Origin of the sequence: Herbidospora solisilvae (genome assembly GCF_009901565.1) — a bacterium.
GTDB lineage: Bacteria > Actinomycetota > Actinomycetes > Streptosporangiales > Streptosporangiaceae > Herbidospora > Herbidospora solisilvae.
This window is the reverse complement of the sequence record NZ_WXEW01000006.1, coordinates 340,115-570,247: the sequence shown is the minus strand read 5'-3', so window position 1 is coordinate 570,247 and position 230,133 is coordinate 340,115. Positions and strand designations below refer to the sequence as shown.

Sequence of the window (230,133 nt, the reverse complement as noted above, 5' to 3'; positions counted from 1 at the left end):
CCGACGGCGACGGCGTCCCCGACTGCTACGAGTGAGGCCGCTCTTTTAGATCAGGTACCGCAGCCACAGGTAGGGCGTGACCAGCGCGACCGTGACCACGGTGACGACCAGGCCGTACTTGGTGAACGTCCAGAAGCTGATCGGCTGGCCGTTGCGGGCGGCGATGCCGATCACGACCACGTTGGCGGCGGCCCCGACGGCGGTGGCGTTGCCGCCCAGGTCCGCGCCGAAGGCCAGCGCCCACCAGAGCACCTGGGCGTGCTCGTTGCCGCCGTTGGCCTGGACCAGATCGGCGGCGATGGGGCTCATCGTGGCGACGTACGGGATGTTGTCGACGATCGCCGAGATCCCGGCCGAGCCCCACAACATGACCATCGTGGCCAGCCCGAGACGGCCCTCGGTGGCCTCGACCGCCAGGCGGGAGACCTGGCCGATGACGCCGGTCTCGACCAGGGCGCCGACCATGACGAACAGTCCGACGAAGAAGACGAGGGTCGGCCACTCGACCTCGGCGATGGCCTCTTCCGTGGTGACCTTCGTGGCGGCCACCAGGATCCCGGCTCCCAGGATCGCGACGACCGAGGGTTCGTAGTGCAGCACCGGGTGCAGCACGAACGCCACCAGGACCAGGCCGAGCACCACGAGGCTCTGCCAGAGCAGGCGACGGTCGGAGATGGCCTCCCGTTCGTCGAGCTGCATGATCTCGGCGGCGCGCTGTTCGTCGTACACGAACGCCTTGCGGAACAGCACCCGGCACAGGCCGAGGAACACGACGACCAGGACCACCACCATGGGGGCCATGTGGACCAGGAAGTCGTTGAACGACAGGCCGGCCCGGCTGGCGATGATGATGTTCGGCGGGTCGCCCACCAGCGTGGCCGCGCCGCCGATGTTGGAGGCCAGCGCCTCGGCGATCAGATAGGGCACCGCCGACAACCCCAGCCGCGCGCACACCAGGAAGGTGACCGGCGCGATCAGCAGCACCGTCGTCACGTTGTCGAGCAGCGCCGAGGCCCCGGCGGTGATCAGGACCAGCAGCACCATCAGCCGATAGGGGCGGCCCTTGGCGCGTTTGGCCGCCCAGATGGCCAGGTATTCGAAGACGCCCGTCTGTTTCAGCACCCCGACGATGACCATCATGCCGAGCAGCAGGAACACGACGTTCCAGTCGATCCCCGTCTCCTCGGAGAAGAACGCCGCCCCGGCGTCGGTGGCGTGGATGCCGAGCATGATCCCCGCCCCGCCGAGCGCGGCGGCCACCCGATGGACGCGCTCGGTGGCGATCAGGGCGTAGACGCCCAGGAAGACCGCCAGCGACACCCAGGCGAGGGCGCTCACGCGCCGGAGACCCGGTCGAACAGCACCGTGAGAGTGATCGCCCCGAGATAACGATCCTGGTCCACGACCGCGACCAGCGGACTGCGGGTACGGGCCATCAGCGCGGCCACCTCCAGGATCGTGGCGTCGGGATCGGTCACGGGAAGCTCTTTCGGTTGTGGCGGCAGCGCGTCGCGCACGGTTCGGTCGCCGACGTCGTGAAGGAAGCGGTCGGCGTGTGCCTCGTCGACGACGCGCGCCAGCGCCGGGTCGTCCTGGCAGTAGCCGGGCACCGCGAGCGCGAGAACCTGGGTCCCCGGCAGGACGCTGTGCGGGAGACCGTCCTCGTTCAGCACGATCAGCCCGGCGAGATGGAGCTCGGCCATCAGCCGGGCGGTCTCCCTGATCGGGGTGTCGAGGGTGACGGTGGGGAAGTCGGTGAGCAGATCGCGAGCACGCACGGGGCCGGCCTTTCGCAGACGGCAAAGACTGTGCCGACCAGACTTCCCGGCTCACCTGGCAGGAACTCTAACAACTGACGGCGGAAACGGCGCCGTCAAGGCGCCTCAACAGGTGTCTCCGCTTCCCGGCGAGAAGAAGTTGCCTGTTTGTCGGTATATGAGTGATTTCTGGCCGGATAAGGGCGGCGCCGCGGACCGATCCGCAGGCAGCATGGAAACGGACATTCCTTCCACGGCTGAAAGGGTCAACGGCGATGCCAGAGGCCATCGCGGGGCTGGAAATTCCTGAGACGACGGCGGTCGCCGAGGCGACCAAGATCGCTCAGGATATGACCGGTCCCCTCATCTACCACCACTCCCGGCGGGTCTTCTTCTTCGGGCTGATCCACGCCAACCGGCTCGGCGTGAAACCCGATCCGGAACTGCTCTACCTCGCGGCCATGTTCCACGACACCGGCCTGCGGACGCCCTTCTCCGAGGAGGAGCAGCGTTTCGAGGTCGACGGCGCCGACCACGCGCGGGCCTTCCTCGCGGAGCGGGGCTTCTCCGCGGCCGCGGCCGACACGGTCTGGACGGCCATCGCCCTGCACACCACCCCGGGAGTGCCCGGCCGGATGGCCCCGGAGATCGCGGCCACCCACCTCGGCGTGCTGACCGACGTGGTCGGCTTCGGCCTCGACGGGTTCGCCCACGGCCAGCTCGAGGAGATTCTCGCCGCCCACCCCCGGGGCGACTTCAAGAACGAGTTCCTGCGGGTGTACGTCGACGGGCAGAAGGACCGCCCGGAGACCACGTTCGGGACCGTCAACGCCGATGTGCTCGAACACTTCGTCCCCGGCTTCCGGCGGACGACGACGGTCGAGCGCATCCTGAACTCCCCCTGGCCGAGCTGATGCGCGCCGTCATCGCGCGGGAGCGCGACGCCGGGGCCGGCGGCCTGACGCCGGCCGAGATGCCCTATCCCCACGCGGCCGAGAACGACGTCATCGTGCGCGTGCACGCCGCCGGGTTCACCCGCGGGGAGCTCGACTGGCCGGCGACGTGGACCGACCGGGCCGGTCGCGACCGCACGCCCACCATCCCCGGCCACGAGATGTCGGGGGTCGTGGTCGAGCTCGGCTACGGGACCACCGGCCTGACCGTGGGCCAGCGGGTGTTCGGGCTGACCGACTGGGCCAGGAACGGGTCGCTGGCCGAGTTCATCGCCGTGGAGGCCCGCAACCTCGCGCCGGTCCCGGCCGACGTCGACCACACCGTGGCCGCCGCGCTGCCCATCTCCGGCCTCACCGCGTGGCAGGGGCTGTTCGACCACGCCCGTCTCACGACCGGGCAGACCGTCCTGATCAGCGGCGCCGCCGGGGCCGTCGGCTCGATCGCGGTCCAGCTCGCGCGGGAGGCGGGCGCCGTCGTGGTCGCCACCGGCCGGGCCCGCGACCGCGAGCTCGTGCTGGGTCTGGGGGCGCAGAGCTTCTTCGACCTCGACGCCGAGGACGTGCGGGACGCCGGTGAGGTCGACGTGGTGTTCGACGTCATCGGCGGCGAGGTGCTGGCCCGGTCGGCCGAGCTGGTCCGTCCGGGCGGCACCCTGGTCAGCGTCGCCATGCCGCCGGACGTGCGGCCCAAGGACGGGCGGGCGCTGTTCTTCGTCGTCGAACCCGACCGCGCCCGGCTGGCCGACCTCGTCCAGCGGGTCAGGGACGGACGGCTGAGCGTACTGGTGGGCGAGGTGCGCCCGCTGGCCGAGGCGGCCGACGCATACGCGCGCAAGTCCGCCGCGCCCGGCAGGACGATCATCAAGGTGGCGCCCTGAACCGTCCATGATTTTCGGACCGGTGTCTAGCAAACGATCGAGGAGTAAAAACTTTGCCCAACGTGAACCCCGCCAGGCGTAGGGCTTGGCGGGATTCACCGCCCTCACCTGCCAGAACAGGTTTTGGCCGGGTGAACTTCGCGTCATAGACTCAAAGTGAGAAACGAGGTCGTCCGCCTCCCCAGAGAATCGCCGTCGAGGTCTCCCGCGACTCCGGCCTCGGCCCGGACGCCTCTCGCAAACAGCGGAAAAGACCGCGCGATCACCTGACAGCTCACCGGCCGACTTCGGGCAGAGGCTCGACCGGCCTTTTCGCGTTCCCTTTCCGCGAAGCAGAAGGGGCTTTGGATGACGCGAGCTTTCCGAGTCCGGAGGACCGTGGCGACCGCCCTGGTGACGACCCTGGTGTGCGTCGGGGTCAGTGTCCTCTTCCTGCTGTTCGCAGGCTACAAGGAGATGGACAGCGTCCAGGCGCGGGCCACCCTGACGTGGGGCCACGTGGTCCCGCTCATCCGCGAGGGCCCGCTGCCGAAGACGCTGAAGGACGACTCCGTCAACGCCGTGCAGGTGGTGGACGCCCATGGGCACGTCGTGGCGGCCACCCCCCAACTGGCGGGCAAGGGCCCGATGGCCGACTTCCACGCCGACCGCGCGAGCGTGCGGGCGGAGCGCACGTTGTGCCCGCCGGCGGGGCTGCACGGATGCGCGACCGTGTTGTCGTACAAGGTCTACCAGCCGGGCGGGTTCTGGCTGCTCTACATGGCGCTGCCCGTGGTCGCCTGGTACGGGAGCGTCACCTCCATCGTCACGGCGGTCGGGGTGTCGCTGCTGGTGATCTCGGTGCTGACCGCCTGGACCTTCCGCGACCTCACCAAGGCCCTGGCCCCCGTGAACGCCATCCGCATGCGGATGGCCGAGATCACCGCCACCGGCCTCGACCGCCGGGTCCCGGTGTCGAACAAGTACGAGGAGATCCAGCTCCTCGCCGAGACGGTGAACGCCACCCTCGACCGGCTGGAGGTCGCCTACCAGCAGCTCCGCCGCTTCACCCAGGACGCCTCCCACGACCTGCGCACCCCCATCACGGCCATGCGGGCCCAGCTGGAGGAGGCGCTGATGCACCCCGACAGCACCGACTGGCCGACGATGAGCACGGAGGTCCTCGCCGGGGTCGAACGGCTCCAGGCCATCGTGACCGACCTGCTGACCCTGGCCCGGCTCGACGCCCGCGCGCCGGTCGACCGCTCGCCGACCGATCTCGGCGCCCTGGTCGGCGGGGAGCTGAAGCGCCGGGCGTACCGGAAGAAGATCGTCACCGACCTGGCCGAGAACGTCCGGGTCGACTGCGACCGGTTGCGCATCACCCGGGTCCTGGGCAATCTGCTCGACAACGCCGAACGCCACGCGACCTCGCAGATCACCGTGCGGGTGCGGGGCGACGCGACCTGCGCCACCCTTGAGGTGATCGACGACGGGGCCGGGATCGCGCCCGAGCACCGGGAGATCGTCTTCGACCGGTTCACCCGGCTGGACGCCTCACGGGCGCGCGACGCGGGCGGAACGGGGCTGGGCCTGTCCATCGCGCGGGAGATCGCCGAAGCGCACGGCGGGAGCCTGACGATCCAGGACAGCGAGCGTGGGGCCCGGTTCGTGCTGCGCCTGCCCAGGACGCCCTCCTAGGCCCCTCCACTTTCAACCTATAGCGCAGCCCCGGGCTTGCCACAAGCCCCCCGTCATGCCGCAGAATCGTCCGGCCAAGCCCACAATCTGCGAAAACCGGGGGACGCAGACGTGAATCCACTGACCACCAGTGCGTTCGACCTGCCCGACCATCTGTCGCCCAAGGCCGACCCGGCCCTGATCGCCCGCGACGAGAAGCACTTCGCCGCCATCGCGGAGAGCCTCCACCGGTCGATCACCGACCTGTCCGACCGTCTCGACGCCGAGCGCAGGGCCCCGGGCGGCCAGGGGCGCGCGGCGTTCGACCGCGACCAGGAGGTGCACCGGCTGACCGCCCGCCTCCGCGCCCTGCGCCGCTTCGGCCTCGACCTGTGCCTCGGCCACATGGTCGCGGAAGACGACCAGGAGCCCGTCTACATCGGCCGCCTGGGACTGACCGACAGCTCCGGGCGGCGACTGCTGCTCGACTGGCGCTCACCCGCCGCCGAGCCCTTCTTCGGGGCCACCCACGCCAACCCCATGGGCCTGGCGAGCCGCCGCCGCTACCGCTGGACCGCCGGGCGGATCAGCGACTACTGGGACGAGGTCTTCACCCAGGACGGTTTCGACGGCCACGCCGCCGCCCTCGACGACCAGTCGGCCTTCATCGCCAGCCTGGGCGGCAACCGCTCGGGCCGCATGCGCGACGTGCTGGGCACCATCCAGGCCGACCAGGACGCCATCATCCGCGCGTCGTCACGCGGCGCGCTCGTCGTCGACGGCGGGCCCGGCACCGGCAAGACGGTCGTCGCCCTGCACCGGTCGGCCTACCTGCTCTACTCCGACCCGCGACTCGGCCACCACCGGGGCGGCGTGCTCTTCATCGGGCCCCACCAGCACTATCTGGCCTATGTGGCCGACGTGCTGCCCAGCCTCGGCGAGGAGGGGGTGCGGACCTGCACCTTGCGCGACCTGGTCAAGGAGGGCGCGACCGCCACGACCGAGACCGACCCGGAGGTCGCCCGCCTCAAGGCCTCGGCCGAGATGGTCAAGGCCATCGAACCCGCCGTGCGGTTCTACGAGAACCGGCCCGACAAGGGCATGGAGGTCACCGACGCGAAGATCTGGCTGAGCCCCGACGACTGGGCCGAGGCCTTCGACGCCCCCGACCCCGACACCCCCCACAACGAGGCGCGCGACGTCATCTGGCAGGAACTGCTCACGATCCTGACCGACAAGTACGAGGGCGACGCCTCCCGCGACATGGTCCGCCGCTCGCTGCTCCAGGACCGCGAGCTGGTCAAGACGTTCAACCGGGCCTGGCCGCTGATCGAGGCCGCCGATCTGGTCGGCGACCTGTGGACCGTCCCGGCCTACCTGCGCCTGTGCGCCCCCTGGTTGACGGTCGAGCAGATCCGCCTGCTCCAGCGGCCGGATGCCCAGGCCTGGACCGTCTCCGACCTGCCCCTCCTCGACGCCGCCCGGCAGCGGCTCGGCGACCCGGAGGCCGCCGCGATCAAGCGCCGCCAGCAGGCCGCCATCGCGGTCGAACGGGAGCGCACCGGCCACGTCATCGACCGCCTGCTCGACACCGACGACGACGGCGAGGGCCTGATCACCATGTTCCACAACCAGGACATGCGAGACGCCCTGGTCGACGAGACCGTGGCCCCCGGCGTCGAACCCGACGTGCTCGCCGGTCCGTTCGCGCACGTCGTCGTCGACGAGGCCCAGGAGCTCACCGACGCCGAGTGGCAGATGCTGCTGCTGCGCTGCCCGTCGCGGAGCTTCACGATCGTCGGCGACCGGGCCCAGGCCCGCCACGGCTTCACCGAAACCTGGGAGGAGCGCCTGCGCCGCATCGGCCTCGACCGCGTCACCCTGGCCCGGCTCACGGTCAACTACCGCACCCCGGAGGAGATCATGGCCGAGGCCGAGCCGGTGATCCGGGCGGCCCTGCCCGACGCCAACGTGCCGACCTCGATCCGGACGGGCGGCCTCCCCGTCCGCCACGGCGCGGCGTCGGAGCTGGCCTCGGTGCTCGACGCCTGGCAGGGCGACGGCATCGCCTGCGTGATCGGCGACCCGGACTTCCGGCCGACCGCCCGGGTGCGGTCGCTGACGCCCGAACTGTCGAAGGGCCTGGAGTTCGACCTGGTCGTGCTGGTCGACCCCGACAGGTTCGGCGAGGGCATCGAGGGGGCGGTCGATCGGTACGTCGCCATGACCCGCGCCACGCAGGAGCTGGTGATCCTCACGAGCTGACGGGCTGGAGGACCGCGCGGAACGTGTCAGCGGCGGATCAGTGGAGAGTCACGCGCCGTGTTGTGAGGCCGCCGCTTCCGGACGCAGATCCCGCAAAGTCATCTGATGACGCGGCGGGTCGGGCAGCACGAGGTTCCTGTGCACGGCCGATCTCCGGTCGGCGTGCAGGAGTTCGCCCGGTTCCAGGAGACGCCAGCCGGGGTCGTCGTCCATTCGCTCACTGGCCACCACGACGCATTGCCGGTCGGCCAGGTCGGCGCTTACCACCCTGATTCTGCCGCCGGTCCCCTCATGGCAGAGAAGGCCGCCACGGCGTTCCAGGACGTACAACTCATGGGTTTCCGGATAACGCAGCGCCCACATTTGCGTGTCCGATATGAGAATCAGGTTGAGCGCGTACAGAGGGAGTTCCTCCGCGATCCAGCGGGCCGCCGAGACGATCGCCGCGCTGACGTCGCCGCCGTTGGCGCGGATCTCCCGGGTGATGAGCGCGAAGACCCGTTCGGAGTCGGTGTCGCCCTCGACCAGTCTCCGGTCGGGGCCCAGCTCGGCCTCCAGCCGGTCGAGGCCCTCGACGACGCCGTTGTGCGCGAACAGCCGGTTGTCCTGCTTGAAGGGGTGGGTGTTCTTCCGCTCCAGCCCGCCGGTCGAGGCGTAGCGGACGTGCGCGATGAAGGTCGCCGAGCACTCCTCCTTCGCCTCGTGGGCGAAGCAGCGGTCCTCGTAGGCGGCGATCGGGGCCTTGTGGGTGTGGGCCGCGCCGTGGTCGTAGAAGCCGAGGCCGGCGCCGTCGGGGTCGCGGTGGCTCTGGGCGGTCAGGGAGTCGGGGGCCTCCAGGAGCCAGAACGTGGCCTTGGTGCGGTGCGGGGCGGCGGACAACCCGAAGAGGCGGCACATGACGTGCTTATCCCCGTGGCCGCAAACCGGCACAGATGGGCACGGACAAGGGTTTGACCAGCTGCGATCATGGGTGCGGTCAAGGCGCGGCGGGCCGCCCAATATACGGCGGCTATACAGGCGCGTCCTACGTTGGGCCACATGTCACGGATGACCATGGATGATCACCTGATGGCACGCATCGTCGCCTACATCGACCACCGCCTCGGGGACCCGGACCTCTGCCCGCCCACCATCGCCGCGGCGCACTACTTATCGATTCGCGGGCTCTACCGCATGTTCGAGGCCAGGGGGCTGTCGGCGGCGCGGTACATCCGGTCGCGGCGGCTGGAGAAGTGCCGCGACGAACTGGGTTCGCCGGGGATGGCGGGGGTGCCCGTGGGGGTCATCGCGCAGCGCTGGGGGTTCCGGTCGTGCTCGCACTTCTCGCGGGTCTTCCTGGAGGAGTACGGGGTGTCGCCGGCGGCCTATCGGAAGCGGGGAACGGAGAAGAAGGCCGCCTGAGGGGGCCTCAGACGGGGAACTCGGCCGCCATTCGCACCGCCTCGCCGAGTGGCGGCACATTCCATTCGGCCCTCTCCTCGTCGGTCGTCCCGGGTTCGACGTCCCACAACCGGAACCCCTCGCCGTCCTCGACGTACTGGGTGCCGTAGTGCTGCGGCAGGCCCTGGTGCATCAGCCAGCGGTCCATCGCCGCCGCCGCCAGCCACTTGGCCGGGCCGTATCCGGCCAGCGCGCTCAGCCGGGCCAGCACGTGCCCCAGGTGGAAGTGCTCCACCAGATAAGAGTGCTGCAGGACCATCGCCGCGTTGTAGTAGTCGCGCGGCGACCGCACGTGCCCACTCCCCAGCAGCCGCATCACCTTGGCCCGGCGGGCCCGGTCGCGGTCGGGGCGGCCCTCGGCCGGGGCGGTGCCGACCCGGTCGGCCTGGTCTTCGGCGAAGACGCTGATGAGCACCGGATTGTCCGGAGAGTGGGCGTCGGGGGCGGGGAGCCGGTCAAGGACCAACGGCAGGTTGAACCGTTCTCCGATCAACCGTGGGCTCGGCATGCTCCCAGTGTGGATGGCGGCTCAGGTGGCGTCGAGGGTGTCAGTCGTCGTAGTCGCGGGTGAACTTGACGATGCGGCCGTCCGAGACGGCGACGTAGACGTCGTACTCCCAGTTCCCCTTCTCCAGCTCGATCTTCCACGTGCGCCGGCCGTGCTCGTACTCGCGCTCGACCTCGTTCACGTACGCGCCGGGCACCTTCTTCTTCGCGATCTTCACGGCCTGCGCCTTGGTGACGGCGGCGGTCGTGGCGGCGACGGCGGGGGTGGCGGCGGCGGTCAGGCCCAGGACGGTGACCGCGGCGGCCAGTGCGTATCGGATTCTCATGCCCTCAGACTCGCCGGAAGGCGGATAGCGGCACGCTAAGACGTCACTAACGTCAGCACCACCCGCGCGCCGCCGCCGGGGGACCTCTCCAGACGCGTCTTCGGCACGGTCCGGCGCACGATGTCCAGGCCCAGCCCGGTCGACCCGGCTCCGCTGTGCCCGCGTTCCAGCGCGGCCGGGCCGAAGCCGGGGCCGTCGTCCTCCACGACCAGGTCGCGGGGCGTCAGGCGTACCGAGAAGGAGACCCCTTCGTCGGTGTGGGCGAACACGTTCTCGAACAGCGCGTCGAGGGCCGCCGCCAGGTCGGGGGCCGAGACGGGCACCTCGACGGGGCCGGGCGGGACCGTCACGGAGAAGGCGCGTTCCTGCTCCTCGGCCAGCACCGACCAGAATTCGGCCCGCTCGCGCACCACCATGGCCGCGTCGCACGAACCCTTCTCCCGGGTGCGCCGCCGGGCGTCGAGGATCACCGAGGTCACCGCCTTCTCCAGCGCGTCGACGCGGGCGGCGATGCGGTCGGCTTCGGCCGGGTCGCGCAGCGACTCGGCCTCCAGGCGGAGCCCGGTCAGCGGAGTCCTGAGCCGGTGGGAGATGTCGGCGACCGTCTCGCGCTCCTCGGCCAGCAGCTCGCCGATGCGGCCGGCGAGATGGTTGAGCGCCAGCCCGGCCGAGCGCACCTCCGGCGGCCCGCCCGGCACCGCGCGGGCCTCCAGGTCGCCTCCGGCCAGCCGGTGGGACACGCGGGCCAGCGCGGTCATCGGGCGGGTGATGGCGACCGCCAGCCGGTCGGCGAGGGCCACCCCGAGCCCGATCAGGACCACCCCGAGCAGCAGCAGCCCGAGCCAGGTCTCGCCGACGCCGCGGGTCAGGTCGCCGGGGGTCAGCACGACCTGGACCACGCTCGTGCCGCCCGGCCCCTGCACCGCGACCAGGACCTCACGGCCGCCGCCGGGGGAGACGGCGGTGAAGCTGCGGCCGCGCCGGGCCAGTTCGACGGCCTCGGAGACCGGCCGGGCGCCGGGCGGGAAGACCGCGACGTCGTGCCCGCCCGCCGCCTCGGCGCGGCTGACGGCCAGGGCCAGCGTCGCCTCGTCGACGGTGCCGATCACCGCGCCGACCGACTGCGCCTCGGCGGTGGCCTGCGTGATCGCGTTGTTCTCGGCGGTCGCCCGCACGAGCAGCGCCAGCGGCACCAGCATGGCGACCAGGACCAGGGAGGTCGTCGCGGCCACCAGCAGCGCGAGCCGGCTCCTCACGGCGACACCAGCTTGACCCCGACTCCGCGCATGGTGTGCAGGTAGCGGGGTTCCTGGGCGGTCTCACCCAGTTTCCGGCGCAACCACGACAGGTGGACGTCGACCGTCTTGTCGGTGCCGCCGTACGGCAGTTGCCACACCTCGATGAGGAGTTCCCGTTTCGTCACCACCTGCCCGGCCCGCGAGGCCAGGTAGAGCAGCAGGTCGAACTCGCGCGGGGTCAGGTCGAGCGTGCGGCCGTCGAGCAGCGCCTCCCGGCCGCGCGGGTCGACGCGCAGGCCGCCGACCGTCACGGTCGGGTCGCCCGGCGCCGACCCGGTGCGCCGCAGCACCGCCCGCACCCGCGCGTCGAGCTGGGCCGCCGTGAACGGCTTGACCAGGTAGTCGTCGGCCCCGGCGTCCAGCACCCGGACCGACTCGGCGTCGCCGTCGCGGGCCGTCGCCACGATGACCGGCACCGCCGACACCGCGCGCAGCATGCGCAGCAGTTCGGCGCCGTCGAGGTCGGGCAGGCCCAGGTCCAGCACGACCAGGTCGGGGCGGTCGTCGAGGGCCATCCGCAGCCCGTCGAGCGCGGACGACGCCGCCGCGACGGCGTGTCCCTTGCCGCGGAGGGCGCGGACCAGCGCGGTCCGGATCGTCACGTCGTCTTCGATGAGCAGCAGACTCGCCATGGTGCCCGACACGTTAGTCAATGTCCGGTTCGGTGGCGATGGGCCTTAGCGTCGCGTTAACCCGGCCTTAGCCCAGACAGAAGGCAGGGAGAGGGATGGTGGGCGGCATGGATCGGCGTCTCGTCTTCGCGGTCGCCGGCTGGGTGGTCGCGGCGCTCGCGGCGACCGTCGCCGGGCTGGTCGTCATCGGCTCCTTCGGCGGCGCGTTCCGCGGGCCGGGCGACCAGGCGCTCTCGGCCGAGGCGGTCCGCCGCGAACTCGCGCTGCCCGCGCCGCCGGTCGGTTCGCCGACGCCCCGCCCCTCGGCCGCCGCCACGGCGAGCCGCGTCGTCTCCACCGAAGGGGGCACGGTCGTCGTGTCCTGTACGGCCGGCCGCGCGCAGCTCACCTCGTGGACGCCCGCCCAGGGCTGGCAGACCGACGACGTCGAACCGGGCCCCGGCGGCCACGCCAAGGTCAAGTTCGAGCGGGGCGAGGCCGAGGCCGAGGTGGAGACCCACTGCGAGGGCGACGTGCCGCGTACCGTCGTCACGGACGACTGAGCTCCCGCACCACCGCGACGAACGCGGCGACCAGCGGATTCGCCGAACCGGCGGGCCACGCCAGCGCCACCCGCAGCGGTTCGGCGCCGACCAGCGGCACCCACACCAGGCCGGGCCGGGTGTAGTAGCGCGCCATGCTGGCCGGGCCGAAGCAGACGGCCACCCCGTCGGCGACCTGGTCGAGCATCTCCTCGACGTTGTCGTTGGTCGGCCCCCACTTCGGCGCCGACCCGTCGGGACGCGGGTTCACCGCCCACCAGTCGACCCATTCGCGCGGGGCCCGTTCGGTCCACATGAGGGGTTCGTCGGCGACGTCCATGACGGTCAGGCCGGCGCGCCCGGCGAGCCGGTGGTTCTCGGGCAGCCCGACGACCCGGGGCTCCCGGTGGACGACCTCGTGGGCGAACCCGGTCAGGTCGGCGGGCAACCAGACGAACGCCACGTCGACCAGGCCCGCCCGCAGCGCCTCCGCCTCGCCGCCCCAGTCGTAGCGTTTCGGCTCCAGGCGCGCCTCCGGGTGGCGGCGCGCGAACTCGGCCCTGACCCGGCTGGTCAGGTCGCCCGCGCCGCTGGCCTCGAACCCCACCCGCAACACGCGGGCCGCCGCGGCCCGCACCCCCTCGGCCGCCGCGAGCGTGCGCCGGGCCGCCTCGACGACGTCGCGCCCGACGGCCGTGGGGGAGACCCCGCCGGGGTGGCGGTCGAAGAGGCGCACCCCCAGTTCGCCCTCCAGGGCCCGGACCGTCTGCGACAGGGCGGGCTGGCTGACGTAGAGCCTCTCGGCGGCGCGGCCCAGGTTGCCGGTCTCGGCGATGGTCACCAGATAACGCAGCTGGCGAAGCTCCATCCTGCGATCATAAGCGCCGCTTATCGCCCGGCCGCCGACGTGTCTTGGACGCCTGGCCGGTCCGGCCGCCATAACGGATGCCATGACGAACCGCATCTGGATGATCACCGGCGCCAATTCGGGCTTCGGGCGGGCCCTGACCGAGGCCGCCGTTGCGGCCGGGGACCTGGTCGTGGCCGCCGCCCGGCGTCCCGGGGAGATCGCCCCTCACCCGAACGTCCACCCCGTCGCCCTGGACGTGACCGACCGGTCGCGGATCGCCGGGGCCGTCGCCGAGGCGCTGCTCTGGCACGGCAGGATCGACGTGTTGGTCAACAACGCGGGACGCGGCCTCGTGGGCGCCGCCGAGGAGACCACCGACGCCGAGCTGCGCGACCTCATGGACCTGCACTTCTTCGGCCCGGCCGCGCTCACCCGGGCGGTCCTGCCGCAGATGCGGGACCGGGGCACGGGCGCGATCGTGCAGCTGAGCAGCATGGGCGGGCGCATGTCGTTCCCGGGCGTCGGCGGCTACTCGGCGAGCAAGTTCGCCCTGGAGGGCTGGTCGGAGGCGCTGCACGGCGAGGTCGCCCCGTTCGGGATCAAGGTGCTGATCGTCGAGCCGGGGGCCTTCCGGACCTCGTTCGCCGGGCCGTCGGCGCTGCTCCACTCGCCGCGGATCGCCGCGTACGACCCGATCACCGGCCCGCTGCGGACCGGCCTGCCCGCTACCGACGGCGCGCAACCGGGCGACCCGGCCAAGGCCGCCGCCGCGATCCTGTGGGCGCTCGACGCGGAGCACACGCCGCTGCGCCTGGCGCTCGGCAACGACGCGGCCGACAACGTCCTCGGCGCGTACGCCCGCGCGCAGGCCGAGGCGCTGGCCTGGGAGAAGGTGAGCCGGGGCACCGACTTCGACTAGAGCAGCCCCTCGACCAGCGCCTCGACCACCGCGTCGGTGGAGGTCTCGGGGTCGATCGGGACGGTCAGCCGGTCGAGCAGCAGGCCGTCGACGGCGTAGTGGAACAGCGCGATCTCCGCCTTGCCGCCGGGCAGCCCGGCGGCCTGGTTGTAGGCGACGTCGGCGCGGAAGCCCTCCAGCAGCACGCCCCGCATCAGGTCGGCGACCTCGGGCCGCCGGGCCGCCTCCAGCCGCAGCTCGAACCAGGCCAGCGTGACCTCGGGGTGGGCGCTCAGCCGGCGCACGATGTCGCGCACGTGGCGGGCGAAGGAGGCGCGGTCGGGCGGGTGGGAGGCGAGTTCGGCCACCACCTCGGGATCGGGCGCGAAGCGTTCGCCGATCCGGGCGACCAGCCCTTCGAGCAGGTCGGCGCGGGAGCGGAAGTAGTTGGAGGCCGTTCCGGTGGGGGCCCCGCACTCGGCGTCGACCGCCCGGTGGGTGAGACCCCGCGAGCCCTCCCGGGCCAGCACCCTGATGCCGGCGTCGGCCAGCTCCGCTCGTCGTCCCGAGTTCCGTGCCATGCGGTCGAGAGTAGCGCAACCACGACGGCTGTAGTATATTCTCGTCAATCACTACAACTGCTGTGGTTGGAGAACGGATGCGAGAGCTCACCTATTACGTCGCCGTCTCGCTCGACGGCCGGATCTCCGGTCCCGCCGACGACTTCTCGGCGTTCCCGGTCGAGGGCGACCACATCGAGATGATCAAGCGCGACTACCGCGACACCCTCTCCGACGTCGGGCTGCGCATGCTCGGCCTCACCGCCGACGGGTCGCGCTTCGACACGACCCTGATGGGCTGGAACACCTACGCCGCGGGCTTCGCGCACACCCGCGACCCCTATCCGCACACCCGCCAGTACGTCTTCTCCCGCACCCGGGGCCCCGCCGACGTCGCCGACGGCATCGCCCTCACCGGAGAGGACCCGGTGGAGGTCGTGCGGCGGCTGAAGAAGGAGGAGGGCACCGGCATCTGGCTCTGCGGCGGCGGCCTGCTCGCCGGCGCGCTCGCCGACGAGATCGACCGGATGGTTCTCAAGGTCAACCCGGTCGTGCTCCAGGACGGCCCGCCGCTGTTCGCCGCCCCCTACGCCCCGCGCGCGTTCCGGCTGGAGCGCAGCACGCCCTACGCGTCAGGCGTAGTGGTCAACGAGTATGTTCACGCCTGAGGCTTGCAGATGTTCTGCGTCGCCGTGCGGGCCGCCGGGGTCGGCGCCTTCGACGGGGTCGGCGCGGCCGTCGGCACGGTCACCTTCTCTACGTCGTGGTTCTCGGTGCCGATGATGACCTCGATGCCCTCGACGTCGACCTGGCGCATCTCGGCCCCGGGCAGCGCGGCGGCGACCGTGCGGGCGGAGTCCTCACGGCCGGCGGCGTAGCGGATCACCGTGTTCTGGTAGTCGCGGCGGCCGGTGTCGCCCGCCTGCTCGGGCACCAGGAAGCCCGCGCCGAGCAGTGCGTCGCGGGTGCGGGCGCCCAGACCCGTGACGAGGGTGCCGTTGAGGACCTTCAGCCGGATGCGGTTCGGCGGCACCGACAGCGGGGCCGACCGGCTCAGCGTCGGGGTCGCGGACGCCGTGGCCGAAGGTGTCGCCGACGGCGACGGCTTGGCCGGCTTGGCGAGGTCTTCGTCGTTGTCGATGCGGCGGAACATCTCGGCGGCGGCCGCCTTGTCCCAGAGCACCGCCGACTCGCCCGTCGGGGTCGTGTAGTTGACGTCGGCGATCGGCACGGTCGCGAACGACACGTCGTCGGTCGACACGTCTTTGAGCTGGGTGGCCAGGTCGAGCATGTTGCCGGACAACTCGTCGTCGACCGTGAGGGTGCGCAGCGTTGAGTTGACCAGGGCGCCCAGCTTGGCCGGGTTGGTGAGCGTGCCGCCGCTCAGCGCCTGCTGCAACATGGCCGAGATGACCTGCTGCTGGCGGTCGATGCGGTCGAGGTCGGAGCGGGCGGTGGCGCGCGTGCGGGCGTACGCGAGGGCGTTGACGCCGTCGAGGTTGTGGGTGCCTGCCGTCAGGACGAGCTTGGTCTTGTCGTCGTTGATCGGGACCGGCGTGCAGACCGTGATGCCGCCGAGCGAGTCGACCACGTCGATGAAGCCCAGCACGTTGACCTCGACGTAGTGGTTGATGCGCATGCCGGTGGCCTGCTGCACCGCCCGGACGGCGAGCTTCGCGCCGCCGAACTGGTAGGCGCTGTTGATCTTGTGGGTGCCCTGGCCCGGGATCTCGGTCCACGTGTCACGCGGGAGCGAGACCACTGTCACCTTCTTGTGGTCTTCCGAGACGTGCACGACCATCATCGTGTCGGTGCGCTGCCCGACCTCGCGGCCCAGGTGGAGCTGGTTCTGCTGGCGGCGCGACAGGTCGTCGCGCTTGTCGACGCCCACCAGGAGGATGTTCATCGCGCCGCGGGTGGCCGAACCGGCGGTGCCGGCGTCGACCGAGGTGATGCGGCCGGAGACGTAGTTGGGCAGCGCCCAGGCGAGGCCCGAGCCGACCAGCACCAGGCTCGACAGGGTGCCGGTGACGACGATGGAGCGCATGCTCGCCCGGCGGTGCCGGCGGCCTTTGCGGGGAGCTGCTACCCGGACCCCTCCGTAGGCGTCTCCGCCCACGTGAACACCCGAGTCCTCCACGCGCTCCCCCTTCGAGGTTGCCGTCCACGCCCCCTCGTACAGTAGCGTGAGCGCAGCCATGAACCCCTTCCTCGACGCGCCCCCCGCGGTCTCCGTCATCATGCCGGTGCTCAACGAAGAGCGGCATCTACGCGAAGCGGTCCAGCAGGTCCTCGACCAGGACTATGCGGGCCCGATCGACGTCGTCCTGGCAGTCGGCCCCTCCCGCGACCGCACGCAGGAGGTCGCCGATTCGATCGCCGCGGCCGACTCCCGGGTGACCATCGTGCCCAACCCGACGGGCCGCACCCCCCATGCGCTCAACGCCGCCATCAACGCCTCCAAGGGCGAGGTGGTGGCCCGGGTCGACGGGCACGCCATGCTGCCCCGCGACTACGTCCGCACCGCCGTGGAGACGCTCCAGCAGACCGGCGCCGACAACGTCGGCGGCATCATGGCCGCCGAGGGGGTCAGCCCGTTCGAGAAGGCGGTCGCGCGCGCGATGACCTCCAAGATCGGGGTCGGCAACGCCGCGTTCCACGTCGGCGGCGAGGGCGGCCCGGCCGACACCGTCTATCTGGGTGTGTTCCGGCGCACCGCGCTGGAGCGGGTCGGCGGCTACGACGAACACTTCCAGCGCGCGCAGGACTGGGAGATGAACCACCGCATCCGCGAGACCGGCGGCCTGGTGTGGTTCCAGCCGAAGATGCGGGTCTCCTACCGGCCGCGCGCCACCGTCAGAGCCCTCGCCAGTCAGTACTTCCACTACGGCCGCTGGCGGCGGGTGGTGGCCCGCACCCACCAGGGCACCATCAACCTCCGCTACCTGGCCCCGCCGATCGCGGTCTCGCTGATCGTGCTCGGCCTGGTCGCCGGCTTCTTCTGGCCGCCCGCGTTCGTCGTCCCGGCGGGTTACGCGCTGGCCATCGTCGCCGGTTCGGTGCTGACCGGCCGTGACCTCGAACCGGCCGCGCTGGTCCGCCTCCCGGTCGTCTACGCCGCCATGCACCTGTCGTGGGGCACCGGCTTCATCACCAGCCCGAAGCGGCTGCGCAAGAAGCACGAGACGGTCGGGCTACAGGACCTGCTTCATTAGCCCCTGCTCGTAGGCGTCCTCGACGGCCGCGGCGAACCGGGCCATCGGTTCGCCGTCGCCGAGCAGGTGAGCGCGCAGGGCGCGGCGGGCTTCGGCGAGTTCGTCCTCGCCCGGCCCCTTCGACAACTGGGCCAGGATCTCGGGCAGCTCCCGCAGGTCCTCCGAGAGCAGGTAGGCCGCGCCGGCCGACGGATAACGGGTGACGAACTCGGCCCGGTCCCGGGCGGCGACGTTGGTGACGACATAGGGCTTGCCCGACGCCGTGAAGTCGGCGACCACACTCGAGATGTCGCTGATCAGCAGGTCGGCGTCGTTGAAGCAGTCGTACAGGCTCGGCTCGGGGCCCAGGACCACCGTGCCCGCGTCGGGGTGTTCGCGGCGCAGCCGCGCCATGATCGCGCCGTGCGCGCGGCGGACCGTCATCGAGCGGTGGCCGGTCAGCGGATGGGGCTTGTAGACGACCCTGACCCCTTCGGCGAGCAGCGCGTCGACCAGATGGGGCCCCATCGCCGCCACCGAACTGTGGAACAGGTCGTCGGTCCAGCCCTCCCACGTGGGCGCGTAGAGAACCGACCGCGTCTGCGGCCCCTTCTCGCTGATCCCGGCCAGCTGCGGCCGCCCCACCTCGACGATCACTTCGTCGCGCACCCCGACGCCGGCCCGCCGGTAGCGGTCGCGGCCGGCCGGCCCGGCCACCCAGACCTGGTCGTAGACCTTCGTGTACGGGTTGAACGACGCCTCCTTGTCGCTGTCGCCGTGGCCGACGAACACGCTCACCACGCCCGGCACCCGGAGCATGTGGATGTTGTTGCCGACGTTGGCGGCGAACAGCGCCACCCGCGCGCTGTCGAGCCCGCGGAAGTTCATCATGTCGACCGCCGAGGGGATGCACAGCACCGGCAGCGACGTCGGGGCCAGCGCGGTGAACAGCGGCCGTTCGCGCAGCACCACGATCGACCGCCGGGGCAGCGCCTCCAGGACCGGCAGCCACATCGAGGCCTGGTAGACGGCGTTGGCCGCGCCGGAGAAGTACAGGATGACCTCGGGGTCGTAGGCCCTGACCCGTTCGTCCACGAGATGGATGACGCGGCGGCGGTCGGCCACCGGCGCGGCGCCGCGGAGCCGCAGCCCGAGCACGACCGTCACCACCGTCATGGCGGTCAGCGTCACCGCGATTCCCGCGACGGCCGGCCAGGTCTCGCCGGTGAGACCGGCGACCGCCGCCAGCACGACCGGCGGGACGTCGAAGCAGAGCAGCCGGGTGCCGCGCTGCCCGAGCAGCCGGGCGGGCGGCGCCTCCGGCAGCGCGACCTGGAGGTTGCGCGACTCGACCGGCCGCAGGTGGTGCCAGCGGTGCAGGCACAACGCCAGCCCGGTCTGGGTCGCCCGCATGGCGTGGAAGACGAACAGCCCGCCCGCCAGGAGCACGAACGGCAGGCCCAGCCGGGCCAGCAGCAGCACCGCCGCCACCTCGCGGGCCAGGAACCGGACCGTCACCCCGAGGTGCACCCGGCTGAGCCGGTCGGCCGCCGCCTTCGGCAGCACCGGTTCGGCGGCGTACGACACGAGCACGGCGGCGGCGAACAACCATGGCGACGGCGCGAGCGCGGCCGTCACCAGCACTGGGCACGAGGCCAGCAGAACGCCCGTGACCAGGACTTTCTTCCCCATAGAGGGGGGTTACCCAGTCAGCCGCACATCGATCACCTGTCCGGTCAAAGGGGACACCAGCACATCGATGCTGGTCTCAGCCACGGCGTAGGGGGACAGCAGCGACGTCGGCGGTTCGTCGCCGAACGCGCGCTGCCGCATCGGCGTGGCGGTGCGTTCGGGGTTGACGCAGTTGACCCGGATGCCCTGGGGCGCCCACTCGTCGGCCAGCGCCTGGGTGAGGTTCACGACGGCGGCCTTGGCCGAGGAGTAGAGGCTGTAGTCGGCCCGGCCGCGCGTGTAGGAGGAGGAGGTGTAGAGCAGCAGGTGGCCGCGCGTCTCGGCGAGGTATCCGAACGCGGCCCTCGCCACGTTGACGGGGCCCAGGTAGTTGACGGCGACCGTCTCCTCGACGGTCGCGGCGTCGGTGTCGGCCAGCTTGCCCATGTGCAGCACGGCGGCGGTGTTGACGACGAAGTCGATGCGGCCGGTGGCGGCGTGCACCGCCCGGAGGGCCTCGGCCACCGCGGCCGGGTCCTGCACCGCGACCCCGCCGGCGGTGCGGGAGAAGACGTGGGTGTCGGCGCCGTGCTTGCGGGCCAGGTCGACGACGTCGGCGCCGATGCCGTAGGAGCCGCCGAAGACGACCATCACCTTGCCGGTGAGGTCGAGGCCGGGCTGCGGGTCGGGCGGGGTGGCCGCGGCGAGCTGGAACAGCTTGTCGGCGATGTAGACGTCGACCGGATGGGTCACCTTCATGTTGTGCTCGCTGCCGGGCACGATCGCGATCGGCACGTCGGGGCGGTAGCGCAGCATGACGCCGCAGTCGTCGGTGGCGGGCCGCCGGTCGAAGTCGGGGTCGGCCAGCGCGCGCCGGTAGGCGTCGCGGATCACCGACAGCCGGAAGCACTGCGGGGTCTGTCCGCGGCGCAGCCCCGACCGGTCGGGGATGTCACGGATGATCTCGCCTGACGGCCCCGGCACGGCCACCACCACGGTGTCGCTCGACGGGATCGCGACGTCGACCGCCTGGAACTCCTGCAGCTTCTCGACGCACGCGGCGATGATGCGGGGCTCGATCAGGGGCCGCACGGCGTCGTGGAGGAGGACGTCACATTCCTCGTCTCCCAGGGCGGAAAGGGCCAGCCAGGTCGACTCGGTCCGGCTGGTTCCACCGTCGATCACCTTGCTGACCTTCGTGAAACCGTTACGCTCCACGAGCGCCCGCACCTCGTCGCCGAACCCCGGGGTCATCAGCACGACGACCTCGTCGACGTCGGGGTGGCCGTCGAAGACGGCGAGGGTGTGCTCCAGGATGGTCCGGCCCGCGATCTTGAGGAGCTGCTTCGGCGTGTTGAGCCCCACCCGCTGCCCGACGCCTCCGGCCAGGACGACGCCGACCGTGCGCAACCGTGATTCGATCATCTTGATCCTCCCCGCCCGCACCATACCCGCCACGGTGATTGCCCATTAGTGATCACTCGGTTACTTTTCGGGTTAGCGCGGGCGTCGACGGAAGTGGGGTCTGACATGCAGGTTCAGTCCGTCACGCAGACCGTGGCGGTCGTGCTCGCCAACACCCCCGCGGCCCGGCTGGCCTGCGACGGGGGCACCGTGCTCGGACGGCTCACCGAACAGCTCACCTCAATCCCGGTCGCGGTCAGAGTGGTCGGCCACGCGGGCGGCCACCTCGCCGACGACCTCAGGGAGATCGCCGTCGTGGCCCGGGCCGGCTCCGCGCCGCTGGCCATCATCTCAGGTGACGTGGTCGCCCACACCGAGGCCATCGCCGCACTCCTGGAACACCCGGCGCGGGGCACCGGCGCGCTGGTCGCCGCGGGCGAGCCCGGCCCCGGCGGCAGCCCCGTCAGGGTCGAGAACGACCGCGTCGCGGCGGCCGGGAACTCCTTCCACCAGCTCGTCGGGCCCAACGCCACCTTCCGCGGCGTGCTCCAGGTGGGCGCCCCCGACCTGCCGCGCCTGGCCGCGGTCGCCGCCGAGCTGAGCGACCTGGCCGCCGACGAACTGCTCGGCGACGCGCGCGACGACGAGGCCGCTGACCTGCTGCTGGCCGGGCTGGTGCGCTCGGGCGTGCCGGTCGCGGCGGTCCCGCTCGGCGTCCTGCACGCCGAACGGGTGACCGGGCAGGAGGCCGCCGACGCGGCGTTCGGCCGTCTCGGCGCGGTCGACGAGGAACGCGCCCGGCTCGACGCCGCCGTCAAACAGGACGACGGCTTCTTCGCCACCTACGCCGTCAGCACCTGGTCGCGCCACGTCGTGAAGGCCGCGGCCTGGTTGCGGCTGACGCCCAACGGCGTGACCGGCATCTCGGTCGGCCTGGCGGTGATGGCCGCCATCTGGTTCTCCACCGGGACCCGGGCCGCCCAGCTCGCCGGGGCGGTCGCGCTCTACCTGTCGTTCGTGCTCGACTGCGTCGACGGGCAGCTGGCCCGCTACACGCGCCGGTTCAGCCCGATCGGCGCCTGGCTCGACGCGACGTTCGACCGCGTCAAGGAGTACGTGGTCTACGTCGGGCTGGCCGTCGGCTATACCGGGGGCATCGTCGGCGGGCCCACGGGGCCGCAGAACATTTGGGCGCTGGCGGTGGCCGCGATGTTGCTCCAGGCGGTCCGCCACATGATCGATTTCTCGTACGCCGGAGCCGTCGCCGACGCCGCGAGGGTGGGCTCGGCGTGGGGCAACTCGCGGCGCTCGCTGGCCGTGGCGGCCGACGGGGCCCGGCTGGTGCAACTGGCGGGCAAGCTGGAGAAGGGCACCGCCACCCGGTGGGCCAAGAAGATCGTGGTGCTGCCGATCGGTGAGCGCATGGCCCTCATCGCGGTCACGGCCGCGTTCTTCAACGCCTACGTCACGTTCGTCGCCCTGCTGGTCTGGGGCGGGATCGCCGCTCTCTACACACTCACCGGACGGATCGCGAGGTCGCTCTGATGACGACGACTCACCTGTCTCCGGTGCCCGCCGGTCACGTGGTCGCCTACCGCGACGACGGCCCGCTGTCGGCCGCGATGGGCACGATGGTCTCCGGCCAGATCCCGCCGCTGCCACCGGCCCTGGCGGGCATGTTCGTGACCGGGGTGCTGCTCACCCTCGGCGTCGCGGGCGCCGACGGCCTGGCCGTGTTCGCCCCGGCGGTCGCGCTGCTGCTGGCCGGGCCGGGCTCCTCCCACCGCCACGACGGCCGGCTCGACTGGCTGGTGCCGCCGATCCTGCGCGTCACCGAGTATGGCTTCGTGGCGTCGGTCGGGTTCGCCCACGGGGTGCCCCCGGTGATCATCTTCCTGCTTCTCGGCGCTATCCTTTTCCACCATTACGACCTCGTCTACCGGGTGCGTCAGCACGTCTACCCGCCCGCCTGGCTCGCGGCGGCCGGGTTCGGCTGGGAGGGCCGCATGCTCGTGGTCGCCGCGGGCGCGTGGTTCGACGGGGTGACGGCGGTGTTCGTGCTCCTCGCGCTCTACCTGTGGGGCATGTTCGGCTGGGAGAGCGTGACCTGCTGGCTGGCGGCTCCGCGTTCCGGTACGGAGGCCGCCAATCTCGGCATCAACGATTAATCTGAACAACAGCCCTCATTCGGATTACACGATCAGGTCCGGTTGGCAACTAACCTGTGGGGTTACACGCAGTTCGACCCCAAGGAGCGCACGTTGCTGGGAATGGTGCTGGCCGCCGGAGCCGGCCGCCGTCTAAGGCCCTACACCGACACTCTGCCCAAGGCGCTGGTGCCGGTCGACGGGGAGACGACGATCCTGGACATCGCCCTGGGCAACCTCGCCGCGGTTGACCTCCGCGAGGTCGTGGTGATCGTGGGATATCAGGCGCAGGCCGTCGTCGACCTCAAGGCGGCGCTCGAAGACCGCCACGGCGTCAACCTCACCCTGGTCTTCAACGACAAGGCCGAAGAGTGGAACAACGCCTACTCCCTCTGGTGCGCCCGCGACTACTTCTCCCACGGTGTGCTGCTGGTCAACGGCGACACCGTCCACCCCGTCTCGGTCGAGCACACCCTGCTGAACGCCCCCGAGACCAGTGACGTGCTGCTCGCGGTCGACGACGTGAAGACGCTGGGCGACGAGGAGATGAAGGTCACCCTCGGCGGCGAACAGCTCAAGCGCATCACCAAGCTGATGGACCCCTCCGAGGCCTACGGCGAGTACATCGGCGCCACCCTCATCCGGCCGGGCGCCGCCGAGCGCCTGGCCGACGCGCTGCGCACCACCTTCGAGCGCGACCCCCAGCTCTACTACGAAGACGGTTACCAGGAGATGGTCGAGCGCGGCGAGACCATCCACGTCGCGCCGATCGGCGACGTGCAGTGGGTGGAGGTCGACAACCACGACGACCTCGCCAAGGCCCGCCTCATCGCCGCGACCTACTGAGAGGGGGGCACATGCCGATTCTGGCGAGGATGCTCCCCGCACCCATCACCATGGAGGTGCGCCGGGGCGCGATCGCGCAGCTCGGGTCGCTGCTGGCCGACAGCCGGGTGGCGACCTCCGGGCGGGTGGCGGTGGCCGTGGGCGCGGGCCTGGGCGACCGCATCACCGAGGTCATCGCGCCCTCGCTGGGTGACGCCGAGGTCTTCCGGGTGCCCGACGGCTCGGTCGACGCGGCCGTCTCGCTCGGCGCCGACCTGCGCAAGGGCGCCTACGAGGCGCTGGTGGGCATCGGCGGCGGCAAGACCATCGACGCGGCGAAATACGCCGCCTCGCTGGCCGGCATCCCCATGGTCGCGGTGGCGACCAACCTGGCCCACGACGGCATCTGCTCACCGGTGGCCTCGCTCACCCACGAGAGCGGCAAGGGCTCGTTCGGCGTGCCGATGCCGCTGGCGATCATGGTCGACCTCGACTTCGTCCACGACGCCCCCCAGGCGCTGGTGCGCTCGGGCGTCGGCGACGTGATCAGCAACCTGTCGGCGATCGAAGACTGGCAGCTCGGCAACGCCGAGCGCGGCGAGCCGATCGACGGGCTGGCCTGTTCCATGGCCCGCACGGCCGCCGAGGCCGTCATGGGGCGCGCCGACTCCGTCGAGTCCGACGCGTTCCTGACCGTCTTGGCGGAGGCTTTGATCCTTTCCGGAATGTCGATGGTCATAGCCGGGTCAAGCCGTCCTTCGAGTGGCGGCGATCATGAGATCCTGCATGCCGTGGATCAGCTTTTCCCCGGCACCTCCAACCACGGCGAGCTGGCCGGCATCGGCGCCGCGTTCTGTTTCCACCTGCGCGACGACGCGGCCCGGCTGGGTCAGATCGTCGACTGCCTGCGCCGCCACGACCTGCCGGTCACCCACCTCGACGTGGGCCTGACGACCGAGCAGTTCGCCGAGGCGATCGCGCTCGCGCCGTCGACCCGTCCGGGTCGTTACACCATCCTTGAGCATCTCCGCCTGACCGAGGGCGAGATCCGTGATCGAGTTGAGGGTTATGTCCACGCCGTCGGTCGCTGAGGTCCGCGCCAAGGCGCAGCCCGAGATGACCCTGGAGCGCCGCAACGGGGAACACTGGGCGGGCCTGCTCTACATGCGCAAGCTGTCGATCTACGTCACCTGGGCGCTGGCCCGCACCCCCATCACGCCCAACCAGGTCACCGGCCTGATGATCGTGACCGGGGTGGCGGCGGGCGCGGTGCTGGTGCTGCCGGGCCTGGCCGCGGCCGTGCTGGCGGCCCTGCTGGTGCAGGTCTACCTGCTGCTCGACTGCTCCGACGGCGAGCTGGCCCGGTGGACCGGGCGCACCTCGCTGACCGGGGTCTACCTCGACCGGGTGGGCCACTACTTCGCCGAGGCGGCGATCCTCATCGGGCTCGGCTTCCGGGCCTCCGAGACGTGGCCCGACTGGTACACCGTGCTCGGCTTCGCCGCCGCACTGGGCGCGATCCTGATCAAGTCGGAGACCGACCTGGTCGACGTCGCGCGGGCCCGCTCGGGGCTGGTCGCGGCGACCGAGGTGTCGGCGACCCAGTTCCAGTCGCGCAAGCTGGCGATGGCCCGGCGGGCGGCGGCGGCGCTACGCTTCCACCGGGTGATCCAAGCGGTCGAGTTGTCACTTATCGTGGTGGTCGCGGCTGTTCTCGACTTCTGGTTCCCGGCGACGAGGATTCTCGTCGTGGCGTGCGCGATCATCGCCGGAGTGCAACTTATTCTGCACCTGGTGAGCATTCTCGCCTCACGGCGGCTCGCTTGAGTTTTGCGGCGATCTCTCTTGCCCGGACACTTCGTGTTTGGTGGGTGTTCGCCGCTGGTTCCGATACGCTTAGTCCGGATTTGCCCGCCCAAATAGACTCGGTGATCATGAAATCGTGTGTCTCCCACCTCGTGCCGGGGCGATGACGCATGAAGATTTCCTGTGTCATCCTCACGATGGGTAATCGCATTCCGGAGCTCGACCGCGCGGTCGAATCGGCGTTGACGCAGGTCGACGGTGATATCGAAGTGGTCATTGTGGGCAACGGGGTCGAGGTTCCGCCGCTCTCGGTGGAACCGCTGCCCGGTTCCTCGGCCACCGTCAAGACCGTCCGCCTCGCCCACAACGTCGGCATCCCCGAAGGGCGCAACCGGGGCGTGCAGGAATGCTCGGGCGACGTCGTGCTCTTCCTCGACGACGACGGCTGGTACGCCAACGACAAGGTCGCCGCGCACATCCGCGAACGGTTCGCCGCCGAGCCCGACCTGGCCGTGATCTCCTTCCGGGTGATGGACCCCGACGCCGGGGTCGTGCAGCGCCGCCACGTGCCCCGCCTGCGGGCCGGCGACCCCGAGCGCAGCTCGCCCGTGACGACCTTCCTCGGCGGCGCCTGCGCCATCAGGCGGTCGGCGTTCCTCCAGGTCGGCGGCCTGCCGGAGAAGTTCTTCTACGCCCACGAAGAGACCGACCTGGCCTGGCGGCTGCTCGGCGAGGGCTACCGGATCGAGTACGACGCCCAGACCGTCATGTTCCACCCCCTCGTGCTGCCCACCCGCCACGCCGACTTCTACCGGCTCAACGCGCGCAACCGCGTCTGGCTGGCCCGGCGCAACCTGCCGTGGCCGCTGGTGCTGCTCTACCTGGGCAACTGGATGTTGCTGACGCTCATCCGCGACCGCTCGCCGTTCGCGCTGCGCGCCTGGTTCCGCGGCTTCGCCGAAGGCTGGCGCGAGCCGGCGGGCGAACGCCGCCCGATGGCGTGGCGGACGGCCTGGCACATGCTCAAGCTCGGCCGCCCGCCCATCGTCTAGCGGCCGGTTAGAACGCCTCGCCGAAGCTCATCGACACGTGCGCCGCCGTCATGGTGGCCAGCGCCCGCTTCGGCAGCCCGAGCTCGCTGAGCTCCTTGGCGATCGGATGGTTGCCCAGCCGGATCAGCGCGCCACCCGGCCGGGCCCTGACCCCGGACGCCCGCACACCCCAACCGGTCCGGCGGGTCCCGCCGTCGCGGTGCGCGAACGCCTCCAGCGCCGGCAACCCGGCGTTCGGCAGCGGCACCCCCGGCCGGATCAGCAGGTCGAGCACCAGCCGCCCGTCCTTGCGCAGCACACAACGCTTGTAGGGGCTCGTCTGGCGGACGTCGATGTCGGCCAGTTCCTTCGGGAAGCCCCAGATCTCCCGGCCCGCCTCCAGCGTGAACGTCTGGTCGACCGGCAACCAGTGCACGAACGCCGCCGACCCGCTCTCCCGGATGTCGAGCACCCCCGCCCGCGCCGACCGGCGGGGCGGTGGCCCGGCCTCGGGTGGACGGACCCAGAAGACGACCCCGAACTCGTGATAGGCCCCCAGGTCGGAGTCCTTGTACTCGGCGAAGACGAGCGTGCACAGCGCCTTCCCCGGGAGGATCTCGGTCACGTCGAGCCCCGAGTAGGCGATCACCGCACGGGCCGCGTCGGCCCGCACGAGATAGGTCGCCGCGCCCGCCGCCGCGTCCCTGACCTCCACCGGAAGGTCCACCCGGCGGCCCTGGATGAGATGGCTAGCCATAACCCCAGTACATCAACGCGGAGGCCGACCCGTACAGTCTCAGACCGCCACGGCGCGGTGCCCGCCCGGAACGGTCACCCGGCCGCGGGCCGCGGCCCAGTTCTCCAGGAGGGACACGAACTCGGGCGCCCGGTCGGGCCAGTGGTAGGCGGCGCGTGCCTCGGCGTGGCCGTCGGCGGAGGCCTTCGCGCGGCGCGCGGGGTCGTCGCGCAGTTCCAGCACCGCCCGGTAGGCGGCGTCCACGTCGCCGAACGGGACGACGGCGCCGCAGCCCTTCATCGCCTCCACGGCCTTGGGCAGCGGCGTCGTGATGACGGGCACGCCCTGGGCCATGTACTCGATCACCTTGGTCGGCGTCGACTCGCGGTAGTTCGGAACGTCGTGCAGCAGCGACAGACCGGCCAGCGCGCCCTGGGCCATGCGCAGGGCGTGCCGGTTGGGGACGTAGCCGAACCAGTCGAGCAGGCCGGTGCGCTGGGCGTCGCGCAGCATCGGCCGCACGTCGGCGTCGGCGGGGCCGATCAGGTCGAGCCTGATGCCGTGGGGCCGCAGCAGCCGCGCCAGCTCGACCATCTCGGCGGCGCCGCGCGCCGCGGAGATGTGGCCGACGTACACCACCCGCGACTCACCCGGCGGGGGCGGGGCGGTCTCGGCGACATAGGTGTGGTTGGGCACCACCGGGTGGTCGGCGGCGAACCGGGACCGGTAGGACTCCTCGGCCAGGATCAGGTGCAGGCGGCGCTCCGCGCGCGCCTCCAGGTTGCGCAGCAGCGGCGGGAGCGTGCTGCGCGCGAAGTCCGGCAGGTACGGCTTCGCCTCCAGCGCGGCCACCGTGTCCTCGTGCACGTCCCACACCGTCACCGGACGCCGCCTCGGCAGCGCCAGGAGCAGCTCTATGTCGTGCACCAGCAGAAGATCGGCGTCGGCGCAGCCCCGCTTCAGGGCGCTCCGCGCCGCGCGCAGCGCCTTGGCCCGGTGCAGCCCGACGGCCCGGGGCACGTCGATGGCCCGGATCTCGGGCTGCGGCGTCACGTTGCAGTGCGTGAACGGCGCCACGTAGGTGACCTGGTGACCCGCGTCAAGCAGCGCCCGGATCTGCCGGTGCATGATCCGGGCGTCCTCCGGATGGTGGACGACCGTGCCGACACATACCTTCATGCAGCGAGGCTGACCGCCAGGTCCGACATGCCCGGATGCGGAGCGTTAACCGCAGCCGAACTACGGCTGAACTTCCGCCTGCGGTTTCCGGTAGAGCCAGGTCAGGCGTGGTTCGAGCAGCCACTTGAAGATGGACCGGGTGATCGGCAGGCAGAGGATTATCGCCAGTACGAAGGAGCTCGCGATGATCGCCAGGGTGCCCAGCGGTCCTTCGAGCCACTCCAGCTTCAGTAACCCGAAGTCCTTCAGGATCAGGATCGGGATGCCGTGGAGGAGGTAGGCGTACAGGGTCCGGACGCCGAGGTCGCTGAACCAGGTCTCCCGCTTGGGGATGATCGCCAGCACGGAGAAGCACAACGCCAGCACGCCGACCAGGAACGCCAGGCGGAAACCGAGGGCGTACCACCAGTCGTTCATGTTGAGGTCGGCGTAGCTGTACCGGTTGTAGAAGATCTTCAGCCCGAGCCGCGGCGCGAGCACGATCGCGGCGGCCGTCCAGGCCGCCAGGACGAACGCGCCGATCATGCGCACCCACGACTTGTGCAGCCACTCGAAGTGCTCCGGCTTGAGGACCATGCCGAGCACGAAGAAGGGCAGCAGGCCGAAGAACCGGTCCATGCTGAAGTCCTGTTCGAGCTGCGAGAAGCCCGAGAGCAGGTAGACCACGACCGCGACCGTGAACGGCCAGCGCACCCGCTTCCACACCGGGACCGTCACCCGCCACAGCAGCAGCGCGACCAGATACCAGTTGAGCCAGGCCGGGTCGGTGATGGTCAGCGACCACTTGCCGCCCAGGCCCCAGCGCAGCAGGGCGTAGCCGACCTCCACGATCACATAGGGGATGAGGATCGTGTCGACGAGCTTGTTGACCTTGCCCCGGGAGTCCCAGAAGTTACGCGACAGGTAGCCGCTGATCATGACGAACAGCGGCATGTGGAACGCGAAGGCCCAGATGTACCCGGCCTTGTTCGCCGCGTCGGCGCCCACCGTGTCACGGAGCGCGTGGCTGGAGATGACGAGCGCGATCAGCACGAACTTGACGTTGTCGAGGTGGTGCGACCGCGGCTTCTTGGCCGGGCTGGGCTCCTCTTCCTCCCGGTACGCCGGCGGTGCCGTCGTCGGCGGGTTCGCGGCCCACGCCGGGAGCGGCATGGACGGGGACTCGGGGAAGCCGCCCGTCGTGCTTCCGGCGTGGCCGCCCGTCTGGGAGCCGACGGCGGCGAAGGTGTCGGTCTGGAAGTTCTCGAAGCCGGGCGGCTGCGTGGGCAGCGGCGCCGACGGCGGGTCGTAGGGCGAACGCCGCCGCTGCCAGGGGCTCCAGTCGGCGGGCGGGTCGGGGTAGTCGACCTGCCCCACGCCGGGCGGCGCCTGCTGGGCGTGCGGGATGCGCTGACCCTGGTGCGGGTCGGGCGTGTGGGGGATGCGGGTGGCCGTCTGCGGGTGGTGCGGCTGCGCGGGTTTGGCGCCACCGCCGCCGAAGTAGTCGAACCCCTCGGCGGGCGCGTCTTCCTTCTGGGGCCGCCGGTCCCGGGGCTTGCGCTGCGGCAGCGGGTCGGCGGAGGTCTGGGTCGGCGCGGCCAGCGGCCCGCCACCGGGTGCGCCGCTACCCGGGAAGGAGCCGGTGGTGCCGGGGGTGCCTGGGGCGCCGGTGCCGGGGAAGGCGCCGGGCATGCCGAACGCGCCCGTCCCCGAGGGGGAACCCGGCTGGCCGGGGAAGCGCCCGAGGTTTCCGGAGCCGGGGGTTACGGTCGCGCCCGGCCCGTCAAAAGGGCCGGGGAAGGGGGCGTCCGGGCCGGGCTTCTGGGGCGCGAAGGAGTCGGCCAGGTGGCCGCCCGAGGCGTAGGGGTTCTGCGGGACCTGCTGCGGCCCGGTCGAGTGCACCCCATGGGCGTGGGGGCCGCTGCCGAGGTCGACCACTCGCTGGGGGCTGGTCATCGACGGGTCGTGCGTGTCGACCGGCTGGCCGGGGGCCAAGGGGTCGCCCTGGATGGCGGGGAGGTCGAGGTGGGTGTCGTCGGTGATCCGGCCCATCACCCCCGTTGGTGCGTCTTCAGCGTCCGGATTCGGAACCGGGGGGCGGTTTCGGATGTCGCTCACGTGTCACTCACGGAAGAACGCTCAGCTATCTGTCAGAGGGCGGAACCAGACGAGGCCTGACAAACGCCCCCAGGGTGGCAGACGGGAGACCGGGGCGCCCAGGCCGGACACCCCACCTTAACGTTCTTGTCGGCGGGATGTCGCAGGAGGGCGGAATCTCCGGGAAATCCCAAAATCAGCCCTCCTGCGACCGAAAAACCTCTCGAAAACCGGGGATCAGGTCGCGCAGATGTCGGTGTTCGCGTCGACCGTCGACTCGTCTTCGGCCGCCGAAAGCGGGACCTTGACGCCGCCGAAGTCCTTGCCCACGACGAGCTGGATGATCGGGCCGACGGCCTTCTTCGGCTTGCCCGGCGGGGGGGTCGTCGGCGTGAACGGCTTGACGTTGGCGACCGGCAGCGGCGTCGTCGACGGGTCGACCGTCTTCAGCAGCGACGCGATGAGGAGCTTGGAGCCCTCCCAGCCCTCGCCCTTGTAGGCGACGGAGGTGGTCTCCTGGTCGGAGCCGTCGGCCTTGCGGCCGTCGCCGATCTGGGTGACCTTGAAGCCCTGCGCGGTCAGCGCCTCGGCGACCTCGCTGGCCTTGCCGGTCGTGTTGGTGCCGTTCACGACCTGGACCCGCACCTGCGCGGCCTCGGTCGGCTTCGGCGCCGGCGGCGCGGACGGCTTGGCCTCGCCGCCGCCCTCGTTCGAGCCGCCCTCGGCGGGCGCTGCCGACGGAGGCGGGGTCGGGGCGGCCGTGGAGACCGCGCTGTCGGTGCGGATCGCCGCGAACAGGTTGTCGGCCTGCGGCTGCTTCCACTGCACCCGGTTGGAGTCGGCCACGTAGGCCTCGACCGGCACGGTCATCGCCTTGAAGCCCTTGGCCGTCAGCTTCTGGGCGCTCTGCGCGATCTGGATCAGCGTCTCGGTGTTGAGCTGGTCGTCCATCTCGACCGAGCCGGTCGCGGCGCCGATGAACTCGGCGAGCTTCGGCAGGTCGCCGATCAGGTCGCTGCTGGTGGCCTTCTTCACGACCTGCGAGAGGAAGACCTGCTGACGCTTGATGCGCTCCAGGTCGCTGCCGTTGCCGATCTTGCGGATGCGGACGTAGCCGAGCGCGGCCTCGCCCTTCACGAGCTGGCGGCCGGCCGGGAGCACGAGCTTGGAGGCGCGGTCGTTCACCGCCTGCGGCAGGCAGATCTCGATGCCGCCGAGCGCGTTGACGATGTTCTTGAAGCCGGTGAAGTCGACCTTGATGAAGTGGTCGATGCGGATCTGGGTGAGCGACTCGATCGTGCGGATCGTGCACACGATGCCGCCCAGGTTGAAGGCCGAGTTGATCATTCCGAGCTGGGCCGGCATCTCCTGCCCGGTCTGCGCGTTCTCGCACGCCGGGATCTGCACCATCGAGTCACGCGGGAAGCTGATCAGCCGGGCCTGGTCGCGCTGCGGCGACACGTGCAGCAGCATGATCGTGTCGGTGCGCTCCGTGTGGTCCTCGCGGGCCGCCTTCTGGCCGTAGCGGGCGTTGTCGCCCTCGCGGGTGTCGGAGCCAACCAGCAGCACGTTGAGCGCGCCGGTCTGGTTCTGCGGACGATTGGCGCCCAGGGCGTCGGTGACGTTGGTGGTCTGGATGTTGCCGAGCGTGCGGCGGTAGACCGTGTAGGCGGTCAGGCTGCCGGCCACCAGCACGGTGGTGAGCACCACGCTCACCCAGCCCAGCGCGCCGAGGCCCGGTCTCGCCCGGCCGCCACCACCCGCGCCGCCCTTGCCGGGGGCCTGCGGCGGGGGACCGGGCGGCGCGCCCATGCCCATGCCCGCGACCGGCGCGGTGTAGGCCGCCTGCTGGGCCGGGGCGGCCGTCGGAGCGGCGCCGACCGGGACGGGGGCGTCGTCGACGTCGTCTCCGTCGTCGTTCTTGCGGCGCTTCAGCCAGCGGAACCGGCGCGGCTCGTCGTCGTCATCGTCCCAGCGGTCGCCGACGCCCCAGCGGTGCTCGTCGAAGTCGGGGTCGCCCTCGGTCTCGCGGCGGCGGGAGGACTGCTCGGCGTACATGGGCGGCGGCTCGAACGCGGGCTGCTGCGGGACGCCGGGGTTGCCGCCGCCATAGGAGTAAGCACCGGTGCCCCAACCGGGTTGGTCGGACGAGGGGACGTGCCGGTGGTCGCTCATACCGTCTCCTCGACTGAAAACGTGTCGAAGGCAGAGGCGTCGTGAATGATTCGCTCGCTCATTGCGCCTTCGAGATTAGGTCACGATGCGGTCGCCCGGCCCAGCGATCTCCGATTTGGGCTGGCGGACAGCATACTCATTTGCGGACATTTCACGGTATGCGGTTGTACTGAGCTTTACTTGCATTTCACTGACGTCGCAGGTGGAAGGGCCAGCGCGGCGGCCATGAACGCCAGGGGGGCGGCGGGCAGGACGTACCGGTAGTCGAAGACCGCCGTGGCGGCCGGGACGACCAGGAGCGCCCATGCGAGCGCCCATGGAATGAGGACGTCCGAACGCCGCGTCGCGATGACGGGAACGAGCAGGACGAGCAGGAGCAGCGGCCCCGGTAGCGCCAGCACACTCTGATAGGTACGGAGCCAGCCCGCCACAGGTTCGATCACTTGCGTGGATATCGGCCCGTTCTCGTATCGGCGGGCGAGTTCGACCCCGAGCGTGTCCTTTGTCGGTGGTTCGGCCGGAACCGTGACGGGGAATTCGTAGGCGGCGTACACCTCGGGGTTCGGGTAGACCGGCCGGCCCGGCTCGAACGCCCTGACCAGGTCCCGGGCCACCGCCGCGAGGTAGTCGCCCGGCTGGCGGGCGATGGCGAGCAGCGCGAACCGCTGCGCGAGGGCGTCGTTCTCGGCCGTGAACGTCTCGCCGGGCAGCCTGACCAGCGGAGAGGTGTCGTCCCAGACGTAGTCCTGGGCGGGCGGCCTCGGGTCGCGGTCGTCGCAGAGCACGGCGAGGTCGGCGGGCGGCTTCATGACCTGACATTCGGCGAAGGGCATGACGCGGACGTAAAGGAAGGCCCCGTTGGCCCCCACGATTCCGACCCGGTCGTGGGCCGCGTGGAACCACACCCCGTAGGCGACGACGGGCAGCAGCGCCCCGGCCGCGAAGACCACGGTCAGCCGGCGGGCGCGCCATCCGTACAGGACCAGGAAGACGAGGATCAGCGGCAACCCGGCGGTCCGGGTGATCGTCGCCCCCGCCAGCAGCAGCCCGACCGCGAGTGCCGTGCGCCAGGTGACCGGCCTGAGCGCCAGCACGGTCGCCGCGACGACGAGGAACAGGAAGAGCGTGTCGGAGACGAGCAGGTGTTCGAGCTGGATCTGGTACGCGTCCAGCAGCACCACCGCCGCCGCGACCGCCCCGAGGACCCTGCGCCGGATCGCGGTGTAGATCAGCACGGCGGTGGCGAGCCCCAGCAGATGCTGGACGACCACGACCAGCCCGAAACTGTGGAACAGCTCGAACAATCGGAGGAAGAAGGAGTACCCGGCCGGTCTGACGAGATCGGGCCGGGGCCGGATCGCCGTCACGACATAGGTGTAGGTGTCGGGAAACCACAGCGCCGGCTGATAACCGACCACGGCCAGCACCCGCAGCAGCAGCCCGACGCCGAACACCCCGGAGAACCAGGGGTTCTCCCGCACCCATGCCAGCCCCCGGCGTATCCGAGACGGCGTCGCGGGCGGGGCCGGGCGCTCGGCGCTCACGTCCTCAGCGGTCACGCGACCGGCCAAAGGAACACAACCGACCGAGAGACCCGCGGCACGGCGCCAAGGCGGCCGGCCGCGCCTCGCTTTTCCACGGAGCGCGGGTGTTCCGGCGCGACGGCCGGCACGCGGCCCGGCGCCGGGGGAGCCGGGCGGGGTGGGCGGTGGTCGTTCATCTGGCTCCAGGTCAGGGCCGGTCGGAGGGGCGCGTCGCCCGGCCACGGTACACCGCTAGGCTCTGGCCCATTCGCGCGCTGAGGATCGACCTGTCACCGGGACGGCTGCTGGCCGTCGGGTCGGTGCTGCCCGCGCTGGCCTTGTCGGGCTGGCTGCTGGCGGGGCTGGCGCTGGTCTTCCTGGGCTGGTTCGGCGTCTGGCAGATGGCCCTGGTCGGGATTCCGGCGGCGGCGCTGTTCGTCTGGGCGGGGTGGCCGAAGGACACGGTCGAGTCGACGTGGTGGCAGGCCGGGTCGGTGTTCCTGGTCGCCGCCGCCTCGGGGGTGTTCAACACCCTCTACGCCTCGCAGCAGTACATCGTGCGCCGCGACCCGGCCACCTACCAGCAGTACGCCATCTGGTTGCGAAACCACGGCGGGCTGCCGATCCCGCCGGGGACGGAGGCGTTCGGCGGCCCCGACGAGGCGCTGCGCTTCGCGAGCATGGGGTTCTACGCCCACGACGGCGCGATCGTGCCGCAGTTCATGCCGGGCGCGCCGATCCTCTACGCCTCCGGGTTCACCCCGGCGCTGCTCGGCGCGCTGGCCGTGCTGACCGTCGGGGGGGTCACCGCCCGGCTCGTGAACGCGCGGTCGGCCTGGATCGGGGCGCTGGCGTTCGCGGTCGCGCTGCCGATCCTCTACACCTCGCGGACCACCTTCAGCGAGATCCCCTCGCTGGTGCTGCTGTTCGGCGGGCTCGCGCTGGTGCTGGCCGGGCGGCGGATGTTCCTCGCCGGGCTGGTGTTCGGGCTGGCCCTGCTGATCAGGATCGACGGGCTGCGGGACATCCTGCCGGTGCTCGTCTTCGGCGTCGTCGCGCAGCGCAGGCTGCTGGCCGGGGCGGTCGTCGGCGGCGGGATCGGGTTCGGCGCGGGATTCGTGTTGTCGCGGCCCTACTTCGACTACCTGAGCGGCTCGTTGCTGCCGCTGCTGGCCGTCTGCGCGGTCGTGCTGGCCGTCGCGCCGTTCGTGAAGAAGGTCCCTCGGTGGTTGCCGAACGTCGCGGCGGCCGGGGTGGTGCTCGGGGTGCTCGCCCTCGCGGTCAGGCCGCTGGTCGAGACGGTGAAGAGACCGGTGACCAACCCGGAGGACGCGCTCACCGCCCAGATGATCGGGGCGGTGCAGAAGGCCAACGGGCTCCCGATCGACCCCACACGTCTCTATTACGAGAACTCGCTCTACTGGGTCATCTGGTACGTCGGCCTCCCGGCCCTCCTCCTGGCCGTCTTCGGCGCGGTCACGCTGATGCGGAAGATGGAGAAACCGTGGTTGCTGCCGACGGCGATCATCCTGTGGACCACCGTCACCACGCTCTACCGCCCGGCCATCACGGCCGACCATCCGTTCGCCGCCCGTCGGCTGGTCCCGGTGATCATCCCGGGGCTGATCCTGCTGGCGGTCTGGGGCGCGCGGCGGCTGCCGGTCTGGGCGACCGCCGCGCTGCTGGTCGTCCCGCCGGTCATCACCTCGATCGGCACCGCGTTCACCCCGATCGAGCGGGGGGAGCTGGCCGCCGTACAGAAGATGTGCGACGCGATCCCCGACGGCTCGACGGTCCTGATCGTCGAGCGGGTCACCGGCGACCGGCTCACCCAGGTGGTCAGGGGCCAGTGCGGCTTCCCGACGGCCAGGGTCGCCTACCCGGAAGGGGAGAACGTCCCGCTCGAAGCGGATGTGCGCAGGATCATCGCCAGAACGCATCGCCCCGTGCTGCTCGCGGCCGAGCCCGGCCAGCTCACCGCCTACGGCACGCCCCGGCAGGTCATGGCCCTGCGGACCCGCCAGGACGAGCGTTCTCTCGTCAAGGCGCCTGACGGGACGTGGTCGCTGAGCGTCGATGTGTGGCTCGCCATGCCGTGATGTGCGGTCGGCGTGCGACTGGGCAGAGTACCCTCTTCCGACGTGGACATGCCCCCGGAGAGTGGACCAGTGGTGAGCGACAACCCCTACGTCACGATCGTGCTGCCCTGCTACAACGAGCAGGACCATGTGATCGACGAGGTCGAGCGCATCAGCGCGGCCATGGACTCCTCGGGTTACACCTACGAGCTGGTCGCCGTCGACGACTGCTCGACCGACGCCACCCTCGACCGGTTGCGTGAGGCGGCGCCGCGGTTCCCGAACATGCGGATCCGCGCCTTCCACCGCAACGGCGGCTCGGGCACGGTCCGGCGCATCGGGTCGCAGGAGGCCCGCGGCGAGATCGTCGTGTGGACCGACGCCGACATGACCTACCCGAACGAGCGCATCCCCGACCTCGTCCAGATCCTGGAGAAGGACCCGACGATCGACCAGGTCGTGGGCGCCCGCACCACCGAGGAGGGCTCCCACAAGGTGCTCCGGGTGCCGGCCAAGTGGGTGATCCGCAAGGTCGCCGAGCGGCTGGCCGGGCAGAAGATCCCCGACCTCAACTCGGGCCTGCGGGCGTTCCGCAAGTCGGTCGCCAAGCCCTACCTGCGGCTGCTGCCGCCCGGGTTCTCGTGCGTCACGACGATCACCCTGGCGTTCCTGTCGAACCAGCACGACGTCTACTACCTGCCGATCGACTACGCCAAGCGGGCCGGCAAGTCGAAGTTCAGCTTCTTCGGCGACGCCTACCGCTACATCCTGCAGGTGCTGCGGATGATCATGTACTTCAACCCGCTCAAGGTGCTCATGCCGCCGGCCCTGTGGCTGGTCGGGATCGGCCTGGTCAAGGGCGCCTACGACGTGGTCAACTACGGCTTCTACCTGACCAGCAACGCCATCGTGGTCTTCCTGTCCGGCATGCTCATCGGCTCGGTGGCGCTGCTGGCCGACCTGATCGTGCGATCCCGCGGCACCGAGTGATGCGCGTCGCGATCGTCGGGCCGACCTTCCCCTACAAGGGCGGCGGCGCCCAGCACACGACCGAGCTCGCCCACCGCCTGGCGCGGGCCGGGCACGACGTCGTGATCGAGTCGTGGAAGGCGCAGTATCCGTCGTTCCTCTATCCGGGCGTGCAGACCATCGACACCCCCGAGGGCGAACCCTTCCCGGGCACCCGGCGTTCGCTCGACTGGCGGCGTCCCGACGGCTGGGTCGCCTGCGGCCGCCGCCTGCGCGGCGCCGACCTGGTGATCCTCACCGTGCTGAGCCCGGTCCAGGTGCCGCCCTATCTCGGCATCCTGTACGGCCTGCGCCGCCAGGCCCGCGTGGTCGCGCTCTGCCACAACGTCCTGCCGCACGAACCCAAGCCCTACGATCGGCCGTTGATGAAGGCGCTGCTCAGGCGGGTCGACGGCGTGCTGGCCCACTCGGAGGCGCAGGGGGCGCTGGCACGGGAGCTCGGCCAGCCGTTCGTGAAGGTCGCGCCCCTGCCGCCGCACCTGCCGTCGGCCGGGGTCACCGGCGAGGGCGGGTTGAACCGGCGGTTGTTGTTCTTCGGCATCGTGCGGCCGTACAAGGGCCTCGACCTGCTGCTCCGCGCGCTGGCCCAGGTCCCCGGCGTGAACCTGACCGTGGCCGGGGAGTTCTGGGGCGGCGCCGAGACGACCACGGCGCTGATCCGGGAGCTCGGCCTGGCCGACCGGGTCGAGTTGCGCCCCGGGTACGTGCCCGCCGACGACGTGCCCAAGCTGTTCGCCGGGGCCGACGCGCTCGTGCTGCCCTACCGGTCGGCGACCGCCTCCCAGAACGTGTGGCTCGGGCACGAACACGGGGTCCCGGTCATCGCCACACGAGTCGGCGCGTTGGCCGACAATGTGACCGACGACGTCGACGGCCTGCTGGTCGAACCGGGCTCCGCCGACGCCCTCGCCGACGCCCTGCGCCGGTTCTACGAACCGGGCACCCCGGAGCGTCTCCGGGCGGGGGTCAAGGCGGTCGACCCCGAGCCGTACTGGTCCGCCTATCTGGCCGCGCTCTGACCGGCCGGCAGGTTCAGCAAGAGGAAGGACGCCCGTGGGCACCGAACGCGCCGCGCAACTGGAGTACTCCGAGTTCCAGTCGGCGATGCTCGACGAGGCCAAGCGCCGCCGCAAGGCCGCCAAGATCATCGCGGTGCTGGCCCACTTCCTGGGCCGCGGCGAACGCCCCCTTGAGGGCCTGACCGTCGCCGACATCGGCTGCTCGGCCGGTTTCATCGCCGACGAACTGGCCCTGGCCGGGGCCCGGCACACCTTCGGCATCGACATCGACGTCCCTGGCCTGCGCAAGGCCGCCGGGCGGTTCGGCGAGCGGGTGGCGTTCGTGTGCGGCGACGGGACCCGGTTGCCGTTCCCCGACGGCTCCGTCGACGTCCTGGTCTTCAACCACATCTACGAGCACGTCGTCGACCCTGACGCGGTGATCGCCGACATGCACCGGGTGCTGGCCGACGACGGCGTGCTCTACCTGGGCCTCGGGAACCGCCTGGGGATCATGGAACCCCACTACAAACTGCCGTTCCTCTCCTACCTGCCGCCCCGCGCGGCCGACCGGTACGTCCGGGCGTTCGGGCGGGCCGACAACTACTACGAGCGCTTCCGGACGCGCGGCGGCCTGCGGCGCATGCTGGGCGACTTCCACGTGTGGGACTACACCTTCCCGGTCCTGGCGACGCCCGAGGCCTTCGCCGGCGGCGAGTTGTTCGCGGGCGCGGCGGGGAAGGCGGTGAAGGCGACCCTGGAGAAGACGCCCCGGCCGGCGTTGCGGGCCCTGCTGCCGATCGTGCCCACCTATATCTGGGTGGCGACCAAGACCGCGCGCCGCCCGGCGGGCATGGCGTTGCCCCAGCCGCCTGAGTCGGTGCCGACCCGAACCTCGGCGTCGTGAAAAGGTCTGACAAATCCGGCGTGACAGAGGACGGCGCAAGCGGACCAGACGGTTCTCGCGAGTCTCGGTCCAGTCCGGATCTCGGCGAGACCTCAGAGGTGGTGCCGTCGGGTAAGTCGGTGATCAAGAGGGTCGTCCGGTTCGGGTTTCTCGCCGTCGCGCTCGGATTCGGGGTCTGGGCGGTCGTGTCCCAGTGGGACGCCATCAGCGCCGGGCTGGCCCGGCTCTCGTGGGCGGTGCTCGGGGTGTCGCTGGTCGCGGTCGTCGGGGCGCTGCTGGCCGGGATGCTCATGTGGCGGGCGCTGCTGGCCGATCTCGGGTCGCCGCTCCGGCTCACCGACGCCGCGAAGATCTTCTTCATCGGACAGCTCGGGAAGTACATCCCCGGCTCGGTCTGGCCCGTGCTGGCCCAGATGGAGATGGGCAAGGACCACGGCATCCCGCGATCCAGGAGCGCGGCGGCGTTCTTCCTGACGTACCCGATCTATCTGGCGACCGGGCTGCTGGTCGCCGTCGCCACGCTGCCCGCGTTCGCGGGTGACTCGGTGGCGGGGTACGCCTGGTTGCTGCTCCTGCTGCCGGTGCTCGCGGTCGGGCTGCATCCCAAGGTCGTCAACGGGGTGCTGAACCTGGGGTTCAGGCTGCTCAGGCGGCCGCCGCTGGAACGGCCGTTGACCACCCGGGGGGTGCTGACCTCCACCGGGTGGGCCTTCGCCGGGTGGGCCGCCTACGGGGCGCAGCTCGCGGTGATCGTCCACGGGCTGGGGGCGACCGGGCCGAGGGCCGTCGTGCTCAGCTTCGGGGCGTTCGCGCTCGCCTGGTGCCTGGGGTTCGTGTTCGTGCTGGCCCCGGCCGGGGCGGGGGTGCGGGAGGTCGCCATGGTCGCGGCGCTGGCCCCGGTGCTCGACCAGGGGTCGGCCATCGCGGCGGCGCTGGTGTCGCGGGTGGTGGTCTCGGCAGGTGATCTGGTCTGTGCCGCCTTCGCGGGTTGGCGGGCCCGCAAAACGGAAATAACCGTGGAATAGCTACGGAATCCGTTTCTGGAACACGGCGAATCGTGTGATTTCGCTCAAGATGGGCATTCCAGGCGGCCTACAGTGAGACACAAGGGCGAGGGAAAGCGGGGCCTTCCGTCACGTTCTTCCTTCGCCGCGCGTTGAGGGGAGCGATCTCTTGAAACCCCGAGTGCTCGTTGACGCCGCGGCCGTACCGGCCGACCGAGGCGCCCTGATCCGATACGTCGACGGACTGCTCGCCGCGCTCGACCGCCAGGGCGCCGACCTGGTCATCGTCTGCCAGCGGGCCGACGCCGAACGGTACGCCCGTCTCGCCCCCGGCGCGACGATCGTGCCCGGCCCCCACGCCATCGCCAACCGCGGCGCCCGCCTCGTCTGGGAGCAGACCGGGGTGCCGCTGCTGGCCCAGAAGGTCGGCGCCGACGTGATCCACGCCCCCTTCTACTCGGTGCCGCTGCGCTCCGAGGTGCCGAGTGTGGTGACCGTGCACGACGTCGCCTGCTTCACCGAGGCCGACCAGTACGAGTCCGACCGCGCCGCCTTCTTCCGCTCGGCCACCAAGACCGCCGTCCGGGCCGCCCGCCGGGTGATCACCCCGTCCAAGGCCACCCGCGACGAGCTCATCCGGGTCGTCGGCGCCGACCCGACCCGCATCGACGTCGCCTACCACGGCGTCGACCCCGACCTGTTCCACCCGCCGGCCGAGGCCGAGATCCGCCGGGTGACGAGCCGCCTCGGCATCCACGGCCGTCCCTACATCGCCTTCGTCGGCCCGGCCGAGCCACGTAAGAACGCGCCCAACCTGATCAGGGGCTTCGCCAAGGCCGTCGAGGGCCGGGAGAACCCGCCCGCCCTGGTCATCGCCGGGCCGGCCGAGAGCGGCCGGGAGGTCGAGGCGGCCATGCGGTCGCTGCCCGAGGGCGTCACGGTGGTGCGGACCGGCTACCTGCCGTTCGGCGACCTGGCCGGGTTCTACGGCGGCGCGCTGGCGGCGGCGTTCCCGTCGCGGTGTGAGGGGTTCGGCATGCCCGTGCTGGAGGCGATGGCGTGCGGCGCCCCGGTTCTGACGACCCAGCGCACGTCTCTCCCGGAGGTCGGCGGGGACGCGGTGGCGTACACCGAACCCGATTCCGACAGCATCGGGGCGGCGCTGCGGACGCTGCTCGATTCACCCGCCAGACGGGTCGAATTGGGCGCCGCGGGGCTCGCGAGAAGCCGTGAATTCACGTGGCAGATGTCCGCTCACGCACATCTGGTTTCCTATCAGCGTGCGACGGAACATTGAGTTAGCCTCGCCCATGTGACGGAGCCTTCTTTGCCCCAACCCGGTCAGCTTGAGGCGATTCTCCTGGTCGGCGGGCAGGGGACGCGGCTACGCCCGCTGACCCTCTTCACCCCCAAACCGCTGCTGCCCACCGCGGGCGTGCCGTTCCTCGCCCACCAGCTCGCCAAGGCGCGGGCCTGCGGGGTGACCCGGATCGTCTTCGCGACGTCCTACAAGGCCGAGATGTTCGCCGACGCCTTCGGCGACGGGTCGGCGTTCGGGCTGGAGATCGTCTACATGACCGAGGAGAGCCCGCTCGGCACCGGCGGCGCGATCCGCAACGCGGCCGAGGGGCTGACCGTCTCCGGCGACGCGCCGGTGCTGGTGCTCAACGGCGACATCCTGTCGGGCCACGACATCACCGCCCAGATCGCCCGGCACGTCGAGAGCGACGCCGCCGTCACGCTCCATCTCACCGAGGTCGACGACCCGTCGCGGTTCGGCTGCGTGCCGACCGACGAGCGGGGCCGGGTGACGGCGTTCCTGGAGAAGACCCCCAACCCCGTGACGAACCGGATCAACGCCGGTTGTTACGTCTTCACGCGGTCGGTCATCGACACGATCCCGGCCGGCGAGGTCGTCTCGGTCGAGCGGCAGACCTTCCCCGGCCTCATCGAGTCGGGCCACACGGTCATGGGCTTCGCCGACTCCTCCTACTGGCTCGACGTGGGCACTCCGGCGGCGTTCGTCCAGGGCTCCGCCGATCTCGTACGCGGCCTCCTCGCCTCCCCCGCCCTCCCGGGCGCACCGGGGGAGGCCCTGGTGCTCGACGGCGCGACCGTCTCGCCCGAGGCCAAGGTCACGGGCGGTTCGGTCATCGGGGCCAGGGCCGCCGTGGGGGCCGGGGCGACCGTGCGCGGTAGCGTGGTGGCCGACGACGCCGCCATCGCGCCCGGCGCGACGGTGATCGACTCGGTGATCGGGGCGGGCGCCACGATCGCCGAGGGGGTGGTGGTGCGCGAGACGGTCGTCGGCGACGGGGCGTCCATCGGGGCGCGGAACGAACTGACGGCGGGAGCCCGGGTGTGGCCCGGCGTCGACCTGCCGGAATGCGCGGTGAGATTCTCCAGCGATGCCTGAACGAAGTTGGCGCCCCGACGGCCCGCTGAACCTGGGGCTGACGGTGGCGCCGCACCGGCACGGCTCGGGAGACCCCGTCTGGCAGACCACGCCCGACGGGGCGCTCTGGCGTGCCTGCCGGACCCCCGAAGGCCCGGGAACGCTCCGGATCTCCGTCGTCGCGGGTCAGGTCCACGGCATGGCGTGGGGGCTCGGGGCCGAATGGCTCCTGGAGACGATGCCCGACCTGCTCGGCGCCGCCGACGACCCGGCCGGGTTCGGCGCGCTGCTCGACGCGATGGGCGACGACCCGGTCGCCGGGTTCCTGAAAGGGCTGCACCAACACGCCTCCGGGATGCGGATCGGCCGGGCCGGGAGGGTCTTCGAGGCGCTGGTGCCCGCCGTGCTGGAGCAGAAGGTGGTGGGCCGGGAGGCGTTCCGGGCCTGGCGCTGGCTGGTCCGCAAATACGGCGACCCCGCTCCCGGGCCCGGCCCCGAAGGGCTCAGGGTGCCGCCGTCGCCCGGCACCTGGCGGCTCGTGCCGTCGTGGGACTGGCACCGGGCGGGGGCGGAGGCCGTACGGGCCCGCACGATCGTCAACGCGGCCCGCCACGAGGGGAAGCTGGAGACGGCGAGCACCACATGGGAGGCCGACCGCCTGCTCCGGGCCCTGCCCGGCATCGGCGTCTGGACCTCCGCCGAGATCCGCCAGCGGGTCTGGGGCGACGCCGACGCCCCCAGCGTGGGCGACTACCACATCCCCGGGCTGGTCGGCTTCGCCCTCACCGGGGAGAAGACCGACGACGAGGGCATGCTGCGGCTGCTCGAACCCTTCGCCGGGCACCGCCACCGGGTGGTCCGCCTGATCGAGCTGAGCGGGCGCCGCCCGCCGGGCCGGGGCCCGCGCATGGCTCCCCGCGACTACCGCAATTTCTGATCAACGTAGTGTGCAGGTATGACGGCAGCAATGCGGCGGGCGCTGGCACGCGCGCGCGACGGCAAGACGATCGACGTGGCCGAGGCGGCCATTCTCCTGGAGGCCCGCGGCGCCGACCTCGACGCCCTGCTCGACCACGCCTCCCGCGTGCGTGACGCGGGACTGGAGGCGGCGGGCCGCCCCGGAGTGATCACCTACAGCCGCAAGGTCTTCATCCCCCTCACGCGGTTGTGCCGCGACCGCTGCGGTTACTGCACCTTCGCGACCGCCCCCGCCAAGCTGCCGAGCGCGTTCCTGTCTCCCGACGAGGTGCTGGCCATCGCCCGTGAGGGCGCGGCGATGGGCTGCAAGGAGGCCCTGTTCACCCTGGGCGACCGCCCCGAGGATCGCTGGCCGGCCGCCCGCGAGTGGCTCGACGCCCACGGCTACGACGACACCCTCTCCTATGTGCGCGCCATGGCGATCCGGGTGCTGGAGGAGACCGGCTTGCTGCCCCACCTCAACCCGGGCGTGCTGACCTGGCGCGACTTCCAGCGGCTCAAGCCGGTCGCGCCGTCGATGGGCATGATGCTGGAGACGACCTCGACGGCCCTGTTCACCGAGAAGGGCGGCGCCCACTACGGCTCGCCCGACAAGGACCCGGCCGTCCGCCTGCGTGTTCTGGAGGACGCCGGCCGCTCGAACGTGCCGTTCACCACCGGCATCCTGATCGGCATCGGCGAGACGATCCTCGACCGGGCCGAGTCGATCTTCGCGATCCGCCGGGTGGCGCGCGAGTACGGCGGCGTCCAGGAGGTGATCGTGCAGAACTTCCGCGCCAAGCCCGACACCGCGATGCGCGGCCTGCCCGACGCCGACCTGCAGGAACTCGCCGCGACGATCGCGGTGACCCGCATGGTGCTGGGGCCCCGCATGCGCGTGCAGGCCCCGCCGAACCTCATCGGCGACGAGTACGCCCTGATGATCCGCGCCGGCATCGACGACTGGGGCGGCGTCTCCCCGCTGACCCCCGACCACGTGAATCCCGAACGCCCGTGGCCGATGATCGACGCCCTCGCGGAACGCACCGCGGAATCCGGCTTCGACCTGCGCGAACGCCTGACGATCTACCCCGAGTACGTCCGGGCCGGCGAACCCTGGCTCGACCCCCGCCTGAGCGCCCACGTGGCGGCGCTGGCCGGGCCCGACGGCATGGCCCTCGACGTGCGGCCCGAACCCCGGCCGTGGCAGGAGCCCGACGGCGGCTTCACCCCGTCGGGCCGGGTCGACCTGCACACCGAGGTCGACACCACGGGCCGCACCCACGACCGCCGTGACGACTTCGACCACGTCTACGGCGACTGGGACGCGCTGAAGGACCGCCTCCCCACGGCCGTGTCGATGACGGGCGACGGCGCCGAGGCCCTCCGCCAGGCCGCCCGCGACCCGCTGGCGCTGACCGACGCCCAGGCCGAGGCGCTGCTGAACCTGACCGGCGAGGCGCTCGACGAACTGTGCGCGCTGGCCGACGGCCTGCGCCGCGAGGTCAACGGCGACGACGTCACCTACGTCGTCAACCGGAACATCAACTTCACCAACGTCTGCTACACGGGCTGCCGCTTCTGCGCCTTCGCCCAGCGCCGCACCGACGCCGACGCCTACACCCTGAGCCTCGACCAGGTCGCCGACCGCGCCGAGGAGGCCTGGGCGGCCGGTGCGACCGAGGTGTGCATGCAGGGCGGCATCCACCCCGACCTGCCCGGCAGCGCCTACTTCGACATCGCGCGCGCGGTGAAGGCCCGCACACCGGACATCCACGTGCACGCCTTCTCCCCGATGGAGGTCATCAACGGCGCCAGCCGGATGAACCTGTCGATCGAAGACTGGCTGACCGGCGCCCGCGAGGCCGGCGTCGACTCCCTGCCCGGCACGGCGGCCGAGATCCTCGACGACGACGTCCGCTGGGTGCTCACCAAGGGCAAACTGCCCGCCCGCGAGTGGATCGACGTCATCACCACGGCCCACCGGGTGGGCATCCCGACGACCTCGACGATGATGTACGGCCACGTCGACACCCACGCCCACTGGGTGAAACACATCCGGCTGATCCGGCGGCTCCAGGAGGAGACGGGCGGCTTCAGCGAGTTCGTGCTGCTCCCGTTCGTGCACCACAGCGCCCCGATCTACCTGGCCGGCATCGCCCGCCCGGGGCCGACGGCCGCCGAGAACCGCGCCGTCCACGCGGTGTCCCGGCTGCTGCTGCACGGCGCGATCGGCAACATCCAGTGCTCGTGGGTGAAGCTCCAGGACGACCTGTGCCGCCAGGTGCTGGCCGGGGGCGTGAACGACATCGGCGGGACCCTGATGGAGGAGACCATCAGCCGGATGGCGGGGTCGGAGAACGGGTCGTACAAGACCATCTCCGAACTGCGCGCCATGGTCGAGCTCAGCGGCCGTCCCCTCCGGCAGCGGACGACCGAGTACGGCACCCCGTCACCCGAACGCCGGGCGGCGGCGGAGGCGAGCGACGGGGTGTGCGCCAGTGTGCGACGGGTGCTGCCCGTGGTGAACTGAGTCGCGAAGTGGTCACAAACCGTGTACGGCCGGACGGCTGACCCGAAACTAGGATCATGTCGCGTCGGTGGTGGCGGTGGGTTGTGACCGGAGTGGTCACGGCCGTGTCCGTCGCGTCCGTGAGATTCCTGCTGATCTGGTGGCAGCTGGACGTCCTGGCGGACATCGCCCAGCTCGTGTCGTTGCTGGGTCTGCTTCCCGTGCTGGTCCTGGTGGCCGACTGGGTCCGCTCCCGGCGACCGGCCGAGGCCGACGCGGGCGGCGCGCTGGACGAACTGGTCCGCACCATCGGCGAGGCCTCCGACCGCGTCGAACGGTCGATGGTCCGCCAGGACGCACTGGGCGCCGGGCTCCTGGAGATGCGCGAGCGCCTGGGCGAGGCCGCCATCAGGCTGGCGGCGGAACGCCAGGCGCTGCGCGACGATCTGGCGGCCCGCGAACGGCTGGCCGCGGCCGTCACGGCCGACGATCGGGAACGCCGGCGGCTGAGGGCCGAGGTCGAGCGGCTGCACGACGATCTGCGCTCGGCCCGGCAGCGGCTGGCCGACACCGAACGGCTCCACGGAGAGGTGCAGCGGCGGCTCGACGAGTCCGAACGGCTCCGCGCGCAGGCCGACGAGCGGGCGGCCGACGCGCGCCGGCGGCTGGCCGAACTGGCCGGGCGAACCGGGAAGGGGAAGTCCCCGCGTGCCGATCTGCCGGTTCCGGTCATCACCGCCCGGGAGCTGATGGGGGAGGACGACCAGCGGGTCGCCGAGGAGATCCTGCGCCGGGTCGACCACGCCCTGGAACGTGAGGCGGCCGCTCTGGAGGAGGTCGGGGACGACCTGTCCGCGATCGGCCCGGCCGAACCGGGCCGGGACATCTCGCGGCACCGTAAGGCCCGGGCGCGGATGGCGGCCGCGGCCCTGCTGGCGGGCGTCCTGCTGGTGGGCCTCACGATCGCGACGACGGCGGCGGAGAACCCGGAGCCGAAACAGCCGTCTCATCCCGTCCGCGCGCCCTTCGGCGCGTTGGTCGGACGCCCGCTCGATGACCACGAGAGCGATGTCCGCGCGGTGGCGTTCGGGCAGGTGGCCGGCGTCCCGGTCGCGGTGTCCGGGGGAAGCGACCACCATGTTCGCGTGTGGGATCTGGCTCGTGGCGAGCAGCGTGGTCCCCTCCTGTCCGGTCACACCGGCGATGTCCTGGCGGTGGCGTTCGGGGAGGTCGACGGCGTTCCGGTCGCGGTGTCCGGCGGGACCGACGGCACGGTCCGGGTGTGGGACCTCGCCAAGGGCACGCAGCTCGGACCCGCTTTGGAGGGTCATACCGACAGCGTCACCGCGGTGGCGTTCGGGGAGGTCGACGGCGTGCCGGTCGCGGTGTCCGGCGGGACCGACGGCACGGTCCGGGTGTGGGATCTGGTCAGGAACGAGCAGCGCGACCCCGCCGTGGAGGGCGACATCGGCAGCGTCGTCGCGGTGGGGGTCGGGGAGGTCGACGGGGCTTCGGTCATCGTGTCCGGCGGGAGCACGGGCCGGTCGCGGGTGTGGGATCCCCGCTCCCGCGACTGGCATGACCGCGCTCTCGGCGCCGACGTCGAGAGCGCGTACACGATGGCGTTCGGGCAGATTGACGGGGTGCCGGTCGTGGTGTCCGGCGGATCCGACGGCGGCGTCCGGGTGTGGGACCTGGTCAGCGGCCGGCGGGTCGGTCCGACCTTGGCGGGCCACGACGGAAGCGTCCTGGCTCTGGCGTTCGGGGAGGTCGACGGCGTCCCGGTCGCGGTGTCCGGCGGGAGCGACGACACGGTCCAGGTGTGGGACCTCGCCAAGGGCGCACGCCGCGGCGTGGCCCTGACGGGCCACGCCGACGACGTCTACGCCGTCACGTTCGGGCGGCTGGACGGGGCGCCGATCGTGGTGTCCGGCGGGCTCGACAACACCCTCCGGGTTTGGAGCCTCGGTTCCTGACCCGGTTCAGCGGGTGACGTAGAAGTCCTCGGCCGACCTCGGCGGGCGCTGCCTCGGCGGTTCGGCCGCGTGGCCGATGGCCACCGCGCCCATCGGGTCCCAGGTGTCCGGGAGGTTCAGGACCTCCCGGACCACCGGGCGGCAGAACATCGTGGACGACACCCACGCCGACCCCAGCCCCTCGACCGCGAGCTGGACCAGGAAGTTCTGCACCCCGGCCCCCGTCGCGACCACGAACATCTCCCGCTCGGAGGTGTTGCGGCGGTCGTCGCGGTAGGTGTGGGAGCCGTCCATGACCAGGCACGGCACCGCCAGGTAGGGCGCGTCGCGCAGCACGTCGCCGCGCTTGATCCGCTTGGCGATCGACTCCTCGGTGAACCCGTCGCCGCGCAGGTCGGCGATCCACGCCTCGCGCATGGCGTCGACCAGCGCGAGCCGGGCCGCCGCGGTCTCCAGCAGCACGAACCGCCACGGCGTCGTGTGGTGGGGCGCCGGGGCCGAGATGGCGGCGGCGACCGCGCGGCGGACGGCGGCGCCGTCGACCGCCTCGCCGGAGAACCTCCTGATGGTGCGCCGGGCGAACACGACGTCGGCCGAGCCGTAGCGGAACAGGTCCTGGTCGGCGGGGCGGATCAGCGCGGCCCCGCCGGGGCCGTCGGCGTCGGTCACCAGGTGGCCCAGGCCCGAGACCACGGCCACCGGGACCCCGCTCAGCTTGCCCTTCACCAGTTCGGCCGCCGCCGCGATCTCGTCGATCAGGGCGGTGACCGTGGCGTTCAGCGGGTTGCCGTAGGCGTCGGTGGTGCCGCGCAGGTCGTCGAGCGGCCAGACGCCCGAGGCGCCCAGCGCGACGTCGGTCAGGCCGTTCCGCCACGGGCGTCCGAAGGTGTCCGAGACGATCACGCCGACCCGCACCCCGGCGAGCTCGGCCAGCCGCCGCCGGATCGCCGACGCCGACGCGTCGGGGTCCTCGGGCAGCAGCAGCACGGTCCCCGGCGCGGTGTTGGACGCGTCGACCCCGGCCGCCGCCATCACGTAGCCGTGCCGCGTCTGGGAGATGACGGTGTCGCCGCGCCGCGCGACCACCCGGACCGTCTCGGCCTCGATGGCCCCCGAGCGGTCGTCGGCCCGGACCACCCGGCCCTCGGCCTTGCTCACGATCTTCGAGGTGACGACGACCACGTCGCCGTCGGCCAGGCCGGGGACGGCCTTGGCGACCAGGGCCGGGATGTCGTCGCCGTAGCCGATCTCGGGCAGCCCCTGCACCCCGCTGATCGTGATCACGCCGCCACCTTCCCGGCCAGGTCGAGCGCCGCGGCGGCCAGATCGCGCGTCGCCTCGGGGGAGGACATCAGCAGAGGCCGGGCCTCCACGGCCACACCCTCCAGCGAGGTGGCCGCGTCCTCTTCGGCGACCAGCCACCCGTCGAGCAGGTCGGCGCCGTAGAGCTCCAGCACGCCCTGCGCCGAGGTCTGCACGCCGATCGCGGTCAGGCACGCGTCGGCCATGCCCCGCACGGGCGCGCCGCCGATGATGGGGGAGACCCCGACCACGGTCTTGGCGGCCACCGCCTCGCGGATGCCGGGGATCTGGAGGATCGTCCCGACGCTCACCACCGGGTTCGACGGCGGCAGGATCACCACGTCGGCCCGCTCCAGCGCCTCCAGCACCCCGGGCGCCGGCGTCGCCGACGCGGCTCCGACCAGGGCGATCTCCAGGGCGGGCGTGGACGCGCGCAGACGCACCCACCACTCCTGGAAGTGCACCGCGCGGCGGCCCCGCTCGTCTTCGATCACGACGTGGGTCTCGGTCTGGTCGTCGGTCATGGGCAGCAGGCGCACGCCCGGCCGCCAGCGGTCGCACAACGCCTCGGTCACCGCCGACAGGGGGTAACCGGCCGCGAGCATCTGCGAGCGCACGATGTGGGTGGCGAAGTCGCGGTCGCCCAGGCCGAACCACTGGGGCTGCATGCCGTAGGCGGCCAGCTCCTCTTTCACGGTGAACGTTTCATCCGCGCGGCCCCAGCCCTGCTCCTCGTTGATGCCGCCGCCGAGCGTGTACATCACGGTGTCGAGGTCGGGGCACACCCGCAGCCCGAACAGGGTGATGTCGTCGCCGGTGTTGCCGATGACGGTGATGTCGGATCCGGGAGCGGCCGCCTTGAGGCCGCGGAGGAAGCGGGCCCCGCCGATTCCGCCCGCGAGGGACACGATGCGCATGCCTGACAGTCTGGCATTCCATGCGAAACGCGAGATTGATGGGTCGCCGGGCATCCATGTCAGGCATATGCAAAACTCAGTTCCCATAAGCCGCATGAATTCCTGGGGGTAACTGTGGTGAAGGTTGACCCGGTGAGGCTCCGAGAGCCCGCCGCGTGGCTCCTTGTGGCAGCCGCGGGCACGACCGTTCTGGTCGGCGTCGTCCGACTCGTCTTCGGCGACTCCTCACCGCTCGGGGGAGCGGCCGAGTTCGGCATCCGGTCGGTCGTCGCCCTGTCGGAACTGACCTCCCCGGTCAACGCCGCGCTGGTCCTCGGCGCGGTCCTCCTCTCCACCCGCTTCGGCGGCGCCCCCACCCCCAAGAGCGGCCTCATCACCATGGGCGGCGCCGGCACCCTCGCCGTCGCCACGCTCTTCGGCGCGATCAGCCTGCTCGGCTCCCTGTTCAGCGGGCTCGGGTTCGGCGGCAAGCTCGAGACGCTGCTCCTCGGCGTGCCGACCTTCGCCCTCACCGGCCTCGCGCTGGTCTATGTGCTGACCATGGTGTCCCCGCTGCCGGCGGGCGCGGTCAAGCCGAAGAAGTCGCGGCGGCTCTCCGTGGTCCCCCCGGCCATCCCGTTCCCGCAGACGGGCGACGCCCATCCCGTGCAGAACCTGCCGGCCGAGCCCGACTACTCGCCCTACCCGCAGGGCCCGGTCTTCGACCAGAACGGCTACGCGGGCCAGCAGGTCGTCGAGGAGACCCCGCTCCCGCCGGTGACGCCCGTCGCCCCGGCCGCCCAGCGCGCCGAGCCGTACGACTACCCCGAGCCGGTCTACGACGACACCCCCGCCTCCTGGGACTCCTCGCCGTTCTCCGGCTTCTCGGGCCCGCAGTTCGCCCGCCAGGCCTACGAGCCCCCGGCGGCGGAGGCTCCTCCCGCCCCGCGTCCTCCCGTCATCGAGACGCCGTTCGACAGCTCCGTCCGCGCGGTCTCCGGCCGGGAGCCGGGCTACGACGTGGCCACGAACGAGACGGTCTACGGCGCTCCGGTGCTCGAACCGAGCTACGAGCCCCCGGCCCGCGAGAGCGCCTACGCGACCCAGCCCCCCGTCTACGGCGCCCCCTACGACCCCGGCTACGAGGGCGACATAAGGGAGCAGCAGCTCGCCCAGGCCTACCAGCAGGCGCAGAGCTACCAGCAGCAGCCCGACGCCTACCGCCAGAGCAACCCCTTCGGCCAGCCTCCGGCCCGGCCGCAGCGTTACCAGGGCGACCCGCTGAGCGACCCGCTCCGCGCCGAGGACCTGCTCGACCCGATCGACCCGGTCGCCATCTACCGCCCGGCAAAGACAGGGGAAGGTCTTCCTGCCGATCCGGCATCCCTCGATTCGGACGCCACCGCTCATTGGTACAGTCCGGACCGCCGGGATCGTTGATCCGAGCCGGGTCTGACAAGACCGGCCCTTTCCCCTGGTATCCCCCCGGTATCCCCATGGCGCTTGACGGGGCACGACTTACACGCGTGTAATTACAGCCATGTTGTTACGCCTTCTCCGAGGTGGGTAAGGGGAGGGCGTCCATAGGGGGGCACCAACTTTCGGGGTTGGTGACGGGCGGGCGACAGGGAGGTGTGCCGTGACCGAGCTGGTCATCGCACAGGCGCTCGACGGTGAAGATCTGGGCTGGCAGGAGCGCGCATTGTGCGCTCAGACCGACCCGGAGGCGTTCTTTCCAGAAAAGGGCGGCTCCACCCGAGAGGCGAAGAAGGTGTGCCGCGCGTGTGAAGTGCGCGCGGAGTGCCTTGAGTACGCGTTGGAACACGACGAACGATTCGGAATCTGGGGCGGACTGTCGGAGCGCGAGCGCCGACGCATGAAGCGCCAGGCCGTTTGACACCTATAGCCGGGCACTAGCCGGAAGCGACACGCGGGGGTCACATTTGTGGCCTCCGCTTGTCATTTGGGTCGGTGGCCGGTGCGGGGTGCCGTAGTGTTGGCGCGCAAAAGCCGCACATACCCCCAAGGATCCCCCCGTGCACTCGGTCACCGCGATCGTGGTCGCCCATGATGGCTCCCGTTGGCTCCGGGACACCCTCCGGGCGGTGCTCGCGCAGACCCGGCCGGTCGACCGGGGGGTCGGGGTCGACAACGGCAGCCGCGACGGCAGCCGTGACCTGCTCGGCGAGGCGTTCGGCAAACACAGCGTCGTGCAGATGCCGCGGGGCAGCGGGTTCGCCGAGGCCGTCCACGAGGTCGTCCGGCGGCTTCCGAAGGCGCCCGGCGACACCGAGTGGATCTGGTTGCTCCACGACGACTGCGCTCCCGACGCCCGCGCGCTGGAGTTCCTGCTCCACGCCGCCGACGAGTACCCCGAGACCGCCGTTCTGGGTCCGAAACTGCGCGACTGGCTCGACCGGAAGCTGCTGCTGGAGGTCGGCGTCACGGTCGCCCGCTCGGGCCGCCGCGAGACCGGGCTGGAGGCGCGCGAATACGACCAGGGCCAGCACGACGCCGAGCCCCGGGGCGTACGCGACGTGCTGGCGGTGTCGTCGGCCGGGATGCTGATCCGCCGCGACGTCTGGGACGAGCTCGGCGGCCTCGACGCCCGGCTCCCGCTGTTCCGCGACGACCTCGACTTCTGCTGGCGGGCCCGCGCCGCCGGGCACCGGGTGCTGGCGGTGACCGCCGCGGTGGCCTGGCACGCAGAGGCGTCGTCCAAGCGCCGCCGCCGCATCGCCGCCAGCGACGACCACCCCCGGCGGCTGGCCCGGCGTTATTCGCTGTTCGTGCTGATGGCGAACCTGCCGTTCTGGACGATGCTCTGGTCGCTGGTCCGCAACACGGTCGGGTCGCTGATCCGTACCGTGTTGTTCCTGGTCGCCAAGCAGCCCGCGCACGCCGTCGACGAGCTCGCCGCGATCGGCTCGGTGTTGTTCCATCCGCTGCGGCTGCGCCGGGCCAGGAAGGCGCGCAAGGGCAGCAGGGCCGGATATCGGCTGGTCAAACCCATGTTCAGCCCGCCGAGCCTGGCGTTCCGGCGGGCCTGGGAGATGGTGCAGAACCAGCTGTCGGGCGGTGGCCCGATGGACTCGGCCGGCCGTCACCACGCCGTCCAGCAACCGGGCGCCGAAGAGGGCGACGAACTGCTCAACGACGACGACGGGTTCCTGCGGCGCGCCTTCGCCAGTCCCGGCGTGCGGCTGTTCGTGCTGCTCACGGCGGTCGCCGTCGCGGCCGAGCGCGACCTGCTGACCGGGGGCATGCTCGGCGGCGGCGCGCTGGTGCCGGTCGCCGGCGGGGCCTCCGACCTGTGGGCGTTCTACACCGGCGAGTGGGCGCCGCCCTACGTCGCGGTGCTGGCGGTGTTGTCGACCGTCGCCTTCGGCAAGACCTGGCTGGCGGTGTCGATCCTGCTGCTGGGCTGCGTGCCGCTGTCGGGACTGAGCGCCTACCTGGCGACCAGGAGCTTCGTCTCCTACCGGCCCGCCCGGGTGTGGATGGCGGCCACCTACGCCCTGCTCCCGGTCGCGACCGGCGTGGTGGCGGCCGGGCGGATCGGCTCGGCGGTGGTGTTCATCCTGCTGCCCGTCTACGCCTCGCTCGCCACGAAGGTGCTGGCCGACACACGGAAACCGGCCCGCCGTGCGGCCTGGGGGCTGGGCCTGCTGCTGGCCGTGGGCACCGCGTTCGCCCCGATCCTGTACGTCTTCGTCGCCGTCCTCGGCCTGCTCGCCGCCCTGTCGTTCGGGGGAGTCCGGCGCGGGGTCGGCGGGAACCTGCTCATCGCCCTGGGCGTCCCGCTGATCCTGCTCGGGCCGTGGCTGGCCACGATCGTCCAGGACCCGGTCCGCATCCTGCGCGAGGCCGGGCTGCCGATGACCTCCTCGCCCCGGCTGGCCCCCGAGGCGCTGCTCACCCTCAACCCGGGCGGGCCCGGCACGCCGCCGATCTGGGCCACCGCGGGGCTGCTCGCCGTCGCCCTGGGCGCGCTGCTGCTGCGCCGCCACCAGTTCATCGTGGCCGTCGGATGGGGCGTGGCGATCGTCGGCGTGCTGGCGGCGACCGTGGTCAGCCGCATGTCGACCTGGCCCGGGGTGCCGCTGGCCTTCGCCGCCACCGGGCTGCTGGTGTCGACCGCGCTGGCCGCCCACCGCGTCGCCGAGTTCCGCAGGGCCGATGGGCTGCGGAAGGCGGGCGCGTTCCTGATCGTGCTGGTCGCCTTCGCCACCCCGGTCGCCGCCGCCACGTTGTGGATCATGGACCAGGCCGACGGGCCGCTCCGGCGGAACGTGCGCTCGCCGCTCCCGGCCATCGCCGAGGCGCAGTCGAAGCCCGGTCAGGGCACGCTGCTGATCCGGACCGCGGACACGGGGCTCACGTACACGGTCCTGCACGGCCGCATCCCGGTGATCGGCGAGTCCGAACGGGCCGCCTACGGCTCCGATTTCACCGACGCGGTGGCGGGGCTGGCCTCCGGCCGGGGCGGCGGCGACGCGGCCGCGCTGGCCGGGCGGGGCATCGCGTTCGTCAGCGTCCCGGCGCCGATCGACCCGGCCCTGCGGCGGGCCCTCGACTCCGAGCCGACCATGGCCCGGGTCACCCTCACGGACCGGGCCGGACTCTGGCGGATGACCGGGCCGGTCACCCCGGAAAGACCCCCGGCCGGCGACGCGTGGCACCGATGGTGGCTCTACGGGCAGGGGGCGCTCGTGGTGATCGTGCTGATCCTGGCGGCGCCGGGGGCGCGTACCGCCGAAACCGAGGCGATCGAGGAGATCCCGGCCGGTCGGGAGCGGGTGGCGGCGTGAGACGGCTCATCGAGAACCGGTTCGGCATGCTGGCGCTGGTGCTGATCGCGCTGGGCGCGGTCTACGGCGTCGCCTTCGTCAGCCGCCCGGCCCCCGCCGCCCCGGTGAAGGCCGAACCGGTGCGGGCGCCCATCGCGGCCGTCTCCACGGTCTGCCCCGACCCGGGCGGCGCCACGGTCACCGCCGTCACCCCGCCCAACGCGCAGGGCACGGGCCAGACCCTCATCGAGGACGGCGACGAGCCGGCCACCGTCGACGAGCCCGGCAAGCTCTGGCAGAAGACCATGGCCTCCGGCACCGACCCCATGCGGGTGCACGCGACCGGCGCGATGGCCTCCGGGCTGGAGGCCGCCCAGACCCGGCGCGCGCTGAGCGGCGAGGCCCGCGGCCTGGCGGGGGTGCGGTGCGTCGACCCCGGCGCCGACGCCTGGTTCGTCGGGCCCGGCCCGGCCGCCGGAGACCTCAGACTCCACCTCGCCAACGTCGAGTCGGCCCCCGCCGACGTGGCGCTGGTCGTCTACTCGGGCGAGGGCCAGGTCATCGCCGACCGGGCCAGCGGCCTGCTGCTCAAACCGGGCGAGCACCGCGTCGTCGACCTCAAGAAGGTCGCGCCGTCGCCGCTGGTCATGGCGCTGAACGTGTCGACCGGCCGGGGCCGGGTCGCGGCCGCCGTCGAGGCGGCCACCTCCGAGGGCGTCGACTGGCTGCCGCAGACCACCGCGCCGGCCGGGCGCGTCGTGGTGCCGGGCCTGCCCGGGAGCGCCGGCCGCCGCGAGCTCTACGTCGCCGCCCCCGGCGAGTCGGACGCCGTGGTCCACGTCAAGGCCGTGCTGAAAGACGGCTCCTACGCCCTGGAGAACCGCGAGACCGTCGAGGTGCCCGCCGGATCGGTCGTCACCCTCGACCTGTCGACCGGGGTGACCGGCCAGCCCGCCGCGATCGTGCTGACCTCGGAGACCCCCGTGGTCGCCGGGCTGAAGATCGTCGGCACCGGCGGCCGGACCGACGTCGCCTTCACCGCCGGGGCGCCGCCGATCGACCTCGGCAGCGTCGTGGCCGACGCCCGCTCGACCAAGACCGTCACCTCACGGCTGATCCTGAGCGCGCCCGACGCCGCCGCCGACGTCACCGTGACGCTGCTGCCGCGCGAGGGGAAGGCGCCCGACCCGATCGAGGTGGCGATCCCCGCCGCCCGTACCAAGGAGATCATCCTGAAGGGCCCGGCCAAGGGCTTCAGCGTGGTCGTCATGCCGAAGACGGGTTCCGGGCCCGTCTACGGCGGGCGGGTGATGGAGGAGCGCGCCGCGGGCGGGCAGCTCGTCACCGCCCAGCCGCTGGCCGTGGCGCGCACCTGGACGCTCGTGCCGCCGGTCGCCGAGCAGCCGTCGGCGGTGCTGTCTCAGCCGTCGTAGCCGGGGTCGACCTGTTCGGGGGTGAGCCCCAGGAGCGTGGAGACCTGCTCGACCACGACGGTGTGCACCAGCGCGGCCAGGCTCTCGCGGTCGCGGGCGCGCGCCTCCAGCGGGCGCCGGTAGACCACGACCATCGCCGGGTCGCCGCGCAGCGCCGGTTCGGCCCGGCCGAACGGGATCGGGTCGGAGGCCAGCCGCGCCGGGCCGTCGAGGAGCTCGGCGACCGGGGGCACCTCCTCGACGCCGAAGTCGACCGCCGCCAGCTCCTTGGCCCATCGCACGCGCAGCCGGTCGACGGCGTCGAGCACGAGGTCGTCGAACCGCTCGCCGCGCGACTTGGCGATCGGCACGTGGGACGGCGCGAGGGGGCCCCGCATGCCCCGCCCGTGGCGGTCCCGTCGTCGAGGAGTCATCAGGTCAGCTTAGGGCTCGGGCCGTGTTCAGGTGGTGTCCGGATTGTGGCGACACGCTCGTTAAGAGGGGCGGGGTGGTGGCAATGTGCGGGCGGACCGGATACGGTCCCTCCGTGAGCCCCGTCCGCAGCTGTTCCCGTACCGCCTGCAGGCAGCCTGCCGTCTTCACACTCACGTACGTTTACGCCGACTCGACCGCGGTTCTTGGCCCTCTGGCGACGTACGTCGAGCCGCACTGCTATGACCTGTGCGCGGAGCACGCCGAGCGGCTCACCGCGCCCCGCGGCTGGGAGGTCGTGCGGCTGCCCTATGAGCCGGGCGCGCCGTCCGGAGACGACCTCGAGGCGCTGGCCAACGCCGTCCGCGAGGCCGCCCGTCCGGCCCCCGCGCCGGGCGAGCCGACCGGCCAGGCCGTCGAGGTGGGCCGTCGTGGTCACCTCCGGGTCCTCAAGTCCAATCGCGACCGCTGAAGGCGCGCGGCCACTAGGCTTCCAACCCTAGGGATCTGCGACATATAGGGGCGGAATTGGGCGACCTCGCCAAGATCTTCAAGGCGTATGACGTACGCGGTGTCGTACCGGACGAGTTCGACGAGGAGATCGCCGAGGCCGTGGGGGCGGCCTTCGCGGAGGTGGTGGGGGCCGATCGGATCGTGATCGCCCACGACATGCGGGAGTCCTCCGGCCCACTCGCGGCGGCCTTCGCCCGCGGCGCGACCTCCCGGGGCGCCGATGTGATCAACGCCGGACTGGGCTCCACCGACCTGCTCTACTACGCCAGCGGCACCCTGAACCTGCCGGGCGTCATGTTCACCGCCAGCCACAACCCGGCGCAGTACAACGGCATGAAGATGTGCCGCGCGGGCGCCGTGCCGATCGGCTCGCAGACGGGCCTGACCGAGATCCGCGACCGTGCGATCGGGCTGCTGGGCGTCCCGGTGGCCGATCCGACCGGGAGCGTCACCACCCAGGACATGCTGCCCGGTTACGCGGCCCACCTGAAGTCGCTCGTCGACCTGTCGGCCATCCGGCCGCTGAAGGTCGTCGTCGACGCCGGCAACGGCATGGGCGGCCACACCGTGCCCGAGGTGTTCGCCGGGCTGCCGGTCGACCTCGTGCCGCTCTACTTCGAGCTCGACGGCTCCTTCCCCAACCACGAGGCCAACCCGATCGAGCCGGCCAACCTGGTCGACCTGCAGAAGGCCGTGGTGGAGCACGGGGCCGACCTCGGCATCGCCTTCGACGGCGACGCCGACCGCTGCTGGGTGATCGACGAGAAGGGCGCCTCGGTCTCCCCGTCGACGATCACCGCGCTGGTGGCGGCGCGCGAGCTGGCCAAGAACCCCGGGGCCACGGTCATCCACAACCTGATCACCTCGCGCGGCGTCCCCGAGATCATCAAGGAGAACGGCGGGGTGCCCGTCCGCACCCGCGTCGGCCACTCCTTCATCAAGGCCGAGATGGCCCGGACCGGCGCCGTCTTCGGCGGCGAACACTCCGCCCACTACTACTTCCGCGACTTCTGGTACGCCGACTCGGGCATGCTGGCCGCCCTCCACGTGCTGGCCGCCCTCGGCGAGCAGGACCGCCCCCTGTCGGAGGTGCTGGCCGCCTACGCGCGCTATTCGGCCTCCGGCGAGATCAACAGCACGGTGGCCGACCAGGCCGCCGCCACCGCCAAGGTGCGCGAGGTGTTCGGGTCCCGCGAGGGTGTTACCTTCGATGAGCTGGACGGCCTGACCGTCACCGGTCCGACCTGGTGGTTCAACCTGCGCCCGTCCAACACCGAACCGCTGCTCCGGCTCAACGCCGAGGGCGACGACGAGGTGACCATGGCCGGCGTGCGCGACGACGTTCTGAAAGAGGTTCGAGGGATTTGAAGATCGACGACTGGCTGCTGGAGATCCTGGCCTGCCCGGCGTGCAAGTCCCCGCTCCGGGCCGAGGCCGACGAACTGGCCTGCACCTCCGCGAGCTGCGGCCTGGTCTACCCGGTCCGCGACGACATTCCCGTGCTGCTGGTCGACGAGGCACGGAAGGCATGATCTGGGAGCCTGAGCTGCTCGACGACCAGGCCCATCTGGTCGCGGCCGATCCCTCGGGCATGCTTCCCGCGGTCGCCTCGGCGGCCGCCCAGGTCCGCACCGGCCGCCGGCTGGCCGCCGAGGCGGGCGTGGGGGTGGTCGCCACCGAGGGCCGCCCGAGGGCGATCGTGACGCTCGGCATGGGCGTCAGCGGCGTCTCGGGCGAGATCCTCAGGGCGATCTGCGGCAACGGCGCGCCGATCCCGGTCACGACCGCGAGCGGCCACCGGCTGCCCGGCTGGATCGGCGCCAACGATTTGGTGTTCGCCGTGTCGGCCTCCGGGGCCACCGAGGAGACCCTCGGGCTGGCCTGGGAGGCCGCCCGGCGCGGCTGCCGCCTGGTCGGCGTCGGCCGCCCCGGCTCGCCGCTCCAGGCGCTGTGCACGCAGCGCGGGGCGTCGTTCGTCCCGGTCGACGCCGCGCAGGGCCACGCCCGCGCGGCGCTGTGGGCGCTGACGGTCCCGCTCATCGTGGCGGCGTCGTCGCTGGGCCTGGCCGACGTCCCCGAGCCGGTGTACGAATCCACCGCCACCCTGCTCGAAGACCTGGCCCACCGGTGCCGGCCGTCGAGCGACACGTTCATCAACCCCGGCAAGACGCTGGCCATGGAGCTGGCCGAGTCGGTGCCGATGGTGTGGGGCTCCTCGGCGTTGCCGATCGTGGCCGCCCACCGGCTGGTCCACCAGCTCAACGAGAACGCCAAATACCCGGCGATCTTCGGCGAGCTGCCCGAGGCCGCCCACAACCAGGTGGCCGCCTTCGACGGCCCGCTCGCCGAGCGCGACATCTTCGCCGACACGCAGGGCCGCCAGCTGCGGCTGTTCGTGCTCCGCGACACCGACGAGGACGAACGCGAGACCCGCACCCGCGGCACCACGGTACGGCTGGCCGAAACCCGCGACGTGCGGGTGTCGGAGCTGATGGCCGAGGGGCGTCATCCACTTGAACGGCTGGCGACGCTGATCGGGCTGGCCGACTTCGCCAGCGTCTATCTGGCACTTGGTTATGGAATCGATCCCACTCCGGTGAGCGCGGTCCGGGAGTTGAAGGCCAGAATTGCCCGTTAGGATCTTTTGGCCGAAAACTGAGGGAGTGTCATCGTGAGCGCCAGTGGCGGAACGAAGGCGATCGTCGCGGCGTTGGTCGCCAACCTGTCGATCGCGGCGGCGAAGTTCGTCGCCTACCTGTTCACCGGATCGTCGTCCATGATCGCCGAGGCGGTCCACTCCGTGGCCGACTCGGGGAACCAGGCGCTGCTGCTGCTCGGCGGCAAGCGGGCGGCCAGGGAGCGCACCGAACAGCACCCGTTCGGCTACGGCCGTGAGCGCTACTTCTACTCGTTCGTGGTGGCGGTCGTGCTGTTCACGATCGGCGCGCTGTTCTCCCTCTACGAGGGCATCCACAAGATCCAGGCCCCCGAAGACCTCAGCACCCCGCAGTGGGCGTTCGGCGTGCTGATCTTCGCGATCATCGCCGAGGCGTTCTCGTTCCGGACCGCGATCAAGGAGTCGCTGCCGCACAAGGGCAACCTGACCTGGTGGCAGTTCATCCGCCGGTCGAAGTCGCCCGAGCTGCCGGTCATCGTGCTCGAAGACCTGGGCGCGCTGCTCGGTCTGATCTTCGCCCTCTTCGGCGTCACCATGGCCGTGGTCACCGGCAACCCCGTGTGGGACGGCATCGGCACCATCATGATCGGCGTGCTGCTCGGCGCGATCGCGATCGTGCTGGCCATCGAGACCAAGTCGCTGCTGATCGGCGAGAGCGCCGGCCCCGAGATCGACGCCCAGATCCGCGAGGCCCTGCAGAGCGCGCCCGAGGTGACCCGGGTCATCCACATGCGCACCCTCCACGTCGGCCCCGAGGAGCTGCTCGTCGCCGCCAAGATCGCCGTCGAGCACGACGACACCGCCGCCGAGGTCGCCCGGGGCATCGACGAGGCCGAGCAGCGGGTCCGCGCGGCCGTGCCGATCGCCCGGATCATCTACCTCGAACCGGCCATCGACGCGTCGTCGTCAACGACCGCGCAGCAGTCGTAGCGCCTTCTCCTTCTCGAAGTCCAGCGCCCTGCGGGGCGCCTGGATGCGCCCGATCCGCACGCCCAGGTCTCTCACGGCCTGGGCGACGACCGGCTCCGACAGTGCCCGCAGCGCGAAGGCGAGTTCGCCGGGCGAGACGTCGAACCGCTTCTCCAGCTCCATCGCCTGGGTGACGGCGGCGAGTTCCTCGTCGCCGAAGCGGCGGTGGGAACCGAGATCGCGGACGGGCGGGAGTAGCCCCAGGGCCTCCCGATATCGCAGCATTCTGGGCGACATGCCCAATTTGGCGGCGGCCTCCGTGATGCGCATACGCCTATTCTTACATTCTTGTGTCAGGTTCGGCGCTCGTAGGTGGTGTTCGGCCCTACAGTGGCAGAGGACGCTACGAGAGGGGACACCCCAAGATGGACTTCAAGGTCGCCGACCTGTCGCTCGCGGACTTCGGCCGCAAGGAGATCCGCCTCGCCGAGCACGAGATGCCGGGCCTGATGGCGACGCGCAAGGAGTTCGCCGCCTCCCAGCCGCTCCGGGGCGCGAAGATCATGGGCTCGCTGCACATGACCATCCAGACCGCCGTCCTGATCGAGACGCTGGTCGCCCTCGGCGCCGACGTGCGCTGGGTCTCGTGCAACATCTTCTCCACGCAGGACCACGCCGCCGCCGCGGTCGTCGTCGGCCCCGAGGGGACCGTCGAGGAGCCCAAGGGCGTGCCGGTGTTCGCCTGGAAGGGCGAGACGCTGGAGGAGTACTGGTGGTGCACCGACCAGGCCCTGCAGTGGCCTGACGGCACCGGCCCCAACATGATCCTCGACGACGGTGGCGACGCCACCCTGCTCGTCCACAAGGGCGCCGAGTTCGAGAAGGCCGGCGGCGTCGTGCCGACCGCCTCCGAAGACGACCCCGAGGAGTGGGGCATCATCCTCGACCTGCTCCGCCGCACGGTCAACGACGACCAGCGCTGGACCAAGACCGCCGAGGCGATCAAGGGCGTCACCGAGGAGACCACCACCGGTGTCCACCGCCTCTACGAGATGTTCAACAACGGCCAGCTGCTCTTCCCGGCCATCAACGTGAACGACTCGGTCACCAAGTCGAAGTTCGACAACAAGTACGGCTGCCGCCACTCGGTGATCGACGGCCTCAACCGCGCCACCGACGTGCTGATCGGCGGCAAGGTGGCCGTGGTCGCCGGCTACGGCGACGTCGGCAAGGGCTGCGCCGACGCGCTGCGCGGCCAGGGCGCCCGCGTCATCGTGACCGAGATCGACCCCATCTGCGCCCTCCAGGCCGCGATGGACGGCTTCCAGGTCACCACCCTGGAGGACGTCGTCGGCATCGCCGACATCTTCGTCACCACGACCGGCAACTTCGGCATCATCACCGCCGAGCACATGGCGCAGATGAAGCACAACGCGATCGTGTCCAACATCGGCCACTTCGACAACGAGATCGACATGGCCGGCCTCGCCCGCATCCCGGGCATCGTGAAGGAGGAGGTCAAGCCCCAGGTCCACACCTGGAGCTGGCCCGACGGCAAGCAGATCATCGTGCTGGCCGAGGGCCGCCTGATGAACCTGGGCTGCGCCACCGGCCACCCCTCGTTCGTCATGTCGAACTCCTTCACCAACCAGGTGATCGCGCAGATCGAGCTGTTCACCAAGACCGACGCCTACCCGATCGGCGTGTACGTGCTGCCCAAGCACCTCGACGAGAAGGTCGCCCGTCTCCACCTCGACGCGCTCGGCGTGAAGCTGACCACGCTGACCAAGAAGCAGGCGGAGTACATCGGCGTCGACGTCGAGGGCCCCTACAAGCCCGACCACTACCGCTACTGATCATGGATGCCGTGCTGGCCGAGGCCGGTGAGCGCCGGATCGGGTGGGCGTCGCGCGCCATGCCGGTGCTCACCGCGATCGGCGCGGGGTTCGGCGGCGACCGCCCGCTCGACGGGCTGAAGGTCGCCGCCTGCCTCCACGTCACGGCCGAGACGGCGGTGCTCATGGGCGCGCTGAAGGCGGGCGGCGCGGACATCGCGCTGGCCGCCTCCAACCCGCTCTCGACCCAGGACGACGTCGCCGCTGCCCTGGCCGGCTACGGCATCGCCGTGCACGCCAGGGCGGGGGTCGACCGCGACACCTACTACCGGCACATCCACCGGGCCCTCGACATCGGGCCCGACATCGTGCTCGACGACGGCTGCGACCTGGTCAACATCCTGCACACCGAACGTTCCGACCTGGTGGTCAAGGGCGGTTGCGAGGAGACCACGACCGGGATCATCCGGTTGCGTCAGATGGCCGCCGAGGGGGCGCTGAGGTTCCCGATGGTGGCGGTGAACGACACCCGCACCAAGCGGATGTTCGACAACCGCTACGGCACCGGCCAGTCGACGCTCGACGGCATCATGCGGGCCACCAACACCCTGCTGGCGGGCCGGACGGTCGTGGTGGCCGGCTTCGGCTACTGCGGCCGGGGGGTGGCCGAGCGGGCCAAGGGCCTGGGCGCGCGGGTGGTGGTGACCGAGATCGACCCGGTGAAGGCGCTCGACGCCTCGCTCCAGGGCTACGGCGTGGCCACGATGGCCGAGGCCGCCGCGATCGGGGACGTGTTCGTGACGGTCACCGGCAACCGCGACGTCATCAGGGCCGAGCACCTGGCCCTCATGAAGGACGGCGCGATCCTGGCCAACGCGGGCCACTTCGACGTCGAGATCGACGTGCGCGCCCTGGAGTCCATGGCCGAGGAGGTCCACTACCAGGTGCGGCCCAACACCGACGAGTTCGTCGTGAACGGCCGGCGGTTGCTGCTGCTGGCCGAGGGCCGGCTGGTCAACCTGGCGGCGGCCGAGGGGCATCCGGCGGCGGTGATGGACATGTCGTTCTCCGCCCAGGCGCTCACGGTGGCCTGGCTGGCGGCCGAGCACGCCTCGCTCAAGCCGGGGGTCTACGACGTGCCCGACGGGATCGACGCGCGGGTGGCGGGGCTGAAGCTGGCGGCGGCGGGGATCACGATCGACGGGCTGACCGCCGATCAAGAGGCCTACCTGCACAGCTGGCGTTCAGGTTCGTAGAAACAGTTGTGTTACCCCATGGATACCGGCAATCTGCCGTACTACGGTCATATCACTCGGTTCGCTCAAGGCCAGTCACCTGAGCCGAGATGACGGGCGGGTACGACCGGTTCGCCTCTCCCTCTGCGCTCCGGACGTACCCGCCCAACCCCACTGCAGGCGTGCCCCATGCCTGCGTTCGTCACAACTGCCCCTGCCGTCTTTGGCTAAACCTCGCGATGTCGCGGCGGCGGCGTTCGGCGAGCACGGCGGCCAGGTAGGCGTAGGGCGGAACCCCAGGTGGGGGCGGGGGTTGCACGCGGGCGGAGACCTGCGAGGCGATCCGCAAACCCATCTCGTGGGCGGCGATCGGCGAGAGCTCCGGCAGCCGGGTCAGGTACTGCCGTGACACGGTCGCCAGGTCGTCGGTGAGGCCGGTCAGCTCCAGCGTGGCCGCCCAGGCGGCGAGCTGCGGCGGCATCTCGGGCGGGGGCCCGGTCTCCTTCGGCGCCCGTTCCGAGATCACGACCGTGCCGCCGAACAGGTCGCCGAGCCGCTTGCCCTTCTGGTTGGCCAGCGCGCAGATCACCGCCGGGGCGCCGGTCAGCATGTAGATCTCGACGACGGCCGTCAGGCCGCGGAAGAACGCCTGCCGGAACCGCTCGGGCCCGCCGTCGTCGGCGACCACCCGCAGGCCGAGGGCCATCTTGCCGAGGCTGCGACCCCGCGACAGGGTCTCGAAGGTCACCGGGTAGCCGACCACGACCGCCACGATCGAGACGATGATCAGGGCGGTGGCCAGCGACTCGTCGATGTCGCCCGCGGCGAACGCGATCAGCAGCAGCGCCCCCACCAGCAGCACGATCTGCACGACCAGGTCGAGCAGGAAGGCGACCACCCGGATCGGCAACTGCGCCAGCGGCACGTCGAGCGCCACGGCGTCGCCGGTCACGACGTCGGGGCGCGGCACATCGGACATGTCCTGACCCTACTAGGCTCGCGATCGTGGACATCGACGCCTTCCGAGCCGCCCACCAGCCGACCTGGGACCGGCTCGACGACCTGGTGAAGAGGCGGCGGAAGCTGACCGGCCCCGAGGTCGACGAACTCGTCGAGCTCTATCAGCGGGTGTCCACCCACCTGTCGATCGCCCGTTCGGTGTCCCGCGACGGCGTGCTGACCGGCCGGCTGTCCGCCCTGGTGGCCCGGTCGCGGTCGGCCGTCACCGGCGCCCACGCGCCCGCCTGGCGGGAGTTCCTCCGGTTCTGGACGGTCTCCTTCCCGGTGGTCTGCTACCGGTCGTGGCGGTGGTGGCTCGGCGCGGCCGTGGCGTCGTCGGTCGTCGCGGTGGCGGTGGGGGTGTGGGTGGCGGTCAACCCCGACGTGCGGGCCGCCATGGGCACCCCCGAGGAGATCAGGCAGCTGGTCGAGCACGACTTCGCCGACTACTACAGCGCCAACCCGGCCGGGTCGTTCGCCACGCACGTGTGGGTGAACAACGCGTGGGTGGCCGCCCAGTGCGTCGCCTCGTCGGTGATCGGGGGCGTGCTGATCCCGTACATCCTCTTCCAGAACGCCGCCAACGTCGGGCTGATCGGCGGCATCATGATCGACTCGGGGCGCGGCGACGTGTTCTTCGGGCTGATCACGCCCCACGGGCTGCTGGAGCTCACGGCGGTGTTCCTGGCCGCCGGGGCGGGCATGCGGGTCGGCTGGTCGCTGATCGCGCCGGGCCCGCGCCCCCGCGCGCAGGTGCTCGCCGAACAGGGCCGCGCGGTGGTCGCCGTCGTGCTCGGGCTGGCGGTGGTGCTGCTGGTCTCGGGCCTCATCGAGGCCCTCGTCACCCCCTCGCCGCTGCCGACCTGGGCCCGGATCTCGATCGGCGCCGCCGCCGAGATCCTCTTCCTGCTGTACGTCGTCCGCTACGGCCGCCGCGCCGCGCGAGCCGGCGAGACGGGCGACATCGCCGACGCCCCCGACCACGTGCCGACGGCCTAGAGGCGGCCCGCGGCCTTCAGGTTCAGGTAGGCGTCGGCCAGCGCCGAGGCCAGGTCGCCCGGCAGGGCGTCGACGACCTCGACCCCGTGACGGCGCAGCCGCGCGGTCACCTGGCGGCGCTCCACCCGCTGACGTTCGGCCGCCGCCGCCTCGAACACCTCGGCCGCGCCGTCGCGCCCGGCCGCCAGCGCCGCCACCCGGGGGTCGGCCACGGCGGCCAGCAGCACCAGGTGCCGGGAGGAGAGCTGGGGGAGGACCGGCAGCAGGCCCTCGTCGAGCGCGGTCGCGTTGAGGTCGGTCAGCACGACCACCAGGCAGCGCCGCCGCGCGCGGGCCAGCACGGCGGCCACCATCCCGTGGGCGTCGGCCTCGACGAGTTCCGGCTCCAGCGGCGCCATCGCGGTCACCAGGCCGGGCAGCAGGTCGCCCCGGCCGCCGCCGGTCACCTGGGCCCGGACCGCCCGGTCGTAGGCGAGGAAGTCGACCCGGTCACCCGCCCGCGCGCACAGGGCGGCCAGCAGCAGGGCGGCGTCCATGCCCCAGTCGAGCCGCGGCCAGCCGCTCGGGTCGCCCGACGCCGGGTCGACGCCCACCCGCCCGGCCGAGGTGCGGCCGGTGTCCAGGACGATCAGCACCCGCCGGTCGCGTTCGGGCCGCCAGGTGCGCACCACGACGTCGGCCCGGCGCGCGGTGGCCCGCCAGTCGATCGAGCGGACGTCGTCGCCGACGACGTACTCGCGCAGCGAGTCGAACTCGGTGCCCTGGCCGCGGATCTGGACCGGGTTCAGCCCCTCGATCGCCCGCAGCCGGGCCAGCTTGGCCGGCAGGTGACGGCGGGACAGGAACGGCGGCAGCACCCTGATCCGCCCGTCGACCCGGTGGGAGCCCTGCCGGGCCGCCACGCCGAGCGGGCCCAGCGCCCGCACCGTCACCGCGGCGGCCGTGAAATCGCCCCTGCGGAGCGGACGCAGGGTGGTGGTCACCCGGCGGCGCTGCCCGGCCGGGACGTCGACCTCGTGCTCCCTGGGGGCCGGACGGGTGCTCGGGGACCAGGCGTCGCGCAGCACGCCGCGCACCCGGCGGCGGCCCGGATTGGCCACCAGCAGGGTGACCTCGGCGCTCTCGCCGAGACGTACCCGCTGGTCGTCGGAGCGCTCGAACCGCAACGCCCGCACACTGCCCGCCAGCGCCAGGTCGACCCCGACGGCCAGCACGATCACCGCGACGACCAGCCAGAACGCGAGAGCGGGCGCGGGCGCGGCGAGCACGACGAGCGCCCCCGCGACCGCCAGCAGCGCGGCCCGCCCGGTCAGCGCCATCAGCGCGGCACGGGGACGGACGCCAGGATGCCGTCGAGCACCCCGTCGGCGGTCGCGCCCTCCAGCTCGGCCTCAGGACGGAGCTGCACCCGGTGCCGCAACGCGGGCCGGGCCAGCGCCTTCACGTCGTCGGGCGTCACGTAGTCGCGCCCCGACAACCAGCCCCAGGCGCGGGCCGCCGCCAGCAGCGCGGTCGCGCCGCGCGGCGAGACGCCAAGGCCCAGCGACGGCGACTGCCGGGTCGCCCTGGCCAGGTCGACGACGTAGGCGAGCACCTCGGGCGACACGTGGGTCTCGGCGACCGCCGCCCGGCCGGCCGCGAGGTCCTGCGCGCTCGCCACCGGCTTCACGTGGGACAGGTCGCGCGGGTCGAAGCCCTCGGCGTGCCGCCGCAGCACCGCGATCTCGTCGTCGCGGCCGGGCAGCGGCACGGTCAGCTTCAGCAGGAAGCGGTCGAGCTGCGCCTCGGGGAGCTGGTAGGTGCCCTCGTACTCCACCGGGTTCTGGGTCGCCGCCACGATGAACGGGTCGGGCAGCGGCCGCGGCATGCCGTCGACGCTGACCTGGCGCTCCTCCATGGCCTCCAGCAGGGCGGCCTGGGTCTTCGGCGGGGTGCGGTTGATCTCGTCGGCCAGCAGCAGGTTGGTGAACACCGGCCCCGACCGGAACTCGAACTCGGCGGTGCGCGCGTCGTAGACCAGCGACCCGGTCACGTCGCCCGGCATCAGGTCGGGGGTGAACTGCACCCGCTTGAAGTCGACCGACAGCGCCGTGGCCAGCGTCCGCACCAGCAGCGTCTTGGCCACACCCGGCACGCCTTCGAGCAGCACGTGCCCCCGGCAGAGCAGCGCGATCACCAGACCGGAGACCACCGCGTCCTGCCCGACCACGGCCTTGGCGACCTCCGCGCGCAGCGCCGCCAGCGCCTCCCTGGAGGCGTCAGGTGTCGTCACGAGTCCAGTACCTGCCTTTCGATGGTGTCGAGGTCGCGTGCGAGGGCGACCAGTGCGGCGTCTCCGCCGGGGGCGTCGCCGTAGAGGGTCCGGCGAACCTGTCCGCCATCCTGCCCGGTCCGGGCGGCCACCGCCGTGACGATCTCGTTCTCGCCGGCCGTCGCGGTGAGCCCCAGCCGGGGGGTCATCCGCGCCAGGGCGGCCTCGCGCAGCGCCAGCGCCGCCCGGTCGCGGGCCGCGCGGGCGCGGTAGAGCCGGCCCCGTCCCTCGACGGTCTCGGCGGCCCGGACGACCACCGGCAGCCGCTCCTCGACCACCGGCCCGAGGCGGCGGCCCCGCCACAGGGCGGTGAGCAGCACCGCCAGGACCAGCGCCCAGGTGAACCAGCCGACGTTCGCCGGGATCAGCTGCTCGATGGACTTCTCGCCGCCCTCGGGCGCCCCGAGAGGGGCGCGGGGGGCGAACCAGGTGACCCTCTGGTGGGTGCCGGCCAGGTTCATCGCCAGCGCGGCGTTGCCGTTCTCCGCCAGTTTCCCGTTCGTCAGGAACGAGCCCGACGCGACCAGGGTCGTGTCGCCGACGACGGCGACCGTGCCGCCGTAGCAGGTGGCGTCGCCGAAGGTCGAGCCGCCGACGAGGGCGTCCCCGGCCAGCACGGCCGCCTTCAGGCCGCAGCCGGGCTTCCGGACCGTCTCGGGGGAGCCGGGGAGGGCGGTCACGCCGGGCGCCAGCGCGCGCAGCACCGGCTCGGTGGGCGCGATCAGCAGCCGGGCCCCCGGCCGGCCGGCCAGCTCGGCCAGCCTGGCGGGGTCGGCCAGGAACTCGGGCCGGGCCACCACCAGCAGCGAGCCCTCGGCCTGCTCGACGGCGTCGTCGAACGTCGTCACCTGGTTCACCTCGACGCCCTGCGCGCGCAGCAGCTCGGCCAGCGCGCGGGCGCCCGAGGGCGTGGTCGCCTCGATGTCGAGCCGCCCGCCGTTGCGGGAGCCGCCCAGCAGCACGATCAGCGTGGCCGCGAGCACGATCAGGACCAGCGCCCCCACCACGCCGCGCCACGAGCGCCACCGGTCGGTGATCGTCGGGGTGATGGACGTCATCGCAGTGTCGCTTTCGCCCCGCGGACCGCCGTGTCGAGCTCGGTGAGCACGGCGTACCCCTCGGGGGTGCCCGGACGCCCGCCGTAGGTGACGTCGGCGAACGTCCGGGCGCCCCGGTCGAGGTCGGCGGCCAGCGCGGGCAGCGCCCCGCCCGCCTCGGCGGCCAGCTCACCGGCCGTACGCCCCGGCATGGGTTCCACGATCGTGCGTTCCTCCAGCTCACGGGCGACGGCGCGGAGACGTTCCCGGATCGCCCGCGCCCACTCCCCAGCCGCGGCGTGGCGCTCGGCCAGGGCCCGGTGTTCGGCGGCCGACAACCGGGTCTCCCCGAACAGGCCGTCGTCGCCCGGCCGCCGGGTGCGGGGCGCCTTCCGGGCCGCCCGCACCAGCACGACCACGATGACCGCGAGGATCAGCACGAGCACCGTCAGGGACAACCACCCGCCGGGGACCCCCTCGGCCCGCGCGATCAGCTCGGTGATGAACTGCCAGACCCGGTCGAGCACCCGGTCGAGCCACGACGGCTTCGGGTAGGCCGGGTCGGCGAGCTCCCGGAGGGCGGCCTCTCTGGCGGCCTCCCGGCCGATCTCGACGGGGACGTCTATGACCATCGACTCATGACCAGGGGTTGCGCGGGCGCCACAGGTTCTCGGGGGCGGTGCCCGGCGCGCCCTGCTGGCGCTCCACGGCCTCGGTCTGGAGAACCAGGTCGAACGCCTCGGCGCGCATGCGGCGGTCGGCGTACAGGAGAGTGGTGACCCCGGCGGAGAACGGGTTGGTGATGGTGCCGGCGATGATCGCGCCGACGCCGGCGAGGACGGCGCCCACATAGAACTGCTCGGTGCTGAGCGTCGCGGCGGGGTCGCCGAACGAGGTGAGGAGCGAGAACGGCGCCGAGACCGCCGCGGCGACCAGGCCGACCACGACCGCGGTCAGCAGCAGGATGCCGAAGACCCGCCAGAAGTCGCCCTTGACCAGCCGGAACGACCGGCTCATCGCGGTGCCGACGCCGATGCCCTCCAGCACGATCGCCGGACCGGCCAGGCTGAGCTTGGTGTAGAGGAACACCGCGAGGCAGACGCCGCCGGTGAACAGGACCAGCGCGAGCAGCACCACCGCCCCGGTCGGCAACCCGGCAGCGCCCAGCAGGGCGACCAGGAAGACCGGCACCAGGAAGACGCCGAACACGATCAGCGCCTGCAGCAGTGCCAGCCCGACCAGCGGCAGGATCCGGCCTTTGACGATGTCCCAGGCCTGGCCGATGGAGATCTGCTCGCCGAAGACCGACCGGCCGATGATCCCGGTGAGCATGCCGGTCAGCACCACCATGGCCACCGCGGTCACGACGCCGCCCAGCAGCGCGCTGCCCAGGAACGCGAACACCGGGCCGAGAATGGCGTCGGGGTCGGCCTCGGCCGCCTCGGGGGTGATCAGCGCGATGTCGGCGACGGCGCCGAACATCGGGAGCTGGATCGCCAGGGTGATGATCTCGGCGACCGTCACCACCAGTGCCGACAACCCCAGCGTCGCCTTCGGGTTGGCCCGGATGAACGACACCGCGCCGTTGTACATGTCGCCCATCTGGAGCGGCCGCAGCGGGATGATGCCGGGCTTGAGCACCGGCGCGCCGTAGTGGCCGCCGCCGTGGTAACCGCCGCCGTAGTGGCCGCCGGGCGGGGGAGGCGGCGGGGGCGGGTAGCCGCCGGGCGGCGGATGACCACCGGGCGGCGGATAGGAGCCGGGGGCGTTGGGGTCGGCCCAGGGGCCGGGCGCACCGTAGGCGGGCGGTTGCTGGGGCGACCAGCCGGGAGGTGGCTGCTCACGATCGCCGGGGCCGTCTGTCATGTCCCAATCCTGGCATGATGAGTGCCCTGGCGGTCATGGGTGGCTCCTTCCGCGTTGCCCGCCCGCGCCTGTCCGGGCTCGTCTCGGCGTGACGAACGCCCGCCGCGGGTCCGCGTGGAGCACACTTGGAACGTGACCTGTTCTTGGGATTCTCGTTACGGTAGCGGCACGGCCAGCTATTTGGGCCTAAACTTCGTCCTTTGTCACGGTCGTGTTTCATCCACCGCAGGGTCACGGGTAACCTTCCGATAAATCGCCCAAATACCTCCTTAGCTGCGCCGAAGTAACGAATGAGGGGCCATGAAAGGACGCGTGCTGGTCGTCGACGACGACGCCGCTCTCGCCGAGATGCTCGGCATCGTCTTGCGCGGGGAGGGTTTCGAACCGTCCTTCGTGTCAGACGGCGACAAGGCGCTCGACGCGTTCCGCGACACCCGCCCTGATCTCGTCCTGCTCGACCTGATGCTGCCCGGCGCCGACGGCATCGACGTCTGCCGGCGCATCCGCGCCGAGTCGGGCGTCCCGATCGTGATGCTCACCGCCAAGAGCGACACCATCGACGTCGTGCTGGGCCTCGAGTCGGGCGCCGACGACTACATCGTCAAGCCCTTCAAGCCCAAGGAGCTCGTGGCCCGCGTCCGCGCCCGGCTGCGCCGCACCGACGAGCCGACCCCCGAGATCCTGCAGATAGGAGACATCACGATCGATGTCGCCGGACACTCGGTCAAGCGGTTCGACGAGACGATCAACCTCACGCCGCTGGAGTTCGACCTGCTCGTCGCGCTGGCCCGCAAGCCGCGCCAGGTGTTCACCCGTGAGGTGCTGCTGGAGCAGGTCTGGGGCTACCGCCACGCCGCCGACACGCGACTGGTCAACGTCCACGTGCAGCGGCTCCGCGCGAAGATCGAGAAGGACCCCGAGCACCCCGAGATCGTCGTGACGGTCCGCGGCGTCGGCTACAAAGCCGGTCCAGCCTGATCCCGCCCCTCTGATCTGAATGCCCAAGCCACGGCCCCGACGGACCCCCCGGCAGATCGCCCGGGGGGTCCGTCGCCGTGCTCGGCGCATCGCGGGCAGGGCGCGCTCGGCCTGGCGGCGCTCCCTCCAGATGCGGGTGGTCACCTCCACCATGCTGATCTCGATGGTCGTCGTGGCCGTGCTGGGCGTCTTCCTGTTCCAGTCGATCAACAAGACGATGCTGGCCGGCCGGACCGACGCCGCCACCGCCGAGGCCCGCGCCAACGTGCTGACCGTCTCCGACTACCTGGCGGGCAACGGCGAGCCCGACGCGGGCGAGCAGTCCGACCCCGACACGCAGGTCCCGCTCGACCCCGCCGACCAGGCCATCAACGTGCTGGCCCAGCGCGCCGGGGCACGCTACGCGGTGGTCATCTTCAACGACAGCATCGTCGGCCAGGACCGGGCGACCCTCAACATCGACGCCAACAAGAGCGTGCCGCGGGGGTTCCGGCAGCAGGTGCGCACCGACACCACCGACCAGACGGAGTCGCGCTACAGCCCGCTGCGCTACCTGACCGGTGAGACCGTGTCGGGGCTGGTCATCGGCTCGCGGGTCTTCGGCGGCGTCAACGGCACCTACGAGGTCTACCACCTGTTCCCGCTCAACGAGGAGGAGGAGACCCTCAGCTCGGTCCTCCAACTGCTCGTGCTGGTCGGCGCCGGCCTGGTGCTGCTGCTGGCCGCCATCGCCTCGCTGGTCACCCGCCAGGTCGTCACCCCCGTGCGGCTGGCCCGCCAGGCCGCCGAGCGGCTGGCGTCCGGCCGCCTCGAAGAGCGCCTGAAGGTCCGGGGCGAAGACGACCTCGCCCGCCTCGCCACCTCGTTCAACGAGATGGCCTCCAACCTCGCGCTCAAGATCCACCAGCTCGAGGAGCTCTCCCAGGTGCAGCGCCAGTTCGTCTCCGACGTCTCCCACGAGCTGCGCACCCCGCTGACCACCGTCCGCATGGCCGCCGACCTCCTGTACGACGCCCGCGAGGACTTCGACCCGATGGCCGCCCGCTCGGCCGAGCTCATGCAGGCCCAGCTCGAACGGTTCGAGTCGATGCTGGCCGACCTGCTGGAGATCAGCCGCTACGACGCCGGCGCGGCCACCCTCGACCTCGAGTCGGTCGACATGCGCGACGTCGTGCTGCGCGCGGTCGGCGACTCCGAGGCCCTGGCCGAACGTCACGCCACCCGCTTCGAGCTGAGGCTGCCCACCGAACCGTGCATGGCCGAGTGCGACACCCGGCGGATCGAGCGCATCCTGCGCAACCTGCTGTTCAACGCGATCGAGCACGGCGAGGGCAAGGACATCGTGGTCACCCTCGGCGCCGACCGCGACGCGGTGGCCGTGGCCGTCCGCGACCACGGCGTCGGCCTGCGGCCGGGCGAGGAGAACATGGTCTTCGACCGCTTCTGGCGGGCCGACCCGTCCCGCGCCCGCACCATCGGCGGCACCGGCCTCGGCCTGGCCATCTCCCGCGAGGACGCGATCCTGCACGGCGGCTGGCTCCAGGCCTGGGGCTCGCCGGGCGAGGGCACCCAGTTCCGGCTCTCGCTGCCGCGTACGGCCGGGAGCGTGCTGAAGGGCTCTCCGCTGCCGCTGGTGCCGCCGGAGGTCGAGATGCGCCGGACCTGGCGCGGGCACGCCACGCCCGTGTTGTCGGCCGCCGCGGGGGAGTCGGGGGTGTTCGATGTCGACTAGGAGACGGGTTCTGACGCTGGTGGCGACGCTCGCCACCCTCACGGGCTGCACGATCGTGCCGGCCAGCGGCAACCCGCCCACGGCCAGCGAGGACGAGCGCGGGGGCGACATCCTCAGCCAGACCTACGTCCGGATCCTGGCCTCCCCGCCCCGGCCCGACGCGACCGCCGTGGAGATCGTGCGCGGCTTCCAGGCCGCGATGGCCAGCTTCGACGACCCCGAGCGCAAGATCGCCCGGCAGTACCTGACCGGCGCGGCGGCGGCCACCTGGCAACCCTGGGCCGCCGCGACGCGGGTCTGCGACTGCCGCTTCGCCGACGACCTGCCCGAAGAGGACGCCGAGAAGTTCGTCGTGTCGTTCAAGGGCCGCCAGGTCGGCACCCTGGAGGCGGGCGGCCGCTACCGCGCGGCCTCCGAGGGCACGCTCGACGAGGCGTTCACGCTGGTCCGGGTCAACGGCGAGTGGCGCATCGCCGAGGCCCCCCAGGGCCTGATCCTGCTCCGCGCCGACCTCACGAGGGCGTACGCCCCCGTGGAGGTCTACTTCCCGAACCCGTCGTTCAACGGCCTGGTGGCCGACCGGGTGCGGGTGCCGATCGACCCCAGCCGTGGCCTGCCCGAGTCGCTCATCCGGACCCTGCTGAGGGGCCCGACGGGCCCGCTGGCCGGCGCGGTCGAGAACGTCTTCCCCAAGGGCACCGAGCTCAACGGCATCGAGATCGAGGGCGACACGCTCTACGTCGACTTCTCGTCGGCGATCGCGGGCCTGCGCAACAGCCCCGACCGCATCAAGGCGATGAAGGCGCAGCTCGCCTGGTCGCTGGGTGCCGACCGGGTCGGCGGGCGCTACATCGAGATCCTCGTCAACGGCGAGGCGTTCCCGGGCGGCGGCATGCGGTTCAAGCCGACCGAATACCCGACCTACAACCCGTCGGTGATCACCGGCGACGCCGCCGGATACTTCGTCCGCGACGGCCGGATGTTCCGGGTCGCGGCCAAGGACGAGGAGCAGCCGGCGGCGGTGCTCGGCGCGGCCGGGCAGCCGACCCGGCCGTTCAACCACGGTGCGGTCTCCGCCGAGGGCCGCGACCAGGTGGCCGCCCTGATGGGCGACGAGACGGGCATCTGGGTCACCCAGCTGGTGGCCGGCAGCCCGTGGCAGCGCTGGATCAACGCCCAGGGCCGCCTCACCCCGCCGTCGTGGGACCGCGAGGGCCAGGTCTGGGCAGTCGAGACGGCCGGCGGCAAGTCGCAGGTCTGGCACGCCACCACGGCCGGCCACCAGTCGCCCGTGCTGGCCCCCGAGCTGGAGAACGCCGACGTGACCGCGTTCAGGGTGGCCCGTGACGGGGTCAGGGTCGCGGTCGTCGCCGACAACGGGGCGGGGCCGACCGTTCAGATAGGCTCGATCGTGCGCGGCCCGACCTATCGGGTCGGCGCGATGGAGACCCTGGTGCCCGCGGAGGAGGGCCAGAAGATCATCGATGTGGCGTGGCGAGACGCCACCACCCTGCTGGTGCTGACCGAGAAGGACTCCCCGAACGGCCCCCAGCAGGCTCTGGCAGCCTACCCGATCATGGACGGCGACGAGAAGACCCCGATCGAGCTGTCCAAGCGCCTCACGTCCATCACGAGCACCGATTCGCGCATCCTGGCCAGCGACGAGAACGGCGCCATCACGGTGTGGGACGGCAAGAAGTGGACCACCCTCGTCGACGACGGCTCCAGCTTCCCCGCCTACCCTCTGGGGTGAACTTTCGTCAGTGTCGGCAGGGAGTGTCATGGTGGTCCGCGTGCTCGACGCGGTGCTCGATCTGCTCGTCCCCCCTCGGTGCGCCGGTTGCGGCGGCCGGGGGGCCCTGGTCTGCGCGGGATGCGCCGCCGAACTGACCGCCGCGCCCCACCCCCACCTGCCCGAGGCGCCCCCCGACGGCCTGCCCGAGTGCTGGGCCGCCGCCGGTTACGACGGGGTGGCCCGGCGGGTGCTGATCGCGTACAAGGAGCGCGGCCGCACCGCGCTCGGCACCGCGCTGGGCGCCTGCCTGGCCGGCGCCCTCGCCCGCCTGCCGCTGGAGGCGGGCCCGCTGGTGCTGGTCCCGGTGCCCAGCACCCGCCGGTCGAGAAGAGCAAAAGGCCATGATCCGGTACGCCGGATCGCCGAGGTCGCGGCCAGGCGGTTGCGCGCCGGAGGCGCCCACGTGACGGTGGCGCCGGTGTTGCGGCCCGCCCGGAAGGTCGCCGACCAGTCGGGCCTGACCTCCGCTCAGCGGGCCGCCAACCTGGCCGGGGCGTTCACCTCCGGAGCCGTGCCGAAGGGCCGGGTCGTGCTGGTCGACGACGTGGTCACCACCGGTGCGACGCTCGCCGAGGCGGCCCGCGCGCTGCGTGCCGCGGGTGCCCAGACCGCCTTCGCGGTCACGGTTGCGGCGACCCGAAAACGGGTGCCGGTCATGCGACACGCCCGGCGGTCACAAATTCGCCGACATCACTCTGGGTAAAGAAACAGTCAAATAACGACCTGGCCTCGGAGTGACAACCGGGTGTCGGGAAACCCGTGAACGCCCAGATCGGGAGCGCCTTGACCAGGGGGTCCGGCACCCCGCCCCGCCTGCCTCGATGCCCCCGAACGCCTCCGCGTCCCCAGGAAAAATCACCGAAAGTGATCCTTTGGCGTGGCTCGCGGCTGACATACGGCCGGTCAGCGACTAGCGTTCAGGACATGGCACCCGTTCGGGTCCGTGGTTGCGCCGGACCGAGTCCCCACCGGGGTTCGGCCTGGCTAGCCGATGCCAGCCGCAGGCGAAACGGTCCACGTAAGGCGACTCTTGGTCGACCGATCACGGTGCGGCTTAGAGGTAAGACCTGCCTTCCCAGGAATCCAGATGATTCTTGCCAGAAGAGAAGGGCAGTAGTGGCGTGGAGCTGCGAACCCCTCAGCAGGCGGATGTGGGGACGAAGACCAGGTCGGCCGAACGGGTGCTCCTTCATGTCAGTCGATAGGCGAAGGGGGCTTTTGCGTGGACATCATCGTCAAGGGACGGCACACCGGAGTGAGCGACCGTTTCCGCGATCACGTGACTTCCAAGCTGGCCAAGATCGAGCGACTGGACAACCGACTCATCCGGGTTGACGTAGAGGTCTCGCGAGAGAAGAACCCCAGGATGAGCGACCAGAGGGAGAGGGTGGAACTCACCATCCACTCCAAGGGCCCGGCGGTCCGGGCCGAGGCGGCGGCAGACGACCGGTTCGCCGCGCTCGAAATCGCTCTGGGCAAGCTGGAATCGCGCCTGCGGCGGCTGAGCGACCGCCGCAAGATCCATCACGGGAAGAACTGCCCTCCGTCGGTGGCCGAGTTCACCGCGACCCTGGCCGACAACGGCGGCCTGGGCGAACCGGTGGCGAAGCAGCCCGAGCCGGAACTGCTCCACGACGACTACATCCCGCCGCAGAAGCCAGACAACGGCTACACCGAACCCATCATCCCGATAGAGCAGGACGGCGACGGCCCCCTCGTCGTCCGCGAGAAGTTCCACCAGTCCGACGCCATCACCATCGACCAGGCCCTGCTGGAGATGGAACTGGTCGGCCACGATTTCTTCCTCTTCCGTGACAAAGAATGCGGCCACCCGAGCGTCGTATATCGGCGTCGCGGATACGACTACGGCGTGTTGCGGCTCGTCGAGGGCTGATTCGCGCCACCCCTTCCAACCTGAACGACCATGCGCCCCGCCCGGTGCGGGGCGCATGGCGTGCGAGATCCTCGCCAGTAGCGGAAGCCATGTCATGATGGCGATCCAGCTACCTGGCCCCCCGACGAGGAGGAGCTGTGAGTGACCGCAGCGTGCGAGACGACGCAAGCCGCCCCACCGGGCGCGGTGAGCCGATCCGTGTGCTGATCGTCGACGATCACTCGCTGATCCGCCGCAGCCTGGTGCTGGCCCTCCAGGCCGAAGCGGACATCGAGGTCGCCGGTGAGGCGAGCGACGGTCAGGAGGCCGTGGCGCTCGCCGAGAAGCTGCTGCCCGACGTCGTGCTGATGGACGTGCGGATGCCCAGACGCGACGGCATCGAGGCGACCAGGGCGATCAAGGAGAGCATGCCGACGACCCGCATCATCATGCTCACCGCCTCCGACGAGGAGGAGGACCTCTTCGAGGCCTTCAAGGCCGGCGCGACCGGCTACCTGCTGAAAGACGTGCAGATCGACGAGGTCCCCGACGCGGTCAGGGGAGTGCACAGCGGGCAGTCGTTCATCAATCCCGCCATGGCGACCAAGCTGATCACCGAGTTCGCCAGCATCAGCCGCAAAGAGGCCGAACGGCCGCCCCAGCTTCCGGTGCCCCGCCTGACCGACCGAGAGATGGAAGTGCTCCGGCTGGTGGCGAAGGGGATGAACAACCGCGAAATCGCGAAGGAACTCTTCATCTCCGAGAACACGGTCAAGAACCACGTCCGCAACATCCTGGAGAAGCTGCAACTGCACAGCCGGATGGAAGCGGTCGTCTACGCGGTCAGGGAACGCCTGCTCGAGATCACCTGATCTCCTCGATGCGCAGGCCCGTGCAGCCGACCCAGGTCGCCGCCTCGCGCAGGGCCTCTTCGACGGCGTCGAGCTTCTTCACGCCGGGCTCCAGGGTGACCCGCCGGGCGACCAGGGTGGTGCCCTCGCGGGCGGGGTCGACCCGGGCGATCAGCTTGCCGCCGTGGAGGACCGGCATCGCGAAGTAGCCGTGGACACGCTTCTCCTTCGGGACGTAGGCCTCCAGGCGGTGGGCCATGCCGAAGACACGTTCCGCGCGGGCCCGTTCCCAGATCAGGGAGTCGAAAGGGCTGAGCAGGGTGGTGCGGTGGCGGCCTCGCGCCTCGCCCAGGGCCAGCGCCTCGGGGTCGGCCCAGGCGTTGGGGCCGCCCCTGCGGGCCGCCGGCCAGCCCGCCACCGTCACCGGGACCAGCCCGCTCGCGCCGCTGAGCAGGGCGTCGTCGAGCATCGCGGCGTGTTTGTCCCGGACCCTCGTGTAGTCGACCAGGTCGGCCCTGGTCGCCACGGCCAGGGACCGGCCCGCGATCGAGGTCAGCCGGGTCACGCACTCTTCGTCGGTCAGGTCGATCTCCCGGTGCTCGGCGGGGATCGCGCGTTCGGCCAGGTCGTAGACGCGGCGCCAGCCCTCGCGCCGCACGCAGACCACGTCGCCGACGTCGAGCAGGAACTCGATGGAGATCTTGGCGTCGGACCAGTCCCACCACGGCCCGCCCTTCTTGGCGCCGCCGATGTCTCCGGTGGTCAGGGGGCCGTCGCGGCGCACCCGCTCCAGGATGTCGCCCACCGTGGCGGGCACCTCGTGCCAGCGGAACCTGCGTTCGCGGTAGGCGCGGCGGCGGAAGGCGTAGACCGGCCAGTGTTCGATGGGCAGGATGCAGGCGGCGTGGCACCAGTATTCGAAGGCCGACCCGCTCCAGTAGGCCTGCTCGACCGCCGGGCGGCCGATCGCGCCCAGGCGGGCATAGGCCACCAGCTCGTGGGAGCGGGCCAGCACCGAGATCGTGTCGAGCTGCACGGCGCCCAGACGGCGCAACATGCCCGAAGGGCCGCCCTTGCGGCCCCCGGCGCCCAGGAACCCCTGGGCGCGCAGGATCAGCCGCCGTGCTTCATCGGCCGTGAGGTCCATCCGGCCGACTGTAGTCGGGCGGACCGACAATTCGGCTCAGTGCTCGAAGGGGCTGTGGTGGTCGCGGGCGTCCATGACGCGCGGGGCGTCGATCACGACGTCGGAGAAGACGTCGAAGACCAGGGCGAGCACCGCGCCCACGGCCGACACGCCGACGCCCACCCAGACCATGGTCCAGTTGGACGTGTCGGCGCCCAGGCCGGTGAGGCCTGCGCCGCTGATGATCGTGCCGATCAGGATCGTCGTCACCGCCACCCACGACTTCGCGCTGCCCGCGTGGCTTCCCTGGTGTGAGGTCTCTGCCATTCCGCCCTACCCGACTCGCGCCCTGTGTGTTCCTGACCGGAACACCGGACGGTCTCCCTACGTTTGACAGGGTTGAGCCTATCGACCCCGTCCCCCGGTCCGCCGCGCCGCTCCCCGCTGAATCCCGTGGTGGCTGTGTCTGGTGGTCGAACGGCCTACCATGGCACAGGGGAAGTGTGTCTCGTCCTCAGACCTGCGAGGAGCTTTACAAAAGTGGCAGCCATTCTCGACAAGATTCTCCGCGCCGGCGAAGGCAAGACGCTGCGGAAGTTGAAGCGTATCGCCGAGCAGGTCAACTCCATTGAAGAGGACTTCAAGAGCCTTTCCGACGAGGAGTTGCGGGCACAGACCCAGGAGTTCCGCGATCGCCACGCCGAGGGCGAGTCCCTCGACGACCTGCTGCCGGAGGCCTTCGCGGTGGTCCGCGAGGCGGCGCGCCGGGTGCTGGGCCAGCGCCACTTCGACGTGCAGATCATGGGCGGCGCCAACCTCCACATGGGGAACATCTCCGAGATGCGCACCGGTGAGGGCAAGACCCTCACCTGTACTCTCCCGGCCTACCTCAACGCCATCTCCGGCAAGGGCGTCCACGTCGTCACGGTCAACGACTACCTGGCCAAGCGCGACTCCGAGACCATGGGCCGCGTCCACCGCTTCCTCGGCCTCGAAGTCGGCTGCATCCTCGCCAACATGCCGTCCGACGAGCGCCGCCGGCAGTACGCCGCCGACATCACCTACGGCACCAACAACGAGTTCGGCTTCGACTACCTGCGCGACAACATGGCGTGGTCGATCGAGGAGCTCGTCCAGCGCGGCCACAACTTCGCCGTCGTCGACGAGGTCGACTCGATCCTGATCGACGAGGCCCGCACCCCGCTGATCATCTCCGGTCCCGGCGAGCAGTCCGGCAAGTGGTACTCCGAGTTCGCCAAGATCGTCCCCCGCCTCCGCAAGGGCGTCGAGGGCAAGGACGGCACCGAGAGCACCGGCGACTACGTCGTCGACGAGAAGAAGCGCACGGTCGGCATCCTCGAGGCGGGCGTCGAGAAGGTCGAAGACCTGCTGGGCATCGACAACCTTTACAAGCCCGAGCACACCCACCTCGTCCAGTTCCTCAACAACGCCCTCAAGGCGAAGGAACTGTTCAAGAAGGACAAGGACTACATCGTCGTCGACGGCGAGGTCCTGATCGTCGACGAGTTCACCGGCCGCGTCCTCCACGGCCGCCGCTACAACGAGGGCATGCACCAGGCCATCGAGGCCAAGGAAGGCGTGAAGATCAAGGACGAGAACCAGACTCTCGCCACGATCACCCTCCAGAACTACTTCCGCCTCTACACCACGCTGTCCGGCATGACCGGCACCGCGGCCACCGAGGCCAACGAGTTCCACCAGACCTACAAGCTGGGCGTCGTGCCGATCCCGACGAACCGGCCGATGATCCGCAAAGACCAGTCCGACGTGGTCTACAAGAGCGAAGACGCCAAGTTCATGGCGGTCGTCAACGACATCAAGGAGCGCTACGAGGCCGGTCAGCCGGTCCTCGTCGGCACCACCTCCGTCGAGAAGTCCGAGCGGCTGTCGCGGATGCTCAAGCACAAGGGCGTCCGCCACGAGGTGCTGAACGCGAAGAACCACGCGCGTGAGGCCGCGATCATCGCCGAGGCGGGCCGCAAGGGCGCCGTCACCGTCGCCACCAACATGGCCGGTCGAGGCACCGACATCATGCTCGGCGGCAACCCCGAGTTCCGCGCCGACCTCGAACTCCGCAGCCGCGGCCTCGACCCGGTCGAGACCGCCGAGGAATACGAGAAGGCCTGGGCCGAGGCGCTGGAGAAGGCCAAGGAAGCCGTCAAGGCCGAGCACGAGGAGGTCACCGCCCTCGGCGGCCTCTACGTCCTGGGCACCGAGCGCCACGAGTCCCGCCGCATCGACAACCAGCTGCGCGGCCGGTCCGGCCGTCAGGGCGACCCCGGCGAGTCGCGCTTCTACCTGTCGCTCGAAGACGACCTGATGCGCCTGTTCAACTCGGCCCGGGTCGAGATGATCATGACGCGGCTGAACATCCCCGAAGACCAGCCGATCGAGTCGGGCATCGTGTCCAAGGCGATCGCCTCGGCCCAGCACCAGGTCGAGCAGCAGAACTTCGAGATCCGCAAGAACGTCCTCAAGTACGACGAGGTCATGAACCGCCAGCGCAAGGTGATCTACGCCGAGCGCCAGAAGGTCCTCGAGGGCGCCGACCTCCACGACCAGGTCAACACCTTCATCGAAGACGTCGTCAGCGGCTACGTGAAGGGCGCCACCTCCGAGGGCTTCGCCGAAGAGTGGGACCTCGACAAGCTCTGGAACGCCTTCCGCCAGCTCTACCCGATCTCCCTCAAGATCGACGACCTGGCCGAGGAGGCCGGTGGCCGTGAGGGCATCGACGCCGCGCTGCTCGAAGAGCGGGTCAAGGCCGACATCCTGGCCGCCTACCGCAAGCGCGAGGAGGAGTTCGGCGCCGAGGTCCTGCGCGACGCCGAGCGCCGCGTCATCCTCGACGTGCTCGACCGCAAGTGGCGCGAGCACCTCTACGAGATGGACTACCTCCAGGAGGGCATCGCCCTCCGCGCCTACGCCCAGCGCGACCCGCTGATCGAATACCAGCGCGAGGGCTACGACATGTTCGCCGCGATGCTCGAGGGCATCAAGGAGAACTCGGTCAACTTCCTGTTCCGCTACCAGCCCCCGCAGCCGGTCGCGGAGAGCCCGATCTCCTACGAGGCGGGCGCCCAGCCCAACGCGGCCGTGGCCGAGGCCGGCTCGATCATCGCCAACGCCCTCCGCCGCCCGCAGCAGATGAGCTACTCGGGCCCCGGCGAAGACGGCGAGGTCGAGGTCCGCCGCTCGACCCCGGAACAGCGCGCCAACTACGGCAACGTCGAGCGCAACGCCCCGTGCCCCTGCGGCTCGGGCAAGAAGTTCAAGCGCTGCCACGGCGACCCGAAGAACGCGACCGCCTGACCTCACCAAGCCAGAGCCCTCTCCTTCATCGTGAAGGAGAGGGCTTTCGCCTGTCCGAGGGACAGCCGCCATGCGCCGGCTTGGTTCGCCAGGCGGCGCACAGCGGCCCAGACAGGGTCAAGCCGTTTCGAACTCCGTCAGCACCCACTGCACGCCGCGGCGCTCCAGCCGGGCCGCCAGGACGCGGCTGCGCGGGGTGCAGCGGACCAGGGCGCACATCTCCACGGTGTCGTCGTTCGGGTGCTGGACGCGGGGCACGCCCACCCACGGCGGGCGGGTGCTGTCGATCATCTTCCCGGCGCGCAGGAGGCTCGCGTAGGCCGGCGCGCTCAGCCGGGTCTGGACGGTCTGCGGCGGGCGGCGTCCGGCCAGGATCTCGGCCAGCGCCTGGGCCAGGGCGCGCAACCGCCGCTCGTCGGGGGCCGGTGAGGGAAGCTCGGCGGCCAGGGCCAGGGACCCGTGCGTCAGAGGGCCCGGGTGGCGCGGCGGTTCTTCGGCACGGGGGACGAGCGGGTGGACGTCCGCCAGGTGGGCGTACATGGGGTCGGGCGTGGGGATCGGGGCGAGCCGGGGGAGAGGCATCGAGGCTCCGGGACGTCGGTGGTTAGGGACACCTGATAGAGGTTTCGGGCGGAGCGCTCGGATACGCGACCGTAGGTTTCCCGTCGCACCGGGGCGGCCGGATCGGCATACATGCCGATAGAAGCGGCCAGGTTGGTATGGACCGGCGGACGATCCGGCGATGGTCACTTCAACTGACAGTGCGAGTCCGGAATCCGGGTCAGGTCGTGGTGTCCAGGTCCGACTCGGGGTCGCGGCCCGGGGTCATGATGTTCAGGCGCCTGATCAGGAACGTGAAGACCGCGTAGTAGACCACGAAGTAGACGACCCCGATGGCCATGATCAGCGCGAAGCCGTGGGTGTTGTCCTTGGTCGCGTTGAGGGCCGCATCGATCGCGCCGCCCGAGAAGCCGAAGCCCAGCCGCCCGCCCAGCCCGGCCACCAGGGCCATCGACAACCCGGTGAGCAGGGCGTGCACCACGAAGAGGACGGGCGCCACGAAGATGAAGGCGAACTCGATCGGCTCGGTGATGCCGGTCACGAACGACACCAGCGCGGCGGAGATCATGATGGACCCGACCGCGTTGCGGCGGTGCGGGGGAGCGGCCCGCCAGATGGCGATGGCCGCCGCCGGGAGGCCGAACATCATCACGGGGAAGAACCCGGCCATGAACGCGCCCGCGCCGTCCTGGCCGGCGAAGTAGCAGTTCAGGTCGCCCGCCGTGTGGACGCCGCCGACGGTGCACTCGGGCACGGTGAACCACACGATCGAGTTCACGAAGTGGTGCATGCCCAGCGGGATCAGGGCCCGGTTCACCACGCCGTAGATGCCGGCCCCGAGTGTCGAGTGGGTCGCCAGCCAGTCGCCGAACGACGACAGCGCCTGGCCGATCGGGGGCCAGATCAGGCCGAACAGCACCCCCAGGAGCAGCCCGGCCAGGGCGGTCAGGATGGGGACGAAGCGGCGTCCGCCGAAGAAGGCCAGCCAGGCGGGCAGCTTGATCCGGTGGTAGCGCTGCCACAGCAGGCCGGTCACCAGGCCCATCAGGATGCCGCCCAGCACTCCGGTGGGGTTGGCGGCGGCCAGGTTGAGGGTCTCGGCGGGGGTGCCGGCGGTCACCACGGTCTGGGCGACGCGGGGGCGCAGCGAGGAGTCGAAGAACATCAGGTGGGTGACCCGGTCCCAGACCAGGTAGCCCACCACGGCGGCCAGGGCGGTCGAGCCGTCGGACTTCCGGGCGAAGCCGACGGCCACCCCGATGGCGAACAGCAGGGGCAGGGCGTCGAACAGGGCGCCGCCCGCGCCGCCGACGATCCGGGCGACCTTGTCGAGGGTCTCGTCGGAGGTGCGGCCGAGCAGGTCGTCCTGGCCGATCCGGAGCAGGATCGCCGCGGCCGGGAGGGCCGCGATCGGGAGCATGAGGGAGCGCCCGATCCGCGACAACACGGTCATCGTGGCGGCCATCGTTCCTCCCGGGTCTCTAGGCCCGCCGTGGCTCCAGGAGTGTACGGAGCTGGTAACGGTCGGCCCGGTAGGTCGACACGCCCAGCTCGGCGCAGACACCACCGGCGTAGGACCGGCGGGAGAGCAGCAGGACGGCTCCGCCGCGCGGGAGTTTCAGCAGGTCGGCGTCGCTCGGGTCGGCGATTCCGCCGTCGATCGTGAGTTCCCCGGCGTCGAGGATCAGACCGTACCGGGACTCCAGGAGCGCGTACAGGGATCGGCCGGAAAGGTCGTAACTCTCCAGGTCGGGGGCGAGGGCCAGGGGGATGTGGGCGCGTTCGATCGCCAGGGGCTCGCCGTCGGCGGTGCGGAGGCGTTCGATGAAGTGAACTTCGTCACCCGGGGCGATGCCGAGCTCGCGGGCCAGGTGGGCGCTGGCCCGGACCACCCGCCGGTCGAGGTCGCGGCTGCCGGGCTCCAGGCCGCGGGCGCGCATGTCGTCGCTGAACGAGGTGAGCTGGAGGGCCAGCTCGATCTTCGGGCGGGCGACGAAGGTGCCCTTCCCCGGCACGCGGTGCAGCCGCCCCTCGCTGACCAGGTGATCCACCGCCTGGCGTACCGTCATGCGGGAGAGGCCGAAGCGCTGGCAGAGCTCCCGTTCCGACGGGATCGCCGCGCCGATGGGCAACTCGTTGCTCTCGATGAGGTCGAGGATGATCTCGCGGAGCTGGAAGTACTTCGGGACTGGGCTGTCGGGGTCGATCGTGGCGCCGGTCCCCCGGGCGTCGATGCCGGCCACTGTCGCCTCCCCTCTCCGCTTTGTTATGGTTCGTACTGGTCTAGTCCGGACTAGACCACACCGCCGAAATGTCTGTCAACGTACGGACCGATTACAGGATGGGCACGTGACGACGACGAAGATGCGCAGTGAGATCGCCGAACAGCCGGCCGCCCTGCGCGCCACGCTGGACGCCCTGCTCCCCCGAATCCCCGAAGTCACCTCTCTCGCCGGACAGACCCGCCACCTGTTGTTCATCGCCCGCGGCACCTCGGACAACGCCGCGATCTACGGCCGCTACCTGATCGAGTCACACGCCGGGCGGATGGCGGCGCTGGCCGCGCCGTCCATCGCCACAACCTACCGCCGCAGGATTGACCTCGACGGCGTGCTCGCGGTGGCCGTCTCGCAGTCGGGGCGGACCGAGGAGATCGTCGAGACCCTCGACTGGGCCCGCGACTGCGGCGCCAAGACCGTGGCCATCACCAACGGCGGCGAGCAGAGCCCGCTGGCCCAGGCCGCCGACCTCGCCCTGTGCACGGTGGCGGGCGAGGAGAAGGCGGTGCCGGCGACCAAGACGTACACGACCCAGCTGGCGGCCATGGCGGTGCTGGCGCTGGGCCTCGGCGCCGACGTCCACAAGGACGATCTCCAGAAGGCGCCCGACGCGATCCAGAAGCTCATCGAGGACCCGGGCGACCTCGACGCCCTGGTCGAGGGCCTGGCCGACAAGCCGGGCGTGGTCGTGTCGGGGCGCGGGCTGGCCTTCTCGACCGCGCTCGAACTGGCGCTGAAGCTCAAGGAGGCCTGCTACCTGCACGCCATGGGCCTGTCCTACGCCGACCTGCTGCACGGGCCGATCGCGGTCGTCGACGCCGACACCCCGGCGATCCTGGTCGCCGCCGGCGAGGGGCCGACCCTGCCGGGCACGATCGCGCTGGCCGAGCGGGTGACCGGCGCGGGCGCGGCGGCCTACGGCGTCGGCGGCGGCCACGCGCTCGCGAGCGCCTCCACGGCCTCGCTCAACGGTCCCGACCTGCCCGAATGGGTGGCGCCGCTGGGGCTGATCGTGCCCGGCCAGCTGCTCACCGAGGCGCTGGCGCGCCGGCTCGGGTACGACCCCGACGCCCCCCGCGGGCTGAACAAGGTCACCCAGACCGACGAGTAGGGTTCGGCCAGAGATCCAGAGGGAGGCGTCATGGCGGATGCGGCAAAGATCGTCGCGGCACTGGGCGGGCCGGCCAACATCATCGAGGTGGAGCCCTGCATCACGCGGCTCCGCACCGAGGTGCGGGACGCCTCCAAGGTCGACCATGACGTCCTCAAGCGGGCGGGCGCGCACGGCGTGATGGTCACCGGGAACGTCGTGCAGGTCGTCGTCGGGCCGGAGGCCGACACGATCGCCAGCGACATCGACGACCTGCTGGACTCCGCTTGACGACCGTCCACTCTCCGGTGAACGGCCGCGTGGTCGGGCTCCCGGCCGTGCCCGACCCCGTGTTCTCGCAGGCCATGGTGGGCCCGGGGGCGGCCGTCGACCCGGCGCGGGGGCCGCAGGTCGCGGTCGCGCCGATCGCCGGGCGGCTGGTCAAGCTGCATCCGCACGCCTACATCGTCGTCGGCGACGACGGCCGGGGCGTGCTGACCCATCTCGGGGTCGACACCGTGAAGCTGCGCGGCGCCGGCTTCGAGCTGCTGGTGGTGGAAGGCGACCTCGTCACGGCCGGGCAACCGGTCGTCGCCTGGCACCCGCATGCCGTCGACGAGGAGGGGTATTCGCCGGTCTGTCCGGTGATCGCCCTGGACGCCGGGCCGGAGAGCGTCTCCGGCGTGGTGAGCGGACCGGTCGAAGCGGGCGATCCCCTCTTCGACTGGCATTGACCCCAAACGGGTGTTTGGATGAGTGGTCCGGACCGCCGGACCCTGAGGAGGCAGCGTGCCGCAACGAAGGCTCATCGTCGAGGCGGAGGTGGGCCTGCACGCCCGTCCGGCCGCCACGTTCGTGCAGACCGCGACCAGATCGCCGGCCACCGTGACCGTCGCCAAGGGCGACGGCGCGCCGGTCAACGCCAAGAGCATCCTGTCGGTGCTGGCACTCGACGTGAAGAAGGGCGACGCCATCACCATCAGCACCGAAGGCGACGGCGCCGAGGAGCTGCTCGACGAACTCGCCTCGATCGCCGGGGCGCCCTGATGGCCACCACGCTCAAGGGCTCCGGGGTCAGCCCCGGCACCGGCTACGCCGCCGCCCACCTGCTCGTCGGCTCGATCCCCGAGCCCCCGAAGGGCGCCGTCCACGACGGCGACGCCGCGGCCGAGAAGGCCCGCGTCCAGGCCGCGCTCGAAGAGGTGGCCGCCGACCTGGAGGCCCGCGGCGAGCGCGCCGGGGGAGAGGCCGCCGAGGTGCTGTCGGCCCAGGCGATGATGGCCCGCGACCCCGGCCTGGCCGACGGCGTCGACGAACTGGTCGACGCGGGGGTCTCCGGTGAGAGGGCCGTGTACGAGGCCTTCGGCGCCTACCGCGACCTGCTGGCCGCCGCCGGGGGATACCTGGGGGAGCGCGTCGCCGACCTCGACGACATCCGCGACCGCGCCGTCGCCCGGCTGACCGGGGCGCCGATGCCGGGGGTGCCGGGCGACGCGGCGGAGCCGTACATCCTGGTGGCCCGTGACCTGGCCCCGGCCGACACCGCGCTGCTGGACCGGAACCTGGTCGCCGCCTTCGTCACCGAAGACGGCGGGCCGACCAGTCACACCGCGATCCTGGCCCGCGCCATGGGCGTGCCGGCCGTCGTCGGCTGCGCGGGCGCGACCGCCCTCGTGCAGGGCACGCTGCTGCTGGTCGACGGCGCGACCGGCGAGGTCGTCATCGAGCCCGAGCCCGCCGCCGCGCAGGCCGCCGTCGCGACCGCGCGGGCCCGCGCCGAGGCGCTGTCGGGCACGAGCGGGCCCGGCGCCACCGCCGACGGGCACCCCGTCCCGCTGCTCGCCAACGTCGGCGGCCCGAAGGACCTCGAAGCCGCATTGGCCAACGGCGCCGAGGGCGTCGGCCTCTACCGCACCGAGTTCCTCTTCCTCGACCGCGCCGACGCCCCCTCGGAGGAGGAGCAGCAGGCCGCCTACCGCGCCGTGTTCGACGCGTTCCCCGGCGGCCGGGTGGTGGTCCGCACCCTCGACGCGGGCGCCGACAAGCCGCTGGCCTTCCTGCCGCCGCCCGGCGAGGAGCCCAACCCGGCCCTCGGCGAACGCGGCCTGCGCATGTTCCGCCGCCACCCCGACATGATGGCCGCCCAGCTCGGCGCGCTGGCCCGCGCCGCCGAGGGCACCGAGGCGATCCCCTACGTCATGGCCCCGATGGTGGCGACCGTCGCCGAGGCGGCCTGGTTCGCCGAGGCCTGCCACGCGGCCGGGCTGGAGACCGCCGGCATCATGATCGAGGTGCCGTCGGCCGCGCTGCGCGCCCGCGACCTGGCCAAGGTGGTCGACTTCTTCTCGATCGGCACCAACGACCTCACCCAGTACGCCATGGCCGCCGACCGCCAGGTCGCCGGCGTCTCCGAGCTGCAGGATCCGTGGCACCCGGCGGTGCTCGACCTGATCGCGCTGGCCGCCGGGGCGGCGGGCGCGGCCGGGAAGGGCTGCGGCGTCTGCGGCGAGGCCGGCGCCGACCCGGTGCTGGCCTGTGTGCTGGTCGGACTGGGGGTGACGTCGTTGTCGATGGGCGCCCCCGCGCTGCCGTGGGTGCGCGCGTCGCTGGCCCGGCACACCCTCGACCAGTGCCGCGCGGCGGCCGACGCCGCCCGGTCGGCACCGGGCGCGTCCGAGGCGAAGGAGGCGGCCAGGGCCTGCCTGACCGGCCTGGGTGATCTGGGCCTCTAACCACTACGGTGTCTGAGGTGTCCCTCCACAGGGCGCTGCTCGGCGCCGGTCTGCTCGTCGTGGTGGCGGGGTGTTCGACCACTCCGCCACGCACCGCTCTCCCCAGTTCCCCGACGACCACGGTCGTCGCCCCGCCTCCTCCCCCGTCGCCGTCTCCCACTGAAGATCCGACGGCGGAGCTGACGGTCGAGGAGAAGGTCGGCCAGCTCCTCATGCCGGTCCTCTACGGCTCGTCGGCCAGAGCGGCCCACCAGGAGAACCTGGCCCGCTACGGCGTCGGCAGCCCGGCCGAGGTGATCAGGAAGTACCACCTGGGCGGGGTGATCCTGTTCCCCGGCACGGGCAACATCCAGAGCGCCCGCCAGGTCGCCACGTTCACCGCCGGGCTGCGCTCGGCGGCCGGGAAGGTGCCGCTGCTGATCGGCGTCGACCAGGAGAACGGCATCGTCTCCCGGCTCAAGGGCATCGTCACCGAGATGCCCGGCGCCTCGGTGATCGGCCAGACCGGCGACCTGCGCAACGCCCGCGACGCGGCCCGGGTCACCGCCGAGGAGCTCAACGCGCTCGGCATCTCGCTGGACTTCGCGCCGGTCGCCGACGTGAACGTCAACCCGAACAACCCGGTCATCGGGCCGCGCGCCTACGGGAACGATCCGGAGAAGGTCGCCGACATGGTCGGCGCGGCCGTGCAGGGCTTCCGCGACGGCGGGGTCGCCGCGACGGTGAAGCACTTCCCGGGCCACGGCGACACCAACGTCGACAGCCACACCTCGCTGCCGGTCATCGACCACACCCGCGAGGAGTGGGAGAAGCTCGACGCGCCGCCGTTCAAGGAGGCCATCGCCAACGACGTCGACGCCGTCATGAGCGCCCACATCGTGATGCCCGCGCTCGACCCGTCGGGCGACCCGGCCACCCTGTCGAAGAAGATCCTCACCGGGGTGCTCCGCGGCGAGCTCGGCTTCGACGGCGTCGTCTTCACCGACGCGCTGAACATGGACGGCGTGCGCAAGAAGTACGGCGACGGCGAGGTGGCCGTCCGGGCAATCCTGGCCGGGGCCGACATCCTGCTCATGCCGCCCGACTTCGACGTGGCGCGCGACGCGGTCCTCGCGGCGGTGGAGTCGGGCCGCATCAGCGCGACCCGGCTGAACCAGTCGGTCGAGCGCGTCCTCCACCTCAAGCGGGAGTTCCGCCTCGACAGCCCGCGCACCTTCCCGACCCCGGCCGAGGCCGTGAAGCTCATGAAGACCAGCGAGCACCGGGCCGTGGCCCGGCGGATCAGCACCGCCGCGAAATGACTACCCTTTGACCACATGACGGTCAAAGGGGTGCTAATCGACTGGGCCGGAGTGCTCACCACGAGCATGGCCGAGTCCATCAACACGTGGCTGGTCGGCGACAACATCGACGCCGACCACTACCGCGACGTCATGCGCGGCCTCATCACGGCGGCGTACGGCGGCGGCGCCGAGAACCCGATCCACACGCTGGAGCGCGGGGAGATCACCGCGCTGGCCTTCGAGACCGGCCTGGCCGCCGAGTTGCGCACGCTCGACGGGGTCCCGCCGGTCGCCGAAGGGCTGCTGACCCGGATGTTCGCCGGGTTCCTGCCGGTCGAGGCGATGTTCGAGATGCTCCGCAGGGCCCGCAAGGCCGGGTACAAGACCTGTCTGGTGTCCAACTCGTGGGGCAACGAGTACGACCGCACCGGCTGGGACGAGGCGTTCGACGCCGTCGTCATCTCGGGCGAGGTCGGCATGCGCAAGCCGGAGCCGCGCATCTTCGCCCACGCCGTCGGCCTGGTCGGGCTCGAACCGTCGGAGTGCGTCTTCATCGACGACATCGAGGGCAACATCGTCGCCGCGCGGGAGCTGGGCTTCACCGGCATCCTGCACACCCACGCCGACTCCACCATCGCCGAACTGGAGACGCTGCTGAAGGTGCCGTTGCGCGCCCTTCCGTGACTTGCTGGCACACTCGTCGCATGCGTGTCTACCTTCCGTGCACGCTCTCCGCGCTGGCCCGCACGGCCGCCGCGGGTGAGCTGGGCCCCGCGCCGCTGACCGGTTTCGCCGTGACGCCCGCACTCGTGGAGTGGTACGTCTCCGGCGACACCGAGGAGCTCGAATACGTGGCCCTCACGGAGGCGGCCCGCGCGTCGTTGCGGATGATCGCGGCCGACCTCGCCGACGGCGTGACGGCCCCCGCCCGCCGGGTGGTGATCGCGGCCGACGTGCCCGACGCCGACGTCCAGGTCAGCCCCGACGTCGCCGAGCGCGGCCGGGTCAGGCTCGGCGCGCCGGTCCCGATGCGGCTGATCCAGGCGGCCCACGTCGACGAGGAGTCGGCGGTGCCCGACGTCGAGGCCGCCGCGCTGGCGCTGAAGGCGGCCGACGCCGGCGACGACGACGCCCAGTTCACCGTCGACGGCGCCGAGGCCCACGAACTGCTCTGGTACGCCACCCAGGAGATCCCCGACGTCCTTGGATAACCTGGGGCTCTTATGACACACATCGTCTGGGACTGGAACGGCACCCTCTTTCACGACTCCGACGCCGTCGTGAGCGCCACCAACGAGATCTTCCGCCCCTACGGGGTGGCCCCCATCGACCTCGACGGGTTCCGCAGCGTCTACTGCCGCCCGATCTGGGTCGCGTACGAACGCATCATCGGCCGGGCCCTCGAAGAGGGCGAGTGGGAGCTGCTCGACAAGGGCTTCCACGACCACTACCACCGGCTCATGGAGGCCTGCCTCCTGGCCGAGGGCGCGGTCGCCAGCCTCACCGCCTGGGGCGACTCGGGCCGCAGCCAGTCGTTGTTGTCGATGTGGCAGCACGAACGGCTGGTCCCCAAGATCACCGAGTTCGGCATCGACCACCATTTCACCCGGGTCGACGGCCTGCGCCCGTCGGGCCGCGCCGACCACAAGGCCGACCACATGGAGGCCCACGTCAAGGCCCTCGACCTCGACCCCGCCACGGTCGTGGTGATCGGCGACAGCGTCGACGACGGCGTCGCGGCGCAGCACGTCGGGGCCCGCGCAATCCTCTACACCGGCGGCATGACCAGCCGCGCCGAGCTCGCCGCGCTGGGCTTCCCGGTCGTCGACTCGCTTTCAGACGCAATGGATCTGATCTGACCCGATTGAGGGCAGAGGGCCCTACCCTTGGGCGAACTCCCACTTTCCTCCCGGAGGCAGCCATCGACCGCCGACTCGTCCTCTGGAACGTCGACCTGACCCTGGTCGACGTCACGATCGTCACCCGGGACGCCTACGCCGAGGCGTTCCGCGCGGTCACCGGGCGTCCGCTCGTGAAGCTGGCGCCCGCGATGGGACGGCCCGACTCGGAGATCATCTTCGAGACGCTGGCGATCAACGGCATCGCGGTCGACGACAGCCACCTGCCGAGGTTCATCGAGGCCCTGGCCCGGTCGTTCGGCGACCGGCGCAAGCGGCTCGCCAAGGAGGGCCGGGCGATGCCCGGCGCCAAGGACGCCCTGCACGCCGTCTCCCGCCTCGACGGCACGGTCCAGTCGGTGCTGACCGGCACGATCAAGTCGAACGCCATCCACAAGCTGATGGCCTTCGGCCTGCACAAGTACGTCGACTTCGAGGTCGGCGGCTACGGCGAGGAGGTCTACCCCAAGGCCAGCCTCCTCCAGGTCGCCCAGGGCCGGGCCAAGGAGAAGTACCGCGCCCCCTTCGAGGCCGTCCTGATCGGCGACTCGACCCGTGACGTGCAGGCCGCCCGGATCGCGGGCGCGGCGATGATCGCGGTCGCCTCGGGCCGGTCGACCGCCGCCGAGCTCACCGAGGCCGGGGCAGACATCGTGCTGCCCGACCTGACGAACGCCTCCGAGGTGGTCGCCGCGGTGGCCCGGCTGACCGACCGTTATGTGGGGGGCCGACAGTGACATCCCCCTGACCTCGCAGCAGGATGGGGCCATGGTTAGCGAAGGCGACGTGCTCTGGGTCCCATCGGCCGAGGTCATCCGGGATGCCCGGATCACCCGTTTCCAGGAGGCGGTCGGCCGGCCCGGCTCCTATGACGGGTTGTGGTCGTGGTCGGTCGAGGACCCCGCCGCTTTCTGGACCGCCGTCTGGGATTACTTCGGCGTCGTCGGGGACCGCGGGAATGGTCCGGTTATTTCCGGAGATATGCCGCAAACACAGTGGTTTGCCGGTAGCACTATTAATTATGCGGAAAATGCGCTGAAAGGTCCGTCCGACCGCCTTGCGGTGATATTTCGGGATGAAACGGGCGGGCGGCGGACGTACACGCTCGGGGAGTTGCGCGACGAAGTCGCGAGAGCGCGGGCCGGGCTCGTCCGGCTCGGGGTGGGAATGGGCGACCGGGTCGCCGGATATCTCCCGAACATCCCCGAGGCGCTGATCGCGTTCCTGGCCACCGCGTCGCTGGGGGCGATCTGGTCGTCGTGCTCGCCCGACTTCGGGGCCCCGGCGATCATCGACCGGTTCACCCAGATCGAGCCGAAGGTCCTGATCGCCGTCGACGGCTACACCTACAACGGCAGGCACTTCGACCGGACCGACGTGGTCGCCGACATCGCCGCGCGGCTGCCCTCGCTCAACGCGACCGTCAGGGTCGCCGAGTGGGACTCCTTCACCCGGCCCGGTGACCTGGCCTTCGACCGGGTGCCCTTCGACCACCCGCTCTGGGTGCTCTACTCCTCCGGCACGACCGGGCTGCCCAAGCCCATCGTGCACGGCCACGGCGGCATCGTCGTGGAACACCTGAAGTCGCTCACCTTCCACCAGGACCTCGGCGAGGGCGACCGGTTCTTCTGGTACACCACCACCGGCTGGATGATGTGGAACTACCTCATCGGCGGCCTGCTGGTCGGCGCGACGGTCGTCCTGTACGACGGCTCGGCCGCCCACCCCTCGACCGGCGCCCTCTGGGACCTCGTCGCCGACGAGGGCGTGACCTACTTCGGCACCGGCGCGCCCTACATCGTCGCCTCGATGAAGGCCGGCCTGAAGCCCGCCGGGCTGGAGGCGCTGAAGGGCGTCGGCTCGACCGGCTCGCCCCTGCCGCCCGAGGGCTTCGCCTGGGTCTACTCCGACGTGTCGCGCGAGGTCCAGCTCGGCTCGTTCTCCGGCGGCACCGACGTCTGCACCGGGTTCGTCGGCGCGGTCAGGACCCTGCCGGTCCGCGCGGGCGTCATCCCGTGCCGCTCGCTGGGCGCGCGGGTCGAGGCGTTCGACCCGTCGGGACACCCGGTCACCGACGAGGTCGGCGAGCTGGTCATCACCGCGCCGATGCCCTCGATGCCGGTCATGTTCTGGAACGACCCCGACGGCCGCCGCTACCGCGAGTCGTACTTCGAGGAGTACCCCGGCGTCTGGCGGCACGGCGACTGGATCAAGATCCTGCCCGACGGCGGCAGCGTCATCTACGGCCGCTCCGACTCGACCCTCAACCGGGGCGGGGTGCGGATGGGCACCAGCGAGTTCTACCGCGTGGTCGAGCGTTTCGACGCCGTCGCCGACAGCCTCGTCATCGACACCGGCCGGCTCGGCCAGGAGGGCCGTCTGCTGCTCTACATCGCCCTCGCCGAGGGGCACGACCTCGACGAGACCCTCGTCAAGGAGCTGAAGGCGGCCCTGCGCACCGAGTTGTCGCCGCGCCACGTGCCCGACGAGATCGCGGCCGTGCCGGGGATCCCGCGCACCCTGTCGGGCAAGAAGCTCGAAGTGCCGGTGCGCAAGATCCTCCAGGGGGTGCCGGTCGAGCAGGCCGCCAACCCGGACGCGATGGCCAACCCCGAGGTGCTCGCCTTCTTCAGACCCCTTGCGGATGCCTGAAGAAGCCGGCCGGATCGTAGACCTTCTTCACCGCCGCCAGGCGGGCGGCGTTGGCGCCGTAGTACTGGGCCTTGTAGTCCTTCAGGGCCATATCGGGATAGTTAACGTAGGCGTGCCGTCCGAGCCGCGGCGTCATCGCGTCGCGGGCCGAGCGGACCCAGGCGCTCGCGCCGTCGAAGTGGGCGTAGTACTGGAGGCTGAACAGCGCCTTCCGGTGCGGGAACGCGGTCGCGCCCGGGGCCACCCGGCCGACCGCCCCGCCCAGCGCGTCGATCAGGACGGTGTGCCGCCCGGCCCGGCCCACCTGGGCGATGAGCGCTTTGATGGTCGCGTCGCTCATCTCCGTGTACGCGAAATGGGAACTGGCGCTGAACCGGTCGCGCGGCCCGGTGTGGCAGGCCTCCAGGGTCGAGCACCCGGCCATGAAGTACATCGCCTGAAGGTAACTCATCGACCTGACCGTCCGTGTCGACGGCGGGAAACCCTTCAGGAGGGCCTCACACCGCGATCTGGAGCCCAAATAGAGCCCGGTGACGGAGACGGACCGCCCCGGGTCCTGGGAGAGGTGCAGATTCGACCACAGCGCGTCGGGCGCCCCCGGGGCCCATTTCTGCCACTTCTTCACCACGGCGAACGCCTGCGACCACGGCCACCGCATCGTGAACACGGTGACGTCCTGGACGGGGTGGGTCTGGTAGGTGAAGGAGGTGGCGATGCCGAAGTTCCCGCCGCCGCCTCCGCGCAGCGCCCAGAAGAGTTCGGGGTGACTGCCGGCCGAGGCCGTGATGAGCTTTCCGTCGGCGGTGACCAGCGACACGGCCTTCAGCACGTCGATCGTCAGCCCGTGGCGGCGCGCGACGACCCCGATCCCGCCGCCCAGCGTGAGCCCGGCCACCCCGACCGTCGGGCAGGAGCCCGCCGGGATGCTGACGCCGCTCTTGGCCAGCGTGGAGTAGACGTCGATGAGCTTGGCCCCCGACCCGACCGTCGCCAGGCCGCCGGCGAGCTTCACGGCCTTGAGCTGCGAGACGTCCACGACCAGGCCCGAGCCGGTCGACCAGCCGGCGTAGGAGTGGCCGCCCGACCTGGGGTGCACCACCAGGCCGTTGCGGCGGGCGAAGCCCACGCAGGCCGCCACGTCGGCGGGGGTGGCGCAGTAGGCGACGGCCCGGGGGGTCGCGGTGTCGAAGGCCACGTTGAAGACGCGTTTCGCGGTGGCGTAGGAGGCGTCGCCGGGCCGTACGAGACGGCCCTTCAACGCCCTGTCCAGCGCCGCCCAGTCGGGCGCCGCGCCCGCGAACGGCGCGAGCGCCGCCGCGGACAGGAATTCACGACGATCCACTGCACATCACTCCCCGAGGGTTGGTACTACCTCGTGAGACGACCGCGTGGATAACGAACCGGTCACTTCCGGGAGTCGACTCGGAGCGCCAGCGCCGGGCACATCTCGACCGCCCGCTGCGCCTCGCTCTTGGCCCACGCCGGGACCGGCGAGTCCATGAACACCGGGAAGCCGTGGTGGTCGAGTTTCACCAGGTCGGGCATGAGGTGGGCGCACAGGCCGTGGCCCTGGCAGCGGGTCCAGTCGACCACCAGCCGCACGTCGCTGGCCTCGGTGATCGGCATCGGCAGGGTGTTCTTCACGCCCCGGCCGCACGAGCCGTTGATGATGTGCTCGTCGACGTCCTCGGCGAAGGCCTCCAGCGCCGACAGCACGAACCGGGTCGTCCCGTCGGGGTGGAAGCACGCGCCGCGGCCCTTGACCGCGGTGGCGGCCGACTTCACCAGGTCGTGGGCCTGCGGGTCGCCCATGGTGAGCTCCGACAGGGCCCGCGCGAGGGCCGGCAGGCCGATGCGGCACGGGCCGCACTGGCCCGACGACTGCTGGGCGAGGTAGGCGGCGACCCGGACCGTCTCCCCGAGGGGACACGTGTCCGGGCCCAGCGGCACGATGATGCCCGCGCCGAGCTCACCGCCCGCCTGCTGCATGCCACGGCGCGAGACGATCGCGCCGTAGGCGTCGGCCGCGCTGAGCCACTTGCCGTGGTAGCCGCCGATGAGCACGCCGTCGCCGACGTCCGCCTCGCACATGTCGAGCACCTGGGCCAGCGGCACCCCGGGCGTGACCTCCACGACCGACGGCGACTTCACCGACCCGCTCACGCTGAGCAGGGTCGTGCCGGGCTCCTGCACGGTGCCGACGGAGCCGTACAACTCCGGGCCCAGCTCGGCGAGCAGCGCGAGCTGGGCGAACGTCTCGGTGTTCGACAGCAGGGTGGGCAGTCCGCGCACCCCGGCGTCGCTGGTCCGGACCTTCCGCCCGGACGGCTGGCCCAGTTCGCCGTTGACCGCCCGGACGAGGGACCCGCCCTCGCCGGAGATGAACCGCTCCTGGATGCCGGCCACCCGGACGTATCCGATGAGCCCGCGCTCGGCCACGGCCGCGCGCATCGAGCCCTCCGCCAGCTCACCCGCGGGGGTGGCGATGACCACCTCTTTGGCGTCCAGCGCACTGGCCGCCAGCAGCGCGCCCTCGAGCACGAGGTGCGGCTTGCGGGTGAGCAGCATCTTGTCCTTCATGCTGGCCGGCTCGCCCTCTGCGGCGTTGACCAGCACGACGGTGTCGGAGTTGCGCGCGTTGGCCTGGACGGCCCTGAGCTTGCGCGCGAACGGGAAGGCCGCCCCACCGCGTCCCCGCAGGTCGACCTCTTCAGCCAGCGAGATCAGTGAGTCGACGGACTGGCCGTCGAGTTTGCCGTGGATCTCGTAGTGCGTGTCGAGGTCCATCCGGCGGTGCTCGTCGAGACCGGCGGTGAGCCGGGCCGGACCGAGCCTGCGGATCTTGGAGACGCGGTAGGGAATCATGTCTTAGACAACCCTCCTCAGCTTCTGTGGCTGGACGGCCTGCTCGCGCTCGGCCAGCCTGTTCGTCTTGCGCTTGGCGTCCTCCTGCGGCATCGGCAGCTCCTCCATCTCGTCCTGCATGGTCGTCTTCGGCCGGAGCGAGACGATCGCGCGGATCATGAGGGCGGTGCCGACGGCGACGATGCAGAGGATGTAGCTCCACGCCACCCAGGGCGCCGGGGCACGTCCGGCCGCCAGGCCGTGCAGGATCGAGACGGGCCAGGCCAGATAGGCCAGATCATGCAGGGCCCGCCAGATCCAGGGGCGGACGGCCATGGCGAACCGGCCGCGCATCACCCCGGTGGCGACGATCACGATGAACAGGTCCGACGCCACGGCGCCGGCCCCCACCGCCAGGTTGGTGGTGGGAATCACCGACCCGTACGACGGGACCAGCCCGGCCGCGATCTTCATGCCGATGTGGACGACCAGGAAGCCGACCCCGATCAGGGCGGCGCCCCGGTGCACGAGTTGCGCCCGGACCCGCCACCTGATCGGCAGGATCATGCGCTCGGACGTGAGCAGTCCGAGTCCGACGGTCGCGGTGAGCGCCACGAGCGAGAAGACGCCCGCGTAGAACGTGAGGAACTCCTGCGCCATCAGCAGGACCTGGGTGCTCAGGCCCAGACGGGCGCCGAGCAGGGATCCGGCCATGATGGTGAACGCGAGAGAGCCCAGGACGATCCGAACGCCTCGTTTCTGGAGGTCGAAGCGTTCGGATCGCCGATGAGCCCGCCTTTTTGACACTGATTCCTCCGGTCAGGGGGGATCTACCGAGGGCTCTTGGGCCGCCCGTCAGCAGCGGCGATTACGGTTGATGCACTGCACCATGAAGTTCATGAGGTTGTTGGGCATGACGTTGTGGAAGTCGGCGTGGTCGGTGATCGGGCTGTGCTTCTGCTCGGGGAACGCGTCCACGGCGAAGCTGGCGCCCTGCGGCACCGCGTAGGCCAGGGTCATGCGCAGCTGGGGCACGGCCTGGGTGCCCTGGGGGCAGCGGCCGCTCTGGTCGGGGAACACGATGTGCGTCCGGTGGTTGGCGCTGTCGGTGTTCTGGCCGTCCCAGCAGCTCGGGAAGTCCAGGATGCGCATCACGAGGCTGCCTCTCGGACAGATCGGATACTTGTCGGAAGCCCGGTTCTGGAAGCCGGAGCAGGTCCACTGCGCCCGCGCGTTGGCGGGGCCGTTGGTGGCCGCCTTGGCGTCACCGGTGATCACCCGCAGGAAGCGGGGCATCGCGACGACCCGGCTGAACCGGTTGCCGCGGAACTGGAGCTGGACCGCACGGGGGGTCAGGATCTGGCCGACGTTGCCGTCCGCGAAGCCGCCGATCTCCGAACCGTCCTGGCCGGGCCGTGGAGGCTGGCCGGTCTGTCCGGGCTGGGGCTGCTGGCCGCCGTTGTTCCCGCCGTTGTTGTTTCCTCCGTTGTTGTTCCCGCCGTTGTTTCCGCGGTTGCCGAAGCGGCTCTGGTTCTGCGGCTGGGGCTGCTGCCTGCTGAAGCTCTGCGCCGTGCCGTTGCCGGCGTTCGCCTGCTGTTCCTGGCCGGTGTTCCCCGCCTGGTCATTGACGGACTGGTCGCCTTGCTGCGCAGCCTGGTCATTGACGGCTTGATCGTTGGGAGTGGCCTGGTCGCCCTGCTGCTGCTGCTGTTGCTGCTGCTGGGGCGGGGCGGAGGGGTCCTGCTGCTGGTTCGGGTCCTGCTGCTGGTTGGGATCCTGCTGTTGCTGGTTCGGGTCCTGCTGTTGCTGCTGGTTGGGGTCCTGCTGTTGCTGGTTCGGGTCCTGCTGTTGCTGCTGGTTGGGGTCCTGCTGCTGCTGTTGCTGCCGCTGGTTGTTCTGGTTGTTGTTCTGGCCCTGCAGCCTCAGGTCCGGCCGGAGGCGGAGGATGGGCCAGAAGTAGGCGGACCGGTCGCCGTTGCGGCAGGTCGTGCCGCCGGCGGCGAGCGACTGGTCGGTGGAGAACCCGTTGGTGGTGACGTTGCCCACGTAGTCGTGGACGTGGTGCGCGCCGTTGGTCACACCCGGCGCGACGATGTGGTTGTCGGAGTTGCGGTGCCCTCTCTCGTTGCGGCCACACTGCGAGGTGAACGAGCCGCCACCTGCGACGACGCCATTGGCACGGCCGACGCGGCGGATGTCGACGAAGTCGCTCAGGGCCGGGCCGAGTGCGTCGCACTCGGCGCCGCCGATGCGTGGGTCGCAGGCCGCGAAGGCCGGCGTGGGGAAGCTCGGCAGGATCAGGGACCCGGCCAGCAGAGCTCCCGCCATGGCGAGGGCGCGTTTACGCATGTTCTTCTGTTCCTCCTGGTTAGACCGGCGGGACCGGGAGCGCGGAGTAGTCGACCAGGCCGGTCTCCTCAAGCACACGCATGTGCTTCATGACGACCACGTTGGCCTCCGCGGCGAAGGCGCGGATCCTCTCGTTCCGCGTCCCGGCGCGGATCGCGGCGACCGTGGCGAAGACCTTGCCGTGGGCGGCCCGCAGCCGGTCGGCGAAGATCTGGTCGAACTGGGCGCCGGTCGCGTTCGACATCTCACCCAGCCAGCGCTGCTGGTCGGGGTTGGGTTCGTTCGGGAGCAGCACGCCCAGTGCGGCGGCCTCCGCGCGGACCGCCTCGTCGAGCTTGGCGTGGTCGACCATCAGGTGATTGCCCGCGATCTTGACCTTCTCGTTGGTCGAGCGCTCCTGCGCCCAGCGGCCGGCGGGGATCTCCCAGAGCCCCGCCCAGCGCACCTTCACGAGGAAGTCCCTGTCGGCGGGGCTCAACGGGCCCCACCGCGTCGAAGTGAAACCCTGCTGCGCCGTCGCCTGCTCCTGAGGCACGACGACGATGACGGCGACGGCCGCCGCGAACAGGAAAACCGCGAAGACCACCAGTTCCCCGAACCGGAACCGCATGGCGCCTCCTCTCTTTCGGGGGGAGGTACGCGGCCTTGGTACGGATGGTTCAGGAATAGTTAGAAATGACGAGAGTTGTCAGAGTTGTGTACAGGCCACAAAGGCTGATGCAAATATGTGGCCTGTGCGCCGACAACTCGACAGCCGGTTCGAGCGTCTGGACCCCGAAGCAGGCCCTGATTGGGATGATCGTCTGATCAGGGAGCTCTATAACGAGTTCGGTGGTCCGTTGCTCCGTCAGGTCAGGCAGACGACCGGCAACGACCTTCAGTGGGCGGAGGACGTCGTTCAGGAGACGTTGCTTCGTGCCTGGCGTAACGCGGCGAAACTGACATGGGAGAGGAGTCTGCTCTGGGCATGGCTCCTCACCGTCTCTCGCCGCATCGTGATCGACGGACGCCGCCGCCGCGGTGTCCGTCCTCGGGAGGTGGAACCACCCGAGGCGGACAGCATCGCGGTGCCCGACGACGCCGACAAGACCCTGGCGGCCATCGTCGTCGCCGACGCCTTGCGCGGCCTCAGCGCCGATCACCGAGAAGTTATCGAACAGACATACTTGCGGGACCGTACGGTTAACGAGGCAGCAGTGATACTGGGGATACCTCCGGGTACTGTGAAATCGAGGCTGTACTACGCTCTGCGTTCCCTCCGCGGGGTCCTGAAGGAGAGGGGAGTGGCCAGCTGATGTCCGAGTCGTCACACCACGAAGTGGCGGCCTACGCCCTCGGGGTGCTTGACGACGGCGACGTCGAGGCCTTCGAACGCCACCTCGACGCGTGTGAGCGGTGCCGGCAGGAGCTCAAGACCATGTCCGAGCTCCCCGGCCTGCTCGATGGAGTGAAGTCCTCATCGGAGCGAGCCAACTGATCCGCGTGACCTGACACCGCGGCCGTCGACCACGAGTTTGACGGCTGCGGTGTTTTCGGCTGTTATCGGAGACGAGACGCGAACGGCCGAAGGCCGATCGTGGCTCGTCTTTTGTATCTGCCCAATGGACACGTGACGCGGGCGGCCGCCGGCCGATCGTGGCTCGTGTTGTGTATCTGCCCCATAGAGATGGTGGCCCAGTGCCCCGGTCAACGGTGACCGGTGGTGTCCCGCCCCAGAGGTCGCGTCCCCGTGTCGTGGATCTATCACCGCTTTCACGGGAAGCGCTGTGCGATGCTGACACGACCGCCCTCCTCTTCCGCGGCCGACGTGAGGGCCCCTCACACAACTCGCACCAGCTCACAAAGGAGTGAGGACCGCGATGCCGCTCGATCCGGCCGGGGAACTCGACGACCTGCTCCGCGCGGCCGCCGCCGCGTGCGGCGACGCCGACGCCGACGTTCTCGACTATCTGCGGGAGTTCTACCGCAACGTCCCGCCCGACGACCTCGCCGACCGTGACCCCGCCGATATCTATGGTCCGGCGCTGGCCCACCGCAGGCTCGCCGCGGTCCGGCCGCAGGGCAGGGCGCTGGTGCGGGTGCTTCCCCAGGCCCCCGACGACCACGGGTGCGACCTCGGCGACTCGGTGGTCCAGATCGTCACCGACGACATGCCCTACCTGGTCGACTCGGTCACCAACGAGATCGAACGGCACGACCTCGGCACCGGTCTGATCGTCCACCCCCAGATGCGGGTGCGCCGCGACATGACCGGCCGGCTCCTCGGGCCCGACGAGATGGACGTCACCGGGCTCACCCTGGCCGAGTCGTGGATGTACATCGAGATCGACCGCCAGACCGACCCGGTCGCCCGCCGCCTCCTCGAATCCGACCTGCTGCGTGTCCTCGACGACGTGCGCGGCGCGGTCGAAGACCAGGCCAAGATGCGCGCCCTGGCCGTCTCCACCGCCGACGACCTGGCGGTCAACCCGCCGCCGCTCGACCCCGGCGAGGTAGAAGACAGCCTGGAGCTGCTCCACTGGCTGGCCGACGGCCACTTCACCTTCCTCGGCTACCGCGAATACCGGCTCGAAGAGGACGACACGCTGACCTCCCAGCCGGGCACCGGCCTCGGCGTGCTGCGCCCCGACCGGGCGGGCTCGGGCAGCTTCGCCGCGATGCCGCCGGAGCTGCGCGCCAAGGCCCGCGAGAAGCAGGTGCTGATCGTCACCAAGGCCAACAGCCGGGCCACCGTCTCGCGCCCCGCCTACCTCGACTACGTCGGGGTGAAGCTCTTCTCGCCCGAGGGCGAGGTGGTCGGCGAGCGCCGCTTCCTCGGCCTGTTCACCCACGTCGCCTACAACGAGTCGATCTCCCGGGTGCCGCTGCTGCGCCGCAAGCTGGCCGCCGTGCTGGAGAAGGCGGGGCTCACGCCCGACAGCCACGACGGCAAGGACCTCATCGAGATCCTGGAGACCTACCCGCGCGCGGAGCTGTTCCAGATCTCCGCCGACGAGCTGGTGCCGATCGCCCTCGGCGTGCTGCGGCTGCGCGAGCGCAAGCAGGTCAAGCTGTTCCTGCGCCGCGACGACTACGGCCGCTACATCTCCTGCCTGATCTACCTGCCGCGCGACCGCTACACCACCAAGGTCCGTCTGCAGATCCAGGACCTGCTGATGAAGGCCCTGGGCGGGCACACCCTCGACTACAGCGCGATGATCGGCGAGTCGGCGCTGGCCCGGCTCCACGTCGTCATCCGCGGCGAGCGCGGCGTGCCGCTGACCACCGAGGGCGTCGACGCCGACGCCCTGGAGGCCAAGGTCACCGCCGCCACCCGCACCTGGGAGGACGACCTCGCCGCCGCCATCGCCGACCTGTGCGACGAGGCCGACGTGCCGGGCCTGACCCGCCGCTACAGCGTCGCCTTCCCCGAGGGCTACAAGGCCGACTTCCCGGCCCGCGCCGCCGTCGCCGACCTCAAGCGCCTCGAACAGCTCAGCGACGACGACGCCGACGACATCGCCATGAACCTCTACGAGCCGCTCGACGCGGCCGAGGGGGAGTGGCGGTTCAAGCTCTACCGCCTGGGCGCGGCGATCTCCCTGTCCCACGTGCTGCCGCTGCTCGCGCGCATGGGCGTCGAGGTCGTGGACGAGCGGCCCTACCAGGTCGACCGCGACAACGACCCGCGCACCAAGGACGCCTGGATCTACGACTTCGGGCTGCGCTACACCCGGTCGGCGGAGCTGCCCGCCGACGACTTCAAGCGCCTGTTCCAGGACGCCTTCGCCGCCCTGTGGAAGGGCCAGGTCGAGAACGACGGCTTCAACGCGCTCGTGCTCGCCGCCGGCATGACCTGGGAGCAGGCCGAGGTGCTGCGCGCCTACGCCAAGTACCTGCGCCAGGCCGGGGCCACCTTCTCACAGGACTACATCGAGAAGACGCTGCTCGGGAACCTGCGGCTGGCCCGTCTGCTGGTGCGCCTGTTCGAGGCCCGGCTCGACCCGCGCCTGCCGGAGACCTCCCGCGAGGACATGTCGGCCGCGCTGCGCGAGGAGGTGCTGGCCTCCCTCGACGAGGTCGCCTCGCTCGACGAGGACCGCATCCTGCGGGCCTACCTCGAATGCGTCAGCGCGACGCTGCGCACCAACTTCTTCCAGCACGACGCCGAGGGCCGGCGCAAGCCGTACACCTCACTGAAGTTCGACCCTCAGGCGATCAGCGTGCTGCCCCTCCCGAGGCCCAAGTTCGAGATCTTCGTGTACGGACGGCGCGTCGAGGGCGTGCACCTGCGCTTCGGCAAGGTGGCCCGAGGAGGGCTGCGCTGGTCCGACCGCATGGAGGACTTCCGGACCGAGATCCTCGGCCTGGTCAAGGCGCAGATGGTGAAGAACACCGTGATCGTGCCGACCGGGTCGAAGGGCGGCTTCGTCGTCAAGCACCCGCCGCAGGGCGGCCGCGAGGAGTTCCTCGCCGAGGGCATCGCCTGCTACCGGCAGTTCATCTCCGGACTGCTCGACGTGACCGACAACCTGGTCCACGGCGAGGTCGTGCCGCCCGCCGACGTGGTGCGCCACGACGGCGACGACACCTACCTCGTGGTGGCCGCCGACAAGGGCACCGCGACGTTCTCCGACATCGCCAACGGCGTGGCCAAGGACTACGGCTTCTGGCTGGGCGACGCGTTCGCCTCCGGCGGCTCGGTCGGCTACGACCACAAGGCCATGGGCATCACCGCCCGGGGCGCGTGGGAGTCGGTCAAGTACCACTTCCGCACCCTCGGGGTCGACACCCAGACCACCGACTTCACCGTCGCCGGCATCGGCGACATGTCGGGCGACGTGTTCGGCAACGGCATGCTGCTCTCGCGGCACATCCGCCTGGTGGCCGCCTTCGACCACCGTCACGTCTTCGTCGACCCCGACCCCGACGCCGCCCGCGGCTTCGCCGAACGCGAGCGCCTGTTCGCCCTGCCGCGCAGCTCGTGGGACGACTACGACCGCGACCTGATCTCCACCGGGGGCGGGGTGTGGCCGCGTACCGCCAAGTCGATCCCGGTCTCCCCGCAGATGCGGAGCGCGCTCGGCATCGACGCCGCCGTCAGCTCACTGGCTCCGAACGACCTGATCAGCGCCATCCTCCGGGCCCCGGTCGACCTGCTGTGGAACGGCGGCATCGGCACCTACGTCAAGGCCGCCGCCGAGTCGAACGCCGACGTCGGCGACAAGGCCAACGACGGGCTGCGGGTCAACGCGGCCGACCTGCGCTGCAAGGTCATCGGCGAGGGCGGCAACCTCGGCTTCACCCAGCTCGCCCGCATCGAGTTCGCGCTGCGCGGCGGCCTGGTCAACACCGACTTCATCGACAACTCGGCCGGGGTCGACACCTCCGACCACGAGGTCAACATCAAGATCCTCCTCGACGAGGCGGTCCGCGAGGGCGACCTGACCGAGAAGCAGCGCAACGGGCTGCTGGCCCAGATGACCGGCGAGGTCGGCGACCTGGTGCTGCGCGACAACCACGCCCAGAACGTGGTGCTCGCCGCGGCCCGCAAGCAGGCCGCCGAGATGCTGCACATCCACACCCGCTACCTGCGGCGGCTGGAGCGGCAGGGGCAGCTCAACCGGGCGCTGGAGTTCCTGCCCTCCGACAAGGTGCTGGCCGAACGCCGCCAGGCCGGGCTCGGGCTGACCGCGCCGGAGTTCTCGGTGCTGCTGGCCTACACCAAGCTGGTGGTCGACCAGGAGGTGCTCGCCAGCGACCTGCCCGACGACCCGGCGCTGCGCGAATGGCTGATCTCCTACTTCCCGTCGGCGTTGCGGGAGTCGTACCAGACCTTCATGGACGGTCACCCGCTGCGGCGGGAGATCATCACCACCGGCGTCACCAACGACCTGGTCAACAACGGCGGCACCAGCTTCGTCTTCCGGTTCCACGAGGAGCTGGGCGTCTCCACGCCCGACATCGCGCGGGCCTACCTGGTGACCCGGCAGGTCTTCGACCTGCCCGCGTTCCGCCGCCAGGTCGAGGGCCTGGAGAACCGGGTCGGCGTCGACACCCAGCTCGCCATGCTGCTCGAAGGCCGCAAGTTGTCGGAGCGCGGCACCCGCTGGTTGCTCAACAACCGCCGCCCGCCGCTCGACCTGGCCGCCTCGGCCCGGTTCTTCGCCGACGGCGCCGCCCTGCTGCCGAACCTGCCCAAGCTCCTGACCGGTCCCGACCTGACCGCCTTCGAGGAGCGCCGCGACCACTTCATCGGCCGCGGCGTGCCCGACGAGCTGGCCGAGCGGGTGGCCGCGATGGTGCCGGCCTACTCGACCTTCGACCTGGTCGAGATCGCGGTCGCCACCGACCGGCCGGTCAGCGAGGTGGCCGAGGTCTACTTCGACCTGGCCGACCGCGTCCAGCTCGCCCGCCTGCGTGAACGCGTGATCGCGCTGCCGCGCGACAGCCGGTGGAACACGATGGCCCGCTCGGCGCTCCGCGACGACCTCTACGCCGCCCACGCCAGCCTCACCCACGACGTGCTGGTGCACAGCAAGCCGGGCGAGGCGCCCGAGGAGCGGCTGGCCCGCTGGTCGGAGGCCAACGAGGCGGCGGTGACCCGGTCGCGGCAGACCCTGTCGGAGATCTGGGAGAGCGACGTCTTCGACCTGGCGACCCTGTCGGTGGCGCTGCGCGCGATCAGGACCCTGGTCGCCACCAGCGGCCTGCCGCGCGCTACTCCGTAGCGCTGGCCTGGGTGATCCGGCCGTCGTAGGCGATGATCTCGGCCCGCGCCCTTGAGGTGCGGGGCGGGACCAGCGCCAGGAACTGCTGGGTCTCCTGGATCCGCCGGTCTCTGACGATCATGGGGTTGGTCAGGTCCCACTTGGCGTCGTCGGGGATCGGCAGGCTCGACCCCTCGGCGAAGAGGACCTCCGGGATGTAGGTGGTGGTCCGGGTCAGCGTGTAGAAGACCAGGCCGCCCCCGTCGGCGGTGCGGACCGCCTGCACCGGGTAGGACGCGGCGGCGGCGAAGATCGAGATGTAGTCGAAGCCCCGGCTCAGGTAGACGGACTCCTGCGCGCGGATGTCGTCGTAGAAGCCCTTGGTCAGCGGGCCCTCTTCGATCAGGTCGGAGGTGAACCCGTCGGGGCCCTCCTCGGCGACGGTCGCGTGAAGGGGGCCCAGCAGGTTGGGGCTGATCGCGATCGACTGGTCGCGGGCGTCGAGGGAGACGGCGTAGCCCTCGGCGTCCTCGGCGATCTCGGGCAGGACCGCGCCGCTGTTCAGCAGGGTGGTGAGCCCGCGCTGCCAGAACTCGCCCTCCTTCATGAACGTCATGATCGCGGTCTGCTTCACCTTGCCGTGGCGCCGCTCGGCCACCGCCGCGAACCACGGCGTGACCCCCTTCTGCAGGCGCGGCACGATCAGTCTGCGCGGTCCCCAGGAGTATCGGATGGGCCTGTTTTCGGATGACCGATATTCGGCCAGCACGAGCGGGTCCTGGCCGTCTCTGGCCCGGTCGAGGGCCATCCGGCCGTCGCCCATGCTCCTGATCACGTCGTCGGCGCCGAGGAAGACGTCGGCCGCCCTGGCCGCCTCGTCGAGGGTGAGGGCGGGCGGGGCCGGGCTGGGGGAGGGCTTCGTGGTGGCCGCGACCGGGCTCGGCCTGGGCGCCGGGCTCTTGGTCGTGCACGCCGCCAGCAGCGAGATCGCCAGGGGAAGGATCAGCGCTCGGCGCATGGTGAATCCCCCTCCCTTGTGCAAAAGGGACCGTACCTGAGTCGGTCCGGTGTTCGCGTACCCTTTAGAAACGTGGCAGCCATCGATCCAGCAGAAGAGATCAACGAGCTTACCGGCACCCTGAACAGCATTCAGGACGTGCTCGACCTCGACAGCCTGCGCAAGCAGATCGCCGAGCTGGGCGAACAGGCCGCGGCACCCGACCTGTGGAACGACCCCGAAGCCGCCCAGAAGGTCACGAGCAAGCTCTCCCACCTCCAGGGCGAGGTGAACCGGGTCGAAGGGCTGGCCTCCCGGCTGGAAGACCTCAAGGTCCTCTACGAACTGGCCGCAGAAGAGGGCGACGACGACACGCTGGCCGAGGCCGACAAGGAACTGGCCTCCCTGCGGACCGACATCGGCGCCATGGAGGTCCGCACCCTCCTGTCCGGCGAATACGACGCCCGCGAGGCCCTGGTGACGATCAACTCCCAGGCCGGCGGCGTCGACGCGGCCGACTGGGCCGAGATGCTGCTGCGCATGTACCTGCGCTGGGCCGAGCGCAAGGGCTACGGCACCGAGGTCTACGACACCTCCTACGCCGAAGAGGCCGGTATCAAGAGCGCCACCTTCACGGTCAAGGCGCCCTACGCCTACGGCACCCTGCGCGGCGAGCACGGCACCCACCGGCTGGTCCGCATCAGCCCCTTCGACAACCAGGGCCGCCGCCAGACCTCCTTCGCCGGGGTCGACATCGTGCCCGTGGTCGAGCAGACCGACCACATCGACATCAACGAAGACGACCTGCGGGTCGACGTCTACCGGTCGTCGGGCCCCGGCGGCCAGGGCGTCAACACCACCGACTCGGCGGTGCGCATCACCCACCTGCCGACGGGCATCGTGGTGTCGTGCCAGAACGAGCGGTCGCAGCTGCAGAACCGCGCTTCGGCGATGGCCGTCCTCCAGGCCAAGCTCCTGGAGCGCAAGCGGCAGGAGGAGGCCGCCGCGATGAGCGAGCTGCGCGGCGAGTCCACCAGCTCCTGGGGCACCCAGATCCGCAACTACGTGCTGCACCCCTACCAGATCGTCAAAGACCTGCGCACGGGGGTCGAGGCCGGCAACCCGACGGCGGTGCTCGACGGCGACCTCGACGGGTTCATCGAAGGCGAGATCCGCTGGATGCGCCGCCAGGAGTCGGGCCAGGAATAGGTCAGCTGTAGGCGACCTTCAGCGCCGTCAGGGCGAGGGCGAGCACTATCACAAGGGCCACCAGAAGAGGTGGCAATCCCAGGAATCCGTGCTGGTGCATCTTCTCCCTGGCGGCACGGCAGGAGGGGCAGCGACCCTCCACCACAGGTGCGGCGCACGCGGCGCATACCAAGTGTTCGCAGCTCATCGGCCCTTTACCTATGCCCTAATCGTTTTGTTTCCGTTATGGACGTTCCATGCCAGTGTTACCCCTAGACTGAGCTCTGGTCCAACCGGAAGTCGATCTGGAGCAAAGAGACCGGCGCACTCCGGTATGGATGTCCCCCGCCCCCTAGACTGGCATGCCGTGATGCGCCCGTGATCCATTTCGATAATGTCACCAAGGTCTATGTGAACCAGAATCGCCCCGCGCTCGACCATGTCTCGGTCGATGTCGACAAGGGCGAGTTCGTGTTCCTCGTGGGGCCGTCGGGTTCGGGAAAGTCGACGTTCCTCCGCCTGGTCCTCAAAGAGGAGCGGCCCAACTCCGGCGCGATCCACGTCGCCGGCAAGGACCTCTCCAAGCTGTCCAACTTCAAGGTGCCCCACCTCCGGCGCCGCATCGGATGCGTCTTCCAGGACTTCCGGCTGCTGCCCAACAAGAACGTCTACGAGAACGTGGCGTTCGCCCTTGAGGTCATCGGCAAGCCGCGCCGTTTCATCCGCAAGGTCGTCCCCGAGGTCATCGAGCTGGTCGGCCTCGAAGGTAAGGCCCACCGCATGCCCGACGAGCTGTCGGGCGGCGAGCAGCAGCGGGTGGCCATGGCGCGGGCCTTCGTCAACCGACCGATGATCCTGCTGGCCGACGAGCCGACGGGAAACATCGACCCCGCGACGAGCATCGGCATCATGAAGGTGCTCGACCGCATCAACAGGACCGGCACCACCGTCCTCATGGCGACGCACGACGCCGCCATCGTGGACTCCATGCGCAAGCGTGTGGTGGAGCTGGAGGATGGCAAGATCGTCCGCGACCAGTCGCGGGGTGTCTACGGCCAGGCTTACTAAGAAGGAAGCATGCGGGCGAATTTCATCTTCTCCGAGGTCTGGATCGGCCTCCGTCGCAACCTCACGATGACCATCGCGGTCATCGTGACCGTTGCCGTCGGCATGGCGCTGCTCGGCATCGGGCTGATGATCAACTCACAGGTCTCGAGCATGACCAGCTACTGGTCCGACAAGGTCGAGCTCTCGGTCTACCTGTGCAAGGAGAACTCCCCCTTCGAGCCGTGCACGGACAAGAAGGGCATCTCCGAGGAGCAGAAGACGGCTCTCGAGGCCGTCATCAAGGGCATGCCGCAGGTCGAAGAGGTGATCTTCGAAGACTCCGCCACGGCCTACAAGAACTTCCTCGACAACCAGTCGAACAACGTGTTCGCCTCCTTCCTCAAGGTCGAGGACATGCCGGAGTCGTTCCGGGTCAAGCTGGGGGACCCCGACCAGTCGGCGGCGGTGACCGAGGAGCTGACCGGCCAGGCCGGCGTCTCCAACATCGTCAACCAGCGCCAGCTGCTCGACAGCTACTTCGGCTTCATGGACAAGCTCCAGTGGATGGCCCTGTCGGTCGCCTTCGCGATGGTCTTCGCCGCCACCCTGCTGATCGGCAACACGGTCCGGCTGTCGGCCTTCAACCGCCGCCGCGAGACCGGCATCATGCGGCTGGTGGGCGCCTCCAACGTCTACATCCAGTTGCCGTTCGTCCTCGAGGGTGTCATCGCCGGCCTGATCGGCGGTGTCCTGGCCGCCGTCATGCTGATCACCAGCAAGCTGCTGATCTTCGACAGCATCCAGAACTTCATCCCGGAGGCCCTCGGCTGGAACACCGTCGCCGGGATCATCTCCGGCACGATGGCCATCGGCGTGATCATCTGTATCCTCGCCTCGTTCATCACGCTCCGCCGCTATCTGCGGGTGTGACGAGCCGCCGGTAGGCTCTTGCCATGCCTCGTGAGACCGGGCGCAAGGTCATCGCCCAGAACAAACGTGCCCGTCACGAATACTTCATCGAAGACACCTACGAGGCCGGTCTGGTCCTGACCGGCACCGAGGTGAAGTCACTGCGCGAGGGCCGCGCCAACCTCACCGACGGCTTCGCCGCCGTCGAGGAGGACGAGGCGTGGCTCTACAACGTCCACATCCCCGAATACGCCCAGGGCACCTGGACGAACCACGCCTCCAAGCGCAAGCGCAAGCTGCTCCTGCACCGCAAGGAGATCGGCAAGATCCACGCGACGCTGAAGGAGAAGGGCCTCACCCTGATCCCCCTGGCCCTCTACTTCAAAGACGGCCGGGCCAAGATCGAGGTCGGCATCGCCCGCGGTAAGAAGGACTACGACAAGCGCCAGACCCTCCGTGAGAAGCAGGACAACCGGGATATGCAGCGGGCCATGTCGAGCGCGATCCGGCGCAAAGGGGGCCGCTAGGCCGTGACCGCCCGTCGTCCCCTTCGGTTGGCGCTCACGCTGGCGCTTCTGGCGCCCGGCCTGACCGCCTGCTTCGAGGAGCCGTCCCCCCACGAGGCGATCCGCGACTTTCTCGTCGGCTGGCAGACCGGCGACTACGAGATGGCCGCCCGCCGGGCCGACGCCGACCCCGCCACCGTGGTGAAGGCGCTCGGCGACGCCAGCCTCCACCTCGACGCCGCCTCGATCCGCTTCGCGCTCGGCACCATCAACCGCGAGGGCGACACGGCGTCGGCCGACTTCTCCGCCGAGGTCAACCTGGGCGAGAACAACCCGCTGTGGGAGTACGACAGCGTGCTCCCGCTGCGGCTGATCGACGGCCGGTGGAAGGTGCACTGGTCGCCCGAGGTCGTCCACCCCGACCTCCACGAGGGCCAGCGGCTCGCCGTGAAGATCGACCCCGAGGGCCGCCAGCCGATCATCGACCGCAACGGCGACACCCTCCAGGAAGACGACACCCAGTTCGTCGCCCAAGTGATCCCCGCCAACCTGACCGACCCGGCCAAGGTCTGCGAGGAGCTCTCCAAGATCACCGGGTTCGCGCAGGACCGCCTGCTCAGCCGCATCCTGTCGGCTCCGCCGACCGACGCGGTCCAGCTCGCCACCTTCGGCCCGAACAAGTACCGCGAGCTGGCCCCCAAGCTCAAGGCGATCACCGGTCTCACCATCGCCGAGGTCCACCCGCCGGTCGCCCCCAAGTCGCCCGCCCAGATCGTCGGCCGCGTCAACGCCGTCACCCCCGAGAGCGAGCAGCAGCTCGGCGGCCCCCAGCGGGCCGGTGACACCGTCGGCCGCGACGGCCTCCAGAAGGCCTACCAGGACCAGCTCACCGGCTCCACCGAGACCCGTGTCGTCATCCTCGACACCAAGACGTGGGAGCAGGTCAAGGAGCTCAAGTCGTGGCCCGGCCGCAAGAACACCCCGGTCCGCACCACCCTCGACACCGCCATGCAGCAGGCCGCCGACCTGGCCGTCGCCGGTTCCCAGCCGGCCGCGCTGGTGGCCGTCCAGGCCTCCACCGGTGAGATCCGCGCCATCGCGACCAAGGGCCTCCACCAGCAGAAAGACGCCCTCGCCGGCAAGTTCCCGCCCGGCACGGCGTTCTCCATCGTCTCCACCGACGCGCTGCTCAAGAACGACCTCGACACCCAGGCGAAGATCCCCTGCACCGCCGACCGTACCGTGGGCGGCGCCCGCTTCCAGCAGGTCGGCGTCACCGCCGCCGCCCCCACCTTCGAGGCCGACTTCGCCCACGGCTGCGTCACCGCCCTGGCCTCCCTGGCCCGCATGGTCAAGAGCGACGACCTGCTCCTCAGCGCCCAGCAGTTCGGCATCGGCGCCGACTGGACCCTTCCACTCCCCGGCCACAGCGGCCACGTCCCCGCCCCCGCCACCGACGCCACCCGTGCCAAGGTCATCGCCGGCACCAGCGTCCAGGTCAGCCCCCTCGCGATGGCCCTGGTCGCCGCGGCCGTCCAGTCGGGCACCTGGCGCCCGCCCGTCCTCGTCAGCAGCCCCGCCCTGCCCGACGTCAGCTCCGAGGTCGTCACCCCCGCCGCCCCGCCCAAGCCGGTCAACCTCGACCCCGGGCGCGTCGCCACGCTCCGCACCCTCATGCGGGCCGGAGTGACCAGCGGCTCCGCCAAGGCCGCCTCGGTCGCCGGGGCCGAGGTCTACGGCGTCGCCTCCCACGTCGGCTTCACCGAGAAGAAGCAGCGCCGCCAGCTTTCCTGGTTCGTCGGCTGGCAGGGCGACATCGCCATCGCCGTCATGGTCGAGACCGGCGTGCCCGGTGCCGCCCCCGCCGTGGCCGGGTCGTTCTTCGGCGCGCTCGCGCCATGAGGGAATACGTGTTCGCGGCGGGGTGGTTGTACGGGTAAAGTTGCGGTGTCCGGACGCTTGCGCGGACGGGTTTGACAACTGCACAGGGGGTGACCGGTTTCGACTTTGGCATTACAAGCCAGGGGAAGCGGGCCGAGGACGGCGGACATAACCTCGCTAACACTGTGTCCGCGAACAAATAAGTGCCAATACCAAGGCCACTTCGGTTAGCCAGGGTTCCCTGGCTCTCGCTGCCTAAGCAGACGAGTTAAACCGTGTCAGCCCGGGTCCGCCTCCGGCCCGGGATCTGGCATCGCTAGGAGGCTCCACCATCTTCGCCGGCCGCGGGGGAAGGTGGGAAATCAAACAGCGGATGAGCCCGTCGGCGACTCGCCTGTGAGAGCGCCGGGGCTGAGAAAACGTTAAACAGGCTGCGCCCGGAGAAGCCCTGACTCGGTGCTGAAGGACGCGGGTTCGATTCCCGCCACCTCCACTGGCGAAATGGATGGCCCATGGTTGACGCCCCTTCGGGGCGGCTGCCATGGGCCATTTCGCCGTTGTGCAGACGGGGGGACGACCCCCCGAACCCCCCGATACGAGAGGGCTTCGCCCCCTCGCGCTCCCCCTGGTGCGCTTTCGCGCCCCTTGCGTCGCTTTGCTCCGGGGTCGCTGTCGCTCCCTGGCGAAGGGCTCCGCCCCTCGCGCTCCCTGGACAGGCCTCGCTTCGCTCGGGTCGTGCTCGCTTCGCTCGCGTGTGTTTAGGGGCAGGCCTGGAGTTTGGCGGGATTTTTGGTGGTTCTTCTCTCTTTGGGCATCTCAATATGTGGGTGCGGAGTGCATACCTAGGTTCCGTCTCCATGCGCTAACCTCCGGCATACAGATGATCATGCTTTCAGTGGAGAGCGTGGGCTTCTTCGGCACGGACTCCGGTGAGACTGTCGACTCCAGTGCGGAACGTCGAAGCTGAGGTGATGCCGGTACCGGGCCTTGACCATATGGTCTGGGTCAGGTTCCGCGGAGGCTCGTGGAACCCTGGCTTCTGGACTCCGCTCTTTTGCCTGGCCGGGCGCGAAGCCGAGTCCGGCCAATCCCACGTTGTCTGCTTCGAGCCAATCCGGCGGGGCTGGCCCAGGAAACGGGGCTCTTTGATCCGGTGGACTGTGGCTGGGCGGCACAATGACTGGCATGACGACTGATCTCGTTGACGAGCTTGGTGACAGAGAGAGCACCGTTCTGGAGTTCAAGCTGTCCGCGTCCAGTCGCGACAAGATCGGCCAGGCGATCTGCGCGCTCGCCAACGATCTGTGCGGGCGTGGCGGTGGGGACCTGCTCATCGGAGTGGATGATCACGGTGAGCCGGTTCTCGTCTTGGACACCAGTGATCGGGAACTGCTGAGGCTGACTGAATACCGCGACAGCGGCCAGATCCTGGACCGGCCGTCGATGACCGTGGAGAGGGCCACGTACAAGAGCCGGCCGGTGATCCGGATTCACGTGAAGGCTTCGGCGACTCCGCCCGTGCGATATGACGGCGTCGTCTGGGTGCGGCCGGGGCCGACGACACGCAGGGCAACCCGGGAGGATGAGCGGGTGCTGGCCGAGCGCCGTCGATCCCTCGACGGTCCGTTCGACGGGCGGAGCGTACCGGGCAGCACGTTGGAGGACCTCGATCTGGTGCTGTTCCGGTCCACCTACCTGCCGTCCGTAGTCTCTGCCGATGTCATCGAGGAGAACGGACGTCCGCAAGAGCACCAACTCGCGAGCCTGCGCATGGCTGACCTGACGGCCACGCCGACTGTGCTGGGGTTGCTCGTTCTCGGGTTCAACCCGGGTGGTTTCATCCCGGGCGCCTACCTGCAGTTCGTGCGGTATGACGGCCTGGGCCTGGAAGCCGCGATCGCTGACGACCAAGAACTGCGGTCCAACATAGTCGACCTGGGCGGTCGTCTTGACGCGCTGTTCCGCGGTCACCTGCACACCCAGGTGGTGGACGACCAGGGCTTCCGGGAAGTGCAGCGGCCCGACTACCCACTCGCCGCGCTGCGCGAGGCCTGCATGAACGCCGTCATGCACCGCAACTATGAGACTTCCTACGCGCCCGTGCGTGTCCTCTGGTTCGCCGACCGTATCGAGATCACCAACCCGGGTGGACCTTACGGGCAGGTGCGCGCCGACAACTTCGACAGGGTCAGTGACTACCGGAACCCGTCGCTCGCTGCGGCGATGAAATCACTGGGCTACGTCAACCGGTTCGGGCGGGGGATCGGCCGGATACAGGCGTCGCTGGAGGCCAACGGCAATCCTCCCGCGGAGTTCGTCGTCGACGAATCGTCGTGGTCGGTGACGTTGAGGAGAGCAAAATGATCTCGGTGGCGCTCTTCAACAACAAGGGAGGCGTCGGCAAGACGACGCTCACCTACCATCTGGCCCACATGCTTCAGCGCCTTGGGCGTCGAGTGCTGGCCGTGGATCTGGACCCACAGGCCAACCTGACTTCTGCGTTCCTGGACGAGCCGGAACTCGCCACGCTCTGGGGGGAACCGGAGATCTCAGCTTGGGGCACGACGCAGCAGACTCTTATCAACGTGCTCTTTCCCAGGGTCACCCGGGATGCCGGGACGGTCGCGGCCGCGGTGAGACCGATCATGGAAGGTCTCGGTGACGTCGCCTTTCACGCGCCGATCAGTATCACCGATGGTCTCTGGCTCGTCCCGGGAGACCTTGAACTGAGCGCGTTCGAAGACAAGCTCTCCGCCGCCTGGCCGAACTGCTTCACGGGTGATCCCGCCGCCATCCGGACGACCACGGCCTTCTACCGGATCATCGATGACGCCGCCCGCAAGGTGAATGCCGACATCGTCCTTATCGACGTCGGGCCTAACTTGGGCGCCATCAACCGGGCCGCACTCCTTGCGGCGGACAGTGTACTGATGCCTCTTGCCGCGGACCTGTTCTCTCTTCGGGGTCTGCGAAACCTCGGTCCCACTTTGCGAGCGTGGCGCTCCACCTGGCAGCAGACCGTGTCGCCGAGGGTGCCGAAGACGATCCCCGCTCCTTCTGGTGACATGCGGCCTCTCGGCTATGTGATCATGCAGCCGACCATGCGTCTGGACCGGCCTGTCAAGGCCTACCGGCGCTGGCTGGAGCGCATTCCCTCGGTTTTCGCCGAATCGGTGCTCGATGAACGGCGATCCGATCATCGGTCGCATGAGATCGCGACGCTACGGAACTACCAAAGCCTGATGCCCCTTGCCCACGACGCCCGCAAGCCGATGTTCGATCTCAAAGCGGCAGACGGGGCCATCGGCAGCACACAGACCTATGTGCAGAAATGTCGCGCCGAATTTCGCGAGCTCGCCGAGACCGTGATCGAACGGCTCGCGGAGATACGGACGCAAGCCGCAGACTGACCCGAGGCCGCGTGGGGTAACGCCGGCCGCCGCCCAGTTGCGGTCTCCGGCGAATGGCCCCGCGTTCTCTGGAAATCTCGCTTCTATGAATCGAATCGGCCTCCGCGCATTTCGTCAGCGACTCAGGGAGTGGCTTGTATGACGATCAATGGTGAGCCGCTTGCCGATGTTGGCCCGATCACGCGTCGGCGTGCCGTTCCGGTGGGCGAGGCATTGGCGATCTTCGCTGGTGCCGGCGCGCTTGATGTTGACGAGTTACGCGCGGATCTGGACGCCGATATCGATCAAGAGCTGTCTCATGATCCCCTTGAGGGAACCGGTCTGTGAGACGGGCGCGAGGTGGACAACGGGCTCCAGATGGCCTACGAGCGGCTCACAAGCACGCCCTCGAACAGTTCCTCTCTAACCACCGTCAGCCCCAGCTCCAGCGCCCCCGCCAGCACCGGATTCCCCTCCAGCGCCGACAACCGCACCTGCGGCCGTGAGTGCGTCAGCGCGTGCAGCTCCCGTTCGACCAGGTCGCGCAGCAGTTCCCCGCCCGCCGCTGGCAGGTCGCCCGTCAGTACGACCAACCCCGGGTCGACGACCGAGGCGATGGCCGCCAGGCCCACCGCCAGCCGTGAGGCCACCAGGCGCAGGCCCGCGCGGGCCTCTTCCGCCGCGCGGTCGGTGCCCTCGGCCAGGGTGACCGCGGCGGACACGGCGCGGCGGAAGTCGGGGGCCTCCACGCCGTAGGTGCGCAGCAGGTCGTGGACCGCTGGGCCGCCCACCAGGGCCTGGTAGCCGTGGTGGCCGAAGCGGCCGCCGTCGCGGGCGGTGGTTACGCCCGGTGTGGGCATGTAGCCCACTTCGCCCGCGCCGCCGAAGAAGCCCCGGTGCAGGCGGCCCCCTATGACCAGGGCCGAGCCGAGGCCCTCGTCGGCCCACAGCAGGACGAAGTCGGAGAAGTCGGTGGCCGCGCCGTGGGCCTGTTCGGCCAGGGCCACGAGGTTGACGTCGTTCTCCACGTCGACTTCCGTGCCCAGGCCTTCGCGCAGCGTCGGGAGCAGGTCGGGGATGCGCCAGCCGGGCAGGTCCTCGTCGGTGGCGTAGGACAGCAGGCCGGTGGTGGGGTCGACGGCGCCCTGGACGCCGATCACGATCCGGCGCAGGGGGCCGGGGGGTCCGGCCGCGTCGATCGCCGCCCTCAGGCGGTCGACCAGCGGGGCGCGCACTCCTTCGGTCAGGGTGATGGTGTGTTCGCCCCTGATCGTGCCGGTGAGGTCGGCGATCTGGGCGCTGATGCGGTCGTGCGTCACGTCCAGGGCCGCCACATACGCCGCGTCGGGGTTGATGCGGTAGATCTCGGCCGTCGGGCCGGGCTGGCCGGCGCGGATGCCGTCGGCGACCACCAGGCCCGCCTCTTGGAGGCGGGCCAGGAGCTGGAAGGCCGTCGGTTTGGAGAGGCCGGTGAGCTCGCCGATCTCGGGACGGGTCAGCGGGCCGCGTTCGAGCAGGACCCGCAGGGCCCGGCCTTCGTTGATCGCGCGCATCAGGCTGGGGGTCCCGTGAAGGGGAGGCTTCACTTCATCTCCGCGGCGATGATCATGACGATGTGAGGGTCAAAGCGTACAGCGCGATCGCGGCGAAATCGTCGGCCGGTTCGGAGGCCTGCCAGGAGCGGACGTCGTCGACGAAGCGGCTGCCGTGGCCGGTGAACTCGTGGTAGACGTCGACGCCGTTGGGCGGGCAGGGGGGCATCTCGTCGAAGTGGCCGCCGAGGCCGTCCTCGAAGAGGTCGGCGCTGTTGGGGCCGTTCACGACCGCGCCCTTGGCGGGCTTGCCGGTGATGTTGGCGATCTGGTGGTGCGGGCAGGCGATGGAGTTGGCGCCCGCGCCGGCCACGAAGGAGACGCCCCACGGGTTGGCGCCCAGGCTCCAGTTGCGCTGCTGGGTGCCGAAGGCGTCGTAGGAGCGGTCGCCGGTGACCTTGCGGTAGAGGTGGGTGGTGGCGGCCAGGCCGAAGGCGTGCGGGACGGAGTCGAACTCGTCGTGCTGGGCGCCGGCGCGGAACGGGTCCTTGGCGGCGCGGGCCGTGCCGATGTCGAGCTGGGCCTTCAGGCCGGCGATCAGGTCGGCCTCCGAGACGGCCAGGCCGCTGGCGCGGGCGGCCCTCATGGCGGTGACCAGGTCGGTGTGGGCGAGGGCGCTGACGTCGTACAGGTTGAGGGTGTCGCCCTGGTCCTCGTCGAGGTAGCCGCGGGCCCAGCGAGCGGCGTCGGCCAGCCACTTGGCGGCCCTCGGGTCGCGCAGGCGCTGGGCGGCCAGGGTCATCTGGGTGGCGCCGAGCTCCATGTCGTCGCGCCAGACGCTCTCGGGGTAGAAGGCGTGCGGCAACGAGGTCACGAGTTGTCCGACGTCTTCGGTCTTGGCCATCGCGTAGACCGAGGCGGCCTGGTCCAGCAGGTGGGCGGCCTTCCTGCGGTCGGGTTCCAGCTGGGCGGCCAGGGCGAAGGCGGCGGCGGTGCGGCCGGCGAGGTTGGGGCTGACCGGGTGGCCGGGGGCGGCGGCGCGGAACACCGGGCGGTTGCGGATGAACTGGTGGCCCTCGGCGGTGTCGACGTCGTCGGCCTGGGGGAGGCGCCAGATGTCGTGGTCACCGATGAAGGTGCCCTCCTCGTTGCCGGCGCCGACGCCGACCTGGATGTAGAGGGTCTTCGAGTTCTCGTCCCACATCTTGTCGAGGTACTTCAGGCCGTGGGCCGCCTCGTCGCGCAGCGCCGGGGTGTGCACCTTCCCGTCGCGCTGGGCCGCCCACAGGAGGGTGTCGACGTACGACAGGATGTGGGTGAACTTCAGGTAGTCGCCCGCGTCGAACCAGCCGCCCTCCACGTCGACCGGGCCGCCGACCTTGGTGAGCTCGCCCTTGATCTGGTCGGTGTCGGGGCCGGTGAACGTCGGCCAGTCGTAGACGGACGCCGCCCGGTCGTTGTGGTGGGTGGTGTCGCGCTGGAGGCCGAAGAAGCCCAGGATGTCGGTGGCCGGGTTGTGCTTGGGGGCGATCTGGAACTCGGCCGAGGTGGTGCCGCCGGCCTTGATCCGGTAGCGGCCAGGGGTGCGCAGCTTCGAGACGTCGAGGTCGTAGACGTGAGGGTAACCGCTGTTCCAGGCGCCCCGGTCGGCCCCCGCGTGACCGGTGAGCACGGTCCGGCCGCGGTGGTCGACCACGGCGAAGCGGCCGCCGGAGCCGCTCGTCATCAGATAGGCGTGCTTGCTCTCGCCCGGCAGGAAGCCCACCTGGTCCACCCGCACGTGGGCGGGGGTGACGTCGGCCCATGCCGGGGCGGCGCCCATCGACGTCGCCAGCGCCAGCGCGAGGGCGGCGGGGAACAGCCTGGTCATTCGCTCCTCCTGAAGTGTTCACGAACTCGGATGCGCGCGGACTCGTCCGCGTGGAGCAGGTCCAGTCCGGCCAGGGCGGCGCCCGCGACCGGGGGGAGGGTGCCGACCACGACCGTGGCGCGTGGTGCGCCCGCGCCGATCGCGGTTTCGATCAGGTGGTGCGTGTACGGGTCCCGCGCCGTCAGCACGCTGCCGCCGAGCACGACCTCGGTGGCGACGTCCAAGAGGTTCAGCCGTTCGAGGCAGACGCGCGCCATCACGGCGACCTCCTGGGCCTGGCGGCTGACCACCTCCCTGGCCACCGGGTCGCCGCCGGCCGCGACGGTGAACAGGCCCGGGACGAGCTCATGCAGCCTAGCCGGGGACAAATCGCCGAAATGCAGTGACAGCACCACTTCTTCGACGGTGGCCGTGCCGAAGTGGCCGACGACCAGGTCGGCCAGCGCGGTCGCCGGGCCGCGGCCGTCCTCCATCCGGGAGGCGTGCCACAGGATCCAGTCGGCCAGTTCCTCGCCGCCGCCCCAGTCGCCGCTCCGCCGGCCGAGCGCCGGGAACCGCGCCACCTCGCCCGACGGGGCGACGCCGACGGCGTTGATGCCGGCCCCGCACACCACCGCGACGCCCCACGGCCGCGATGCCCCGGCGCGCAGCACCGCGAAGACGTCGTTGGCGACGTCCACCTCCTTGGCGCACCCGCGCCGCAGGAACTCCGCGCGCAGCGCCTCCTCCTCGGCCGGGAGGTCGGCCCCGGCCAGGTAGGCGGCCAGCACGTCGGCGTAGGGCGGGACGCCGCCGAGCAGGTCGCGGGCGGCCCGGTCGACCACGTCGACGGCGGCCGCGACGCCCGCGCTCTGCGGGAGGAAGGGGCCGGTGCGCGTGGCGGCGAGCACCGTGCCGTCCTCGGCGACCAGGGCGAGGTCGGTCTTGCTGTTGCCCCCGTCGACCGCGAGCACCGTCCTCACCCCTTCACTCCCGTCAGCGTGACGCCCTCGATGAAGACCTTCTGGGCGAAGAGGAAGAGGACGATCACCGGCGCGGTGACCAGCAGGGTCGCCGCCATGGTCAGGTTCCACTGCACGCTGTGGAAGGCCTTGAAGGTGGCCAGCCCCAGCGACAGGGTCCAGCCCTCCTGGTCGACACCGGCGTACAGCAGCGGCCCGTAGTAGTCGTTCCAGCAGTAGAAGAACGAGAACAGCGCCACCGCGGCGATCGCCGGGCGGGCCATCGGCAGGATGACGGTGAACAGGATGCGCACGTCGGAGCAGCCGTCGACGCGCGCCGCGTCGGTGTAGTCGCGGGGGATCGTGATGAGGAACTGGCGCAGCAGGAAGATCGAGAAGGCGTCGCCGAACAACATCGGCAGGATCAGCGGCCACAGGGTGTCGGTCAGCCCGAGCCGCGCCCACACCAGGTAGATCGGCACCGCGACCACCTGCGGCGGCAGCATCATGGCGCTGATCACCACGAGGAACGCCGCCTTGCCGCCCCGGAACCGGAAGCGCGACAGCGCGTACGCCGCCGGGATCGACGACGCCAGCATGAAGATCGTCGCCAGGGAGGCGTACATGAAGGTGTTGGCCGTCCAGGTGAGCAGTTCGGAGCGGGCGAACACCTCCGCGAAGTTGTGCCAGTTCCACTGGTCGGGCCACAGGCGGCTGGTGAGGGCCTGTTCGTCGGTCATGAGCGCGGTGAGCACGATGAAGACGACCGGGCCGAGGAACATCAGCGCCAGGGCGATGGCGATGGCGTGCTGGGCGATCCAGACCAGGCCGCGGCGGCGCGTCACGAGGTCGCCTCCGCCCGGTTGAACTGGCGCAGCAGCACCAGGGTGAACACCATCGAGACGGCGAACAGCATGATGGCGTACACGCAGGCCAGGCCCATCGACCAGTCGCGGAAACCGGTGTGGAACAGGTGCTGGGGCAGCGTGAGCAGCGCGCCGTCGGGGTAGCCGGGGGTGAACGTGCTGCCGGCCGAGTCGGTCGCGCCCGAGGCGACCCGGGAGGCGATCATCGCCTGGGTGAAGTACTGCACGGCGTAGATCACGCCGGTGACGGCCGAGAACATCAGCACCGGGGAGATGACCGGTAGCGTGATGTTCCGGAACTGCCGCCATGCCCCCGCGCCGTCGATGGCGGCGGCCTCGTACAGATGCCTCGGTACGTCGAGCAGCGCGGCCAGGAAGATCATCACTGTGTTGCCCGCGCCCCACAGGGCCAGCAGGGTCAGGCTGGGCTTGGCCCACGCCGCGCTGCCGAACCAGTCGGGGCCGGTGATCCCGATCCAGGCGAGGACCTGGTTGACCGGGCCGGTGGCCGGGTTCAGCAGGTAGACGAAGGCGACCGTGCCCGCCACCGTCGGCACCAGCGACGGCAGGTAGAACAGCGTGCGCAGGACGCCGGAACCGCTTTTGATCTTGGTCAGCAGCTGCGCCACACCCAGCGCGAAGAGCACCTGCGCCGGAACCATGAACACCACCAGCCACAGGGTGTTGAGCCCCGACTGCAGCAGGCGCGGGTCGGAGAAGGCGTAACGCCAGTTGTCCAGGCCGATGAACTCCAGCGTGAACAGGTCGTAGCGGTGGAAGGAGAAGTACACCGTGGAGGCCAGCGGATAGACGAAGAAGACCGCGATGCCGACGAGCCAGGGGGAGAGCCACAGGAGGGCGCGGGCGCCCTCCCGGCGGGTGAAGGCCATCGATCAGCCTCCGGACAACTTCATCTTGTCGTCGATCCGCTTGTCGACCCCGGCGAGGCCGGCGTCCAGGTCCTTGACCGCGCCCTTCTCCCACTCGATCAGGAAGGTGGAGAAGGCGTCCTGGTTGAAGACGCTGTTGACGTTCGCGGGCAGGGTCGAGGTCTTCGGGTGGGCGAAGATGTCGAGGAAGGTGGCGAACCGCTCGTCCTTGGCCAGGTCGGGATGGTCCATGGCGGCCTTGGTGGTGGGCACGTTGCGCAGCGCGTTCGACAGCGTCACCAGCGACTGGGTGTCGGTGGTCAGATATTTGACCAGCTCCCAGGCCTGCTGCGGGTGCTTGGCGCCCTTCGGCACGCCGATGACGGTGCCGGCGGTGAAGCCGCTGCCGTAGAGGTCGGGCTTGTCGTCGGCGACGGGCAGCGGCGCGGTGCCGTAGTCCAGGTCCTTGGCCTCGGGGTCGGCGGCGATCATGGCGTTGCGCCACTCGCCGTCGAGGACCATCGCGACCTTGCCCTCGAAGAAGGGGTGCTCGGCGCCCCACTCGTCGCCCAGGCCCTTGCGGAACTTCTCCAGCTTGTCGTAGCCGTACCAGTCGACGAGCTCCTTCTGCCACTGGAGCAGCTGCTTCCAGGCCGGGTCGGAGCCGATGGCCGAGGTGCCGTCGTCGTTGTACCACTTCGCGCCGACCATCGGCCCGAGGTGGCTGGGGGAGTTCTCGTAGTACTGGAAGCTCGGGATGAACCCGGCGACCTCGATGTTCCCCTCGGCGTCGCGGACGGTGAGCTTCTTGGTCAGCTCGGTCAGCTCCGAGAGCGTCTTCGGCGGCGGCTCGCCCTTCATCAGGGCCTTGTTGTAGTAGAGGCCGTAGGCGTCGGCGAGCAGCGGCATCGTGCACCGCCTGCCCTCGAACTCCGTGTACGACCGCGCCGCCGCCGGGAGCACGTTCAGGTCGATGCCGTCCTGGGCGATGACGGGCGTGAGGTCCTGGAAGGCCCCGCTCTTGCACCACTGGGCGACGTTGTCGGTGGTGAACGACGCCGCCACGTCGGGCGCCTGGCCACCCCTGATCGCCTGGGTGATCTGGGCGTCCTGGATGCCCTTCTTCGCGACCACCTTGATCTGCGGGAACTTCGTGGTGAAGCCCGCGATGGCGTCCTCGAACGCCTTGGTCTCGACGTCGGTCGAGAAGCCGTGCCACAACTCCAGCGTGGCGGCGGGCAGGGCGGCGGGCTCGGTCGAGGTGGTCGTGGGTCTGGCGCCGAGGGCTGGCGGGGCCGTGGTGCCCGCGGTGCACGCGGTCAGCGTCAGGGCCAGCAGGCCGGCTGCCGCGAGGGGGAGAGAGCGCACGTGGTGCCTCCTATGACCAGGCGTTATGGGGGTACGGTCACCGTGCACGGCAAGTTAGTAAGTCTTCCTAACTTTCTGAGGACCATAGGACGGCCTTTCGGAGGGGTCAAGGGGCGACATCAACTCGTAACAGGGACTGTCGGGCAATAGTCCTTACGATTACCGGAGGAGGCCGGTCCGGTGCAGGTGGTCGAAGACGGCCTGGTTGGCGGGGGAGACCCGGTCGCGGTCGGCGTAGGCCAGCCAGGCCAGCTCGGCGATCTCGCCGCCCGGCGCCGGCTCGCCCTCGTGGCCGGCGGTGTAGCAGGTGATCTGCACGGTGGCGCCGTCGGCGCGACCGTGGGCCGGCGCCTCGAAGACGCCGACCAGGGCGGCCGTGGCCGGCAGGATCGTCACGGTGAGCTCCTCGCGGACCTCCCTGACCAGCGTGTCGAGGTCGCTCTCCCCGGGTTCGCGCTTGCCGCCGGGGACGTAGTAGGCGTCCTTGCCGTGGGACCGGACGCCGAGGATCCTCCCGTCGCGGAGGCAGATCCAGGCGATCTTGTCGATGGTGCCGTTCATGGGAGCCAGTGTGTACCCCGTACCGGATTCGAACCGGCGTTCTCTCGGGTGAAAGCCGAGCGTCCTGACCGCTAGACCAACGGGGCGTGCCTGTCGTGACCCGTACCGGATTCGAACCGGTGATCTCCTGAGTGAGAGTCAGGCGTCCTAACCACTAGACCAACGGGCCCTGCGTTTTCCTGCGTGCCGCCCCGGGGATTCGAACCCCGACTGCCCGTGTCCTGAGCACGGTGCCTCCTGCCGTTGGGCTAGAGCGGCCTGGTACGTCCGGCGGGATTCGAACCCGCGACCTCCGGCATCTCGGGCCGGCGCCTCTCCCGTTGGGCTACGGACGTGCGATCGTCATGAATTCCCGACGAGAATGAGAAAGCCGCCGGGTTCTCCCTGGCGGCTTCGTGGTCGTTTCCGCTGTTTCAGCGGGGGACACGCCGATGCCGCAGGAGAAGCGATTCCTCCGAGCGAAGGCTGATGGCTTCGTGACTCATGGAATCGTCCTTTCTCGCTTTCAGTGGAGCGGCCTGCCGATGTCGAAAACCGTAGCCGTTCGAAACGGCGGGGGCGAACTGTTTATCGCGCCCGTCTCATTTACCGGTCGAGGGGCCGTGGCCTGACCGGTGACGGCCGCGATGCATCCGAAGTGGCGGTCGCAGTGGAGCAGGGTCCTCCTTGGATCTCGGCCGCCGCCGCGACGACCAGATCGACCGGGCCCGCGCTGTGGTGCCGCCGCGCCTGGTCAGTTCTTCCTGGATCTTGCAGGAGCGGTCGTCGACGGGGGGCTGACCGAAGACCTGTCGCAAAGTCGATCCCTCGCTGACGGTCGGCGATGGAGCGGGCGTTGTAGAAGAACTCGAGTGGCGATCAGGCCGGCGGCGGCCTGATCCCAGCCGTGGCGTTCGACGTCACCGGCCATGAAGCGGGCCGGTGCGCTGGTGTCGATGAGAAACTACGCGGGTTTCACCGGCGAAAGTTCCGCTTGTTCTCGAAGAGTTCGAGGTCGAATGCGCCTTCCTTCGCCGACTCTCGGAGTCGTGCCAACGCCAGGGCCCTGCGACGGGTCTCCAGAACTTCGCGCAGCGCGCTGTCGACCATGTCTTTCTTGTCTGACGTGCCCGGCGCCTTGGTCGATCACCGTACGTGCCATAGGGGTGCATCAAGTAAATCCCGGGCAGGGCCTCTGGCGGCGTGGGTCAGCCGTAGGTCGGGTACTGGGGCCAGCCCACCGGCGAGTCCTCCCAGTCCTCCTGGCGGCCCCATGGTGTCAGGTCGAGGAAGTTGTGGGTGAAGACCAGGCGGTCGACCCCTCGCGACGTCGTGTTGTAGGTCCGGTAGACGCGGTCTCCGTCGCGGAGGAAGACGCTCAGCATGAAGCCTCTCCCCGCCCCGCAGTCGTCGGAGAACGTCGTGCCGTTCGACGACAGGAACGGCAGGGTCCAGCCGCGTTCGGCCTTGTAGGCCTCGATCTGCTGCAGCGGCATGTTGGAGATCGTCGCCCAGCTCACGCCCTTCTCGGCCAGGGACGCGAGCGCGCCTGCCGGGACGTTGTCGGTGAACTTGGTGCAGCCGGGGCAGAAGTGGCGCGGGCCGTTGTCCATGAACTGGTAGACGATCAGCTGGTCGCGGCCCTCGAAGAGGTCGAGGAGCGTTCGGGGGCCGTCGGGGCCCTCGAAGACGTAGTCGCTGCGGAACTCGGTCATGGGAAGGCGGCGGCGCTGGGCGGCGAGGGCGTCTTCCGCCCTTGTGGCCTCCTTTTCCGCTTTCAGGAGGTTATCGCGGGCAAGTTGCCACTCTTCAGGTGATACGACTGGTGGTTTGCTCATAGGCGGATTCTGCCCGCTGGGTATGACAGAAACCGAGGGTGCGCAGGTCAAGGGGGATGCAGATGGAACTGGACGGGCAACGGGTCGTTCTCCTCGGGGGCACCTCCGGCATCGGACTCGGGGCCGCCCGGATCGCGGCGGCGCACGGGGCCGAGGTCGTCGTGGTGTCCTCGCGTGAGGAGAACGTGCGCCGCACCCTCGAGGAGTTGCCCGACTCCGCCTGGGGGGACGTCGCCGACTTCAGCGACCCCGACGCCATCGAGGACGTCATCGGCCGGATCGGGCGGCTCGACCATCTCATCTACACCGCCGGCGAACCCCTCTACATCTCGCCGGTCGAGCATCTGGACATCGCGGTGGCCCGTGAGTACTTCCAGATCCGCTTCTTCGGCGCGCTGGCCGCCGCGAAGGCCGCACGCGGCCGGATGCCCGACTCGGGCAGCATCACCGTGACGGCGGGGGTGGCCAAAGACCGGCCGGGGTTCGGGTGGGCGGGGCCGGCGTCGATCTCGGGGGCCCTGGAGGCGTTGACGAAGGCGCTGGCGGTGGAGTTCGCGCCCGTACGGGTGAACTGCGTCGCCCCCGGAGTGATCAGATCACCGCTGTGGCAGGGCACGCTGCACGTCGAGGAGATGTACCAGGAGATCGCCGACACGAGCCTGGCCGGGCGGGTGGGCGAGGTCGAGGACGTGGCGAAGGCCTACCTCTACCTGATGACGCAGGACTACTCGACCGGGATGGTGCTGACCGTCGACGGGGGCATCACCCTCGTCTGACAGACTGGCCGGCATGTCGGTGGAGGAGGTCTGGCGAGGGCTGGGGCTGCCGGGCATCGTCGACGTGCACACCCACTTCATGCCGCAGCGGGTGCTCGACAAGGTGCAGGCCTATTTCGCCGGCGCCGAGGCCCATCTCGGGTTCCCCTGGCCGATCGCCCACGGGAACAACCCGGACGACCACGTGAAGAGGTTGCGGGAGTTCGGCGTGGTCGCCTTCACCTCGATGATCTACCCCCACAAGCCCGGCATGGCGGCCTGGCTCAACGCGTGGGCGCGGGAGTTCGCCGCCGCCACCCCCGGCTGCGCCCGCACGGCGACGTTCTTCCCCGAGGAGTCCGCCGGAGGCTACGTACAGGAGGCTCTGGACGGCGGGGCCCGGGTGTTCAAGGCGCATCTGCAAGTGGGGGAGTACGACCCCCGCGACCCGCTGCTCGACGACGTCTGGGGGATGATCGCCGACGCGGGGGTGCCGGTGGTGACCCACTGCGGGTCGGGGCCGGTGCCGGGGCGGTTCACCGGGCCGGGGCCGATCACCGGGGTGCTCGAGAGGCATCCCCGGCTGAGGATCGTGGTGGCCCACATGGGGCTGCCCGAATACGGCGCGTTCCTCGACCTGGCCGGGCGGTTTCCCGGGGTCGGCCTCGACACGACCATGGCGTTCACCGAGTTCACCGAGAAGGCGTGGCCGTTTCCGGCCTCCGAACGGTCACGCCTGCTCGACTACCGGGACCGGGTCTTCTTCGGCAGCGACTTCCCGAACATCCCCTACTCCTACGCGGAGGCGGTCGGCGCGCTGGTCCGGCTGGACCTCGGTGACGACTGGCTCCGGGCCGTGCTCTACGGCAACGGCGTTCAGATCTTGCGGCCGATGGCGCCGTAGGCGCCGTGCTCGCGCTTGGGGGCCAGCTCGGGGTCTTCGTCGGGACGCCACATCGCGACCGGCACCATGCCCGGCTCGACCAGCTCGAAGCCCTCGAAGTACTCGCTGATCTGCGCCTTGGTGCGCGGGGTGAAGCCGAGGTCGGGCGTGCGGTAGGCGTCGGCGGCGTCGCCGACCGCCTTGGGGAAGAAGTCGGCCGTCACGTGGCTGACCGCGAAGTAGCTGCCGGGAACGAGCGCCTCGGTGTACTGGCGCACCAGGCCGGGCGGGTCCTCCTCGTCGGTGATGAACATCAGGGTGCCGACGATGACCAGGGCCACCGGCTCGCGGAAGTCGATGACGTCGTTGACCTCGGGGTGGTCGAGGATCGTCTTCGGGGCGCGCAGGTCGGCCTCCACGTAGCAGGTGCGGCCCTCCCCGGTGCTGCGGAGGAGCGCGCGGGCGTGGGTCATGACGATGGGGTCGTTGTCGACGTAGGCGATCCTGGCCGCCGGGTTGACCTGCTGGGCGACCTCGTGGGTGTTGCCCTGGGTGGGGATGCCGGTGCCGATGTCGAGGAACTGCGTGATGCCCTGTTCGGCCAGGAACCGCACCGCCCGGCCGAGGAAGGCGCGGTTGTCACGGGCTCCCTGGACGATGCCCGGCGCGGCGGCGGCGGTGCCCTCGGCGACCTTGCGGTCGGCCTCGAAGTTGTCCTTGCCGCCGAGCCAGTAGTCGTACACGCGGGCCGAATGGGGGATCGACGTGTCGATCCGCGGCGTGTTCTCCTCACGCGGGGACGACCACGGCAACAGGTTCTTCGGCTCCGACATCAGGGCTCCAATGGAGGTCGCGGCTCTGGTCAGCATAGACCCCTTGATCGTCGGCGCAGCCGGATTCCGGCGTACGCCGTTAAAGGCGGGCGTAGTCCGCTATTTCGGACAGCAGGGCGCGCTTTCCCGCCTCGTCCAGGAACGACGCCCGGACCGCGTTCCCGGCCAGTTCGGCGATTCCCGCGTGGTCGAGGCCCAACAGCCGGGCGGCGACGGCGTACTCCTGGTTGAGGGAGGTGCCGAACATGGGCGGGTCGTCGCTGTTGATCGTGACGAGGACCCCGGCCTTCACGAGCTCGGGCAGCGGGTGCTCCTCCAGCGAGGCGACGGCGCGGGTGCAGACGTTGGACGTCGGGCAGACCTCCAGCGCGATCCGGTTCTCGGCCAGGTGCTCCAGCAGGGCGGGGTCGCCGGCGCTGCCGATGCCGTGCCCGATGCGCTCGGCCTTCAGGTCGCGCAGCGCCTCCCACACGGTCTCGGCGCCGGTGGTCTCCCCGGCGTGCGGGAGCGAGTGGAGGCCCTCGGCGCGGGCGGCGTCGAAGTAGGGGGCGAACTGCTTCCTCGGCACGCCGACCTCCGGGCCGCCGAGGCCGAAGCCGATCAGGCCGTCGGGGCGCTGGTCGAGGGCGATCCGCAGGGTGCTCTCGGCCGCCGGGAGGCCCAGCTCGCCGGGGATGTCGAAGATCCACTTGAAGGTCAGGCCGTGGTCACGCAGCACCCGGGCGCGGGCGTCCTCGATGATCTCGCAGAACTGCTCCGCGGCGAACCCGTTGATCAGGTGGGTGTACGGCGTCACGGTCAGCTCGACGTAACGGGCGTTCTGCGCCGCCAGGTCGCGGCCCACCCCGTAGAAGAGCTGCCACAGGTCATCGGGGTCGCGGATCAGGTTGAGGACCGAGACGTACACCTCGATGAAGTGGCCGAAGTCGCGGAAGGTGAAGAACTCGGCCAGCCGCTCGGGGTCGGCGGGCACGGGGGTGCTGCCCTCGTGGCGGGCGGCGAGCTCGGCCACCACCCGGGGGGAGGCGGAGCCGACGTGGTGGACGTGCAGCTCCGCTTTGGGCAGACCGGCGATGAAGGAGTCCAGATCTGGTGTCACGTGCCCGACCGTAACAACCGGCCCGACCGAACACCCAACTTCTTACACGGAAATGTCAGCTTCCGCCCGGAAGTTCGCCCAGCGTCACCTGCACGGTCGTCTCGGAGCCGTCCGAGCGGCGCACCACGACCGGCACCTTCTGACCCGGCTTCAGCGTCGCCAGCACCTCGCTCAGGGTCGTGGTGTCCTCGGTGGCCTTGCCGTTCACGCTGGTGATGACGTCGCCGGTCCGGATCCCGGCCTTCTCGCTCGGGCCGTTCCTGGTCACCGCGCCGACCTGCACGCCCATCGGCTCTCCGTTCCGGCCGATGGCCGTCCCCACCTGCACACCCAGGGCGGCCCGGCGGGAGTTGACCACCCGGCCGTTCTGCACGATCTGCCGTGTGATGTCGGTGGCCGTCGCGCTCGGGATGGCGAAGCCGATGCCGTCGGCGGGGCCCTGCTGCGGATTGTTGGCGCCCAGGGTCGGGATGCCGATCACCTGACCGTGCAGGTCGACCAGGGCGCCGCCGCTGTTGCCCGGGTTGATCGGCGCCGAGGTCTGGACGGCGTTGGTGATGGTGGCGCCCGGCGTGCCGCCCTCTCGGGGGCCGGAGATCGTCCGGCCGAGCGCCGACACGATGCCCGTGGTGACCGTGCCGGAGAAGCCCAATGGATTGCCCATGGCCAGCACGATCTGGCCCACCCGGAGCTTGGACGAGTCGCCGAAGACCGCCGGGGTCAGCCCGCGCGGATCGGTGACCTTGATGACGGCCAGATCGCCCGCCGGGAAGGAGCTCACGAGGGTGGCCTCGCGCGCCGCGCCTCCGGTCGGGACGGTGACCTCGAAGTCACGGGCGTCGCCCACCACGTGGGCGTTGGTCACGACGTGCCCCTGGGTGTCGAAGACGATGCCGGAGCCGAGGGCGTTCCCGGTGGTGATCTGCACGATCGACGGGAGCACTTTGTGGATGACGTCCTCGTACAGCGACTCCAGGCCCAGGGCCTGCTGGGCCGGCGTCACCGGCGCGCCCGGCACGGTCGACGTGGGAGCCGCTGACGGGGTCGCCGTCGCCGTGCCGGGTGACGAGTTTGCGCAGCCTGCCGCCGCCGCGAGACAGGCGAGAACGGCGATCCGGGTGATGACCGGCGAGAATTCCATGCGCACCTGTCTACCCAGGTGGATCACCGGATTCCAGCACCGTTGGAGCGTGCCATCGTCCGGCTTCGATCATGAATATTGACGTAATCTGCCGTCATGGCGGACGAACTCGGCACCCCTGCCCGGCCGTCGGCACGCTCCTACGACGCGCCAACCACCCCGATGCCCGTCTACCGCCCGCCCGCCGAGGCCGAGGCGGCCCCCGCTCCCGCTCCGCCGCCGCCCTCCTCCGGCAACCGGGCGCGGGTCTTGTGGACGGTCTTCGCCGCCCTGGTCACGGTCGCCGCGGTGGTCTTCGCCTTCTCCGCGTTCTCGGCCGACGAGCCGGTCCGCGAGGTGGCCGTGCTCCCCGCCGCCGACTCCGCGCCCAGCGCCCCCGCGCCCGCCCGCACCCCGCTCACGCTGCCCGCGCCGCCGGTCCGCAAGGCCCTGGCGACCTATCCCGGCGCCGGCACGCCCACCGCCGGCCTCGTCGACGACCGGCGTTCCGGCATCGTGTACGCCGCCTTCGCCGCCCCCTGGGAGCGGGTCGAACCCGACCCCTTCCAGTTCCGCCAGCGGGCCGGCCAGGCCGTCATCGCCTCCGCCCCGATCCCCGGCGCCGACCCCGGCACCCCGAAGACCGCGGCCCAGTGGCGGGCCCTGACCGCCAGGGCAGCCCGCTGGACGGTCGCCCGCTACCAGCCCGGCGAGGCCACGTTCCAGTGGACCGCCTCCCAGCGCACCCGCCACGGCACCGGCTGGCTGCTCGGCTACCGGGTGGCCTGGGAGACCGGGGGCAAGCGCCGGACCGCCGAGGCCGTCGTGGCGCTCATGAAGACCAGGGGGAAGCCCGCGATGCTTTTCGCCTCGGTGCCCGATTCGCGGAAAGAGCTGCGTAAAGACCTGAACGTCCTGCTTGAGACGCTTCGCCCCCGGTAGCCTCGAAGCTTCTTCTAGAATATGATTCTGTCCACATTGCCGAGTGTGGAGGGGTCAGATGGCGATCGGGCTGAGCGAAGAGCACGAAGCGCTGCGTGAGTCGGTGACGGGCTGGGCGGGGCGTCACATCACGCCGCAGGTCGTGCGGGCCGAGCCGGCGGGACGGCCTCCGTTCTGGTCCGGCCTCGCCGACCAGGGTCTGCTCGGCCTGCACCTGCCGGAAGAGGTCGGCGGCTCCGGCTACGGCCTGCTGGAGGCCGCCGTGGCGGTCGAGGCCCTGGCCGAGAAGATGGCGCCCGGCCCCTACGTGCCGACCGTGCTGGCCGGTGCGGCGATCCACGCCTCCGACAGCAAGGCCTTCGGCGAGGTGTTGTCGGGCCTGGCCGACGGGTCGCTGACCGGCGCGCTCGCCCTCGACGCGAACCTGACCGGCACGGGCCGGGTCTCCGGGGTGGCCGAACAGGTGCTCGGCGCCGCCGAGGCCGACATCCTGGTGCTCCCGGCCGGGGACACGTGGGTGGTCGTCGAGGCCTCGGCCGCGACGGTGACCCCGATCCCGGCGCTCGACCTCACCCGGGGGGTCGCCCGGGTCGAACTGGCCGACGCCGAGGCGCGGGTCCTCGACGGCCTGACCACCGAGACCGTGCGTCACCTGGCCGCCGTGCTGCTGGGCGCCGACGCCATCGGCGTGGCCGCCTGGTGCGTCGCCGCCGCCGCCGACTACGCGAAGGTCCGGGTCCAGTTCGGCCGTCCGATCGGCCAGTTCCAGGGCATCAAGCACAAGCTCTCGCGCATGCTCGTCGTGCTGGAGCAGGCCCGCGCGACCGTCTGGGACGCCACCCGCGCCACCGGCGACGAGCGCGACTACGCGGCGGCGATCGCCGGGGTGGTCGCCCCCGACGCGGCCGTGCAGTGCGCCAAGGACGCCATCCAGACCTTCGGCGGCATCGGCTACACCTACGAGCACGACGCCCACCTCTACTTCCGCCGCGCCCTCACGATCCGGGCCCTGACCGGCTCGTCGGCCGACTGGAAGGAGCGGGTGGCCACGCTGAGCCTGGCGGGCGTGAGCCGGGAGATGCGGCTCGACCTGCCCGAAGACGCCGAGCCGCTGCGCGAGCGCATCCGCGGCGAACTGGCGGAGATCGTCCCGCTGGAGGGGGTCGAGCAGAAGCGGGCGCTGGCCGCCGCCGGGTTCGTGATGCCCCACCTGCCGGCGCCGTGGGGGCGGAACGCCCCGCCGCTGGAGCAGGTGCTGATCCAGCAGGAGATCAAGGCGGCCGGGCTGAAGCTCCCACAGATGATCATCGGCGCGTGGGTGGTGCCCTCGATCGCCGTGTACGGCACCGAGGAGCAGCAGCAGCGTTTCCTGCCCCGCACCCTCAGCGGGGAGCTCGTCTGGTGCCAGTTGTTCTCCGAGCCCGGGGCCGGATCCGACCTGGCCAACGTCCAGATGAAGGCCGAGCGGGTCGAGGGCGGCTGGCGGCTCAACGGGCAGAAGATCTGGACCAGCGTGGCGCACGTCGCCGAGTGGGGCATCTGCATCGCCCGCACGTCCAGCGAGGGCTCCAAGCACGACGGCATCACCTACTTCATCGTCGACATGAAGGCCGAGGGCGTCACGGTCCGGCCGCTGACCGAGATGACCGGCGAGAACCTGTTCAACGAGGTCTTCTTCGACGACGCGTTCGTGCCCGACGAGCTCGTGGTCGGCGCGGTGAACGAGGGCTGGAAGGTGGCCCGCAACACGCTGTCGAACGAGCGGGTGTCGTTGTCGTCGGGGTCGGGCGGCACCGGGTCGTCGGTGCCCGACCTGCTCGGGCTGGCCGGGCGGCTCGGACGGGAGCTGACGCCGGTCGAGCGGCAGGAGCTCGCCGAGGTCGTCTGCGAGGGCCACTCGATCAACGCCCTGTCGTTGCGGGTCACGCTGAAGCAGCTCGCCGGCACCGAGCCGGGCGCCGACGCGTCGGTGCGCAAGCTGCTGTCGACCTCGCACGCGCAGCACGTCTCCGAATGCGCGGTGAACCTGATCGGCCCGGCCGCGGTGACGGCGGCAGACTGGAAGCTGGGCGACGCCGGCTACTGGAACCGGGCGATCCTCGCCACCCGGGCCATGACGATCTACGGCGGCACCACGGAGGTGCAGCTCAACATCATCGGCGAGCGCATGCTGGGCCTGCCCCGCGACCCCGAGCCGGGTAAGTAAGAACCTGTTACCTAAACCTGTTCCAGGCCTGTTTCAAGACCTGGAACAGGTTGCAGTTCGGTTGTAGCGTCGGGACATGCGGACCCGCGCGGCCGACATGTTCGGCCTTGAGTTCCCGATCTTCGCGTTCAGTCACTGCCGCGACGTGGTCGCCGCGGTCAGCCGGGCCGGGGGCATGGGCGTCCTCGGCGCCCTCTACTTCACGCCCGAAGAGCTGGAGACCGAGCTCGCCTGGATCGACGCCAACGTCGACGGCAGGCCCTACGGCGTCGACGTCGTGATGCCCGCCTCCTACGAGGGTGCGGAGTTCGCGCCCGAGGAACTCGTCGGGCGGCTCCAGGGGATGATCCCGGACGGTCACCGGAAGTTCGTCGACGACCTGCTGGCCCGCCACGGCGTGGCCGAGTCGGACGGCGCGGCCGGGCGGGTGCTGCTCGGCTGGACCGACGCCACCGCCCGTCCCCAGGTCGAGGTCGCCCTGAGGCACCCGATAGCGCTGCTCGCCAACGCCCTCGGGCCACCTCCCGCCGACGTGGTCGAGATGGCCCATGCCAAGGGCGTGAAGGTCGCCGCGCTGGCGTCCACGCCCCGGCACGCCGTCAAGCAGGTCGAGGTCGGGGTCGACCTGGTGGTGGCGCAGGGCACCGAGGCCGGCGGGCACACCGGCGAGATCTCCACCATGGTGCTGATCCCGCAGGTCGTCGACGCGGTCGACGTGCCGGTGCTGGCCGCCGGGGGCATCGGCGACGGGCGGCAGGTCGCCGCCGGGCTCGCGCTCGGGGCCGAGGGGGTCTGGACGGGCTCGATCTGGCTGACCGTCGAGGAGGCCGACACCCCGGCGGCGGCCCGCGACAAGATCCTCGCGGCGACCTCCCGCGACACCGTCAGGTCGCGGTCGTGGACCGGCAAGCCCGCCCGGCTGCTCAAGAACAAGTGGACCGACGCCTGGGAGGCCGCCGACTCGCCCGGCACGCTGCCGATGCCGCTGCAGTTCATGCTGGTCAGCGACGCGCTGCGGCGGATCGGCCGGTCGGACGCGAAGGAACTGGCCACCTTCCCGGCCGGTCAGATCATCGGCACGATGAACGACGTCAAACCGGCCAGGCAGGTGGTCTTCGACCTCGTCGAGGGCTACATCGAGGCCATGGACCGGCTGCGGGCCATCAGTGACCGGTGAACCGGGCGGGCCGCTTGTCCCGGAAGGCACGGGCCCCCTCCTTGGCGTCCTCGCTGCCGATGACGGGCCAGCCGAGCGCGTCGGAGACCTTCAGCGCCTCCTCTTCCGGCAGCCCGATCGTGTCGCGGTAGGCCCGCAGGATCGCCCGCACCGCGAGCGGCCCGCTGGCGGCCACGTCGTCGGCCAGTTCCCGGGCCCTTTCGAGCGCCTGGCCGTCGGGCACGACCTGGTTGACCAGGCCCATGCGCTGCGCCTCGTGCGCGCCGACCGGACGGCCGGTGAGCAGCAGGTCCATGGCGAAGGCGTAGGGGATCTGGCGGGCCAGCCGGATCGCGCTGCCGCCCATCGGGAACAGCGCGCGCTTGGCCTCGAACAGGCCCAGCGTCGCGCTCTCGGCGACCACCCGCAGGTCGGTGCCGACCAGCAGTTCGGTGCCGCCCGCGACGGCGTAGCCCTCGACGGCGCAGATGATCGGTTTGGTGGGCATGGCCTCGCGGAGCAGGCCGCGCCAGTGGTAGTTGGGGATCTGGGCGGCCCTGGCGCGGACGTGCTCGTCCTCGCTCGGGCTCGCCATGGCCTTGAGGTCGGCGCCGGCGCAGAACGTGCCGCTCGCGCCGGTCAGGATGCCGACCCTGACGTCCTCCTGTTCGGATATGTACGTCCAGGCCTCCGCCAGCCCGACGAGCATGTCGGTGGAGAGGGCGTTGCGCGCCTCCTGGCGGTCCATGGTCACGATCACGACGTGGCCGTCGCGGTCGACGCGGCAGTGCGGGGTGCTGATCGGCAGGCGTTCCACGTACGTACTGTCCGACGCCGACCTCCAGAGATCAAGCGCTTGGTTGGAAGGAGCGCTCATGAGTTCACTCGGATTCTGGCGGCTCGCGCAGGCCGACCCCGCCTGGATCGCCGCGGTCGATCCCGACGGCACCGAGCACACGGCCGGTGACCTGCTGGCCCGCGCGAACGGGCTGGTGCACGGGCTGCGCGACCTCGGGCTGCGACCCGGCGACGGGATCTGCGGGCTGGTGCCCAACGGGGCCGACGGGCTGGTGCTCTACCTGGCGGCGCTGCAGGCCGGGTGGTACTACACGCCGGTCAACTGGCACCTGACGGGGCCGGAGATCGCGTACATCGTCGAGGACAGCGAGGCCAAGGCCTACTTCGTGGACGAGAGGTTCGCCGTCGAAGGGGCACGCGGCCGGGCCGGGCTCGGGCCGGAGCGCTGTTTCGCCTTCGGGGAGGTCAAGGGCTTCGCACCGCCGCCCACCGGGCCCGCCGACCTGCCCGCCGACCGGACCGCCGGGGCGACGATGCACTACACCTCCGGGACGACCGGACGCCCCAAAGGGGTCCGGCGCGCGCTGAGCGGCCTCGACCCCGACGACATGGCCGAGCTCATGACGTCGCTGCTGAGGTTGTTCGGCATCACCCCCGGACAGCCCAACGCCCACCTGGTCACCGCGCCCGCCTACCACACCGCCGTCACCCAGTTCGGCGGCAGCGCCCTGCACATGGGCCACACGCTGGTGCTGATGGACAAGTGGGACGCCGAGGAGACGCTGCGGCTGTGTGAGCGCTACCGCGTCACCAACTCCCACCTGGTCCCGACCCACTTCAAGCGGTTGTTGTCGCTGCCGGAGGAGGTCCGGGCCCGCTACGACCTGTCGTCGCTGCGCTGGATGATCCACGCCGCCGCGCCCTGCCCGGTGCCGGTCAAGGCGGCGATGCTCGACTGGTGGGGCGACGTCGTCTACGAGTACTACGCCGCCACCGAGGGCGGCGGCACCCTCGCCACCCCGGAGGACTGGAAGAAGCACCCCGGCACGGTCGGCAAGGCCTGGCCGATCAGCGAGCTGCTCATCGTCGACGACGAGATGAACCCCGTCGAGCAGGGCACTCCCGGGACCATCTACATGAAGATGGGCGCCGCCGCGTTCGAGTACAAGGGGGACCCCGAGAAGACCCGGGCCAACCGGCTGCGCGACTTCTTTACCGTCGGCGACATCGGCTACCTCGACGAGGACGGGTTCCTGTTCCTCTGCGACCGCAAGGCCGACCTGATCATCTCGGGCGGGGCGAACATCTACCCGGCCGAGATCGAGAACGAGCTGCTCGTGCACCCGAAGGTCGCCGACGTCGCGGTGTTCGGCATCCCCGACGACGAGTGGGGCGAGCAGATCAAGGCGGTCGTCGAGCCCGCCGAAGGGGTGATCCCCGGCCCCGAGCTGGCCGCCGAGCTGCTCGACTCGCTGCGCGGGCGGCTGTCGACGATGAAGTGGCCCAAGACCATCGACTTCATCGCCGAGATGCCCCGCGAACCCAACGGCAAGCTGCTGAAACGCAAACTCCGGGCGCCTTACTGGGAGGGCCGGGCCAGTGCCATCTGAACCCCACCCCGAGATCAACCACGTATTGGAGTTCCCGGGCGGCTACACGCGCTCGACCGGGCCGGTCATCGGCCGTTTCCTCACCGAGCTGCGGGCCGGCCGCATCGTCGGCGTCCGCACGGCGGGCCGGCGGGTGCTGGTGCCGCCGTTGGAGTACGACCCGGCGACCGGCGAACCGGTCACGGACGAGTTCGTCGAGGTCGGCCCGGCCGGGACCGTCCGCGAGTGGACCTGGGTCGAGGAACCGCGCAAGAACCACCCGCTCGACCGGCCGTTCGCCTGGGCGCTCATCCGGCTCGACGGCGCGGACACCGCGCTGGTGCACGCGGTCGACGCTCCGGTGAAGGCGATGCGGACCGGGTTACGGGTCTGGCCACGCTGGCGGCACGACCGCGTCGGCTCGATCACCGACCTGGAGTGCTTCGTGCCCGAGGTGACCACGATCGTGGCGAACGTGCGGACCGAGTACACCGTGACGCCGGGCGCGGCCCTGGCCCGCTACCTCGACGCGCTGACCCGGGAAGTCTTCCTCGCGGGCCGCTGCCCGAGCTGCGAGAGCGTCTACGTGCCCTACCGGCTCTCGTGCCCGCAGTGCGGGTCGGTCATCGAGGAGGAGCTGGAGGTCGGACCGTCGGGCACGGTCACCACGTTCGCGATCAACAACCTGCCCGACCCGCGCGCGCCGCAGGTGCCGTTCGTGTCGGCGTACATCCTGCTCGACGGGGCCGACACCCCGATCATCGCGCTGCTGGGCTCGGTGGCGGCCGGGGAGGTCACCGTGGGGATGCGCGTCAGAGCCGTGTTCGAGGGCGGGACCGTGAAGTGGTTCGCGCCGGAACGGGAGGCGTGATGAGACCGGTCGCCGTCGCGGCGTTCGCGCAGACCACGCACACCGGCCACGACACGGGCCTGTCGGAGCCGGAATTGATCCTGCCGGTCATCCGGGCGGTACGCGAACAGTCGGGCCTCACCGAGTTCGGCTTCACCTGCTCGGGGAGCTGCGACTACCTGGCCGGGGCGCCGTTCTCGTTCGTGTCGGCCCTCGACGCGCTCGGCGCGTGGCCACCCATCCAGGAGAGCCACGTCGAGATGGACGCCGCCTTCGCGCTCTACGAGGCGTGGGTGCGATTACAACACGGCGACGTCGACTCGGCCCTGGTCTACGGCTTCGGCAAGTCGTCGATGGGCGACCTGCGCGAGATCATGACCCTCCAGCTCGACCCCTACTACCTCGCGCCGCTCGGCCTCGACCAGCTCTCCTACGCGGGCCTCCAGGGCTGCGCCGTCTCCTCGACGACCGCGGACATCGCCAGGCGCAGCTGGGAGTCCGCGCAGACCAACCCCTACGCGCTCAAGCTCCCCGAACCCGTGGAAACGGCCCCGATCACGGACGGAGCCGCCGCGATCGTGCTGGTCGCGGGCGATCTCCTCCGGGAACGCACGAACCTCGCCTACATCAACGGCATCGCACACCGCATAGACCCCCACTATCCGGGCATGAGGGACCTCGCCCGGTCGGCCTCCGCCGCCGCTGCCGCAACGGCGGCGGGGGTCGGCGAGGGCCCTGTCGACGTCGCCGAACTGCACGTCCAGTTCGCCCACGAGGAGACCATCCTCGCCGAGGCGCTCGGCCTCTCCGTCGACACGGTCATCAACCCCTCGGGCGGGCCGCTGGCCGCCAACCCGGTCATGGCGACCGGGCTCATCCGCATCGGCGAGGCCGCCGCCAGGGTCATGGACGGCACCGCCACCCGGGCCGTCGCCCACGCCACCAGCGGGCCCTGCCTCCAGCACAACCTCGTCGCCGTCCTGTCCCGGGAGTCGTGATGGGCAATCGTTGCGCGGTCATCGGGGTCGGCCAGACCCACTACACGACCCGGCGCCGGGACGTCTCCATGGCGGGGCTGGTCCGGGAGGCGGCGCTGCGCGCCTTGGAGGACGCCGGGCTCACCTTCGCCGACATCGACGCCGTGGTCGTCGGCAAGGCGCCCGACCTGTTCGAGGGCGTCATGATGCCGGAGGCCTACCTCGCCGACGCGCTCGGCGCGGCCGGGAAGCCCATGACGCGGGTGCACACGGCCGGGAGCGTCGGCGGGTCCACGGCACTGGTCGGGGCCTCGCTCATCCAGGGCGGCGTGCACGACCGGGTGCTGGTGGTGGCGTACGAGAAACAGAGCGAGTCGAACGCCACGTGGGCGCTGACCACCCATCTGCCGTTCACGTCGTCGCTGGTCGTGGGGGCGGGCGGCTACTTCGCCCCGCACATCCGCGAGTACATGCGGCGGTCGGGCGCGCCCGGCCACATCGGCACGCTCGTCGCGGTCAAGGACCGGCTGAACGCGCTGAAGAACCCCTACGCGCACCTGCGCATCCCCGGCATCGACCGGGCCATGGTCGAGTCGACGCCCATGTTGTGGGAGCCGATCCGCTACCTGGAGACCTGCCCGTCGTCCGACGGCGCGTGCGCGATCGTGTTGTCGTCGGAGCGGGCGGTCACCGGGACCCCGGCGTGGGTGCACGGCGGCGCGATGCGCTCCGAGCCGATCTTCCGGGCGGGCCGCGACACGGTCAGCCCGCAGGCCGGGACCGACTGCGCCGCGGACGTGTACCGCCAGGCCGGCGTGACCGACCCGCGCCGCGACCTCGACGTGGCCGAGGTCTACGTGCCGTTCAGCTGGTACGAGCCCATGTGGCTGGAGAACCTCGGCTTCTGCGGCGTCAACGAGGGCTGGAAGCTCACCGAGGCGGGGGCCACCGCGCTCGACGGCGACATCCCGTGGAACGCCTCCGGCGGAGTCCTGTCGAGCAACCCGATCGGCGCCTCCGGGCTCATCCGGTTCGCCGAGGCCGCGCTCCAGGTCCGGGGCATGGCCGGCGACCACCAGGTCGAGGGGGCCGGGAAGGCCCTCGGGCACGCGTACGGCGGAGGCGCGCAGTTCTTCGCCATGTGGATCGTCGGAGCGGAGAAGCCATGAGCCCGATGCACTTCCACCACGCCGACCTCTTCGAGGGCCTGGCCGACACGATCGGCGACCGGACCGCCGTGGTCTGCGGCGACGACCGGGCCACCTACGCCGAACTCGACGCCGCCGCCAACCGGCTGGCCCACCACCTCGCCGGGCACGTCCAGCCGGGGGAGCACGTCGGGATCCACCTCTACAACGGGCTCGAATACGTGACCTCACTGCTGGCGATCCTGAAGATCCGCGCGGTGCCGGTGAACGTCAACTACCGCTACGTCGCGGCGGAGCTGCGTTACCTGTACGACGACTCGGACATCGTCGCCCTGGTCTACTCCTCGGAGTTCGACGACCGGGTCGGCGCGGCGCGGACCGACCGGATGCGGCACCTGATCGCGGTGGGCGATTCGGCCATCGTGGACGCGGTGCCGTACCCGGAAGCGGTCCAGGGCTCTCCGGAACGCGACTTCGCCCCGCGCGACGGGCGCGACCTCTACATCATCTACACCGGCGGCACCACCGGCCTGCCCAAAGGCGTGTTGTGGACGCACGAGGACCTGTTCATGGCCTTCGGCGGCGGCAACCCCTACGGCCCCCCGCACACCACGCCCGAAGCGGTGATCGAGCAGGCCCGCACCGCCGGGCCGCTCACCATGATGGCGGCGGCCCCGCTCATGCACGGCGCGGCGCAGATGGGCACGTTCATCGCGTTCTGGATGGGCGCCACGATGGTCTACGTGCCGCGCTTCGAGGCGGACGCGGTGCTGCGCGCGATCGGGCGCGAGAAGGTGGTGTCGATCACCATCACCGGCGACGCGATGGCGGTCCCGCTGGCCGACGCACTGGAGGTCGGCGACTACGACCTGTCGTCGTTGTTCGTGCTCAGCTCGACCGGCGCGATCCTGACCGGCGCGGTCCGCGACCGCCTCCAGGCGCTGCTGCCGAACGTCATGATCATGGACAGCTTCGGCTCGACGGAGTCGGGCTACACCGCCTCGGCGGTCGCCGGGTCGTCACCCGAGGCGGGCCTGAAATACCAGCCCAACCCGAACGCGACGATGGCCGTCCTGGACGGCGCGCTGCGCCCCGTCGCCCCCGGCGAGATGGGCGTCGTGGCGAAGACCGGCCGGATCGCCCACGGCTACTACAAGGACCCGGTGAAGACCGCCGAAACCTTCGTGACCGACGCCGACGGCGTGAAGTGGCTGCTCACCGGCGACATCGCCCGCGTGGAGGAGGACGGCACCATCCGCGTCTACGGCCGCGGCTCCCAGTGCATCAACACCGGCGGCGAGAAGGTCTTCCCCGAAGAGGTCGAGGCGGTGTTGAAGGGCCACCCGGGCGTCTTCGACGCGGTCGTGACCGGCCTGCCCGACGACCGCTGGGGCCACCGCGTCGCCGCCGTCGTCGAGCCGCGCACGAAGGACCTCACGGAGACCGACCTCGACACCCACTGCCGCGAACGTCTGTCGGGCTACAAGGTCCCCCGGCAGTACGCGTTCGTGGACGAACTGGTGCGCTCGCCCTCGGGCAAGGCCGACTACCGGTGGGCTCGCGAGCAGTTCACCGTCTGACGTCGTAGGTCAGGTGGGTGGCCAGGGGTGAGGTCCGGCAGTCGACCAGGTCGAGGTCGGCCTGGAAGGTGCCGTCGAACAGGGCGGTGCCGCCGCCCAGGACCACCGGGGCGATAGTGATCGAGAGCCGGTCGACCACGCCCATCCGGAGATACTGCCTGATGACGTCGGCGCCGCCGCCGATGCCGATCGGGCGGTCGCCCGCCGTCTCCCTCGCCTGTCGCAGCGCCTCCTCGGCGCCGGTGACGTAGGTGAAGGCGGTCGGCAGGTCGTCGGTGACGCGGTTGGTCAGCACGAAGATCGGGCTGGCGAACGGGTTCTCGCCGCCCCACTGGCCGGCCGCGTCGAACATGCCGCGCCCGACGATGGCGGCGCCCGCCTGGTTCATCTCGGCGATGACCTGGGCGTCGACCGGATGGAGGTCGTGGCCGGACGACGGGCTCTCGTAGCTCCACGGCCCGCCGAACACCCAGTAGTGGAGGCGTTCGCCGCCGTCGCCGAGACCACGGCCGGGGCCCCAGTTCGGGCCGGAGACGAAACCGTCGAGGGAGATGGTGATGCCCGCGTGAATCATGCCGCCATCGTGCCGGACGGCACCGACAGAACCGGTTACTTGCCCGGTTCGCCGGTGAACGCGGCCACCCCGCCCAGGGCGATGTAGACGACCCCACTGCCGACGTCGAGCCGCCGCCGGGCCGCCGCCGACCGCTTCAGGCGTCCGGCCAGCGCGGAGGCGGCCAGGGCGTAGGTTCCGTCGCTGGCCATGCCGAGCACGACCCAGATCATGCCGAGCAGCACGATCTGCGGGGCCAGCGGGCCGGCGTGCGGGTCGGCGAACTGCGGCAGGAAGGCCAGGAAGAAGATGGCGGTCTTCGGGTTGAGGACGTTCACCACGAAGCCCTCGCCGAACAGGCGGGCCTTCGGCGTTTCGGTCACCACGGCCTCGGCGGCCGACGTCCGGTCCATGAGCTTGCGGACGCCCAGGTAGACGAGGTAGGCGGCGCCGGCGTACTTCACGATGGTGAACGCCGTCGCCGAGGCGGCCAGGATCGCGCTGATGCCCAGCGCGGCGGCGGCGATGTGGACGAGCGATCCGGCGTGCACGCCGAGCACCGACACCATCCCGGCGGCGCGGCCCTGGGCGACGCTGCGGGTGACGATGTAGACCACGGCGGGGCCGGGCACGAGCAGCAGCGCCAGGGTGGCGACGGAGAAGACGGCGAGCGTCGGCAGATCGGGCATGCCGCGAGGATAGGGACGAACCCGCTGATCACGCCAAGGGTTTTGCCAGCGCCTCCAGCAGCGCCTGGGTGGCCGGGGGGTCGGGCGGGGCTCCGTAGGTGGCGGCGTACACGTGCCTGACCGAGCCGGGCAGTTCGGCGGTCCTGACCCTCGGGTCGCGGTGGGCGCGCAGGGCCAGCGACGGCAGCAGCGCCGCGCCGAGCCCGGCCGCGACCATCGCCTGGACGGCCACGTAGTCGTCGGTGGTGAAGGTGATGTTCGGGGTGAATCCTTCTTTGGCGCACACGTCGAGCAGATGGCGGCGGCAACGTTCGCATCCGGCGATCCACTGGCCGTCGCGGTGGTCCGTGAGCGTGGGCCCGTCGAGGTAGACCAGGTGGCCGGGGTCGTCGAACAGGTGGCGGATGCGGACGTCGGGGTCCTCGCCCGGTCCGTATCCGAAGACCACCGCGACGTCGGCCTCGCCGGCCCTGATCATCGCCAGCGCCTCGGGCGGCTCGGCCTCGGTGATGTGCAGCTCCACGCCCGGGTACGCCTCCGCGAGCCGGACCCCGGCCTCGGGCACGAAGGTCCCGAGCGCGGAGGGGAAGGCGGCCAGCCTGACCCGGCCGGCCCTGAGCTGGGTGAGCGCCTCCAGTTCGGCGGCGGCGGAGTCGAGCCGCCCGAGGATCTCGGCGGCGCGGTCGGCGAGCAGTTGCCCGGCGTCGGTCAGCCGGACCCCTCGGCCGACACGTTGCAGCAGCTTGGCGCCGGTCTCGGCCTCCAGCCGGGCCAGGTGGTGGCTGACGGAGGGCTGGGCGTAGTGGAGTTCCTTGGCGGCCGCGGTCAGCGAGCCGGTGCGGGCGACGGCGACGAGTACCCTCAGGCGGACGGGGTCGAGCACCTCATCGATGCTACCCACGTCGGTATATGGCGGGAATACATCGATACCATCTATGGATTTCGCGATATTTCCCTATTGGACCTATCAGTGCAGGTGGGTTCAGGCTGGTCGGCATGACCGACATGCGTGACATCCTCCAGGCCGCCTCCCTGCTCGCCCGGCACATCCCTCCGACGCCGATGTGGAGCTACCCCGTCCTCAACGGGGTCGCCGGGGCCGAGTTGTGGGTGAAGCACGAGAACACCCAGCCGATCGGGGCCTTCAAGGTGCGCGGCGGGATCACCCTGCTGGCCGCCCTGCCCGACCAGTCGCGGGGCGTGGTGGCCTACTCGACCGGCAACCACGCGCAGTCGATCGCCTATGCCGCGCGGTTGTCCGGGGCGCCGTGCGCGATCGTGATGCCGGAGAACCCGAACCCGTCCAAGGTCGCCGCCGTCGAGGCGCTCGGCGCGACGGTCGTCATCGGGGGAGCGACCATGGTCGAGGCGGCGGACGTGGCCCGCGCGGAGGCCGACCGGCTGGGCCGCCGCCTGATCAGCCCGGCCGACGAGCCGGAGATCATCGCCGGGGTGGGCACCCTCTACCTGGAGATCCTCCTCCAGCGGCCGGATCTCGACGCGATCGTCGTCCCGGTCGGCAGCGGAACCGGCGCGGCGGCGGCCTGCCTGGTGGCGCGGGCGCTGGCCCCCGGCTGTCAGGTGATCGGCGTCCAGTCGGCCGCCGCCCCTGCGGCGCACGACGCGTGGCGGCTCGGCGAACTGGTCCTGCGCCCGATGAAGACGCGGGTGGACGGCCTGGCGACCGGCTCGGCCTACGCGCTCCCGCAGCAGGTCATGCGCGACCTGCTGACCGACTTCCTGCTGGTCACCGACGAGGAGATCCGCGCCGCCCAGCGCCTCATGCTCACCCACGCCCACACGTTGACCGAGGGCGCGGGCGCGGCGGCGCTGGCGGGGGTGTTGTCGCGGCGCGAGGATTTCGCGGGCAAGAAGGTCGCGATCGTCGCCTCGGGCGGCAACGCGGGCCCCGCGGAGCTGACGGCCCTCCTGGAACACGAGAACGCATAGGCGGGTCAGTCGAGGTCGTCGTGGGTTTCCCGGGCCAGTTCGTGGAGGCTCTGGCGGGTGAGTTCCAGGTCGGACGTCAGGTGGTCGAGGGCCGTCGGGGTGTCGGCGCCGCTGGTCGCGTCCAGGGCCGACAGTTCGATCACGCGGGCCACCAGGCCCTCCAGGACGATGACCGTCGACTCCAGCCGGACCAGCAGGCGTTCCCTGGTCGCCGACAGGCGGGCGTGGACCTCCTCCTGGGCGGTCAGGGCCGTGATCGCACGGTCGAGTTCGGCCGCGATCTCCGGGCGGGCCGACTCGCGGGCGTGGGTCAGGCGCAGGCGTTCCTGGCGCAGGAAGCCGGGGTCGAGGCGGCCGAGGGCGGCCGTCGTGACCGACGTGTGGGCGGCCAGCCGCCGCAGGGTCGCCACCGTGTCGTCGACCTGGGGGCGCATCGAGGCCACCGGGCCGACCAGCAGGCGGCCGCGCATCGACTCGCTGAGTTCGGCGAAGGTGGCCGCGGCGCGTTCGGCGCGGGCCACGGCGTGGTCCTCCGGGCTGCCGCCGGTGACCGGCGGAGGGCCGGGGGGTTCGGCGGGCTCGGGCGTGGACAGGAACGCAGAGATCAGCCAGCCTGCCAGCGCCGCGGCGAGGGCCGCCGCGACGGGCAGGCGCAGGGCCAGGCAGGCGAGGCCCGCGACCGCGCCCGGCAGCAGCGCCCACGGGTTGGCGAACCTAGAAATTGGCGATCACCTCCGTGAAGATCCGGTCGATGACGCCGGGGTCGCGGGAGTCGTAGGAGGCCGCCCTGGTCGTCTCGGAGATGGTCTTCAGGGTGCCAAGGTCGGCGTCGGCGCCGTAGGCGATGGTGAAGACCCGCACCGGGTGGGGCCCGCGCAGGCCCTTCAGGAGGTGGTCGAGGGTGATCGACTGTTGCACCTCGTCGCGGCCGTCGGTGAGGAGCACCACGGCGTCGATGGTGTCACTTCGAGCCTGGTCCTGTACGTGCCGGTACGCCGCCAGCGCCGTGTCATGGAGACCGGTGGCCCCCTGGGGGCGCAGCCGGTCGATCTCGGCCCGCAGGTCGTCGCGGTTGCCGGTGGCCATCGGCACGAGTTCCGTCCGCTTGGTCGAGAACGACCACAACCCGACCCGGTCGCGGGGCCCGAAGTCGCCGACGGCCCGTTTGGCCGCCGACTGCGCCAGGGCGAGCTTCGATCCGCCCGTACGGGAGGCGGAGGCCTCCATCGACCCCGACACGTCCATGACCATCAGCACGTTGGCCGGCTTGCGCAGTTCGGCCCAGCTCGCCAGCACGGCGTCGAGCACCTTGGGCGCCGGGACCTGGAGGATCTTCACCGGCAGGGGGTCGTCGAGGGCGCGGAAGCCGTGTTCCGCGAAGCGCCGCTGCTGCGCGGGCGCGCGCAGGTAGGCAAGGAAGTCGGCCGCCACCTTCCGCTTGGCGGGGGAGGCCCATTTCAGCACGGCATAGGGGTTGTCGGACAAGAGCGTGCCCTCTTTGGGATGGATCGCGACGAGCGGTACGTCGGGCCGGTCATGCTGTCCCCGCGTCGCCGGGTCACCCGTCGGGTTGCCCTCGTTGTAGTCCCAGACCGACTTCTCCTCGACGGTGACCGCGGAGATGTAGGACATCGCCGCCCCCGCGTCGTCGGCCCGCTGGAGGTTGGACAGGAACGTGAGCGTGGTGTCGCCGTAGTGGACGATCGACCGCTCCACCCCCTGGACGAACCGCCGAACCTTCGGCGAGGCGACGTCGCGGGTGGTCAGGTCGCCCGACACTCCGGTCGCCGCGACGTACGCCCCGATGGTCGCGTTCAGCCCCGAGGTGGAGAACCCCGGATGGGTCTTGCCGAGCCGGAAGGGCCCCCACTCTGGGTGCCCGTGCCGCGCCCACCCCTGCTCGGAGGAGGCCAGGTCCAGCACGTCACCCCACCCGAGGGCCTTCTCGGGCCACCCGAGGGCCTCGGCCATCGGCTCGGGCATCGCGATGACCAGCGGCGTCTTCACGATCGAGGGGGCCTCGGCCGGGATGGGCGCCGAGCGGCTCCGCTGCCGCAGCAGCGTCAGCCACCCGGACGCCGCCGGGCTCCACACGTCGGGCCGCGCTCCGTCGGCGCGGGTCCACCCGTCGGCCAGCGCGTCGAGGGCCGCCCCGGACGCCATCGTCGTCACGGTCACCGTCCCGCAGCCCTTGCGGGAGTAGCCGGCCGCCATCTGGCGTAACAGCTCGGCCTTCTCGCTGGAGGCCGCGATCCGCAACCCGGCCTTGGACGGGGTGCACTCGGGATCGGCGTGCACCGTCCGCACCACCACGACGACCGCGCCCGCCACGATGGCGGCGACCAGGAGGGCCGAAGCGAGCCGCGGACGGCCGGAGGCCGGCCGTGGCTCGCGCTGCGAATCTGCCCCAGAGAACCGGCGGGATCGACGGCGCACACGGGCCTCCCACGGATGTGTCGGTACTTATCCCGACGAATGGGGACCCGCCAAAGTTCTTTACGACGCGCCGTACTCCAGCAGGAACAGCGCCTCGGCCGTGGCCACGCGGCGGAGCTCCTCGATGTCGACGCGCTCGTTGGGCGCGTGGATCCGGGCCGCCTCGTCCTCGGCGCCGAACAGGAGCAGCTCGGCCTCGGGGAACTGCCGCTGGAGGGTGGCCACCAGCGGGATGCCGCCGCCCTGGCCGACGTCGCGCGGCTCGCGGCCGAACGCCCTGGTCATCGCGCGGTCGAGGGCCGCACGGGCCGGGCCGCCCGCCGGGGCCTGGAAGCCCGAGCCGACCGAGATGTCGGAGAACGTGACGTGCGCGCCCCACGGCGTCTGCGCCTCCAGGAACGCGGTCACGTCGGACAGGGCCGTCTTCGGGTCGTTCTGGGCGGGGACGCGGATGGTCACCCGGGCCCGCGCGACCGCCTGGATGGCGTTGACCGCACCCGAGACCGTCGGCACGTCGAGCCCGGTCACCGTGATCGCGTAGGAGCCCCAGATGCGGTCGGCGATCGAGCCGGTGCCGACCAGGGAGACCCCGTCGAGCACCCCGGCGCCCGCGCGGAACTCCTCGTCGGTGCCCGCGTCGCCGTCGAAGACGCCCTTCTCCAGCCCCGGCACGCGCACGTCGCCGTCGTCGTCGTGGAGGGCGACCAGCATGCGCATCAGCGCCGCCAGCGCGTCGGGGGCCGGGCCGCCGAACGAGCCGCTGTGCAGGGCGTCGCGGAGGGTGCGCACCTCGACGGTCACGGCGGCCATGCCGCGCAGCGAGGTGGTCACGGCCGGGTCGCCGACGGCGGGGTTGCCGCAGTCGGCCACGATGATCGCGTCGGCGCGGACCAGCTCGGGGTTCTCCTCGACGAACCGCTCCAGGCGCTCGCCGGCGTACTCCTCCTGGCCCTCGATGATTACCCGCACGCCCACGGGGAAGCGGCCGTCGAAGGCACGCAGCGCGGCGAGGTGGGTGATGATGCCGGACTTGTCGTCGGCGGCGCCCCGGCCGTACACGGCACCGTCGATCTCGGTGGGCTCGAAGGCCGGGGTGTCCCACAGGGCGGGGTCACCGGGCGGCTGGACGTCGTAATGGGCGTACAGGAGCACGGTGGGAGCGCCGGGAGGCGCCGGGGCCTCGGCGTAGACGGCGGGGAAGCTGCCCTCGACCGGGATCTGCCGCACGGTCGGCAGACCGGCGTCGCGCAGCAGCGACTCCACGGCCGCGGCGGCGCGGTGCACCTCCTCCTCGGGATGCCCGGGGAAGGCGACGGACGGGATAGAGACCAGCGCCTTGAGGTCCTCCACCGCGCGTGGCATGGCGGCGGCGACGGCGTCTTCGATGTCACCAGGAGTCATGCGCCCCATCGAACCATAAACCGGACAGCGTCTCGGAGCGAGCCGCGGGCGGCCGAAGGCCGGCCGTGGCTCGCGATCTTGAATCTGCCCCCTCCAAACAGGTCGACGAATTTCGTCGCTGTTACACGTAGAAGTCGAGGAATCCGAAGCCGTTTCAATTTGCAACCACGTTTTCCCTTGGCAGATGTCTGGGATTCAATGCACACTGACAGCGGAGCTCAGACACCAAGGGAAGTACAGATGACGCACCCCGAAGATCTGCAGAGAGCGGCTCACGACAACCTCTGGATGCACTTCACCCGCCACGGCGCCTACGAGCACGCCGAGGTCCCCATGATCGTGCGGGGTGAGGGCGCCTACATCTACGACGTCAACGGAAAGCGCTACCTCGACGGCCTCGCCGGCCTCTTCGTGGTGCAGGCCGGCCACGGCCGCAGTGAACTCGCCGAGGCGGCCGCCAAGCAGGCGCAGGAACTGGCCTTCTTCCCGCTCTGGTCGTACGCCCACCCCAAGGCGGTGGAGCTCGCTGCCCGGCTGGTCGAGCACACCCCCGGCGACCTGAACCGGGTGTTCTTCACCACAGGCGGCGGCGAGGCCGTCGAGACCGCCTGGAAGCTGGCCAAGCAGTACTTCAAGCTGACCGGCCGCCCCCTGAAGCACAAGGTCATCAGCCGCCAGATCGCCTACCACGGCACCCCGCAGGGCGCCCTGTCGATCACCGGCATCCCCCTGTTCAAGCAGATGTTCGAGCCGCTGGTGCCGGGCTCGGTCCGGGTGCCGAACACCAACTACTACCGCGCCGACGAGATCACCGGCGTCCCCGGCATGACCCCCGAGCAGTACGGCATCTGGGCCGCCGAGCGGGTCGCCCGCGCGATCGAGATGGAGGGCCCCGACACGGTGGCCGCCGTCTTCGTCGAGCCGGTCCAGAACGCCGGCGGCTGCTTCCCGCCCCCGCCCGGCTACTTCAAGCGACTGCGCGAGATCTGCGACGAGTACGACGTTCTGCTCGTCTCGGACGAGGTCATCTGCGCCTACGGACGGCTCGGCACCATGTTCGCCGGGGAAAAATTTGACTACGTACCGGACATCATCACGTCCGCGAAGGGTCTGACCAGCGGGTATTCTCCACTTGGAGCGATGATCTGCTCCGACCGGCTCTTCGAGCCGTTCAAGTCGGGGACCGAGATGTTCGCCCACGGCTACACGTTCGGCGGACACCCCGTGTCGGCGGCCGTGGCGCTGGCGAACCTCGATTTGTTCGAGCGCGAAGACCTGCTGGGTCACGTGACCCGCAACGAGGGCGCGTTCCGCGCCACCCTGGAGAGGCTCTACGACCTGCCCATCGTCGGCGATGTGCGGGGCAGCGGGTTCTTCTGGGGCGTCGAGCTCGTGAAAGACAAGAACACCAAGGAGACCTTCACCGCCGACGAGTCGGAGCGCCTGATCCGGGGCTTCCTCTCCAAGGCGCTGTTCGAGGCAGGCCTGTACTGCCGGGCGGACGACCGCGGCGACCCCGTGGTCCAGCTCGCCCCGCCGCTCATCTGCGGCCAGAAGGAGTTCGACGAAATCGAATCCATCCTTCGCGGAGTCCTCACCGAAGCCTGGGCTCTGCTCTGAGAAAGGAACCCCGAAGATGAAGATCGGCGTGCCCGCCGAGGTCAAGAACCACGAATATCGTGTCGCGGCGACCCCCGCGGGCGTCCATGAGCTGGTGCGTCACGGCCATGACGTCCACGTCCAGCGCGGCGCGGGCCTCGGCTCGCACATCCCCGACGAGGAGTACCTGGCGGCCGGCGCGAAGATCGTCGACTCGGCCGACGAGGTGTGGGCCGAGTCGGAGATGGTCCTGAAGGTCAAGGAGCCGATCGCCGAGGAGTACCACCGGCTCCGCGAGGGCCAGGTGCTCTTCACCTACCTCCACCTGGCCGCCTCCCGGCCGTGCACTGACGCGCTGCTCGAGAGCCGCACCACGGCCATCGCCTACGAGACGGTCCAGGTCGGCGGCGCGCTGCCGCTGCTGGCCCCGATGTCGGAGGTGGCCGGGCGGCTGGCGCCGCAGGTGGGGGCCTACAACCTGATGCGCTTCAACGGCGGCCGGGGCGTGCTCCCGGGCGGCGTGCCCGGCGTGGCCCCGGCGAAGGTCGTCGTCATCGGCGGCGGCGTCTCCGGCCTGCACGCCGCGCAGATCGCGGTCGGCATGGGCGCCGAGGTGACCATCCTCGACGTCAACATCGACCGGCTGCGCTTCATCGACGCGATCTACCAGGGCCGCCTCAAGACCCTGGTGTCGACGTCGTACGCCATCGAGAAGGCCTGCCTTGAGGCCGACCTGGTGATCGGCGCCGTGCTGATCCCGGGCGCCAAGGCCCCCCAGCTGGTGTCGAACGCGCTGGTGGCCCGCATGAAGCCGGGTTCGGTGCTCGTCGACATCGCCATCGACCAGGGCGGCTGCTTCGAGGACTCCCGTCCGACCACGCACGCCGAGCCCACCTTCACGGTCCACAACTCGATCTTCTACTGCGTGGCGAACATGCCGGGCTCGGTGGCCAACACCTCCACCTACGCCCTCACCAACGCCACCCTGCCCTACGCGGTCAAGCTGGCCGACCAGGGCTGGAAGAAGGCGCTGGCGGGCGACGCCGGGCTCGCGCTCGGGCTCAACACCCACCAGGGTCTCGTCACCAACGAGCCGGTCGCGGTGGCGCACCAGCTCCCCTACACCCCCGTCGGCGAGGTCCTCGCGGCCTAACTCAGGCCTAGGCGTTTTCGCAGGTCACGGGCCGTCTCCAGGACCCGCTCCACTTCGGTGGGGGTGGGCCAGGGGGCGGTCCCGGGGCGCAGCAGGGTGGCCCGCACCGCCGCGAGGTGCTCGACCGCCCCGATGTGCAGGCCGCTCTTGTCGGCCAGCCACGTGATCGGGTCGATCGGGTCGCGCAGGCGCCGGGTGACCATGTCCCAGGTGCCGAGGATCTCGCTCAGCTCGGCCACGTCGAGGGTGGTCTCGCCGCGCCGTCCGGCCGCCGCGACGGCCAGTTCGGCCCGCGCGGCCAGTTCGGGCTCGGCCGGCCGGTCCCAGCCCGGCGTCTTCGGCAGGGCGCTCCACCGTTCGGCCTCCATGGCCCGGTCGGTGGCCGTCAGCAGGGTGGCCAGCTCCAGCGCCGCCCGGTAGTGGCCCTGCGCCGCCGCCTGCCGCAACCAGTGCTCGCCGCCGCTCATGTCGGCGTGCTCGGCGATCAGCAACAACCCGAAGTTGTACGCCGCCTCGGCGTCGCCGCTCGCCGCCGCTCTCCCGAACCAGTGGGAGGCGGCCCGCGCGTCGTCGAGCTCGACGCAGACGAACCCGGCCATCCGCTGGTCGTCGACCCGGCCCGTCCCGGCGGCGCGCTCGAACCAGGCCCGCGCGGTGCGGAGGTCTCTTCTGGCCAGCGCGAGATTGCCCAGCTGGGAAGCCGCGCCCGGGTGGTCGTGCTGGGAGGCCAGCCGGTAGAGCACCTCGGCGCCCTCGGGGTCGCGCAGGGCGTGCAGCAGCAACCCCAGGTGGTAGGCGGCCTCGGCGTGCCCGCCCCGGGCCGCGAACTCCCACCAGTGGCGCGCGTCGCCCTCCTCGCCGCCGGAGTAGCCGAGAAAGCCCAGGTCGTGGGCGCTGGTCAGGTCGCCGTCGAGGGCGGCCCTGCGGTGCCAGTCACGGGCCCGCGTCAGTTCTCCGGCGTCCTCGCAGAGCAGCGCCAGCCGCCGGGACGCCCGCCGCGACCCGGCGGTGGCGGCGGTCTCGTACCAGTGGAAGGCGGCCGGGGCGTCGCCCTTCTGCTCCAGCAGCAACGTGGCCAGGTTGGCGGCGGCCTCGGCGTCGCCGGTTCCGGCGGCCAGTTCGTACCAGCGCAGGGCCTCGTCGAGCGAGCCGTGCTTCTCGTGCCACTTGCCGAGGTTGAAGGCGCTGTCGACGTTGCCGGCCCCGGCCGCCCGCTCCCACCAGTGGCGGGCCGCCGAGCGGTCGCCACGCTGGGCGTAGAGCCGCCCGAGCAGGTGGGCCGCGCGGGCGTCCCCCGCCTGAGCGGCGGCGTGCAGGTCGTCGCCCTCGCCGTCGGCGGCGGGGCGGGGCGGCGGGACCTGCGCGGTCCTGGCCGACACCTCAGGCCACATTGTCATGCCGGACAGAGTTGCATGTAACAGTCTGGTCACGGAGGGTGATTGCCAGTTTCTTACTTCAGCGGATGCTGATGAATCCCGAGAACATGCCCATGCCGCACGAGTATCGGACCGTCCCCGGCCCCCGCGCGCCCAGCCTTATGGTCACCTGCCCGGTCTCCGGCAGGGCGACGTCTCTGCCGTCGATCGCGACCGTGGTGGTGCAGCTCCGGTTGTGGTCGGTGCGGAAGACCACGACGATCTCCCGATGGGCCGGAGCCGAGATCGCCGCCGGCCGGAACCCGTCGGGCGTCGCCCAGACCACGTTCCCCGCCGAGGCGGCGACGGCGGGGCTGTCGGGCAGCCAGCCGCCGAGCCGTACGCCGGAGAAGACGGTGAAGAGCCCGGCGGCGATCACCAGCACCCCGGCCCACCGGGCCAGCCGCTTCAAGACGATCCCCACCAGGGCGAACGCCGGAGACGACCCCAGCACGAACCCGCCCATCAGCGCCGCCCCCGCGAGCGCCGACCCGCTGGAGACCGCCACGAGCTCGGTGCTCAGCGTCACCCCGCAGGGCACCAGAACCGTCGCCGCCCCCCGGGCGAACGGGCTGCCGGTCAGCGGCCGGCACGCCATCGGACGGCGCAGCAGCACGACCCCCGCCACCACCACACCCAGCCCCGCGACGACCAGCACAAGGGCTCTGACCTGCGGCGCGAGCACCAGCACTCCGCCGACGAGACCCAGCAGCGCGCCCAGCACGACATGGACGAGGGCCCGCCCGGCCAGGAAGGCCCAGATGCGGTCGACCCCCGCGATCAGCCCACCCTGGACGGCCGTGCACGACACGGAGCCCGCGAGCAGCCCGGCGCCCACCCCGCCGGCGAACAAGGCCATCACCAGCGCAACCTAACGTGACCGGCCGGACGCGAGAAGTAGCCCGGATGCCACTCCCTCCGCACCTGGCCGCCAGTACGGAAAGCGCTTACCCGGCTATTTCATCACGTCCAGCCCGGCCTGACCAGGCCGGATTCGTAGGCGATCACCACGAGCTGGGCCCGGTCGCGCGCCCCGAGCTTCATCATCGCCCGGCTGACATGGGTCTTCGCCGTGGCGGGCGACATGAACAACCTCCCGGCGATCTCGTCGTTGGTCAGCCCGTTGCCGACCAGGGCGAGCACCTCGCGCTCCCGCTCGGTGAGCGAGCCGAGCTCCTTCGGCACGACCGGCGCCTTCGCCCGCGACGCGTATTCGGCGATCAGCCGCCGGGTCACCCCGGGCGACAGTAGCGCCGCGCCGCCCGCCACCACCCTGACGGCCTGGATGAGCTCGGCCGGTTCGGTGTCCTTGACCAGGAAGCCGCTCGCGCCGCCGCGCAGCGCCTCGAAGACGTACTCGTCGAGCTCGAACGTGGTCAGCATGACCACCTTCGGCCCCGGCGGCATCAGCCGCACGGCCGTCAGGCCGTCGGTGCCGGGCATCCGGATGTCCATCAGCACCACGTCGGGGGAGTGCTCCCCGGCCAGCCGCACCGCCTCGGCCCCGTCGCCGGCCTCGGCGACCACCTTCATGCCCTCCTGCGCGTCGAGCAGCGCCCGGAACCCGGCCCGGACGAGGGCCTGGTCGTCGGCCAGCAGGATCCTGATCACGGTCGTTTCTTGGGCGGGCCGGGTCATGGCTTCTCCTTGGCGGGGATCGGGAGGGTCGCCGCGACGCGGAAACCGCCGTCGTGGGGGCCCGCCGTCAGCGAGCCGCCCAGGGCCGAGGCGCGTTCGCGCATGCCGGGGATGCCGTTGCCGCCGCCCAGGTCGGTGACCGCGTCGCGCTTCCCGGCGCCGTCGTCGGTGACCGTGACGCGCAGGGTGTCGTCTCCGTAGTCGAGGCAGACCACCACCGACGAGCCGGGGGCGTGCCGCGTCACGTTGGTGAGGGACTCCTGGACGATCCGGTAAGCGGCCCGGTCGGGCCCGTGGGGGATCTGCCTGACCTGTCCGGTCCGGGTGAGTTTCACGTCGAGGCAGCTGCGGTCGGCCAGGTCGTCGAGGCGGTCGAGCCCGGCGGTCGGGTTCCGGGGGGCGCCCTCGCGCAGCACGTCGAGCACGCCGCGCATCTCGCTCAGCACGTCCTTGGAGGCCGTCTTGATCGTCGACAGGGCGCTGCGGGCCTGCTCGGGATGGGTCTCGATGAGGTGCAGCGCGGTCGAGGCCTGCACGTGGATGAGCGAGATGTTGTGCGCCAGCACGTCGTGGAGCTCCTGGGCCATGCTCAGCCGCTCCTCGCTGGCCTGCCGGCGTTCCTCCTCGGCGGCCTTCTGCGCCTTCTCGGCCCGGCGCTCGCGGAAGGCCCGCAGCCACTCGGCGAAGGTGAGCACCAGGAACAGGAACGCGGCCACGGCGAGGTTGTGATACCAGCCTCGGGGCGGGCCGGAGACCAGCCACGTCGTGTAGACGATCATGAACAGGAGGGTGGCCATGCCCCACGCCCAGGCCGGCCGCCGGTGCCCGGAGACCAGGGTGTGGACGATCATGATGATGGGCGTCAGGAAGACCGGCCCGTAGACGAAGCCGAACAGCAGGAACACCCAGGTCGCCACCAGGGTGACGGCCATCGCCACGGTAGGCCGCCGCCGCATCGCCAGGATCATCGCGGGGCCGACGAGCAGCAGCAGGTAGCCCCGCCAGTCGAGCGGGGTGCGGTCGGGCTGGGCCCACTGGGCGCCCACGGACGCGACGGTCTGCACCACCGCCGCGGCGATGGCGTGCACCACGTCTCTGCGCTCGACCACGGTGTCACGTTAGGCGACCTCAGCGGGCATGACATCCATCAGTGGGGGAAGCCCGCACTACACCTCGGGGCGTACCGGGCCTTGACATGTCCGGTCATCCTTGGATGATCGCAAAGTGGAGGTGACCATGAGACGCGTCACAGGCGCCGCGCTCGGGATAGTCGTCATGGGGGCGCTCGTCGCGCCGCCCGCCCAGGCCCGGCCTCAGGTGGAGAAGAAACCCGTGGCCGAGGGCTACGGCGGGGCGGTGGCCACCGTCGACCTGGAGGCCAGCAAGGTCGCCCTCGGCGTGCTGAAGGACGGTGGGAACGCCATGGACGCCGTCGTCGCCGGAGCCGCCGCGCTCGGGGTCACCGAGCCCTACTCGGCCGGGCTGGCCGGAGGCGGCTTCATCGTCTACTACGACGCGCGGTCGCGCCGCGTGGTCACCGTCGACGGCCGCGAGACCGCCCCGGCGAAGATGACCGCCTCGACCTTCGAGGGCATCCCCTTCGACCAGGCCGTCACCAGCGGCCTGTCGGTCGGCGTGCCGGGCTCGGTGGCCCAGTGGAACCTGGCGCTGCGCCGCCACGGCACGATCTCGCTGAAGAAGGCGCTGAAGCCCTCCGTCGACCTGGCCCGCAGGGGTTTCCCCGTCGACCAGACCTTCCACGACCAGACCGCCGCCAACGCGGCCCGCTTCGCCGACTTCACCTCGACGGCCGCCCTCTACCTGCCGGGCGGCGCCCCGCCGCCGGTCGGCTCGACCTTCCGCAACCCCGACCTGGCCCGCACCTACCAGGAGCTCGCCGACCGGGGCCCCTCCTGGCTCTACGGCGGGAAGCTCGGCCAGGAGATCGTCGCCACCGTCAAGAACCCGCCGGTCACCCCCGGCTCGACCCGGAACGTGCGGCCGGGCCTGATGGAGGTCTCCGACCTGCGGGCCTACCGGGCGCTCACCCCCGAGCCGACCAGGGTCCGCTGGAACGGCCTGGACGTCTACGGCATGGCCCCGCCGTCCTCCGGCGGCTCCACCGTCGGCGAGGCGCTCAACATCCTGGAGAACGTGGGCCCGGCCGGGCTGAGCGAGTACCTCGACGCCAGCCGCCTGGCCTTCGCCGACCGCAACGCCTACGTCGGCGACCCGGCGTTCGTGGACGTCCCGCTGGAGCAGCTCCTGTCGGAGGGCTTCGCCAAGGAGCGGGCCTGCCTGATCGGCGACACCGCGCTGCCGCACCCGGCCGCCCCCGGTCAGCCCGACGGCGTCTACGGCCCCTGCGCCGCGCCCGCTCCCGCGCCCGAGACCAAGGAGCAGCAGCCCGAAGGGCCTGAGACCACCCACCTGGTCGCCTCCGACCGGTGGGGCAACGTGGCGGCGTACAACATCACCATCGAGCAGACCGGCGGTTCGGGCATCGTGGTGCCCGGACGGGGCCTCCTGCTCAACAACGAGCTGACCGACTTCAGCTTCGGCCCCGCGCCGAACGACCCCAACCTGCCCGCCCCGGGCAAGCGCCCGCGCTCCTCGATGGCCCCGACGATCGTGCTCAAGGACGGCAGGCCGCTGCTGGCGGTCGGCTCGCCCGGCGGCGCGACGATCATCACGACCGTCCTGCAGATCCTGCTCAACCGCTTCACGTTCGGCATGTCGCTGCCCGACGCCGTGGCCGCCCCGCGCGCCTCGCAGCGCAACATCGCGGCGACCCAGGCCGAGCAGGCCTTCATCGACCGCTACGGCGCCGAGCTGACCGCCAAGGGCCACACGTTCGCGGTCACCCCGGAGATCGGCGCCGCGACCGCGCTGGAGTTCCTGAGGCACGGCAAGGTCCAGGCCGTCGCCGAGCCCACCCGACGGGGTGGGGGCAGCGCGCTGGTCGTCCGGGACTAGCCGGGCATGTCAAAACCGCCGGCGGGCGCGGTCGCCGGCGGTTCTGCTCGCGGAGGTCTTCCTAGGCCACGAAGGCGAAGTAGCCGACGACCGCCACCACGATCACCAGGGCGACGCCCAGGGCGATGTAGAGGGGCAGGCGCGACGACTCCTGCTGCTGGGCCTCCTGCGCGGCCTCTTCCTGGTTGCGGGCGAAGGCGCGGAAGGCCTGCGTGTTCCCGGCCGGGTCAACCTGTGGGTCAGACATGTCACGAACTCTAGCGACACACCATGCCCACGAGACACCAATATGTCGTTATTGCTAGTTTTGCGGAATCCGGCCCCATGGCCGGGACCGGTGTGCAAGGCGGATACCTTGTGAGTCATGCTGCGCACCCTGTTCGCTCCCCGGCTGGTGGGCCTCCACCTGCTGGTGATCGGGGTTCTGGTGGCCTTCGTCCTGCTCGGCCGCTGGCAGCTCGGCGTCTTCACCGACTCCGGGCAACCCCGGGCCGCCGCCGACCCGGCCCCCGTCGCGCTGACCGAGCTCAGCAAACCCGGTGAGCGCGTCACCGCCGACGAGATCGGCCGCCGGGTCACCGCGACCGGCACCTACGACGCCGGCGCGCAGCTTCTGGTCGCCGACCGCGAGCCCGACGTCGCCGCCCCCGGGGGCCGCGCCTCGGCCGGCCAGGGTTTCTGGCTGCTCACCCCGCTGACCCTCACCGACGGCTCGACCATGCCGGTGGTACGCGGCTGGGTGGCCTCCCCCGACGACCCCGCCGCGGCCGTCCCGGCGGGTCAGGTGAGCGTGACCGGCCGGCTGCGGGCGCCCGACCAGTCCGACGCGGTCCAGCGCGGTGGCACGCTGCCCGCCGGGCAGGTCGCCACGGTCTCGACGGCCGAGCTGATCAACCTGTGGACGGGCGACGTGCGCGACGGCTTCGTCGTGGCCACCGAGCAGACGCCCGCCCTGTCGGCCACCCCGGTGGCCGTGCCCGCCCCCACCCAGGGGGCCGCGCTGACCTGGCGCAACCTGGCCTACGCGGCCCAATGGTGGATCTTCGCGGCGTTCGCGGTCTACATGTGGTTCCACTTCGTCCGCGACGCCGTGAGAGAGACCGCGCGCCACACCGTACGATCTGTTGACCCCGAACCCGAGCCGGAGACGTGACCGTGGAATCAGCCCTCAAGCCGTTTCGAGTGATGGCCTACATCGTGGGCTGCATGCTGCTCGTGCTCGTGACCGGGATGGTCCTGCGCTACGGGTTCGACATCCCCGGGCCGTCGCAGATCATCTCGCCGATCCACGGCTTCCTCTACATGGTCTATCTGGTCGCCACCATCAACCTGGGCCTGAAGGCCCGCTGGTCGTGGGGCTACATCCTGGGCGTGATGCTCGCCGGGACGGTGCCGTTCCTGTCGTTCTACTTCGAACGGCGGGTCACCGACCGGGTTCACGCCCAGGTCGCGGCGGCCTAGCTAGCGGCCGATGCCCCGGCGGCGCAGGCGAAGAATGCGCCGCCGCTGTGATTCGTCGAGCATGAACCAGGCGACGACGGGCGCCCCGAGGAGCCCGACCACCACCAGGAACGAGATGAGTCCGGGCAGCAGCCAGATGGCGAGCAGCGAACCGATGCCCGCACCGACGTAGTACTTGGCGAGTGGCGACATGGGGGCCCCTTCGGATCATTCGCGATGCATCTCAATACTGGACGATGGATCCTCAACGTGCGCCCAGAGCCTGCAGTTCCCTGAGCGTCGCGGCCCCGCCGGGGTCGTCGTCGGTGCTCGCGGGTATCACGGCTATCTCGTCGACTCCCGCGTCCCGATATTCGGCCAGCCGCTTCTCGGCGGTGGGGCCGAGCAGCCCGACCGATTCGAGCAGCTCGTCGGGGATCTCGGCGAGCAGCTCCCGGGGGTGCGGGCGGGTGCGGGCGAACGCCACGACGTCGCCGAACCCGGCCTCGGTGAACATCTCGCCGTAGCCGGGGGCGGCCAGGTAGCCCACGACGCCACGGCGGAGCTGCTCCATCGCGGCGGCGTCCTTGCTCGCGGAGGCGGTCACCCACGCCGTCACCCGCGTGCCGCCCGCGGCCCGGAAGTCGCCGATCAGCCGGGCGGCCGACGCGGGGGTGATCAGGTTGAGGACCATGCGGTCGGCCGTGGCGGCGATCCGCACCGCCTGCGGGCCGAAGGCGGCGACCGTGACCGTCGAGCGCGGCGGGTCGAGCCTGAGCCGATATCCCGACGAGCGGGCGTGCGCCGACTTCTCGCCGTCGAGCAGGCCGCGCAGCACCTCCACCTGCTCGGCCAGCGCCCGCGCCGAGCCCGCGTGGGGACGGCCGTGCCACTTCTCGACCACGAGCGGGCTGGAGGTGCCGATCGCGACGTCGACGCGCCGCTTGACCAGGTCGGCGACCGAGGCCACGCCCATGGCGATCATCATCGGGTCGCGGACCGCGACCGCGAAGGGGCCGAGGGTCAGGGCGATGCGTTCGGTGGCCAGGCCGACGGCGGTGGCGAGGGCGAAGGCGTCGTAGGTGGCCATCTCGCCGATCCACAGTCCGGGATAGCCGAGGTCGTCGGCCGCCTTGGCGGTGAGCAGGGCGTCGGAGGCCGGCCGGTCCTGCCACAGGCCGAGGGAAACGCTGAGCATCTGGAGCCGTTCTTCGTTCGTGGACGATCAGGGGAGCTGGTCTGACCGTACCCAGGTGGCGTGGAAGCCGAGGGGCACCCGCTGCGGGAGCAGCACCCGGGCGACCGGGCCCTTCGTGATGTCCGAGGCGTCCAGGACCTGGACCTCGGAGCGGCCCTCCCGCTCGTCGGTGACGAAGGTGACCAGGTAGCCGTCGTCCTCCCCGGCCGAGCCGTCGCGGGGGGCGAAGGGGGCCTCGCTGCCGTAGCGGTGCTCGCCGAAGTGGTAGGTCTGCTTCGTGCCGGTCAGGTTGTCGTACTTCACCAGGCCGTCGAAGAGGTTCGTGGGGGCCTGTTTGACGGAGACGTTGTAGGCGTAGCGGGACCTGCGGCCGGTCGTCCGGAGGTCGATCGAGGGGAACTCGGTGTTGTGGTCGCCGTCGACGTACTCCTCGGAGGTGGTGCCCGTGGTCAGGTCGAAGCGGTAGCGGTACATGCGGGCGTCGAGCTTGAGGTAGCTGATCATGCGGGCGAGCACGCTGCCGCCGCCGCTGGGGGCCGGGCGGGCGACGCGGCAGACGTCCATGACGATCTCGCCGCCCTCCTCCCACGCGTTGACCACGTGGTAGATGTAGCAGGGCTTGGCCTCGAACCACCTGATCTGGTCGGCCCGGCCGCGCTTCGGGATCACCCCGAACCGCGACGGCAGCGACCGGTCGAAGGTCAGCTTGTAGCGCCCCCGGCGGGCGGCGTCGAGGTCCTGGTACAGCGGCAGGTCCATGAGGATCGCGTGATTCTCGGTGATCGCCATGTCGTGGGGGAGCCGGGCGCCCGGCAGGTCGAGGTCGACCACGTGGTCGACGGTGCCCTGGGGGCCGACCACCCCGTACCGGAGGAACGGGGGTTTGGGCCCGTAGTCGAACCAGAACAGCTCCCCGGTCCGTTCGTCGACCTTCGGGTGGGCCATCACGTCGCCGGTCAGCGTGTCGAGGAAGGTCTGCGCGCCGAGCGTCTCCAGCGACAGGGGGTCCATCGTGTACGGCGACCCGCACAGGTACCACGTCGTGAGCAGCCGGCCCTGGTGGAACACGATGTCGGTGTTGGCGGAGTCCTTCAGGTTGAGCCCCCGCGTGTTGCCGAACGGGTTGTCCTTGGGGTTCTCCATGACACCCGTCCACAACGCCCGGCCGGCCGCGCTCTCGGCCTCGAACGCCTTCGTGCGCACCCACCGGTTGCGGTAGCGGGCGGCGCCGTTCTCGAAGTGCACGGCGTGCACCATGCCGTCGCCGTCGAACCAGTGGTAGCGGCCCCGCATGGGGAAGCGGGCGTTGGGGCCGTTGCGCAGGTAGACGCCGTTGAGATCTCTCGGGATCTCGCCGACGACTTCCAGCTGGTCAGCGGTGAGCTCCTCCTGGACAGGCGCGTACACCCCCAGGAGGTATGGGTTGTCTTCGCCTGATTCGTCCAGAACTTTCATACAGTGACGCTACGGATAAAGAAGTCAGCTCGTCAATGTGCCCTTAGAGTGGGATATTCGGGTTCATCCAGTAAGCGCGGGGAAACATGCACAGCACCACCTGTCAGGAATCTCATGCCTGAGGCCACCCTGACGGTCGCACCACCTTCGGCCCCGGCCGAAGAGCGGCTCACCCCCATCGGGCGGGCGCTGACGATCCTCGGCGACCGGTGGGTCCTGATGATCCTCCAGCGGGCCTTCCTCCTCCACGTCCGCACCTTCGCCGGCTGGCGCGACGAACTGGGCATCAGCGAATCGGTGCTGGCCTCCCGCCTCAAGGAGCTGGTGGCCTGCGGGATCTTCGAGACCGCCGCCTACCGCAACGGCCGGATCCGCTACGAATACCGGCTCACCCAGCGCGGTCTCGACCTGTGGTCGCTGCTGGTCGCGATCTACTCGTGGGAACGCGACTGGACCGACCGCGAGCTGCCCCCGCTCATCCACGACGTCTGCGGCCACGAGTCGCGCCCCGTGCTGGGCTGCGGCCACTGCCTCAACGTGATGACCGCCCGCGGCACCCACACCGTCCGCGGCCCCAACGCCACCTTCGCCAGCGCGCACGCCCCCCGCCAGCACCGCCGCACCGCGGGCCCCCGCCCCGACTACCTCGGCTACTGCCCCGACGCCATGGAGATCCTGGGCGACCGCTGGTCCACCCACGTGCTGGCCGCCGCCTTCCTGGGCGTGAAGCGGTTCGGCGACTTCCAGGCCGAGATGGGCATCGCGCCGTCGGTGCTGACCGACCGGCTGCGCCGCTTCGTCGACCTCGGCGTCTTCCGCACCTGCGAGTCGGGCTACCGCCTCACCGAGCGGGGCCTGGCCTTCTTCGAGGTCTTCGCGTTCCTCGTCGCCTGGGCCCAGCGGGAGCTCCCGACGCCACCGGGCTCCACACTCGACATCACTCACAAGTCCTGCGGCGCCGGGCTCGCTCCCGTCCTGCTGTGCACCGCCTGCGGCGGCGTGCTCGCCCGCCGCGAGGTGCACTTCGACATCAGTGCCTGAAGGTCTCCCTCACCTCTTCGGCCATGACATGGCGTTCGGCCGCGCTGGTCACCGAGTCCAGGGCGGCGTACTCGTACCTCTCCTCCGCGGTGACGTGCGCGAACACCGTCGCGCGGAGGACTTCCAGGTCGCGGGTGAAATCGGGGGAATCCGGATCGACGGTTCTGATGAGCTCTCTGACGTGCCCTGCCTCCCTCCTCCTGTTGGCCACGATCTCTGCCCCGCCGTTCAGGCGGGCCAGCGCGACCGGGTGCACGACGACCTCCTCGGCCTCCTCGTGTACGGCCAGCAGCCGCACCAGCCTCCCGAAGGTCTCCCTGCGGTCGGCGGGCTGACTGCGCTCCACGGCATCGAACAGATCCCTGATCAGAGCGTGCTGACGGGTCAGCACGGTGATCACGTCCAGGTCCTGATCCGGCTCGACGGTGGTGCGGCGGTCCATCCGTGGCCTCCTTTCTGATCTCCTCCGCCTAACCCACACGAATCAACCGAAACTCGTTGACCCTGGGGACCGGGTTGCCTAATGTTCCGGGCACAATCAAAGAGTCCGGGAGTCCGGTATGAGGCTGCACGCGAAAGATGTCGTCGAGCGCTACACCTCCGCCGGGTGGTGGACTGACGACACCATTGACGGGATGTTGCGGGCTCGCGTTGCCGAACGGCCTGCCGCCCTCGCCGTGGCCGACCCCCCGAACAAGCCCGCCCTCATGGCCGGTTCCGAGGTCAAGCGGCTGACCTGGCAGGAGCTCGACGCCGAGGTCGACCGGGTCGCCGCCGTCCTCGTCGACCGCGGGGTCACCGCCTCCGACGTCGTGGCCGTCCAGTTACCGAACTCGGTCGAGCTGGCCGTCACCGTGCTCGCCGTGGTGCGCGTCGGGGCGATCGTGACACCGTTCCCGGTACAGTTCCGGCGCTACGAGCTGGCCCAGCTGACCCCCCTCGCCTCCGCGTCGGTGTTCGTCACGTCGGCCGACCGGGCGGAGGTCGTGCACGAGATCGGGGTCGAGACGGTCCTCGAATGGGGCGGCGACCTGGAGACCGCCACCGGCGACGCCGGGAAGCTCGCCGCCCACCTCGCCGCGCTGAACGTCGACCCCAACGACTGCGTGACCATCTGCTGGACGTCGGGCACCGAGGCGACGCCCAAGGGGGTGCCGCGGTGCCACTACGACTGGGGCGCGGTCGGCTGGACCTGCGCCGACGCGGTCGGCCTCGGGCCCTCCGACGTGGTGCTCAACCCGTTCCCGATGGTCAACATGGCCGGGATCGGCGGCGTCTTCATGCCGTGGTTGCGGACCGGCTTCGCCCTCATCCAGCACCACCCCTTCGACCTGCCGGTCTACCTGACCCAGGTCGCCTCCGAGCGGGTGACCTACACGCTCGCGCCGCCCGCGCTGCTGACGATGCTGCTGCACAAGCCCGAGGTGCTCGGGCAGTTCGACATCTCGTCCCTCACCCGGATCGGGTCGGGATCCGCGCCGCTGCCGCCGCCGATGGTGCGCGGCTGGCAGGAGAAGCACGGGATCGCGATCATCAACTTCTTCGGCTCGAACGAGGGGATCGCGCTCCTTTCCGACCCCGAGACGATGCCCGACCCCGACGACCGGGCGCGCTACTTCCCGCGTCCCGACGCTCCCGGCACCTCGTGGCCGGGGACGCTCGGCGGGACGTCGGTGAAGCTGTTTTCGCACGACGGGATCGAGGTCACCGAGGAAGGGGTGCCCGGGGAACTGCGGCTGTCGGGGCCGACCGTGTTCGCGGGATACCTGGCGGGGACGGCCGAGGCCGACCCGTTCGACGACGACGGGTATCTCGTCACGGGCGACGTGTTCGAGCTCGCGCAGGGGCGCTATCTGCGGTACGTCGACCGGGCCAAGGACCTGATCATCCGGGGCGGGATGAACATCGCGCCGGCCGAGGTGGAGGCGCTGCTCGCGGGGCATCCGGCCGTGGCCGAGGTGGCGATCGTGGGATATCCGGACGCGGTGCTGAATGAGAAGGCGTGCGCGATGGTCGTGGCCAAGCCCGACACGTCGGTGACGCTCGAATCACTGGTGGAGTTCCTGCGCGACCAGGGGATCGCCTCCTACAAGCTGCCCGAGCGGCTGGAGGTCGTCGAGGCGCTGCCGCGCAACTCGCTGGGGAAGATCCTCAAGCGGGAGCTGCGGGAGACCCTTCAGGGGTAGCGGATCAGCAGACTCGCCTGCACGTCCTCCGGACCCCTCGCCGCGTAGAGGTGCGGCGTGTCCGACGTCCACACCAGATGGTCGCCCGGCCCGCCCGTCAGCGGTGACGCCTCCGGCCCCACCTCGGCCACGCCACTGAAGATCGTCAGGTGTTCGGTCACCCCCGGGCCGTGGGCGGGGGAGATCTGCGCGCCGCCCGCCTTGATGACCAGGTGGTAGAGCTCGTAGGTCACGGTCGCGTCGGTGAACGATTCGAGCAGCCGCCCCTCGACGGCCACGTCGGGCAGCACCGCAGGTGACGACAGCAGGGCCGTCAGGGGGACCTCCAGGGCCGCCGTCACCTTCCACAACGTCTCCATGGTCGGGTTCCGCGTCCCGGTCTCCAGGCCCGACATCGTCGCCTTCCCCACCCCGGCCGCCCTGGCCAGGGCCGACAACGACATGCCCTTCGCCTCGCGGAGGTCGCGGAGGCGGCGGCCTATCTCTTGGGCGTCCACGTCGGCTATCCTCCCTCACGCGGGAAGCGTTCCGTTTACGGAACGATTGGAGGAACGCCCATGGTCCAGCCCATCGTCGCGGGCATCGTCACGGCCGTCGTCGGGTTCGCGAGTTCGTTCGCGATCCTGCTCGGCGGTTTCCAGGCCGTGGGGGCGAGCCCGGCCCAGGCCGCCTCCGGGCTGCTCGCGGCCTGTCTCGCCGTGGGGGCCTGCTCCATGTGGCTCTCGTTGCGCTATCGGATGCCGATCGTCGTCGCCTGGTCCACGCCCGGCGCGGCCCTGCTGGCCTCCACCGGGGCGGTCGAGGGCGGGTTCGCCACCGCAGTCGGGGCGTTCCTCGTCTCGTCGGCGCTGATCGTGGTCGCCGGGCTGTTCACGCCGCTCGGGCGGTGGATCGCGACGATCCCGCAGCCGATCGCCGCCGCCATGCTCGCGGGGGTGCTGCTGCCCCTGTGCCTGGCGCCGGTGCAGGCGGTCGTCCAGGTTCCGGCGCTCGCCATCCCGGTCGTGCTGGTCTGGCTGGTGCTGATGCGGTTCGCCCGGACGTGGGCCGTCCCGGCGGCGCTGGTGGTCGCGGTCGTGCTCATCGCCGCGCCCGTCGACGCCGGGTGGCCGCAACTCGCGTTCACGGCCCCGCGGTTCACGGTCCAGGGGGTGGTCTCGATCGCGGTGCCGCTGTTCCTGGTGACCATGGCGTCCCAGAACGTGCCGGGGATGGCGGTCATGGCGGGGTTCGGCTATCGGGTTCCGCTGGCGGCGGCGCTGCGGGTCACCGGGATCGCGTCGGCCGCCGCGTCGCCGTTCGGCGGGCACGCCGTCAACCTCGCCGCCATCTCGGCGGCGTTGTCGGCCGGGCCGGACGCCGAGCCCGATCCGGCGCGGCGCTGGATCGCGTCCACCACCTCGGGGGTCGCCATGATCGCCCTCGGGCTGTCGGCGGCGGTCGCGACCTCGTTCGTGGTGCAGTCGCCGCCGATCCTCATCCAGGGGGTGGCGGGGCTGGCCCTGCTCGGGGCGCTGACCTCGGCCATCAGGAACGTCGAGGGGGAGGCGGCCATCATCACCTTCCTGGTGACCGCCTCAGGCGTCGGTTTCCTCGGGGTCGGGGCCGCGTTCTGGGGGCTGCTCGCGGGCGGGGTCGTTCACGTCTTCTTCAGCGCCTCCAGGACGAAGGAGAAGATCTCCGCCTCGTAGTGAAGGCGGGCGTAGCGGCCGGTCGGGCCGGAGTGGCCGCCGTCCTCCACCTCCACCCGGAACAGCGGGTCGGCGCCGTTCGCGCGGAGCCTGGCCACCCATTTGGCCGGCTCGTGGACCAGCACGCGTGGGTCGTTCACGGCGCCGGTCACCAGCAGCGGCGGCAGGTCGCCGCTCGGGACGTTGTCGTAGGGGGAGTAGGCCAGCATCCAGGTGAAGTCCTCTAACCGGCGGGGGTCGCCCCATTCCTCCCACTCGTTGACCGTCAGGGGGATGGTGTCGTCGAGCATCGTGGTGACGACGTCGACAAAGGGGACCTCGGCCACCACCCCCGCCCAGAGGTCGGGGCGCATGCCGTACACGGCGGCCTGGAGGAGGCCGCCGGCCGACAGGCCCCGGGTGGCGATCTTCGAGACGTGGCCGTCGAGCAGGAACTCGGCGGCGGCGATGTGGTCGGTGAACGTCGTCGGCTTGCGGGACAGGCGGCCGGCCTGCCACCAGGCGCGGCCCATCTCGCCGCCGCCCCTGACGTGGGCGTGCGCGAAGACCGCGCCCTGGTCGAGGAAGGCCGACAGGGCCGCGTCCCAGGTCGGCTCGAAGACCGCCTCGTAGGCGCCGTAGCCGTAGAGCAGGCAGGGGGCGGTGCCGTCGAGCGGCACGTCGGCGCGGCGCACCACCGTGACGGGGATCAGCGCGCCGTCCGGGGCGGGGGCCCAGAGGCGTTCGCTCACGTAGCCGTCGTGGCGGGGGTTCTCCTTCAGGAGCTTCCGTACGCCGGACGCCAGCGTCAGCCGCCACCACTGCGTCGGCTCGCTGTACGACCCCGTCTCGAAGATCACCGAATCGGTCAGGTACTCCTCGTTGTGCACCAGGGCGATCCGCCCGCAGGGCACGGGAGGGTGCACCTCGTACGACGTCCCGTCGTCGCCGAGCACCCGCAGGAGCGGGTCGCCGCCCCGGCGCAGCGTCAGCACCCGGTGGCCGTCGAAGCAGTCGACCGACAGGATGCGCTCCCCGGGCAGCGGCGGCACGCCGACCACGCGGAACTCCGAGTGCCCGTCGTCGGTCCAGGTCACCAGGCCGTCGAGGGTGGCGTCGCAGCGGTATTCGACGCCCGGACAGCGCCCGCCGACCGACTCGGGCACCCCGTCGACCACCGACCACACCTCGGTCGTGTCACGGCTGGCGGCGGTGATGAGCAGATGGGTGCCCGACCGGGTCGCCCGCACGGTCAGCTCGAACCGGCGGTCGCCCTCGCGGAGCACCACCTCGTCGGCGCCCGTGGAGATGTCGTAGCGGCGCACCTCGCAGGGGCGGTACACCTCGTCCACCACCGTGTAGTAGAACCACCCGTCGGCCCAGCCGCCCGTGTAATAGGTGCCGGCGATGCTCACCGGCAGGTCCTCCAGCGTTTCCAAAGAGCGGAAGCGCAGGTCGTAGACCTCGTCGCCGGTCACGTCGATCGAGTAGGCCAGCCAGCGCCCGTCGGGCGACACCTCGCGCACACCCAGTTCGACGTAGTCGCCGAACGCGTCGAGGTCAAGCAGGACCTGGTCGCAAGCATCACGCTTTCGTCTGAATTCGCCGAACTCTCTTCCGGCGTCAATCTGCGTGTAGTAGACAAAGGCCCCATGACGCCAACTGACTGAAGACTCAGTCTCAGGCGTCCGTCCAGCCATTATGGCTGCGAGGTGCTGCCGAAAGGGGGCGGTGTGGGCGATCCGGGACTCGTAGCGCCGCCGCTCGGAGATGAGCACGTCTCGTACCGCCACGGGGTCTCTCATCCAGGCGTGGTCGTCGATCCGCTCGATGCCGTGCAGTTTGTGCACTACCGGGTGTGTCATGGCAGGACAGTACCGATTTGGAGCGACTCCCGCCCCCGGAGGACGATATGCACCATTTCGTCATCAAAGCACTGACCTTCGCACTCGCCGGAGGGCTCCTGTCCACCCCCCTCAGCCCGACGCCCGCCGCCCCGAAAGTGACCTTCACGATCGGGATCCAGTCGGACGTCGACTCCACGAACCCGTTCACGGGCATCGTCGTGGAGGCCTACGAGACCTACGCGCTCATGTACGACTACCTGACCACCTCCAGCGCCAAGGACGTCTCACCCCAGCCGTCCCTCGCCGAGTCCTACAGCGAGGCGCCGGACAAGAAGTCGTGGACGTACAAGATCAGATCCGGGGTGAAGTGGTCGGACGGGCAGCCGCTGACCGCGCGCGACGCCGCGTACACCTTCAACCGGATCATCGACGGCGACTTCGAGCAGACCAACTACGGCAACTACGTCGTCAACATCGACAAGGCCGAGGCGACCGACGACACCACGCTCGTCCTGCACGTCAAGAAGCCGACCCCCATCATGGAACGGCTGGCCGTGCCGATCCTGCCCGAGCACGTCTGGAAGGACGTCGACGGGGACGCGGTCAAGTCGTACGCGAACGAACCCCAGAACGGTCAGCCGGTCGTCGGCTCCGGGCCCTTCCAGCTCGTCGAGCGGCGCAAGGGGCAGTACCTCCGGTTCGCCGCGAACAAGAACTACTGGCGGGGCGCGCCGAAGTTCGACGAACTGGTCTTCCGGGTGTTCACCAACGCCGACGCCGAGGCGCAGGCGCTGGTCCGGGGTGAGATCGACTTCGCCTACGACCTGCAGAGCAACGTCTTCAACTCGCTCAAGGACAAGCCCGGGGTGACGACGCGCAGCTCGGAGTACTCCGGCTTCAACGAGATCGCCTTCAACACCGGCGCGGCCCTGGCCGACGGCACTCCGATCGGCGACGGCCACGAGGCGCTGAAGAACAAGCAGGTCCGGCTCGCCATCTCGCACGCCATCGACCGGCGGACCCTCGTCGACCGGGTGCTCAACGGGCACGGATCGCCCGGTGACACCTTCATCCCGCCGGTCTACCCGCTGCTGCACTACACGCCGCCCGTCCCGCAGAACTTCGACCTGGCCAAGGCCAACCAGCTCCTCGACGCGGCCGGATATCCGAAGAAGGCCGACGGCACCCGGTTCGCGCTGCGGCTGTACGCGCGACAGGAGTCGCAGGACTCGCAGAGCACCGCGGAGTTCGTGAAGAGCTGGCTGAAGGAGATCGGCATCGACGTCACCGTCAAGGTGATGTCGGAGGACACCCTCACCGAGGTGATCGGCCAGGGCGACTACGACATGTTCGAGTGGGGCTGGGTGGTCGAACCCGACCCCGACTACCAGATGTCGGTGTTCACCTGCGGCAAGCGCAGCTACAAGGACGGCGACGCGATCTACGCCGACCTGTCGGACTCCTTCTACTGCAACCCCGCCTACGACGAGCTCTACGAGCAGCAGGCCGGCGAGACCGACCAGGCGAAGCGCGCCGAACTGGCCAAGCGCATGCAGCAGCTGGTCTACGACGACGCGGCGTACGCGATCACCTACTACTACAACGACCTGGTCGCCTACCGGAGCGACCGCTGGACCGGCTTCACCCCGCAGCCCGACCCCGACGGGTCGTTGTTGTTCCAGTACGGCGTGCACTCGTATCTGACGATGGCGCCCGTCACGGCCACTGAGAAGCCGCAGGCCGCTTCTTCGAGCGGCGTCAACGGCGGGCTGATCGGCGGGATCGTGGCCGGTGTGGTCGTGCTGGCCGGCGCGGTGTTCCTGGTCACGCGGCGGCGCTCGTCGGTCTCCGCCGACGACCGGGAGTGAGCGGGTGCGCGGCTACGTCCTGAAGAAGGTCGGCTGGTCGATCGGCACGCTGCTGTTCGTCGTGGTCTTCAACTTCTTCCTGTTCCGGCTGCTGCCGGGCGACCCGATCGGCCTCTACACCCGAGGCCGGAACATGTCGCCCGAGCAGCTCATCCGGCTGCGGCAGCAGCTCAACCGGCCCATGGGCGAGCAGTTCGTCGAGTACCTCTCCAACCCGTTCGCCTCGGCGATCAACTCGACCCGGTTCAACCGGCCGGTCTGGGAGATCATCGGCGAACGGGTCTGGCCGACCGTGCTGCTCGTCGGCACGGCCGTGCTGGTGGCGGCGCTGGCCGGGGTCTGGCTCGGCATCCGCAGCGGGTGGCGGCGCGGGTCGCGGTTCGACCGGATCACGACCGGCACGACCAACACGCTCTACGCGATGCCGGAGTTCTGGGTCGGCATGATGCTGATCATGTGGCTGCCGTTCTTCCCGAGCGGCGGCATCAACTCGGTCGGCGTGTCGGGATTCCTCGCGACCTCGGTCGACACGCTCTGGCACATGGTCCTGCCGGTGACCGCGCTCGCCATCGTCTACCTGGCCGAGTACACCTCGATCATGCGGGCGTCGCTGGTCGACGAACTGCGGCAGGACTACCTGACGCTGGCCCGCGCCAAGGGCCTGCGCGAAGACCTGGTCAGGCGGCGGCACGCGGTGCCCAACGCGCTGCTGCCGACCATGACGCTCATCTTCCTCAACCTCGGCTTCGTGATCGGCGGGGCCATCACCGTCGAGTACGTCTTCTCCTGGCCCGGTCTGGGGCTGCTCACCGCCGAGGCGCTGCGCGGGCCCGACATCCCCCTGCTGCAGGCGGTGTTCCTGCTCTTCTCCCTCGGGGTGATCGTGTTCACACTGCTGGCGGACCTGCTGTACGCCGTACTGGACCCACGGGTGAGCACCCGGTGACGGCCATCGCCTGGCAGCGGCGGCGCGCCACGGCGGCCCGGTTCTGGGCCGACTTCCGCTCCCACCGGTCGGCCCTGGCCGGGCTGGGCATCCTGGTCCTCTTCGGGTTCGTCGCCGTGTTCGCCTCGGTGCTGGCCGACCCCGCCGGGCTCGACGTCACCAAGGCGACCGCCCCGGCGCACGCCGCGCCGTCCGCCGAGTACTGGCTCGGCACCGACCAGAACGGCCGGTCGGTGCTCACCCTGCTCATCCACGGCACCCGGGTGTCGCTGATCGTCGGGCTGGCGGCCACCGCCATCGCCATCGTCATCGGCACGATCGTCGGGATCATGGCCGGGTTCTACGGCGGCTGGGCCCGCTCGACGCTGATGGGCCTCACCGACTGGTTCCTGGTCATCCCGTTCCTGCCGCTGGCCATCGTGATGGCCACCGTGCTCGGGGCCTCGCTGCTGAACATCGTCATCGTCATCGGGGTGACGTCGTGGCCCGGCACCGCCCGGCTGGTCTGCGCGCAGACGCTGAGCGTGCGGGAGCGGCCCTACATGGAACGGGCGCGGGCGCTCGGCGGCGGCGACTGGCACCAGATGACCCGGCACATCCTGCCCAACGTGATGCCGCTCGTGCTGGCCCACGTGGTCTTGACCGTGTCGGTGGCCATCCTGTCGGAGACGACGCTCTCCTTCCTCGGGCTCGGCGATCCGACACGGCCGTCGTGGGGCTACATCCTCGACAACGCCTACGGGACCGGGGCGATGTCGAACGGCGAATGGTGGTTCGTGCTGCCACCGGGCCTGTGCGTGGTGCTGGTCGTGCTGGCGTTCACGCTGGTCGGGCGGGCTTTGGAGGTCGTGCTGAACCCACGTCTGCGGGAGGGGCCATGAGCCTGCTGGAGTTGCGGGACCTGTCGGTCACCTACGCCGGAGACGTGCCCGCCGTGCGCGGGGTCTCGCTGAGCGTCGCGCCGGGCGAGGTGCTCGGCGTCGCGGGCGAGTCGGGGTGCGGCAAGTCGACCATCACCAACGCGGTGCTGCGGCTGCTGCCGAAGTCGGCGACGGTCGGCGGGTCGGTGCTGCTCGACGGCGAGGACGTCTACGGGATGTCGTTCGGCCGCCTGCGTGCCATCAGGTGGGCCACCGCGTCGATCGTCTTCCAGGGGGCGCTGCACTCGCTGAACGCGGTGCAGACCATCGGCCGCCAGATCGCCGAGCCCATCCTCCTGCACGAGCCCAAGACGTCCCGGAAGGCCGCCGACCTGCGGGTCGGCGAACTGCTGGAGCAGGTCGGGCTGCCGGCCCGGCGCGCCCGCGACTACCCCCACCAGCTCTCCGGCGGCCAGCGGCAGCGGGTCATGATCGCGCTCGCGCTGGCCTGCCGCCCCCGGCTCGTCATCGCCGACGAGCCGACCACCGCGCTCGACGTGATGGTCCAGGCGCAGGTGCTGGAACTGCTGTCGGGGCTGGTCAGAGACCTCGGGCTGGCCTTGGTGCTGATCTCCCACGACCTGTCGGTGCTCGGCACCACCTGTGACCGGGTCGCGGTCATGTACGCCGGGAAGGTCGTCGAGGAGGGCCCGGCCTCGGTGGTGTTCGACGACTCGCGCCACCCCTACAGCGGCGCGCTCGCCGGGGCGTTCCCGCGCGTCGGCGACCCCCGGTTCCGCTACGCCCCCGCCGGGCTCGCGGGCGATCCCCCCTATCCGGGCGACCTCCCGGCGGGCTGCCCGTTCCACCCCCGGTGCCCGGTCGCCCTCGACCGGTGCGCCGAGGCCGAGGTCGAGCTGGTCCAGGTCGAGGCCGGGCGGCGGGCCGCCTGCCTGCTCGCGGAGGAGGCGTCATGACCGCACTGGCCGCACGCGGCGTCCAGGTCCGCTTCGGCGCGGCCCGCGCGGTCGACGGGGTCGACCTGGAGATCGGTTCCGGCGAGATCGTCGCGCTGGTCGGAGAGTCCGGGTGCGGCAAGTCGTCGCTGGCCCGCGCCCTTCTCGGGCTGGTACGCCCCTCCGCCGGCGCCGTCGAATGCGCCGGCCGCCCGCTCGACCACCGCCGGCTGAAGGAGTTCCGGCGGCACGTCCAGCTCGTCCTCCAGGACCCGAGCGGGTCGCTGAACCCCCGCCACACCGTCTACGAGGCCGTGGCCGAAGGGCTCAGGATCCACAAGGTGCCCGGCGACGAGCGCGAACTGGTCGCCGCCGCGCTCGCCAAGGCCGGGCTGCGCCCGCCGGAGCGGTTCTTCCTCCGCTACCCGCACGAACTGTCCGGCGGCCAGCGGCAGCGCGTGGTGATCGCCGGGGCGCTCGTGCTGGAACCCGACGTGCTGGTCGCCGACGAGCCCGTGTCGTCGCTGGACGCCTCGGTGCGCGGCGAGATCCTGGCGCTGCTGCTCCGGCTGCGGACCGAACTCGGGTTGTCGTTGCTGGTGGTGACCCACGATCTCGGGCTGGCGTGGAACATCGCCGACCGCGTGGCGGTCATGTATCTGGGCCGCATCGTCGAGACCGGCGACACGGTCGAGGTGCTGACGGCGCCGCGGCATCCGTACACCAAGGCGCTGCTGTCGGTCGTGCCGGAGATCGCCCGGCAGGAGCCGATCGTGCTGACGGGCGAGGCCCCCGATCCGTCGCGCATCCCCGGCGGCTGCCGTTTCCGCCCCCGCTGCCCGGCCTACGCCGCCGGGCTCCCCGCCGACCTGGCGGAACGTTGCGAGAAGGAGAACCTGCCCGTGCTGCCCGCCGACCGCGGCCACCATGCCGCCTGTGTCCTGCCATGAGCGACGTCGGGACGATCTGCTCCGATCTGATCAGGATCGACACCACCAACGAGGGCGACAACCGGGGCCGGGGCGAGCGCGGCGCGGCCGAATACGTGGCGACGCTGCTCTCCGACGCCGGGGTGCCGGCCACGATCCTGGAGACCTCGAAGGGCCGGTCGAACGTGGTCGCCCGCGTGCGCGGCTCCTCCGACGCCGACCCGTTCCTGATCCACGGCCACCTCGACGTGGTGCCCGCCATGGCCGGCGACTGGGCGATCCACCCGTTCTCGGGCGAGATCGTCGACGGGGTCGTGTGGGGACGCGGCGCGGTCGACATGAAGGGCACCTGCGCGATGACGCTCGCCCTCGTGCGGGAGTGGGCGGCGCGCGGGGTGCGGCCGTCGCGCGACGTCGTGCTGGCCTTCACGGCCGACGAGGAGGCGACCGGGGAGTACGGGTCCTACTACCTGGCGCGCGAGCACGCCGATCTGTTCGAGGGGGTGCGCGAGGCGATCAGCGAGGACGGCGGCTACTGCGTCGTCCACGACGGACGCCGCATCTATCCCGTGGCCGTCGGCGAACAGGGCATGGCCTGGATGCGGCTGACCGCGAAGGGGGTCGCCCAGCACGGGTCGCTGCGGGCGGTCGACAACGCGGTCGCCGAGATGTGCCACGCGTTGTCGCGGCTGGCGTCCCACGAGTGGCCGATCCAGCTCACCTCCGGCGTGGTGAGCATGCTCGACGGCATCTCCCGGGCGCTCGGCCGCGAGCTGGACATGTCGGACCTCGACGGCGAGGCCCGGCGGCTCGGCCAGGTCGGCGAGCTGTTCGCCCACGTGCTGCGGAACTCGGCGAACGTGACGGTGCTGGACGCCGGGTACAAGGTCAACGTCATCCCCGGCTCGGCGTCCGCCCAGGTCGACGGCCGGTTCCTGCCCGGCTCCCGGGACGACTTCCTGGCCACCGTCGACTCCCTGCTGGGCCCGAAGATCAGCCGCGAGTTCATCTGCTTCGAGGACGCCCCCGAGGCCGACCCCGGCGGCCCCACCTTCGACGCGCTCTGCGCCTCCCTGGTGGCCGAGGACCCCGAGGCGCTTCCCGTCCCGTACGTCATGAGCGGCGGCACCGACGCGAAGGCGTTCCACGAGCTCGGCATCGTGACCTACGGGTTCGCGCCGCTGGCGCTGCCCGAGGGGTTCGACTACAACGCGATGTTCCACGGCGTGGACGAGCGGGTGCCGGTCAGCGCGCTGGAGTTCGGCGTACGGGTGCTCGACCGCTTCTTCCGCCCGTGATCGGCGTCTGGTCGCCGGCGACCCTGCGGCACGACCCGTCGGCGGAGATCTGGATCGGCCTGCGCACCCCGGGCACGGAGGTGGCCGAACGGGTGCACCGGATCCGGGAGGCGGTCGCCGCTGAGTGGGTGCCCGCCGAGGAGGCGCCCTGGAGCGCGCTGACCTCGGTCCACTCCGAAGGCCTGCTCCGGCATCTGCGTGACGTGTATGGGGAGTGGGTCGCGGCGGGCTACCCGCAGGACCGGGTGGTGCCCTACGTCTTCCCCACCGAGGCGATGCTCGGCGGCATGCCGGGCCGGCTGCCCGCCGCCGTCCACGGCCGGGCCGGCCGGTACGCCTACGACACGATGACCCTGGTCGGCCCCGGGACCTGGGAAGCGGCGCTGACGGCGGCGGGCGCGGCGTGGACCGCGGCCCGGCGGGTGTCTTCCGAAGGCCTGGTGTACGCCCTCTGCCGTCCGCCCGGCCACCACGCGACGCGCGACGGCTACGGCGGCTCGTGCTACCTGAACAACGCCGCCGTCGCCGCGACGACGCTGCTGGCCGAGGGGTGCGCGAAGGTCGCCGTCATCGACGTGGACGCCCACCACGGCAACGGGACCCAGGCCATCTTCTGGGACCGTGACGACGTCTTCTACGGCAGCGTGCACGTCGACCCGGGCGCCGGCTGGTTCCCCCACTACGTGGGCTTCGCCGACGAGACCGGCGGCGGGACGACCCTGAACGTCCCCGTCGCCCCGGAGTCGGGGGACGCGGTGTGGCTGGCCGGGGTGACCCGGTTGTGCGAGGCGGCGCAGGCCTTCGGCGCGGAGGCGCTGGTGGTCTCGCTCGGCGTGGACGCCGCCGCGGACGATCCGGAGAGCCCGCTGCGGGTGACCCGGGAGGGCTACTTCGAGACGGGACGGCTGCTCGGCGGGCTGGGGCTGCCGACGGTGGCGGTGCAGGAGGGCGGCTACCACCTGGAGACCCTCGGCCCCCTGGTGGCCGCCACCCTATGCGGCATTCAGTCGCCTTCGTAGAGCCGGTCGAGGCCGACGAGCTGGATGCGGCCGCCGCTCTCACGGGCGGCCTCCTCCAGCTGCGGCATGAACCCGGCGCCGCTGAACAGCAGCAACCGGCGGGCCGGCCGGACGGCCGCGACCTTCTCCAGACGGGCCAGATGGCCCATGCCGATCACGTCTCCCCACTTCACCTCGCCCAGCGCGAGGAGTTCGCCGCCGGAGCCGAAGGCCGCCAGGTCGACCTCATGGCTCTGGCGGGTCGATGAGTCGTAGACGACGCCGGAGAGGACCTTGGACGGCATGCCGCCGACGGTCTCGTCGGAGGCCATGTCGGCAGTCCAGACCCGGCACATGCGCTCGAAGACCGGACCGGCGACCTGGCTGGGAAAGATGTTCTTCGACGCGGCAGCCCAGATGCGCTCTGTACGGCCGGGCCGCACGACTTCGAGTTGAGACCAGAAAGGCCGCATGATCGCGTGGTGGAAGCGGACCAGGGGTTCGGTGATGCGGTAGTAGGAACGGTTGCCCCGGAAGGGGTCGGGGTCGGAGACCAGCATCCCCGCATCCTCAAGCACTTTGAGGTGGTGGGAGATGTCGCTGGCCTTTCGCTCAATGCGGCTCGCGATGCCGCCTCGAGTGTTGTTCCCCTCCGCGACCGCGGCCAGGACGGTGCTGTAGAGCCCGGTCTCACGAAGCGCGGGATCTTCGGCGAGAAGCATTCGCACTTCTCGGAAAAGGGGACTCACCGGGCTCAGCACATGATTGACGACCCAGTTGTCGAAGTCGTCGATGCTGCGGGGGACGGCGTCCTCAAGGAACTCCGCCCGGTAGGCAGGCGTGCCACCGACGATGAAATAGACCAGCGCGGCAAGCCGCCGATCAGTCAGTCCCCAGTAGTCGGCCGCAACGCGGAAATTGAAGGACGGCAGCACCATCTCGAACCCGGCTCGGCCACGTAGCGGAGCTTGGCCGGAGAGTAGTCCGCCCATGAACGATATAGAAGAGCCACAGAGCAGCAGCCGGATACGGGAGTCAAGGCGAAGCTTGCGACGTGGCGCCAGAGCATGCTGGATGATTGAGGGAAGTTCCTTTGCGTCCCCGGTCAGGTAGGGGAATTCATCCAGAACGACAGGTATCGGCCGGTCCATGGAGAGAGACAGCAGACCGTCGATCGCCTGCTGCCAGTTCTCGAATCGTATGACCCCCGGTGATCCCAGGTAGTCGCCCACAGCGTTTCCGAGTTGGCGCAGCGCCTCCTGCCTGGGCACATTTTCCGTGGCGCCGAAATAGAATCCGCCTGTCGCTTCGCAGATGGCCTGCAACATGAATGTCTTCCCTTGGCGGCGCCTGCCGGACATCACGCCGAGACTCGCTCGCTCCAGGGAACTGGTCACCCACCGGGAGAGCTGGCCCCACTCCCACTCGCGGTCGAACATGTCAGCAGGTTTGTCGATCATGTCCACCCTTTGTAGGAGTGCAGCCCTTAGAACTGTAGTCCTACAAATCGTAGCTGGTAGCGAGCCACTTCTCGTGGCTTACCGTCAGCTGGGGCCACAGGATTGCCCGCTCCTCGGCCGTCGGATGGAGGTCGAAGACGTCGGCCAGAGCGGCGAAATAGTCGGTCTCCCGGTCGAGCGTGGTCGACGTCGAGTCGTGGCCGATCCGGGTGAGCACCAGCCCCCGCGCCACGTCGACCCCCGTCGCGTCGCGCCGCTGGATGGAGAACACGCGCACGAACCCCGACTCCGGCGACGTCGACAGTCGTACGTGCTCGGACTCGAACGCCGACATCTCCGTCGGCGCCTTGCGGAAGTCCATGCCGACGAAGCTGCCGCGCGGGTCGTGGTCGAGCCGCCACCCGCCGGGCTCCGCCTCGGACGGCCGCAGCCGGTAGGTGAACGGCCCCTGGTCGTAGACCCCCTCGATGAGAGGGATCGGCGAGTGGATCGCGTCGCCGAGACCGGCGTCGACCAGCCACTCACCAGAGGGGTTCTCGTCGGTCGGCAGCCCGTCGACGGTCAGCACGAGGTGGTTCCCCCGCGCCCCGGCGGAGTCGGCCGCCGAGCCCTGCACGCCGCCGAAATGCCGGGTCACCGAATAACCCAGCGCCGACAGCAGCTCGGAGAGCGCCCCGTTCAGATGGAAGCAGTAGCCGCCCCGCCCGGCGACGATCCGGGCGGCCGATTCGGCCGGGTCCACGCTCGTGGGCCGGCCCAGCCAGATGGGCAATGTCTCGTAGGGGACACGCTCCACATGTGCCTGCTGCAGCGCGAAAAGCCCGTCCACACTCGGCTTTCCGGCCGAGAGCCGGAGCCGTCGAAGGTACCCGTCAACGTCGATCACGACCCCACGCTAGACCCCGCCACCGACAGAATCGCCTGCACGAAAGCTCCACAAAAAGCCACGAAAGCTCTGCACGTCCGGCCTCTACGCTGCCTGCATGGCTTATCCCCAGCAACGCCGGGTGCTGGTCGTCGAGGACGACGACACCATCGCGACGGCGGTCGCGACCCGGCTGACGGCGGAAGGGTTCGACGTTCGCGTCGCCGGTGACGGCGAAGGGGCGTTGGTCGCGTACGCGCGCTTCGAACCTGACCTGGTGGTGCTCGACCGGCTGCTGCCGGGACTGGACGGGTTGGAGGTGTGCCGGCGGATCCAGGCCGCCCGGCCGGTTCCGGTCCTCATGCTGACCGCGCTCGGCGAGGAGACCGACGTGCTGGTCGGGCTCGGCGTGGGGGCCGACGACTACATCACCAAGCCGTTCAGCATGCGGGAGCTGGTCGCGCGCATCCACGCCCTGCTGCGGCGGGTCGACCGGGCGGCGCAGCTCGCGTCCGAGGAGACGGTGCTGCGGGTCGGGGAGATCGAGATCAACCTGGCCGAGCGGCGGGTGTTCGTGCGCGGAGCCGAGGCGCAGCTCACCCGGACCGAGTTCGACCTGCTCAGGCGGCTCGCCGAGCGGCCCGGGCAGGTCTACGAGCGGGAGCGGCTGCTCGCCGACATCTGGGGCTTCTCCGAGGCGGCGGCGACCCGGACCGTGGACAGTCACGTGCGGGCGCTGCGTCGCAAGCTCGGGTCCGAGGTGGTGCGGACCGTTCACGGGGTCGGGTACGCCCTGGTGCGCCCATGAGGCCGCTCGACTTCCTCGGCCGCATCAAGGTCAAACTCGGGATCGTCATGGTCGGGGCCGTGGTGACCGCGTTCGTGGTGAACGAGGTGGGGATCAACGGGGGCGTGCCCCGCGACCTCCGGATCGCCTTCGCGGTGTTCCTGGCGCTGCTCATGATGCAGGTGCTGGCCCGGGGCATGACCAAGCCCCTGCGGGAGATGGCCGCCGCCGCGCAGACCATCGCCAAGGGGTCGTACGGCCTCCGCGTCACCGCCACCAGCCGCGACGAGGTCGGCGAGCTGGCCAGGGCCTTCAACGCGATGGCCGCCGACCTGGCCGAGGTCGACCGGCAGCGCCGGGAGCTGGTCGCCAACGTGAGCCACGAGCTGCGCACCCCGATCACGGGGGTGCAGGCCGTGCTGGAGAACGTGGTCGACGGCGTCTCCCCGCCCGAACCCGAGATCCTCGGCACCGCCCTCGCCCAGACCCAGCGCCTCGGCCGCCTCGTGGCGCAGCTCCTCGACCTGTCCCGGCTCGACTCGGGCGCCCGGCCGATCGAGGCCGAGGAGTTCGACCTGGCCGCCCTGGGCGGGCAGGCCGTCCGCGAGGCGTCACTGGGCCGCGACGACGTGACGGTCGTCGCCGCGATCGACCCCGGCCGCCACCTGACGACCGCCGACCCGTCGCTGCTGGCCCAGGTGCTGGCGAATCTGCTGGACAACGCCGTCCGGCACAGCCCGCCCGGCGGGACGGTCACCCTGACCTCCCGCGCCTCGGCCGACGGCACCCTCGAGATCGAGGTCGCCGACGAGGGCCCCGGCATCCCGCCCGCCGACCGCCAGCGGGTCTTCGAACGCTTCTCCCGCCTGGACGCCGGCCGCGCCGCCGACGCCGGAGGCGCTGGCCTCGGCCTGGCCATCGCCAAGGAGATCGCCGAACTCCACGGGGGGACCATCGCGGTCGCCGACGGCGTGGGTTGCCACATGGTGGTCACCCTGCCGAAGGCGGTCAAAGAACGCCGGACCCCTGTGGACGCGGTCCACGCCCGGGTGCCGGCGACCAGTCGATCACGAACCGATACGGAGGCCGGTTCCGTGAAGAATCCCGACCCGACCCAGGCCGACCCGCCGGGACGAGCGGCATCGACCTCGGACACCGGCGCGCACAGCGCAGAAGCACCCGTTCCGCCAGCGACCTCGGCCGTCGCGCCGGATCCACGAACGGCTCCGGCGTCTCCCGGGGATCTGCTGCGAAGGACCTCCCCGTCGGAGGCACCGGCACCGGCCGAACGAGTCGCCTCGACGGTAGGAGCCGCTGCAGGGGGGTCACCGCTGGTGGCAGCCTCTTCGCCGACGACTTCTTCGGCCAACGGTTCCACGGCGTCACTCGCGGCGGCGGAGCCGATCGAGGCGCGGGTCACCCAGGTGATCGATGCGGCCGCGTTTTCACCGGGAGGCGCGGTGCCCCAAGGTGAGCCGCGGGCCGCCGTACCTTCACCCGGAGTCGCGGCGCCTCAAGGCGAGCCCGCTGTCTCGACCGCTGCCACGCATCCCACGCCAGTTTCGACCGATTCATCACCGGCCTCGTCTGAGACCGCGCCGCTCGCCGCCCGGGCCGTCTCCGTGGAGTCCGCGGCCGTCTCCGCGCACGTCTCGTCCGACGGTTCCATCCGTACCGCCGACACCTCGCCGCACCCCGTCGTGGTCCCTCCCGACGCCCGGCAGCCCGTGCCGCGCGGACAGACGGTTCCCGGCGGCCCCACCTCCCCGCCCGGATCCCGCCAGGGGACGAACGACGGGCCGTCTCCCGGCCCGTCCTTCGGCGGGGCCATCGTCGGCGCGATCATCGGGGCGCTCGCCGGGTTGCTCGCGGGCACGGTCGCGGCCGTGTTCTTCGGCACGGGACCCAACACCGAGATCCAGGCAGCCGGGGCGTTCCTGCTGTTCGTCTGCGTCGGCATCGCCGCCGGCGCCTCGCTGGGCGGCCGGGTGGGGACGGCGCCGGAGGCGGCGGGCGGCCAGTTCGACGCGTACACGCCACCCCCGCTGTTCCCTCGTCCGAGCCTGCCGGACACCCCTCGCTGGGTGCTCCCGGCGGCCACGGGGACCGGGCTCGTCGCGGCCGTCTGCTTCCCCTACGCGCCGACCGGCCTCGGCGTCGTGCTGACCGCGGTCGCGCTCACGCTCGCGGTGGCCCCGGCCGTCCGGCACCGCGTCAACGCCTGGAGCGTCGCCTACGCCGTCGCCGCCTACGGGCTGGTGTCGGTCGCGCTGTTCCGGGACGCCGACTGGCTGGTCGGGCTGACGCTGCTGGCCGCCTTCGCGGTCGCCTCGCTGGCGGTGTCGGGCGGCCGGGGCTGGGCGGGGGTGACCCGGGGGCTGCTCTCGGTCGGGCTGGCGGTGTTCCCGGTGCCGTGGTTCCTGGGCGGGCCGGTGCGCCGCATCCTCAAGCGCCGCAGCCTGCTGCCCGTCCTGGTGTCGCTGGGGATCACCGCGATCCTGCTCGCGGTCTTCGGGGTGCTGTTCGTCTCGGCCGACGCGGTCTTCTCCTCGTTCGCCCGCGAGTTGTTCTCGGCGCCCGCGTGGGCCGGGACGTTGCCGGTGCGGATCTTCCTGTTCGTCGTCTTCGGGGTGCTGGCCGCCGCCGCGATCCTGGTCGCGCTGCGGCCGGTCGCCGAACCGCGCGTCGACCACGCCCCGCTCAACCTGGCCCGCACCCTGTGGGTCATCCCGCTGGTCGGCGTGAACCTGCTGTTCGCCGCCTTCGTCGGGGTGCAGATCTCGGTGTTGTTCGGCGGCAGCCGCAGGGTGCTGGAGACCGCCGGGCTGACGTTCGCCGAATACGCCCGGTCGGGCTTCTTCGAGCTGATCACGGTCAGCGTGTTCGTCCTGTGCATCGTGGCCTTCTGCAGCGTGATGATCAAGGGCGACCGGTGGATCATGGCGACCCTGCTGGGGCTGCTGTGCGCGCTGACCCTCGTCATCCTGGCCTCGGCGCTGCACCGGCTCGGCCTCTACACGGCCGCCTACGGCTTCACCCGGCTGCGCGCATCGGTGGGCGCGACGATCTGGTGGATCGCCGCGGTGTTCGTATTGGTGCTGGTCGGCGGGCTGGTCAAGCGGCGGGCGTGGTTGCCGAAGGCGCTGGTGCTGCTCACGGCCGTGTCGCTGATGGTCTTCGCGGTCTGGAACCCGGACGCGCAGGTGGCCGAGACCCAGGTGTCGGTACGGGGCGTCGACCGCCTCGACGCCCACTATCTGGGGCGGCTCAGCGCGGACGCCATCCCGGGACTCGACCGGCTTCCCGAGCCGATCAGGAGCTGCGTGCTCCAGGAGGTGATCGAGACACAGGACCTGCGCTTCCCCGACCCGTGGAACGGCTGGAACCTGTCCCGTCGCCAGGCGGCGGAGATCCTCGCCGCGCATCCGGTCGACAGGTCGGTGACGTGCGAGGAGAAGTACCGGTCCGCATACTGATCGGGTGACCTTCGACGTGGTGATCGCGAACGGCTGGGTCGTCGACGGGACCGGCGCCCCGCCGTTCCGCGCCGACGTCGGGATCTCGGCCGGGAAGGTCACGGCGGTCGGGCGGCTGCCGCACGACCACCGCGCCGTCGACGCCACCGGCCGCCTCGTCCTCCCGGGCATGGTCGACTGCCACTCCCACGGCGACGCGCTGGTCCACGACCCCGGCTTCCAGCTCGCCAACCTGCGCCAGGGCGTCACCACGGTCGTGCTCGGCCAGGACGGGCTCTCCTTCGCCCCGACCACCACCAGGGCCGCCTTCGACTACGCCAGTCGCTACTTCGCCGCCGTCAACGGCGGCTTCCCGGGCGACGGCCCGCTGTCGGTGGCCGAGATCAGGGCGAGCCATGACGGAGCGGCGCTGAACAGCGTCTTCCTGCTCCCGCACGGAACGATCCGCTTCGACGTGCTCGGGCCCGCTGAGACCACCGCGTCCCCGGACGAACTCCGCACGATGCGCTCGATCGTGGAGAAAGGGCTCGACGAGGGCGCGGCGGGCCTGTCCACCGGGCTCGAATACGTGCCCGGCCGCTACGCCGACGCCACCGAGCTCGCCGCCCTGTGCGCGCCCCTCCAGGGTCTCCCGTACGTCACCCACATGCGCGGCTACGGCCAGTCGGCGCCGGTCGGGATGAAGGAGGCGCTCGACGTCACCCGGAGGGCCGGCGTCCCGCTGCACGTCTCCCACTTCCACGGCCCGGCCGACGTGCTGCTCCCGCTGCTGGAGGGCGACACGACCTTCGACACCTACCCCTACCTGCGGGGCAGCACGATCCTGGCGATGATCGTGTTGCCCCAGGACGTGCCGGCGGCAGACCCGGCGACCGCCCTGCCGATGATCGAGCACCTCGACCTCGACTACGCCTGGGAGCGGCTCACCATCGCCCACGCCCCGGGCCTCGAATGGTCCGAGGGCCTCACCATCCCCGAAGCCGCCGAGCGGCGGGACGAGAGCCCGGCGCGGTTCGCCCGCCGCCTCCTCGTCGAGACCGAGCTCGAAGCCGGATGCGTCAGCGCCCGCCCCGACGAGGGCCCCGAGGGCGAGGAGTCGGTCCGCCGCGTCCTGCGCCACCCCGCCCACACCGGCGGCTCCGACGGCCTGCACGTCGGCGGCCACCCCCACCCCCGCGCCTACGGCGCGTTCGCCCGTTTCCTCGGCCACCACGTGCGCGAGAAGGCCGATCTGAGCTGGGCGGAGGCCGCCTCGCACCTGGCCGCCCACCCGGCCCGCCGGTTCCGGCTGTTCGACCGGGGGCTGGTCCGCCCCGGCCAGGCGGCCGACCTGATCCTCGTCGACCCGGAGAAGGTCGCCGACCGGGCCACCTACGCCGACCCCCGCCGGCTCGCCGAGGGCGTCGACGACGTGTGGATCAACGGGGAGCGGGTTCTCGAAGACGGACAGATGACCACAGCCCGCCCCGGCCGGGCCCTGCGACCGGCGTAGCCTCCTATACGATCCACGAGTGCTCATTTCCGGCATGACCATCGACTGGCGCACACGGGGATTCGTCCAGCCGGAGCCGGTCACGGCGGAGGAGTTCCTGGCGGCACGCCACCATCTGTTCGACGGCCCGTTCACGTGGCCGCTCATGGTCGCCCGGGAGAGCGCCCTCGACCACAACGTGCGGGTGCTGGCGGAACACGTACAGGACCACGGCCTTCTCCACGCCCCCCACGGCAAGACGACCATGTCACCGCAGCTGTTCGCCAAGCAGCTCGCCGCGGGCGCCTGGGGCCTGACGGCCGCGACCGCGAGCCAGGTCATGGTTTACCGGAACCTGGGCGTCGAGCGGGTCCTGCTCGCCAACGAGATCTACGACGAGAGGGCCGTCGACTGGCTGGCCCGGCAGGACATGGAACTGCTCGTCTACGCCGACTCGCCCACGGGCGTCGAGCTGCTGGCCGGGAAGGGCTTCCGGATCCTCGTCGAACTGGGGCATCCCGGCGGGCGCACCGGCTGCCGCACCCTCGACGAGGCGAAGGCGCTCAAAACCCTCATCGACGCCACCGGCGGCGTCGAGTTCGCCGGGGTGTCCGGCTACGAGGGCACCCAGCCCGACCGCGCCGGCGTCACCGCCTACCTGAAGGACCTGCGCCGGCTCGCCGAAGACCTGAGCGCCCCGATCGTCTCGGCCGGGGGGAGCTCCTACTTCGACCTGGTCACCGACGAGCTGGCGGGCATGGACGCCCAGGTCATCGTGCGTCCCGGCGCCTACATCGGGCACGACGAGGGCTACTACGCCCGCATGAGCCCTTTCGCCGACCGGCTGAGACCCGCGCTGGATGTGTACGCCCAGGTCGTCTCCACCCCCGAACCCGGCCTGGCGATCGTCGGCCTCGGCAAGCGCGACATCCCCCACGACCTGGATCTCCCGATCGCCCCCGACGGGCTCACGGTGACCGGCCTCCAGGACCAGCACACCTATCTCAGCGACCCCGGCGGCCTCGTGCGGCCGGGCGACGTGCTGAGGTTCGGCATCTCCCACCCGTGCACCGCCTTCGACAAGTGGCGCGTCATCCCCGTCGTCGACGACGACCACGTCGTGGTCGACCTGCTCACCACGTACTTCTAGGAGCGACATTGAAGGAAGAGATCCGCACCACCGACGGGGCCGCCCCGGTCGGCGCCTACTCGCAGGGGCTCGTGGTCGGCGACTTCGTCTACACCTCCGGCATGGGGCCGCTCGACCCGGAGACCGGCGAGATCGTCGGCGCCGACGTCGCCGAGCAGACCCACCAGACCATGCGGAACCTGGGCGCGGTGCTCGCCGTCCACGGCCTGACCTTCGACGACGTCATCAAGTCGACGGTGCACCTGCAGAACCTGAAGGAGGACTTCGCCGCCTACAACGAGGTGTACAAGTCCTACTTCACCCAGCCTTATCCGGTCAGGACCACCGTAGGATCGCAGCTCATGAACATCCTGGTGGAAATCGACTTCGTGGCCTACAAGGGGCGTTAGTGGATTCTTCGGTGTACGTCTTCGTCGAGGACCTGCGCGACGAAGGCGTCGACGCGGTGCTCGACCGGATCACGGACCTCGGCGTGGCCGGGGTGACCGTGGCCGCCGCCGTCCACCAGACCACGGACGTCACCCCCCACGGCACCAGCCGGATCACCCTCCGGCACGACGGGGTGCACTTCCCGCCGCCGCCCGACCTGTTCGGGCGGCTCTCGCCGCCGCTCCAGCCGGGCGCCGACGACAAGATGCTCGACGACCTGCGGGCCGCGTGCCGGACGCGGGGCCTGGCCTTCCACGGCTGGGCGGTCTTCCTGCGCAACCCGACCCTCGGGGCGGCCCACCCCGAGGTGACCGTCCGCAACTGCTTCGGCGACCGCGGCGCGCCCGCCGACCTGTGCCCGGCCAACCCCGACGTGCGCGCCTACGCCGTCGGGCTGGCCCGCGCGGTGGCCCGCCAGGGCGTCGACAGCGTCGTGGCCGACTCCCTCCACTTCGCGGCGTTCGGCGCCGACCGCTCCTACATCCCCCTCGGCCCCATGGACGCCTTCCTCCTGGGCCTGTGCTTCTGCCACCACTGCCTGCTGCGGGCCACCCAGCTCGGAGTGAACGCCGAGGTGGCCCGCGAGGAGTGCGCCCGGATCGTCGGCGGTGTGCTCGACGGCGACCCGCCCGCGCAGGGCCAGGTCACCCGCGCGGCGCTGACCGCCTACGCGGGCCCCGAGGTGGTCGCCTACGCGCGGGCCCGCTCCGAGACGGTGACCTCGCTGGTCGCGGAGGTCTCGGCCGCGGTCACCGAGGAGGGCTCGCAGCTCACCTTCATGGACGCGACCGGCGCCCTCAAGGGAGCCGCCGACGGCCTGCCCACGGCCGGCCTGGCCGCCCACGACGCCTGGCAGATCGGCGTCGACCTGGTGGCACTCGGCGACCTGGTCCCGTCGTTCGCCGTGCTCGCCTACGCCCGCGACGCGACCCGGATCGCAGACGACCTGGCCGCCTACTCCCGCTCGGTCGGCAAGGACCGCGAGCTGCGCGCGGTGCTGCGGCCGGGCATGCCCGACATCGAGGGCTGGGGCGAACGCCGCCGCGACGTCGACTCGACCGAACGCCTGGCCGCCAAGGTCAGGGCGGCCAAGGCGGCCGGCGCGGCGGGAGTCGACTTCTTCGCCTATGGCCTGGTTTCGCGGAAGGTCCTGAGCCGGATCGACGGAGCGCTCTCGGGCTGACGGCCGCGGTCCTGTGCCATGGATGCGGCAGGGCCGGAAAGCGGGCCGGAACCGGTGATGCGGGCTCAGGCCGACTCGCGGACCACCAGTTCCGTCTCCAGGATCACCGGGTCGGCGGCGGTCTCCCCGCGCTCCAGCAGGCTCAGCAGCAACTTCACCATCGCCGCGGCCTGCTCGATGATCGGGTGGCGGACGGTGGTCAGCGGCGGGTCGGTGTAGCGGGCCGCCTCGATGTCGTCGAAGCCCACGATCGCCACGTCGTCGGGCACGCTGCGGCCCGCCTGGCGCAGCGCCTGCATCGCGCCGATGGCCATCAGGTCGTTGGCGATGAAGACCGCGTCGAGCTGGGGATCGTCTTCGAGGAGCTGGCGCATCGCGATCGCACCCGACTCGCGGGTGAAGTCGCCGACCGCGACGATCGAGCGGCGGTCGCTGTCGCGCAGCGCGGTGCGGTAGCCGGTCAGCCGGTCCTGCCCGCCGATCATGTCCTGCGGCCCGGCGATCGTGGCGATCCGGCGACGGCCGCGTTCGAGCAGGTGCTTCACGGCCTTCTCGGCGCCGCCCACGTTGTCGTTGTCGACGTAGGGCAGGGCCACGGGCACGGCCGGGCGGCCGTAGGAGACCGCCGGGACGCCCATGCGGGTGATCGCGGCCGGCAGCGGATCGGCGCCGTGCATCGAGATCAGCATGACGCCGTCGACGTGACCGCTGGCGATGTAGCGCTCCACACGGGCGTGGGACTGGGCCGAGCCGCTCAGCATCAGCACGACCTGCTTGTCGGCCGCCTCCAGCTCGACGCTGGCCGAGCGGATGACGGTGGAGAACATGGGGTCGTCGGAGAAGACCCGCGTCGTCGGCTCCGACACCACCAGCGCGATCGAGTCGGTCCGCTGCGTGACGAGGCTGCGCGCCGCCGAGTTGGGCACGTAGCCCAGCTCACGGACGGCGCGCAGCACCACGTCGCGGATCTCGGGACCGACGGTGGACTGGCCGTTGACGACCCTGGAGACGGTCGCCCGGGACACCCCGGCACGAGCGGCGACGGCCTCCAAGGTGGGGCGCTTCATCAACGGGTCCCTCCTACGGGGCTCGGGTTGCGGACGACAACGATATCGGCCCCTAGCCCTTCACACTTCCGGCCAGCAGGCCGCGGACGAAGTAACGCTGCATGGACAGGAACACGATCAACGGGATGATCATGGAGACGAACGCGCCCGAGGTCAGGCGCTGCCACTCGTTTCCTCTGGTCCCGGCCATCTGCGCCAGCCGTACCGTCATCGGGGCGGTCTCGGCGGTGCCGCCCGAGAAGATCAGCGCGACCAGCAGGTCGTTCCACACCCACAGGAACTGGAAGATGCCGAAGGCCGCCAGCGCGGGGGCCACCAGCGGCAGCACGACCTTGCGCAGGATCGTGCCGTGGGTGGCGCCGTCGACGCGGGCCGCCTCCATCAGCTCGCCGGGCAGTTCCGACATGAAGTTGTGGATCAGGAAGACGCCCAGCGGCAGCGCGAAGCAGGTGTGGGCGAACCAGACCTGGATGAACTGCCCCGGGCCTTCGAGGTTCCACGCCGGCATCAGCGTGACGCCGAAGACCTCCACGCCCTGCGAGAAGAACGACAGCAGCGGCACCAGGGCCATCTGCAGCGGCACGACCTGGAGGGCGAAGATCCCGATGTAGACCCAGTCACGGCCGCGGAACCGCGTCCACGACAGCGCGTAGGCCGCGAAGGTGGCCAGCGCCAGCGGGAACAGCACCGACGGGATCGTGATCACGACCGAGTTGATCAGGAACGACGCCAGGCGGCCCGACGACGACGAGCTGCCGAACAGCACCTCCCGGTAGTTCTCCAGGGTGAGCTGCGGGTTGGCGAAGAACGTCCACCAGCCGGTCTGCTTGATGTCGTCCTCGGGACGGAACGACGACAGGAACAGGCCGAACGTCGGGGTCGTCCAGAGCAGGGCGATGACGATCGCGATCAGGCTCGCGACGCGGCCGGAGAGCCGCTTGCGGACCCGGCCGACGGCCGTCTTCGGCTGGGCCGTCTTGGCGATGCCGGGGGCGATGGTGGTCATGCTCATGCCTCCCGGCGCTGCCGCATCGAGCGGATCTGGTAGACGACGATGGGGGTGACGAGCACGAAGAGGAACACGGCCAGCGCCGCGCCCTTGCCCGCCTCGCCGTAGCGGAACGCCTGGTTGTACATCTCGTTGGCGATGACGCTGGTGTCGAACTGGCCGCCCGTCATCGTGCGGACGATGTCGAACAGCTTCAGCGTGCCGATCGACTGGGTCACCAGCACCACCACGAGCGCGGGACGGATCGAGGGGAGCGTGACCCGGAAGAACATCTGGAGCGGGGTCGCGCCGTCGAGCCGGGCGGCCTCGACGATCTCGGACGGGATGCCCTTGATCGCGGCCGACAGCACCACGGTGGCGAAGCCGGCCTGGATCCACACCATGACGACGATCAGGAACAGGGTGTTCGTCGGGGCGCTCTGCAACCACTGCTGCGGTTCGCCGCCGAGCCAGACCACGAACTGGTTGAGCAGGCCGATCTGGTCGGCCTCCTCGGGACGGTAGGCGTAGACGAACCGCCAGATGATGCCCGCGCCGACGAAGGAGATCGCCATCGGCAGGAACACCAGCGACTTGGCGATCGCCTCGAAGCGGGACTTGTCCACCACGACCGCGTACACGAGCCCGATGGCGGTCACCAGAGACGGCACCAGCAGCACCCAGATGAGGGTGTTGCGCAGGACCGTGATCGCCTCCGGCTGGGTGAACATCCAGATGTAGTTGTCCAGGCCGACGAACTGGCTGCTGTCGCCGCTCATGAACGAGAGCAGGGTCGTCCGGATGCCCGGCACCACCAGGCCGATCGCCAGCAGGACCAGCGCGGGGCCGAGCAGCAGCAGCGAGTGGCCCCACGACCGTTCCTTCATGGGGGCGCGGTCGAGCAGCAGGAGCATGAGGCCGACGAAGGCCAGGAACGCGACGACGCCGATCAGAAGCTGGACGAGTTTGGGCGCCTCGGCGGCGAAATCGAAGAAGAAGTCCATGGGGAAGGCTCCCGGGTGCGGATGTGCCCGGCCCCGGAGCTCGTGGCTCCGGGGCCGGGCAGCGGTCCCTAGATCAGTTCTTCGGCCAGGAGGCCTCGATGAAGTCGAGCGTCGACTTCGTGTCCTTGCCGTTGATCCAGTCGGTCATGCCCTTCCAGAAGGTGCCCGCGCCGACCGCGGCCGGCATCAGGTCGGACCCGTCGAAGCGGAAGACCGTGCTCGGGTCCTGCAGCATCTCCATGGAGAGCTTGTCGATCGGGTTCTGGGCCTTGCTGACGTCGACCTTCTTGTTGGCCGAGACGTAGGTGCCGAGCGCCATGCGGCGGTTGGGGAAGTCGCCGCCGGCGAGGTAGGCCTGCACGGCCTGGACCTCGGGACGGTCGGCGAAGGCGGCCACGAACTCACCGGCGCCGAGCACCGGCTTGCTGGAGGCGTCGTTGCCGGGCAGGTAGAAGGCGAAGACGTCGCCGTCCTCGGCCACCTTGGTGCCCTCAGGCCAGAAGTTGGCGTAGAAGGAGGCCTGGCGGTGCAGGGCGCACTGGCCCTCGGTGATCGGCACGCCGCCCTCCTGGAAGGCGGTCGAGGCGATCGACTTCACGGGGCCGTAGCCGCCGTTGACGTACTTGTCGTTCTTCAGGATCGCGCCGACCTTGTCGACGGCGGCGACCATCTTGGGGTCGTTGAAGGGCAGGTCGTGGGCGACCCACTGGTCGTAGCCGTCGGGGCCGAGGTCGCGGAGGACGACGTCCTCGATCCAGTCGGTGGCGGGCCAGCCGGTGGCGTCGCCCGACTCGATGCCGGCGCACCACGGCTTGATGCCGGAGGCCGCGATGGTCTCGGTCAGGGTCATCAGCTCGGCCCACGTGGTGGGGACCTTCCAGCCCTTCTCCGCGAACATCGAGGGGGAGTACCACACGAACGACTTCACGCTGGCGCCCAGCGGCGCGCCGTAGAAGACGTTCTCGACGGTGCCGTACTTGACCCAGTCGGGCGACCAGTTCTCGTTGGCGAGGGTCTTGACCTTGTCGGAGGCGGGCTTCAGCTTGCCGGCCTTCGCGAAGCGCTCAAGGAGACCGGGCTGCGGGAAGAACGCGATGTCCGGCGGGTTGCCGGCGTCGGCGCGCACCTGGATCTGGGCCTCGAACTCGCCGGTGCCCTCATAGGTGATCTTGATGCCGGTGCAGTCGGCGAAGGGCTTCCAGGCCTGCTCGAACAGGTCGGCCTCCGCGTCGCGGATCGGTGAGTAGATGCTCACCGTCGTGCCGTCGAACTTGCCGTACTCCGTGAACGGCGCGCATTCGGCGGACGCCGCGTCGCCGCCGCCGGCGCTGGCCGCCGGTTCCGCGGAGTCGCCGCCGGAGCTGCCGCAGCCGGTGGCCACGAGTGCCAAGCCCAAACCAGCCGCGACGGCGGACAAGCGGGCGGGTCGTGAGAGGAGCGACATGGACCCTTCCTCCAAAGTTCTTCCAGTAACTCTCATCAGAGAGCGGTTCCGGAAGCTTCACCCCGGTTACGACGGCGTGTCAATCCATGTGAGATTACGGTTACCGCATTGTGAATTGGACAGTTCCGTAATGATGGAGAGCGCTCTCTGGCGACGTCGCAGCCGGTGGAGGGCGGGCGGTCGACCGTCACATTCCCGGCATTGAGCGCGCTAAGCGCCAACTCAGGACACGTTATGAGGACGGCGGTGGGAGCGCGACCACGGTTGTGTTCCGATTCGGTCACCGGGACCCTGTCAGGGTTTTTCCGCATGTATCAACAAATAGGGACGGCGGGCCGCGCCGCCCCCTCGGCGGAGGGCCGGGATCGGCTCGCGACCACCGTCCCCGTGGGCGGGCGGGCGGCCGCTCGGCAGCCATCATAGAGAGCGCTCTCAGGTGCGGATCGCTGACGGAGAGTGAAGCATGCGTCAACAACGCCTCACCCGTCACCGGAAAACCGTGTGATGACCGCCCCGCGTTGACATGTGGGCCGACTTGCCGGGATGCTGGCTGAGAGCGCTCTCACAGGGAGAGCCGATCGGGTGGGGGCGGCGAGCATGACCGTGTCGGCGGATCTGGCGAGGGGGGCGGAGGTCCTGGAATTCCCCCAGGGGTTCGTGTGGGGCACCGCGACCGCCTCCTACCAGATCGAGGGGGCCACCCGCGAAGGGGGACGCGGCCCGAGCATCTGGGACACGTTCAGCGCCACCCCGGGCAAGGTCTTCCAGGGCCACACCGGCGAGGTCGCCTGCGACCACTACCACCGCCACCGCGACGACGTGGCGCTGATGGCCTCGCTCGGCATGTCGGCCTACCGCTTCTCGGTCGCCTGGCCGCGCGTCCAGCCCAGCGGCAGCGGCCCGGCCAACCCGCACGGCCTCGACTTCTACGACCGCCTCGTCGACGACCTCCACGCCGCCGGCATCACCCCGATCGTCACCCTCTACCACTGGGACCTGCCGCAGGCCCTCGAAGACCGGGGCGGCTGGACCAACCGCGACACCGCCGAGCGGTTCGCCGAATACTCCGCCGCCGTCTTCCGCCGCCTCGGCGACCGGGTGGAGACCTGGACGACCCTGAACGAGCCGTGGTGCTCGGCCTTCCTCGGCTACGCGGCCGGCATCCACGCCCCCGGCCGCACCGACGTCGCCGCCTCCTTCGCGGCGGCCCACCACCTGCTGCTCGGGCACGGCCTCGCGACCGGGGAGCTGCGCGCCCTCGGCGCGAAGCAGATCAGCATCACCCACGCGCTCTCGCCGGTCCGGGGCAGCGACCCCGACGCCGTGGCGGTGCCCGACGGCATCATGAACCGGATCTTCCTCGACCCGGTCCTGCGCGGCGTCTACCCGGCCGACGTGGTGGCCCGCGCCTCCCGGTTCACCGACTGGTCGTTCGTGCGCGACGGCGACCTCGAACTGATCAGCCGGCCGATCGACCTGCTCGGGGTCAACTACTACAACCCGACCTTCACCGAGCCCCGCCCCGGGGAGCCCGCCAACCCGGTCTTCCCGGGCAGCGAGGGCATCGGCTTCCCCGTCCCCGACGGTCCGAAGACCGCCATGGGCTGGCCCATCGAGGCCGCGGGCCTCACCGAACTCCTGGTGAGCCTGTCCCGCGACTACCCCGGCGTGCCGCTCATGATCACCGAGAACGGCGCCGCCTTCGACGACACGCTCATCGGGGGCCGAGTCGACGACAGGCGGCGCGTGGAATTCCTCGACGCCCACTTCCGCGCCGCCCACGCGGCCATCGAGGCGGGCGTCGACCTGCGCGGCTATCTGGTCTGGTCGTTCCTCGACAACTTCGAGTGGGCCTACGGATACGACAAGCGCTTCGGCCTCGTCTACGTCGACTACGCCACCCAGGAGCGCGTCCCGAAGGACAGCGCAAAGTGGTACGCCGAGGTGATCCGCCGGAACGGCCTGGCGTGAGCAGACCCACCCTGGAGAAGGTCGCCGCCCGTGCCGGGGTCTCCCGGGCGACGGTCTCCCGCGTCGTCAACGGCTCGACCACGGTCGCCGAGCACATCCGCGTGGCCGTGCAGCGGGCCGTCGAGGAGCTCGGGTACGTCCCCAACCAGGCCGCCCGGTCGCTGGTGACGCAGCGGGCCGACTCGATCGCGCTCGTCTTCTCCGAGCCGCCGGTGCGCGTCTTCTCCGACGACCCGACCTTCGCCGGCATCATCCGCGGGGTCTCGACCGAGGCCGACGCGGCCGACAAGCAGGTCGTCCTGATGCTCGCCGGTTCCTCGCGGGGCCACGAGCGGGTCGAGCGCTACACGACGTCGGGCCACGTCGACGGGGTGATCGTCGCCTCGATGCACGGCGCCGACCCGCTGCCCGCCGCGCTGGCCCGCCGGGGCATCCCGGTGGTGTGCAGCGGGCGGCCCCTGACGGGGTCCTCGCTCCCGTACGTCGACATCGACAACGTCGGAGGCGCGGAGTCGGCGGTGCGGCACCTGCTGGAGTCGGGCCGCCGCCGGATCGCCACCATCGCCGGGCCGCCCGACATGGTCGCCGGGATCGACCGGCTGACCGGCTACCGGAACGCGCTGCGCGACTCCGGCCGCCGCTCGATCATCGCGATCGGCGACTTCACCCGCGACAGCGGCTTCGAGGGCATGACCCAGCTCCTGGAAGACGATCCGGGCCTGGACGCGGTCTTCGCGGCCTCCGACATGATGGCGCTCGGCGCGCTCCAGGCGTTGCGGAGGGCCGGCCGCCGGGTGCCCGACGACGTGGCCGTGATCGGCTACGACGACGTCCCTGCCGCGCCCTTCGCCGACCCGCCCCTGACGACCGTCCGGCAGCCGACGATGCGGATGGGCCGCGAGCTCGCCCGGCTGCTGCTCCACCCGGGGGAGTCGTCGGTGATCCTGCCGACGGAACTGGTGGTCAGGGAGTCGGCCTAGCGCTCTTCGCGATCACCGCCGCCATCTCGGCCAGGCCGCGCTCCATCCGGACGCGGACCTCCGCGGCGGCGGTGTCGGGCAGGAAGTCGGCCGTCCAGACCAGGGTGCCGTCGGGCGTCACCTCGAACGACGCGTGGTGGTGCTCCAGCGGCGGGCGGGCGCCCGCGACGACCGCGTAGGCGAAGCGGCGCGCCTCGTCGTCGACGGCGACGATCAGCTCCTCGACCACGTTGCCGTCGGGGAAGGTCAGATAGCGACGGCCGTCCTCGATTCTCGTGCCGGCGACCCGGCCGGGCAGCAGGCGCTCATGGACGGCGCCGACGTCACGGATGACATCCCAGATGTGATCGGGCGAAGCGGAGATCGGGCACTCGACGCGGACGGAAGCCACCCGCCGGACCATATCGTGTCTTCAGGGCAGATTCCCAGCGCGAGCCACAGCCGGCCTCCGGCCATCTGCACCTCGCTCACACGATCTTCCCGTCGACGCCCCAGAGTGCGGCCACGTGGTCGAGGTGTTCCTGGAACACGCCGTCGACGCCGGTCGCGACCCATCCGTCCGGGGGTTCGCGATCGGCGGGGCAGAGGGAGTAGTTGCCCTCTCCATCCATGATGACCTTGAACGTACGGGGGGCCATATCTGCCCCTTTCCACCGACTGAGAGCGCTCTCTGTTCAGAAAACACCTGTTCCACCAGAACGTCAAGAGGTGTACGTTCAATCCCTGAACAAGGGAGATCGTTCGATGGCCAACTCCTTGACGGCTCTGCGGGAGACCAACCGCCGCCTGATCACGGAAACGGTGCGTAAGTCCGGCGCCCTCACCCAGGCACAACTGGCCCGCCAGACGGGCCTGTCCCCGGCGACCGTCTCGACCATCGTCAGGGAGCTGCGCGACGCCGGGCTGGTGGAGATCTCCCAGGCCGGCGGCCGTCGCCACCTCATCTCCCCGGCCCGGGAGACCGGGGTCGTGGTCGGCGTCGACTTCGGGCACTCCCACCTGCGGGTGGCGCTGGCCGAGCGGTCCCACCGCGTGCTGGCCGAGGAGGCGATCCCGTTCGACGTGGGGGCCAGGGCGCCCGAGGGGTTGTCGGCGGCCGAACGCCTGATCATCGGGCTGCTGGAGCGGGCGGGCGTGAGCGGTACCGAGATCAAGGCCGTCGGGCTCGGTCTGCCGGGCCCGATCGACCCGCAGACGGGGATCATGGGGTCGAGCACCATACTGCCGGGCTGGGCCGGCGTCGATCCGGCGGCTGAGCTGGGACGACGTCTTGGCGTTCCGGTCGTGGTCGACAACGACGCCAACCTCGGGGCCCTGGCCGAGGCCACGTGGGGGGCGGCCAAGGGGCGGCGCGAGGTGGCGTACATGAAGATCGGCACGGGGGTCGGGGCGAGCATCCTGATCAACGGCCTGCTCTACCGGGGCGCCACCGGGGCGGCCGGGGAGCTCGGCCACATCACCATCGACGAGAACGGCCGGTTGTGCCGGTGCGGCAACCGCGGCTGCCTGGAGACGCTGGCCGGCGGCCAGCAGCTGATCGACCTGGTCCGGCCCACCCACGGCCAGGTCACGGTGTCGCGGCTGGTCGAGCTGGCGCACGGCGGGGACATCGGCTGCCGCCGGGTGATCGCCGACGCGGGGCGGCACCTCGGGGTCGCGGTGGCGAGCCTGTGCAACATCCTCAACCCGGGCCTGGTGGTGATCGGCGGGGCGCTCGCCGAGGCCGGTCCGCTGCTGATCGACCCGATCATGGCCGTGGTCGGCCGCCTGGCCATCCCGAGCGCGGCCCGTGCGGTCAACGTGGTGAAGGGTGAACTGGGGGAGCGCGCCGGAGTGCTCGGAGCCCTCGCGCGTGTTCAGAGTCCGAATGTGGAGAGCGCTCTCTAGGATCTTCACCTTGGGCCTTGACGACGTGTGAAGCCGGGCGCACAGTAACGGCAATCTGCGACTTCCCACGTCCCGAAAGGTTCCCATGGTGACCTTACGAGTCGGTAAACGCTCTCTGATCGGGTGGATCGCCGCGCTGCTGGTCCCGGTCCTGTGCATCGGCGTCGCCAACGCCGCCGTCCCCTCGACCCCCTCGGGCTGGACCCTGGTCTGGTCCGACGACTTCAACGGCACGGCCGGCACCCTGCCCTCGTCGGCCAACTGGATCATCGACACCGGCCACGGCTACCCCGGCGGCCCCGCCAACTGGGGCACCGGAGAGATCCAGAACTACACCTCCAGCACCAGCAACCTCAGCCTCGACGGCAGCGGCAACCTGCGCATCACCCCGATCGGCAGCGGCCAGAACTGGACCTCCGCCCGCATCGAGAGCCGCCGGGCCGACTTCAAGCCCGCCGCCGGACGGATCCTGCGCATCGAGGGCCGCATCCAGATGCCCAACGTGACCGGCAACGCGGCGCTCGGCTACTGGCCCGCGTTCTGGGCCCTCGGCGCCCCCTACCGGGGCAACTACTGGAACTGGCCCGGCATCGGCGAGTTCGACATCATGGAGAACGTCAACGGGATCAACCAGGTCTGGGGCGTGCTCCACTGCGGCGTCACCCCCGGCGGCAACTGCAACGAGACCAACGGGCTCGGGGCCGCCAGGGCCTGTCCCGGATCGTCGTGCCAGTCGGCCTTCCACACCTACCGCTTCGAGTGGGACCGCTCGATCACCCCGAACCAGTTCCGCTGGTACGTCGACGGCGTCAACTACCACACCCTCAGCCAGAACCAGTTCGACGCCACGACCTGGACCAACATGACCAGCCACGCGGGCTACTTCCTGCTGCTCAACGTGGCGATGGGCGGCGGCTTCCCCAACGGCGTGGCCGGCTTCGGCACCCCGACCTCCGCCACCGTCAGCGGTCGCCCGATGGTGGTCGACTACGTCGCCGTCTGGCAGAGCGGCGCCGGCACGTCCCCGTCACCGTCTCCGTCGCCCCCGACCGGCGGCGTGATCCAGGCCGAGTCGTACACCGCCCAGCAGGGCACCCAGCTGGAGACCACGACCGACGCGGGCGGCGGGCAGAACGTCGCCTACATCTCCAACGGCGACTGGCTGCGCTACTCGGTGAACTTCACCGGTGAGACCCAGTTCAACGCCCGCGTCGCCTCCGGCGCGGCCGGGGGAGTGAGCGGGCTCGTCCAGGTCCGGCTCGGCAGCCCCACCGGCACCGTGCTCGGCCAGATGTCAGTGGGGAACACCGGCGGCTGGCAGTCGTGGCGGACCGTCCCGGCCAACATCTCGCCCGTCACCGGCGCCCAGACCGTCTACATCACCTTCAGCAGCGGTCAACCGGCCGACTTCGTCAACCTCAACTACTTCAGCTTCTCCCGGTAGAGGTCGCGCAGCAGCGCGATCTCGGCCGCGTGGTGGACGAACTCCCGGTTCAGCCACCACACGATCGCGATGAACGGCACCGTGGGGTCCAGCCCGGCCGGGAACTGGCTGAACCCCACGGTGTCGAGCTGCCCCTCCGTCAGCCCGTCGACGTCCTCCATCCACCGCTCGATGCTCTCGAACAGCCGCTTCTGGGCGTCGTCGGCCGTGTGGGGGATCTCCAGGTCGTCGAAGAGCATGCGCCGGTTGCCGAACGTCCAGTCCCAGCGCATCTCGAAGCAGGCCAGCAGGTGCGTCATCCGCCAGGCGACGCTGGTGACGGGCGGCGGAATGGGCTCGTGAGGGCTGAAGTCGGCGATCCAGTCGCCCTTGCCGTAGACGTCCACGTCGCCGTCGAGCCGCCGCCGGACCGTCCAGGAGTTGCCCGGCGAGGGCTCCCAGAAGTACTCGTCGTCGGTCAGGCCCTGGAGGCGGTCGCGGGTGAAGGTGAGAGAGGTCTCCAGCTGGTCGAGCAGCAGGCCGACCCGGTCGGTGCGCAGTTCCATGCCCGGGGCACTACCCCCGGACCGTCCACTCATGAGCGTCGAGGAACGACCGGTCGCCCACCAGGTAGAGCAGCACCATCCGCCGGACCTGCTCCCGGTCGGGCGTGGTCGTCGACCGGATGACGCCGCCCTCCTTGAAGTCGACCTCGTAGCCGGGGGAGACCTGGATGAAATGGCCGCCGTAGACGACCAGCGCCATGAACGGGTTCTCGGCCGACAGGGTCTCCAGCACGTCGTTGACCAGGTTGAGATCGGGATCGTGCACGACGACGCCGTCACCGGTGTGCAACTGCACTTCTCGGTACGCCCCCAGCGGCTCCCGGTTGTGGATCAGGTGACGCCGGGCGTCGTAACAGACCAGCCCGTGCTCGCGGGCGAACGCGAAGGCGGCGTTCCCCACCTCGTCGATCACCTCGTCGGGCCCCGACACCAGAGCGCCGTCGACGGTGGCCGAGGGCAGGGCGGCGGCCAGGGCCCGGCTGATCTCCGGGGACAACTCGGCCTTGCGGTAGCGGTCCCGGGCCTCCTCCTTGGAGATCGGTTCGGGCTCGTGCCAGAGGGCCAGTTCGAAGGTCATGCCACCGACGATAGGGCTAGATCTCCGGTGACCTGGAGCCGCTCTTCGCCGCCAGGGCCAGGTCTCTGACGACCTGGATCAGCTCGGCCGGGTCGAAGGGCTTGGTCAGGTAGGAGTCGACCCCGATGCCGAGCCCCCTGCGCTTGTCGTCCTCCTGCGCCCGCGCGGTGATCAGCACGACCTTGACGTGGGTGGTGCGCGGGTCGGTGCGCAGCTTGGTGGCCGTCTCCCACCCGTCGAGCCGCGGCATCATGACGTCGAGGGTGATCACGTCGGGATCGACCTCCCCGACCCGGTCGAGGCAGTCCTGCCCGTCGAAGGCCGTATAGACGTCGAAGCCCTCCAAGGTCAGATTGACCGCGATCAGCTGCCGGATGACCTCGTCGTCGTCGACGACCAGTACGCGCCCCAAAACCTCACCCACGGCCGCGAGGCTACCCGGGAGGCGCGGTCGGCGCGGGGTTTTCGGGGGATGTGTGCCCGGGCGCGTCGCATAACGGTGTGCGAAGACGGTGTGGAGTGCTGGTAGCCTAGGGTTGTTCCTGAGCCCCCTTAGCTCAGGGGATAGAGCACCGGCCTCCGGAGCCGGGAGCGCAAGTTCGAATCTTGCAGGGGGCACCTCTGATCCACCGTGAGAGACGATGACCGGCCCGCGAGAACGCGGGCCTTTTGCATGTGCGCTGGTGTGCCGACGCGCCCAGGAGAGTCAGTAGGCGCACTGGACGACGAGGTCGTCGAGTTCGGCGCGTGGGGCGAACAAGTGGTTGAAGGCCTTTCCCACGGTCAGCCGCAGCACGACGTCGGAGCGCTGCGCGGTCCAGCTCACCGTGTGCAGGCGCCAGCCCGGGGCCACCGTCTGGTCCACCGGGACCGTCTTCAGGGCGATGTAGGTCCAGTCGGCCGGGTTGATGACCTCCAGGTTGAAGGTCGCCGCGGCGTTGCGCAGGTCCAGCCAGACGCCCACGCCGCAGTGGGCGCCGGGGTGGAGGGGCACCGGGGTGAGGACGATGGTCCGGCTGATCGCGCACCAGCCGCCGGTGTTGCTGACGCGCAGGCCGGCCATGCCGGTGCCGGTACGGGGCGAGGCGACCCCGACGCTCTGGAAGTACGGGGTGTCGCAGTCGCCCTGGTCGGTGAACGCCCACCGGGCGGCCGGGTTCGACGCCGGTTCGAAGCCGTCGGAGAGCTGCCAGACGCCCGCGGACGCGGGCCCGGCCGGGACGAGGACCGCTGCGAGGGCGAGAACCGCCGCCATCAGCGCGCGTGGGAGTGCTAAGCGCATGACCGAGCTCCTTGTCAGACCTGAGACGACGACACCGCCATTCTGCGGGCCGTCGGGAGATCCGTTCACCCTGGACTTTCCGCCCCGATAAGCCAGGGTCGCCCCCTGGTTTCGACCGGACCGACCGCTTGAGCCGTGCCCCTCGGGCTCAGGTCACCTCGCGGCACATCTCCTCCAGCGCCTCCGCCGAGTGCCGGTCGTGGCCCGCCTGGAAGGTGATCAGGTGCTGTCCCGGCGCCCCCGCCAGGGAGAACACCTCGGTGATGACCGTCAGCTCGCCCACCAGCTCGTGCCGGAAGCGCCGCAGACGGCCGGGTTCGATCTGGACGTCGTAGCGGGCCCAGGCGTCGCGGAACTCGGGGCTCAGGTCGGTCAGTTCGTCGACCAGCTCCGACACGCGGGGATCGTGCAGGTTGCGGCCGGCGGTGGCGCGGAAGTGGGCGACCTTGGCCCTGGCGGTCGACTCCCAGTCGGCGTAGAACTCGCGGGCGACCGGGTCGAGGAACATCGCCCGCAGCGTGTTGTTGCCGATCTTCGGTTTCCGGCGCAGGCCCCGTTCGTAGAAGGCCGTGGCCGAGGGGTTCAGGGCGAGTGTCTCCATGCACTGGTTGATCACGAAGGCGGGAGTGCGGGGCCAGCTGTCCATCAGCCGGATCAGGTGGGGGCTGACCTCGTCGGTGGCGCCCTCCGGCGGGCAGGGGTCCGGGTCGGCCGGCGAGGGGCCCCGGGCCAGGGCGTACAGGTGGGCGACGGCGTCGGCGCCCAGGGTGAAGACCTCCGTCAGAGCGGCGATCACCTGGTCGGAGGGGTTGCGTTCGCGTCCCTGTTCGAGGCGGACGTAGTAGTCGGTGCTGACTCCGATCAGCATCGCGACCTCCTCCCGCCGCAGGCCGGGGGTGCGCCGGGATCCGGCGTCCGGCAGGTCGACTCGGGCGGGAGGGGTGAGCTCGCGCCGGGCCCGGAGGAACTCGCCGAGCTTTCTGTCGGTTTCCATACAGGCACCTTATGCGCCTTATGTCTGTTTTGACTGGGTGTGTCACGGCCACCCTGGTTGTCCGCATCCGGTCTACGTTCGGTGGCATGAACAGCAGTTTCCCGCCCGATCCGTGCCTGGCGCGGCTCATGGACGACTGGCAGGACGTGGCCGTCCTGCTCTGCGACCCGTTGATGAACGTGCGCGTCGCCAACGATCTCGGCGCCGCGCTGCTGGGCGGGCTGAGCTACGCCGACAACCTGTTCCGGCTGGTCTTCCTCGACCCGGCGGCGACCGACTTCTTCACCGAGTGGACGCACATCGCCGCCGCCGCGACCGACGTCCTGCACACCATCGTGGCCGAAGGGGAGCAGCCCGGCCTCGACGACCTGCTCGGCGAACTGACCGAGCGGAGCGGGGACTTCCGGCGCATCTGGGCCGGGCACGACCTGTCGTCGGACGCCCGCCGGGTCAAGCGCCTGCGCCACCCCGTGGTCGGTGAACTCACGCTGTTCTGCGACATCCTCGACGTCGCCCGCCTGCCGGGACACCGTGTCCTCGCCCTGCAGGCCGAACCGGAAAGCCCCTCCGAGCACGCGCTCAGTCTCCTCGGAAGCCTGGCCCTGCCGGCCAGTTGAACGAACGACCGGAGGTCAACGTGACCATCGTCCATCCGTCCCGATCCATCCGTACGCGTTGCACCACGGCGACCCTGCTGCTGGTCCTGACCGTCCTGGCTGTCCTGATCACGCTGGACGCGATCGTCATGCCCCTCCGCCCCACCCTGGACGCCGACGCCACCGGGCTGCTCCGGGGGCACGACGTGGACCTGCTCCTGATGGGCTTCGGCCTGGTGCTGACCGCCGGCGCCGGAGTCGGGACCTGGTGGGCCGTGGGCCGGGTGCTGCGGCCCATCCAGGCCATCCGCGGCGACATCGACAAGATCACCGCCAACGACCTGGGGCGGGGGTTGCCCGTCCCGCCGGGAAGCGACGAGATCGCCGAACTGGTCACGGCCGCCAACCTCACCTTCGCCCGCCTGGAGCGGGCGGTCGCCCAGCAGCGCGGTTTCGCCACCCTGGCCTCCCACGAGCTGCGCAACCCGCTCGCCGGCCTGCGCGCCGAGCTGGAGGACGCCCTCGACCACCCCGAGGACAACGATCCGCGGCGCAGCATGCGCGCGGCCCTGGCCTCGGTCGACCGCCTGGAGACCATCGTCACCGACCTGCTCGCCCAGTCCAGCGTGGACGCCGCGGCGACCGCCGTCCCGCACGAGCTCGTCGACCTCACCGAACTGCTCGTCCAGGAGACCGCCCGGGTGAACCGGACCGGCCACGGCGTGCCGGTCCGGCTCTACGTCGAGGGCCACATGTGGATCTGCGGGTCGCGCATCCAGCTCATCCGCGCGCTGACCAACCTGCTGGGCAACGCCCGGCGGCACGCGGTCTCCTCGGTCCGGCTCAGCCTCACCAGGGTCGGCGACCAGGCGGCCGTCGCCGTCACCGACGACGGTCCGGGCATCCCGCCCGCCGACCGCCAGCGGGTCTTCGAACGCTTCATCCGCCTGGACGACGCCCGCCGCCTGGACGCGGGCGGCAGCGGCCTCGGCCTGGCCATCACCCGCGACATCGCCCACCGCCACGGCGGCAAGCTGACCTTGGAGGACTCCGTGGCGGGGGCCCGGTTCGTGCTGTGGCTCCCGCTGTTCGGCGCCGTCGCCGAGACGTGCGCGGACGGTTCCGTAGTAGCTCGCTAATTCGTACATATGGTGATGAAATGGACAACGGTAGCAACAATCTCCTCGGCGACTTCCTGCGCGCCCGGCGTGAGTCCACCAGTCCAGCCCAGGCGGGTTTCCTGCACGCCCCCTCGCGCCGCACACCGGGGCTGCGGCGGGAGGAGGTGGCGATGCTCGCCGGGGTGAGCGGCTCCTACTACATCCGGCTGGAACAGGGCCGCGAGCGCAACCCCTCGGCCCAGGTGCTCAGCGCCCTGGCCCGGGTGCTGCGACTGGACCCCGACGCCACCGAGTACCTCTACTCGCTGGCCCACCCCTGGGCCCGGCCCCAGGTGGAGACCGGCGTCATGGACCAGGTCAGCCCGAGTCTGCTGCGCCTGGTCAACCTGTCGCGGCACGCGCCCGCGCTGGTGCTGGGCCGCCGCTTCGAGGTGCTGGCCCACAATCCCCTTCTCGAGGCCCTGTACGAGGGCATGACCCACATCGACCACTGCGTGCGGATGATCTATCTCAGCCCGGCCGCGGTCGACTTCTACCCCGACTGGGAGAAGGCCGCCCGCGCCAAGACGGCCCAGCTCCGCACCGCCGTGGCCGCCGATCCCGACGACCCCTACCTGCGCGGCCTGGTGGCGGAGCTGACCGCCCAGAGCGCGGAGTTCCGCCGCATCTGGGCCCTGCACGAGGTGCGGGCGCGCGGCAACGAGATCAAGGAACTGCGCCATCCCCGGCTGGGCGACCTCAGCCTCTCGTGGGAGGTGCTGTCGGTCAGCGGCACCGGCCAGAAGTTCGTGTCCCTGGCCGCCGAGCCGGGCAGCCACTCCGAATGGGCGCTACGCGAACTCGCCGAGTCGGTGGGCGCTTCGGCGGCGCGGGGATAAAACCGCGATCTGTATAGAGAAGTCGTTCCGGTGTCAGCCGGTCGGTGTCGTGAGTGACGCTCTGAGCAGGGGTTTCGTCACCTGACCCGACCGGCTTTCGCTGATAACGGAACGGCAACGACGATGCTTTGTAGAGATATCAACTAAACGTGTCAAGGTACTTGACTACTCTCGGGCCTGCCTGAATTGGTAGTAGTTCGGAATCGGAGAAAGTCCCGATGGAACCCCTGCACCCGTACCTCCGCCCAGAGTCAGCCCAATGAGCGCGTCCCCCCAGCCGGAGCCGGCCATTCTCCGCGCACGCGCGTACGCCAGAACCCATCACCTGCCCAGTCCTTCTCTGCTCATCGACCTGCCGACGGTCGCCGCGAACTACCGCGCCCTGTCCACCGCGTTCCCCGGCGCCGGCATCCTCTACGCGGTCAAGGCCAACGCCGCGCCGGAAGTGATCTCCACCCTGTTCGACCTCGGCTCGGGGTTCGACGTCGCCAGCATCGGCGAGGTCGAGCGCTGCCTGTCCCGCGGCGTGCCCGGCCGCTTCCTCAGTTACAGCAACCCGGTGAAGAAGGCCGCCGACATCGCCGCCGCGTACCGGCTCGGAGTCCGCACCTTCGCCTTCGACAACCCCCGCGACCTGGCCCACATCGCGCGATGGGCGCCCCGGTCGAACGTCTTCTGCCGGATCGCGGTCGAGCCGCCCGACGCGGTGATGCCGTTCGGCGGCAAGTTCGGCTGCGACCCCGACGCCGCCGCGCAGCTGCTCGCCGACGCCGCGGCGAACGGGCTGCGGCCGCTCGGCCTCACCTGGCACGTCGGCTCCCAGCAGTGCAACCCCGACGCCTGGGACGTCGGCATCGCGGCGGCGGCCAAGATCGCGCTCCAGCTGGAGCCGGCCGGCGTCAAGCTGCCGATGATCAATCTCGGCGGGGGGTTGCCCATCTCGTACAGCCCGAGCCCCGCGTTCGGGAACCGGCCGCTGCTCGAGGTGTTCGGCGAGGCGGTCAACTCCTCGGTCAACCGTCACTTCGGCAGCCGCAACCGGCCTCGCCTCCTCCTGGAGCCGGGCCGGGCGATGGTCGGGGCGGCCGGGATCATCCGCTCGGAGGTGGTGACCGTCAGGGAAGGGCGGGCCGCCGACCACCGGCGCTGGGTGTTCCTGGACGTCGGCCGCTACAACGGCCTGGTCGAGACCGAACGCGAGGCCATCGCCTACCGGCTGCGCACGCCCGGCGTGACCGGTCCCACCGCCCCCGTCGTGCTGGCCGGGCCGACCAGCGACGGCGACGACGTGATCTACCAGCGGGTCCAGTACGAACTCCCCCTCGCGCTGGCGCCCGGCGACGTGGTGGAGATCCTGGACGCCGGGGCCTACACCTCCAGCTACTCCTGCGCCGCCGTCAACGGCCTGCCCGCGCTCCCCACGTTCTGCGTGGAGGAGCGATGACCGTCGCGATCGGCGAGTTCGCCGGCTGCCACGTGCTCGCGGAGCTCCGGGGGGTCGACGCCGGCCTCCTCGACGACCTCGCCCACCTGGAGGTCGCGCTCAAGCGGGCGCTGGCCGCGTCGGGGGCGACCATCCTGGAGATGAGCTCGCACCGGTTCGTCCCCCAGGGGGTCACCATCCTGGCGCTGCTGGCCGAGTCCCACGCGTCGCTGCACACCTACCCGGAACACGCCGCCGTGTTCGTCGACGTGTTCACCTGCGGCGCGGCCGACCCGCGTACCGCGGTAGACCTGCTCACCCACGAGCTCCAGCCCGGCCGGGTCACCGTGCAGGTGATCCGCCGGGGCGACACGCTCTCGTCGGAGGTATCCGCATGATCACCATCAACGGCACCACCTGGGTGGCCGAGCCCATCGCCGACGGAATGGAACGGCTCTGGCGCGTCGACGAGGTCATCCACAGCGAGATCACCCCGTTCCAGACGCTCGACTTCGCCAGGACCGCCCACGGCATCACCCTGTTCGCCAACGGCGAGCGGCAGAGCAGCGAGCAGACCCAGGAGGTCTACCACGAGGCGCTGACCATCCCGCCGGTGCTTCTGGCCGACCGGGTGGACCGCTGCCTCGTCATCGGGTCGAGCGAGGGCGTCGCCTGCCAGATGCTCGTGGCCTGCGGCGCGAGCCGCGTCGACCACGTCGACATCGACGAGCAGGCCGTGAAGTTGTGCGCGAGCCGCCTGCCCTACGGCTACACGGAGAAGGAACTGGCCGCCGCCGAGGGCGACGACGGCCCGATCCACGTCCACTACGAGGACGGCTACGCCTTCGTCGAGGCCGCCGTCGCGGCCGGCCGCACCTGGGACGTCATCATCGTCGACCTCCCCGACGAGACCGACGACGGCCAGGCCCAGCACGACCGCCTCTACAGCTCCACGTTCCTCGGCCTCTGCGCCCGGGCGCTGGCCCCGGGCGGCGTCATCTCCACCCAGGCCGGCTGCCCGACGATGTGGCGGCAGACCACCCTGCGCCGCTCGTGGCACAACTTCATCGCGGCGTTCCCGACGGTCGTCTACTTCGGCTCGGCGGCCCACGAGTGGGCCTTCATCAGCGGCCGCCGCGACACCGTCGACCGCCCCCACGCCGTCATGGGCAGACGGCTCCGCACCCTGTCGTACCGGCCGGTCAGCATCGACGTCCGCACCCTGGACGCCGCCCTGGTGCCCCCGCTGGAGATCCGGGGAAAATACCCGAAGGCCTGGCGCCGCCGTCCTTTCGGGGGGCCGTCCCCCCGGTCATGACCTGCACGTTGAACGGTGTCCGTGAGGTCCTCTGGATGCCGGAGCACTGATCTGAGAAGGGCCCCGGGAAATTCCTCCGGGGCCCTTCTCCGCGCCCGGTATCCTGCGGTCTCCGGCGTTGTGATGGGGGTTCGCCATGTCCGATCATCTGCTCTTCTCCTACGGGACGCTGCGGCTCCCGCAGGTCCAGCTCGCCCGGTTCGGCCGTGAGCTGGACGGCCGTCCCGACGCCCTGCTCGGGTTCCGCCTGGAGACGGTGAAGATCACCGACGCCTCCGTCGTGGCCGACAGCGGCAGTGACGAGCACCCCGTCGCCCTCCCGTCCGGCGACCCGGCCGACACCGTCGAGGGCATGGTCTTCACCCTCACGCCGGGCGACCTGGCCGCCGCCGACGCCTACGAGGTCGACGACTACCTCCGGGTCAAGGCCGACCTGCGGTCGGGGGAGAAGGCGTGGGTGTACGTCGACGCCGCCACCGCCGAGGAGTTCCGGGTCACCCGGCTGCTGACCGCCCAGGCCAACGCGATCACCCTGTTCGACGAGATCGTCGCGCGCGGCCTCATCGCCCCCGGCCGGACCGAGAAGGACGTCAGCGACGCCGTCCGCGACCTCGCCAACGAGATGTTCGGCACCACCCGCCACTGGCACAAGCGGGTCGTCAGGTCGGGGCCGAACACCCTGCTCCCCTACCACGAGAACCCGCCCAACCGGGTCATCGAGGCCGACGACATCGTCTTCTGCGACTTCGGGCCGATCTTCGAGGAGTTCGAGGCCGACCTCGGGCGCACCTACGTCCTGGGCGACGACCCCGTGAAGCACCGGCTCGCCGCCGACCTGCCCGTCGTCTTCGAGGCCGGGCGGCGGTTCTTCGCCGCCGACCCCGAGATGACCGGCGCGCGGCTGTTCGCCGAGGTCGACCGGCTCGCCCGGGAGCGCGGCTGGGTCCTCGGGCACATCCACGCCGGCCATCTCGTCGGCGAGTTCCCGCACGAGAAGATCGACGCCGCCGACATCGAGTCCTACGTCGCCGAGGGCAACACGACCCCGATGCGCCGCGTCGACAAGGCCGGGCGGGTGGCCCACTGGATCCTGGAGGTCCACCTGGTCGACGCCGAGCGCGGCTTCGGCGGCTTCTACGAGCAGCTGCTCGACCTCTAGCGGCCGGCCGCGATCGTGTCGTAGTCGGGGATGCGCGAGGCGATGTCGTCGCCGGTGAAGTCGCCGATCCAGCCGTCGTCGTCGTGGAAGAAGCGGATCGCGGTGAAGTGGGGCCTGGTGCCCATGTCGAACCAGTGGGTGGTCTGCTTGGGCACGCTCAGCAGGTCGCCGGGCTCGCAGAACACGGCGTGCACTTTGCCGTCGACGTGCAGGTAGAAGATGCCGGAGCCGGCCACGAAGAAACGCACCTCGTCGTCGTCGTGAGTGTGCTCGTTGAGGAACTTGGCGCGGGCCGCGGCGGCGACGTCGGCGGGGGCGTCGGGGCCGAGCCGGGCCACGTCGACGAAGGTGTAGCCCTCTTCGGCGACGACGGCGGCGACCTGGTCGCGGTAGGCGGCCAGGACGTCGTCGGAGCTCGCGCCGTCGAGGCCGTCGACGATCTCCCAGTGGCGCAGGCGGACGCCGATCTCCTTCAGGCTCGTCGCGATCTCGGCCTGGTCTTCGGTCCGCAGGAGGGTCTCGGGGGCCGGGCCGTCGGTGTACACGGTGAGGTAGGTCATGGGCTTCGTCCCTAATCAGCGGCTATCTGCGTAATCCTACTTGAAAAGTGGACAATACTCCCAGGCCTGCCTAGCATCCGAGTGTGATTCACGCACGACTTCTCGGCGCATCCCTCCTCCTGGGCGTTCTGGCGCTCGCGGGATGCTCCCAGGGCACCTCCACCACGACCACCTCCGCGCCCTCGTCCGCTCCGGCGGCGCCGGTCGCTTCGCCCGCCGTCTCCGTCCCGGCGAAGTTCGCCGCCGGGGGAGTCCGGGTCGCTCTCATCCGCCAGCTCTCGTCCGGTGACTACTTCGAGCAGTGGCTCGCGGGGGCGCAGGCCGAGGCGCAGGCCCTCAAGATCACGCTGGAGGTCTCCAGCGGCGACGGCAACAACGACAAGCAGGCGCTCAACCTGGAGCAGGCCGTCCAGCAGAAGGCCGACGCGATCATCGTCGACCACGGGTTCGCCGACACCGTCCAGCCCGCCATCAAGAAGGCCGCCGACGCCGGCGTCCCGCTGGTCGCCTTCGACGTCGACCCGGGCACGCCCGAGGCCGTCGCGCTGACCCAGGACGACCACCAGATCGCCGAGCTGGCGCTGGGCGCGCTGAAGGCCGACACCGGGGGGACCGGCGACGTCCTCTACGTGTACGTCTCCGGCTTCGCCCCCCTCGACCGGCGCAACGAGGTGTGGACGCAGTTCAAGAAGGACAACCCGGGCATCAAGGAGGTCGCCCAGATCGGCGTGGTCAACAACTCGACCGCCTCGGCCGTCGCCGACCAGGCCAAGGCCGCCCTCCAGGCCAACCCGGGCGTGAAGGCGATCTTCGCGCCGTACGACGAGTTCGCCAAGGGCGCCGCCATCGCGGTCAAGGAGCTCGGCCTCCAGGACCAGATCAAGATCTACGGCGCGGACATCTCCACCGCCGACATCGGCGTCATGACCGAGCCGAACAGCCCGTGGGTGGCGACCGCCACGACCGACCCGTCGAACGTCGGCCGCATCGCGGTGCGGGCCGCCGCGCTGCTGGTCGCCGGGGAGCCGGTCGGCCCCGAGCTGAAGATCCCGCCCGCCCTGGTCACCCAGAAGCAGCTCCGCGACGGCGGCATCGCCAACATCGAGCAGCTCACCGGCGCGGTGCCCGAACTGACCACGCCCGACGTCGCCCGGGTGCCCTGGGCCGCTCAGTGACCCGTCTGCTCTACCGGTACGGCCTGCTCGTCATCCTGGCCGCCCTGCTGGTCGTCTTCGCGGTGCTCCGGCCCGCCTTCGCCTCGTACGCCAACATGCTGATCATCCTGCAGTCGGTGGCGATCGTCGGGGTGGTGGCGCTCGGGGTGACCGTGTCGATGACCACGGGCGGCTTCGACCTGTCGGCCGGCGCGGCGGTCGGCGCGGTCGTCATGGTGACCGCGCTGACCATGGTCCGGTTCAACCTCACCGGCGGCACCGCGATCGTCGCCGGGCTGCTCACCGGGCTGCTGGTCGCGGGGGTGAACGCGCTGCTCACCGTGGTCGCGCGCATCCCCGACCTGGTGGCCACGCTGGGCACGATGTTCCTGTTCCAGGGCCTCGCCCTGATCATCACCTCCGGCAGGTCTGTGGCCCCCGGCATGACCGTCGACGGCGCGCCCGCGCCCGGCCGCTACACCGAGGGCTTCGCCTGGATCGGGGCCGGCAAGCTCGGCTCGGTGCCGGTCCCGGTCATCGTGTTCGCGCTGGTCGCGGTGGTCGTCTACCTGTTCCTCGAACGCACCCGCTGGGGCGTCGCCCTCTACGCCATCGGCGGCAACGCCGAGGCCGCGCGCCTGGCCGGCATCCGGGTGGCCCGCTACCGGGCGCTCGCCTACGCCGTGTCGGGGGTCTGCGCGGCCATCGCCGGGATCATGTTGTCGGCCCGTCTGGGCCGGGGCGACGTGGGCGCGGGCGACCCCTACCTGCTCCAGTCGGTGGCGGCGGCGCTGATCGGCTACGCCGTGCTGGGCGCCAACCGGCCCAACACGGTCGGCACCGTCGTCGGCGCCGTCTTCATCGGCGTGGTGATCAACGGCATGACCATGCTGAACGCCCCCTACTACACCCAGACCTTCGTCCAGGGCGCCCTGCTGGCGGGGGCCCTCGTCGTGAGCTACACCCTCAGGAGTTCCGTTGAGCGCCTATGAGCTGCTGACCGTCGACAACGTGCCCGGCTACCTCGCGAGCCGCCCCGCGCTGGCGGCGTTCGCGAACCCGGTCTCGGTACGGGAGATCGGCGACGGCAACATGAACACCGTGTTCGCCGTGGAGGTCGAGGGCGGCCCCGGCGTGGTGCTCAAGCAGTCCATGCCCTACGTCCGGGTCGACCCGGCCTGGCCGATCACCCCCGACCGCAACCGCATCGAGGCCGCCGTCCTGGCCGAACACGGCCGGGTAGCCCCCGGTCTCGTGCCCGCCCTGCTCGACGTCGACCACGACCGGCACGTCCTCGCCCTGGAGGACCTCTCGGACCACCGGGTCTGGCGCGGGCTGCTCAACGAGGGCGTGCGCACCGACGGGGTCGCCGCCGATCTCGGCCGGTACGTCGCCAAGGTCGCCTTCGGCACCTCGGTCTTCGGCCTGGGCAACTATCGGCACAAGGCCGCCCTGGCCGCCGCGGTCAACCCCGAGTTGTGCGAGATCACCGAGGACCTGGTCTTCACCGAGCCGTACATCGAGCACGAGCACAACAAGATCCTGCCCGCCACCAAGGCCGACGTGGCCGCCTACGTGGGCGACCCCGAAGTGCGGACCGCGATCGGGCTGGCCAAGCTCGCGTTCATGACCCGCGCCGAGGCGCTGATCCACGGCGACCTGCACACCGGCTCGGTGCTGGTGAAACCCGGGTCGACCCGGGCGTTCGACGTCGAGTTCGCCTTCTACGGGCCGGTCGGCTTCGACCTCGGCGCCCTGTGGGGCAACTACGTGCTCGCGGCGGCGCGTGGCTTCGTCCAGGGAGACGACGCGCACGCCCGCTGGGTGCTCGGGCTGGCCGAGGAGACCTGGGCGGCCTTCGAGACCGAGTTCCGGGCCCTGTGGCCCGACCGGGTCGACCCGCGGATCTACGGCGACGGCGTGCTGGAGGGCTACCTGGCCACCGTGCGCAGGGACGCCGCGGTGTTCGGGGCGGCCAAGGCGGCCCGGCGCGTCATCGGGTTCGCCCGGGTCAGCGACATCGAGACGCTGCCCGAGGTGGAGCGGGCCGTGGCGATCAGGCGGTCGCTGCGGGCGGCGCGGCACCTGCTGACCGCCGAACCCGGCCGGGAGTTGTTCGACCGGGTCGGCGACCTGCTCAGCTAGCGGATGGCGATCCGGTAGGCCAGCAGCCACTCCACACACTCGGTGACGTGCCGGGCCCGGTGGAGGGTGGGCGCCCACGTGTAGAGGCCGTGGTCGGCGACGATGACGGCGGGGGTCGCCGCGTCGTACCCGGCCTCGAACCGGTCGCCGAGCTCGGCCATGTCCTGGCTGTTCTCGATGACGGGGATGACGACCTCGTCGTCGTGGGCCAGGCGGCCGATGCCCTTGAGGGTCTCGACGTCCTTCAGGACCACGCCCTGCGGCCAGTGATGGGCGGCCACCACGGCGTTCAGCGCGTGGACGTGCACGATCGCGTCGGCGCCGGTCACCGCCGCGACCCGCGCGTGCAGCCCCGCCTCGGCCGACGGGGTCAGCGGCTCGACGCCCGCCACCGCGACCGGTTCGCCGCGCTCGCCGACCACGGCGATGTCAGACGGGGTGAGTTCCCCCTTGTCGAGGCCGCTCGCGGTCACCGCGAGCCGCAGCGGATCGCGGGAGACCACCTCCGACAGGTTGCCGGAGGTGCCGCGCATCCAGCCGATCCCGGTGTACCGGGCGGCCTCCACGGCCAGCCGCCCCCCGGCGGCCAGCACGTCCTCCCTGTTCATGCGATCTCCTCGAAACTCGTGACCACGCGATGGGCGCCGAAGTCGGCGCGCTCGCTCGGCTCGCCGGGCCGCCGCAACCCGATCGCCTGCCATCCGGCCGCCGCCGCGGCGTCGAGTTCCGCCGGTACGTCCGACAGGAACAGCAGGTCGTCGGTCTCCAGCGTGGCGGCGATGCGCTCGTAGGAGGCGCTCTCACGTTTGGGGCCCGCGTTGACCGTGTCGAAGTGGTGCTCGATCAGCACCGACAGGTCGCCGTCGGGGCTGTGCCGGAACCACGGCCGCTGGCTGGAGACCGCGCCCGAGGAGAAGACGGCCAGGCGCCTGCCCCGGGCGTGCCACCGGCGCAGCGCGGGCGCGACGTCGGGGAAGAAGTGGGAGGTCAGGTCGCCACTCGCGAACCCGGCCGCCCAGATCTGGCCCTGGAGGGTCTTCAGCGGGGTCGCCTTGACGTCGCCGTCCATCCAGCCGTGCAGGACGGCGACGGTCTCCTCGGTGGTCGCGCCGCCGGTCTCCCGCACCGCCTGGGCGACCTCGGGGTCGTCGCGGTGGGCGTCGATCCACGGGCCGAGGCGCGAGCGGGCGTAGGAGTAGAGGCCCACGTGCACCGACTCGGTCGAGCTCGTGGTGCCTTCGATGTCCAGCACGATCCAGCTCATCGGGTCAGAACCTCCACGAAGTCGGCGACGAAGCGGGCCGCGTCCACCTCGGTGACCACCCTGGTGGGCGGGGCGGGCTGGTAGGGGAAGGCCGGCGGCAGGCCGTCGTGGGTCCGCATCAGCCTGGCCCTGGCCAGGAAACCGTCGGTCCGTACGTTAACCGGCCCGTCGGCCGACGCGGTCGCGAACGTGGGGTCGAGCAGGATCCCGGCGGCCAGGGGGTCGTGCAGCGGGATGATCCGCCGGCCCCACTCGTTCTGGTAGAAGTCCAGGTAGGCGTCGAGGATCTCGGTCGCGAACCGGGCGACCGGGGTGCCGGCGGCCCGCAGGGCGTTGATGGCGACCTCGTCGAGGATCGTGGTGGCGGTGACGTTCACGCCGACCATGACCAGTTCGTTGCGCGGGGCGGAGAAGACCGCGCGGGCCGCCTCCGGGTCGTTGTTGATGTTCGCGTCCACCATCAGCAGGGTGCCGGGCGGCGCGTACGGGCCCGACCCGCCCATCAGCACGACCGAGCGGTAGCGGGTGAACAGCTCCGGGTCGAGGCGCAGCGCCTGGCCGAGGTTGGTCAGCGGCCCGAGGGCCAGCAGGTCGAGCTCGCCCGGCTGCTCGCGGCCCAGGCGGACCAGCAGTTCGGCGGCGCTCTCCCCGCTGGTCTCGGGCAGCGGGCGGTCGTAGCCGACGTCGCCGAGGCCGTCCTTGCCGTGCACGTATCCGGCGATGTGGGCGGTGCCGGTGAGCGGCTCGGCCGCGCCCCGGGCGATCGGCACGTCGAGGCCGAGCAGGCGGTTGACGTAGGCGATGTTGCGGGCGGCGTCGGGCTCGACGCAGTTGCCGAACACCGAGGTGACCGCCACGATCTCGGCGTCGGGTCGGCCCGCCAGGTAGAGCAGGGTGTGGGCGTCGTCGATGCCCGTGTCGGTGTCGACGACGATGCGCCTGGTCATAGTGCTTGTCTCACATTCTCCGGGCGGAAGGCGCCCTTCTCGGTGACGATCCGGGTGACCAGGTCAGGTGGTGTCGTGTCGAAGGCCGGGTAGTGGCCGGTGACGCCGTGGGCGGCGGTCCGCACGCCGAGGACGTGCAGCACCTCGTCGGGGTCGCGGTGCTCGATCACCACGTCGGCCGGGGTGGGGGCCTGCGGGTCGGGGCGCTGGACCAGCGCGTGGAAGGGCCGGCCGAACCGGTTCGCGGCCAGGGCGACGCCCAGCGTGCCGACCTTGTTGATCACGTGGCCGTCGAGGGTGACGCGGTCGGCCGCGACCAGGGCGACGTCGGCGACGCCGTTGGCCAGGGCGGCGGCCACCATGCCGTCGGTGATCAACGTGGGCTCGTAGCCCATCTCGACCAGGGTCGCCGCGGTCAGCCGCGCGCCCTGGAGGTAGGGGCGCGTCTCGGTGCAGACGAACTCCAGGTACTTGCCCTGCTCCTGGGCGGCCTGGACGGTCGCGATCAGGTAGTAGTCGGCCCAGCAGTGGGTGAGCACCGTCGAGCCGTCGGGCAGCAGGCCGGCGGCGTGCCGGCCCAGGGCGGCCGACCGGTCGCGGTAGGCCTGGTCGTGGGCGGCGGCCGCCGCCTCGACCTGCCCGGCCAGGTCTCCCTCGTGCACGTCGGCGAGGATCGCGGCGACGGCGTCGCGGATGTGGTTGTTGGTGGGGCGGGTGGCGACGAGCCGGTCACCGGCCGCCCGGAGTTCCTTCAGGGCCAGGTCGCGGGGCCGGTGCCGGACGGCACGGGCGGCCAGCACCATCGCGGCCGTGGTCGCGAACAGCGGCCCGGAGCTCTGCGTGACCATGTCCCTGATCGCCTGGGCGACCTCGTCGCTGGTCGTGCAGCGCACCCACCTCCGCTCGAACGGGTAGACGCGCCGGTCGAGGATCTCCACCGCGTCGCCGCTCAGCCGGACCGAGTTCGCCAGTTCAGGCGTGTTCATACGACCTCCTCCGCCGCCGCGCCACGGCGGCGAGCACCAGCGCGGCCAGCGTGATCACATAGGGGGCGGCGTCGGCCGCCTGCTGCGGCAGGCCCGCGCCCTGGAGCCGGAACCCGAACGCCTCGGCGACGCCGAACAGCAGGCAGGCCAGCAGCAGCCGCCCGGGGTAGACGCCGCTGAGCATGACCGCCACCACGGCGATCCAGCCGCGACCGGCGCTCATGCCCTCGCTGAACAGCGTCACGTTGCCGAGCGAGAGCTGCGCCCCCGCGAGCCCGCACAACGCGCCCGCGACCAGCGTCACGCCGTGCTGGTAACCCGAGACGCGCAGGCCGACGGCCTGGGCGGCGTCGAGGTGCTGGCCGACGGCCCGCAGCCGCAGGCCCGACCTGGTCCGGGTCAGCCAGAAGGCCAGCACGGCGACCAGCAGCAGCGCGACCGGCACGAGCGGCGACTGCTCTCTCAGCACCGGGACGTCGAGGCCCAGTTCGCCCAGGTCGGGCAGGCCGGCCAGCTCGGGGGAGCTGTAGGTGCCGCCGCTGCCGAAGATCTGCCGCATCAGGAACGCGGTCAGCCCGAGGGCGAGCAGGTTGAGCCCGACGGCGACCACGATCGGGTCGGCCCGCAACGCCACCGCAGGCCCCGACAGCAGCGCCGAGAACACCACGGTCGCGGCGACCGCGCCCGCGACGCCCGTCCACGCGCTGCCGGTCAGGTCGCTGACCACGACGGCGACGAACGCGCCCCACAACAACTGGCCTTCGAGCGCGATGTTGAACACGCCCGCGACCTGGCAGAGCAGCCCGCCGAGCGCGGCCAGCAGCACCGGCGCGGTGGCGGTGAGCACTCCGGCCAGGAACGACCACTCGAAGACGTTCACCGCGGCCTCCTCGCCCGCAGGGTCGCGAGCACCGCCACGATCACGATGATCAGCCCCTGCACGATCTGGGTGAGCTGGCTCGGCACCCCGGCCTCCCGTTCCATGCCCTGGCCGCCGACCTGGAGGAACGTCAGCAGCGCCACGGTGAGCGGCACCACGACCGGGCGCGCGCTCGCCAGCAGCACCGCCGCGACGGCGGTGAAGGTGTAGCCGGGCGCGGTCAGCGCGCCGTCGACGAACCGGTGCGGCGGCCCCAGCACGATCAGCGCGCCCGAGAGCCCCGCGAACGCGCCCCCGCCCGCCAGTGCGAGCGCGGCCACCCGGCCGACCCTGACGCCGCCGTAGCGGGCGAACTCCCGGTTCTGGCCGGTGGCCCGGATCTCGTAGCCGAGGACGGTCCGGCCGTCGGCGTACAACCACAGGGCGGTGAGCGCGGCGATCAGCGGCAGGCCGATCGTCAGGTAGCCGCTGCCGCCGAGGGCGGGCAGGTGGGCCGCGTCCGGCAGGGGCGGGGTCTGCGCGATGCCGGTGTTCGGTTCGGCCAGCGGGAACCGCACCAGGTAGGAGGCCAGCGAGACGGCCGGGGCGCTGATGAGCAGGGTGCTGACGATGGCGGGGATGCCGAGGCGCGTGCTGAGCGGCGCGGCGACCACGGCCACCAGCCCACCCGCGACCGCGCCTGCGATCAAGGGCAACACCACGGCCGCTCCCGGTGGCAGCGGCACCAGCAGGGCGACCGCCGCGGCGGTGACCCCGCCTGCGGCGAGCTGACCGTCGCCGCCGAGGTTGAACTCGCCCGCCCGGAGCGGGAGGGCGAACGCGAGCGCCATGCCGAGCGTGGGCACGAACGCGGCGACGGTGTATTCGAGGTTCCCGTCGAGAACGGCCCCTCTGACCAGCGCCGGATAGGCCAGTGCGGGATCGACGCCGACCACCAGCATGACGAGGGTGGTCAGCAGAAGCGCCCCGGCCACCGCCACGACGGGCGCGGAGGCCACCACGCGGTGGGCGACGGCGGGCGCGCTCACGCGAACCCTCCGCTCCGAGGTGCGGACCTCGCGTGGGGCGTCATCCGGTCGCTCCGGTCATGGCGCGGCCGAGTTCCTTCTCGGTGGCGTCGCCGGGGAACTCGGCGACGACGCGGCCCTCGTACAGGACCAGGATGCGGTCGGCGAGGTCGCGGAGCTCCGAGAGCTCGCTCGACTGGAGGAGGACGGCGGCGCCCTCGTCGCGGGCGGCGCGCAGCAGGTCGTGCACGCGTTCGCGCACGCCCACGTCCACCCCCTGGGTCGGCTCTTCGGCCACTACTACGGTCGACGGGCGGGTGAGCTCGCGGGCCAGCACGGCCTTCTGGGCGTTGCCGCCCGACAACGCGCCGATCGGGACGTCGACCGACGCGGCGCTGATGGAGAAGCGGTCGACCAGGTCGCGGGCGCGGGCCCGGACCTTCGCGCGGGGCAGGGCCCACCGGGAGGCCAGGTCGCGCTGCGCGCCCATCAGGACGTTCTCGGCCACCGACATGGCAGGTGCGGTGGCCCGGCCGTGGCGGTCCTCCGGCACGTAGGCCACACGCGGGTCCCGGCCCGCCTTGACCGGGGTGCCGGTCAGGAGCACTTCCGGTACGGCCCCGCGCAGGCCGGTCACCGAGTCGATGAGTTCGCGCTGGCCGCTGCCCGCCACGCCCGCGAGGCCGACGATCTCGCCGGGGCGCACCGTGAAGGAGACCTCCGACAGGCGGGCCACGCCGTCGGCGTCGCGGACCGTCAGGTCGCGCACCTCCAGGAGCGGATCGCCCGCCGGAGCGTGGGCGCGGCGCCGGACGGGCGGGGTGAGCGAGCGGCCGATCATCGCGTTGACCAGCTCGTCGGCGTCGGTCTCCGACGTGGTGAACCGGCCGGTCACCCGGCCCTGGCGGAGCACGGTCACCCGGTCGCCGACGGCCAGGACCTCCGACAGCTTGTGGGTGACGAGCAGGATCGAGACGCCGGTGGCGGCGACCGTGCGGAGCACCTCGAAGAGGCGCTCGGTCTCGCCGGGGGTCAGCACGGCGGTCGGCTCGTCGAGGATGAGCACCTCGGCGTGGCGGTAGAGGGCACGCAGGATCTCCACCCGCTGGCGCACCCCCACCGGCAGGCCGCCGACCAGGGCCGACGGGTCGGCGCGCAGGCCGTAGCGCTCGGAGAGGGCGGCCACCGCCTCGTTCGCGGCGGCGCGGTCGAGGCGGCCCTTCCTGACCGGTTCGGCGCCGATCACGATGTTCTCGGCCACGGTCAGGCCGGGGAACAGGCGGAACCGCTGGTGGACCATGCCGAGGCCGTGGCGGATGGCGTCGGTGGGGGAGCGCAGGACGACCCGGTGGCCGTCGCGGCGGACCTCCCCGGCGTCGGGGCGGTGCAGGCCGTACAGGATCGACATCAGAGTCGACTTGCCGGCCCCGTTCTCCCCGACCACGGCGTGCACCTCGCCCCTGGCGACCGCCAGGTCGATGCCGTCGTTGGCGAGAACGGGGCCGAACCGCTTCGTCACTCCGACGAGTTCGGCGGCGTACATCAGCTCTGGAGCGGGTCCGCGACGGTGATCTTCCCGGCGAAGATGTCGTCGCGGGTCTGCTTGACCTTCGCCACCACGTCGGGGCTGGCCGCGACCGTGCAGCCGGAGGAGGCCAGGTCGTCGCCGAGGGCGTTGACGCCCACGCCGCCCTCGGCCAGGCCGTAGACCTTCACGCCGCCGGTCCTGCCGTCGAAGATCTCCTTGATGGCGGCGTGCTCGGCGACGTCCACGTGCTTGAGGACGTTGTCGACGACGTTGCCGGGGCTCAGCGCGCACTGGTTGACGTCGACGCCGAACGCCTTGCCGCCGGAGGCCGCGACCGCCTCGAACACGCCCGGGTTGCCGCCGGAGGCCGCCGCCGCGATGAGGTCGACGCCGCGTCCGGTGAGGGTCTGGGCCTGTGACTTGGCCCTGGCCGGGTCGCTGAAGGGGTTGCTGCCGCCGACGTAGAGCGGGGTGCCCTGGGCGGCGGGCTTGACCGAGGTCGCGCCCGCGAAGAACGGCTCGATCCAGCGGTGAATGAACGGGGTGTCGAGCGCGGCGACCACGCCGATCTGGCCGCTCTTGGAGAGCAGGCCCGCCTCGACGCCGGCCAGGTAGGCCGCCTCGTGCTCCTTGAACGACACGCACGCCAGGTTGGGCGCCTGCTCCTTGGCGCACGAGTCGACCTGGAGGAACTGCTGGCCGGGGTTGGCCTTGGGGACGGTGGTGAACACGTCGTCGAAGGAGAAGCTGATGCCCACGATCACGGTCGGCTTGGCCCGGACGGCCGCGTCGACGTTCTGCGCGATGGAGGTGGGGTCCTTGCTCTCGTACAGCTTGAAGGAGGCGCCGAGCTCCTTGGCGGCGGCCTCGGCGCCCTTGACGCCCAGCTGGAGGAAGCTGTTGGTGCCGACCGGGTTGGGGGTGATCAGGATGATCGACTTGGCCGGCGGGGCCTCGGCGGTCTCGGCGGCGTCGGTTCCGCCGCACGCCGCGAGGCCGAGAAGGAGAAGGGCTGCGGTCGCGATGGCGGGGGTTGATTTCATGGTGTCCCGGTTCTGAACTGCGTAGATGGTGCACGCAGAGCATATCTACACAATTCCTACCGGAACAACGGGATATATCTCACCCCGCCTTGTGCAGGGAGGCCATGAGGATCTTCGCGAACGCGTCGATGGTCCCGTATCCCGTCTTCGGGCCCGAGTAGTAGAGCCACATCTGCACGTTGGCGGTGCGGACCACCAGCCTGGTCTGGTTGTACGGCCCGGCGTCGCGGGTCCAGCCGATGGTCGCGTCGCCGATCCGCCCGCCGGCCCGGAGTCTGGTCGCCGGGTCGCGCTTGGGCTCGTCCTCCTCGGTGGCCCGGCTGGTGTCGAAGGTGAGCCGCGCCGTGGTCTCGGAGTCGAGCTGGACCTTCTGGATCTGGAGGTACTCCCCGCCGGGGGTGATCCACTGGCAGGCGTCGTTCGTCATGAACTCCTGCTTGGCCGCCGTCCCGAGCAGTTTGCGGATCTGCGCCGGCGTGATCAGGGCACACGCCTCGGGGTTGCTGGTCAGCACGGCCTTCTGCTGCTTGGCGGCCGACTGGGTGGCCGCGGCCTGCGTGGGGGTCGTCAGCGTGGTGAGCGTGGTCGGCGTTCCGGCGGCGTCGCCGGGGGAGTTCAGGTAGAGCACACCGCCGCCGACCCCCACCACCAGCACGGCCAGCCCGGCGGCCGCGAACGCCGGAGCCATGCCCTTCTTCGGCGTGTGCCGCATCGACGGCACCGTCTTCGGCGCGGTGCCCCCGGCTCCCGCGGCGATGTCCCGCAGCAGCGCGGCGGCGTGCCCCGCCGGCATCCGGCGGACCGGGTCCTTGTCCAGCATCGCCATGAGCACCTGGCCCAGCGGCCCCGACCGCCGCATCGGGTGTGGTTCATGCATGAGCACGGCCGCCATCACCGCGTTCGGGTTGTCGCGATGGAACGGCGCGTTCCCCTCGACCGCCGTGTAGAGCGTCGCCGCGAGCGACCACAGGTCCGACGGCGGACCGTCGGGCTCGCCGCGCAGCCGTTCGGGCGCGATGTATCCCGGTGACCCCGACACCAGCCCCGTCTGGGTCAGGTTGACGTCACCGGCGACGCTGGCGATGCCGAAGTCGGTCAGCAGCACCCGCCCGTCGTCGGTGACCATGACGTTCCCGGGTTTCACGTCGCGGTGCAGGATGCCCATCGAGTGGGCGGCGGCGAGCGCGTCGAGCACGGTCACCCCGATGGCCGCGACCCGCTCCGGGGTCTGCCGCCCCTCCTTCCGGAGGAGCGCCTGCAACGACCGTCCACGGACCAGCTCCATGATGATCCACGGCCGTCCGTCCTCCAGCACGACGTCGTGGACGGTCACGATCGAGGGATGTGACCGCAGCCGGGCTGCGGCCCGCGCCTCGCGGAGGGTGCGTTCGCGCATCTCGGCCAGTTGCGGTTCGCCGAGGTCGCGGGGGAGCAGGACCTCCTTGACGGCGACCTCCTGGCGCAGGAGCTCGTCGACGGCGTGCCAGACGGCGCCCATGCCGCCCTGGCCGATGCGGGAGAGCAGCCGGTAACGGCCGGCCAGCAACGTCACGGCACAAACCGTACTTCATCCGGCCTGTCGCAGGCGTTCGAACCCGTCGAGCAGGAGGTCGAGCGCGAACTCGAACTCGAACTGGTCGTCGCAGCCCGACCCGACGACCGTCTTCTCGTCGTGGGCCACCCGCAACGCCATCTCCGCCAGCCACGGATATGTCCCGGCCATGGCGTGCGCCGCCTTCTCCTGGGCGTCGGGGTCGGTCGGGCTGTCGTCGAACAACTCCTGGCTGAAGCCCAGCACCCGGCTGCCCAGGGCGTGGATCACGTGGTGGACGAGGTCGACGCCGAACCCGCCCGCCCGGAACAGGCCGATGATCGAGTCCATGTACGCCAGCACCGCCGGCGTCGGAGCGCGCCGCGCCTCGATGGCCCCCGCCGCCCACGGGTGCCGCAGCAGCGTCTGACGCGCGGCCAGGATGCGGCCCCTGATCGCCGGTTTCCAGTCGCCGTCGACCGGGGCGAGGTCGATCTCCGAGACGACCGCGTCGATGATGCCGTCGAGCAGCTCGTCCTTGTTGGCGACGTGCTTGTAGAGCGCCATCGGCACCACCCCGAGCTCGGTGGCGAGCCGGCGCATGCTCAGCCCGTCGAGCCCGGCCTCGTCGGCCAGGGCCACGGCGGCCTCCAGAACACGTTCCCGGCTGAGTCGAGCCAATGTGTCGTCGCCTCCTTGACGGGTGTACAGCGTACACCTATGGTCGAGGTGTACGCCGTACACCTATCGAGAGGGGAACCCCCGTGAAGGCGATTGTGCAGGACCGTTACGGCCCGCCCGACATCCTGGAGTGCAGAGACGTCCCGATGCCCACCCCCGGACCGGGGGAGGTGCTGGTCAAGGTCATGGCCGCCTCCCTCAACGCCCGCGACTGGCACGTGCTGCGCGGCGACCCCTACCTGGCCCGGCTCAGCTTCGGGCTGCGTGCCCCCAAGCAGCCGGTCCTGGGCACCGACTTCGCCGGGGTCGTCGTGTCGGGCGAGGGCTTCGAGCCGGGCGAGGAGGTCTACGGCGAGTTCGGCGGCGCGTTCGCCGAGTACGTCGCGGTCCCGGCGCGCCTCGTCGACCGCAAGCCGGCGAGCCTCACCTTCGAGCAGGCCGCCGCGATGCCGCTCGCCGCCACCACCGCGCTGCAGGGCCTCGCGGGCGTGGAGAAGGGGCAGTCGGTGCTGGTCAACGGGGCCTCGGGCGGGGTCGGCACGTTCGCCGTGCAGATCGCCAAGGCCCGCGGCGCGCGGGTCACCGCGGTGTGCAGCACCCGGAACGCCGGCCTGGTCGCGAGCCTGGGCGCCGACCGCGTCGTCGACTACCGGAAGGAGGACTTCGCCGCGACCGGCGACCGGCACGACGTGGTCTTCGACCTGGTCGGCAACCGGTCGCTGCGCGACCTGCGCAGGGCCCTCGTACCGGGCGGGACGCTGGTCGTCTCGGGCGGCGGGGTCTTCAGCGGCGGCAGCCTCTTCGGGCCGCTCGGGCTGATCATCCGGGCCCGGCTGGCCGCCCCGTTCGTCAAGGACCGCATCGTGGTTCTGGAGGCGGCGCCGAGCCGGGCCGCCCTGGCCGCCCTGCGCGAACTCGCCGACGCCGGCCTCGTGGTCCCGGCCGTCGACCGCACCTATGAACTGGCCGACACCGTCGAGGCCATCCGCTACATGGAGACCGAGCACGCGCGGGCCAACGTGGTGCTCACCGTGCCGTGACTGTACCATTTGGTACATGCGCTACGAATCCACTGTCGTCATCGACGCGCCGCCCTCCCGCGTGTGGGAGGTCTTCAGCGACGTCGCCCGCTGGCCCGAATGGACCCCCACCGTCGACACGCTCGACCTGCTCGACCCGGGCCCGCTCCGCGTGGGCAGCAGGGCCCGGATCCGGCAGCCCCGCCTGCCGGTGGCGGTCTGGCGGGTGACCGAGGTCGTCGACGGCCGCCGGTTCACCTGGGTCAGCGGGGGGCCGGGGCTGCGTACCGCCGGAGTCCACGAGGTCGAGGCGGCACCCGGCGGCACCCGCGCCCGCCTGGTGATCGAGCAGACCGGCCCGCTCGCCCCGCTGGTGAACCTGCTGGCCGGTAAGCTGACCCGCCGTTACCTGGACCAGGAAGGGCAGGGGCTGAAGGCCAGAAGTGAACGCCCGTGACAGACTGCTGGCCGCGGCGGTCGACTACTTCGCCGCCCACGGCGTCGGCGACGCCAGCCTGCGCACCATCGCGACCGGCCTCGGCACCAGCCACCGCATGCTCATCTACCACTTCGGCTCCCGCGAGGGCCTGCTCTCCGAGGTGGTGCGCGAGGTCGAGACCCGCCAGCGCGACGCCCTGGCCGGGGTCGCCTGGGATGTCTACTGGGACCGCCTGGTCGACCAGGCGCTCGTCTACGGCCCGCTGTTCTTCGAACTGTCCGCCCACGCCATGCAGGGCCGCCCCCACACCGAGGGCCTGCGCGCCGACCTGATCGACGGCTGGCTGCCCCCGCTGGTGGACCTGTGCGTGGCGGCCGGGGTGCCGGAGGACCGGGCCCCCGCCTACGCCCGCCTGAGCCTGGCCGCCACGCGCGGCCTGCTGTTCGACCTGATCCTGTCGGGCGACCGGGCCGGGGTCGACGCCGCCCTGGCCGTGCTGGCCTCGATGTTCGAGGAAGGATTCCCCCATGGTCACCGCCCCTGACGGAGTGGAGATCTCCGTCACGCGCACCGGCGCCGGCCCCGCCCTCATCGTCATCGACGCGGCGGGCAACTTCAGCGGCTTCCGCCCGCTCACCGCCCCGGTCGACCTGCTGTCGGAGCACTTCTCCGTCTTCGTGTACGACCGCCGAGGTCGCGGCGCGAGCGGCGACGCCCCGGCGTACACGGTGGAGAAGGAGGTCGGCGACCTGGCCGCGCTCATCGACGCGGCCGGAGGATCGGCCTACCTCTACGGGATGTCGTCGGGCTGCCTGCTGGCGATGCACGCCGTCGCCGCCGGGCTGCCGGTCCCCAAGATCGCCCTCTTCGAGCCGCCGCTGTCGTTCGACCCCGACCCGGCCTTCACGACGGCGGTCCGCGACGTGCTGACGTCCCAGGGGCGGCGGGCGACGGTCGAGTTCTTCAACCGCGCCATCGGCGTGCCCGACGAGCTCATCGCGGGCCAGCCCGCCGAGGCGTGGTCGGTGGGCCACACGCTCCTGTACGACTGCCTGCTCCTGGAGACGGCCTCACCCGAACTGCTGGGGGCGGTGGACGTGCCGGCGCTCGTGATCGACAGCACGGGAAGCGCGGGGCCGCTGGCCGATATGGCGGCGCTGGCGGCCGGGCACCTGCCGCGGGCGACGCGCTTGACGTTGCCGGGGGAGTGGCACGGGGTGGCGGGAGAGGTGCTCGCGCCGGTATTGCGGTCGCACTTTCTCCCGGAATGACAAGAGAATTTATTCCATAACGCGCGGCAGTTGAATTTCATTACTCTGACCCGATTGTGGCTGAAGTGTCCGGTGTTGCTGCAAGAATGTCCTTTCTTGTCCGGGCATTGATGTCGCATTCAGGAGCGCCCAGTGGCCATCAGTTCACGCGACCCCGACCTGATCGCCAGAACCACTCGCCTTGTTCAATTCCTGCGTGAACTCGAGTCTGCCCGGCGCAAGCGCATCCGCGACGTCCACAAGCATGAAGGCGTCGAGTGGCTTGGAACGCTCCCTGACGAGGTGACGGTCACTGAAGACGCCGAGCCGGGGGCCACGGTCTTCGCCATCATGGCTCCGCCGGCGGTACCCCTCCCCGTGGTCCCTGACTCCCTGGAGGGGTGGGTGCGCCGGAGCGAACTGAAGGACGCCGACATGGACGCCCCGGTTCTGGGCGATGGCGCATCTGATGACGTCGTCGCCGCCTATGAGGAATGGCTGCCCAAATGGCAGGCCTGGGCCAGGGAGGAACGCCTGGTGAGCAGGCGGCGCCGCTGGCACCGCACCTTGTGGGATTGGGCCGAGCGGCTCTCCCAGCAGAACGACGAGCTGGAAGTGGTGCTGGCGGTCGGCCTGCTCTCCTGGAAGTCCCCCGGCGGCCAGAAGGTCCGCAACCACCTGCTGGTCACCCCGGTCGAGTTGGCGCGCGAGCCCCGGACACAGCGCGTCGAGGTGGTGCTCGGCGCCCGTGGACACCTCCAGGACCGCGACCTCCTGGACGATCTCGAAGGCTTCGACCTCGTACGGACTCAGATCGTCAGAGAAGAGGTCCACAGTGGTGAACGGGCGTTCGGGCCAGGCCAGGCCGCTTCCGAAATACTCCGCGATTGGAGCATCCGGGCCTTCGACTACGGCGCGGACTACTACGACACCTGGGACCACACTGACGAAGGCGGCACCGCAGAAGTCCGGCACGCCCCCGCGCTCGTGCTGAGAAGACGAGACCGCGCCACGTTGATCGCTTACTACGACCAGATGCTTACCGCACTCGAAGGCGAGGACGCCGCCGCGCCGCTGGGCCTGGCTCAGCTCGTGAGTTCGCTGGAGCCCGCCGAACGGCTTGGTTTCATGCGTGAGCAGGGTGTGGGCGATGGTCTGGGCGCGGAGCCTCTCTTTCCGCTGCACACCAACCCCCAGCAACGCGAGATCATGGAACGGTTGCGCCACGACAACGGCGTGGTGGTCCAAGGCCCGCCCGGCACCGGCAAGACTCACACCATCGCCAATCTGCTCGCCTCGCTGCTGGCCGATGGCAAACGGGTACTCGTCACCAGTCAGAAGGCGCAGGCGTTGCGCGTGCTGCGTGACAAACTTCCAGCGGATGTCCGGAAGCTGGCAGTCTCCATCACCGACCAGACCCGCGGCGGCTCTCAGGAACTCGAGGGCAGCGTCAACGAACTGGCCTCTCGCTTCCACAACCATGAACCGCGGCAGCTGGACGCGCAGATCGATCGGCTCCGGGGCGAACTCGGCGCCAACCGCGCCCTGATCGCCTCGCTGAGAGAGAGAATCAGGCGGTTGCGCGAAGCTGAGACCGTCGATCACGGGGCGGTCTCACCTGGATACGCGGGCACCCTGGCCGCCATCGTCAGAAAGGTCCGGGCCGAGGCGGCCGACTTTGGCTGGATGCCCAAAGGTGCTCCGGCTAAGCCGCCGGTGACGGCGGCGGAAGCCGGCGAGCTGCTTGACCTGCTGGCCTCGGCCTCGTCCAGTCGTGACTCCCGCGCCGGGCAGACCGTCCCAGATCCGGCTGGTCTGCCGGACGCTGACCACGTGCGCACCTTGATCAGAGCCGAGGCCGACGCGCACGAGATAGCTGGCCAGGCGGAGAATGAGCTGTCCCAGAAGCTCGCGGCCTGTGGAGACGCGCTTTTCGCGGAACTGGAGACAGGACGGGTGGCGATCGCCGACGTCCTCTACGACCTCGACGCGATCGACGAGGAGTGGGCCGTCCGCGCCTTCCAGGACGGACTCGCCGGTCGTGACGCCGCCGTGTGGGATCAGCTCCTCCAGCACGTGGACAAGGTCGCCCGGCTCGCCGCCGCGGCCGATGCCGTGGGACTCGCGGACGTGTCGCTGCCCGAGTTCGATCCGACCGGTCCGGGCAGCCTGACCGCACAGCACGCCGCAGCGGGCGCCCTGATCGACTACCTGGCCGCCGGTGGCAAGCTCAAGGGCCGTCTGATGCGGTCGGCCCAGCAGAAGGCCGCGGAGAAGGTCCTCATCGGTACCGCCGTCAGCGGAGTGGCCCCAGAAACCCTCGACCTGTTGAAGATCGTGTACGCCGAACTGACCGGCCGGGTCATCCTCGCCGAACTGTCGCGGGGCTGGGAAATGGCCGAGGTCACCTTCCCCGGGCGGCGCACCCTCACCCAGGAGTCGTCGCGCTACTCGGTCGCGCACGAGCAACTCGCCACATCCCGCCGCGCGGCCACGCTGATCACGGCGACCGCCCGCACGCTTCGCGGCGCCGGTCTGCAGATTCCGCTCAGAAGCCGGGCCGACTGGGAGAGCTACTCGTCGTCGCTGACGGCCGTCCGGCTCAGGCTGGACGCCGTACGCGCCACCGACGCGCTGACCACGCTGACCACGCGGCTTCAGGCGATCATCGCCCAGGGCTGCGCGCCACCCGAGCTGGTCCGGGCGGTCGCCGCGCTGTCGGCCCGGGACGCGGAAGCGTACGGCGCCGCCCTTACGGGACTGGACGTCGCTCGTACCGAGGTACACGAGCTGGCCAGAACCCACAAGCTGCGTGATCCGATCAGAGCCGCGCACCCCGGGCTGATAAGAGTCATGCAGGGCGCACCGGCCGACCCCGTCTGGGCTGACCGGCTCGGCAAATGGGACGCCGCATGGGCATGGAGCCGGGCCGCCGCCTATTTTGAGGAGCTGCGCACACCGGGCTTGGAGGCGAAGCTCGAAGCAGAGCTCGAAGCCGAGACGAGGAAGCAACTCCGGCTCATCTCGGAGCTGGCCGCGGCCCAGGCGTGGCAGGCGAGTCTCAGCCGGATGACCAGCCACAACGCCCAAGCCCTACGGGCCTACCGCGAGCAGGTGACCAGGCTCGGCAAGGGCACCGGGAAATACGCCGCGCGCTATCGTCGCGGCGCCCGGGAGGCGATGCGCGCCTCGATTGGGGCCGTGCCCGCCTGGATCATGCCGCTCCAGCAGGTCGTCGAGACCATTCCGGCCAGGCGCGACTCGTTCGACGTCGTGATCGTCGACGAGGCCAGCCAGGCGGGCATCGACGCGCTGTTCCTGCTCTGGCTCGCGCCTCGGGTGATCGTCGTCGGTGACGACAAGCAGTGCGCGCCCTCGATGATCAGTCACGGGGAACTCGAACCGATCTTCCAGAAGCTAGACATGTACCTGCCGGACATGGAGCCCTACCTGCGCAACACGCTCACGCCGGGATCCAGCCTCTTCGACATCCTGTCCACCCGCTTCGGGTCGGTGATCCGGCTCAAGGAACACTTCCGGTGCATGCCCGAGATCATCGGTTACAGCTCCCGGCAGTTCTACGCCGACGAGCCGTTGGTCCCGTTGCGCCAGTACGGTGCCGACCGGCTCGACCCGCTGAGAGTCGTCCGGGTTGAGGGCGGATACACGGAAGGGACCGACAGCAGGCTCCGCAATCCCCGCGAGGCCGAGGCCATCGTCGACACGATCAAACAGTGCCTGACCGACCCCGCATATCAGGGTCGGACCTTCGGGGTGGTCGTCCTCCAGGGCCATGGGCAGGTCGACCTCATCAGGAAGCGGCTCATGGAGGAGATCGGACTCCAGGAGTTCAGCGACCGAAAACTCCGGGTAGGCAGCGCTCCCGACTTCCAGGGTGACGAACGTGACGTCATCTTCCTGTCCATGGTCGTCGCCGAACGTCGGCCGGCCGCGACCGACACCCGCATGCAGCGGATCTACAACGTGGCCGCCTCGCGGGCCAAGGACCAGATGTGGTTGTTCCACTCCGTGGCCCCCGATCTGCTCAAGGTCGACGACCTGCGGCGGTCGCTGCTGACGTACATGAGCAATCCGCTGCCGGTGTTCGGGCCGGACCTGCTCACCGGCGTGACCAGGGACGAGCCGCACGACGCTTTCGACTCGCTGTTCGAGCAGCGGGTCTACCTGGAGATCCGCGAACGCGGCTATCACGTGGTGCCGCAGTGGGAGGTCAACGGCCGCCGGATCGATCTGGTCGTCAGTGGCGCCCGCGGCCGCTTGGCGGTCGAGTGCGACGGCGACCACTGGCACGGCAGCCCTGATCAGATCAGCCGCGACGAAGACCGGGAACGAGAGCTCAAGCGGGCCGGGTGGCGGTTCTGGCGGATCCGGGAGAGCGAGTTCTACGCCGCTGGGGAAGCCGCGCTGGCCGATCTGTGGCACACGCTCGACAAACTGGAGATCCGCCCCGGCGAGACCGTGTCGGCCGTCGCGCCGAACGAGACCTGGGCTCCGGTGCCCCTCGAAGTCGGAACATCCGTCGTGCACACCGAGAGTTCGTCGCCGGTTCCGGACG

At 70.9% G+C, this 230,133-nt stretch carries 209 protein-coding genes, 5 tRNA genes and 1 other RNA gene (2 of these 215 only partly in view); 120 read left to right on the top strand and 95 right to left on the bottom strand.

Translation table 11 applies throughout. From position 1 onward, the window contains the following. On the top strand, nt 1-35 hold the end of the coding sequence (nhaA, locus tag GT755_RS22675; protein WP_161481627.1) for a Na+/H+ antiporter NhaA. 1,237 nt of this gene lie to the left of the window's left edge; the window shows 35 of its 1,272 coding nt (coding positions 1,238-1,272); the start codon falls outside the window, past its left edge; its stop codon occupies nt 33-35. A 10-nt stretch (nt 36-45) separates the two neighbouring features. On the opposite strand, the gene GT755_RS22670 is transcribed toward nhaA, so the two are convergent. Then, on the bottom strand, nt 46-1,338 hold the full coding sequence (locus tag GT755_RS22670; protein WP_161481626.1) for an ArsB/NhaD family transporter: 1,293 nt from the start codon (nt 1,336-1,338) through the stop codon (nt 46-48). Continuing rightward, on the bottom strand, nt 1,335-1,778 hold the full coding sequence (locus GT755_RS22665; RefSeq protein ID WP_161481625.1) for a CBS domain-containing protein: 444 nt from the start codon (nt 1,776-1,778) through the stop codon (nt 1,335-1,337). The genes GT755_RS22670 and GT755_RS22665 overlap by 4 nt, the downstream gene beginning before the upstream one ends. 254 nt (nt 1,779-2,032) lie before the next feature. Here GT755_RS22665 and GT755_RS22660 point away from each other — a divergent pair, with 254 nt between their 5' ends. From GT755_RS22660 to helR, 4 genes are all read left to right on the top strand, one after another. Continuing rightward, complete coding sequence (locus GT755_RS22660) at nt 2,033-2,671, top strand: HD domain-containing protein (RefSeq protein ID WP_030451311.1); 639 nt, start codon at nt 2,033-2,035, stop codon at nt 2,669-2,671. Next, entirely contained in the window at nt 2,671-3,588 is a 918-nt protein-coding gene (locus GT755_RS22655; RefSeq protein WP_161481624.1) for an NADP-dependent oxidoreductase, read from the top strand. Before GT755_RS22660 ends, GT755_RS22655 begins: the two co-directional genes overlap by 1 nt. 348 nt (nt 3,589-3,936) lie before the next feature. Further along, entirely contained in the window at nt 3,937-5,268 is a 1,332-nt protein-coding gene (locus tag GT755_RS22650; RefSeq protein WP_161481623.1) for a sensor histidine kinase, read from the top strand. A gap of 111 nt (nt 5,269-5,379) precedes the next feature. Next, the gene (helR, locus tag GT755_RS22645) at nt 5,380-7,512 is read left to right on the top strand and encodes an RNA polymerase recycling motor ATPase HelR (protein ID WP_161481622.1); all 2,133 of its coding nucleotides are present in this window, start codon (nt 5,380-5,382) and stop codon (nt 7,510-7,512) included. A 48-nt stretch (nt 7,513-7,560) separates the two neighbouring features. Here helR and GT755_RS22640 read toward each other — a convergent pair whose 3' ends face one another. Then, on the bottom strand, nt 7,561-8,409 hold the full coding sequence (locus tag GT755_RS22640; RefSeq protein ID WP_161481621.1) for a class II glutamine amidotransferase: 849 nt from the start codon (nt 8,407-8,409) through the stop codon (nt 7,561-7,563). A gap of 171 nt (nt 8,410-8,580) precedes the next feature. Between GT755_RS22640 and GT755_RS22635 the strand changes: the two genes are divergently transcribed. Further along, entirely contained in the window at nt 8,581-8,913 is a 333-nt protein-coding gene (locus GT755_RS22635; protein ID WP_161481620.1) for a helix-turn-helix domain-containing protein, read from the top strand. A gap of 7 nt (nt 8,914-8,920) precedes the next feature. On the opposite strand, the gene GT755_RS22630 is transcribed toward GT755_RS22635, so the two are convergent. The 4 genes from GT755_RS22630 to GT755_RS22615 are packed head-to-tail and all read right to left on the bottom strand — an operon-like array spanning nt 8,921 to nt 11,715. Further along, nucleotides 8,921-9,460 carry a hypothetical protein gene (locus tag GT755_RS22630; RefSeq protein WP_161481619.1) on the bottom strand — a complete coding sequence of 180 codons (540 nt, stop codon included), beginning with the start codon at nt 9,458-9,460 and terminating at the stop codon, nt 8,921-8,923. A gap of 40 nt (nt 9,461-9,500) precedes the next feature. Beyond that, entirely contained in the window at nt 9,501-9,785 is a 285-nt protein-coding gene (locus tag GT755_RS22625) for a PepSY domain-containing protein (protein WP_161481618.1), read from the bottom strand. 35 nt (nt 9,786-9,820) lie between these two features. Continuing rightward, nucleotides 9,821-11,041, bottom strand: coding sequence for a sensor histidine kinase (locus tag GT755_RS22620; protein WP_161481617.1), 1,221 nt, complete (start codon nt 11,039-11,041; stop codon nt 9,821-9,823). Beyond that, nucleotides 11,038-11,715 (bottom strand): response regulator transcription factor, encoded by a 678-nt coding sequence (locus GT755_RS22615; RefSeq protein ID WP_161481755.1) that lies wholly within the window; start codon nt 11,713-11,715, stop codon nt 11,038-11,040. Before GT755_RS22615 ends, GT755_RS22620 begins: the two co-directional genes overlap by 4 nt. Before the next feature lie 107 nt (nt 11,716-11,822). Between GT755_RS22615 and GT755_RS22610 the strand changes: the two genes are divergently transcribed. Next, nucleotides 11,823-12,257: a hypothetical protein gene (locus GT755_RS22610; RefSeq protein WP_161481616.1), complete on the top strand. Its 435-nt coding sequence runs from the start codon at nt 11,823-11,825 to the stop codon at nt 12,255-12,257. Here the strand turns inward: GT755_RS22610 and GT755_RS22605 are convergent. After that, a complete protein-coding gene (locus GT755_RS22605) occupies nt 12,244-13,104 on the bottom strand; it encodes a LysR family transcriptional regulator (RefSeq protein WP_161481615.1) in 861 nt (286 codons plus the stop codon). The two genes, GT755_RS22610 and GT755_RS22605, sit on opposite strands and share 14 nt — an antisense overlap. Nucleotides 13,105-13,186: 82 nt before the next feature. On the opposite strand from GT755_RS22605, the gene GT755_RS22600 reads away from it, so the two are divergent. Then, entirely contained in the window at nt 13,187-14,005 is an 819-nt protein-coding gene (locus tag GT755_RS22600) for an oxidoreductase (RefSeq protein ID WP_161481614.1), read from the top strand. On the opposite strand, the gene GT755_RS22595 is transcribed toward GT755_RS22600, so the two are convergent. Further along, on the bottom strand, nt 14,002-14,565 hold the full coding sequence (locus GT755_RS22595) for a TetR/AcrR family transcriptional regulator (RefSeq protein WP_161481613.1): 564 nt from the start codon (nt 14,563-14,565) through the stop codon (nt 14,002-14,004). The two genes, GT755_RS22600 and GT755_RS22595, sit on opposite strands and share 4 nt — an antisense overlap. Nucleotides 14,566-14,642: 77 nt before the next feature. Here GT755_RS22595 and GT755_RS22590 point away from each other — a divergent pair, with 77 nt between their 5' ends. Next, nucleotides 14,643-15,212, top strand: a complete 570-nt coding sequence (locus GT755_RS22590; protein ID WP_161481612.1) for a dihydrofolate reductase family protein — start codon at nt 14,643-14,645, stop codon at nt 15,210-15,212. On the opposite strand, the gene GT755_RS22585 is transcribed toward GT755_RS22590, so the two are convergent. After that, nucleotides 15,203-16,591 (bottom strand): LCP family protein, encoded by a 1,389-nt coding sequence (locus tag GT755_RS22585; protein WP_235967012.1) that lies wholly within the window; start codon nt 16,589-16,591, stop codon nt 15,203-15,205. The genes GT755_RS22590 and GT755_RS22585 overlap by 10 nt on opposite strands. Nucleotides 16,592-16,742: 151 nt before the next feature. On the opposite strand from GT755_RS22585, the gene GT755_RS22580 reads away from it, so the two are divergent. Next, nucleotides 16,743-17,759, top strand: coding sequence for a glycosyltransferase family 2 protein (locus tag GT755_RS22580; protein ID WP_161481610.1), 1,017 nt, complete (start codon nt 16,743-16,745; stop codon nt 17,757-17,759). Here GT755_RS22580 and GT755_RS22575 read toward each other — a convergent pair. Both GT755_RS22575 and GT755_RS22570 read right to left on the bottom strand, forming a co-directional pair. Continuing rightward, on the bottom strand, nt 17,739-19,430 hold the full coding sequence (locus tag GT755_RS22575; protein WP_161481609.1) for a CDP-glycerol glycerophosphotransferase family protein: 1,692 nt from the start codon (nt 19,428-19,430) through the stop codon (nt 17,739-17,741). The genes GT755_RS22580 and GT755_RS22575 overlap by 21 nt on opposite strands. 9 nt (nt 19,431-19,439) lie before the next feature. Next, a complete protein-coding gene (locus GT755_RS22570; protein WP_161481608.1) occupies nt 19,440-20,834 on the bottom strand; it encodes a bifunctional cytidylyltransferase/SDR family oxidoreductase in 1,395 nt (464 codons plus the stop codon). A 105-nt stretch (nt 20,835-20,939) separates the two neighbouring features. Here GT755_RS22570 and GT755_RS40665 point away from each other — a divergent pair, with 105 nt between their 5' ends. The 6 genes from GT755_RS40665 to GT755_RS22540 all read left to right on the top strand — a co-directional run bounded on the left by GT755_RS40665 (nt 20,940) and on the right by GT755_RS22540 (nt 26,643). Next, entirely contained in the window at nt 20,940-22,358 is a 1,419-nt protein-coding gene (locus tag GT755_RS40665; protein WP_161481607.1) for a CDP-alcohol phosphatidyltransferase family protein, read from the top strand. Beyond that, on the top strand, nt 22,358-22,981 hold the full coding sequence (locus GT755_RS40660; RefSeq protein WP_161481606.1) for a DUF5941 domain-containing protein: 624 nt from the start codon (nt 22,358-22,360) through the stop codon (nt 22,979-22,981). The genes GT755_RS40665 and GT755_RS40660 overlap by 1 nt, the downstream gene beginning before the upstream one ends. A gap of 93 nt (nt 22,982-23,074) precedes the next feature. Continuing rightward, nucleotides 23,075-23,806, top strand: a complete 732-nt coding sequence (locus tag GT755_RS22555; RefSeq protein WP_161481754.1) for a phosphocholine cytidylyltransferase family protein — start codon at nt 23,075-23,077, stop codon at nt 23,804-23,806. Between the two features lie 29 nt (nt 23,807-23,835). Continuing rightward, nucleotides 23,836-24,876, top strand: a complete 1,041-nt coding sequence (locus GT755_RS22550; RefSeq protein WP_202610344.1) for an iron-containing alcohol dehydrogenase family protein — start codon at nt 23,836-23,838, stop codon at nt 24,874-24,876. After that, nucleotides 24,854-25,612, top strand: a complete 759-nt coding sequence (locus GT755_RS22545; RefSeq protein WP_030451288.1) for a CDP-alcohol phosphatidyltransferase family protein — start codon at nt 24,854-24,856, stop codon at nt 25,610-25,612. Before GT755_RS22550 ends, GT755_RS22545 begins: the two co-directional genes overlap by 23 nt. A 149-nt stretch (nt 25,613-25,761) precedes the next feature. Beyond that, on the top strand, nt 25,762-26,643 hold the full coding sequence (locus tag GT755_RS22540; protein WP_161481604.1) for a glycosyltransferase family 2 protein: 882 nt from the start codon (nt 25,762-25,764) through the stop codon (nt 26,641-26,643). A gap of 7 nt (nt 26,644-26,650) precedes the next feature. Here GT755_RS22540 and GT755_RS22535 read toward each other — a convergent pair whose 3' ends face one another. From GT755_RS22535 to GT755_RS22515, 5 genes are all read right to left on the bottom strand, one after another. Beyond that, nucleotides 26,651-27,379, bottom strand: coding sequence for an acetoacetate decarboxylase family protein (locus tag GT755_RS22535; RefSeq protein WP_161481603.1), 729 nt, complete (start codon nt 27,377-27,379; stop codon nt 26,651-26,653). A gap of 39 nt (nt 27,380-27,418) precedes the next feature. Continuing rightward, nucleotides 27,419-28,537: a glycosyltransferase family 4 protein gene (locus tag GT755_RS22530; protein ID WP_161481602.1), complete on the bottom strand. Its 1,119-nt coding sequence runs from the start codon at nt 28,535-28,537 to the stop codon at nt 27,419-27,421. Nucleotides 28,538-28,597: 60 nt separating this feature from the next. Next, nucleotides 28,598-30,568, bottom strand: coding sequence for an acyltransferase family protein (locus tag GT755_RS22525; protein ID WP_161481601.1), 1,971 nt, complete (start codon nt 30,566-30,568; stop codon nt 28,598-28,600). A gap of 282 nt (nt 30,569-30,850) precedes the next feature. Next, nucleotides 30,851-32,788, bottom strand: a complete 1,938-nt coding sequence (locus GT755_RS22520) for an LCP family protein (RefSeq protein ID WP_235967011.1) — start codon at nt 32,786-32,788, stop codon at nt 30,851-30,853. 176 nt (nt 32,789-32,964) lie between these two features. Beyond that, nucleotides 32,965-34,347: a hypothetical protein gene (locus GT755_RS22515; RefSeq protein ID WP_328794465.1), complete on the bottom strand. Its 1,383-nt coding sequence runs from the start codon at nt 34,345-34,347 to the stop codon at nt 32,965-32,967. Between the two features lie 89 nt (nt 34,348-34,436). Between GT755_RS22515 and GT755_RS22510 the strand changes: the two genes are divergently transcribed. From GT755_RS22510 to GT755_RS22465, 10 genes are all read left to right on the top strand, one after another. Continuing rightward, nucleotides 34,437-36,410 carry a hypothetical protein gene (locus GT755_RS22510; RefSeq protein WP_328794464.1) on the top strand — a complete coding sequence of 658 codons (1,974 nt, stop codon included), beginning with the start codon at nt 34,437-34,439 and terminating at the stop codon, nt 36,408-36,410. A gap of 48 nt (nt 36,411-36,458) precedes the next feature. Then, nucleotides 36,459-37,379, top strand: coding sequence for a glycosyltransferase family 2 protein (locus GT755_RS22505; protein ID WP_161481750.1), 921 nt, complete (start codon nt 36,459-36,461; stop codon nt 37,377-37,379). After that, entirely contained in the window at nt 37,379-38,437 is a 1,059-nt protein-coding gene (locus GT755_RS22500; RefSeq protein WP_161481600.1) for a glycosyltransferase family 4 protein, read from the top strand. Before GT755_RS22505 ends, GT755_RS22500 begins: the two co-directional genes overlap by 1 nt. A 34-nt stretch (nt 38,438-38,471) precedes the next feature. Then, the gene (locus GT755_RS22495) at nt 38,472-39,323 is read left to right on the top strand and encodes a class I SAM-dependent methyltransferase (protein ID WP_328794463.1); all 852 of its coding nucleotides are present in this window, start codon (nt 38,472-38,474) and stop codon (nt 39,321-39,323) included. Nucleotides 39,324-39,442: 119 nt separating this feature from the next. Then, on the top strand, nt 39,443-40,348 hold the full coding sequence (locus GT755_RS22490) for a lysylphosphatidylglycerol synthase domain-containing protein (protein ID WP_328794462.1): 906 nt from the start codon (nt 39,443-39,445) through the stop codon (nt 40,346-40,348). Nucleotides 40,349-40,508: 160 nt separating this feature from the next. Then, nucleotides 40,509-41,624: a glycosyltransferase family 4 protein gene (locus GT755_RS22485; RefSeq protein ID WP_328794460.1), complete on the top strand. Its 1,116-nt coding sequence runs from the start codon at nt 40,509-40,511 to the stop codon at nt 41,622-41,624. 15 nt (nt 41,625-41,639) lie between these two features. Beyond that, nucleotides 41,640-42,743 carry a mannose-1-phosphate guanylyltransferase gene (gene manB, locus GT755_RS22480; protein ID WP_328794459.1) on the top strand — a complete coding sequence of 368 codons (1,104 nt, stop codon included), beginning with the start codon at nt 41,640-41,642 and terminating at the stop codon, nt 42,741-42,743. After that, entirely contained in the window at nt 42,736-43,659 is a 924-nt protein-coding gene (locus GT755_RS22475; RefSeq protein ID WP_161481598.1) for a DNA-3-methyladenine glycosylase family protein, read from the top strand. Before manB ends, GT755_RS22475 begins: the two co-directional genes overlap by 8 nt. A 30-nt stretch (nt 43,660-43,689) precedes the next feature. Next, the gene (locus GT755_RS22470) at nt 43,690-46,212 is read left to right on the top strand and encodes a bifunctional FO biosynthesis protein CofGH (protein ID WP_161481746.1); all 2,523 of its coding nucleotides are present in this window, start codon (nt 43,690-43,692) and stop codon (nt 46,210-46,212) included. A gap of 119 nt (nt 46,213-46,331) precedes the next feature. Beyond that, nucleotides 46,332-48,167, top strand: coding sequence for a WD40 repeat domain-containing protein (locus GT755_RS22465; RefSeq protein WP_161481597.1), 1,836 nt, complete (start codon nt 46,332-46,334; stop codon nt 48,165-48,167). Between the two features lie 6 nt (nt 48,168-48,173). Here the strand turns inward: GT755_RS22465 and GT755_RS22460 are convergent, their stop codons facing one another. Both GT755_RS22460 and cofD read right to left on the bottom strand, forming a co-directional pair. After that, on the bottom strand, nt 48,174-49,451 hold the full coding sequence (locus tag GT755_RS22460; protein ID WP_161481596.1) for a coenzyme F420-0:L-glutamate ligase: 1,278 nt from the start codon (nt 49,449-49,451) through the stop codon (nt 48,174-48,176). Further along, on the bottom strand, nt 49,448-50,386 hold the full coding sequence (gene cofD / locus GT755_RS22455; protein ID WP_161481595.1) for a 2-phospho-L-lactate transferase: 939 nt from the start codon (nt 50,384-50,386) through the stop codon (nt 49,448-49,450). The genes GT755_RS22460 and cofD overlap by 4 nt, the downstream gene beginning before the upstream one ends. Nucleotides 50,387-50,518: 132 nt before the next feature. On the opposite strand from cofD, the gene GT755_RS22450 reads away from it, so the two are divergent. The 4 genes from GT755_RS22450 (at nt 50,519) to GT755_RS22435 (ending at nt 56,588) form a co-directional block, all read left to right on the top strand. Further along, complete coding sequence (locus tag GT755_RS22450) at nt 50,519-51,805, top strand: hypothetical protein (protein WP_161481594.1); 1,287 nt, start codon at nt 50,519-50,521, stop codon at nt 51,803-51,805. Between the two features lie 199 nt (nt 51,806-52,004). After that, nucleotides 52,005-52,262 (top strand): WhiB family transcriptional regulator, encoded by a 258-nt coding sequence (locus GT755_RS22445; RefSeq protein WP_030451269.1) that lies wholly within the window; start codon nt 52,005-52,007, stop codon nt 52,260-52,262. Between the two features lie 139 nt (nt 52,263-52,401). Then, nucleotides 52,402-55,176 (top strand): glycosyltransferase, encoded by a 2,775-nt coding sequence (locus tag GT755_RS22440; protein WP_161481593.1) that lies wholly within the window; start codon nt 52,402-52,404, stop codon nt 55,174-55,176. Then, the gene (locus tag GT755_RS22435) at nt 55,173-56,588 is read left to right on the top strand and encodes a DUF5719 family protein (protein WP_161481592.1); all 1,416 of its coding nucleotides are present in this window, start codon (nt 55,173-55,175) and stop codon (nt 56,586-56,588) included. Before GT755_RS22440 ends, GT755_RS22435 begins: the two co-directional genes overlap by 4 nt. Here the strand turns inward: GT755_RS22435 and GT755_RS22430 are convergent. Continuing rightward, nucleotides 56,576-57,001 (bottom strand): metallopeptidase family protein, encoded by a 426-nt coding sequence (locus tag GT755_RS22430; RefSeq protein ID WP_030451266.1) that lies wholly within the window; start codon nt 56,999-57,001, stop codon nt 56,576-56,578. The genes GT755_RS22435 and GT755_RS22430 overlap by 13 nt on opposite strands. Before the next feature lie 113 nt (nt 57,002-57,114). Here GT755_RS22430 and GT755_RS22425 point away from each other — a divergent pair, with 113 nt between their 5' ends. The 5 genes from GT755_RS22425 to GT755_RS22405 are packed head-to-tail and all read left to right on the top strand — an operon-like array spanning nt 57,115 to nt 61,119. Then, nucleotides 57,115-57,471, top strand: a complete 357-nt coding sequence (locus GT755_RS22425) for a DUF3499 domain-containing protein (RefSeq protein ID WP_030451265.1) — start codon at nt 57,115-57,117, stop codon at nt 57,469-57,471. A 56-nt stretch (nt 57,472-57,527) separates the two neighbouring features. Then, entirely contained in the window at nt 57,528-58,880 is a 1,353-nt protein-coding gene (locus GT755_RS22420; protein ID WP_161481591.1) for a phosphomannomutase/phosphoglucomutase, read from the top strand. Continuing rightward, entirely contained in the window at nt 58,877-59,044 is a 168-nt protein-coding gene (locus GT755_RS22415; protein ID WP_081898290.1) for a Trm112 family protein, read from the top strand. The genes GT755_RS22420 and GT755_RS22415 overlap by 4 nt, the downstream gene beginning before the upstream one ends. Further along, the gene (locus GT755_RS22410; protein WP_161481590.1) at nt 59,041-60,150 is read left to right on the top strand and encodes an SIS domain-containing protein; all 1,110 of its coding nucleotides are present in this window, start codon (nt 59,041-59,043) and stop codon (nt 60,148-60,150) included. The genes GT755_RS22415 and GT755_RS22410 overlap by 4 nt, the downstream gene beginning before the upstream one ends. A gap of 33 nt (nt 60,151-60,183) precedes the next feature. Further along, nucleotides 60,184-61,119 carry a cation diffusion facilitator family transporter gene (locus GT755_RS22405; protein ID WP_161481589.1) on the top strand — a complete coding sequence of 312 codons (936 nt, stop codon included), beginning with the start codon at nt 60,184-60,186 and terminating at the stop codon, nt 61,117-61,119. Here GT755_RS22405 and GT755_RS22400 read toward each other — a convergent pair. After that, entirely contained in the window at nt 61,096-61,428 is a 333-nt protein-coding gene (locus tag GT755_RS22400; protein WP_161481588.1) for a MerR family transcriptional regulator, read from the bottom strand. The genes GT755_RS22405 and GT755_RS22400 overlap by 24 nt on opposite strands. Nucleotides 61,429-61,523: 95 nt before the next feature. On the opposite strand from GT755_RS22400, the gene ahcY reads away from it, so the two are divergent. After that, a complete protein-coding gene (ahcY, locus tag GT755_RS22395) occupies nt 61,524-62,954 on the top strand; it encodes an adenosylhomocysteinase (RefSeq protein WP_161481587.1) in 1,431 nt (476 codons plus the stop codon). 2 nt (nt 62,955-62,956) lie between these two features. Then, nucleotides 62,957-64,189 (top strand): adenosylhomocysteinase, encoded by a 1,233-nt coding sequence (locus GT755_RS22390; protein ID WP_161481586.1) that lies wholly within the window; start codon nt 62,957-62,959, stop codon nt 64,187-64,189. Nucleotides 64,190-64,370: 181 nt separating this feature from the next. Here the strand turns inward: GT755_RS22390 and GT755_RS22385 are convergent, their stop codons facing one another. Next, nucleotides 64,371-65,147 carry an RDD family protein gene (locus GT755_RS22385; protein WP_161481585.1) on the bottom strand — a complete coding sequence of 259 codons (777 nt, stop codon included), beginning with the start codon at nt 65,145-65,147 and terminating at the stop codon, nt 64,371-64,373. Between the two features lie 26 nt (nt 65,148-65,173). Between GT755_RS22385 and GT755_RS22380 the strand changes: the two genes are divergently transcribed. Continuing rightward, on the top strand, nt 65,174-66,166 hold the full coding sequence (locus GT755_RS22380) for a stage II sporulation protein M (RefSeq protein WP_161481584.1): 993 nt from the start codon (nt 65,174-65,176) through the stop codon (nt 66,164-66,166). Here the strand turns inward: GT755_RS22380 and GT755_RS22375 are convergent. From GT755_RS22375 to GT755_RS22355, 5 genes are read right to left on the bottom strand one after another with little or no spacing between them, the layout of a single operon-like run. Continuing rightward, entirely contained in the window at nt 66,163-67,485 is a 1,323-nt protein-coding gene (locus tag GT755_RS22375; RefSeq protein ID WP_161481583.1) for a DUF58 domain-containing protein, read from the bottom strand. The genes GT755_RS22380 and GT755_RS22375 overlap by 4 nt on opposite strands. After that, on the bottom strand, nt 67,485-68,438 hold the full coding sequence (locus GT755_RS22370) for an AAA family ATPase (protein WP_161481582.1): 954 nt from the start codon (nt 68,436-68,438) through the stop codon (nt 67,485-67,487). Before GT755_RS22370 ends, GT755_RS22375 begins: the two co-directional genes overlap by 1 nt. After that, nucleotides 68,435-69,535: a DUF4350 domain-containing protein gene (locus GT755_RS22365; RefSeq protein ID WP_161481581.1), complete on the bottom strand. Its 1,101-nt coding sequence runs from the start codon at nt 69,533-69,535 to the stop codon at nt 68,435-68,437. Before GT755_RS22365 ends, GT755_RS22370 begins: the two co-directional genes overlap by 4 nt. Continuing rightward, complete coding sequence (locus GT755_RS22360) at nt 69,532-70,146, bottom strand: DUF4129 domain-containing protein (protein ID WP_161481580.1); 615 nt, start codon at nt 70,144-70,146, stop codon at nt 69,532-69,534. Before GT755_RS22360 ends, GT755_RS22365 begins: the two co-directional genes overlap by 4 nt. A 4-nt stretch (nt 70,147-70,150) precedes the next feature. Then, a complete protein-coding gene (locus GT755_RS22355) occupies nt 70,151-71,380 on the bottom strand; it encodes a glycerophosphoryl diester phosphodiesterase membrane domain-containing protein (RefSeq protein WP_161481579.1) in 1,230 nt (409 codons plus the stop codon). Nucleotides 71,381-71,680: 300 nt separating this feature from the next. On the opposite strand from GT755_RS22355, the gene mtrA reads away from it, so the two are divergent. From mtrA to GT755_RS22325, 6 genes are all read left to right on the top strand, one after another. Continuing rightward, nucleotides 71,681-72,358, top strand: a complete 678-nt coding sequence (gene mtrA, locus GT755_RS22350) for an MtrAB system response regulator MtrA (protein ID WP_030451251.1) — start codon at nt 71,681-71,683, stop codon at nt 72,356-72,358. A 19-nt stretch (nt 72,359-72,377) separates the two neighbouring features. Beyond that, the gene (gene mtrB, locus GT755_RS22345; RefSeq protein ID WP_161481578.1) at nt 72,378-74,090 is read left to right on the top strand and encodes an MtrAB system histidine kinase MtrB; all 1,713 of its coding nucleotides are present in this window, start codon (nt 72,378-72,380) and stop codon (nt 74,088-74,090) included. After that, nucleotides 74,080-75,843 carry an LpqB family beta-propeller domain-containing protein gene (locus GT755_RS22340; protein WP_161481577.1) on the top strand — a complete coding sequence of 588 codons (1,764 nt, stop codon included), beginning with the start codon at nt 74,080-74,082 and terminating at the stop codon, nt 75,841-75,843. The genes mtrB and GT755_RS22340 overlap by 11 nt, the downstream gene beginning before the upstream one ends. 28 nt (nt 75,844-75,871) lie before the next feature. Then, nucleotides 75,872-76,588: a ComF family protein gene (locus GT755_RS22335; protein ID WP_202610342.1), complete on the top strand. Its 717-nt coding sequence runs from the start codon at nt 75,872-75,874 to the stop codon at nt 76,586-76,588. Between the two features lie 519 nt (nt 76,589-77,107). After that, a complete protein-coding gene (hpf, locus tag GT755_RS22330; protein WP_161481576.1) occupies nt 77,108-77,779 on the top strand; it encodes a ribosome hibernation-promoting factor, HPF/YfiA family in 672 nt (223 codons plus the stop codon). A 137-nt stretch (nt 77,780-77,916) separates the two neighbouring features. Further along, nucleotides 77,917-78,630 carry a response regulator gene (locus GT755_RS22325; RefSeq protein ID WP_062344665.1) on the top strand — a complete coding sequence of 238 codons (714 nt, stop codon included), beginning with the start codon at nt 77,917-77,919 and terminating at the stop codon, nt 78,628-78,630. Here GT755_RS22325 and GT755_RS22320 read toward each other — a convergent pair. Both GT755_RS22320 and GT755_RS22315 read right to left on the bottom strand, forming a co-directional pair. After that, nucleotides 78,623-79,756, bottom strand: a complete 1,134-nt coding sequence (locus GT755_RS22320) for a winged helix-turn-helix domain-containing protein (protein WP_161481575.1) — start codon at nt 79,754-79,756, stop codon at nt 78,623-78,625. The two genes, GT755_RS22325 and GT755_RS22320, sit on opposite strands and share 8 nt — an antisense overlap. Nucleotides 79,757-79,792: 36 nt before the next feature. Continuing rightward, entirely contained in the window at nt 79,793-80,062 is a 270-nt protein-coding gene (locus tag GT755_RS22315; RefSeq protein ID WP_030451244.1) for a hypothetical protein, read from the bottom strand. Between the two features lie 213 nt (nt 80,063-80,275). Here GT755_RS22315 and secA point away from each other — a divergent pair, with 213 nt between their 5' ends. After that, complete coding sequence (secA, locus tag GT755_RS22310; RefSeq protein ID WP_161481574.1) at nt 80,276-83,068, top strand: preprotein translocase subunit SecA; 2,793 nt, start codon at nt 80,276-80,278, stop codon at nt 83,066-83,068. Between the two features lie 117 nt (nt 83,069-83,185). Here the strand turns inward: secA and GT755_RS22305 are convergent, their stop codons facing one another. From GT755_RS22305 to GT755_RS22295, 3 genes are all read right to left on the bottom strand, one after another. Next, nucleotides 83,186-83,650 (bottom strand): Rv3235 family protein, encoded by a 465-nt coding sequence (locus GT755_RS22305; protein WP_161481573.1) that lies wholly within the window; start codon nt 83,648-83,650, stop codon nt 83,186-83,188. A gap of 199 nt (nt 83,651-83,849) precedes the next feature. Further along, nucleotides 83,850-85,094 carry a PTS transporter subunit EIIC gene (locus GT755_RS22300; protein ID WP_161481572.1) on the bottom strand — a complete coding sequence of 415 codons (1,245 nt, stop codon included), beginning with the start codon at nt 85,092-85,094 and terminating at the stop codon, nt 83,850-83,852. Between the two features lie 16 nt (nt 85,095-85,110). Then, nucleotides 85,111-85,872 carry a GntR family transcriptional regulator gene (locus tag GT755_RS22295; RefSeq protein ID WP_231515337.1) on the bottom strand — a complete coding sequence of 254 codons (762 nt, stop codon included), beginning with the start codon at nt 85,870-85,872 and terminating at the stop codon, nt 85,111-85,113. A 121-nt stretch (nt 85,873-85,993) separates the two neighbouring features. Here GT755_RS22295 and GT755_RS22290 point away from each other — a divergent pair, with 121 nt between their 5' ends. The 11 genes from GT755_RS22290 (at nt 85,994) to GT755_RS22240 (ending at nt 95,563) form a co-directional block, all read left to right on the top strand. Continuing rightward, nucleotides 85,994-87,019 (top strand): SIS domain-containing protein, encoded by a 1,026-nt coding sequence (locus tag GT755_RS22290; protein ID WP_161481744.1) that lies wholly within the window; start codon nt 85,994-85,996, stop codon nt 87,017-87,019. 30 nt (nt 87,020-87,049) lie between these two features. Beyond that, nucleotides 87,050-87,289 carry a glucose PTS transporter subunit EIIB gene (locus tag GT755_RS22285; protein WP_030451238.1) on the top strand — a complete coding sequence of 80 codons (240 nt, stop codon included), beginning with the start codon at nt 87,050-87,052 and terminating at the stop codon, nt 87,287-87,289. Beyond that, nucleotides 87,286-87,732 carry a PTS sugar transporter subunit IIA gene (locus tag GT755_RS22280; protein ID WP_161481571.1) on the top strand — a complete coding sequence of 149 codons (447 nt, stop codon included), beginning with the start codon at nt 87,286-87,288 and terminating at the stop codon, nt 87,730-87,732. Before GT755_RS22285 ends, GT755_RS22280 begins: the two co-directional genes overlap by 4 nt. 55 nt (nt 87,733-87,787) lie before the next feature. Further along, a complete protein-coding gene (locus tag GT755_RS22275) occupies nt 87,788-88,045 on the top strand; it encodes an HPr family phosphocarrier protein (protein WP_161481570.1) in 258 nt (85 codons plus the stop codon). After that, nucleotides 88,045-89,730, top strand: a complete 1,686-nt coding sequence (gene ptsP, locus GT755_RS22270; protein ID WP_161481569.1) for a phosphoenolpyruvate--protein phosphotransferase — start codon at nt 88,045-88,047, stop codon at nt 89,728-89,730. The genes GT755_RS22275 and ptsP overlap by 1 nt, the downstream gene beginning before the upstream one ends. 17 nt (nt 89,731-89,747) lie before the next feature. Next, complete coding sequence (gene nagZ, locus GT755_RS22265) at nt 89,748-91,031, top strand: beta-N-acetylhexosaminidase (RefSeq protein ID WP_328794457.1); 1,284 nt, start codon at nt 89,748-89,750, stop codon at nt 91,029-91,031. Between the two features lie 15 nt (nt 91,032-91,046). Continuing rightward, nucleotides 91,047-91,697: an HAD family hydrolase gene (locus GT755_RS22260; RefSeq protein WP_161481568.1), complete on the top strand. Its 651-nt coding sequence runs from the start codon at nt 91,047-91,049 to the stop codon at nt 91,695-91,697. Between the two features lie 20 nt (nt 91,698-91,717). Beyond that, nucleotides 91,718-92,224 (top strand): DUF6912 family protein, encoded by a 507-nt coding sequence (locus tag GT755_RS22255; RefSeq protein WP_030451232.1) that lies wholly within the window; start codon nt 91,718-91,720, stop codon nt 92,222-92,224. A 12-nt stretch (nt 92,225-92,236) separates the two neighbouring features. Next, complete coding sequence (locus GT755_RS22250) at nt 92,237-92,872, top strand: HAD family hydrolase (RefSeq protein WP_161481567.1); 636 nt, start codon at nt 92,237-92,239, stop codon at nt 92,870-92,872. A gap of 62 nt (nt 92,873-92,934) precedes the next feature. Continuing rightward, the gene (locus tag GT755_RS22245) at nt 92,935-93,648 is read left to right on the top strand and encodes an HAD family hydrolase (RefSeq protein WP_285589796.1); all 714 of its coding nucleotides are present in this window, start codon (nt 92,935-92,937) and stop codon (nt 93,646-93,648) included. A gap of 31 nt (nt 93,649-93,679) precedes the next feature. Next, on the top strand, nt 93,680-95,563 hold the full coding sequence (locus tag GT755_RS22240; RefSeq protein ID WP_161481565.1) for an acetoacetate--CoA ligase: 1,884 nt from the start codon (nt 93,680-93,682) through the stop codon (nt 95,561-95,563). Here the strand turns inward: GT755_RS22240 and GT755_RS22235 are convergent. The 5 genes from GT755_RS22235 to GT755_RS22215 form a co-directional block, all read right to left on the bottom strand. Then, nucleotides 95,541-96,905, bottom strand: a complete 1,365-nt coding sequence (locus GT755_RS22235) for an FAD-binding oxidoreductase (RefSeq protein WP_161481564.1) — start codon at nt 96,903-96,905, stop codon at nt 95,541-95,543. The two genes, GT755_RS22240 and GT755_RS22235, sit on opposite strands and share 23 nt — an antisense overlap. 62 nt (nt 96,906-96,967) lie before the next feature. Next, on the bottom strand, nt 96,968-98,428 hold the full coding sequence (locus GT755_RS22230; protein WP_030451228.1) for an NADH-quinone oxidoreductase subunit NuoF family protein: 1,461 nt from the start codon (nt 98,426-98,428) through the stop codon (nt 96,968-96,970). 3 nt (nt 98,429-98,431) lie between these two features. After that, entirely contained in the window at nt 98,432-99,121 is a 690-nt protein-coding gene (locus GT755_RS22225) for a hypothetical protein (RefSeq protein ID WP_161481563.1), read from the bottom strand. A gap of 141 nt (nt 99,122-99,262) precedes the next feature. Next, complete coding sequence (locus tag GT755_RS22220) at nt 99,263-100,756, bottom strand: DUF1996 domain-containing protein (protein ID WP_161481562.1); 1,494 nt, start codon at nt 100,754-100,756, stop codon at nt 99,263-99,265. Between the two features lie 19 nt (nt 100,757-100,775). Then, a complete protein-coding gene (locus GT755_RS22215) occupies nt 100,776-101,366 on the bottom strand; it encodes a DUF4142 domain-containing protein (RefSeq protein ID WP_062335411.1) in 591 nt (196 codons plus the stop codon). Nucleotides 101,367-101,490: 124 nt separating this feature from the next. Between GT755_RS22215 and GT755_RS22210 the strand changes: the two genes are divergently transcribed. From GT755_RS22210 to GT755_RS22200, 3 genes are all read left to right on the top strand, one after another. Then, the gene (locus GT755_RS22210) at nt 101,491-102,051 is read left to right on the top strand and encodes a sigma-70 family RNA polymerase sigma factor (protein WP_285589584.1); all 561 of its coding nucleotides are present in this window, start codon (nt 101,491-101,493) and stop codon (nt 102,049-102,051) included. Further along, complete coding sequence (locus tag GT755_RS22205; RefSeq protein WP_030451223.1) at nt 102,051-102,233, top strand: zf-HC2 domain-containing protein; 183 nt, start codon at nt 102,051-102,053, stop codon at nt 102,231-102,233. Before GT755_RS22210 ends, GT755_RS22205 begins: the two co-directional genes overlap by 1 nt. Nucleotides 102,234-102,615: 382 nt before the next feature. Then, a complete protein-coding gene (locus GT755_RS22200) occupies nt 102,616-107,466 on the top strand; it encodes an NAD-glutamate dehydrogenase (RefSeq protein ID WP_161481560.1) in 4,851 nt (1,616 codons plus the stop codon). Here the strand turns inward: GT755_RS22200 and GT755_RS22195 are convergent. Then, a complete protein-coding gene (locus GT755_RS22195; RefSeq protein ID WP_161481559.1) occupies nt 107,456-108,463 on the bottom strand; it encodes a hypothetical protein in 1,008 nt (335 codons plus the stop codon). The genes GT755_RS22200 and GT755_RS22195 overlap by 11 nt on opposite strands. A gap of 72 nt (nt 108,464-108,535) precedes the next feature. Between GT755_RS22195 and prfB the strand changes: the two genes are divergently transcribed. The 9 genes from prfB (at nt 108,536) to GT755_RS22145 (ending at nt 117,710) form a co-directional block, all read left to right on the top strand. Further along, complete coding sequence (prfB, locus tag GT755_RS22190) at nt 108,536-109,651, top strand: peptide chain release factor 2 (protein ID WP_161481558.1); 1,116 nt, start codon at nt 108,536-108,538, stop codon at nt 109,649-109,651. Nucleotides 109,652-110,008: 357 nt separating this feature from the next. After that, a complete protein-coding gene (ftsE, locus tag GT755_RS22180) occupies nt 110,009-110,698 on the top strand; it encodes a cell division ATP-binding protein FtsE (protein WP_030451218.1) in 690 nt (229 codons plus the stop codon). 9 nt (nt 110,699-110,707) lie between these two features. After that, nucleotides 110,708-111,607 (top strand): permease-like cell division protein FtsX, encoded by a 900-nt coding sequence (gene ftsX / locus GT755_RS22175; protein WP_161481557.1) that lies wholly within the window; start codon nt 110,708-110,710, stop codon nt 111,605-111,607. A gap of 23 nt (nt 111,608-111,630) precedes the next feature. Then, complete coding sequence (gene smpB, locus GT755_RS22170) at nt 111,631-112,113, top strand: SsrA-binding protein SmpB (RefSeq protein WP_030451216.1); 483 nt, start codon at nt 111,631-111,633, stop codon at nt 112,111-112,113. Nucleotides 112,114-112,116: 3 nt separating this feature from the next. Beyond that, complete coding sequence (locus tag GT755_RS22165; protein WP_161481556.1) at nt 112,117-113,994, top strand: penicillin-binding transpeptidase domain-containing protein; 1,878 nt, start codon at nt 112,117-112,119, stop codon at nt 113,992-113,994. Between the two features lie 85 nt (nt 113,995-114,079). After that, nucleotides 114,080-114,469, top strand: a transfer-messenger RNA (tmRNA) gene (ssrA, locus tag GT755_RS22160). A 689-nt stretch (nt 114,470-115,158) separates the two neighbouring features. After that, nucleotides 115,159-116,337 carry an ATP-binding protein gene (locus GT755_RS22155; RefSeq protein ID WP_161481555.1) on the top strand — a complete coding sequence of 393 codons (1,179 nt, stop codon included), beginning with the start codon at nt 115,159-115,161 and terminating at the stop codon, nt 116,335-116,337. Beyond that, nucleotides 116,334-117,383, top strand: a complete 1,050-nt coding sequence (locus GT755_RS22150; protein ID WP_161481554.1) for a ParA family protein — start codon at nt 116,334-116,336, stop codon at nt 117,381-117,383. Before GT755_RS22155 ends, GT755_RS22150 begins: the two co-directional genes overlap by 4 nt. 138 nt (nt 117,384-117,521) lie before the next feature. Beyond that, complete coding sequence (locus GT755_RS22145) at nt 117,522-117,710, top strand: hypothetical protein (RefSeq protein ID WP_161481553.1); 189 nt, start codon at nt 117,522-117,524, stop codon at nt 117,708-117,710. 35 nt (nt 117,711-117,745) lie between these two features. On the opposite strand, the gene GT755_RS22140 is transcribed toward GT755_RS22145, so the two are convergent. The 12 genes from GT755_RS22140 to GT755_RS22075 form a co-directional block, all read right to left on the bottom strand. Next, complete coding sequence (locus GT755_RS22140; protein ID WP_328794456.1) at nt 117,746-118,948, bottom strand: ROK family transcriptional regulator; 1,203 nt, start codon at nt 118,946-118,948, stop codon at nt 117,746-117,748. 19 nt (nt 118,949-118,967) lie between these two features. Then, nucleotides 118,968-120,764: a glycoside hydrolase family 9 protein gene (locus GT755_RS22135; protein ID WP_161481552.1), complete on the bottom strand. Its 1,797-nt coding sequence runs from the start codon at nt 120,762-120,764 to the stop codon at nt 118,968-118,970. Beyond that, nucleotides 120,761-121,726 (bottom strand): N-acetylglucosamine kinase, encoded by a 966-nt coding sequence (locus GT755_RS22130; protein ID WP_161481551.1) that lies wholly within the window; start codon nt 121,724-121,726, stop codon nt 120,761-120,763. The genes GT755_RS22135 and GT755_RS22130 overlap by 4 nt, the downstream gene beginning before the upstream one ends. After that, nucleotides 121,723-122,550, bottom strand: a complete 828-nt coding sequence (locus tag GT755_RS22125) for a carbohydrate ABC transporter permease (RefSeq protein ID WP_285589558.1) — start codon at nt 122,548-122,550, stop codon at nt 121,723-121,725. Before GT755_RS22125 ends, GT755_RS22130 begins: the two co-directional genes overlap by 4 nt. Beyond that, a complete protein-coding gene (locus GT755_RS22120) occupies nt 122,547-123,461 on the bottom strand; it encodes a carbohydrate ABC transporter permease (protein ID WP_161481550.1) in 915 nt (304 codons plus the stop codon). Before GT755_RS22120 ends, GT755_RS22125 begins: the two co-directional genes overlap by 4 nt. Nucleotides 123,462-123,464: 3 nt before the next feature. Then, entirely contained in the window at nt 123,465-124,808 is a 1,344-nt protein-coding gene (locus GT755_RS22115) for an extracellular solute-binding protein (RefSeq protein WP_161481549.1), read from the bottom strand. Nucleotides 124,809-124,967: 159 nt separating this feature from the next. Continuing rightward, complete coding sequence (locus GT755_RS22110; RefSeq protein ID WP_161481548.1) at nt 124,968-125,369, bottom strand: NUDIX hydrolase; 402 nt, start codon at nt 125,367-125,369, stop codon at nt 124,968-124,970. 13 nt (nt 125,370-125,382) lie between these two features. Continuing rightward, nucleotides 125,383-125,455, bottom strand: a tRNA-Glu gene (locus GT755_RS22105). Between the two features lie 10 nt (nt 125,456-125,465). Beyond that, nucleotides 125,466-125,538, bottom strand: a tRNA-Glu gene (locus tag GT755_RS22100). Nucleotides 125,539-125,553: 15 nt separating this feature from the next. Then, nucleotides 125,554-125,627: transfer RNA gene (locus tag GT755_RS22095), tRNA-Leu, on the bottom strand. A 1-nt stretch (nt 125,628) separates the two neighbouring features. Further along, nucleotides 125,629-125,704 (bottom strand) — tRNA-Leu (locus tag GT755_RS22090). Nucleotides 125,705-126,556: 852 nt separating this feature from the next. Then, nucleotides 126,557-127,186, bottom strand: coding sequence for a DUF899 domain-containing protein (locus tag GT755_RS22075; RefSeq protein WP_161481547.1), 630 nt, complete (start codon nt 127,184-127,186; stop codon nt 126,557-126,559). 56 nt (nt 127,187-127,242) lie between these two features. On the opposite strand from GT755_RS22075, the gene GT755_RS22070 reads away from it, so the two are divergent. Continuing rightward, nucleotides 127,243-127,962 (top strand): SDR family oxidoreductase, encoded by a 720-nt coding sequence (locus GT755_RS22070; RefSeq protein WP_161481546.1) that lies wholly within the window; start codon nt 127,243-127,245, stop codon nt 127,960-127,962. 13 nt (nt 127,963-127,975) lie between these two features. Next, nucleotides 127,976-128,845, top strand: coding sequence for an amidohydrolase family protein (locus tag GT755_RS22065; RefSeq protein WP_161481545.1), 870 nt, complete (start codon nt 127,976-127,978; stop codon nt 128,843-128,845). Here GT755_RS22065 and GT755_RS22060 read toward each other — a convergent pair. The 3 genes from GT755_RS22060 to GT755_RS22050 form a co-directional block, all read right to left on the bottom strand. Further along, complete coding sequence (locus tag GT755_RS22060; protein WP_161481544.1) at nt 128,818-129,657, bottom strand: SAM-dependent methyltransferase; 840 nt, start codon at nt 129,655-129,657, stop codon at nt 128,818-128,820. The genes GT755_RS22065 and GT755_RS22060 overlap by 28 nt on opposite strands. 79 nt (nt 129,658-129,736) lie before the next feature. Next, nucleotides 129,737-130,756 (bottom strand): adenosine deaminase, encoded by a 1,020-nt coding sequence (locus GT755_RS22055; RefSeq protein ID WP_161481543.1) that lies wholly within the window; start codon nt 130,754-130,756, stop codon nt 129,737-129,739. 55 nt (nt 130,757-130,811) lie between these two features. Further along, nucleotides 130,812-131,897 carry a S1C family serine protease gene (locus tag GT755_RS22050; protein ID WP_161481542.1) on the bottom strand — a complete coding sequence of 362 codons (1,086 nt, stop codon included), beginning with the start codon at nt 131,895-131,897 and terminating at the stop codon, nt 130,812-130,814. A 96-nt stretch (nt 131,898-131,993) separates the two neighbouring features. Here GT755_RS22050 and GT755_RS22045 point away from each other — a divergent pair, with 96 nt between their 5' ends. The 3 genes from GT755_RS22045 (at nt 131,994) to GT755_RS22035 (ending at nt 136,201) form a co-directional block, all read left to right on the top strand. Continuing rightward, on the top strand, nt 131,994-132,818 hold the full coding sequence (locus GT755_RS22045; protein WP_161481541.1) for a hypothetical protein: 825 nt from the start codon (nt 131,994-131,996) through the stop codon (nt 132,816-132,818). Nucleotides 132,819-132,876: 58 nt separating this feature from the next. Continuing rightward, the gene (locus GT755_RS22040) at nt 132,877-135,024 is read left to right on the top strand and encodes an acyl-CoA dehydrogenase (RefSeq protein WP_161481540.1); all 2,148 of its coding nucleotides are present in this window, start codon (nt 132,877-132,879) and stop codon (nt 135,022-135,024) included. A 76-nt stretch (nt 135,025-135,100) separates the two neighbouring features. Continuing rightward, the gene (locus GT755_RS22035; protein WP_161481539.1) at nt 135,101-136,201 is read left to right on the top strand and encodes an NAD(P)H-dependent flavin oxidoreductase; all 1,101 of its coding nucleotides are present in this window, start codon (nt 135,101-135,103) and stop codon (nt 136,199-136,201) included. Here the strand turns inward: GT755_RS22035 and GT755_RS22030 are convergent. Continuing rightward, entirely contained in the window at nt 136,188-136,997 is an 810-nt protein-coding gene (locus tag GT755_RS22030; protein WP_328794455.1) for a crotonase/enoyl-CoA hydratase family protein, read from the bottom strand. The two genes, GT755_RS22035 and GT755_RS22030, sit on opposite strands and share 14 nt — an antisense overlap. Nucleotides 136,998-137,055: 58 nt before the next feature. Between GT755_RS22030 and GT755_RS22025 the strand changes: the two genes are divergently transcribed. The 5 genes from GT755_RS22025 to GT755_RS22005 are packed head-to-tail and all read left to right on the top strand — an operon-like array spanning nt 137,056 to nt 143,122. Next, complete coding sequence (locus GT755_RS22025) at nt 137,056-138,588, top strand: acyl-CoA synthetase (RefSeq protein WP_161481537.1); 1,533 nt, start codon at nt 137,056-137,058, stop codon at nt 138,586-138,588. After that, a complete protein-coding gene (locus GT755_RS22020) occupies nt 138,578-139,438 on the top strand; it encodes a Zn-ribbon domain-containing OB-fold protein (RefSeq protein WP_328794454.1) in 861 nt (286 codons plus the stop codon). The genes GT755_RS22025 and GT755_RS22020 overlap by 11 nt, the downstream gene beginning before the upstream one ends. After that, a complete protein-coding gene (locus GT755_RS22015) occupies nt 139,438-140,415 on the top strand; it encodes a lipid-transfer protein (protein WP_161481536.1) in 978 nt (325 codons plus the stop codon). Before GT755_RS22020 ends, GT755_RS22015 begins: the two co-directional genes overlap by 1 nt. Further along, nucleotides 140,415-141,563 (top strand): thiolase domain-containing protein, encoded by a 1,149-nt coding sequence (locus GT755_RS22010; RefSeq protein WP_161481535.1) that lies wholly within the window; start codon nt 140,415-140,417, stop codon nt 141,561-141,563. The genes GT755_RS22015 and GT755_RS22010 overlap by 1 nt, the downstream gene beginning before the upstream one ends. Continuing rightward, on the top strand, nt 141,560-143,122 hold the full coding sequence (locus GT755_RS22005) for an acyl-CoA synthetase (RefSeq protein ID WP_328794453.1): 1,563 nt from the start codon (nt 141,560-141,562) through the stop codon (nt 143,120-143,122). Before GT755_RS22010 ends, GT755_RS22005 begins: the two co-directional genes overlap by 4 nt. On the opposite strand, the gene GT755_RS22000 is transcribed toward GT755_RS22005, so the two are convergent. The 3 genes from GT755_RS22000 to GT755_RS21990 are packed head-to-tail and all read right to left on the bottom strand — an operon-like array spanning nt 143,112 to nt 145,247. Beyond that, on the bottom strand, nt 143,112-143,696 hold the full coding sequence (locus GT755_RS22000) for a dihydrofolate reductase family protein (RefSeq protein ID WP_161481534.1): 585 nt from the start codon (nt 143,694-143,696) through the stop codon (nt 143,112-143,114). The genes GT755_RS22005 and GT755_RS22000 overlap by 11 nt on opposite strands. Before the next feature lie 35 nt (nt 143,697-143,731). Continuing rightward, nucleotides 143,732-144,364 carry a LysE family translocator gene (locus GT755_RS21995; protein ID WP_161481533.1) on the bottom strand — a complete coding sequence of 211 codons (633 nt, stop codon included), beginning with the start codon at nt 144,362-144,364 and terminating at the stop codon, nt 143,732-143,734. Between the two features lie 28 nt (nt 144,365-144,392). Next, entirely contained in the window at nt 144,393-145,247 is an 855-nt protein-coding gene (locus tag GT755_RS21990; RefSeq protein ID WP_161481738.1) for a LysR family transcriptional regulator, read from the bottom strand. 113 nt (nt 145,248-145,360) lie between these two features. On the opposite strand from GT755_RS21990, the gene GT755_RS21985 reads away from it, so the two are divergent. After that, nucleotides 145,361-146,314, top strand: a complete 954-nt coding sequence (locus GT755_RS21985) for a threonine ammonia-lyase (protein ID WP_161481532.1) — start codon at nt 145,361-145,363, stop codon at nt 146,312-146,314. A gap of 5 nt (nt 146,315-146,319) precedes the next feature. Here the strand turns inward: GT755_RS21985 and GT755_RS21980 are convergent, their stop codons facing one another. From GT755_RS21980 to GT755_RS21970, 3 genes are all read right to left on the bottom strand, one after another. Then, nucleotides 146,320-146,835, bottom strand: coding sequence for a hypothetical protein (locus GT755_RS21980; protein ID WP_161481531.1), 516 nt, complete (start codon nt 146,833-146,835; stop codon nt 146,320-146,322). 193 nt (nt 146,836-147,028) lie between these two features. Further along, complete coding sequence (locus tag GT755_RS21975) at nt 147,029-148,750, bottom strand: substrate-binding and VWA domain-containing protein (protein WP_328794451.1); 1,722 nt, start codon at nt 148,748-148,750, stop codon at nt 147,029-147,031. 60 nt (nt 148,751-148,810) lie between these two features. Beyond that, entirely contained in the window at nt 148,811-150,151 is a 1,341-nt protein-coding gene (locus tag GT755_RS21970) for a M20/M25/M40 family metallo-hydrolase (protein ID WP_161481530.1), read from the bottom strand. A gap of 240 nt (nt 150,152-150,391) precedes the next feature. Between GT755_RS21970 and GT755_RS21965 the strand changes: the two genes are divergently transcribed. Together GT755_RS21965 and ald are read left to right on the top strand one after the other, a co-directional pair. Continuing rightward, nucleotides 150,392-151,771 (top strand): aspartate aminotransferase family protein, encoded by a 1,380-nt coding sequence (locus tag GT755_RS21965; RefSeq protein WP_161481529.1) that lies wholly within the window; start codon nt 150,392-150,394, stop codon nt 151,769-151,771. 16 nt (nt 151,772-151,787) lie between these two features. Further along, entirely contained in the window at nt 151,788-152,903 is a 1,116-nt protein-coding gene (ald, locus tag GT755_RS21960; protein WP_030451184.1) for an alanine dehydrogenase, read from the top strand. On the opposite strand, the gene GT755_RS21955 is transcribed toward ald, so the two are convergent. From GT755_RS21955 to GT755_RS41245, 4 genes are all read right to left on the bottom strand, one after another. After that, entirely contained in the window at nt 152,900-154,300 is a 1,401-nt protein-coding gene (locus GT755_RS21955) for a tetratricopeptide repeat protein (RefSeq protein WP_202610340.1), read from the bottom strand. The two genes, ald and GT755_RS21955, sit on opposite strands and share 4 nt — an antisense overlap. 58 nt (nt 154,301-154,358) lie before the next feature. After that, nucleotides 154,359-155,177: a sulfite exporter TauE/SafE family protein gene (locus GT755_RS21950; protein WP_235967130.1), complete on the bottom strand. Its 819-nt coding sequence runs from the start codon at nt 155,175-155,177 to the stop codon at nt 154,359-154,361. Nucleotides 155,178-155,281: 104 nt separating this feature from the next. Continuing rightward, nucleotides 155,282-155,929, bottom strand: coding sequence for a response regulator transcription factor (locus GT755_RS21945; RefSeq protein WP_030451181.1), 648 nt, complete (start codon nt 155,927-155,929; stop codon nt 155,282-155,284). Nucleotides 155,930-155,952: 23 nt separating this feature from the next. Next, entirely contained in the window at nt 155,953-157,065 is a 1,113-nt protein-coding gene (locus GT755_RS41245; RefSeq protein ID WP_161481527.1) for a histidine kinase, read from the bottom strand. 127 nt (nt 157,066-157,192) lie between these two features. Here GT755_RS41245 and ggt point away from each other — a divergent pair, with 127 nt between their 5' ends. Next, a complete protein-coding gene (gene ggt / locus GT755_RS21935) occupies nt 157,193-158,932 on the top strand; it encodes a gamma-glutamyltransferase (RefSeq protein WP_161481526.1) in 1,740 nt (579 codons plus the stop codon). 61 nt (nt 158,933-158,993) lie between these two features. Here the strand turns inward: ggt and GT755_RS21930 are convergent, their stop codons facing one another. Continuing rightward, entirely contained in the window at nt 158,994-159,179 is a 186-nt protein-coding gene (locus GT755_RS21930) for a hypothetical protein (protein WP_030451178.1), read from the bottom strand. A 117-nt stretch (nt 159,180-159,296) separates the two neighbouring features. Here GT755_RS21930 and GT755_RS21925 point away from each other — a divergent pair, with 117 nt between their 5' ends. Continuing rightward, nucleotides 159,297-160,085: an SURF1 family protein gene (locus GT755_RS21925; RefSeq protein ID WP_161481525.1), complete on the top strand. Its 789-nt coding sequence runs from the start codon at nt 159,297-159,299 to the stop codon at nt 160,083-160,085. Beyond that, a complete protein-coding gene (locus GT755_RS21920) occupies nt 160,082-160,393 on the top strand; it encodes a DUF3817 domain-containing protein (RefSeq protein WP_034383168.1) in 312 nt (103 codons plus the stop codon). Before GT755_RS21925 ends, GT755_RS21920 begins: the two co-directional genes overlap by 4 nt. Here GT755_RS21920 and GT755_RS21915 read toward each other — a convergent pair whose 3' ends face one another. From GT755_RS21915 to GT755_RS21905, 3 genes are read right to left on the bottom strand one after another with little or no spacing between them, the layout of a single operon-like run. After that, entirely contained in the window at nt 160,394-160,585 is a 192-nt protein-coding gene (locus GT755_RS21915; protein WP_030451175.1) for a hypothetical protein, read from the bottom strand. Nucleotides 160,586-160,637: 52 nt separating this feature from the next. Beyond that, on the bottom strand, nt 160,638-161,570 hold the full coding sequence (locus tag GT755_RS21910) for an LLM class F420-dependent oxidoreductase (RefSeq protein WP_161481524.1): 933 nt from the start codon (nt 161,568-161,570) through the stop codon (nt 160,638-160,640). Nucleotides 161,571-161,597: 27 nt separating this feature from the next. Continuing rightward, nucleotides 161,598-163,025, bottom strand: coding sequence for a carotenoid oxygenase family protein (locus tag GT755_RS21905; protein WP_161481523.1), 1,428 nt, complete (start codon nt 163,023-163,025; stop codon nt 161,598-161,600). A 114-nt stretch (nt 163,026-163,139) separates the two neighbouring features. On the opposite strand from GT755_RS21905, the gene GT755_RS21900 reads away from it, so the two are divergent. Further along, nucleotides 163,140-164,066: a winged helix-turn-helix transcriptional regulator gene (locus GT755_RS21900; protein ID WP_161481522.1), complete on the top strand. Its 927-nt coding sequence runs from the start codon at nt 163,140-163,142 to the stop codon at nt 164,064-164,066. Here the strand turns inward: GT755_RS21900 and GT755_RS21895 are convergent. Beyond that, nucleotides 164,056-164,508 carry a hemerythrin domain-containing protein gene (locus tag GT755_RS21895; RefSeq protein ID WP_161481521.1) on the bottom strand — a complete coding sequence of 151 codons (453 nt, stop codon included), beginning with the start codon at nt 164,506-164,508 and terminating at the stop codon, nt 164,056-164,058. The genes GT755_RS21900 and GT755_RS21895 overlap by 11 nt on opposite strands. A gap of 118 nt (nt 164,509-164,626) precedes the next feature. Between GT755_RS21895 and GT755_RS21890 the strand changes: the two genes are divergently transcribed. After that, nucleotides 164,627-166,252 carry a class I adenylate-forming enzyme family protein gene (locus tag GT755_RS21890; RefSeq protein ID WP_161481520.1) on the top strand — a complete coding sequence of 542 codons (1,626 nt, stop codon included), beginning with the start codon at nt 164,627-164,629 and terminating at the stop codon, nt 166,250-166,252. Here the strand turns inward: GT755_RS21890 and GT755_RS21885 are convergent. Next, the gene (locus tag GT755_RS21885) at nt 166,243-166,749 is read right to left on the bottom strand and encodes a helix-turn-helix domain-containing protein (protein WP_161481519.1); all 507 of its coding nucleotides are present in this window, start codon (nt 166,747-166,749) and stop codon (nt 166,243-166,245) included. The two genes, GT755_RS21890 and GT755_RS21885, sit on opposite strands and share 10 nt — an antisense overlap. A 60-nt stretch (nt 166,750-166,809) precedes the next feature. On the opposite strand from GT755_RS21885, the gene GT755_RS21880 reads away from it, so the two are divergent. Further along, nucleotides 166,810-167,943 carry a benzoate/H(+) symporter BenE family transporter gene (locus GT755_RS21880; RefSeq protein ID WP_202610338.1) on the top strand — a complete coding sequence of 378 codons (1,134 nt, stop codon included), beginning with the start codon at nt 166,810-166,812 and terminating at the stop codon, nt 167,941-167,943. Here the strand turns inward: GT755_RS21880 and GT755_RS38660 are convergent. Beyond that, on the bottom strand, nt 167,892-169,787 hold the full coding sequence (locus tag GT755_RS38660) for a prolyl oligopeptidase family serine peptidase (protein ID WP_202610337.1): 1,896 nt from the start codon (nt 169,785-169,787) through the stop codon (nt 167,892-167,894). The genes GT755_RS21880 and GT755_RS38660 overlap by 52 nt on opposite strands. Before the next feature lie 47 nt (nt 169,788-169,834). Here GT755_RS38660 and GT755_RS21870 point away from each other — a divergent pair, with 47 nt between their 5' ends. Genes GT755_RS21870 through GT755_RS21840 form a run of 7 tightly spaced genes read left to right on the top strand, consistent with a single transcriptional unit; the run spans nt 169,835 to nt 177,645 of the window. Further along, nucleotides 169,835-171,637: an ABC transporter substrate-binding protein gene (locus GT755_RS21870; protein ID WP_161481518.1), complete on the top strand. Its 1,803-nt coding sequence runs from the start codon at nt 169,835-169,837 to the stop codon at nt 171,635-171,637. A gap of 4 nt (nt 171,638-171,641) precedes the next feature. Next, complete coding sequence (locus GT755_RS21865) at nt 171,642-172,583, top strand: ABC transporter permease (RefSeq protein ID WP_202610336.1); 942 nt, start codon at nt 171,642-171,644, stop codon at nt 172,581-172,583. Next, on the top strand, nt 172,580-173,464 hold the full coding sequence (locus GT755_RS39835; RefSeq protein WP_328794450.1) for an ABC transporter permease: 885 nt from the start codon (nt 172,580-172,582) through the stop codon (nt 173,462-173,464). The genes GT755_RS21865 and GT755_RS39835 overlap by 4 nt, the downstream gene beginning before the upstream one ends. Beyond that, on the top strand, nt 173,461-174,420 hold the full coding sequence (locus GT755_RS21855; protein WP_161481516.1) for an ABC transporter ATP-binding protein: 960 nt from the start codon (nt 173,461-173,463) through the stop codon (nt 174,418-174,420). The genes GT755_RS39835 and GT755_RS21855 overlap by 4 nt, the downstream gene beginning before the upstream one ends. Beyond that, a complete protein-coding gene (locus tag GT755_RS21850; RefSeq protein WP_161481515.1) occupies nt 174,417-175,349 on the top strand; it encodes an ABC transporter ATP-binding protein in 933 nt (310 codons plus the stop codon). Before GT755_RS21855 ends, GT755_RS21850 begins: the two co-directional genes overlap by 4 nt. Then, the gene (locus tag GT755_RS21845; RefSeq protein ID WP_161481514.1) at nt 175,346-176,626 is read left to right on the top strand and encodes a M20/M25/M40 family metallo-hydrolase; all 1,281 of its coding nucleotides are present in this window, start codon (nt 175,346-175,348) and stop codon (nt 176,624-176,626) included. Before GT755_RS21850 ends, GT755_RS21845 begins: the two co-directional genes overlap by 4 nt. Next, nucleotides 176,623-177,645 carry an arginase family protein gene (locus GT755_RS21840; protein WP_161481513.1) on the top strand — a complete coding sequence of 341 codons (1,023 nt, stop codon included), beginning with the start codon at nt 176,623-176,625 and terminating at the stop codon, nt 177,643-177,645. The genes GT755_RS21845 and GT755_RS21840 overlap by 4 nt, the downstream gene beginning before the upstream one ends. Here GT755_RS21840 and GT755_RS21835 read toward each other — a convergent pair. Beyond that, nucleotides 177,630-179,084 carry an AAA family ATPase gene (locus GT755_RS21835; protein WP_235967008.1) on the bottom strand — a complete coding sequence of 485 codons (1,455 nt, stop codon included), beginning with the start codon at nt 179,082-179,084 and terminating at the stop codon, nt 177,630-177,632. The genes GT755_RS21840 and GT755_RS21835 overlap by 16 nt on opposite strands. A 40-nt stretch (nt 179,085-179,124) precedes the next feature. Beyond that, a complete protein-coding gene (locus tag GT755_RS21830) occupies nt 179,125-179,970 on the bottom strand; it encodes an arylamine N-acetyltransferase family protein (RefSeq protein WP_161481512.1) in 846 nt (281 codons plus the stop codon). Between the two features lie 97 nt (nt 179,971-180,067). Between GT755_RS21830 and GT755_RS21825 the strand changes: the two genes are divergently transcribed. From GT755_RS21825 to GT755_RS21800, 6 genes are read left to right on the top strand one after another with little or no spacing between them, the layout of a single operon-like run. Next, the gene (locus GT755_RS21825; RefSeq protein WP_030451153.1) at nt 180,068-180,757 is read left to right on the top strand and encodes a response regulator transcription factor; all 690 of its coding nucleotides are present in this window, start codon (nt 180,068-180,070) and stop codon (nt 180,755-180,757) included. After that, on the top strand, nt 180,754-184,212 hold the full coding sequence (locus GT755_RS21820; RefSeq protein WP_161481511.1) for a DUF4153 domain-containing protein: 3,459 nt from the start codon (nt 180,754-180,756) through the stop codon (nt 184,210-184,212). The genes GT755_RS21825 and GT755_RS21820 overlap by 4 nt, the downstream gene beginning before the upstream one ends. Before the next feature lie 4 nt (nt 184,213-184,216). Beyond that, complete coding sequence (locus GT755_RS21815) at nt 184,217-185,704, top strand: N-acyl-D-amino-acid deacylase family protein (protein WP_161481510.1); 1,488 nt, start codon at nt 184,217-184,219, stop codon at nt 185,702-185,704. 34 nt (nt 185,705-185,738) lie between these two features. Further along, complete coding sequence (locus GT755_RS21810; protein WP_161481509.1) at nt 185,739-186,833, top strand: alanine racemase; 1,095 nt, start codon at nt 185,739-185,741, stop codon at nt 186,831-186,833. An 8-nt stretch (nt 186,834-186,841) separates the two neighbouring features. Next, complete coding sequence (locus GT755_RS21805) at nt 186,842-187,222, top strand: Rid family detoxifying hydrolase (RefSeq protein WP_161481508.1); 381 nt, start codon at nt 186,842-186,844, stop codon at nt 187,220-187,222. Then, nucleotides 187,222-188,445: a hypothetical protein gene (locus GT755_RS21800; RefSeq protein WP_161481507.1), complete on the top strand. Its 1,224-nt coding sequence runs from the start codon at nt 187,222-187,224 to the stop codon at nt 188,443-188,445. The genes GT755_RS21805 and GT755_RS21800 overlap by 1 nt, the downstream gene beginning before the upstream one ends. 65 nt (nt 188,446-188,510) lie before the next feature. Here the strand turns inward: GT755_RS21800 and GT755_RS21795 are convergent, their stop codons facing one another. The 4 genes from GT755_RS21795 to GT755_RS21780 form a co-directional block, all read right to left on the bottom strand. Beyond that, nucleotides 188,511-189,512 (bottom strand): LacI family DNA-binding transcriptional regulator, encoded by a 1,002-nt coding sequence (locus GT755_RS21795; protein WP_062344518.1) that lies wholly within the window; start codon nt 189,510-189,512, stop codon nt 188,511-188,513. Between the two features lie 52 nt (nt 189,513-189,564). Beyond that, on the bottom strand, nt 189,565-190,518 hold the full coding sequence (locus GT755_RS21790) for a carbohydrate ABC transporter permease (RefSeq protein WP_161481506.1): 954 nt from the start codon (nt 190,516-190,518) through the stop codon (nt 189,565-189,567). A 2-nt stretch (nt 190,519-190,520) separates the two neighbouring features. Next, a complete protein-coding gene (locus tag GT755_RS21785) occupies nt 190,521-191,504 on the bottom strand; it encodes a carbohydrate ABC transporter permease (protein ID WP_161481505.1) in 984 nt (327 codons plus the stop codon). 73 nt (nt 191,505-191,577) lie between these two features. After that, nucleotides 191,578-192,885: an ABC transporter substrate-binding protein gene (locus GT755_RS21780; protein ID WP_328794469.1), complete on the bottom strand. Its 1,308-nt coding sequence runs from the start codon at nt 192,883-192,885 to the stop codon at nt 191,578-191,580. 660 nt (nt 192,886-193,545) lie between these two features. Here GT755_RS21780 and GT755_RS21775 point away from each other — a divergent pair. Further along, complete coding sequence (locus GT755_RS21775) at nt 193,546-194,919, top strand: GH1 family beta-glucosidase (RefSeq protein WP_161481503.1); 1,374 nt, start codon at nt 193,546-193,548, stop codon at nt 194,917-194,919. Then, nucleotides 194,916-195,899 carry a LacI family DNA-binding transcriptional regulator gene (locus tag GT755_RS21770; RefSeq protein WP_161481502.1) on the top strand — a complete coding sequence of 328 codons (984 nt, stop codon included), beginning with the start codon at nt 194,916-194,918 and terminating at the stop codon, nt 195,897-195,899. The genes GT755_RS21775 and GT755_RS21770 overlap by 4 nt, the downstream gene beginning before the upstream one ends. Here the strand turns inward: GT755_RS21770 and GT755_RS21765 are convergent. Together GT755_RS21765 and GT755_RS21760 are read right to left on the bottom strand one after the other, a co-directional pair. Beyond that, nucleotides 195,883-196,290, bottom strand: coding sequence for an SRPBCC family protein (locus tag GT755_RS21765; protein ID WP_161481501.1), 408 nt, complete (start codon nt 196,288-196,290; stop codon nt 195,883-195,885). The two genes, GT755_RS21770 and GT755_RS21765, sit on opposite strands and share 17 nt — an antisense overlap. A gap of 76 nt (nt 196,291-196,366) precedes the next feature. After that, nucleotides 196,367-196,537, bottom strand: a complete 171-nt coding sequence (locus GT755_RS21760) for an MbtH family NRPS accessory protein (protein WP_081898284.1) — start codon at nt 196,535-196,537, stop codon at nt 196,367-196,369. A gap of 106 nt (nt 196,538-196,643) precedes the next feature. Here GT755_RS21760 and GT755_RS21755 point away from each other — a divergent pair, with 106 nt between their 5' ends. Together GT755_RS21755 and GT755_RS21750 are read left to right on the top strand one after the other, a co-directional pair. Next, nucleotides 196,644-197,786 (top strand): ROK family transcriptional regulator, encoded by a 1,143-nt coding sequence (locus tag GT755_RS21755; RefSeq protein WP_161481500.1) that lies wholly within the window; start codon nt 196,644-196,646, stop codon nt 197,784-197,786. Nucleotides 197,787-197,871: 85 nt separating this feature from the next. Further along, nucleotides 197,872-199,230 carry a glycoside hydrolase family 16 protein gene (locus GT755_RS21750; RefSeq protein ID WP_161481499.1) on the top strand — a complete coding sequence of 453 codons (1,359 nt, stop codon included), beginning with the start codon at nt 197,872-197,874 and terminating at the stop codon, nt 199,228-199,230. Here GT755_RS21750 and GT755_RS21745 read toward each other — a convergent pair. Genes GT755_RS21745 through GT755_RS21735 form a run of 3 tightly spaced genes read right to left on the bottom strand, consistent with a single transcriptional unit; the run spans nt 199,209 to nt 200,776 of the window. Then, complete coding sequence (locus GT755_RS21745; RefSeq protein WP_161481498.1) at nt 199,209-199,775, bottom strand: DinB family protein; 567 nt, start codon at nt 199,773-199,775, stop codon at nt 199,209-199,211. The two genes, GT755_RS21750 and GT755_RS21745, sit on opposite strands and share 22 nt — an antisense overlap. 10 nt (nt 199,776-199,785) lie before the next feature. After that, complete coding sequence (locus GT755_RS21740; RefSeq protein ID WP_161481497.1) at nt 199,786-200,352, bottom strand: hypothetical protein; 567 nt, start codon at nt 200,350-200,352, stop codon at nt 199,786-199,788. A gap of 16 nt (nt 200,353-200,368) precedes the next feature. After that, entirely contained in the window at nt 200,369-200,776 is a 408-nt protein-coding gene (locus tag GT755_RS21735; protein ID WP_328794447.1) for a response regulator transcription factor, read from the bottom strand. 122 nt (nt 200,777-200,898) lie between these two features. Between GT755_RS21735 and GT755_RS21730 the strand changes: the two genes are divergently transcribed. Next, a tRNA-Arg gene (locus GT755_RS21730) sits at nt 200,899-200,970 on the top strand. An 88-nt stretch (nt 200,971-201,058) separates the two neighbouring features. Here GT755_RS21730 and GT755_RS21725 read toward each other — a convergent pair. Then, a complete protein-coding gene (locus tag GT755_RS21725; RefSeq protein WP_161481496.1) occupies nt 201,059-201,634 on the bottom strand; it encodes a hypothetical protein in 576 nt (191 codons plus the stop codon). A 148-nt stretch (nt 201,635-201,782) separates the two neighbouring features. Further along, nucleotides 201,783-202,628: a helix-turn-helix transcriptional regulator gene (locus GT755_RS21720; RefSeq protein ID WP_161481495.1), complete on the bottom strand. Its 846-nt coding sequence runs from the start codon at nt 202,626-202,628 to the stop codon at nt 201,783-201,785. An 86-nt stretch (nt 202,629-202,714) separates the two neighbouring features. Here GT755_RS21720 and GT755_RS21715 point away from each other — a divergent pair, with 86 nt between their 5' ends. The 7 genes from GT755_RS21715 (at nt 202,715) to GT755_RS21685 (ending at nt 209,123) form a co-directional block, all read left to right on the top strand. Further along, complete coding sequence (locus GT755_RS21715) at nt 202,715-203,245, top strand: MmyB family transcriptional regulator (RefSeq protein WP_161481494.1); 531 nt, start codon at nt 202,715-202,717, stop codon at nt 203,243-203,245. A gap of 20 nt (nt 203,246-203,265) precedes the next feature. After that, complete coding sequence (locus tag GT755_RS21710; protein ID WP_161481493.1) at nt 203,266-204,363, top strand: sensor histidine kinase; 1,098 nt, start codon at nt 203,266-203,268, stop codon at nt 204,361-204,363. 20 nt (nt 204,364-204,383) lie between these two features. Next, complete coding sequence (locus GT755_RS21705) at nt 204,384-205,223, top strand: helix-turn-helix domain-containing protein (RefSeq protein WP_161481492.1); 840 nt, start codon at nt 204,384-204,386, stop codon at nt 205,221-205,223. 259 nt (nt 205,224-205,482) lie between these two features. Beyond that, nucleotides 205,483-206,667: a type III PLP-dependent enzyme gene (locus GT755_RS21700; RefSeq protein WP_161481491.1), complete on the top strand. Its 1,185-nt coding sequence runs from the start codon at nt 205,483-205,485 to the stop codon at nt 206,665-206,667. Next, complete coding sequence (gene speD / locus GT755_RS21695) at nt 206,664-207,044, top strand: adenosylmethionine decarboxylase (protein ID WP_161481490.1); 381 nt, start codon at nt 206,664-206,666, stop codon at nt 207,042-207,044. The genes GT755_RS21700 and speD overlap by 4 nt, the downstream gene beginning before the upstream one ends. Further along, nucleotides 207,041-207,964 (top strand): spermidine synthase, encoded by a 924-nt coding sequence (locus GT755_RS21690; RefSeq protein WP_161481489.1) that lies wholly within the window; start codon nt 207,041-207,043, stop codon nt 207,962-207,964. Before speD ends, GT755_RS21690 begins: the two co-directional genes overlap by 4 nt. Before the next feature lie 136 nt (nt 207,965-208,100). After that, a complete protein-coding gene (locus GT755_RS21685; RefSeq protein ID WP_202610334.1) occupies nt 208,101-209,123 on the top strand; it encodes a M24 family metallopeptidase in 1,023 nt (340 codons plus the stop codon). Here the strand turns inward: GT755_RS21685 and GT755_RS21680 are convergent. Next, nucleotides 209,120-209,683: a 1,2-dihydroxy-3-keto-5-methylthiopentene dioxygenase gene (locus tag GT755_RS21680; RefSeq protein WP_161481488.1), complete on the bottom strand. Its 564-nt coding sequence runs from the start codon at nt 209,681-209,683 to the stop codon at nt 209,120-209,122. The genes GT755_RS21685 and GT755_RS21680 overlap by 4 nt on opposite strands. Nucleotides 209,684-209,766: 83 nt before the next feature. On the opposite strand from GT755_RS21680, the gene GT755_RS21675 reads away from it, so the two are divergent. Genes GT755_RS21675 through mtnK form a run of 3 tightly spaced genes read left to right on the top strand, consistent with a single transcriptional unit; the run spans nt 209,767 to nt 212,982 of the window. Then, nucleotides 209,767-210,858: a substrate-binding domain-containing protein gene (locus GT755_RS21675; protein WP_161481487.1), complete on the top strand. Its 1,092-nt coding sequence runs from the start codon at nt 209,767-209,769 to the stop codon at nt 210,856-210,858. After that, nucleotides 210,855-211,829 (top strand): ABC transporter permease, encoded by a 975-nt coding sequence (locus GT755_RS21670; RefSeq protein ID WP_202610333.1) that lies wholly within the window; start codon nt 210,855-210,857, stop codon nt 211,827-211,829. Before GT755_RS21675 ends, GT755_RS21670 begins: the two co-directional genes overlap by 4 nt. Then, a complete protein-coding gene (mtnK, locus tag GT755_RS21665) occupies nt 211,816-212,982 on the top strand; it encodes an S-methyl-5-thioribose kinase (RefSeq protein WP_161481486.1) in 1,167 nt (388 codons plus the stop codon). Before GT755_RS21670 ends, mtnK begins: the two co-directional genes overlap by 14 nt. Here the strand turns inward: mtnK and mtnB are convergent. From mtnB to GT755_RS21615, 10 genes are all read right to left on the bottom strand, one after another. Further along, nucleotides 212,979-213,590 (bottom strand): methylthioribulose 1-phosphate dehydratase, encoded by a 612-nt coding sequence (mtnB, locus tag GT755_RS21660; RefSeq protein ID WP_161481485.1) that lies wholly within the window; start codon nt 213,588-213,590, stop codon nt 212,979-212,981. The two genes, mtnK and mtnB, sit on opposite strands and share 4 nt — an antisense overlap. Beyond that, nucleotides 213,587-214,246 (bottom strand): acireductone synthase, encoded by a 660-nt coding sequence (gene mtnC / locus GT755_RS21655; RefSeq protein WP_161481484.1) that lies wholly within the window; start codon nt 214,244-214,246, stop codon nt 213,587-213,589. Before mtnC ends, mtnB begins: the two co-directional genes overlap by 4 nt. Beyond that, complete coding sequence (locus GT755_RS21650; protein ID WP_161481483.1) at nt 214,243-215,193, bottom strand: nucleoside hydrolase; 951 nt, start codon at nt 215,191-215,193, stop codon at nt 214,243-214,245. The genes mtnC and GT755_RS21650 overlap by 4 nt, the downstream gene beginning before the upstream one ends. After that, nucleotides 215,190-216,179: an S-methyl-5-thioribose-1-phosphate isomerase gene (locus GT755_RS21645; protein ID WP_161481482.1), complete on the bottom strand. Its 990-nt coding sequence runs from the start codon at nt 216,177-216,179 to the stop codon at nt 215,190-215,192. The genes GT755_RS21650 and GT755_RS21645 overlap by 4 nt, the downstream gene beginning before the upstream one ends. Further along, a complete protein-coding gene (locus GT755_RS21640) occupies nt 216,166-217,059 on the bottom strand; it encodes an ABC transporter permease (RefSeq protein ID WP_202610332.1) in 894 nt (297 codons plus the stop codon). The genes GT755_RS21645 and GT755_RS21640 overlap by 14 nt, the downstream gene beginning before the upstream one ends. After that, the gene (locus GT755_RS21635) at nt 217,056-218,087 is read right to left on the bottom strand and encodes an ABC transporter permease (RefSeq protein ID WP_161481481.1); all 1,032 of its coding nucleotides are present in this window, start codon (nt 218,085-218,087) and stop codon (nt 217,056-217,058) included. Before GT755_RS21635 ends, GT755_RS21640 begins: the two co-directional genes overlap by 4 nt. 40 nt (nt 218,088-218,127) lie before the next feature. Beyond that, nucleotides 218,128-219,585 carry an ABC transporter ATP-binding protein gene (locus GT755_RS21630; RefSeq protein WP_202610331.1) on the bottom strand — a complete coding sequence of 486 codons (1,458 nt, stop codon included), beginning with the start codon at nt 219,583-219,585 and terminating at the stop codon, nt 218,128-218,130. Between the two features lie 23 nt (nt 219,586-219,608). Beyond that, entirely contained in the window at nt 219,609-220,637 is a 1,029-nt protein-coding gene (locus GT755_RS21625) for a BMP family ABC transporter substrate-binding protein (protein WP_161481479.1), read from the bottom strand. 79 nt (nt 220,638-220,716) lie between these two features. Continuing rightward, entirely contained in the window at nt 220,717-222,189 is a 1,473-nt protein-coding gene (locus GT755_RS21620) for a serine/threonine-protein kinase (protein WP_161481478.1), read from the bottom strand. 15 nt (nt 222,190-222,204) lie between these two features. Continuing rightward, nucleotides 222,205-222,849 (bottom strand): TetR/AcrR family transcriptional regulator C-terminal domain-containing protein, encoded by a 645-nt coding sequence (locus GT755_RS21615; RefSeq protein ID WP_202610330.1) that lies wholly within the window; start codon nt 222,847-222,849, stop codon nt 222,205-222,207. Nucleotides 222,850-222,932: 83 nt separating this feature from the next. Here GT755_RS21615 and GT755_RS41240 point away from each other — a divergent pair, with 83 nt between their 5' ends. The 5 genes from GT755_RS41240 to GT755_RS21590 all read left to right on the top strand — a co-directional run. Beyond that, nucleotides 222,933-223,889: an NAD(P)-dependent alcohol dehydrogenase gene (locus tag GT755_RS41240; RefSeq protein WP_161481477.1), complete on the top strand. Its 957-nt coding sequence runs from the start codon at nt 222,933-222,935 to the stop codon at nt 223,887-223,889. A 16-nt stretch (nt 223,890-223,905) separates the two neighbouring features. Further along, nucleotides 223,906-224,325 (top strand): SRPBCC family protein, encoded by a 420-nt coding sequence (locus GT755_RS21605; protein WP_161481476.1) that lies wholly within the window; start codon nt 223,906-223,908, stop codon nt 224,323-224,325. After that, nucleotides 224,312-224,851, top strand: a complete 540-nt coding sequence (locus tag GT755_RS21600) for a TetR/AcrR family transcriptional regulator (RefSeq protein ID WP_161481475.1) — start codon at nt 224,312-224,314, stop codon at nt 224,849-224,851. Before GT755_RS21605 ends, GT755_RS21600 begins: the two co-directional genes overlap by 14 nt. Then, the gene (locus GT755_RS21595) at nt 224,835-225,578 is read left to right on the top strand and encodes an alpha/beta fold hydrolase (RefSeq protein ID WP_161481474.1); all 744 of its coding nucleotides are present in this window, start codon (nt 224,835-224,837) and stop codon (nt 225,576-225,578) included. Before GT755_RS21600 ends, GT755_RS21595 begins: the two co-directional genes overlap by 17 nt. Before the next feature lie 132 nt (nt 225,579-225,710). Beyond that, on the top strand, nt 225,711-230,133 hold the 5' portion of the coding sequence (locus GT755_RS21590) for an AAA domain-containing protein (protein WP_161481473.1). 335 nt of this gene lie beyond the right edge of the window; the window shows 4,423 of its 4,758 coding nt (coding positions 1-4,423); the start codon lies at nt 225,711-225,713; the stop codon falls past the right edge of the window.

Coding starts and splice junctions, on each gene's coding strand:
- GT755_RS21855 (WP_161481516.1), top strand. CDS start 173,461: ATGAGCCTGCTGGAGTTGCGGGACCTGTCGGTCACCTACGCCGGAGAC.
- GT755_RS21605 (WP_161481476.1), top strand. CDS start 223,906: ATGCGCTACGAATCCACTGTCGTCATCGACGCGCCGCCCTCCCGCGTG.
- GT755_RS22635 (WP_161481620.1), top strand. CDS start 8,581: ATGGCACGCATCGTCGCCTACATCGACCACCGCCTCGGGGACCCGGAC.
- GT755_RS22475 (WP_161481598.1), top strand. CDS start 42,736: ATGCCTGAACGAAGTTGGCGCCCCGACGGCCCGCTGAACCTGGGGCTG.
- GT755_RS22260 (WP_161481568.1), top strand. CDS start 91,047: ATGACGGTCAAAGGGGTGCTAATCGACTGGGCCGGAGTGCTCACCACG.
- GT755_RS22540 (WP_161481604.1), top strand. CDS start 25,762: ATGAAGATTTCCTGTGTCATCCTCACGATGGGTAATCGCATTCCGGAG.
- GT755_RS22640 (WP_161481621.1), bottom strand. CDS start 8,409: ATGTGCCGCCTCTTCGGGTTGTCCGCCGCCCCGCACCGCACCAAGGCC.
- GT755_RS22045 (WP_161481541.1), top strand. CDS start 131,994: ATGGCGGACGAACTCGGCACCCCTGCCCGGCCGTCGGCACGCTCCTAC.
- GT755_RS22385 (WP_161481585.1), bottom strand. CDS start 65,147: ATGTCCGATGTGCCGCGCCCCGACGTCGTGACCGGCGACGCCGTGGCG.
- GT755_RS22300 (WP_161481572.1), bottom strand. CDS start 85,094: ATGGCCGCCACGATGACCGTGTTGTCGCGGATCGGGCGCTCCCTCATG.
- GT755_RS22535 (WP_161481603.1), bottom strand. CDS start 27,379: ATGGCTAGCCATCTCATCCAGGGCCGCCGGGTGGACCTTCCGGTGGAG.
- GT755_RS22575 (WP_161481609.1), bottom strand. CDS start 19,430: ATGGGGAAGAAAGTCCTGGTCACGGGCGTTCTGCTGGCCTCGTGCCCA.
- GT755_RS21905 (WP_161481523.1), bottom strand. CDS start 163,025: ATGAAAGTTCTGGACGAATCAGGCGAAGACAACCCATACCTCCTGGGG.
- GT755_RS22065 (WP_161481545.1), top strand. CDS start 127,976: ATGTCGGTGGAGGAGGTCTGGCGAGGGCTGGGGCTGCCGGGCATCGTC.
- GT755_RS22365 (WP_161481581.1), bottom strand. CDS start 69,535: ATGACGTCCATCACCCCGACGATCACCGACCGGTGGCGCTCGTGGCGC.
- GT755_RS22220 (WP_161481562.1), bottom strand. CDS start 100,756: ATGCGTAAACGCGCCCTCGCCATGGCGGGAGCTCTGCTGGCCGGGTCC.
- GT755_RS22595 (WP_161481613.1), bottom strand. CDS start 14,565: ATGGCACGGAACTCGGGACGACGAGCGGAGCTGGCCGACGCCGGCATC.
- GT755_RS21890 (WP_161481520.1), top strand. CDS start 164,627: ATGAGGCTGCACGCGAAAGATGTCGTCGAGCGCTACACCTCCGCCGGG.
- GT755_RS22375 (WP_161481583.1), bottom strand. CDS start 67,485: ATGGCGCTGACCGGGCGGGCCGCGCTGCTGGCGGTCGCGGGGGCGCTC.
- GT755_RS22580 (WP_161481610.1), top strand. CDS start 16,743: ATGAACCCCTTCCTCGACGCGCCCCCCGCGGTCTCCGTCATCATGCCG.
- GT755_RS21825 (WP_030451153.1), top strand. CDS start 180,068: ATGGCTTATCCCCAGCAACGCCGGGTGCTGGTCGTCGAGGACGACGAC.
- GT755_RS22285 (WP_030451238.1), top strand. CDS start 87,050: ATGGCGGATGCGGCAAAGATCGTCGCGGCACTGGGCGGGCCGGCCAAC.
- GT755_RS21845 (WP_161481514.1), top strand. CDS start 175,346: ATGAGCGACGTCGGGACGATCTGCTCCGATCTGATCAGGATCGACACC.
- GT755_RS22070 (WP_161481546.1), top strand. CDS start 127,243: ATGCAGATGGAACTGGACGGGCAACGGGTCGTTCTCCTCGGGGGCACC.
- GT755_RS21760 (WP_081898284.1), bottom strand. CDS start 196,537: ATGGCCCCCCGTACGTTCAAGGTCATCATGGATGGAGAGGGCAACTAC.
- GT755_RS22400 (WP_161481588.1), bottom strand. CDS start 61,428: ATGCGCATCACGGAGGCCGCCGCCAAATTGGGCATGTCGCCCAGAATG.
- GT755_RS21970 (WP_161481530.1), bottom strand. CDS start 150,151: ATGACTCCTGGTGACATCGAAGACGCCGTCGCCGCCGCCATGCCACGC.
- GT755_RS22335 (WP_202610342.1), top strand. CDS start 75,872: ATGGTGGTCCGCGTGCTCGACGCGGTGCTCGATCTGCTCGTCCCCCCT.
- GT755_RS22250 (WP_161481567.1), top strand. CDS start 92,237: ATGACACACATCGTCTGGGACTGGAACGGCACCCTCTTTCACGACTCC.
- GT755_RS22585 (WP_235967012.1), bottom strand. CDS start 16,591: ATGCGCTCCATCGTCGTCACCGGCACCCTGTCGAGCCTGGTGCTGGTC.
- GT755_RS22410 (WP_161481590.1), top strand. CDS start 59,041: ATGATCTGGGAGCCTGAGCTGCTCGACGACCAGGCCCATCTGGTCGCG.
- GT755_RS22305 (WP_161481573.1), bottom strand. CDS start 83,650: ATGCCTCTCCCCCGGCTCGCCCCGATCCCCACGCCCGACCCCATGTAC.
- GT755_RS21705 (WP_161481492.1), top strand. CDS start 204,384: ATGGACAACGGTAGCAACAATCTCCTCGGCGACTTCCTGCGCGCCCGG.
- GT755_RS21820 (WP_161481511.1), top strand. CDS start 180,754: ATGAGGCCGCTCGACTTCCTCGGCCGCATCAAGGTCAAACTCGGGATC.
- GT755_RS21880 (WP_202610338.1), top strand. CDS start 166,810: ATGGTCCAGCCCATCGTCGCGGGCATCGTCACGGCCGTCGTCGGGTTC.
- mtnC (WP_161481484.1), bottom strand. CDS start 214,246: ATGAGCTGGATCGTGCTGGACATCGAAGGCACCACGAGCTCGACCGAG.
- GT755_RS22225 (WP_161481563.1), bottom strand. CDS start 99,121: ATGGCCGGATCCCTGCTCGGCGCCCGTCTGGGCCTGAGCACCCAGGTC.
- GT755_RS22525 (WP_161481601.1), bottom strand. CDS start 30,568: ATGGGCCGGATCACCGACGACACCCACCTCGACCTCCCCGCCATCCAG.
- GT755_RS21925 (WP_161481525.1), top strand. CDS start 159,297: ATGCTGCGCACCCTGTTCGCTCCCCGGCTGGTGGGCCTCCACCTGCTG.
- speD (WP_161481490.1), top strand. CDS start 206,664: ATGACCGTCGCGATCGGCGAGTTCGCCGGCTGCCACGTGCTCGCGGAG.
- GT755_RS22015 (WP_161481536.1), top strand. CDS start 139,438: ATGAGACCGGTCGCCGTCGCGGCGTTCGCGCAGACCACGCACACCGGC.
- GT755_RS40665 (WP_161481607.1), top strand. CDS start 20,940: ATGCAGGTTCAGTCCGTCACGCAGACCGTGGCGGTCGTGCTCGCCAAC.
- GT755_RS22230 (WP_030451228.1), bottom strand. CDS start 98,428: ATGATTCCCTACCGCGTCTCCAAGATCCGCAGGCTCGGTCCGGCCCGG.
- GT755_RS22195 (WP_161481559.1), bottom strand. CDS start 108,463: ATGCGCCGAGCGCTGATCCTTCCCCTGGCGATCTCGCTGCTGGCGGCG.
- GT755_RS22630 (WP_161481619.1), bottom strand. CDS start 9,460: ATGCCGAGCCCACGGTTGATCGGAGAACGGTTCAACCTGCCGTTGGTC.
- GT755_RS22005 (WP_328794453.1), top strand. CDS start 141,560: ATGAGCCCGATGCACTTCCACCACGCCGACCTCTTCGAGGGCCTGGCC.
- GT755_RS22320 (WP_161481575.1), bottom strand. CDS start 79,756: ATGGACCTCACGGCCGATGAAGCACGGCGGCTGATCCTGCGCGCCCAG.
- GT755_RS22655 (WP_161481624.1), top strand. CDS start 2,671: ATGCGCGCCGTCATCGCGCGGGAGCGCGACGCCGGGGCCGGCGGCCTG.
- GT755_RS22025 (WP_161481537.1), top strand. CDS start 137,056: ATGAGTTCACTCGGATTCTGGCGGCTCGCGCAGGCCGACCCCGCCTGG.
- GT755_RS22545 (WP_030451288.1), top strand. CDS start 24,854: ATGTCCACGCCGTCGGTCGCTGAGGTCCGCGCCAAGGCGCAGCCCGAG.
- GT755_RS22610 (WP_161481616.1), top strand. CDS start 11,823: ATGGATCGGCGTCTCGTCTTCGCGGTCGCCGGCTGGGTGGTCGCGGCG.
- GT755_RS22625 (WP_161481618.1), bottom strand. CDS start 9,785: ATGAGAATCCGATACGCACTGGCCGCCGCGGTCACCGTCCTGGGCCTG.
- GT755_RS21725 (WP_161481496.1), bottom strand. CDS start 201,634: ATGCGCTTAGCACTCCCACGCGCGCTGATGGCGGCGGTTCTCGCCCTC.
- GT755_RS21835 (WP_235967008.1), bottom strand. CDS start 179,084: ATGATCGACAAACCTGCTGACATGTTCGACCGCGAGTGGGAGTGGGGC.
- GT755_RS21685 (WP_202610334.1), top strand. CDS start 208,101: ATGTCCGATCATCTGCTCTTCTCCTACGGGACGCTGCGGCTCCCGCAG.
- GT755_RS22155 (WP_161481555.1), top strand. CDS start 115,159: ATGACGACTGATCTCGTTGACGAGCTTGGTGACAGAGAGAGCACCGTT.
- GT755_RS21985 (WP_161481532.1), top strand. CDS start 145,361: ATGACCGACATGCGTGACATCCTCCAGGCCGCCTCCCTGCTCGCCCGG.
- GT755_RS22205 (WP_030451223.1), top strand. CDS start 102,051: ATGTCCGAGTCGTCACACCACGAAGTGGCGGCCTACGCCCTCGGGGTG.
- GT755_RS21900 (WP_161481522.1), top strand. CDS start 163,140: ATGCCTGAGGCCACCCTGACGGTCGCACCACCTTCGGCCCCGGCCGAA.
- GT755_RS22390 (WP_161481586.1), top strand. CDS start 62,957: ATGGATGCCGTGCTGGCCGAGGCCGGTGAGCGCCGGATCGGGTGGGCG.
- GT755_RS22615 (WP_161481755.1), bottom strand. CDS start 11,715: ATGGCGAGTCTGCTGCTCATCGAAGACGACGTGACGATCCGGACCGCG.
- GT755_RS22430 (WP_030451266.1), bottom strand. CDS start 57,001: ATGACTCCTCGACGACGGGACCGCCACGGGCGGGGCATGCGGGGCCCC.
- GT755_RS22040 (WP_161481540.1), top strand. CDS start 132,877: ATGGCGATCGGGCTGAGCGAAGAGCACGAAGCGCTGCGTGAGTCGGTG.
- GT755_RS21595 (WP_161481474.1), top strand. CDS start 224,835: ATGGTCACCGCCCCTGACGGAGTGGAGATCTCCGTCACGCGCACCGGC.
- GT755_RS21995 (WP_161481533.1), bottom strand. CDS start 144,364: ATGCCCGATCTGCCGACGCTCGCCGTCTTCTCCGTCGCCACCCTGGCG.
- GT755_RS21810 (WP_161481509.1), top strand. CDS start 185,739: ATGACCATCGACTGGCGCACACGGGGATTCGTCCAGCCGGAGCCGGTC.
- GT755_RS21700 (WP_161481491.1), top strand. CDS start 205,483: ATGAGCGCGTCCCCCCAGCCGGAGCCGGCCATTCTCCGCGCACGCGCG.
- GT755_RS22290 (WP_161481744.1), top strand. CDS start 85,994: ATGCGCAGTGAGATCGCCGAACAGCCGGCCGCCCTGCGCGCCACGCTG.
- GT755_RS22135 (WP_161481552.1), bottom strand. CDS start 120,764: ATGACCAGGCTGTTCCCCGCCGCCCTCGCGCTGGCGCTGGCGACGTCG.
- ahcY (WP_161481587.1), top strand. CDS start 61,524: ATGGACTTCAAGGTCGCCGACCTGTCGCTCGCGGACTTCGGCCGCAAG.
- ggt (WP_161481526.1), top strand. CDS start 157,193: ATGAGACGCGTCACAGGCGCCGCGCTCGGGATAGTCGTCATGGGGGCG.
- GT755_RS21790 (WP_161481506.1), bottom strand. CDS start 190,518: ATGACCACCATCGCCCCCGGCATCGCCAAGACGGCCCAGCCGAAGACG.
- GT755_RS21755 (WP_161481500.1), top strand. CDS start 196,644: ATGGCCAACTCCTTGACGGCTCTGCGGGAGACCAACCGCCGCCTGATC.
- GT755_RS22200 (WP_161481560.1), top strand. CDS start 102,616: ATGCCGCTCGATCCGGCCGGGGAACTCGACGACCTGCTCCGCGCGGCC.
- mtnB (WP_161481485.1), bottom strand. CDS start 213,590: ATGAACAGGGAGGACGTGCTGGCCGCCGGGGGGCGGCTGGCCGTGGAG.
- ptsP (WP_161481569.1), top strand. CDS start 88,045: ATGGCCACCACGCTCAAGGGCTCCGGGGTCAGCCCCGGCACCGGCTAC.
- GT755_RS22550 (WP_202610344.1), top strand. CDS start 23,836: ATGCTCCCCGCACCCATCACCATGGAGGTGCGCCGGGGCGCGATCGCG.
- GT755_RS21795 (WP_062344518.1), bottom strand. CDS start 189,512: ATGAAGCGCCCCACCTTGGAGGCCGTCGCCGCTCGTGCCGGGGTGTCC.
- GT755_RS22520 (WP_235967011.1), bottom strand. CDS start 32,788: ATGAGCGACCACCGGCACGTCCCCTCGTCCGACCAACCCGGTTGGGGC.
- GT755_RS22530 (WP_161481602.1), bottom strand. CDS start 28,537: ATGAAGGTATGTGTCGGCACGGTCGTCCACCATCCGGAGGACGCCCGG.
- GT755_RS22120 (WP_161481550.1), bottom strand. CDS start 123,461: ATGGCCTTCACCCGCCGGGAGGGCGCCCGCGCCCTCCTGTGGCTCTCC.
- GT755_RS21910 (WP_161481524.1), bottom strand. CDS start 161,570: ATGCTCAGCGTTTCCCTCGGCCTGTGGCAGGACCGGCCGGCCTCCGAC.
- smpB (WP_030451216.1), top strand. CDS start 111,631: ATGCCTCGTGAGACCGGGCGCAAGGTCATCGCCCAGAACAAACGTGCC.
- GT755_RS21775 (WP_161481503.1), top strand. CDS start 193,546: ATGACCGTGTCGGCGGATCTGGCGAGGGGGGCGGAGGTCCTGGAATTC.
- GT755_RS22035 (WP_161481539.1), top strand. CDS start 135,101: ATGCGGACCCGCGCGGCCGACATGTTCGGCCTTGAGTTCCCGATCTTC.
- GT755_RS22075 (WP_161481547.1), bottom strand. CDS start 127,186: ATGAGCAAACCACCAGTCGTATCACCTGAAGAGTGGCAACTTGCCCGC.
- GT755_RS22110 (WP_161481548.1), bottom strand. CDS start 125,369: ATGAACGGCACCATCGACAAGATCGCCTGGATCTGCCTCCGCGACGGG.
- GT755_RS22355 (WP_161481579.1), bottom strand. CDS start 71,380: ATGACAGACGGCCCCGGCGATCGTGAGCAGCCACCTCCCGGCTGGTCG.
- GT755_RS22240 (WP_161481565.1), top strand. CDS start 93,680: ATGGTTAGCGAAGGCGACGTGCTCTGGGTCCCATCGGCCGAGGTCATC.
- GT755_RS21715 (WP_161481494.1), top strand. CDS start 202,715: ATGAACAGCAGTTTCCCGCCCGATCCGTGCCTGGCGCGGCTCATGGAC.
- GT755_RS22000 (WP_161481534.1), bottom strand. CDS start 143,696: ATGATTCACGCGGGCATCACCATCTCCCTCGACGGTTTCGTCTCCGGC.
- GT755_RS21930 (WP_030451178.1), bottom strand. CDS start 159,179: ATGTCTGACCCACAGGTTGACCCGGCCGGGAACACGCAGGCCTTCCGC.
- GT755_RS22255 (WP_030451232.1), top strand. CDS start 91,718: ATGCGTGTCTACCTTCCGTGCACGCTCTCCGCGCTGGCCCGCACGGCC.
- GT755_RS40660 (WP_161481606.1), top strand. CDS start 22,358: ATGACGACGACTCACCTGTCTCCGGTGCCCGCCGGTCACGTGGTCGCC.
- mtrB (WP_161481578.1), top strand. CDS start 72,378: ATGCCCAAGCCACGGCCCCGACGGACCCCCCGGCAGATCGCCCGGGGG.
- GT755_RS22660 (WP_030451311.1), top strand. CDS start 2,033: ATGCCAGAGGCCATCGCGGGGCTGGAAATTCCTGAGACGACGGCGGTC.
- GT755_RS21740 (WP_161481497.1), bottom strand. CDS start 200,352: ATGACCTTCGAACTGGCCCTCTGGCACGAGCCCGAACCGATCTCCAAG.
- GT755_RS22340 (WP_161481577.1), top strand. CDS start 74,080: ATGTCGACTAGGAGACGGGTTCTGACGCTGGTGGCGACGCTCGCCACC.
- GT755_RS22470 (WP_161481746.1), top strand. CDS start 43,690: ATGCGGCGGGCGCTGGCACGCGCGCGCGACGGCAAGACGATCGACGTG.
- GT755_RS22215 (WP_062335411.1), bottom strand. CDS start 101,366: ATGCGGTTCCGGTTCGGGGAACTGGTGGTCTTCGCGGTTTTCCTGTTC.
- GT755_RS22570 (WP_161481608.1), bottom strand. CDS start 20,834: ATGATCGAATCACGGTTGCGCACGGTCGGCGTCGTCCTGGCCGGAGGC.
- GT755_RS22605 (WP_161481615.1), bottom strand. CDS start 13,104: ATGGAGCTTCGCCAGCTGCGTTATCTGGTGACCATCGCCGAGACCGGC.
- GT755_RS21895 (WP_161481521.1), bottom strand. CDS start 164,508: ATGGACCGCCGCACCACCGTCGAGCCGGATCAGGACCTGGACGTGATC.
- cofD (WP_161481595.1), bottom strand. CDS start 50,386: ATGCGCATCGTGTCCCTCGCGGGCGGAATCGGCGGGGCCCGCTTCCTC.
- GT755_RS21870 (WP_161481518.1), top strand. CDS start 169,835: ATGCACCATTTCGTCATCAAAGCACTGACCTTCGCACTCGCCGGAGGG.
- GT755_RS21750 (WP_161481499.1), top strand. CDS start 197,872: ATGGTGACCTTACGAGTCGGTAAACGCTCTCTGATCGGGTGGATCGCC.
- GT755_RS21690 (WP_161481489.1), top strand. CDS start 207,041: ATGATCACCATCAACGGCACCACCTGGGTGGCCGAGCCCATCGCCGAC.
- GT755_RS22315 (WP_030451244.1), bottom strand. CDS start 80,062: ATGGCAGAGACCTCACACCAGGGAAGCCACGCGGGCAGCGCGAAGTCG.
- GT755_RS21720 (WP_161481495.1), bottom strand. CDS start 202,628: ATGGAAACCGACAGAAAGCTCGGCGAGTTCCTCCGGGCCCGGCGCGAG.
- GT755_RS22500 (WP_161481600.1), top strand. CDS start 37,379: ATGCGCGTCGCGATCGTCGGGCCGACCTTCCCCTACAAGGGCGGCGGC.
- GT755_RS22360 (WP_161481580.1), bottom strand. CDS start 70,146: ATGGTCATAGACGTCCCCGTCGAGATCGGCCGGGAGGCCGCCAGAGAG.
- GT755_RS21645 (WP_161481482.1), bottom strand. CDS start 216,179: ATGAACACGCCTGAACTGGCGAACTCGGTCCGGCTGAGCGGCGACGCG.
- GT755_RS21625 (WP_161481479.1), bottom strand. CDS start 220,637: ATGAAATCAACCCCCGCCATCGCGACCGCAGCCCTTCTCCTTCTCGGC.
- GT755_RS21850 (WP_161481515.1), top strand. CDS start 174,417: ATGACCGCACTGGCCGCACGCGGCGTCCAGGTCCGCTTCGGCGCGGCC.
- GT755_RS22505 (WP_161481750.1), top strand. CDS start 36,459: ATGCCCCCGGAGAGTGGACCAGTGGTGAGCGACAACCCCTACGTCACG.
- ftsX (WP_161481557.1), top strand. CDS start 110,708: ATGCGGGCGAATTTCATCTTCTCCGAGGTCTGGATCGGCCTCCGTCGC.
- GT755_RS21955 (WP_202610340.1), bottom strand. CDS start 154,300: ATGACAATGTGGCCTGAGGTGTCGGCCAGGACCGCGCAGGTCCCGCCG.
- GT755_RS21785 (WP_161481505.1), bottom strand. CDS start 191,504: ATGGACTTCTTCTTCGATTTCGCCGCCGAGGCGCCCAAACTCGTCCAG.
- GT755_RS21680 (WP_161481488.1), bottom strand. CDS start 209,683: ATGACCTACCTCACCGTGTACACCGACGGCCCGGCCCCCGAGACCCTC.
- GT755_RS21915 (WP_030451175.1), bottom strand. CDS start 160,585: ATGTCGCCACTCGCCAAGTACTACGTCGGTGCGGGCATCGGTTCGCTG.
- mtrA (WP_030451251.1), top strand. CDS start 71,681: ATGAAAGGACGCGTGCTGGTCGTCGACGACGACGCCGCTCTCGCCGAG.
- GT755_RS21965 (WP_161481529.1), top strand. CDS start 150,392: ATGACGCACCCCGAAGATCTGCAGAGAGCGGCTCACGACAACCTCTGG.
- GT755_RS21650 (WP_161481483.1), bottom strand. CDS start 215,193: ATGACCAGGCGCATCGTCGTCGACACCGACACGGGCATCGACGACGCC.
- GT755_RS22060 (WP_161481544.1), bottom strand. CDS start 129,657: ATGTCGGAGCCGAAGAACCTGTTGCCGTGGTCGTCCCCGCGTGAGGAG.
- GT755_RS22145 (WP_161481553.1), top strand. CDS start 117,522: ATGACGATCAATGGTGAGCCGCTTGCCGATGTTGGCCCGATCACGCGT.
- ald (WP_030451184.1), top strand. CDS start 151,788: ATGAAGATCGGCGTGCCCGCCGAGGTCAAGAACCACGAATATCGTGTC.
- GT755_RS21950 (WP_235967130.1), bottom strand. CDS start 155,177: ATGGCCTTGTTCGCCGGCGGGGTGGGCGCCGGGCTGCTCGCGGGCTCC.
- GT755_RS38660 (WP_202610337.1), bottom strand. CDS start 169,787: ATGACACACCCGGTAGTGCACAAACTGCACGGCATCGAGCGGATCGAC.
- GT755_RS22050 (WP_161481542.1), bottom strand. CDS start 131,897: ATGGAATTCTCGCCGGTCATCACCCGGATCGCCGTTCTCGCCTGTCTC.
- GT755_RS22650 (WP_161481623.1), top strand. CDS start 3,937: ATGACGCGAGCTTTCCGAGTCCGGAGGACCGTGGCGACCGCCCTGGTG.
- GT755_RS22590 (WP_161481612.1), top strand. CDS start 14,643: ATGCGAGAGCTCACCTATTACGTCGCCGTCTCGCTCGACGGCCGGATC.
- GT755_RS22600 (WP_161481614.1), top strand. CDS start 13,187: ATGACGAACCGCATCTGGATGATCACCGGCGCCAATTCGGGCTTCGGG.
- GT755_RS22010 (WP_161481535.1), top strand. CDS start 140,415: ATGGGCAATCGTTGCGCGGTCATCGGGGTCGGCCAGACCCACTACACG.
- GT755_RS22150 (WP_161481554.1), top strand. CDS start 116,334: ATGATCTCGGTGGCGCTCTTCAACAACAAGGGAGGCGTCGGCAAGACG.
- GT755_RS21745 (WP_161481498.1), bottom strand. CDS start 199,775: ATGGAACTGCGCACCGACCGGGTCGGCCTGCTGCTCGACCAGCTGGAG.